Origin of the sequence: Ochrobactrum sp. BTU2, from assembly GCF_024539785.1 — a bacterium.
Lineage (GTDB): Bacteria > Pseudomonadota > Alphaproteobacteria > Rhizobiales > Rhizobiaceae > Brucella > Brucella anthropi.
Genome location: NZ_JAHWRG010000004.1, coordinates 228730 through 454783, shown reverse-complemented (window position 1 = coordinate 454783; position 226054 = coordinate 228730). Strand labels below are relative to the sequence as shown.

Here is a 226054-nt window from a genome sequence, read left to right as displayed (position 1 = left end):
GAAATCTCTAACATTGGCAGTCGCGATGGCCGCGCTTGCCTTTAGCGGTCTGGCGCATGCGGAAGACAAGGGTCTTGTCGCCGTCGCCATGCCCACGAAGTCTTCGGCACGCTGGATTGCCGATGGCGACAACATGGTCAAGGTGCTGAAAGAACGCGGCTACCAGACCGATCTTCAGTATGCTGAAGACGACGTACCTAACCAGCTGGCGCAGATCGAGAACATGGTGACCAAGGGCGCCAAGGTTCTCGTCGTTGCATCCATCGACGGCACGACGCTTTCCGATGTTCTGGCCAAGGCCCACGATGCGGGTATCAAGGTCATCGCCTATGATCGCCTGATCCGCGATACGCCGAATGTCGATTACTATGCGACCTTCGACAATTTCCAGGTCGGCGTGCTGCAGGCCCAGTCCATCGAAACCGCGCTGGACCTCAAGAACAAGCCGGGTCCGTTCAATGTCGAGCTTTTCGGCGGTTCGCCGGACGATAACAACGCCTACTTCTTCTACAACGGCGCGATGTCCGTTCTGCAGCCTTATATCGATAGCGGCAAGGTCGTTATCGGCAGCGGCCAGACCGGCATGGACAAGGTTGCAACGCTGCGCTGGGACGGTGCAACTGCTCAGGCCCGCATGGACTCGATCCTTTCGGCCTATTATTCCGACAAGAAGCTCGATGCAGTCCTGTCGCCTTATGACGGCATCTCCATCGGTATCCTGTCGTCCCTCAAGGGTGTAGGCTATGGCAGCGGCGACATGCCAATGCCGGTCGTTTCCGGTCAGGATGCGGAAGTGCCTTCGGTGAAGTCGATCCTCGCTGGCGAACAGAACTCGACCATCTTCAAGGATACGCGCGAACTCGCCAAGGTCACGGTCGATATGGTCGATGCGCTGATGACCGGCAAGGAGCCGGAAGTCAACGACACCAAGACCTATGACAATGGCGTCAAGGTCGTGCCGTCCTATCTGCTCAAGCCGGTGATCGTCGACAAGTCGAACTGGAAGCAGGTTCTGGTCGATAGCGGTTACTACAAGGAAGACCAGATTCAGTAATGCGGTTTTGGGCGTATCGGAGGATATGCCCGTAACCTTTCTGCATGCCATTGCCCCAAATCCCCAGCCTTTCGGCTGGGGTAGGCTCGACGATTGACAGCGTTGTCTTTTCGTTGAGGGCAATGGCAGAGCAGATTTGTAATGGGAGCGAGCGATGAATGTAGCCAATCCTGTCCTGCGCGAGCAGTCTGACGGTAAGCCGGAAATCGCCGGCAAGCCGCTTCTGGAAATGCGCGGCATCAGCAAGTCTTTCGGCGTCGTCAAAGCGCTGAGCGATGTCAATTTCACGGTCATGCCGGGCGAGATTCATGCCTTTGTCGGCGAGAATGGAGCAGGCAAGTCGACCTTGATGAAGGTGCTGTCGGGTGTGTATCCGCATGGCAGCTACGAGGGGTCGATCTTCTTCGACGGCGAAGAGCGGCAGTTTCGCGACATCAACGATTCCGAAGCGCTTGGCATTGTCATCATCCATCAGGAGCTGGCGCTCATACCGCTCATGACGATTGCCGAGAACATTTTCCTCGTCAATCCACCGGCAAGCTATGGCGTCATCGACCGCAGTACGGTGCACAAGCGTACCCGCGAGCTTTTGCAGAAGGTTGGCCTGTCGGAATCGCCCGATACGCTTGTCACCGATATTGGTGTCGGCAAGCAGCAGCTTGTCGAAATTGCCAAGGCATTGTCGAAGCGCGTGCGGCTTCTGATCCTCGACGAACCGACCGCAAGCCTCAACGAGACGGACAGCGCGGCATTGCTGGCGCTTCTGCGTGAGTTTCGTGCTCAAGGCATCACCTCGATCCTCATTTCGCACAAGCTCAATGAAATCCGCGAAGTTGCCGACAAGATCACGGTGCTGCGCGATGGCAAGGCAGTGGCGACGCTCGACTGCAATGCGGGCGAGGTCGAGGAAGACGATATTATCCGCAAGATGGTCGACCGCGATCTGGAAAGCCGCTACCCGAAGCGCGATCCGAAAATCGGTGAGGTGATTTTCGAAGTCGACAACTGGTCAGTGCATCACCCGCTGCATCCGGAGCGGCACTCGGTCAAGAACGTGTCGTTCAAGGTGAGGGCAGGCGAAATCGTCGGCATTGCCGGGTTGATGGGGGCGGGACGCACAGAATTCGCCATGAGCCTGTTCGGGCGTTCATGGGGCACGAATATCAGCGGTGAGGCGCGTATCAACGGCAACAATGCCGATATTTCCACTGTGGCGCGGGCCATCAAAGCGGGGCTTGCCTATGTAACCGAGGATCGCAAGAAGCTCGGCCTGGTCTTAGGCGAAAATATTTCGCGCAACATTTCTCTTGCGCATTTACGCGGCGTCAGCCCGAAAGGCATCATCGACGATATTCGCGAAATGAAGATCGCGAATTCTTATCGCGAACAGATGAGCATTCGCTGCCACAATGTCTATCAGGAGACAGGCACGCTTTCGGGCGGTAACCAGCAGAAGGTGGTGCTGTCCAAATGGCTCTTCACCGGACCCGACGTGCTGATCCTCGATGAACCGACGCGCGGCATCGATGTCGGCGCGAAATATGACATCTACACAATCATCAATTCACTGGCGGATAGCGGCAAGGGCGTGGTCGTCATTTCTTCGGAAATGCCGGAGCTGATCGGCATCTGCGACCGCATCGTCGTCATGCATGAAGGTGCCTTCGTCGGCGAAGTCGCTGGCGAGGAAGCAACGCAGGAAAACATCATGCGCGCCATCATGCGGAACAAGGGAAAACGGCCATGAGCGAGAATATCATCGGAAGAAGTGGATCGAAAGCTCCGGCGAGCAGCGTGGGGCGTTATCTCAAGAACAATCTGCGCGAATCCGGCATGCTGATCTCGCTGGTCGCGATCATGATCTTTTTCCAGATCGTGACTGGCGGTGTGCTGATGAAGCCGCTGAACCTCACCAATCTGGTTCTGCAGAACAGCTATATCGTCATCATGGCGCTTGGTATGCTGCTTATCATCGTCACCGGGCACATCGACCTTTCGGTCGGCTCGGTCTGTGGCTTTATCGGTGCGCTCGCGGCTGTGATGATGGTTAAATGGGGCGTGCCGTTTCCCATTGCAGCCATTCTCTGCCTGCTGGCCGGGGGCATTATCGGCGCAATGCAGGGCTTTTGGGTCGCCTATTTCAATATTCCGTCCTTTATCGTCACGCTGGCTGGCATGCTGGTCTTCAAGGGGCTGATGCTTGCCGTGCTAGGCGGCCAGTCGGTCGGGCCGTTTCCGGTCGTGTTCCAGAAACTATCGTCCGGCTTTATTCCGGAAATCATCGGCACGACGGGTGGCGTCTATCTGACATCGCTCATCATCGGCGTGCTACTGGCCGGTTTCATGATCTGGCAGAATGTGAAATCGCGTCAGCGTCATATCGCGCATGAAGTGGAAACCGAGCCTTTTGGCCTTTTCGTCATCAAGAACATCCTGTTCTTTTCGGCGATTGCCTATTTGTCGTTGCTGATTTCAATGCATCGCGGATTGCCGAACGTCCTCATTATCATGGCTGTTCTGATTGCGGCCTATGCGTTCCTCACCAATCGAACCGTGCTCGGGCGGCAGATTTATGCGGTGGGTGGGAACCGGCATGCGGCCAAGCTTTCGGGCGTGAAGACCGAACGGCTGACATTTCTGGCTTTCGTCAATATGGGTGTGCTGGCGGCGCTTGCTGGCCTGGTCTTTGCGGCGCGCCTTAACACGGCAACGCCCAAGGCCGGTATCGGCTTCGAGCTGGACGTGATCGCGGCCTGCTTCATCGGTGGTGCTTCCGCCTATGGCGGTGTGGGCCGTGTGACGGGTGCTGTGATTGGCGCGCTCATCATGGGCGTGATGAACAACGGCATGTCGATCCTCGGCATCGGCATCGACTATCAGCAGGTCATCAAGGGGATCGTGCTGCTGGGGGCTGTCTGCATCGACGTCTATAACCAGAAACGCTGATATTTCGGCTCTGGCGGCCTGCAAATGGCGTTGTTTTGCGCTTCCGGTGCTCACGTACCTTTAGTACGCTGCGCTCCGGCTCTCAAACTCCACCATTTTCGGCTCGCCATAACCAAAATCTTAGCCGCTTCACTGGCGTGCGGCAGTTCAGTTTTCAGATCGCCGTTCGGCGCGCGTGATCGAGATAGATTTCGCGCAGGCGCTGGGCAACTGGGCCCGGTTTCCCCGTGCCGATGGTCTTCTCGTCGATGACGGTGATCGGTGTGACGAATGTGCCTGCGCTGGTGAGGAAAGCTTCCTTTGCCGCATAGGCTTCATCAATGGTGAAGAGGCGCTCTTCCAGCTTCATGCCGGTCTCGGCGATCAGCTGCAGGAGCGAAAGCCGCGTGCAGCCGGGCAGGATGGAGTTGCTGTTCGGGCGCGTGACGACGACATCATCTTCGGTCACGATATAGGCGGTCGACGATGCGCCTTCGGTTACATAGCCGTCTTCAATCATCCACGCTTCATCGCAACCGGCGTTCTTGGCGATTTCCTTGGCAAGCGCTTGCGGCAGCAGACAGACCGTCTTGATGTCGCGGCGCTTCCAGCGCAGATCATCCAGCGAAAGCACGCGGGCACCGGTTTTCAGCGCAGGCTTGTCGAGCAGATTGGCTTCCTGCGTGAACAGGACAACCGAAGGCTTCATACCTTTCGCGGGCACGAAATCACGGTCGCGTCCGTCGCCGCGTGTCACCTGCAGATAGACCAGACCTTCAGTCAGATTGTTGCGGCGGATCAGCTCACGCTCGATGGCAACGATCTCGTCTTCGTTCATCGGCATCGGAATACCGATCTCGCCGGTCGAGCGTCGCAGGCGTCGCATATGCGGCTCGCTGTCGATGAGTTTGCCTTCGAGCACGGCAGTCACTTCGTAAATACCGTCGCCGAACAGGAAGCCACGGTCAAAGATGGAAATGCGCGCATCGCGGGCGGAAACATATTCGCCGTTGACATAGACGATGCGGTTTTCAAGTTCTTCTGCTGAAACGGCCATGATTGGATGTGTCCTGAAACGAAAAGACTGCGATCAAGTCGCAGTCTTTTCATAGGTCAGTCGGCTGCAATGGGAAACAGCTATTTTCAGGCAGCCTGCTTTGCTGCCGCAATGGCTTCGCTGCGGATTTCTTCCGTCAACTTCAGACGTAGTTCGGAGAATTCCGGGCTTGCCTTGACGTGGTAGGTGCGTGGATGCTCGATATCGACCGGCGTGATCGATTTGATCTTGCCCGGACGAGCCGTCATCGTAACCACGCGGGTTGCCATGAATATGGCTTCTTCAATGTCGTGGGTGACGAAGATGACTGTCTTGTGCTCCCGCTCCCAGATGCCGAGCAGCAGCTCCTGCATCAGTCCGCGGGTCTGGTTGTCGAGCGCGCCGAACGGCTCGTCGAGAAGTAGAATCTTTGGGTCGTTGGCGAGTGCGCGGGCAATCGCCGTACGCTGTTGCATGCCGCCCGAAAGCTGCTTTGGCCAGTGATCTTCAAAGCCGCGTAGTCCGACCTTGTCGATATAGCTGTCCACGATTTCACGCGCCTGCTTTTCCGGCACGCCTTTTTCGCGAAGCCCGAAGCCGACATTCTGCCGGATGGTGAGCCACGGAAACAGCGTGTAGGACTGGAACACCATACCGCGATCTGCACCCGGTCCGGTGACAGGGTTGCCCTCCAGCATCACGGTGCCGGTGGTGGGCTTGTCGAGACCGGCGATGATGCGAAGAAGCGTGGACTTGCCGCAGCCCGAGGGGCCGAGAACGGTCACGAAATCATTTTTCGGGATGACGAGGTCGGTCGGCTGCAATGCCAGTGTCGGCTTGCCGCCATGGACGCCCGGAAAGGTACGGCTCACGCCCTTGATGACAAGTTCCTGGTCGCTTTTGGTAACCATTATGCGAACCTCCATGCAAAGAGCCAGCGGTTGAAATATTTGAAGGCAAGGTCCGAGATCAGGCCGATGACGCCGATCACGATGATGCCGAAGATGATCTGGCCCGTGGCCATCAGTGCCTGAGAGTTGATGATCATGTAGCCGATGCCGGACGATGCGCCGATGAGTTCGGCCACGATCACATAGGTCCATGCCCAGCCGAGCACGAGGCGCAATGTTTCGGCAATGTCTGGCGCGCTGGCAGGCATGAGCACGCGGCGAATGATGCCGCTGTTCGACGCGCCGAGCGTGTAGGCTGCTTCGACAAGATCGCGACGCGTATTGGAGACCGTCACGGCGATCATGAGAATGATCTGGAACACCGCGCCGATGAAGATGACGAGCAACTTCTGTGTTTCACCAATGCCTGACCAGAGGATCAACAGCGGAACGAACGCCGAAGCGGGAAGATAGCGCGCAAAAGAGACGAAGGGCTCCAGCAGCGCTTCAATCGGCTTGTATGCGCCCATGGCGATGCCGAGCGGAATGGCAACGACGCTTGCCAGTACGAAGCCGCCAAGCACGCGCCAGACAGTCATTCCGATATCGGACATAAAGCCTTGATTGGCGATAAGATCCCAGCCGTCCTTCACCATGGTGATGGGATCGGCAAGAAAAGTCGGAGAAACGAAGCCGCCCAGAGTGGCTATACCCCAGAACACAAAGAAGAGAATGAAGAATAGAATGCCCAGTAATATCCGGGTCTGACTGCCTATCGGCTGCAAGGGCTGCATATATTTTCCTGTTTAGTCGCGCATCCGCCGCACTCGACGGGCGGAAAATAAGGAAGCCCGGACGTGTCGTCCGGGCTTGCATATGAAGCGATGTTACTTGATGAAGCTTGTATCCACGATGTCATCGAGATTGGGCTTCGACTTGATCACACCCGCCTTCAGCAGAAGATCGGCGGCTTCGGTTGAAAACTCCTTGAATTCACCTTCAAAGAACTTCTGGTTGGCTGCCTTGTCCTGCCAGCGAAGATAGTCTGCCGACTTGCCGAAATCCTCGCCCGACTGCTTCACGTCCTTGCCCATGATTTCATAGGACTTCGCCTTGTCGGAAGCGATCATCTGCAGCGCTTCAAAGTAGCTGTCGGCAAGCGCCTTGGCGGCTTCGGGGTTCTTTTCAAGGAAATCGGGCGTGCAGCCAACCGTGTCCATGACCGCAGGATAATCGAGCGTGGTGGCAAGAATCTTGCCCTTGTCGGGTGCTGCGCGCACGGTGGAAAGATAAGGCTCGTAGGTCATGGCGGCATCGTTCTGGCCGGCCACGAAAGCTTGTGCAGCCGGTCCCGGCTCCATATTGACGACCTTGACATCCTTGGTCGTCATGCCGTTCTTGGCGAGCATGAAGGCGAGAAGGAAATAGGGCGACGTACCCGGAGCAGAAGCGGCAACCGTCTTGCCCTTCAGATCGGCGAAGGAATTCACATCGGCGCGCACCGCAATACCATCGGCACCGTAGGACTTGTCCATCTGGAATATCTGCTTGGTCTTCACGCCAGCCGCGTTCCAGACAATCCATGTTTCAACGGTGGTGGCCGCGCACTGGATATCACCGGAAGCGAGGGCCAGATGGCGGCTTGCCTGCGGGATTTTGGTCAGTGTGACGTCGAGGCCATTCTTCTTGAAAATTCCGGCTTCCTTGGCAAGCGTCAGCGGAGCAAAGCCGGTCCAGCCGGAAAAGCCAAGGGAAACGGCAGTTTCAGCGTGCGCCGCAGACGTTAACGTGAAAGCTGCTAGTGCCGCCCCGGCAAGCAATGATTTCTTCATGTGTAGTACCCCTTTTATAGCGAGACTTTTTTGTCTCTTACTCCTGCCAAATTAACAGGACCGTATCGTCTGTCCAGAGAGTTCGTTGCGGTTCTTTGAATGCTTCATTCTCGATGGAATAGTCGTAAACTACTGATCAGATTGGGCTAATCGAAATCAAGTAAGCGGCTCCCTTCCCCTTTAGTTCAAGAGGCAAGGCGTCGCAGTTTGTGGCGACCGCGCAATCATGCTGCTCAAGTTTTGTCGTTTTCGCCGCGAGTGTCAGATCGATCTGACCTTCGGCACAGAAAAGAAGAACCAGATTGCCATTGGCCTGGGTGAGCGTGGTGCCGTTGACGGGCAGGCGCCGGACCATATGGGCAAACCGTCCGCGCCGGGTCATCACATTGAGGTCTGTAATGGCCGATCCGATCAGCCGCGCGCTGGATTGAGCATCCGCAGCGAAGAACAGCGGTACGCTTTCGCAGGTGAGGGTGCTCTGCTGTCCTTCGACATCGAGCAAGATGCCGTCTCCTTCCAGCACCGACAATGTGCGGTCGATGCCGGGAAAGACGGAAAACGGGCCATCGCTGGCGACGGTCGCCATGGAAATGCGCCAGTCGAAATTATCGACTGACGCTCCTTCCGGATGGACGGCGATTTCGACCGTAACGCCGCCGCCATTTTTCCATGGCATACGGCGATGACTTTCGGCCTTGAGAATTTCGACCATCAACCGAGCCATCCATTGGATGCTGCCCAGAAGGCAATTGGTGCCGTTAGCAGGATGCTGAGTGCCGTGCGGATATACCAGATCACGATCAGGTCCCGGAACTTGAGCGGGATCGAGGTGGCAAGAACGCAGGGGATTGAGGCCGACAGGAAGAGAACCTGACTGACCGAGACAACGGCGGCAACGAACTTCAGAACGACATCGGCGTCCTTCAAGAGGATGGCGGGCAGGAACATTTCTGCAAGGCCGGACGCCATGGATTTTGCGGCAAGCATCGGATCGGCCAGTTGCGCAAGCCATGTAAACGGATAGAGCGCCAGACCGAGAAGATCAAAGATCGGCGTATATTTGGACGCAAGCAGACCGAGAAGCCCGACAGCCATGATGCTGGGAAGGATCATGGCTGCCATGCGCAGGCCATCAAGGAACGTCGCCCCGAGAAGCGGCAGAAGCTTGGGGGCATTTTGTGCCTGCTGGATGCCGGTGTCGATTGCCGTTTGAATACGGCCTTTGCCTTCGGGCAATGGAGTGTCGCGGTCGCCCGGATGATCCATGCGGCTCAATGGCCAGATGCGTGCGGTGATCGCGGAGACAATGAAAGTCACGAAGAAAGTGGTCCAGAAATAGAGGTTCCACGCGTCCATAAGGCCCAGCGTCTTTGCGACGATGATCATGAAGGTGGCTGATACCGTGGAAAAGCCGGTGGCGACGATCGCCGCTTCGCGGGCGGTGTATTTGCCTTCCTTATAAACGCGATCGGTGATGAGAAGTGCCAGCGAATAGCTGCCGACGAACGATGCCACGGCATCGATGGCCGACCATCCCGGCGTGCGCCAGATCGGACGCATGACTGGTTGTACGATGACGCCGGTAAATTCGAGCAGGCCATAGCCAATCAGGAAAGCCAGTGCCAGTGCACCGATCGGCACGATCAGGCCGACCGACAATACGAGCTTGTCGAACAGGAACGGCAGCATATCGGGCGTGAAAAGTGCAGCCGGACCGATATTGGCAAGATACATGGCAGTCGCGATGAGGCCGAGCAGACGCAGAACCGAGAAAATTCTTTCGGTTACATTCTTTTTCCACGTGCCTGTTACGAAAGGTGCAAAGGCTCCATAAGCGATAAGCAAGCAGACGAAAACGAGAGCGGCAGGGCGAAGCTGCGTGGCAATCGCGGTCGCTGCGTGGTCGAGCAGGATGGTCGATTTACCGCCAATGGTGACGGGCACGAAAAAGAAAAATATGCCTATGAAGCTGTATATGACCAGTTTCAAAGCCGCCGATCCACGAGAGGGCTCATTACGGCCAAGCGCTACGTCTGTCATCGTTATTCCCCAGTATTTACGTATTATCCAGCTATGAAAAAGGCGGCCCCCGGAAGGACCGCCTTTCATTGATTTCTTAGTTGCCAAGGATGGCTGGAAGGCGCAGGCCCTGCTGCTTCGCCCAGTCGAGCGCGATATCGTAGCCCGCATCGGCATGGCGCATGACGCCGGTGGCCGGGTCGTTCCACAACACGCGACCGATGCGCTGATCGGCATCTTCGGTGCCGTCACAGCAGATGACCATGCCCGAATGCTGGCTGAAGCCCATGCCGACGCCGCCGCCGTGATGGAGCGACACCCATGTTGCGCCCGAAGCGGTGTTGAGAAGAGCATTCAGGAGCGGCCAGTCGGAGACTGCGTCCGAGCCGTCCTTCATGGCTTCTGTTTCGCGGTTCGGCGAAGCCACCGAGCCGCTATCGAGGTGATCGCGACCGATAACAATTGGTGCCTTCAGCTCGCCATTGCGGACCATTTCGTTGAAGGCGAGGCCGAGACGATGACGGTCACCGAGACCGACCCAGCAGATGCGTGCTGGCAGGCCCTGAAACGCGATGCGTTCCTTTGCCATGTCGAGCCAGTTGTGCAGGTGCTTGTTGTCTGGCAGCAGCTCCTTCACCTTGGCGTCGGTTTTGGCGATATCTTCCGGATCGCCGGAAAGGGCAGCCCAGCGGAACGGGCCAACACCACGGCAGAACAGTGGGCGGATATAGGCAGGCACGAAGCCCGGGAAATCGAAGGCGTTTTCCAGACCTTCTTCAAGTGCCATCTGGCGGATGTTGTTGCCGTAGTCGACGGTTGGAATGCCAGCATTCCAGAAGTCGAGCATGGCCTGAACCTGCACCTTCATCGAAGCGCGGGCGGCTTTCGCAACGCCCTTCGGATCGCTCTCCTGCTTGGCGCGCCATTCGGCGACGGTCCAGCCGATTGGCAGATAGCCATGTACCGGATCATGTGCCGAGGTCTGGTCGGTGACGATGTCGGGGCGCACGCCGCGCTTGACGAGTTCCGGATAGATTTCAGCCGCATTGCCGATGAGCGCGATGGACTTGGCTTCACCAGCTTTCGTCCATGCGTCGATCTTGGCCAGCGCTTCGTCGAGGCTATGGGTCTTTTCATCGACGTAACGGGTGCGCAGACGGAAATCGGCGCGGGTTTCGTCGCATTCGACGGCAAGGCAGCAAGCGCCTGCCATGACGGCTGCCAGAGGCTGTGCGCCGCCCATGCCGCCCAAGCCGCCGGTCAGAATCCATTTGCCCTTGAGGTTGCCATCATAATGCTGGCGACCGGCTTCCACGAAGGTTTCGTAGGTGCCCTGAACGATGCCCTGTGCGCCGATGTAGATCCACGAACCGGCGGTCATCTGGCCATACATGGCAAGACCCTTCTTATCCAGTTCGTTGAAGTGATCCCAGGTCGCCCAATGCGGCACGAGGTTGGAATTGGCGATGAGAACGCGCGGTGCATCCTTGTGGGTGCGGAACACGCCCACCGGCTTGCCCGACTGCACCAGCAAGGTTTCGTCTTCATTGAGCGTCTTGAGGGTCGCGACAATCTTGTCGAAATCATCCCATGTGCGCGCAGCGCGACCAATGCCGCCATAGACGACCAGCTCATGCGGGCGTTCGGCGACATCGGGGTCAAGGTTGTTCATCAGCATGCGAAGCGGCGCTTCGGTCAGCCAGCTCTTGGCGTTGAGTTCGTCTCCGCGAGGGCTACGTACTTCGCGCTCGTTGTGGCGTGGATTGGACATGGTGTTCTCCTCAGGATTTCAGTTCTGCGGCTATTGTTTCCAGCCGCTGCAAAAGGGTTTTGAGATGCACGCGAAGCTCGTCCGCCTTGGCCTCGTCATAGGCGAAGGGAACCGCTTCGGTCGCAAGATGCGTGGATTGGGCAAGCTCCATCTGGATGGCGTGAACGCCAGTTTCCGGCTTGCCGTAATGGCGCGTCGTCCAGCCGCCCTTGAAGCGGCCATTGAGAATCGACGTGTAGCCTTCGGCCCGTCTCGTAACCTCAACGGCGGCAGCTTCGATCTTCGGATCGCAGGTCTTGCCCATGTCCGTGCCGATGTTGAAATCCGGCAATTTGCCTTCGAACAGGAACGGAATATGCGAGCGGATCGAATGGCAGTCATAAAGGATGGCGACGCCATGGATCGCCTTCACACGTTCGATCTCGGCTAAAAGCGCGTCGTGATAGGGCTTGTGGAAGCGCGTGATGCGGTCGGCAATATCGGCTTCCTTTGGTGCTTCGCCGTCTTTCCAGATGGCAATGCCGTCAAAGTCGGTTTCCGGGATCAGCGTCGTGGTGTTCAGGCCAGGATAGAGGCTGACACCTGCCGGATCACGATTGGCATCGATGCAATAGCGGTGAAAGGTGGCGCGCACCGTGGTCGCGCCATCAATAAGGCCATCATAGAGCTGGTGAATATGCCAGTCGGTATCGGCCAGGATGCGGCCATTGTCGTTGAGCCGTGACCAGATGTCGTCGGGAACATCCGTGCCCGTATGGGGAAGGCCCAGAATGACAGGCGACGTGCCCTGCCGGACTTCAAAGGCGCTCATGATCACGCCTCCAGAGAGGGCAGGATGCCGCTCGAAACCGCCCCGGCAAGTGCACCGTCAGCCACCAGCTCAGCGGCATTCTTGAGGTCGTCAGCCATATAGCGGTCGTCTTCCAGCGTCGGCACGCGGCCGCGCAGCGCGGCTATCACCTTGGCAAGCTCGGGGCTGGTGGTCAGCGGTTCGCGCAGCTCGACGCCGAGCGCGCCGGTCAGCGCCTCGATGCCGATGATGGCATTGAGGTTGGCGGTCATCTGAAGAAGACGGCGTGCGCCATGGCAAGCCATGGACACATGGTCTTCCTGATTGGCCGAAGTTGGAGTGGAATCGACCGAAGCCGGATGCGCCATCTGCTTGTTTTCACTCATCAGCGCAGCGGAGGTGACTTCCGCGATCATCAGGCCAGAATTGAGCCCCGGCTTGCGGGCGAGGAAGGTCGGCAGGCCGAAGGAGAGGGCCGGATCGACCAGCAACGCGATGCGGCGCTGCGAGATCGCGCCGATTTCGCAGACGGCCAGCGCAATCTGATCGGCGGCGAAGGCAACAGGTTCGGCATGGAAATTGCCGCCCGACACGGCGCGACCGTCCGAGAGAACGAGCGGATTGTCGGTGACCGCATTGGCTTCGATTTCCAGCGTGCGTGCTGCCTGACGCAGAATATCGAGACAGGCGCCATCGACCTGCGGCTGGCAGCGAATGCAATATGGGTCCTGCACGCGCTGGTCGCCTTCGAGGTGGCTCTGGCGGATGACGGAACCTTCGAGCAGGGCGCGCAGTGCCCGGCCAGCGTCGATCTGGCCCTTATGGCCGCGTAGCGTGTGGATTTCCTCGTGGAAAGGTGCGTCCGACCCCATGGCGGCATCGGTGGACAATGCGCCGGTGATCAGCGCTGTCTGTGCGGCGCGATGCGCACGGAAAAGACCGGCCAGTGCCAGAGCAGTCGAGGTCTGCGTGCCGTTGATGAGCGCCAGCCCTTCCTTGGCAGCAAGCACGACCGGCTTCAGTCCGGCCTTTTCCAGTGCCTTCGCGCTGGGTAGACGCTCGCCCTTATAGAAGGCTTCACCTTCACCGATCATGGCCGCAGTCATGTGCGCCAGCGGTGCAAGGTCGCCAGACGCGCCAACGGAACCCTTTTCCGGGATCATCGGGATCACGCCTTTTTTCAGCATGTCTTCGATGAGGGTGATGACTTCAAGCCGCACGCCGGAAGCGCCGCGACCGAGCGAAATCAGCTTCAGCGCCATGATGAGGCGCACGATATTTTCCGAAAGCGGTTCGCCGACGCCGCAGCAATGCGACAGGATCAGATTGCGCTGGAGCGTGGCGACATCGCCCGCCGCAATACGGATCGAGGCAAGCTTTCCGAAGCCGGTATTGATGCCGTAAACGGGTTCGTCCCCTGCTGCGATTTCCGCAATGCGAGCCGCAGCCTTTTCGACGCCTGCGTGAAAAGCAGGGTCGATGCGGACGGGGAGACCCTCGCGATAGATTGTTTCAAGTGTTTCAAGCGGCACGCTGCCGGGCTTCAATACGAGGGTCATGGAAAACTCCCAAAGAGCGCATCTCGAAAAACGTGAAGCGGTTTTCGGATAAGATGCGCGTTGAAACAAAAACTCAGATCTGGCCTTTGAACACACGCTTCCAGAGCGGGTTGAAGCCGATGCGGTAAACAAGCTCTGCCGGGCGCTCGACGTCCCAGATCGCGAGGTCGGCATCCTTGCCAATTTCCAGCGTGCCGGTCTGATCAAGAAGCCCGAGTGCGCGCGCTGCTTCGCGGGTCACGCCTGCAATGCATTCATCGACCGTCATGCGGAAGAGCGTTGCGCCCATATTCATGGTGAGCAGAAGCGAGGTCAGCGGCGAGGTGCCGGGATTGTTGTCGGTGGCGAGCGCCATCTTGGTACCCGCAGCACGGAAAAGCTCGACCGGCGGCTTTTGTGTTTCGCGAATGAAGTAGTAGGCGCCGGGCAGCAGCACGGCTACCGTTCCGGCCTTGGCCATAGCGGTAGCGCCGTCCGCATCCGTATATTCCAGATGATCCGCTGAAAGCGCATCATAGGAAGCGGCAAGAGCCGCGCCATGCAGATTGGACAACTGGTCGGCATGAAGCTTGACCGGAATATTATGCGCCTTGGCCGCATCGAAGACGCGGGCGATTTCGTCGGGCAAGAAGGCGATGCCTTCGCAAAAACCGTCAACCGCATCGGCCAGATTTTCAGCGGCGATAGCCGGAAGCATATCGTTGATGACGCGGTCGATATAGGCGGCCTTGTCGCCATTCATTTCCGGTGGCAGGGCATGCGCGCCGAGGAAGGTGGTGCGGACCGTCACGTCACGTTCTTCGCCAAGACGGCGGGCGGCTTTCAGTGACTTGATTTCGCTGTCGCGGTCGAGACCGTAACCCGACTTGACTTCAACGGTGGTGACGCCTTCGGCAATCAGCGCATCGAGACGGGGCAGGGTTTGGCGCACCAGATCGTCTTCGCTGGCAGCGCGCAGGTTCTTGACTGAGGAAACAATGCCGCCGCCTGCACGTGCCACTTCTTCGTAAGTGGCACCATTCAGGCGCAATTCAAACTCATGCGCGCGGTTGCCGGCATGGACAAGATGCGTGTGGCAGTCGACCAGGCCGGGCGTGATCAAGCGGTTCTCGCAGTCGATTTTCTCGAAAGATGCATATTCAGCAGGCAGTGCATTTTCCGGACCGACATAAGCGATCTTGCCGTCTTTGACGGCGAGCACTGCATTGTCGATGAGCCCCAGACCCTCGGCGTTTTCACCCAAGGTGGCGATACGGGCGTTGCTGAAAATGTAGCTTGTTTTATCTGGCATGAGCGTTTTCTCGCTTCCCCTGTTTTTCAATAATGTATATACATATTAACGGAGTCGCCAAGAGAAAAAATGCATCCATTTGCGATCTGTTGAAAGATCGGCGTGTGAATTTGGCGAAATGAGGAGCTTGTTCGAATGTCTGCCGCAGCCACAAAAACGCAATTTATCCATGCCGGTCAGGCGCTTCTGCAAACAGGCTGGGCGGATGATGTTCGACTTGGCATTGTCGACGGAAAAATCGCATCTGTGGAAACCGGCGTCAGTGCGCAGTCGGGCGACGAACACCATGCAGTGATCGTTTCAGGCATGCCAAATCTGCACAGCCATGCGTTCCAATATGGCATGGCAGGACTGGCTGAGCGGCGTGGACCTTCTGCTGACAGCTTCTGGAGCTGGCGCGAGATCATGTACAAGTTTGCGCTCACCATGTCGCCGGAACAGGCGGAAGCTGTAGCGCTGCGGCTTTATGTCGACATGCTGGAGGCAGGATTTACCCGCGTCGGTGAGTTTCATTATCTGCACCATGATCGCGACGGCACACCTTACGGCAATATTTCCGAGATGGCGGATCGCATTGTTTCCGCAGCTGGGGCAGCGGGTATCGGCCTGACATTGCTGCCAGTGCTTTATGCGCATTCGACCTTTGGCGGTGCTGCTCCGAATGAAGGCCAGCGTCGGTTTATCAATGATGAAGCAAGCTTTTCCCGTTTGATTGAAGGCTGCCAGAAAGCGCTTGTCGGTTTCGATGGTGCCGTGCTTGGCGTAGCCCCGCACAGTCTGCGTGCTGTCATCCCCGATGAGCTGACATTTGCGGCAAAGCTTTTGCCGGATGCGCCTGTGCATATTCACATTGCCGAACAGGTCAAGGAAGTGGACGACTGCATTGCATGGTCGGGCCAGCGACCTGTTGAATGGCTGCTTGACCATCAGGAATTGTCGTCGCGCTGGTGCCTCATCCACGCGACCCATATGACCGACGCGGAAACCATGCGCATGGCTGAGGCTGGTGCGATTGCTGGTCTTTGTCCTGTGACGGAGGCCAATCTTGGTGACGGCACTTTCAATGCCACGGTCTTCCACGAAGCAGGCGGCAAGTTCGGCGTCGGCTCGGATTCCAATGTGCTGATCGGCATTAGCGATGAGTTACGCCAGTACGAATATTCGCAGCGTCTCCTGCACCGCGCGCGCAATGTTCTGGCCGAGAACGCAGGCTCGACAGGCCGCGCATTGTTCGATGGCGCGGTGACGGGCGGCAATATCGCCATGGGACGTGCAAGCGATGGCTTGGAAGCGGGGGCTTCGGCCGATTTCGTCGTACTTGATGCGGCGCGTCTGCCACATGCAAAAGGCGACGCAGTGCTCGATGGCTGGATTTTTGGCGGTCGCGCACGACCGTCCGATGTATGGGTGCGCGGCGTTAAACAGGTGGAAGGCGGGCGTCACCGCTTGCGCGATGAGGCCGAGCGTGCTTTCCAGAAAGTGATCGGCGAATTACTCGCCTGACAGGAGATGGCATGGCTGGCGAAGACTTGATCGTAAAGGACGCACCGGTGCTTTCGCTGCATCAGCGTATTCTGGACGATATAGAATCGCGCATCCTGTCGGGAGAATGGCTGCCCGGTCATCGCATCCCGTTTGAACACGAGCTGACGGAACAATATGGCTGTTCACGCATGACTGTGAACAAGGCGCTGACGCAGCTGGCGAAAGCCGGTCTGATTGAGCGCAAGCGGAGATCCGGCAGTTTTGTTTCCTTTCCGCAATCGCAGGCTGCAATCCTCGAAATCCACGATATTCGCGATGAAGTGGCAGCGCTCGGCGCCGCTTATAGGTTCGAGCTGACGAGCCGGCGCGAGCGATTGAGCGGACCAGCCGATGCAAGGCATATCGACATGCCGCGCCATACGCCGCTGGTTGAACTCGTCTGCCGTCACTATGCGGGCAAGCGTGTCTTCGCTCTGGAAGAGCGCATCATCAGTCTGGATGCGGTTCCGACCGCTGCGCAGACTGACTTTGCTGAAAATTCGCCGGGACCATGGCTGGTTTCGTGCGTGCCGTGGAGTAGCGCAAAACACTCGATACGTGCGATTGCCGCCACGCAGGAAAATGCTGGCATGCTCGGTATTCCGCTGGGGGCGCCCTGTCTGGTGATCGAGCGCCAGACGTGGAACGCTGACCAGCCGGTAACACATGTACGCTTTACCTATCCCGGCGACAGCCATGCGCTGGTGGCGAATTTCACGCCATCGCAGGGAGGATAAACGGCTGGTCGTGCACATTACGGCCCGGCAAACGCATCGGCGCGCTTTTCCTCATGGTTTGACTGTTAGCATTCCGATCATATCGGGGTGAAAACGGCAGTAAAACTTGACCGCTTCTGGCGATTTCAGAACCTGTCTCGTAACCTTCCGGGGTGGCAGGAGAATATCCCATCCTCCCTTTACGGTTGCGGTGTGCTGCATCGGGTCCTTATTGTTCCATTCGATCACATCGCCCACGTTCGCTTCAATGTTCTGCGGTGAAAAAGCAAGTTTTTCGACCGTAATTTCAATTGTTTTCGCCTTTGCCGGGACACTGATAATCAGCAACCCGGCAAGTATGGTGACAGCTTGAACATATCTCATCGGACCGGTCCTATTTCAAAGACATGGCGATGTGTTCGGCATGTTGCTCATGGCTCTGGAACAGTTTGAGACCGGTTTCGAGCAGGTTCTTCAGTTCAGCATTGCTGGCGGACGGGATAAGTGCGGTTTTCAGCGCCTTGTTCACTTCCTTATGATAGGCAACCTCGTTGTCGACATAGGATTTGTCGAAAGCTGCGCCATCGAGTTTGCTCAACCTGGTCAGTTCTTCTGCCGCCGCTTTGGACAAGGCTTTGCTTGTGTCGTTATCCTCCGGTGTGACGTTCAGTTTCTTGACCAGAGCGAGCGCCTGCTGATTGACCGCTTCATGATCACGCAGCATGGTCTGTGCGAACTCAAGCACCGTTTTGTTTTTGGATTTTTCGAGAGCCTGTTTGGCAGCCGCGACATCGATGGCGCCTGCCGTGTAGGCAATATGGGCTATCGCCGGATCGTGTAATTTTCCGTCATGGGCAATTGCCAGAGACAGACTGCCGCAAATGCAAATTGCAGCAACGGATACAACTGAACGAATAGACATGGAACTCTCCCTTGTCCGGCGCCTTTTTACGGGCTCCAAATAGTTGTTTCGTCGCATTATCCTACGCAAAACCGCTTCGCACTTTTGCTGGAAATGCTCTAGTGACAGCTATTGGATGCGGGAGAGTTCAAAAGGTTCCTGACATTAAGTCAGTTCGTCCAGCCGCGCCAAAACGGCAGTTATAATCCGCTCGCAGCGTTTGCCTGCGAAGGGAAAGGCATCCAGCAATACAGGGCCGATTTTCTCGTCCAGCTGTTTTCGTAACAAATATCGGGCGCGGTGAAGACGTGTCTTTACGGTTTGCGGGCGCAGATTCAACAATTCGGCTGTTTCATCCACGCTCAAACCTTCAATGACCCGTGCGACGAATACGAGGCGAAAAATTTCCGGCAGATTATCCGTTGCCTGTTCGACCAGCTGCAATATCTGGCGCTGCGCAAAACTGCGTTCGGGGTCATTCACGCTCATGTCGGATGGAAACGGGATGATATTGTTTGTGTCGGGTGTGGTCTCAAGAAGCTTCTCGACCTTCCGGGTTTTGCGCAGACGACCGAGGGCTTCGTGAATTGCAATACGGGATAGCCACGTGGTCAGGCTGGATTGGCCGCGAAAGCGATCAAGACTCCTGAAAGCCAGAAAATAGGTCTCCTGAACCACATCTTCCGCTTCGCTGTCGTTGCGCACGATGCCGCGGGCCAGACGATAGAGCCGCTGATTGTTGGTCTGCATGATTTTGCGCAGCGCTTCCAGATCGTGCATTTTTGCGCACTGGGCGAGGACAAGATCATCCTGAAATGTTGGAGAGGTGGCGGGTAACGCTGTTTTTGCACGCATGGGTCAAACTCCTGTGGAGTTTCATTGGATGTATGCGAGGCCAAAAGGTTCCCGAAACAAGACAATATACGTTCTGAATAGTATCGCGGTTTGATATTTCCCGATAGCGGCGAATGAATTGCTGTTATCAGAAAAAAAGCCGCCGCAGGGGAACAGCGGCGGCGAGCGCATCGGTCTAAAAATCGATGCGTAGTTTAAAAATAGAGCGCATCTTGTCCGAAAACCGTTTCACACTTTTCGGGATGCGCTCTAAAAGGCAGCATGACTTGGGTGAAGGTCAGGCTGCGCGTTTGATGGCGTCACCGATGACGGACACGATCGTGTCGATCTGTTCCTTTTCCACGATCAGTGGTGGCGAAAGCGCGATCACATCGCCGGTTACGCGGATGAGCAGGCCCTTCTTGAAGCAATCCACGAAAACATCGTAGGCGCGGGCGCCCGGTGCATCCTTGCGCGACGAGAGTTCGATGGCACCAACCAGACCGAGGTTGCGAATGTCGATGACGTTCGAAACGTCCTTGAGTGAATGGAGTGCCTCCTGCCAATGATTGGCAAGTTCCGCACCGCGCGTCAGCAAGCCTTCCTCGGCATAGACTTCCAGCGTTGCAAGGCCGGCAGCAGCGGCAACCGGATGGCCGGAATAGGTGTAGCCATGGAACAGCTCGATGGCGTTTTCCGGCCCGGTCATCAGGCCATCATAGACCTTGCGGGCGGCGAAGACTGCGCCCATCGGGATGGCGCCATTGGTCAGGCCCTTGGCGGTTGTCACGAGGTCGGGCACGACGCCGAAATAATCAACCGCAAACGGCGTGCCGAGGCGGCCGAAACCGGTGATGACTTCGTCGAAGATCAGGAGGATGCCATGCTTGTCTGCCGTAGCGCGGAGGCGTTCCAGATAGCCCTTCGGTGGCAGGATGACGCCAGCCGAACCGGACATCGGTTCAACGATAACCGCAGCGATCTTTTCAGCGCCATGCAGCTGGACGAGGCGTTCCAGATCGTCGGCAAGTTCGATGCCGTTTGCAGGCAGGCCCTTGGAGAAGGCGTTCTTCTCGATATCGAGCGTATGGCGCAGATGGTCGGCAGGAATCTGTGGGAAGACGCGGCGGTTATTGACAAGGCCGCCGACGGAAATGCCGCCGAAACCAACGCCGTGATAGCCCTTTTCGCGACCCAGAACCATGGTGCGGGTGCCCTGGCCGATGGCGCGCTGATAGGCGATGGCGATCTTCAGTGCGGTATCGACCGATTCCGAACCGGAATTGGTGAAGAATACGCGGTCGAGTTTTGCATCCGGTCCGCCCGGTGCGATAGCTGCGAGCTTTTCAGCAAAGTCGAAAGCCACATTATGGCCCATCTGAAAGGTCGGTGCGAAATCCATGGTCGAAATCTGGCGCTCGACAGCTTCGGTGATGCGCTTGCGGCCATGACCGGCATTGCAGCACCAGAGACCAGCCGTGCCATCCAGAACCTGATTGCCATCGGTGTCGGTGTAATACATGCCCGAAGCACTTGCGAGCAGGCGAGGCGCTGCCTTGAACTGCCGGTTCGCGGTGAACGGCATCCAGAAGTTCTCAAGGCTTGGCGTGTTGGTTTTGGTGAGCATAATTACCTCCTATTTGTAAGCAGCAGGCCACGCTTTGCGAGGTGCAACAAGTCCTTTTCTTCAAGATATTAAGTTATTGTTTTTATGTGGGATAATTATCAAGTTTGTGCTATATCGAACATCATAAACATGGGGAAGAGTTCGATGAGCATCGATATCGGCGGGAGGCTTCGTTATGTGCGCATGCGGCAGAATCTGTCGCAGCGTGAGTTGGCCAAAAGGGCAGGTGTGACCAACTCCACCATCTCCCTTATCGAGGCCAATCAGTCCAATCCGTCCGTCGGTGCATTGAAGCGCATTCTCGACGGTATTCCTATCGGCATGGCCGAGTTTTTCGCGCTCGAACCGGATGCTCCGCACAAGGTATTCTATCAGGCCGAGGAACTGGTGGAAATCGGCAAGGGCCCAATTTCCTATCGGCAGGTGGGAGACCATCTGTTTTCACGCTCTTTACAGATGCTGAAGGAGCGTTATGAGCCGGGTTCCGATACGGGAAAAGTGCTTTTGATGCACGAGGGCGAGGAAGGCGGCATCGTCATTTCGGGTCGCATCGAAGTGACGGTCGGCAGTGAACGCCGCATTCTGGGGCCGGGTGACGCCTATTACTTTTCCAGCAAGCTGCCGCACCGGTTCCGTTGCGTCGGACCGGTGCCATGCGAAATCGTCAGCGCCTGCACGCCGCCGAGTTTTTGAATCGCCTTGAGGAAGGCGATTCAACTTCGTGCAAATAGTCTATTCGTAGCGGGAAATACCGAGATCGTCGGCCCGGATATCCGGCTTGTTGCCGGAAATAAGGTCGGCGAGCAATTTGCCGGAACCGCACGACATCGTCCAGCCGAGCGTTCCGTGACCGGCATTTATGAACACGTTGTCGTAGCGCGTTGCACCGATGATCGGCGTGGAATCCGGTGTCATCGGGCGCAGGCCGGACCAGAAGGTTGCCGCTTTCAGATCGCCGCCGGGGAACAGGTCCGTTACCGACAAATCGAGCGTTGCGCGCCGCGCGGCAGGTAGGTCCGTGGTGAAGCCCGAGACTTCCGCCATACCGCCAACGCGGATGCGGTCGCCAAGACGGGTGATCGCAATCTTGTAGCTCTCATCGAGAACGGTCGAAACCGGAGCGCGATCCTCGTCGACAATCGGTGCTGTGATGGAATAACCCTTCACCGGATAGATCGGGGCGTTAAGGCCAAGCGATTTGACGAGCGCAGGCGTATAGCTGCCAAGAGCGACGACATAACGGTCGGCGGTCAGGACACCCTCGGAGGTCTCGACACCGGAAACTTTGCCGCCGGACATCAGCAACGACTTGATGTTGACGCCGAAGCGGAATTTTACACCGAGTCCTTCGGCAATCTTTGCCAGCGCATTGGTGAACTTGAAGCAGTCGCCGGTTTCGTCATGCGGAAGACGCAGGCCACCGACGAACTTGTCCTTCACGCGGGCAAGTGCCGGTTCTACCTTGGCGCAGCCTTCGCGGTCGAGGACTTCGAACGGCACGCCATCCTGACGCAGTACCTCAATATCCTTGCCGATACCGTCGAGCTGGTACTGCTCGCGGAAAAGCTGGAGCGTGCCCTGCATGCGCTGGTCGTATTCGATGCCGGTTTCCTTGCGCAGATCGACAAGGCAATCGCGCGCATATTCGGCGACGCGCACCATGCGGGTCTTGTTGACCTTGTAACGGCTGTCGGTGCAGTTCGCGAGCATCTGCAGGAGCCAGCTATACTGAACCGGATCGCAAGTCGGACGCAAAACAAGTGGCGCGTGCTTCTGGAACAGCCATTTCGCGGCCTTGAACGGAATGCCGGGCGCGGCCCAGGGCGACGCGTAACCCGGCGAAACCTGACCGGCATTGGCAAAGCTCGTTTCCAGTGCGGGGCCTTCTTCGCGGTCGACAACGGTTACCTCGTGACCGAGCTTGGCGAGGTAATAAGCGGTCGTAACGCCAATGACGCCGCTGCCGAGAATGGTGATCTGCATGTTCGCCTCTTGTCTTATACTTTTATGTCGCTCGCGCCGCTCTCCACGTAGACACGTGCATAACGGTTGCCGAGCGCAGTCAGAATTTCATAGGGAATAGTGTCGCAATCGCGCGCCACGTCTTCGAGGCGCTGGTGCGGGCCGATCAGCTCCACAAGACTGCCGAGTTTCAGCGTGCCTTCCGGCAACGCGCTGACGTCGAGCGTGATCGAGTCCATCGACACACGGCCGATGATCGGCAGTCGCGTATCGCCAAAGAAGGCCGCCCCCTTGTTGCTGAGAGAACGGAACCAGCCATCGGCATATCCCACAGCAATCGTTGCAACCCGCATCGGCCCTTCGGCGATATAGGCGCCGCCATAGCCAACCGCCGCCCCCTTGTCGATGTCGCGCACCTGAATGACGCGTGCCGAAAGGGTGAGGACAGGAATGATCTCGCTTTTCGGTCCAACGCCATAAAGCGCGACACCGGGGCGAGCGAGGTCGAAATGATAGGTCTTGTCGAGGAAGCTGCCGCCGGAATTGGCGAAAGCAACCGGCAGTTTTGGCAGGCGCGCAAGCAAGGCGGTCATATTGGCAAGCTGACGGGCATTTGCCGCATTTTCCGGTTCGTCACCGCTGGCCAGGTGGCTGATGACAAACTTGATGTCAATGGCATCCAGAAGCGTGGCGTTCTCAAGAAAGCGTTCAAATTCCTTCGGCGACAGGCCGAGACGCGACATGCCGGTATCGAGCTGCAGCAGGGCGGGCAGCTTCTTGCCCTGTCTGGTGGCGAGTGCCGCCCAGTTTTCAATCTGTTCCAGCGAGTTGAGAACTGGCAGAATGCCTTCGCGGGCGCAGGCTTCTTCCGTCCCCGGTTGAAGACCGTTCAAAACGTAGAGCGTCGCATCGGGCTGGATAAACGGCTTCAGCGCAATGGCTTCGCCGAGATGGGCGACGAAGAAGTCACGGCAACCGGCATCGTAAAAAGCTGGCGCAACACGACTGGCGCCGAGCCCGTAGGCATCTGCCTTCACAACGGCAGCGGTACGGGTGGGCGCGATATGACGGGCAATGGCCGAATAATTGTGACGCAGCGCCGACAGGTCGATGGTCAATACGCCACCGGCGGCAAGATCGCGCTCATCCTGTGAAAATTGCATCGACATCTCAACCATTTGCACGGTTCTTTCCAAACTGCTCACTACGTTACGAGAACGCCTGGAAGGTCATTGTCGATATGGATCGTCTGCCACCCAAAGCATATAAGCCTCGGTTGAGAAACCTTGTGACTCCTCACTCCCAGAGCTTGCTCGCATATTAGTCGAAGACTATTCGAATGTTTTTGCTATTTGTCGCATATTATGCGAATTTTCGCACATCTTGCGCATATTTTAGCTCCAGAGTTGAAGATTATTCATGCCAACGCTCGACGGTATCGACCGCAATATCATCCGCTGCCTGCGCCGTGATGGGCGCATGACCAACAGCCATCTCGCCAGCGAAGTAGGACTTTCGCAGTCCGCCTGTCTGCGGCGGGTGCAAATATTGGAAGAAAGCGGCGTTATCCGTGGCTATACGGCCATCGTCGGTTCATCCGACGGCGATGAGCGGCTCGTCGCTATCGTACGCATTACGCTTGACCGCCAGACCGAGGAGTTTCTGAATCGTTTCGAGGAAGCGGTGCGGCGGCACCCCGAAGTTCAGGAATGTTATCTCATGACAGGCGATGCGGATTACATTTTGCGCGTCGAAGCCGAAAACGCTGCGGCTTATGAGATCATTCACAAGGAAATCCTGTCGCGATTGCCCGGTGTCGCGCGCATCCATTCCAGTTTCGCAATCCGCACGGTGCTTCTGTCAAAGGCACCGACTTCACGCGGCTGAAATGAAAAAAGCCCGGCACTGACCGGGCTTTCTATCCGAAAGGTCACTCTCTTTAACGGAATTCGTAGCGAAGACCGGCGCGGATCGTGTGCATGTTGAAGCCATTGTCTTTGGCCTGCGTTCCCGTGGCGCCCGGTCCTTCGGCATTGCCGTAAGGGTTGGTGCTGCGATCGGCTGCGTCAAAACCGTAGGCTTTGCCACCATTGATACGCATATAGCGGTAACCGACATCAAGCTTGAGCTGCTCGGTCAGATCGTAGCTGACACCGGCCATGAGAGCCATTGCGAAGCGCCAGCTGTCGAGGCCGTCCTTTTCGCTGGAATAGGTGCAGCCTGCGCAGACTTCGTGGGTTTTCCAGTCGTCATATTGCACATAGGCGGCGCCGAGACCTGCGCCGAGATAAGGCGTCACAGGTCCCACACGCGGCAGGTCGACATAGGCGTTGGCCATGGCCGTCCAGATATTGGCTGTCGAGGAATCCTCGTAGTTGCAGTTGTCCTCGACCGGATTGAAGCCCTTGGCAGATTTCACATAGCTTGGGCAGGCGGTGCGACCGTTTATGCCTGCACGGAAGAAGTCGAGCGTTGCGTCGGCGCGGAACATGTCGGTGAAGCGGTAACCGACACCCACGCCGTAAGTTGCGCCTGCCTTGAGGTCGAAATCATCGTAGCGCAGCGTGTCGTCAATGCCGCGATAGGGCGGATCGAACTGGTTCCAGAAGCTCCAGTCGCCATCTGTGCTGGATTTGAAATTGTAACCGAGATCGCCACGAATATACCAGCCGGACGAATTAACCGGTTCCGGCATGGGTTCAATAACAGGGTCTGCAATTATGTCGGCGGCAAACGCCGCTCCTGATCCCGCCATCAGACTGATAGCCACGATGGCAATGGCGGAAGTGCACTTCATCGGTTCCCACTCCAAATCCGAACAGAAAAACGGCTCACAAGCCGTACTGCCGGATATGGTAAAGAGATATGTTTAACACTTGGTTATTTTTAAGTAACCTTGCGGTGCATCAGTCGCCAGTACTCGCGTGTGACGCGATATTATACAAGCAATTTCTAAAGTATAGGAGCCGACGCGAGGCCGGCTCCTGTCGTTATCAGAAGTTTATCGAATGGATGATCGACTTGTCGATATCGTTGATATCCCGCTTGCCGCAGAGCGCCATCGTGACATCCAGTTCCTTGCGGATGATGTCGAGCGCCAGCGTTACGCCGTCCTTGCCCATGGCGCCGAGGCCATAGAGGAACGGGCGACCGATATACACGCCCTGAGCGCCAAGTGCGCGGGCCTTGAGCACATCCTGGCCGGAGCGGATGCCGCCATCGACATGCACTTCGATCTTGTCGCCAACGGCATCAACGATCGGCTGCAGCATGGATATCGAGGACGGTGCGCCATCCAGCTGACGTCCGCCATGGTTCGACACGATGATCGCGTCGGCACCTGATTTGGCTGCCATCTTGGCATCTTCCACATCGAGAATGCCTTTAAGGATCAGCTTGCCACCCCATTGTTCCTTGATCCAGGCAACGTCGTTCCAGTTGAGCTGCGGATCGAACTGTTCAGCCGTCCACGAGGAGAGCGAAGAAAGGTCGGTAACATTCTTGGCGTGACCGGCAATGTTGCGGAACGTACGACGCTGCGTGCCCATCATGCCCAGGCACCAGCCGGGGCGGGTCGCCATCTGCCAGATATGCTTCGGGGTGAATTTCGGCGGGGCGGAAAGGCCGTTGCGGATATCCTTGTGGCGCTGGCCGAGAATCTGGAGATCGAGGGTAAGCACAAGAGCCGAACAGCCTGCCGCCTTGGCGCGACCGATCAGGTTCTTCACGAAATCGCGGTCCTTCATCACGTATAGCTGGAACCAGAACGGCTTCTTTGTCACCGAAGCGACGTCTTCGATGGAACAGATGCTCATGGTCGAAAGGGTGAAGGGAACGCCAAAGGCTTCGGCAGCCTGTGCTGCCAGCATTTCACCGTCCGCGTGCTGCATGCCCGTCAGGCCGGTCGGCGCAAGAGCCACCGGCATGGACACTTTCTCGCCGATCATCGTCGTTTCCAGCGAACGGTTCGTCATGTCGACGAGAATGCGCTGGCGCAGCTTGATCTTCTTGAAGTCGTCTTCATTTGAGCGATAGGTCGACTCGGTCCATGCGCCAGAATCCGCGTAATCAAAGAACATCTTGGGGACGCGGCGCTGGGCAAGCCGCTTCAGATCGGCGATTTCAACGATGTTGGGCATCTATCCCACCCCTTGTGGTAATTTTTCTTGACCAATCGCATGACGGATCGCGCGGCCGAAATCAAGTACGAACAAGTATCGAATAACAATTGCCTCGCGGTTAATTGAAGGACCGTGTAATTCCACTTATGATATTGGCACCCGCCCAAGGCATCTTTGCCACTCGAAGAAGGCGGTCCCGCAACTGGGTTAGAGGGTAACGGATGAGCAAGGCCACCAAAACCGGTTTCATCGGCAAGCGATCCGCTGCAGCGGGTGGATGGGGTGCATTGAAAAGCTGCGGCAAGCAATTGCTTGCAAGTGGCGCTCCTCTTTCCGGCGCGCGCACGCTTCTCAAGGCGAACCAGCCGGACGGTTTCGATTGCCCCGGTTGTGCCTGGGGTGATCCGGAACATGGCTCATCTTTTGAATTTTGCGAAAACGGTGTGAAGGCTGTCGCCTGGGAGGCGACCGACCGGCGCACGACACCTGCCTTTTTTCGTGAGCATACGGTTTCGCAGCTGCGCAACTGGACGGATTACGATCTGGAGAATACCGGGCGCCTGACCCATCCGATGCGGTACAATGCTTCGACCGATCAGTATGAAGCCATCGAATGGGATGAGGCGTTCAGGACTATCGGGGACATTCTCAAGAGTTTCGACAGCCCAAACCGGGTTGAGTTCTATACGTCGGGCCGTGCCTCGAACGAGGCTGCGTTTCTGTATCAGTTGTTCGTACGCGCTTATGGGACCAATAATTTCCCCGACTGCTCAAACATGTGCCACGAGGCTAGCGGCGTTGCACTGAAACAGTCGGTTGGCGTCGGCAAGGGGACCGTCCTGCTGGAAGATTTCGAAATGGCCGATGCCATTTTCGTGGTCGGTCAGAATCCGGGCACCAACCATCCCCGCATGCTGGGTGATCTGCGTCGTGCTGCCGAGCGCGGTGCGCGCATTGTCGTTTTCAATCCGATCCGCGAACGCGGGCTGGAGCGTTTTGCCGATCCGCAGAACAAGCTTGAAATGCTGCATGGCGGCAGCGAAGCCATAGCGAGCGACTATTTCCAGCCGCGTCTTGGCGGTGATCTTGCCGCTTTCCGCGGTATGGCCAAGGCGGTTTTCGCAGCGGATGATGCCGCACTCGCCGCAGGCAAGCCATCAATCCTCGACCGGGAATTTCTCAGCACACATACAGCGGAACTGGAAGCCTATCGCGCTGCGGTGGACAGCACGTCGTGGGAAGAAATCGAGGATCAATCGGGACTTCTCCGGCAATCGCTCGAGCGTGCGGCAAAGATCTATATGGAATCGGAACGGGTCATCTGCACCTGGGCGATGGGCATCACCCAGCATCGTCATTCGGTGATCACGATCCGCGAAATCACCAATTTCATGCTGCTGCGCGGCAATATTGGCAGGCCCGGTGCCGGCCTCTGTCCGGTGCGCGGTCATTCCAACGTGCAGGGTGATCGCACCGTCGGCATCAACGAACGGCCTCCAGTCGCATTTCTTGATGCGCTGGAAAAGGAATTTGGCTTCAATGTTCCGCGTGAGCCGGGACACAACGTTCTGGGTGCCATAGGTGCCATGCTCGACGGGTCGGCTCAGGCATTTATCGGTCTCGGCGGCAATTTCGCCCGGGCCACTCCGGATAGTCCGCTGATTTCTAAAGCGCTTTCCGGCCAGCGCCTGACGGTTCATGTCGCAACCAAGCTCAACCATTCGCATCTGGTGCCGGGGCAGGAATCTTTCATCCTGCCTTGCCTTGGCCGCACCGAGATCGACCTCAATTCCAGAGGTGTGGCCCAGATCGTGACAGTCGAAGATTCCATGAGCATGGTGCACGGTTCGGGCGGCATCAATGCGCCTGCTTCATCACATCTTCGTTCGGAAGTGGCGATCATTGCGGGTATGGCGCAGGCGACGCTTGGGGCAAATCCGGTCAACTGGCTGGAGCTTGCCGACGACTATGATCTTATCCGCAACCATATCGCCCGTGTGTTGCCGGACTTCTACGATTTCAATGCTCGTGTACGGGTTCCGCGTGGCTTCCATTTGCGCAATTCTGCCCGTGAGCTGGAATGGAATACGACAAAGGGCAAGGCGACATTCTGGACCGGCGCCCTTCCGGAAGCTGTCGAGCATCAGCAGGCACGCGGCACGCCGGGGCGTTATGTGCTGCAGACCTTCCGCAGCCACGACCAGTACAACACCACCATTTATGGCATGGATGACCGCTATCGCGGTGTCTATGGCGAACGACAGGTCGTCTTCATGAATGAAGCTGACATGGCGGATATCGGTGTCGAGGCCGGTGACCGGGCTGATATTGTTGGCGAATTCGATGATGGTGTGGAGCGTATCGCGCGCGATTTCCGCTTCGTGCCCTATGACATCCCGCGCGGTTGTATTGCGGGCTACTATCCGGAAATGAACGTGCTGGTGCCGCTCGCCAGTTCTGGTGATGAAAGCTACACGCCCACATCGAAATCGGTGATCGTTTCGTTCCGCCCCCTTAAATCGGCAGCTGCATGATGGATGAGGGCGAAGTGGAATATATGGCGTTCGTCGATGCTTTGATGACGGCGTCCAGCAATTTGACCGGGCTTGGTGCCGGGATCATCGCCGCGCTGGCGCTGGATATCGCGTCGGATAGCCGAACTTTTGCGCGTTCGCTGGGGATCGCTCATGCGCTTGTGCTCCGGGAAATTTCAGTGCTCGGGCAGGACCACGGTTATGTGCGGATCAAACAGCGCGATCCGCGCACGCAACGCACACGTTACGAATTGAACGTTGCCGGTAAAAGGCTTGTCGAGGAGGCAACGAGTTAGCCGCCGCCGATATTCTTGAAATTCAACACAACTATATATTTCTATTTATAAATTCTCTGATCGAAGGCAATGCCTGCCGATTGCTCCTGAGTAAGTGTTTTCGAAAAGACTTTAATAGCGATAACTATGATTCATCATCTTTTACAACGCCGCTTTTCTCTGCAAAGCTTTAGTTGCATTCTCAACAGAACCAAACCAGTGAGAATCGTGTAAATGGCAGCAAAACCATTCATTTACAGCGTGCAGAATGGGTGGAGGCGCGTTATGGGCCAGCTTGCTCCCCATTTCAAAGCACCCCGTATACTGCTCTTTTGTCTGGGGCTGCTTGCGCCGGGCACAATGTTGCAGGCGCAAGCCGACTCGCTCGACATCGTGCCGGTGGCAGCGGTAAAGGCAGTCGCCAGCGATTATCAACCGAAACTGACCTTATCCGGCGCCATTGCGGCACGGTCGCTTGTCAATGTCTCGTTTCGTCTGAACGGTCAGGTTGTGCAGCGTCTGGTCGAGATCGGCCAGCACGTGGAAAAGGGGCAGCCTCTCGCCAGCATCGATAATGTTGAGCAACAGGCCAATCTGCGCGTTGCACAGGCGTCGAAAGATGCTGCGCAGGCGCAGCTGGTGCAGGCCCAGGCCAATTTTGCGCGACAGAAGGCATTGCTGGCACAAGGGTTCACCACTCGCAGCACCTACGATCAGGCAAACCAGAACCTGCAAACGACGCAAAGCGCTCTTGCCAGCGCTGAAAGCCAGCTCAACGATGCACGCGATCAGCTCTCCTACACTGAATTGCAGGCACCCGTTTCAGGCGTGATTACGGCGCGCAATGTCGAGGCCGGTCAGGTCGTGCAGGCCGCACAGACAGCGTTCTCGATTGCCGAGGATGGCCCACGTGACGCGGTCTTCGATGTGCAGGAAACACTGGTCAATCATGCCAAAATTGGAATGGACGTAACGATTGCGCTGCTGTCCGATGCGTCGATAAGTGCCGAAGGCAAGGTTCGTGAGATTTCTCCGGTGGTCGATGCGCAGACTGGAACCGTACGGTTAAAGGTCGGCATAGCGCAAACCCCGCCTCAGATGGCGCTCGGGGCCACAGTGACCGGCACGGTTCATATGGACACGGTGAAGGTAGTCGTTTTGCCATGGAGCGCAATGACTTCGGATGCCGGGCGTACAGCCGTCTGGAGGCTCTCGAAGGATTCCAAGGTGGCAACGCTGGTTCCGATCAAGGTGCTCTCATACGAAAAGGGGCGACTACTCGTGGAAGGCGGACTGCAGGAAGGCGAGCTGATCGTCACGAAGGGCGCACAAATGCTGCGTTCTGGCGAGCCGACCGAAGTCGTGCAGGAACAGGAAGGACAAGTTGCGCAATGAAGGCGACAATCCAGTTTCCTAGAATCCACACCATGAGCAGTATTGCTGTTATCGCTGCCATGCTTGCGCTTGCCGCTTGCGGAAAAGGTGAAGAGAACACGGCTGAGACGGACCCTGTCCGTCCGGTTCTTTATATGGTGGTCGAGCCCAAGCCCGTAACGCAGACGGGTTTTGCAGGCACGATTGAGCCACGCTATTCCACTGATCTTGCATTCCGTGTGCTCGGGCGAATTATCAATCGGCCTGTTCAGGTGGGGGATATTGTGAAAAAGGACGAGATGGTTGCGATGGTTGATCCATCCAACCTCGATCTTGCCGTTCAGTCTGCGAGGGCTGATCTGGCGAGCGCCGAAGCACAATATGCCAACGCTGCGGCGAGCGAAGAACGCCAGAGCATCCTGCTTAAGGGCAACAACGTTTCGCAAGCCGATTATGATGCCGCCAGACAGGCGCGTGACAGCGCAGAGGCCGGGTTGGAAAAAGCCAGGGCAGGACTGAAAAAGGCGCAGGATCAGCGCAGTTACGCTGTGCTGCGTCCGGATTATGATGGCGTCATTTCTGCAACGAATGCCGAAGTCGGGCAGGTGGTTGCCGCTGGCCAGACGGTTATGACGGTTGCGCGTCCCGATATTCGCGAAGCGGTGCTCGATATTCCTGACAGCATGACGCAATATTTTGAGCAAGGTACGCCATTCAATGTACAGCTCCAGGCCGATCCAAAAGTGACGGGGCAGGGAACAGTACGCGAGGTGGCGCCGCAGGCTGATGCGCAGACACGCACACGCCGTGTGCGTATTGCTCTCGACAACCCTCCGGAAGGCTTTCGCCTTGGCGCGACGATCCGGGCAGCCAAAGCCGGGCCTGAACAGAATCTTGTGACGATGCCGATACAGGCTTTGCTCGACGAAAACGGCAAGACAAGCATCTGGGTCATCGATCCGCATAAACAGACGGTCTCTCTTCATGACGTGCAGGTGACTGAACGGCGCGGCAACAGTTTCGTTGCCGGTGGCGTGGATGTCGGAAGCTATGTTGCGATTGCTGGTGTGCATGAGTTGAAAGAAGGACAGAAAGTCCGCCTGGACGAGAAAGGAACGGGCCTGTGAAGAAGGGATTTAATCTGTCTGACTGGGCTCTGAATCATCGGTCTCTGGTCTGGTATTTCATGCTCGTCTTTCTGGTGGCGGGCCTGATTTCCTATCTCGATCTTGGTCGTGAGGAGGATCCGGACTTCACCGTCAAGACGATGGTTGTACAGGCCAACTGGCCCGGCGCCTCCGTCGACGAAACGCTCAACCAGGTCACGGACCGGCTGGAAAAGAAGCTCGAAGAACTGGATACGCTCGATTATACACGCAGCATAACCACGGCGGGCAAGTCGGTCGTGTTCGTCTTTCTGAAAGATACGACGCGGGCCGAGCAGGTCAAAAAGTCATGGACCGAAGTGCGTCATTTTCTGAACGATATTCAGAATACGCTGCCTCAGGGCGTTCTCGGACCGTATTTTAATGACCAGTTCGGTGACGTTTACGGAAACGTCTATGCATTCACGTCGGATGGTCTTTCCATGCGACAGTTGCGGGACTATGCCGAAAGCACGCGGACGAAAATTCTGACATTGCCCAATGCGGGCAAGGTCGAGCTGATCGGCGCGCAGGACGAAGCGATCTATCTGGAGTTCTCGACGCGCCAGATTGCAGCGCTTGGACTGGATCAGCAGGCAATCCTGCAGGCCTTGCAGGACCAGAATGCCATCACGCCGTCCGGTGTGGTGGAAGCCGGGCCGGAGCGCATCAGCGTGCGCGTCAGCGGACAGTTCAATTCGGAAGCGGATCTGCGTGCGGTCAACCTGCGCGTCAATGATCGCTTCTTCCGTCTTTCCGACGTCGCGACGATTACGCGCGGCTATGTGGACCCTCCCGCATCCATTTTCCGGGTGAACGGGCACGATGCGATCGGCCTCGGCATTGGCATGAAGCCGAACGGCAACCTGCTCGAATTTGGCGCGGCACTCGACAAAATGATGAGCCAGGTGACGGCGGAACTCCCGGTCGGTGTCAAGGTCTTCAAGGTTGCCGATCAGCCGGAAGTCGTCAAGGACGCTGTTTCGGGCTTTACCGAAGCTCTGTTTGAAGCGGTTATCATCGTTCTGGCGGTGAGCTTCGTCAGTCTTGGGGTGCGAGCGGGTTTTGTCGTTTCGCTTTCGATCCCGCTGGTGTTGGCAATCACCTTCCTGGCGATGTCTTTGATGGATATTTCCCTGCAACGCGTGTCGCTCGGTGCGCTCATCATCGCGCTGGGCCTGCTGGTCGATGACGCGATGATTGCGGTGGAAATGATGGTGGCCCGGCTTGAGCACGGCGATCCCATCAACAAGGCTGCCACCTATGTCTATTCGCATACGGCTTTCCCGATGCTGACAGGCACGCTGGTTACGATTGCCGGGTTCATACCCATCGGGCTGAACAACAGTCAGGCGGGTGAGTACACGTTCACATTGTTCGTAGTGATTGCGGTTTCGCTGCTTGTTTCCTGGATCGTGGCAGTTCTGTTTGCGCCTTTGCTGGGTGTCACTTTCCTGCCGAAGAAAATGAAGGCGCATGAGGAAAAGCACAGCCGTCTTTTCCAGATATTTTCGCAGGTCCTGCTTGCGTCCATGCGGCACAAGTGGATCACGATCATTACGACCATTGCACTTTTCCTCGTTTCGGTTTTCGGCATGGGCTTTATCGAACGGCAGTTCTTCCCGGAATCCGACCGTCCGGAACTGGTGCTCGACTGGACCTTGCCTCAGAACAGTTCCATCACCGACACCAAGGCCCAGATGGAGAAGTTTGAAGCCACGATGCTCAAGGACAATCCCGATGTGGATCACTGGAGCACGTATATCGGGGAAGGTGCTATCCGTTTCATTCTCTCCTTTGATGTGCAGCCAGCAAATCCTTATTTCGGGCAGATGGTCGTTGTCGCGAAGGACCTCGAAGCGCGTGACAGGCTCAAGCAGAAATTCAACGAGGTTCTGCGCAAGGATTATGTCGGGACGGATGTCTATGTGAAGTATCTGGAGCTTGGACCGCCAGTTGGCCGCCCGGTGCAGTATCGCATCTCGGGTCCGGATGTCCAAAAACTGCGCGGTGTCGCACAGGACTTTGCCGGCATCCTCAGTTCCGACAAGCGGCTTGGGGTGGTGAGCTACAACTGGAACGAGCCGGGTCGGGTTATCCGCGTCGACGTCATGCAGGACAAGGCGAGAAAGCTCGGCATTTCCTCGAAGGATATTGCAACGACCCTCAACGGCGTTGTCGGCGGTATCACCATCACTCAGGTGCGGGATTCGATCTATCTGATCGACGTTATTGTGCGGGCACAGAAACACGAACGCGATTCGATCGATACGCTGCAAAGTCTTCAGATCGCAACCGGTAACGGGACGTCGGTGCCATTGGCCGCGATTGCCAATTTCCGATATGAGCTGGAACAGCCGGTTGTCTATCGCCGTTCGCGTATTCCTACGATCACGGTTGCTGCAGGCATTATCGACAAGACGATGCCGGATACGATCGTCAAGGATCTGGCACCCGCCATCAAGACTTTCGCCGACAAGCTGCCGTCCGGTTATCAGATCCAGATTGCTGGCACGGTGGAGGAGAGCGGCAAGAGCCAGGGGCCGATTGCTGCCGTGGTGCCTCTGATGCTGTTCGTCATGGCGACAATCCTGATGATCCAGCTTCAAAGCTTCCAGCGCTTGTTCCTTGTTGTCGCCGTGGCGCCGCTTGGACTGATCGGTGTGGTGGCTGCCTTGTTGCCGAGCGGCAAACCGCTTGGCTTCGTGGCCATCCTTGGTGTGCTGGCACTGGTCGGTATTCTTATCCGAAACTCGGTCATTCTGATCGTGCAGGTCGAAGAGCATATCACCGAGGGCATGCACCCGTGGGATGCGGTGACGCAGGCCAGTCAGCACCGAATGCGACCCATCGCGCTGACGGCGGCGGCAGCAAGTCTGGCACTGATCCCGATTGCGCGTGAAGTGTTTTGGGGACCAATGGCCTATGCCATGATGGGCGGCATCATAGCGGGCACGGCAATCACGCTTCTCTTCCTGCCGGCGCTTTATGTCGCCTGGTTCCGGATCAAGGAGCCCGAGCATGGCGCAGATGGGCCACCAGCCGAGGCGCATCCCGCTCCGCAATCGCATTAAACAAAAAGCCCGGTCACGACCGGGCTTTTTTCATGAGATTGTCACTTGCCATTGGTTCTATATAGGTTCTATTATATGAAGTATGAATAGAACCACATTGATCACGGCCATCGAAGAGCGCGGTTTGCACGATCCGCAGCTTACGGGGCCGCTTTACCGGAACCTTGCGCGTATTCTCGGTGAACTGATCGAGGAGGGGCAACTTGCGCCCGCTGTCGGACTGCCGCCGGAGCGCGATCTGGCGGAGCAGCTTGGCGTCGGCCGCATTACCGTTCGCAATGCGTATAAGGAACTGCTGACCCAGGGCGCGGTCGAGGCGCGGCGCGGCAGTGGCACCTTCGTTGCCGAACGCCCGGCCCGCATCAGCCAGCATCTCTGGCGCCTGACTTCGTTTTCCGAGGATATGCTGTCGCGTGGCAAGGAGCCGGGCGCACGCGTTGTCACCAACAAGGTTGACAGGCCGTCGCCCGACGAGGCTTTCCGGCTGGGAATCGGCGTTGATACGACGGTGGTGCGGCTGGATCGTCTGCGCCTTGCCGATGGTGTGCCGATGGCCTTCGAGCGGGCTGTGGTCCCGCGCCATTATCTGGATCAGGACCGCGTCGAAGAAACCTCGCTTTATGGCGCATTGGCAAGGCGTGGCCACAAGCCGGTGCGCGCCTTGCAGCGCCTGACGGCGGTTACACTCGACCCCGGCACGGCACGCCTGCTTGGTGTGCACAGGGGTGCGCCAGCACTTTTGATCGAGCGTGTCTCGCATCTCGAGGACGACCGGATCGTCGAATATACCCGTTCGCACTATCGCGCCGATGCCTATGACTTCGTCGCCGAACTGAAAATTGGAGAATGACCATGAACAGCCCTTCCTCCCTGATGCTGCAGGAAACCGAACAGTCGCCTGCCGTCGTCGCCGGTCTGCTTGAGAAGGAGGCAGGCACATTCTCGGAAATCGCGCGCATTTTCCAGAAGAACGAACCTGCCGTCATCACCACCGCCGCGCGTGGTTCGTCCGATCATGCGGCGACATTCTTCAAATATCTGATGGAGATCACCATGGGTATTCCGGTGGCATCCATCGGGCCTTCGGTGGCGTCGGTCTATGGTTCCAAGCTGAAGCTCAAGAACGGATTGCACTTTACCGTGTCGCAATCCGGCGCGAGCCCGGACATTGTTGCAGCGCAGGACGCTGCCAAAAAAGGTGGTGCAACCACAATTGCCGTCGTGAACGTTGTCGATAGCCCGCTGGGTAATGCCGCCGACGTGGTACTCGCGCTCAATGCTGGTGAAGAAAAGAGTGTTGCTGCCACCAAGTCGTTCATTGCCGCAGTCGCGGCATTGTCGGGTGTGGTCGCGTCGGCCAGCGGTGACGCAAGCCTGCAGGTCGGACTGCAGCGCCTGCCGGAGGCGCTTGCTGCAACACGTCCTGACGGTCGCGAAGCGGTTGAAAATCTCCTTTTCAATGCCCGCTCGCTTTATACCGGCGGTCGTGGCACGGCCTTTGCAATCGCGCTTGAGGCTGCGCTGAAGGCAAAGGAAACCGCCAATATCCATGCGGAAGCCTTCTCTCTGGCAGAGCTGATGCACGGTCCGATGCGTCTGGTGGAAGAAGGTTTCCCGATTATTTCCTTCCTGCCGCGCGATGAAGCGTTCGACACCAACATGCAGGCCCTGAAGCGGCTGCATTCGTTTGGAGCGAGCATCGTGTCGCTATCCGATGCGGAAACGCCGGGCTTCCGACTGCCATCGGCTAGCACGGGCAATGCGCATCTCGATCCGCTGGTTTCCCTCATCAATTATTACCGCGTCATTGAAGCGGTCACGCGCCGCAAGGGTTTTGACCCAGACAAGCCGCGCAATCTCAACAAGGTTACGGTGACGGTATGACAAGAAAATCGGCAATAGCAGGCGCGCGCATTTTCGACGGCGAGCGCTTTCACGACCAAAGCGCGCTGGTGTTCAGCGATGGCAAGATCGAAGCCATCGTGCCGGAAGCGTCACTAGGCGAAGCCCGTGATGTCGAGCGCCTGAACGGTGGCGTTCTGGCACCCGGATTTATCGATGCGCAGGTTAATGGCGGCGGCGGGCGTATGCTCAATGACCAGCCGACACCCGAGACCATGTTCACGATTGCCAAGGGGCATCGCAAATATGGAACGACGAGCCTTCTACCGACGCTGATCACCGACACGACGCCGGTGCGCGATCGCGCCATTGAAGCGGCAATTGAGGCAGTCAAGGCCGACAAGGGCGTTGCCGGTCTGCATCTGGAAGGACCGCATCTGGCGCCGGCTCGCAAAGGCGCCCATCTGGCGGAACTGATGCGTCCCGTCAACGATGCCGATATCGCGCTCTATATCCATACGGCAAAGCAGATCGGCACCTTGCTGGTCACGCTTGCTGCCGAACAGGTCACGCCTGATCAGGTGCGTCGTTTGAGCGACGGCGGTGTGGTCGTCAGTATCGGCCATAGCGACACGACGGCAGATGAGGCGTTCAAGCGTTTCGATGCCGGTGCGCGAAGCGTGACCCATCTTTTCAACGCCATGAGCCAGATTGGCCATCGTGCACCGGGGCTGGCTGGTGCGGCACTTGATCATCCCGACATCTGGTGCGGTATCGTTGCCGATGGCCATCATGTCGATCCGATGGCGCTGCGGCTTGCTCTTCGGGCGAAACGGGGAGATGCCCACCTGTTCTTCGTGACGGATGCCATGGCTCTGGTCGGTTCGGATTCCGAAAGCTTCGAGATCAACGGGCGTGCCGTCCGTCGTGTGCCGGGCGGTATCTGCTCCAAGCTTGTGCTGGCGGATGGCACCATTGCCGGTTCCGATCTCGATATGGCGTCGGCGGTGCGTTTCGGCGTGGCCGAACTGGAGCTGACGCTGGCCGAGGCACTGCGCATGGCGAGCCATTATCCGGCGCGCTATCTGCATCTCAACGATCGCGGAACGTTCCGTCCCGGCATGCGGATGGATGCCGTCCATCTTGACGATGGGCTGTTTGCGAAAGCCACATGGCTTTCCGGCGAAAAACAGATTTCGGGGTAAGGTCGATGACGGAAATTACGGATCGTTATTTCGATGATCTCATTGCGCGGCTCACCGGCCTGCGTGGTCGCCTTGCCGAGCCGATGGCCAAAGCTGCCGAGCTGATTACTGCTGCCGCACTGGCAGACAACCGCGTCTATGTGTTCGGTACTGGCCATTCGCACATGATGGCGGAAGAACTGCACTATCGCGCGGGCGGATTGGCAATCACTGTGCCGATCCTTTGCGGGGCAATCATGCTGCAGGACGGAGCGGCTGCCAGCTCGCATTTCGAGCGGATCGAGGGGGCTGTGCTGCCGATCCTCGAACGCTACGGAATCCGTGAAGGTGACGTGCTGATCGTCGTGTCGAACTCTGGTGTGAATGCCGCTCCCATTGAGGCTGCGCGCTATGCACGGGAGAAGGGGGCTGCCGTTATCGCGGTCACTTCCGTCACTTATTCCAACGCAATCGCCAAGGGCCGCACGCAGCTGCTTTCTCTGGCCGATGTCGTGCTGGACAATGATGCGCCAGCGGGCGATGCGGTGCTGGAAATGGAAGGCAGTTCTTTGAAGGTCGGTCCGGTTTCGACGGCGCTTGGTGTCACGATCCTCAATGCCATTTTTGCCGATGTGGCGGCGAAGCTGGTGGGCAAAGGCGACGCACCAATTTATCTGAGCGCCAACATGCCAGGCTCCGGTGAGGTGAACCGGGAACTTGTCGCCCGGTATCGTGACCGCAATCCGCATCTTTGATCAAATTAGAGCGATCTTTCTTCCAAAGTCGCTTGATAGCGCAATCCGGTCAGTGCATTACGCATTCTGGCATGGCGGAGGCCGCATCGTGAACTAGTTTCAAGGCGCGCGCTTTGGCTTGCGCCTTCGAAAATTGAGGAAGTCCGATGCATAATTTTGTCCTGACCGTCACCTGCAAGTCCACTCGTGGTATCGTTGCCGCAATCTCGGGTTATCTTGCGGGCAAGGGTTGCAACATCATCGATAGCGCCCAGTTCGATGATCTGGATACCGGTCGTTTTTTCATGCGCGTCAGCTTCATCTCCGAAGAAGGCGTAGCGCTTGATGTGCTGCGTGAAGGCTTTGCGCCCGTGGCAGCTCCGTTCGAGATGGAATTTGAATTCCACGACAACGCCCAACGGACAAAAACCTTGCTGATGGTTTCCCGTTTCGGCCATTGCCTGAACGATCTGCTCTATCGCTGGAAGATTGGCGCGCTGCCGATTGATATTGTCGGCGTGGTGTCGAACCATTTCGATTATCAGAAGGTTGTCGTCAATCACGACATCCCGTTCCACCATATTGCCGTCACCAAGGCCAACAAGCCAGAGGCAGAACAGCGCCTTCTGGATATTGTTGATGATACAGGCACCGAGCTGGTGGTTCTTGCGCGCTATATGCAGGTTCTGTCCGATCAGCTTTGCCAGAAGATGTCGGGCAAGATCATCAACATCCACCACTCCTTCCTGCCATCCTTCAAGGGCGCGAACCCTTACAAGCAGGCCTATGAGCGCGGTGTGAAACTGATTGGAGCCACGGCACATTACGTGACTGCTGACCTTGATGAAGGTCCGATCATCGAACAGGATGTTGCCCGTATCACGCACGCACAGAGCGCTGCTGACTACGTGTCGATTGGCCGTGATGTTGAAGCACAGGTTTTGGCACGCGCTGTTCACGCGCATATTCATCACCGCTCGTTCCTCAACGGCAATCGCACGGTCGTATTCCCGGCTAGCCCCGGTTCTTTCGCCTCCGAACGCATGGGGTGATATTGCGGCTCTGGCAGCCTGCAAATCGCGTCTTTTTGCGCTTCCGGTGCTCACGTACTCAAGTACGCTGCGCGCCGGTTCTCAAAAGCCACGATTTTCGGCATGCCATAACCACAATCTCCGCTAATCGCTGATGTTGCGTCAATAAAAAACCCCGCCGAAGCGGGGTTTTCTTTTGATCTGAAATCAGATCGATTAGTCGATGTCGAAGGAAACGCCCTGTGCGAGCGGCAGAGCCTTCGAGTAGTTGATGGTGTTGGTTGCGCGGCGCATGTAGCCCTTCCACGCATCCGAACCCGATTCACGACCGCCACCGGTTTCCTTTTCGCCGCCGAATGCACCGCCAATTTCAGCACCCGAAGTACCGATATTGACGTTCGCAATGCCGCAATCCGAACCTTCAGCCGAGAGGAAACGTTCTGCTTCCTGCAGGTTGAGCGTGAAGATCGACGAGGACAGACCTGCGCCAACTTCGTTGTGGCTTGCCAGTACGTCGTCGAAGTCGGAATACTTCATGACGTAAAGGATCGGTGCGAAGGTTTCTTCGAGAACCGGGCCTTGCTGCTTCGGCATTTCGACGATGGCCGGACGCACATAGTAAGCGTTTTCATGGCCAGCATCGACGCGTTCGCCGCCCTGTACCTTGCCGCCGTGAGCAGCAGCTTCCTTGAGGGCCTTCTGCATGTTGTCGAAAGCAACCTTGTCGATCAGCGGACCGACCAGAGCGCTTGTTTCGAGCGGCGAACCAACGGTGACGCTGGCATAAGCCTTCTGGAGACGCGGAACGAGAGCGTCGTAAACGCTTTCATGTACGAAGAGACGACGCAGCGTGGTGCAACGCTGACCGGCAGTGCCCATTGCGCCGAAAGCAATCGCACGCAGAGCCATGTCGAGATCTGCCGACGGGCAGACGATACCGGCATTGTTGCCACCGAGTTCGAGAATTGCGCGGGCAAAACGCTTGGCCAGACGCGGACCAACTTCGCGGCCCATGCGGGTCGAACCGGTTGCTGAAACGACCGGAACCTTCGGGCTGTCGACGAGGACTTCGCCGATTTCACGGTCGCCGAGCAGAAGCAGGGAGAGGCCTTCCGGTGCATCGCCGAAACGCTTCAGCGCGCGCTTGAAGATTGCATCGCAGGCAAGAGCGGTCAGAAGGGTCTTTTCAGACGGCTTCCAGACAACCGAGTTGCCGCAAACGATTGCAAGAGCAGCATTCCACGACCAGACAGCAACTGGGAAGTTGAAGGCAGAGATAACGCCGACAACACCGAGCGGATGCCAAGTTTCCATCATGCGATGGCCAGCGCGTTCGGTTGCAATGGTGAGACCGTAGAGCTGGCGCGACAGACCGACGGCGAAATCGCAGATGTCGATCATTTCCTGTACTTCGCCGAGACCTTCCGAAGGAATCTTGCCAGCTTCGAGCGAAACAAGACGGCCGAGGTCTTCCTTGGAAGCGCGCAGTTCTTCACCGAGAAGGCGGATCAGTTCGCCGCGCTTCGGTGCCGGAACGTTGCGCCAGGCACGGAAGGCTTCATCGGCCTGGTCGATGATCTTGACGGCATCTTCTTTGCTGTGGGTCTTGACCGCAGCAATCTGTTCGCCCGATACAGGGCTGAAACCGGCAAGGTCGCCGCCGGTATAAGCGGATGCATCGACGCCGAGTTTGGAAAGCAGATCGGCGGCTTCCTTCTTCACGTCGATTTTTCTAACAGCGGTGTTCATGGCTTTCCTCTCTGTATGAGTTGTTTGCGCATAGTCCTGTCCAGAAAGTCTGTAACTTTTCGGGGCTATGCGTTTATTCTGCCGCTTCAAGGCCTTTCAGGCCTGCCTGAACGGCTTCGATGGATTTGCGTTCGATGCGGGCATAGTGCTCGAACTCATTAAGCACTTTCGCACCCAGATCATCCTCGAAACGCTTCTGGTTCGGGCTTTCAACAAATTCCTGTGTTTCGTCGTCGCCCAGATTGGACTGGAATATACCGGCAGCACTCACCGGCAGGAAGTCTTCATAGATGATCGGGTCGGACTGAACCGCGCCAGCTTCAATCAGAACCTCAATATCGGTGCCCGGCTTGTAAGCTTCAAGCTTTGCAGCGTCCTTGACCGAATAGGCGAAGTAGCCGAGGCCTTCTTCACGCACGCCAGCCCATGTGTCCGGGAAAGCGGCAAAGGTGCCGCTCAGCGCCTTCACATATTCAGCTGCATTCGAGCCGTCTGGGGCAGGGCGGACAACGGCACGGGTGTCGTTGAGCAGCTTGTCGTAAAGCGCGCGACCCTTTGGCGTGAGCGCCACGCCGCGCTGTTCGATTTCACCGAAACGGGCAGTGTGCGAGCCCGGCGTCCAGGTGCCGTCTGCATTGACGAAGGACACTTCTTCTTCCAGCGCCTTGAACGAGGTCTGGCGCAGAAGGATCGGGCACTTGCGGGTCGGAGGACCTTCGACGACGGCTTTCGGGTTAATACCGCGATCCGGCATCTGAACCTGCACGGCGTCGATGTCGAGCGTGCGCGGCGTCAGATGGTTGATATGTGGGCCCTTGAACGACACGACATCGGCGATCAAGCGATGCGCGTCATGCAGGCGATGGTAAAGTTCGACGCTGACATTGGCATGATCGTGCCAGCGGAAGGTTTCCAGTACTTCAGCAACAAAGGCTTTCGCGTCGTCGTCGTTGAGGCCGCCTTCGGCTTCAGCCTTTTCGACAAAAGCGATGGCTCCGGCAGTGAAGATGTTGCGCTTCAACAGGACTTCTTCCGATTCAGCGCGCAGCTTTTCATCGGCGATCAGGTCGAGGCGCAGAAGCGAGGTGAAGACGCGGAACGGATTGTGCTTCAGTGCCGCATCGTCAACCGGGCGGAAGGCGGTCGAATGAACCGGAACGCCTGCGGCGCTGAGGTCGTAATAGCCGACCGGGAACATGCCCATGACCGCAAAAACGCGGCGCATCATGGAAAGTTCAGCAGCTGTGCCGAGGCGGATAGCGCCGTGACGTTCTTCAGAGATGCGTTCAAGCGAATCTGTTTCCGTCAGACGTTCATGCAGGTGACTGTCATCAGCAAGCACCTTGGCGTTCACATCGGCAACGAGTTCCATCAATGTGCCATAAGCAGGTACTTCCTGCTTGTACATGGCGGACATTGCTGCCGAAAAAGCCGAGCGAATGGCGTCCGGTGAAACGAATTTCTGGTCTTTCATGGCGAAAATTTCCGTCGAGTGGGGCATCTTCGGGTGGTGCATGTCTTGTTTGGGAGGAACATGCATGGATTATGATGAAAATGTATCATATAGACCGTTTTGCGGTTATGCTTGCGACGAAAGCAACTATGTTAATGCGAGAATGGAATGAAGCTGAGCAGAAGACTGATCCCGGACATCGCCACGCTGCAGGCATTCGAGTGTGCCGCCCGTCATGGCAGTTTTACGCAGGCTGCGCATGAGCTCAATCTCACCCAGAGCGCTGTCAGCCGTCAGATCAAGGATCTTGAAAGCCAGCTCGGTGTTCTGTTGTTCGAACGCATCCGCCAGCGCATTCTGCTTTCCGATGCGGGCAGGAAATTTTTGCCGGAAGTGCGGCGTCTTCTGAACCAGACGGAGGACACGATGTTGCGCGCCATGGCTTCGGCGCAATCAACGTCTTCTTTCAGTGTGGCTACATTGCCGACATTCGGCACGCGCTGGCTGATGCCGCGTATTTCAGATTTCATCGAAAAGCATCCCGGCATTGCCATCAATGTCGCGTCGCGCTCCGGTGTCTTCGATTTCGAGGAGCAGCCGTTCGATCTGGCCATCCATTATGGACAGCCGGTCTGGGCACATGCCACCTGCACTTTCCTGTGCAGCGAGGTCATCGTGCCGGTTGCCAGCCCGGCCCTGTTGAAAGCGCGTCATCCGTCCGCCCCGGAAGAGCTTGAGAATGAGCCCTTGCTGCATCTTGCGACGCGGCCCAAAATGTGGGCGCAATGGTTTGAAAGCTGCGGTGTCGAGGGGCGATCGGCTTATCGGGGACATCGCTTCGATCAGTTCTCGATGGTCATTGGCGCGGCGTTGGCCGGTCTGGGTTTCGCGCTTCTGCCGCTTTATCTGATTGAACAGGAATTGCTCAGCGGTGAGCTGGTCATGCTTTTCGAGAAGCCGATGCGAACCGAGAATGAATATTATCTCGTCGTGCCGGAAGGAAAGTTGGAAAATCCGCTGACGCAGGTGTTCTGTCAGTGGATCGCCGGGCAGGTAGGAAATACGGATTATTCGCCGTTGGTTCATTCCAAACCGGAATGAATTGTTGCGCAAATAACGCTGTCCAACCGGCTTTCGCGGCGTGAAATAGGAACAGTCGGGCAGGGTGCCCGTATTCCACTATTTAAAATGGTTGCTCTCAATGCTGAACGATCCGCGCTCCCATGGTCTTTGGGAAAAGACCGCCCCTGCCGCCCCCGAGACGAATGCGCTGCAAGGTGATCTGACTGCGGATGTCGTGATTGTGGGTGGCGGTTTCACCGGTCTTTCGACCGCTCTGCATCTGGCCGAAAAAGGCACGCGAGCCATCGTTCTCGAAGGTATCGAGATCGGTTATGGCGGTTCGGGCCGCAATGTGGGTCTGGTCAATGCGGGCATGTGGGTCATGCCGGATGATTTGCCCGGCGTGCTCGGTCAGAAATATGGAGATCGCCTGCTTGATGTCCTCGGCAATGCGCCGAAGCTCGTTTTCGAAATCGTTGAAAAGCACAAGATCGCCTGTGAAGTAGAGAAGCAGGGCACGCTTCATTGCGCTGTTGGCAAGAAGGGCCTGAAGGAACTTGAAGACCGCCATGAGCAGTGGGCGCGCCGCGGCGCCAATGTGAAGCTGCTTGATGCGAAAGAAACTGAAGCGAAGGTTGGAACCAAGGCCTATGCCGGATCGCTGCTTGATCTGCGTGCCGGTACGATCCAGCCGCTCGCTTATGTGCGCGGGCTTGCCCATGCCGCCATTACCGCTGGCGCGACAGTATTTACCGGAAGCCCGGTGATCGGTGCCAAGGAAAAGAACGGCAAATGGGTGGTCAAGACTGCCAAGGGTTCCGTGACGGCCAACTGGGTGGTTGTGGCGACGAATGCCTACACCAATGCGCCATGGCCGGAAGTGCGTGCTGAGCTGGTTCATCTGCCATATTTCAACATGGCTACAAGGCCACTGTCGGATAATCTGAAAAAGAGCATTCTGCCGGAACGTCAGGGTGTGTGGGATACAAAGGAAGTCCTTTCATCCTTCCGTTTCGACCAACAGGGCCGCCTTGTCTTCGGAAGCGTTGGTGCGCTGCGCAATACCGGCGCTGCCGTGCATAAGGCATGGGCGAAGAAATCGTTGAAGCGTCTTTTTCCGCAGATTGGCGAGGTCGAGTTCGAAGCCGAATGGTATGGCAAGATCGGCATGACCAATGACAGCCTGCCGAAATTCCATCGCCTCGCGCGCAATGTGGTTGGATTCTCCGGTTACAACGGCCGTGGCATCGCGCCGGGCACGGTCTTCGGAAAACTGCTTTCGCAGCTTGTTTCAGGCGAGATCAACGAAGACGATCTGCCGCTGCCGGTCAGCGATCCGAAGGAACAGAATTTCCGCGGTCTGCGTGAAGCCTATTATGAGGCGGGTGCGCAGGTTGCGCATGTCGCCGAGATTGTTATCTGATCTGTTGATCTTTTTACCGGGAATGCGTTTGCGGTTGTCATAAAACCGCATTGCAATTCCTCTAATGCCATCCGCATCTTCTCCATACTTGGAGATACGGATGGCTGTTCGGCAAAACATTCAATGTCTTACAAGCCTTCCGATGGTTATGATTCCGCCGGGAGGCTTTTGCTTTTCCGGGTTCACGTTGCAGGATGTTTGACAGGTGCACCATGAATGGAAATGATCGTGCCTATCGCCATGGCAGTATCTGCGCGCTATCACTTCGCACGCGTCAGGATTGTACCGGCATCGCTGGTCATGCTGGCGAACATTATACAGAAATTCGAGGAGCGAATCCCATGAACAAGATGCTGAAGCGGGCTGCCGTCGTACCTGCGCTTCTTGCTCTTTCCATTGCCGTGGCACAGGCTGATACGCTGACGCTCTATACGTCACAGCCGGAAGCGGATGCGACAAAGACGGTTGAAGCTTTCCGCAAGGCCAATCCGGACACCGATGTGCAGATTTTCCGCTCTGGTACGAGCGAACTCCTCACCAAGCTTGCCGCCGAGTTTTCGGCTGGCGCGCCGCAGCCTGACGTTCTGCTGATCGCTGATGCGGTGACGATGGAAGGTCTCAAGAAGGACAAGCGCCTGCTCGCCTATCCGGAAGCCAAGGTTGATGGTTTTGCTGCGGATAGCTATGACGCCGACAAGACCTATTTCGGCTCCAAACTGATCACCACCGGCATCGCCTACAACACGGGTGCCGCACAGAAGCCGGAACATTGGGCCGATCTCGCCAAGGCCGATTACAAAGGCCAGGTGGTCATGCCAAGCCCGCTTTATTCGGGCGCTGCCGCCTATCTCCTGAGCGGCTTTGCACTCAATAAGGATATTGGCTGGGATTACTTCAAGAACCTCAAGACCAATGAGCTGGCAAGCGTTAAAGGCAATGGCGCCGTGCTGAAGTCGGTTGCGAGCGGCGAAAAGCCATATGGCATCCTCGTTGACTTCATGGCGCTCAATGCCAAGGCCAAGGGTTCGCCGATCGAGTTCGTCTTCCCGTCGGAAGGTGTGCCTGCCGTGACCGAACCGGTTGCGATCATGGCAACCGCCAAGAACGTCGACGGTGCCAAGAAGTTCGTCGATTTCATCCTGTCGGATGATGGCCAGAAGCTGGCATTGGAGCAGGGCTATCTGCCTGCCAAGGAAGGCGTTGGTCGCCCGGCATGGCTGCCGGAAGGCACCAAGATCAATATCATGTCTATCGACACCCAGAAGGTTCTCGATCAGACTGATGCCGACAAGAAGCAGTTCTCCGAGCTGTTCGGCGGATAAGGCATTTTAATGCACATGTTTCGAGATCTTCAGGGCCGTGATGCGGCCCTGATTATTGGTGTAACGCTTATTGTTGCAGTGCTGTCGCTTCTGCCAATGGGCAGGCTGCTGGTCGAACTGGTCGCGCCGCAGGGGCAGTTTTCGACCTCGGCGCTGGTGGAAACGCTTGGCAGCCAGTCGACATGGGTTGCCACATGGCATTCCCTGCAGATTGGCATTGGCGGCGCGCTGCTGGCGCTTGTGTTCGGCATTGTTGCGGCGTTGCTCGTCGGTCTCACCAACATGCGCGGGCGCAATGTCTTTGTGCTTTTCTACGTCACCCCCCTGCTGATTGCCCCGCAGGTAACAGCGCTGGCGTGGCTCCAGCTATTCGGGCCTTCCAGCCAGTTCCTCAAGATCATCGGCATGGCGCCGCCGCTTGGCAGCCGCAATCCGCTCTATTCTGTCTGGGGCATTATTTTTCTGCTTGGCGTGCAATATGGACCGCTGGTCTTTCTGATCGTGCGGGCAGGACTGCGCAAACTCCCACGCGAACTGGTGGAAGCGGGCTTGAGTGCCGGTGCCAGCAAATGGACCGTTCTGCGCACCATCATTCTGCCGCTGATGACGCCATCGATCATCGGTGCTGCTGCCTTGGCTTTCGTGTCGTGTGTCGGCAATTTTGGCATCCCGGCGTTTCTGGGGATTCCATCGAATTACCTCGTTTTGCCAACGCTGATTTATCAGCGTCTTGCGGGCGGCGGTCCAGCTGTGCTGTCCAGCGTCGCCGTGCTGTCGGTTCTGATCGGGCTGATTGCAATGGCAGGGATCGCCGCGCAGGAATATGCCTCGCGCCGCCGCGATTTCCGCATTGTTTCGACGTCGCTGCCTGCTGCACCCTTCGCGCTTGGCCGCTGGCGCGTGTTGGTGGAAGCCGCGGCATGGCTCCTGATTGTTATCGTGCTGTTTCTGCCGTTGATCGGTCTTACGTTGTCCGCTCTGGTTCCGGCCTATGGTGTGCCGCTGACATTTGCGACGGCAACAGCCGAGAATTTCCGTTTCGTGCTGCTTGAACATGCTGGTGCTGCGCGCGCTTTCCGCAACAGTGCGGTTCTGTCGTTGGCGGCAGCATTCTTTGCGGTGCTGATAGCAGTTCCGCTTGCCTATATGCTCGCTTGGCGCAAACGGCGCTGGACGCCGATCCTCAATTTCGCAGCCGAGATGCCCTATGCGTTACCGGGCGTGGTGCTGGCTATTGCTTGCCTGCTGATGTTCTTGAAGCCGCTGCCAGTGGTTGGTGTCAGCCTCTACAACACGCTCTGGATCATCCTCTTTGCCTATCTTGCGCGCTTCTTCGTGCTGGCACTGCGGCCAACGGTTGCCGGGCTGCACCAGATCGACCGTGCTTTGGAAGAAGCAGCGCGTGTTGCGGGGGCGGGGCTTTTCTATCGCCTCAGGACCATTATATTCCCTCTGGTCGCCCCGGCGACGCTTGCAGGCGGCGTGCTCATTTTCATGACCGCCTTCTGTGAGCTGACGGTTTCAGCGCTTCTTTGGGCGTCGGGATCGGAAACGCTGGGCGTGGTGATGTTTTCTTTCGAACAGGCGGGCGATTCCGCCTATGCGGCTGCCATATCCATTCTGGCCGTTGCGGTGACATTCATGCTGATGCTTGCAACAAATCTGTTTGCGCGGCGTCTTCCAAACGGAGTGCTGCCATGGCGCGACTGAAAATCGCTTCTGTTTCCAAGGCCTTCAACGAGTTTCAGGCCCTGTCTGAAGTGTCGCTTGATGTGAAGGATGGCGAGTTTGTTGCTATTCTCGGACCATCCGGCTGTGGCAAGACCACGCTTCTGCGGATGATTGCAGGTTTTGAAGACGTCGATGGCGGCGAAATCCACATTGGTGACAGCCGCGTTTCCCATGTTGATGGTAACGTACCACCTGAGAAGCGGCAGGTCGGTATCGTCTTCCAGAACTATGCGCTCTGGCCGCATATGACGGTCGCAGAAAATGTCGGCTATAGTCTGCGGGTAGCCAAAGTTGCCAAAGCCGAGCGCGAGGCTCGTGTGAAGCAAGCGCTCGCGCTGGTCGATCTCGACGGTTTCGGTGATCGCCGCCCGGCCAATCTTTCGGGTGGTCAGCGGCAGCGCGTGGCATTGGCCCGCTGTCTGGTGGCTGCGCCTTCGCTGGTATTGTTTGACGAGCCACTCGCCAATCTCGACGTGCATTTGCGTGCTTCGATGGAAGACGAGTTTGCGGCTTTCCATAAGCGTACCGGTACGACGATTATCTACATCACGCATGATCAGGCCGAGGCCATGGCGCTTGCTGACCGGATTGCTGTGCTTGATCATGGCAAGCTTCAGCAGTTCGATACGCCGCGCAAGCTTTACGAAGAACCGGCTAGCGAAATGGTCGCGTCCTTCATCGCGCATGGCATGGTTCTGCCTGCTGAGGTCGTGTCCTTTGCGCAAGCGGGACAGTGCGAGGCGCTGGTGCTTGGAAGCCGTGCGCAGGTGCGCTGTTCTGGCATTGAAATGCCGCGTGCCAATGCGCAGCTCTGCGTTCGCGCAGAAGATCTGGCATTGACCGAAACCGGCGGCATCCCTGTGCGGGTCAAGCGTTCGGTCTATCGCGGTGGCGGTTCGCGCATCGAGGCACATCCGCTCACCAAGCCAGATATTCATCTGCATTTTGAAGTGCGCGATCCAGTGCGACTGGAAGAAGGCGATGAGGTTCGCATCGCTATTCGCGGTGGTTGGATCATTCCAACCGATGAAATGCCGGTGAGAAAAGTCTCAACCGGCTTTCCAATCGGCAACAAGATTTAGCTTATTTTTTCTTCATCGCTTCCAAAAGTGCTGCACCGAAACCACCGGTTGATGGCTGCTCCTGTTTGCGCTGTGGAGTGAAGTTTTTGGCAGGCCGCTGGTCGCGGCTTGCAGGATCACGCGGGGCAGGAGCTTCGCCACCGTCCTTGCGCATTGTGAGGCCAATGCGCTTGCGCGGCACATCCACTTCCGTCACGCGCACCTTCACCACATCGCCCGCCTTGACCACTTCATGCGGGTCTTTGACGAAGCGGTCGGCGAGCTGCGAAACATGGACAAGTCCGTCCTGATGCACACCGATATCGACAAAGGCACCAAAAGCCGCAACATTTGTTACCGTGCCTTCGAGCACCATGCCGGGCTTCAGGTCTTTGATGTCATCGATGCCATCGGCAAAGGTTGCGGTCTTAAATTCAGGGCGCGGATCGCGGCCTGGCTTATCAAGCTCGGCGATGATGTCGCGCACGGTTGGCAGTCCAAAACGCTCATCGACAAAGACGCGCGGATCGAGCGCCTTGAGTGCTGCGCTATCCCCCATGAGGCTGCGCACATCGCGACCGCAAGCGGAAACGATCTTCTTGGCAACGCCATAGGCTTCCGGGTGAACGGAGGACGCGTCAAGCGGCTCGGTGCCGTTCGCAATACGCAGAAAGCCTGCGCATTGTTCAAAAGCGCGGTTGCCGAGACGGGCGACTTTCAGCAGTTCCTTGCGGTTCTTGAAGGCTCCGGCTGCATCACGATGCGCGACGATTGCTTCGGCGAGAGATTTTCCCAGACCCGATACACGCGCCAGCAGTGAGGCGGATGCCGTGTTGAGATCAACCCCGACAGCATTCACTGCATCTTCGACCACTGCATCGAGCGAACGCGCCAGACGGGACTGATCGACATCATGCTGATACTGGCCAACGCCGATGGATTTAGGCTCGATCTTGACGAGCTCTGCCAATGGGTCCTGCAAGCGGCGGGCGATGGAAACGGCACCGCGCAGCGATACGTCGAGCTGCGGAAATTCGGCGGCTGCGGCTTCGGATGCCGAATAGACCGACGCACCTGCTTCCGACACGATGACTTTGAGCGGCTTTGGCGCTGGAAGCTCGTTGAGCATATCCACAACAAGACGTTCGGTTTCGCGGCTGCCTGTGCCGTTGCCAATCGCTATCAGCTCGATCTTATGTTTGCGGATCAGGCTTGCGAGCTCGGCCTGGGTACCACGCACATCGTTCTTCGGCGGAAACGGATAGACCGTCGTTGTGTCGAGCAGTTTGCCAGTGTCATCGACGATTGCGACCTTAACGCCGGTGCGGATGCCCGGATCAAGGCCCATGGTGGCACGCGAACCGGCAGGCGCGGCCAACAGCAGGTCTTTGAGGTTGCGGGCGAAGACGTTGATTGCTTCTTCCTCGGCGCGTTCACGCAAGTCGCGCATCAGGTCGAGCGACAGGGAGAGCGAGAGTTTGACGCGCCATGCCCAGCCTGCAACTTCCATCAGCCAGCGGTCGCCGGGAAGGGTTGCGCCGATATTGTAAGCGGCTGCGATTTTGCGTTCGACAGGCTTTACCGGCGAGGTGTCGTCGGCGTCGATTTCAATGTCGAGCGACAGGAAATCCTCGTTGCGTCCGCGCAGCATGGCGAGAGCCCGGTGGCCTGCAACATTTGCCCAGCGCTCGAAATGGTCGAAATAATCCGAGAATTTTGCGCCTGCATCCTGTTTGCCATCGACAACGCGGGAGCGGAGAACAGCACGTTCCTTGAGATAGTTGCGCAGATTGCCGATCAGTTCGGCATTTTCCGCAAAGCCTTCGGCGATGATGTCGCGCGCACCATCCAGTGCTGCCTTCACATCGGCAACTTCACCGGTGACATATTGCGCAGCAATCTCGGTGGGGACCAGCCTGCGGTCGGTCAGAATGGCTTCGGCAAGCGGTCCAAGACCGCGTTCGCGGGCGATTTCCGCTTTGGTGCGGCGCTTGGGCTTATAGGGAAGATACAGGTCTTCAAGCTCGGCCTTGGTCTGAACGCCTGCGATTTTCAGTTCGAGTTCTGGTGTGAGCTTTTCCTGTCCGCGGATCGATTCCAGAATGGACGAGCGCCGCGCCTCAAGTTCGCGCAAGTAAGCGAGGCGCTCTGAAAGCTGGCGCAGCTGCGTATCATCAAGGCCGCCGGTGACTTCCTTGCGGTAACGGGCGACGAAAGGCACGGTCGCGCCTTCGTCCAGCAAGCCAATGGCGGCGATTGCCTGTTCGGGCTTTGCATTGATCTCCGCCGCTATAATCCCAGCAATGCGCTTAATATCGTTGGCCATATTCATTCCAATCTCAAATCTTTACGGCAACATAGTCGGATGTGGGTTCGGCGCAATCAAGGCAGTAACGACGTTCCACAGGAAAGGCGTCGGTTTCCTGTTCACGGCGATGTGAACGAACGGCCTCTTTATAAATCGGATTTACTCAATACTTATATCGGGAAATGACGATACGTATCAAAGGATCAGCGAGGTGACTGCGATGTCGGATGTTCAGTCTATACCCTTGGACGAGATACTCAAGGCGCTCGCCAATCCGGTGCGTCTCGACATTTTGAGCTGGCTCAAGGAACCGGAGAACCATTTCTCCGATCAGCACATGCCTCTGGAGATGGGCGTGTGCGCGGGCCAGTTCGAACGGTGCGGCCTCTCCCAGTCGTCCGTTTCTGCTCATTTGTCCGTGCTGACAAAGGCGGGGCTGATCATGCCCCACCGCGTTGGCCAATGGACGTTCTACAAGCGTGATGAGGAGGCGATAGCCGCCTTCATCAAAGCTGTATCCGATCTTTAATTCACCAGTCCAATCTTTCCCATTTGCCCAATCTTTCCCATTTGAAGGAATGTATCCATGGCCACATTGTTCGATCCAGTTACAATCGGCGATCTGAAGCTTGCCAATCGTATTGTTATGGCACCGCTGACGCGTAATCGCTCACCGCGCGCCGTGCCGAATGATCTCAACGTCACCTATTACGAACAGCGCGCCAGTGCGGGCCTCATCATCACGGAGGCAACGCCGATCAGCCATCAGGGACAGGGCTATGCCGATGTGCCGGGCCTTTATTCCGCCGAACAGTTGGCAGGCTGGAAACGTGTGACCGACGCAGTGCACAGCGCAGGCGGCAAGATCGTCGTGCAGATGTGGCATGTGGGGCGTATTTCACACAACACGTTGCAGCCAAATGGCGGCAAGCCGGTTGCGCCTTCGGCCATCATCGCCAAGTCAAAGACCTATCTTGTGCATCCCGATGGCACCGGCGAATTTGCGCCAACCTCCGAACCGCGTGCACTTGAAAAGAGCGAGCTTCCGGAAATCGTTGCGACCTATGCCAAGGCTGCCAAGGATGCCGTTGAAGTGGCTGGTTTCGACGGCGTCGAAATTCATGCGGCAAACGGCTATCTGATCGATCAGTTCCTGCGTTCGGACAGCAACCATCGTACCGATGAATATGGCGGCTCTATCGAAAACCGCGCCCGCTTCCTGTTTGAAGTGGTGGATGCGATCACCAAGTCGGTCGCGCCAGGCAAGGTTGGCATTCGTCTTTCGCCAGTGACGCCCGCCAATGACGCCTCGGATTCCGATCCGCAGCCGCTGTTCGACTATGTGCTCGACAAGCTCGCCGCTTACGGTCTTGCATATGTTCATATCATTGAAGGTGCGACCGGTGGTCCGCGCGATTTCCAGCAGGGCCCGCAGCCTTTTGACTATGCGCGCCTGAAGCAGGTCTATCGCGATGCTGGCGGCGAAGCTGCCTGGATGGTCAATAATGGCTATGATCGTGAACTGGCGGAAGAAGAGATAGAAAGCGGTCGCGCTGACGTCGTGGCCTTTGGCAAGCCGTTCATCTCGAATCCGGATCTCGTTCGTCGCTTGAAGGATAATTCACCGCTTAATGAGCTGGACCAGCAGCATATGTATGGCGGCGGCGCCAAGGGATATACGGATTATCCGATCCTTGCCTAACAGCGAAAAAGCCCGGCGAATTGCCGGGCTTTTTGTTACAGACGCGCCCGCGTCGAGCGCGGTGTGGCAAGCAGCAGGTTGGTTTCGCTGGCCTTGATGCCCGGCACCAGCCTGATGCGGCGCAGCACGGCATCAAAATCGGTGAGCGTCGCAGCACCCAGTTCCACTACCAGATCGAAGCGGCCATTGGTGGTGTGAACGGCGGAAACTTCCGAGAAGCCGCCGAGCGCCTTGACCACACGGTCGGCGACATTGCCTTCGATTTCGATCATCATGATACCGCGCACCGGCAGATCAACTGCATCGGACCGCAGGATCACCGTGTAGCCGATGATGTCGCCGGACTGTTCCAATCGTTCCATACGGGCGCGGACCGTTGCGCGGGAAACGCCGAGATCGATTGCCACATCCGAAATACTGCGCCGTCCGTTGTGACGTAAAAGCGTGATGAGCTTTTCATCCAGATCGTCCATGTTTTCTCCATTTTGAAAAGCCAATCCGACATTCTGATAAACCAAACCGTTAAAATTGCCAATCCGGTTGCTTCACATCGCCAAGCGTAAATGGTCAATCTAGGGTAATAATTTCTCTGGAGTAGCAGTTTATGCATTGCAAGATTTTGGGATTGCCTGTTCAGGAAGGCACGGGCCGTCTGGGCTGCAATATGGGCCCTGACGGTTATCGCGCCGCTGGCATTGCGGATGCGATTCGCGAACTCGGCCACGAGTTTACCGATCTCGGTAATCTGGCCCCGGCCGAACTGCGCCCGCTGGCCCATTCCAATCCTGTGATCAAGGCGCTGCCGCAGGCTGTTGCCTGGATCGAAGCCATCAGCGAAGCCGCATATCGTGAGAGTGAAGAAGGTTTCCCGATCTTCCTCGGTGGCGATCATCTGCTCGCTGCAGGCACTGTTCCGGGTATCGCGCGCCGCGCTGCAGAAAAGGGTCGCAAGCAGTTTGTGTTGTGGCTTGATGCCCATACGGATTTCCACACGCTGGAAACGACTGGCAGCGGCAATCTGCACGGCACGCCTGTTGCCTATTACACGGGCCAGAAGGGCTTTGAGGGCTATTTCCCGGCCCTGGCAGCACCGATTGATCCCGCCAATGTTTGCATGATGGGTATTCGCAGTGTTGATCCGGCAGAACGCGCTGCGATCAAGCAGACCGATGTTGCCGTCTATGACATGCGCCTTATCGACGAACATGGTGTTGCTGCCTTGCTGCGTCGCTTCCTTAAGCGCGTGAAGGACGAAAACGGCCTTCTGCACGTCAGCCTCGATGTCGACTTCCTTGAACCTTCGATTGCGCCGGCTGTCGGCACCACGGTTCCGGGCGGAGCGACCTTCCGTGAAGCGCATCTCATCATGGAAATGCTGCATGACAGCGATCTGGTGACGAGCCTCGATCTCGTCGAGCTGAACCCGTTTCTCGATGAACGCGGACGTACCGCAACGGTGATGGTCGACCTGATGGCGAGCCTTTTGGGCCGCAGCGTTATGGACCGTCCAACCATCAATTATTGAATTCAAAACTGCATTCACTGCTGGCGGGATCAAATGGTCTGCCGCTGAATGTTAAGGAGCAAGAATGACCCAACCGAACCTGAATATCGTCCCTTTTGTCAGTGTCGATCACATGATGAAGCTGGTGCTTTCCGTCGGCGTCGAGACTTTCCTTAAGGAACTTGCCGATTACGTGGAAGAGGATTTCCGTCGCTGGGAAAGCTTCGACAAGACGCCACGCGTGGCTTCGCATTCCGATGAGGGCGTGATCGAGCTGATGCCGACAAGCGACGGTACGATGTACGGCTTCAAATATGTGAACGGTCATCCGAAGAATACGCGCGACGGCCTGCAGACAGTGACGGCTTTTGGTGTTCTTTCGGATGTTGGCAGCGGTTATCCGATGCTTCTGACCGAAATGACCATTCTGACGGCGCTGCGCACGGCTGCTACCTCAGCGGTTGCCGCAAAGCATCTTGCGCCAAAGAACGCACGCACGATGGCGATCATCGGCAACGGCGCACAGAGCGAGTTTCAGGCCTTAGCGTTCAAGGCAATTCTCGGCATCGACAAGCTGCGTCTTTACGATATTGACCGTACGGCTTCGGAAAAATGCGCACGCAATCTTGAAGGTGCAGGTTTTGACATCGTGATCTGCAAGGATGTCGAAGAAGTGGTCGAGGGTGCGGACATCATCACGACCGTAACTGCCGACAAGCTCAATGCGACGATCCTGACCGACAATATGGTTGGTGCTGGTGTGCATATCAACGCGGTTGGCGGTGATTGCCCCGGCAAGACGGAACTGCACGGCGATATTCTGCGCCGTTCGGACATCTTCGTTGAATATCCTCCGCAGACCCGCATCGAAGGCGAAATCCAGCAGCTGCCGGAAGATTATCCCGTCAATGAATTGTGGGAAGTGATCACCGGCAAGACTGAAGGCCGCAAGGATGCGCGTCAGATTACGCTGTTCGATTCCGTCGGCTTTGCGACCGAGGATTTTTCGGCTCTACGCTATGTGCGTGACAAGCTGAAGGACACGGGCTTCTACGAAAAGCTGGATCTTCTTGCCGATCCAGATGAGCCGCGTGATCTCTACGGCATGCTGCTGCGTCACGAAAAGCTGCTGGAAGGCGAAAAGACCAAGCCAGCGGCCTGATCCGGTCTTTTGAACAGCTTCCACTTTTGGAAGACGGGCTCTACCTGTTGCAACCCTGCCGCGCTTGATGCACGGCAGGGGCACGTTTTCGCAGTCGCTGCGATAAATCCTTGGTGCCTTGCGCGATTTCCATTATTGCAGGATGTGATTTCTGTGATGGGGTGCATCAGGCATGGGCGACAGGGTGGAAAACGAAACATCCTACAGGCAACCGGCGAATGTTGTGCGGTCTGCCGCCAGCCCGGTCGTCTTCTGCGACACGCTGGGCCTTTATCAGGCCCCTGTTGGCCCATCTCTTGATACGGTTGTCTTGTTCGCAAGCCCCTGGGGGCTGGAAGAGCTCTGCACGACACGCAAATTCTGGCGTATCATCGCCGACGGACTTGCGGTGCGGGGGATAGGTTCTGTCCGTTTCGATTGGCCCGGCACGGGTGACGGACGCGACGACATCGACTTTTCCAAAGGGCTGGAGTTCTGGCGCAATACGCTTGCTGAAGCTGCCCGGAAGGCGCGTGACCTGTCCGGGGCAAGCCGCGTCATCATCATTGGACAAAGCCTCGGAGCTGCGATTGCTGCCGAAACTGCGGCCCGGATCGAAGGCATCGCAGCGTTGGCGCTTCTGGCGCCGGTCATTTCCGGGCGGTTCTACACACGTGAACTGGCCGTCTGGTCGAGTATGGTCGATGCCGATCTGGGCCTGACGGACGAGCAAAGGATCAAGAACAGCGTTTCCATCGCATCGCTGACAATGCAGCCGGAAGTGGCCGCCGATGTAAAGAAGATCAATCTTCTGTCGCTGGAGACGAAGCCTGCGCCTCAATGCCTTTTGCTGGCGCGGACGGACCGTCCGAACGATGCCGAATTGGCAACGCATCTGGAAGGGCTGGGCGCCGATGTGACGGTTGAAGCTTTTACCGATTACGACAAGCTGATTTCGAACCCTGTCATCTCGCGCCTGCCGCTGGAAGTCGCGGACCGGCTTGTCGACTGGGCGGCAGGTCTGGCAGGTTCGCAGCCTGCGCAGAACAAGCCGGATGAAAGGGCACTTGGCGGCACTTTGACGGGTGACGGTTTTGTGGAAACGCCAGTGTCGTTCGGTTCCGGCAATCGCCTTTCAGGCGTTCTCTGCGCACCCGTGGGTGAGCGGCGCGGCAGAACGGTCCTGTTCCTCTCCGCAGCCTATGATCGACGTGTCGGATGGGGGCGCACGACCGTCGATATGGCGCGCAAGCTTGCGCGGGAAGGGATAGCGTCGCTGCGCTTCGATATTGCGAATGCAGGCGACAGCCCGCCCAATCCGGGGATGCCGGAACAGGTGCTTTATACCAATGGGGCAGAGGCCGATGTTGCCGAAGCCCTCGACTATCTCGACATTATTGGTTGGGGCCGTCCCATTATCGCAGGACGATGCAGCGGTGCTTTTCTGGGGTTCCACAGTGCCTTGAAAGACGAGCGCATTTCCGGCGCGGTCCTCGTCAATCCGGAGACGTTCTACTGGGCGCCGGGACGCTCGGTAGAAGATGCCGTTCGCGACGGCAAGCGCACGCTGGAGGATTATGGCAGCCGCGCGCTCCGCGCCGAAACATTCCAGCGCTTGTTTCGCGGTGAACTGGATATCCGTGCCATCCTGCGTAACATCTCGCGCGGGGTTGTCGGGCGTATTCGCGGGCTTGCACGCAAGCTTCTGCGCAGCCGCACAGTGGAAGGACGGGCAGTCTATTCGGCTTTTGACGAATTGAAGCAGCGTGAGGTGCCGCTGGCGCTGGTCTATGCCGAAAAGGATATCGGGCGCGAACATTTCAATTTCTATTTTGATCAGGCGGGCGCCAAGCTGCAGGGCTTCGACAATGCGTCAGTCGCCATCATTCCGGATGCCGATCATAATCTGACGCCGGAACATTCGCGCGAGATTTATATCGGCGCGATCCGCGCAATGGCCTTGCGGGGTTAGAACCAGACGATCCGTGACGAACCGGCGATGCGGATTTCTCCAGACGGTTTTTCGAGTGTTGCCTTACGTGGAGCAAGGGCGATGCGTTTCGTCTCGTTGGGAGCAAGGTGAAACCAGTTCTCGGCAGCCCGCCAGTCACCTGCATCGATGCTAACAGATTGGGCCAGAACTGGCGTTTTCAGATCGAGGAACCAGTTTCCGTTCTCTTCGATGGGAGCTACTTCGATAGTGGCGTCGTGAAATGCCTTTGTTCGTCCGAGCGGAAAGTGAAATGCCTCGGCAATCGTAATGTCATTGCGCTTCAGTCGCGCAACGGTCACGTCATGGGCCGGAGGGCCGAAACGATAGGCGTAAGTGACATCGAAGAATGCGCCGAACAAGTCCGTTGCGGCAATGGTGATCGCTGAACGACCGGCAATCGAAAGATCACGGCGGCCGGAAACCACCGGCTGCGAACCGGCGCGCAAACAGGCCAGTTCAAGCGAAAGATCAGCGGATTCTGCCTGCTCATTCAGAACATGAATCGCGAGGCCATTGACGCCTTCATCGGTCAAGGCGACCTGCTGTGGACGGAAGGCGCGTTTCAAACCATGCCATGAGGCTTTGGGTTCGCCGGTCGCATCGATCATGCCCCAACCGGCCCCGGGCAGCAGGTCTTGGAACATCCAGAGAAGCGCACCGAAACAGGTGCTTCCCGGTCTTCTCCACTCGGCGAAGGTCGCTTCCATCACTTCCGCCGTGACAGCGCGGGAAAGGTGGAGATACTGTTCCACATCCTCGCGCCGCAGCCGTGCCGGATCATAGCCGTACAGCATCTCCAGATAGGCGTCCCGCACATCCTCGAAATCCCAGGACACACCACGGTCGCGGGGCACGCGTGCTTTCCAGCGCGGATCGTGAACCGGGGGTACATCGAGATGGGTTTTCAGCGTGCGCGCTTCGGGCACGTTGGAGAAGGCCAGACATTCGGTCGCAAAGCGTACTTCCGCACGTCGCGCATCGTCCAGGGGACGGCAATAAGCGCTGACTCCATAGTAATGGCTGACGCCTTCATTGCTGATGAAGGGAAGGGCGCCATCGCAGGGCGAGTTCGACACATAGGGAACATGGGGGCAAAGCTTGTCAACAATACCGGGCAGGATCTCCTCGGTAAGCGGGCCTTTCCAGGTCGCTTCCGGCAGGCCCATCATTGCGCCCTGCTGGTAAATTTCACTGCCGCCACAAAAGACCGTCAGCGATGGCGCATGTCGGACAGCGGCCAGAAGCTGAGACGCTTCTGCCTGCACTTTTGTGACAAATGCTTCGTCCTTCACCGGATAGTCGAAATTGGCGAACATGAAGTCCTGCCACACCATGATGCCCAGCTCGTCGCAAAGCGCATAGAAATCCGGTGTCTCATAGGCGGTGATGCCGCTCAGCCGCAGCATGTTCATGCCCGCTTCCTGCGCGAGCTTCAGCCATGGCTCGTAATCGTCGCGGGCGCCGGGAAGGCGGACGATATCGGCAGAACTCCATACCGCGCCGCGACAGAAGATTTTTTCGCCATTGATCCTGAGCGCAAAGCTCTTGCCATCTGGTCCACGGTCGACCTCGATGCGGCGAAAGCCGGTATGCCCCAGCAGGCGTAGTTCGCCGTCGAACGAAAGTTCGATATTGTGCATCGCAGGATTGCCGTGCGTATGTGGCCACCACGGCTCGACGCTGGGAAGCGTCAGCCTTGCTGTCCACTGATCGCCGGTCTGGCGTTCGCAGGTGATCTGTCGCCCCGCGCAATGGAGGATGAGCGTTCCGGCTGTGCCGCCATAGATGAAACTGACCGCAAGTTCGCCATCGCCGGTATCGGTCAGTCTTGCCTGAATGCCGATGTCGGATATGGCTTCAGCATAGGAACGGCTGATGGAAATCGAACGCCATGGGCCCACTGCATGCACTTCCGGGCACCAGCCCGGCATATAGCCGAGTGCTGTTGTGCGGATGAGGCGCAGACCCTGCGTGTTCATCAGTTGCGTGCGCCAGCGGGCGCGTGGGCCTTTCTGGCTGAGGCGAGGTGCGAGCGCGCGAAAACACAAGGCAAGCTCGTCCTTGCCGGTCAGCGTAACCGGCAAATCATAACCGAGAAACATGCTGTCGGTTTGTAGCAGCAACTTGCCATTGAAAAAGATGTCGCAAATCGTGGCAAGCCCGCCAAAATGGAGTGTGGCGGGGCCGGGTGTCTCCTCGATATCAAGGAAATACCAGGCTTGCCTGTTATCGAGCGCTACGGGATTGTTTCGGTCGAAATGCCCCGATTTTTCCAGAGCTTCCGCCACTGTGCCGGGTACCGGCGCGTCATTGATCGCCGTACTGGACTTGGCATCATGCGGCGTTTGCGCCGCATCCGGGTCGGTGACAGCAAGCCGCCAGCCGGTCGAGAGCGGTCGTTTGGTCGGGTTTAGTTCAAGCCGCATCGCGACCAAGTTCCGCTGCAAGCGCTGTCGTCATCCGATCCCAGGCATCTGCCGCCGGTTGTAGCGTTCCGGCCAATGCGTCGAATTTCTTGCGCATGACGGCGCGGGCGAGCTGGAACTGAACAGCCTTTGCCGTTTCCGCAATCTGCAAGGCATCTGCCGAGGCCGTTGCAAAGCGCCTGCCTTGTCCGAGCCAGTCAAGATGACTTGCTGTGAGTTCGAAATTCGCGCCGAGCTGGCGCAGCGTGTTGAATGCATATTTATGGAAGAAGCCGAACGGGCGTTCCGCGATTGCTTCAACCTGTCCCGGAAACACGCTGGCAAAGGCGCGGATCGGGTTTTCCTTCGGCCTGCGGACAAAGTGGCGGGGCAGAAGGATTTCGGCAACGCGTCGCTGATGCGCTTCATCCGGCACATGCTTCGGAAACTTGGCGAATTCCGTATAGGGCAGGAAGGGCAGGTCGGCTTCCGTCAGATGACGCTGGAAAACGCCGTCGAAATCCTCACCTTCGAGGTGATAGAAACCGCCATTGTGGAAATAGTCCAGCAAGCGGTTTTCGACGTCCATACGGTTGATGGCGATGGTCGTCTTGCCATGTTCCGTGCGATAGCTGACGCCGTGCGTATCCGGCATGAAGTAGCTGTCCATTTCGATCATGCACAGACGTCCGCGCGCGATCTGCTCGGCGACATGGCTTTCCACATGATCAAAAATCGCAAGCTCCGTCGCCCGAACGCCATAAAGGGCTTCGAGGTCTTCCAGCGGCACCTTGAAGAAGGTGAACTGGTCGCCCTCGAAATCCTGTGTCAGCGTGAAACCGAGCATGGCTTCCGGAGCGACACCCAATGTTGCCAGCACTTCGATCCAAAGATCGACATAGCAGTTTGTTTCCGGCCAGATACGCGTCTGGGCATGCAAAGCGTGCGGCGTGTAACGGTCGGGCGCGATGTTCGGAAAAACTGCCTGCATGGTCGTGATCAGCCCCACAATTCCTTGCGTACGTTTTCCGGCCAGATTTCAACATCCAGACCGTGATGATGGAAGAGCGCCAGCGCGATGCGCTCCAGTCCGAACCCGACGCAGGCCGTGTGCGCCACGGCACCGTCATTGAGGGAGAGGCCCCACTTCACGCCGAACTGGTCCTGATGATAGTTGAAGCTCATGCAAGCGGTCGGCTTTTCGACGCTGGTGATCGGGATCAGCAGCTCGAATTTCAGGTTCTGGTCGCGCTGGTTGTTGACCAGCAACTTGCCTGCGCGTCCGAAGAACGGGTCGTTGGCGACGTCGATTTCGACCGGCAGTCCGACCTTCTTCATCATTTCCGTGCCACGGTCGATCCAGAGCTGGCGGAACGACATCACATCGGCTTCGGTGCCCATGCGCACATACTCACGCATGCGGAAAAGCTGCTGGCGGGCAGGGTCGATCGACGGTTCATGACGGAAGCAATAGGATTGCAGGTCGTAAAGCCCGCCGCCCTGCGGCAGCGGTCCGCGTTTGGCTACAGTCGGATAGAGCGGATAACAGGCCGCAGGCGTCAGCACGATGTCTGTTGCTTTTTGCTCCAGCGTCCAGTCCGTGCCTTCATCCATGCATTTGATGAGATTGACGTGGTCAAGCTCGCAGCCACAGAAGCTGTGCACGGTGCCGGCCAGCTGCGGGAAGCTTTTCATGTAGCCACTTTTCTCGAAAAAAGCGCGGTTCATGCCGGGTGGAAAGCGGATCGCTTCGGCGCCGTCATTGCCTCCGGTACGGTCGATCAGGCGTTCAAACGCCTGGATGACATCTTCGAACTGGCCGGAACGTCCGTAAAGACCTTCCACGCCGGTGTCGATCAGGAGACCGGAATCGAAAAGCCGGTCTAGAAATGATCTCTGAGCATCCATGGCAATTATCCCAAAAGGCTGGTGTTCTGTTTGTGAATGAGCAGCATGGTGGCCGTATTGCCGAGGATGCGCTCGTTTGAAATCATCAGCTGCGCCGAATGCGCGTCACGCAGATGGCGTCCGAGGCTGAAAGGCGTACCGTTCTTGTAGCCCATGATGCCGCAGACCAGCATGGCATGATTGATGATCTGAAGGATCGTCTGCGATGCGGCAATCTTGAGATTGTTCATCGCAATCGCAAAGCCCATCGAGGCCAGCTTGTCCGGATCGTGCTTTGCTTCGCGATAGGTCTTGAGGCAGGCAACGATTTCGGATTTCAGCATCTGAAGCATGTTGGACGCTTCGGCTACGCGCAGAGCGCCCGGCTGCGGCGCACCCGGATTGCGCTTCGCTGCGGCGCGCACGAATGCCTGCGCGCGGTTGACCGCATCGACGGCGATGCCATACCAGAGCGAACTCCACAGCGTATGCGACTGCGCCAGCATGGATTGGGCTGCAATTTCGGCAAAGGGATGCGGCAGGATCTGCACCTTGTCCGCCTCGCCACGGAATACAAAACCTTCCGAGCAGGTGCCACGCATGCCGAGCGTGTCCCAGTCATGGGTCTTTTCGAGCGTGTACTGGTCCTTCAGGAACACGGTCATCACCTGATCCGACGATGCGGCATCCTTGTGGGAGCGCGATGTGATCAGAATGGCATCCGCATAGGTACCATAGGAAATGACGGTGGCGTTCTTTTCCAGACGGCAGATATCACCTTCGACCTCGATGGCGCAGATCGAGTTGCGCAGATCCCCGCCAATGCCGCCTTCGGTCGTAGCCGAAGCAAGCAGCAGCTGGTCCTTTGCGACCTTGCGCATGAAGTCCCGGTGCCATTCAACCGTCTGGCCGTGCTCCACCAGGCTTGAAAGCTTGATGTGATGCATGGCGAAAATCATGGCGCTCGATGCACAAGACTGACCAAGAACACAGCACAGTTCTGCAATCTGGTCGATCTCTGCACTCTCGCCGCCGAATTCGCTCGGCACCTGAATGCCCAGCAGACCTTCGGCCTTCATCGCATCGATTGCTTCACACGGGAAGCGGCCTTCCTTATCGACGCTATCGGAAAATTTACCCGCTATGGCCGCAACGCGGCCCACGCGCTCTGAAAGACTGTTTCCCGCCCCGGCATTCATTATGCGGCCTCTTTGTCCTTGAGAATTTGGGTGATCGTCTGTTCGATGGCCTTGATGCTCGCAAAAGATTTGCGATTGAGATACTGGTCCGGAAATTCGATGTCGAACTTGTCTTCCAGGCCAAGCATGAGCTGGACCGATGCAAAGGAGGACAGGCCCGCGCTGTAAAGGTCGGCATCGTCGGCGATGTCCGTCACCGGGCCCGGCAGGCCGCCGACCTTGGTCAAAAGTTCGCGAATGGATTCATTCATAGTTTAACTCCCTGCATATCCGCTCAAGTCGAAACTTCACGTCTGGGTTGACGCGATACACGATCTATCGAGCTTTCAAAAAAGCTGCGGTAACTGTTCGAAATTCTGCCCCTTTATGCAAGTGATATGTTGCGAATATTAGTTAATCCGCAAGCACACCATCGTGCGTCAGGCTTTATCTGCTCCCGCAAGCCTTTATTTTCTATTGACGCAACTGAATTGCGGCCCGGCTATTCTGCGGACGTGCTTATATAGTTAAATATTCGATGACAAGATGGGTGGCATTGCCCGCAAGGGTTGCGTCCTCTTGTGGTTAAAGAGGGCGGCGCGAATGCCGTGGTGCGGAAATCTGTCCCGTATTGGTAGCAATCGCCATTTCAAAACTGTCGGCAATGCGCCGTGCCCGGTCTATGAAAATGATCGCGGCTTCCGGCGGGAAGATTTCGCGTGCGGTTGTCTCGAAAAGGTCGAGCCAACGGTCGAAATGTTCGTTCTTGAGTCCCAGTTTCAGATGTGGCGCCATGGGGCGGCCTTCATAATTGCCGGTCTTGAGAATAACCGACGACCAGAATGCGGCGATCTGTGCGATGTGATGATCCCAATCATGAACCGCATCGGCAAAGATCGGCCCGATGACTTCATCCTCGCGTGCGCGTCCATAGAAAGTGGCCACTAGTTTCTCGATTGAAACCGGATCGATGGACGGGTGAGGCTGGTTGATGAGAACAGTCATGATCGCTTGTCGATTGCCTTTCGCCGGGTAGCGGGCTTTGGGCCGGATATAGTCGCTGCACCGGCCACAATCCAGTGAAGTGTTGCCGCATGGCCATCAACTTCCCGTTGGCGAAACTGCTGCCACGATTTAATAGTCTAAATGTCTAATATAGTTGAGGGAGAGATGAATGCGGGTGTTTCTGCTTGCGGGTCTGTTGACCCTGGCGACAACTGGGGCAGGCTTTGCTGCTTCGTGCGAACAGAATTTCAAGTCCGAGGGTGTTCCACTCGTAACAGCGATTAGCTATCGCTCGACACAAAGCTTTGCCGGTGTGAAATCATCGACCGCCTTGCAGCGTCTGGCGCAAGCCGTCGCAGCCGAAGGGTTTTCGGGCATCAAGGTCAACAAGCAGCTCGCTTCGATTGACGCGTTTCAGGAAACAACCGGATCGGGTCGCATCCAGACCTTGCGCGTCACTGCACGGGCGCAGGGTAAAGGCACTCGTGTCGATGCGATCTTCAGTATTCAGGCGGGGCAGGCGACCAACAAGTCGGTGGTACGCGAAGGGCTTTGTCGCATCATCGCAGCTGCAGCGAATTAAAACTTATAGCCTGATGGCCATCGCCGTCAGGCTATCTTTTGCATCAATTCGATACGATTGCCGAACGGATCGTGGATGTAGCAACGCTCATAACCGTGCAGCGGCTCATCCCCGATGGTTTCGATGCCTGCTCGCGTCAGATGCGCGATCGTGTTATGGAGGTTATCGACCAGAAATGCAGGGTGTGCCTTGCGCGCAGGTGCGAAAGGACGTTCGACGCCCAGATGAAGCCTGATTGCTCCATTCTCAAACCAGCAACCGCCACGAGCCGCCAGATTCTCAGGCTTTGGAACTTCCGCAAAGCCGAGGGTCGAACCATAAAAATCGCGCGCTTTCTGTAGGGGGGTACTACCTTTGTCACACCGGAGAAGCTCGTTAAAATTCCCCCAAGTGACTGTTTGTTAAAGTGAATTCCGAAAACAAGAATATTGGTGCCGCAGATGGCAATGCAAATATTGCGGTAGAAATTCGGAAAAACCGCGCATTCTCTTTCAAGTGTCGCTCATTCTGATGCCATAAGTGACGCATTGCGTCTCATGAGCGCATATTTCCCCACAAACCCCGAAGAATAAGGCTATGGAGGCCGCTTCAATGAAAACGCTCGGGAAATAAACGCCTCAATAGGGGGCTGTATGAGGGAATGGGCGGAAAAAACATAACATTGAGGTCGGCACTTTGTGCCGACCTTACTCTTTAATTGCCGACCTATTTTAACCTGTTGAATAATAACGAATTTTACGGTTCGGCGCGAAAGCGAGACAAAAATGAAGGTCGGCAGTTGAAAAATGCCGTCAGCGTTAGAAAGGGGAGACTTGGTAAACCCAACTAACGCGTTAAGATTGATGCGCGGCGAGCACCATCACCTTTTACGCCGCTTTAGTCCAGCGACGTAGCCATAAGTTCTTTCTAGCTCATCGTTTGCTAATTCCTTCAAACTGACAGCTTTGAACTCACGTTTGATGTACGCACGCATGGCGGCTTCGTCTTCGGGGTTCTTAGTGTTGGTCTTAATGTAAGCGATCTTCTTGTTCCGCCACGCATCGCCATTTTTCACTGGCGCAGAAGCTGACGAGTTCAAACGACCAAGCCACATGTTAAGGAACTTCCGAGCCTTGTCGAAGTCCTCTAACTTTATAAGGTGGTAACTAGTTACCCCGCAGTGCTTGTTAAGAGATGACCATACCGACCGATGGGTCTTTGGCATCTTCTTTAATAACGATTCGGTCTCGACTATCTGATCTACTAGATCCGTCAAAATCCGCTTCTGGCTGTCCTGTATATGTTCAAGGCCCGGTTTCGCCTCAACCTTGGTACGGGTTATATGCTGTTGCGTGTTCACGATTTGAACCTGTGAACCCGCCCCAACAAACCCGATCCCTGAAACATTTCCTTTGATGACTTGCTTTTCAAAGCCAATCTCTTTGGCAACAGTTTCTGTGTTCTGAGAGCGAACGCCCGTAAGCACGTACTGGATATCAACTCCTGAAGCGGCGGCGGTCGCCATAAATTGCGCCTTAAAGTCACTTTCCCCCGCCTCAATATTGCGAAGGCCTATACGGCTTACTCCCAAGAGCCGTGCGAAACCAGCTTGTGTGTAGCCAAGTCGATTGCGCTCTTCGGTAAGACGCTCCCCGAAATCCCTTAAATTCATACCACCCCACGCATGTCAATTGCGCTTGACATGTATAGCGCACTTAACATATTTGTATTTATGCGAACCGCTACGGCGCTTCGCGTTTGTGACCAAATGACCTTTAAAAAGCGGGCGTTGCAGCGCCCGCTTCCAAAGCGGAGTTTCGCTATGAGTAAGAAAAAGCCGATCATGGACTGGGAGGCCATCAAGGCCGAAGTCCACCGCCGCCGCATGACGCTGACCGAACTTGCTGTTCGATCTGGCCTGCATCCTTCCATTTTGCGGAAGGTCAAAACCATGACCCATTATGCGGGTCAGGAGGCGCTTGCGACATTCATCGACCAGAAGCCGGAAAACCTCTGGCCGGATCGTTACCCAAAGAAAAGCTCCGGCATTCTCGATACTACGAAATGGCCCCCGTTAGAAAGTCAAAAATCTAACGCCGCTTTTGACAGGAAGGCTGCGTAATGACCGGGCCATTGTCAAAACTCATCCGCGTTTCTGACAACGCAACTGCTGCTGATGCGGTTGTCTTCTGGATCGCGATAGCAATTATCCTTGCCGTGATGTTCTCGGCACAGATGGCATTCATTGCAGCTTTCGTTGTGAGGGCAGCATGACCAAGCATGTTGTTATTGGCTTGCCGGAAGTCGTCAAACCTATTTCCCAATACATCAAGCTCTCTGACATCGATATTCCTGAAGATCGCGCTCGCGATCTGGATATGGATTGGGCGCAGGCACTCGCTTCCATGATCGCTGCACAGGGGCTGATCAATCCAATCACTGTGCGCATGGTTGATGGCCGTCCTCGTCTGGTCGCGGGTTTGCACCGTTATACTGGGATTGGCCTACTTAAGTGGGAAACCATTCCTGCGCGGATTTCTAACGCCGCTACCGATGATGATGCGCGCCTTGAAGAGGTGATGGAAAATCTCGGTCGCAACGAGTTGAAGGCGCTTGATCGCTGCCATCATCTTTATGAACTGAAACAGGTTTACGAGCGCCTGCACCCGGAAACCAAAAACGGTGCGAATGGTGGTGTAGGTAGCAAGCGAAATGAGAACGAAATTTTTGCGTTCTCATTGGATGTAGCCGAAAAGATTGGCCTTTCGCGCCGCTCGATAGAGCTCGCCGTAAAAATCTGGAAAGACCTCGCGACTGCTTCGCGTCAACGTTGCGCGGGAACGTGGCTTGCCAATCATCAGGCCGGATTGAAGCTGCTCTCCGAACAGCCGCATGCCGAGCAAGCAAAAATTCTCGACCTTCTTTTCAGTAGTCCGCCGAAGGCCACCAGTGTGCAGGATGCCATGACCATTCTTGCCAATGGCAGCACGAAGACGGCCACTGAAAAGAAAGTCGAAACGGTCAAGAATATGCTGAAAGCCCTCCCTGAAGCTGTGGTCGCGTCAGTTGTTGATGAACGCCTCGCGGAAATGCGCCAGAGCATTGACGTCTTGAGCAAGTTCTTCGCCAAGCTGGCAGATGATGAACTGGATAAGGTCGTCGAACAGCACGAGACGCGTATTGTGGCCTCTCTCAAGCGCCGGGGTGTCATCTGATCATGTCCCGCCGCCGCGATCCCCTCACCAAGGACCTGTTTAGCTGGGAGCCGCCGAAAGTGGCTGTCGGATACAGCGCAGACGTGATCGGTCGCGGGCGGCTCGACAATAAAATTGCACGGCTAATTTCCCATGCACTGCGCGATGCGCGTGAAGAACAGGGACTGAGCCGCGAAGCCATAGCGCAGAAGATCAGCGATTTTCTCGGTCGCGAAGTGACATCGGCCACGCTGTACAAATGGACTTCTGAAGGCTCGGAATCGCACCGCATTCCTCTGGATGCCTTCATTGCCCTCGTTCATGCGACCGGCGCGAAAGACCTTCTCGGCTTTGTACCGGGCGAGTTCGGTTTGACCGTGATCGAAGACGAATACGCCGACCTGATCGAAGAGCGCCTTCTGGAAGATCATCGCGAGGAAGTGGATGCGCGCATCAGAGCGCTTGCAGCCCGCAGAAAGGCAAGACGATGAAAGATTGGTTTACAGCCGCAGAACTGGCGAAAATTGCCAAGGATCGGGGCCTGAAGGCTTCTGTGTTTCCAAATTCTGAACGTGGCGTTAGAGATTTGGCCTATCGCGAAGGTTGGAACGATTTACCCAAGCATCTTTCAAAACCACGTGAAGGGCGTGAAGGCGGCGGCGGTCGTGAATACCATCGTTCGCTGCTGCTAGACGTCATGCAGAATGTCATTGCGGGTCTGGAAATTAAGACGGTTCTTATCGCAGCACAGGAGCGCCGCACCGAGATTGAACAGCGCAAAGTCGCTCAACTTCCGGTCACGTCACTGCGTTTCCGTCAGCGTCAGGCAATGGAAGCGCGTGGCGAAATCCTCACGGCCATCGACCGCTATAATGTCATGATGGGCGGGTGGGGTCGCCGAAAGGCCATTCTGGATTTTGTTCAGGCGCAGGAAGAACATACCGAACGCAAGCTTGCGTTAGAGAAAGTCGAAAACGGTGAGGCTTTGACAGGCCGCGAACGGACGCTTCTCGAGCGTGTTTCCCTTCTTGTCGATCCGAACGGCTTTGGTTTGCTGGAAGATACGTTGCGCCTTGCGAATGATCGGGCAGGTGATGATTATCGCATTTCCATGCGCACCGTTCAGCGCTGGTTCAGTGATCGGGACGCAAGCGGTATCGTCGCTTTGGCTCCGGCTCTGACCAAAATTGAAGAACCTGTTACGGAAGAGTTCAAAGCGTTTCTAACGTTTTACGCCAAGCCGGGGAAGCCTGCCGCCAGCGAAGCGCTGAAGGACTATCGCAAGGTCAATCCGGCGACGGCGCTCACCATTGAAAAAGTTCGCTACACATTGCGGACCAAGCTCAACGATATTGAGAAGAATGTCGGGCGTGAAGGGCTTCTGACACTGCGCTCCCGCATGGCCTATATTCAGCGTTCGACCGAAAACCTGTTTCCGACCACGATCTACACGGCAGACGGCAAAACTTTTGACGCCGAGGTGGCGCATCCTGTCACCGGAAAAGCATTCAAGCCGGAAATCACGTCCATTCTGGATGTGGCGACCCGCAAGTGCGTCGGTTTCTCCATCGCGCTCAAGGAAAACGTCATTTCGGTGACGGAAGCTTTGCGCAAATCCTGCGTTAGCCATGGCATTCCCGCGATTTTCTATACTGACCGTGGTCCGGGTTACAAGAACAAGACTTTTGACGCCGATGTGAATGGCTTGATGGGCCGTCTTTCCATCACCAAGATGCATGCGCTTCCGTATAATTCACAGGCCAAGGGCATCATCGAACGGTTTAACGGTTCGGTCTGGAACCCGTTGGCGCAGAAGCTGCCCACCTATCTCGGCGCGCCGATGGACAAGGAGGCGGCGAAGGCGGCGCATAAGGCATCGCGTCAGGAACTCAAGCTGTTTGGCGCATCCCGGCTGTTGCCATCATGGGATGAGTTTCGCGCCATGTGCGGTGAGGCGATTGCCGAATATAACTCCACACCACATCGCGGCCTGCCGCGTTTCATGGATGAGGTGAGCGGAAAGTATCGCCATTACTCGCCCGACGAGTTTTGGGCGCAGCATGTCAAAGACGGTTTTGAGCCTGTTTCGGTTGCCTCGGATGAAATTGACGATCTCTTCCGTCCATATGAAATCCGTGTCGCTCGCCGCAGCCTCGTTGAATGGAACAACAACCAGTATTTCCACCCGGCGCTGGAAGCCTATCACGGCGAACAGGTCATGGTTGGGTACGATTTTGATGAAGCTCGCTTTGTGTGGGTGCGCGAGATCGACCGCGAAGAAGGTCAGCCGGGCGCGCTGATCTGTGTTGCCGACTTCACCGGCAACAAACAGGATTATGTGCCGAAGACCTTCCAGCAGGCAGCAGAAGAAAAGCGCCGACAGGGCCGCATCAAGCGGGCCGGTGCCAAGCTGCGTGATGCAGAGCAGGAATTTATCACGCCGTTTCTCATCGACCAGCCAGCCAATGACGCGATGCCGATCATCGACATCACGCCTGAACTGGTCCCAGCCTCTAACGTGGAAAAGCTTTCTGGTTATCAGAAACCGGCTCAAACCAATCAGCAGCCCAAGCGTCGCACCTTCGCAACCGATGAAGAGCTTGCTGCCTGGGCGATCCAAAACCCCGAAAGTTTAACGAGTAATCAGGTTCGCGTCTTGCGCGGGTGCTTACAGCAGCCGTCCGCAATTGAACTCTTCCGATTGTCAGGCATCGACGTGGAAACGCTTCGAAACATCATCCGTGCCGCTGCCTGACAACCTCAACACACGAAGGAAAATACGCATGAAAAACCAGTTTGTCGAGACGGCCAATGTAAAGCGCTTTTTGGGTGCGTTGTCCGCACTTGAACAGCGTGGCGCGCAGGAAGCTTGTCTCGTCGTCATTGATGGTCAGCCCGGACTTGGCAAAACCACGACATTGAAGCACTGGGTAGCGCAAAATGGGTGTGTGTATCTGCGCGCTAAAAAGGAATGGTCGCCAAGCTGGTTCATGAATGAACTCTTGGAAAATCTGCGCGTGACCCCGCCGCATTCATTCCCGAAAAAATATGCCAAAGCGTTAGAAGAACTGGCGATGCGCCAGAACTCGGCCATGCTCGACCGCCGCGCTTTCGGGCTGGTCATAGATGAAGCCGATCATATTTCCTCCAAATCCAGCATCCTCGAAACCATCCGCGATATTTCGGACATGATTGAACTTCCGACGGTTCTTGTCGGCATGGGAAAGGTTGCCGACCATTTGGCGCGGTTCCCGCAGGTCGCTTCGCGTGTATCGCAGCGGGTCAGCTTCCAGCCAGCATCCAAGGACGATGTCAAAGCGCTGATCGCAGCCCGATGCGAGGTCAAGGTTGCTGATGACCTCATTGAGTTTGTTTTGAAGGTCAGTCAGGGGCTGAACCGCGAGGTTCTGGAAGCCATCGCCAATATCGAACGGTTTGGCCTGCGTTTTGATGCCGGTGATGAGGGCGTGACGCTGGCTGACATGGCCGGTCAGGTCATCATGAACAACCGCCATTCCAACAAGCCAGTGATGATCCCGGAGGTGTTCTGATGAAGGAGCGCGCTTCCGGGGAAATCCCGACCATGATCCTGCATCATTTGGGCGATGGAACGTGCCAGACCATCGACCAGCTGGATGCTGCCCTGCCATTGAACCGCCGTCAGATTTCGGACGGCGCAGCGATGCTTATCAAGCGCGACTATCTGGATCGCATTGAGGCCGGTTGCTATTGCCTGACACCATCCGGCCTTGCGGCTGCGCATCGCGGCGAACGCATTACGAGCGGCCCATTGCATCCACACACTGGCAAATGCCGCCGTCCGCATCGTGACACCTTCCGGCAGCGCGCATGGAACGCTATGCGCATGAGCGTGACCTTCACGATTGGCGACCTCGCCATCGTTGCAGCCAAGGATGACAAAGACCCGGAAAGCAATCTGGTCAACTATCTCGGCGCGCTTCGCCGCGTTGGCTATGTGACTGAACTTCCGGTTCGTCAGAGTGGAACGCATCTGACAAGCAACGGCTTCAAGCGTTTCCGTCTGCTCAAGGACACGGGACCAGTTGCGCCGGTCTGGCGGGCAAAAAAGCGGGCAATTTGGGATTACAATCTGGATGGGTTGGTTGGCGAGGTGTCATGCGCCAGATGAACCTCATGCCGTTGACCGATCCGAAGTGGGTTGATGTTTTGCGTGCAGAAGCTGGAAAGCCGAAGCGCACGAAAAAGGCGATTGCCGACGAACTTGGGGTTTCCCGCACGGCGATATCCCTGATCTGCGACGGGAAATATTCGGCCAAGATGGACAAGGTGTCGGCAAAACTCGCGCCGAAGGTCATGGCGTTATACGCCTGCAAGGTTTGGTGTCCGCATCTTCATAGCGACCTGACACCGGAAGCCTGCCGTCATCATGCGACTGCGCCAATGCCGACAAGTGATCCAGATCGGCTTCGCCATTGGGCAGCGTGCCGGAATTGCCAGCAAAATCCAACCAATGCCGAGGTGAAAGATGCTGTCTGACACAGTGGTGCAGTGGCGCGCTTTTTTGATGTCTCTCGTCAGAGACGCAGATGCTCCTGAATTATTTCTAACGCTTCGCCTGATGGAACTCGAGGTGCGGCACATGGAAATGACGATTGAGTATCTGACAGGCCGTCCGCATGCGCCGCTAAACGATCAGCTGCTTTCTTTCCCCTCAACACCTGAACAACTTCAGAAGGAGGCCGAACATGCTCTCTCATAGCCTTCGTGACATGCGAACCGAGCTTGAAAAGGTTGCTTTCCGCTCAGGTAGCACCATCGAGTTCACAGCGGCGGACATCCAGTCCTACATTCTCGCACTCATCACTTATGAGCGAATAGTCCGACAGATGGAAAAGAAGCTTGCTTCTCTTCCTGGTGAACAGGCTGCTTGCGAAATCATCACCTTTCCCTCCCGCAATATCGACCGCCCGCAGTTCACCGTTATCCATGGTGATGGCGGCGACGTGGCTTAATTTTTCATCAGAAGGAAAAAAGCAAAATGGCAAAGGCCGTTAAAACAAAAGCAAAAGCTCTCCCCCGTGTTCCGCAGAACCGAGAGGATGCCGTCTGGACTATCGGGCGCATCGGAACATTGCAGCGCGAAATCGCGGCGCATAAGGCAATTGCAGACGAGGCGATCCGTATCGCTGGCGAGAAATTTGACAATGACGTGGCTGAACTGGCGGACGAGCTTGCGCAGCACGAAGAAGGCATTCGCGTTTATTGCGAAGCGAACCGCATGAAACTTACCGATGACGGTAAGGTCAAATACCACAATTTCGGCACTGGCACCGTGAAGTGGCGTTTGCGCCCACCGAGCGTGAAGCTCAAAGGCGTCGAGCTGATTATCGAACAGTGCCGCAAACTCGGCTTTCTGGCGTTTCTTAACGAAGAGACGAAGATCAACAAGGATGCAATGCTGGCCGATCCAGACAGGGCGCGACTGGTTGCTGGTGTCTCGATCTCGTCTGAAGGTGAGGATTTCGTCGTGGAGCCAGCCGAACTCGAAACCGCTCAGCCGGTGAAGTGAGGAGCAGCCATGGCAACCGAATATTTGAATGTGGTTCTGACCTTGCTGGTCATCTTCCTTATCGTTCAGATCGTGAGGGCGCGCTCATGAATAAGATCAGGTTTCATTTTTCGGATCGCGGTCAGGATTGCCTGTGGTGGGATGTCGAGGATTTAGGTGATGGTACGGGCCGCGTCATGGATGCTGGGCCATTTCAAGCAAATGTCTGGGCAGACGGAAATTACTACGTCAATTTGATGTATCCGCACGGTGTTGGCGATAGATTGCTGTTTACGAACGATCTGCCACGGTCGTTACAAGACGGCTTTCACATGACACATCGTTATCGTGTTGACCGTGTTGAACACCTTTCGGAAATGGCAGGTGCGGCATGATCTCGGAAAACATCCGCAGACGCATCAATGCCTTGCGTGAGCGTACTACGGCACGGGGCTTTACCGAGGCAGAGGCTATGGAAGCCGCTGCCAAGGTGGCCGAGCTGATGCGTGAACATGGCCTGTACGACAGCGATCTGGAAATGACACAGGAAGCCGCCGCATTGAATGGGGCGGTTCGATCTGCCCGCGCTGCGCTCTGGCCGGTTATCGCCCGCTGCACGAATACGGCGGCGCTGATGTCCAGTTCGCTGGATGGCCGTGTCATGATCTATGTCGGCAAGGAACCGGGACCGGAGATTGCCACCTATCTTCACGATGTTTGTGATACTGCGATCAACAATGAGGTGAAGCGGTTCAAGAAGGGCGATTTCTATCGCCGTCGCCGCTCGACGGCCACACGCAAGCAGGCGGTCGTGGATTTTACGGCAGGTCTGGTTGCCAGCCTGAACGGGCAACTCTTCCAGATGTTCAAACCGAGCATTTCGGCAATCGAATGCCGGAAAGCGCAGGAAGAGCGCGACCGTCGCTATCCTGATACCCGCAGTGTTAAAACGGCCTCCCATAAGACCCGTTTCGACCATGCTCGTTATGCAGGTGTGGCTGCGGGTGAGAATGTCAATATTTCACACGGCGTTCGAGGCCGGGAGTCGCAGCGTTTGATTGGCGGTGCGAAATGAACACATACGCCGTTATCAATATTGCCCGCATTCAGTTGGGCATGGATGAAGATACGATCCGTGCGCTCTATGTCCGCGTCACCGGCGTTAACTCGCTGCGCGCCATGTCGGAGCGCCAGCGTCTTGCTGTGGTCGATGAATTGAAGCGTCTGGGCTTTAAAATGAAGAAAAGCGGCAAATCGCTGCCGCTTTCTACAAAACCTTATATCCGGCTGGTTCATGCGCTCTGGCGTTCCTGCCATCGCAAGGGCGTCATCAATGACGGTTCCCGATCTGCGTTGCGCACATTTGTTAGAGGTCATTCTACCGTTGATGATCCTGACTTTCTAACGTTTGAAGAGGCCAATCCCATCATTGAGGCGCTCAAGGCGATGGAGGCGCGGGGATGATTTTATTTGCAGAGCGCATAGCCCATACGTTTTCCGTTGCCGTTAGCCGCAGCCTTCGCATCGTAAAATGCCACCATTACGCGACTGCCTTCAGGCATTCCTGCTGTGCGAAGTTGATTGCACGTCATCTGGTCCGCAACGGTGTCCCAAGAAACATCTGCCGGATCAGCAAAAAGCCACAAGAGAGTTTTGCTCTGCCATTCTGCGTTTTTTACGCGACTGTACTCGCGCACTTTCTCAAGTCCAGCTTTTTGCCAATCGGCAAGCTCGGCTTCCGCGAATGCCAGCGTCGGCGTCAGAGCGATCAATCCGGCTATAAGTGCAGTTTTCATGAGTATCGCATCCCCGTTTCCATGCCTGTTCAAATAGCAGTTGCATCCTGTTTTGAGCAATCGTTTTTAACGGGTGTGGCATGAGTGATCGTCGCGCATTGCCAGCTTCGATTGAAGAGATCGCGGAAACGATTGGGGTTCGTCTTGCCCTTAAAATCGTGCAGGTCTATGGTGGTAGTGAAGCATATTTCCCGAAAAAGCCGAATGAAGACCATCCTGTCATTCAGGCTCTTGGCAAAGAGGACGGATATGCGATATGCAATTATATGGGCGGATCGCTGCTTTCGGTTCCGCATTGCAAGCCACCGCGCAACGCGCTGTCCGCGATCCGGCGTCTCGAAGCAGAGGGGCTGTCCAGAAGTGAGATAGCCCGCCGCCTTGGTATTACGCAACGCCATGTGCGCCGGGTGGCAAATGCGCCGCCATCTGCACCCAACCAATTCGACTTGTTTGCAAATGATCAGTGACCGGACCTCATGTCCGGTCATTTTGCTTTTAAAGACCGGCCAAAGTCCTCGCACATCTCTTAATCCGCACCGCGAGGCGAAATGTCCACGATCAAGAATCCCACGACTTTCTTTTCTTATTTGCGCCGTGCGCCGTTCGGCAATCGCCTGAGCCAAGCGCAGGTCGACGGCATCAATGTCATCCTTGATGTGTGGAATTACTATCACCTGACGGATCGCCGCTGGCTCGCCAATATCCTCGCGCAGATTTTCCATGAAACAGGCGGTCGCATGCAGCCGGTTCGCGAAACGAACGCAAATTCGGACGCACAGGCGAAAAGTCGTCTTGAAACCGCATGGAAGGCCGGAAAGCTGAAATCGGTCAAAACGCCTTACTGGCGCGATGGCTTTTTCGGGCGCGGCTTCATCCAGATCACGCATGAGGAAAATTACGACCGCCTCGGTGATCGACTTGATATTGACCTTGTCAATAACCCCTCGAAAGCCCTCGACCCGCTAATCAGCGCCCGTATTGCCATCGTCGGTATGGCCGAAGGGCTTTTCACTAATGGTCGCCACAAGCTTTCGGATTATTTCAACGCAAAGGTCGATGACCCTGAAGGCTCACGCGCCATTGTCAACGGCACCGACAAAGCCAAGCTGATTGCTGGCTATCACAAGAATTTCCTTGATGCCATTGACGCGGCCAGTGTCGAAGCGCCTGTCTCGGATGCCAATGCCGCGCTTGCCACGGCTGACGATGTGAAGCCCTCCGCCAGCGGCTCCGTAAAGAGCCTGATCGGCGGCACGGTCGGCACGGCGGTGGTTTCGGCAATCGTCGGCGTTAACAATCCGTGGGCTTTCGGCGTGTCGGCGCTGCTTCTGCTTCTGGGAGCCGGTGCCGTCTATATGTTTGCTTCTGGCCGTTGGTCGGTCAATCGCCTGAAGGAGATTTGATGTTCTCATCTCTTCTGCGCTGGCTGACGGGTGATTTCATAGGCGCGCTGACCCGCGCCTATGAAATGAAGCTGAAGGCCGAAAACGACCAGCAACGCCTTGTGGCGGACGCGGCCATTGCCGACATCAGCCGCCAGATCGAAGAAGCCCGCAATGCCAAGGAAGTCCGGCTCGCGTCGGCAGTCTTTTGGGAAATGCGGCTGATTACGGCGGTGATTGCCGGTTGCTTTGCCATCCATCTGGTTTTGGTCACGGCTGACACCTGTTTCGCGCTTGGCTGGCGCATCGCCAAGTTCCCGGCACCGTTCGATGAATGGCAGGGCATGATCCTACTTTCATTCTTTGGAATTCAGGCCCTTGGCGGCGGGCTGAATGTGATTGCTTCCGCCATAAGAGGACGTAAATGACGGGTCCTGAAACCATCTTTGGCCTGAAGGTGGCAACGCTTCTTTCTTCCTGCGTTGCCGCCGTGATTTCTGTTGTTCTGGACTGGCGCGCTCACAACTTTCTAACGGCGGTCGGTTCCATTGCGGCAGGCGTTTTCGTTGGCGTGGTCGCGACCGATCTCACCCTTGAATTGCTTGGTGTCTCCGAAAATCCCGGATCGTGGGGCTATGCGGTTTCGGCTGCATACGGGATCACAGGCCGCAATCTCATCCTCTGGCTGAAGCAGGCATCGGAAAACCCGCCGCAGCTTATCAAAGACATTTTCGGTATCGGCAAAGGCACTGGCAAGAATGGCTGAAACTCACGACACCCGCCGCAAGGCCCGATCCGATTACGTCTATCGACGCATGTCGATTGCCACCATCGCGATGACACACAATGTCAGTCAGGCGACCATCGGGCGCTGGAAGAAGGCTGCGAAGGAAAATGGCGACGATTGGGATATGGCACGATCTGCCGCCACCATTGCCGGTGAAGGGCTGGATACGGTCATTTCGTCGGTGACGGAAGATTTCGTCATCATGGCGCAGTCGCTGCTGGATGAGGTCAAGAACAATCCAGCTCTGACGCTCGACCAGAAGATCAAGCACATGGTGGCGCTCGGCGACGCCATGGTCAAGGTCACGGCATCGGCAGGCAAGCTCGCACCGAAGATTTCCGAGCTGGGCGTTGCGCAGTCCGTGGTGCAGCATCTGGTCAGCTTTGTTCAGGAGCAGTTCCCGCAGCACATTTCCGTGGTGCAGGAAATCCTGATTCCGTTTGGTGATCGCATCGCGAGTGCCTTTGCACCATGAAGCGCCCGAACCTGAAAGCCAAAGTCAGTGAGAAGGATTTCCGCGAATGGATTGCCGGGAAAGCCGACGAACTTGCGCGTTGGGTTGACCTGTCGGTGTCGGCATTTCCAGCCGATCCGAAGGCCAAGGCCGAGCGGCTTGCGCAAGTCCGGCATCCTGAAACCGGCTTTCAATTCTTTCTGGAAACCTATCTGCCGCATTATGTGAAGGGCGAACACAGCCTGTTTCACAAGGCGATCTTTGCTCGCGTTCCTGAAATCCTCGCCGCCCAAAAGGGCGTTAGAGATTTGTTTATCGCGCCACGCGGTTCGTCCAAATCGACACATCTTTCGCTTGGTTTTGCGCTTTACTGCATTTGCCTTGGGCTTAAGCGCTACATTCTGGAAGTCTGCGACGTGTATGCGCAGGCCGCACTTCTGATTGAGGCGATCAAGGCCGAGCTGACGGAAAACCCACGCCTGTCCTATGATTTCCCCGACGCCACCGGCGCAGGCCGTGTCTGGCGTGAAGGCGAGATCGTCACGAAAAGCAATGTCCGCATTGAGGGGCTTGGCGCGTTGCAGAAGCTGCGTGGTCGCCGCCACGGTCCTTATCGCCCCGACCTGATGTTCTTTGACGATCTGGAGAATGACGAACAGGTGCGTTCGCCTGATCAGCGCAAGAAGTTAGAGACATGGATCAAGCGCGCCGCTTTGAAAGTCGGCCCGCCTGACGGCTCCATGGATGTGATCTGGGTTGGCACGGTGCTGCATTATGATGCTGTGCTTGTCCGGGCTGCAAAGACGCCGGTTTGGCGGGTGGCCGAGTTTCAGGCGATCATCCGCATGCCGGATCGCATGGACCTTTGGGACAAGTTTGAAGAAGCCTACCAGAATGACGGCGAGGAAGCCGCCCGCGCATTCTACACAGCGCACAAGAGCGCCATGGATGCCGGTGCCGTTGTCAACTGGCCTGCCATGCAGCCGCTCGTCTGGCTCATGCTGGAACGCGCTGCCGATCATGACAGTTTCCAGACCGAATATCAGAACAAGCCGATCAATGCCGGAAGCCCGTTCAGCCAGCTCAAATTCTGGACGCTGGTTCAGCCCGATCTTATCCATTTCGGGGCGGTCGATCCGTCGCTTGGCAAGAAAGGCCATGGGCGCGATCCGAGCGCCATTCTCGTTGGCGGCTTCAACCGCTTGCATGGCACCATGGACGTGCTGGAGGCATCTATCCGCCGCCGTCTGCCGGATATCATCATTTCCGACATCATCACATTTCAGCGGCAATATCGCTGCCTGCTGTGGTTCGTGGAATCGGTGCAGTTTCAGGAATTCCTGCGCACAACGCTAATGACGACCGCTGCACAGCAGGGTGTCGGCATATCCGCCGTGCCGATTATTCCTAACGCGGACAAGGATTTGCGCATTGAGCGACTTCAGCCGCCGACCGCTGCCGGTCTGATCCGGCTCAACGCCACGCAACAGACGCTGATCGACCAGCTCCAGCAATGGCCCGATGCCGATCATGATGACGGCCCGGATTGCCTCGACATGCTCTGGCAGAACGCGCTGCTCTATGCAGGCGGCAATCGCGCCAGCACGGGCGGAAGCGGAATGATGACCGCCGCTGGCAGCGGCAATACTGGACTTGAGGGATATCGCCTATGAGCCGTGGCAAGAAGAACCGGAAGTCGGCATCCTTTGCAGACAAGAGCCTGACGGCGACAGAACGCAAGAACCTGCCCGCCGAGGCGCGGACGCTAATTGCGGATGCCAGAAACGACATCACCATTCCGTTCTATAGCGGCGCGCTTCAGCATGCCGACGATACGCTGATCCAGCGCGGCGGCGGCGATGGTCTTAAAATCTATGATGAGATCAAGCGGGACACGCGGGCATCGGCCTGTTTGACCAAGCGCAACAAGCAGCTCGTCGCCCGCGAATGGGAAGTGGAAGCCGCATCGGAAAAGCCGCTTGATGTGGAGGCTGCAAATTTCGTGCGCGAGACTTTGCGCAATCTGCCATTCGACCGCATGTGCGAGGATCTGTCGGGCGGTGCGATCCTGAAAGGTTTTGCGGTTTCGGAAGTGGTCTGGAAGCGCGACGGCAACCGGATCGTACCGGAAAAGGTCATTACCCATGATCAGCGCCGCTTTGCGTTCGGGCAAGATTGGAAGCCGCGCCTTTTGACCTGGGCGAACATGCGGGACGGCATTGAGCTGCCCGACCGCAAGTTTATCGTGCACCGCCATGGCGTCGTCGGCAATAATCCTTATGGTCTGGGCCTCGGCTATCAGTTGTTCTGGGCCGTGTTGTTCAAGCGCGAAGGCGTGGCCTTCTGGCTTCATTTTCTTGACAAGTTCGCGGGTCCGACCGTCATTGCGGAAACGCCTTACGGTATGCTTTCCGAAGAGCAGAACCAGCTTTTGCAAAAGCTTGCCAGTGTCAAGACCAGTGCCGCCGTCACCGTTCCGGTCGGAACCTCGGTCAAGTTTCTGGAAGCAGCGCGCACAGGGGCGGTCAGCTACAAGGAATGGCTCGAATTCTGGAATACCGAGATTGCGATCTGCATTCTGGGTGAAACGCTAACCACCGATATCGGCACGGCTGGTTCGAAGGCGGCAGCGGAAACCCATGCCAATATTCTTGATTTGCTGGTCGATAGTGACGCCGACCATTTGTCCGATACGCTCCGCGAGCAGCTCGTGCAGTGGCTGATCGACTATAATTTCCCCGGCGCAGGCGTCCCGCGCATCTGGCGGGTGCGTCCGAGCAATGAAAAGGACAAGGCCGAAACCCGTAAGGCCAAGGCCGAAGCCGCCAGTTCCGAAAACGCCGCCCTTGTCGAAATTCTTGTGACGGCTGCACAGATTGACGATGATAATGATGCGCGTGAATTCATCGTGTCGTTTGAACTGACCCACGCATTGTCGGAAACCGCGATTGACCGGCTTGTGGAAGCGCGTTTCACCTTCATGGAAGGCGGCAAGCGCGCCCGCGATCTGCGCATGCTGGCATCGGAAAATCCGGCCTTTGCTGCACTTTTCGGCCCGGTTCAGTCAAAAAAAAACTCCATAATTCAGTAAGCTTTGCGGATGATCCCGATCCGGTCAGCGATATTGCCGACCGGATTGAGGATTTGAGTTCTGCGCATTTTACGCGCCGTCTGAACGCAATCCGTTCGGCCCTTGACGCTGCGACGGACTTTGCATCGGCTGCGCGATCCCTTCTTCAGCTTGCCGCCAAATGGACACCGGATGCGTTAGCAAATCTGCTTGGCGACGGGCTGGAGCTGGCGGCGCTCCATGGCCGTGAAGATGCATTCCGTGATGGTGAGCAAGAGGCGGGGAGCGCGACAGCGCGACAGGGATTAAAGAAACTTCCGAGCTTTGCTGAAGCCGATGTTTTCAATCAGCCGTTCCGCGAGCAGATTGAGTTTCTGCGCCAGAAGCGCGCCAAGCCGACCAAGTCATGGCTTGATGCCATGCGCGGCACTCACGATCGCGCCTTTGTCATTTCGGGTGCCACCGACCTTAATATGATCGCGGATTTCCAGACTGCGATTGCTAACGCTGCCGAGCAAGGCCGGACGTTAGAAGATTTCCGCAATGAGTTTGATCTCCTCGTCTCCCGATATGGCTGGCAATATAAAGGGGAACGCGGCTGGCGCACCCGCGTCATCTTTGAAACCAATCTGCGCACCTCGCATATGGCCGGTCGGCTCAAGCAGATGCGCGACCCGGATGTGCTGAAGCTGCGCCCGTTCTGGGAATATATCCATGGTGATAAACGCCAGCCGAAAATCCCGCGTCCGCAGCATCTGGCATGGCATGGAAAGATTTACCGCCATGATGATCCATGGTGGGTGAAACATTTCCCGCCGAATGGCTGGCTTTGCTCCTGCGGCGTGCGCAGCCTGTCGTATCGCGACCTGACCAAGCGCGGCAAGACTGGTCCCGATCCATCGCCTGAAGAACTTTATGCGCCTGTGATCGACCCCGCGACCGGCAAGCTGATCGAACATCCGCAGGGGATCGATTACGGCTGGGATTATTTGCCGGGTGATTTGTGGGAACGCGGCCTGACGCCGTCCAGCTTGCTGGATGAAGGGAGTGCGCTTCTCGACAATCCGCGCATGGCCGTTGAAATCGACCGACCGGAACCGATTGAGGATTTGTTGCAAAAAGCTGTTCCGCTCGCTTCAAAGCCTTTGAAAGAGGGCTTGAAGGCGGAAGATTACGTGAGCGCCTTTCTGAAACCGTTCGGGGCTTCTATCGGCAGAGCCGTGTTGTTTCAGGATAAGTCCGGCACCAAGCTTCCGATCTCCGATCAGCTCTTCCGTGATCGTTCTGGCGCTTTGAAGGTGTTGAAGGGAGATCGCGCTACGGTCACACCGCTTCTGGCTGAAGCGTTGATGGACCCGGATGAAATCTGGGTTGGCGTCGCCCGCAAAAAGGACCCGGTTTCGCCCGATCTGGAAGAACTTGTCGTTGACCGGCGTTATATTCGCGCTGATCGGAAAACCGGCCTGATGGTGGTTTTCGAGATCGGGGAAAAGCTGTGGGAGGCCATCACGGCTTACAACACGACCGACAAGGCCGGTAATCCCGATCTAAGAACGCTGGATCGACGGCGTGGCGGCAAGCTCGTTTACAAACGACCGGCAAAATAAAAGGCCCGATAAAAAGAAAGGCCAGGGTGATCCGGCCTTGTGTCAGGGAGCTACCATGACCATCACCGGTCCTCGCGTTGCTGACAAACTCAATATAGTGCCCGAACAGGAAAAAGTCCAATGACAGGCATCAGCTACAAAACCACGATTGACGATGCTGATTTGCGCGAGAAGCTGGCCGAGCTGATTGGCAAGATGCAGCGGCCTATCGGCTTCTACAAGAACGTTGGCGAGCGGCTGCTTGAATCGGTCGACAACAATTTCGACAATGAATCGGCTCCCGATGGAACAAGATGGGCACCGTTGTCGCCAGTCACACGAGATAGACGATCACGATTATACGGAAATGCCCCGATGACAATCCTGCGCGCTTCTGGCTACCTGAAGGAAACAATCAATTCAGAGGCAAGCGATACCGAGGTTCGGATTGGATCAGCACTTGCCTACGCCGCCATTCAGCATTTCGGCGGTGAATCGAAGGGCTATATGAAGGGAGCCGTCATTCCGGCCCGGCCTTATCTTGGCATATCGCCCGCCGATGAAGAGGAAATTTTTGCCATTGCCGAAGACTGGCTGACGGTGGAATGACGCCATTGATTTTTCGCGGCACAGAAGCGTAGAAGATGCGCGGACGCCCGGAACTACCGATTTTGGATTTGCCCCGCGTTAGAGGCGCGTTAGAAATCGAATGAAAGGGCATGGCGATGATAGTCTGTGATGCAAATCGTAATCGGACCTTGAAACTCATCGCAACCTGACGCATTGTCGGCTCGCAGGCAGCTTGATGATTGACCGGACATCGCGTCCGGTCATTTTGTTTTCAGCCATCCCGCATTGTCGCTTCAGATCATTTCTGGAGCCGACATGCCGACCGCATCAGCCACAAATCCAACCGCCCGTATTGAGGTCTTCCGCCCCGGCACATTTACGCCGATGGAAGGCGCTGCCATCACCTATACCGCTGCGGACCTGAAGGCGATTGCCGACTGCTACGATCCTGAAACCGCACCCGCACCCTGCGTTGTCGGTCATCCTTCGACCGATGCACCTGCCTACGCGTGGGCCAAGGGCTTTGAATATGACGCCAGCACGGAACGCCTCTATGCGACCGTTGGCGAGATCGAGCCTGCTTTCTCGGAAGCCGTAAAATCTGGCCGCTATAAGAAAGTCAGCCTGTCTTTCTTCCGTCCCGATCATGCGGCGAACCCGGTTCCCGGCACATGGTATCCGAAACATATCGGGTTTCTCGGCGGTGCCGCGCCCGCTGTGTCGGGCCTGAAGAACGTCCAGTTTTCGGCGGCGGATGCTGCCGTCACGGTCAGCGCCGAGTTTGGCGAGCGCGGCTTTGAGGACACCGCCAGCATTTTCCGCATGATGCGCGATTTTCTGATTGAGAAATTCGGTCTGGAGGACGCCGACAAGGCGTTGCCCGCCTATCGCATCGAATGGCTTTCGGAAACCGAGATCGAAAAGCCGTCTGTCCGCCCATCTTTTTCAGCCCAGCCCGAAAACCCGAAAAAGGAGCCTGCACCTGTGACGCAGCCCAGCCAGCAACCCGATCCAGCTTTTGCCGCCCGCGAAGCTGACATTGCCGCCCGTGAAGAGCGCATCAAGAAGCGCGAGCAGGAGGCGCTCCACGCCGACAACGTGTCTTTTGCGGAAAGCCTCGTCAAAGACGGCAAGCTTTTAGCCGCCAGCAAGGACAAGGTGGTTTCGCTGCTCGATGCGCTTCCAGCCGATACCGCTGTTTCTTTTGCTGAAGGCGAAGCCGCCGTTCCGGTTTCAAAGGCCCTGCGCGACATTCTGGCAGCACAGCCGAAGGTCGTTTCGTTCGGCTCGCTCGACTTGCCTGAAGCGCCGGGCGCTGGCGGTGCCGCATCCTTTGCGGCTGACGGCAAGGCAGTTGATCCATCCGACATGCAGCTTCATGCCAAGGCGATTGCCTATCAGAAGGCAAATCCCGGCACCGCCTATCTCGACGCAGTCAGCGCCGTTTCGTAACCGGAGATTTTTGCCATGCAGTTTTTCCATTCCGTCTTCAGCGACACGATTACCGCCACCACGCTTTTCGACGCCTATGACCTTGTCGGTTTCGATGACGGCAAGGTGACGGCGGATGACGCGCCGGTGAAGGCCGTTGCGCTCAATCCGGCAACCGAGGTCGGTCTTGATGTCGCGGGCATGATGATCGGCACCGTTCGTATCCGCGCCAAGGGTGCCATTACCAAGGGTCAGAAGGTCGTTTCAGCCGCCGCCGGTGGCGTGAAAGCCGCCGCCGCCGATTCCGCCAATGCTTTCGCCCGCGCCCTGACCGACGCGGCGGACGGCGAATTCGTCACCATCCTCGTCAAGTAAGGACCATTTGATGTCTAAGGCTCTCAATCAGCGTACCGCTGCCGTTGTCGATCCAATTCTTTCGACGCATGCGCGTGGATATCGCAATTCCACTTTCATTTCCGCCGATCTGTTCCCGCGTGTTTCGATCCCGAACCGCTCCATGCGCACGATCCGTTTCGGCAAGGAAAGCTTCCGTCTGCTCAACACGCGCCGCGCGCCGGGTGCCGACCGCAAGCGCATCCAATACGGCTATGCCGACGATCCTGTCTCGCTCGTACAGGATTCCCTTGAGGCGGTTGTTCCGACCGAACATCAGCAGGAGGCGGAGGCCATTCCCGGCATTGATCTCGCTGCCGGTGCCGTCAACATGGTGCTCGATATCCTCGACCTGACACTTGAGGTCGACAGCGCCAAGCTTGCCCGTGATGCGTCGAAATATGATGCCAATCACAAATTGGCACTGGTTGGCGCTGATCGCTGGACGGACCCGAACTCCGATCCGAAGGCCGATATTGATGCCGCCAAGGAAGCAATTCGCCGTTCGGTCGGGCGCTATCCCAATACGCTGGCGCTCGGCCCGAACGCCGCCAATGCGCTCAAGAACCATCCGAAGATCAAGGAACAGTTCAAATATACGTCGAAGGACAGCATCTCGGTTGAAATGCTTGCCGCATATTTCGACGTGAAGAAGGTGGTTGTGGGCGCGGCGGTCTATCTGCCGGAAACCGCTGACGATAGCGCTCTTGCTAATGATGTCTGGGGCGATGATGCGATCCTCGCCTATGTCCCGGAACAGGGCAACAATTTTCAGGTGCCGAGCTACGCCTACACCTATGAGCTGCTCGGCTATCCGCAGGTCAACAAGCCGTACTTTGAGGATCGCAATGGTTCGTGGATTTATCCCACCACCATTGAGCGCCGCGCCACCATCACCGGGGCCGAGGCTGGTTTCCTGATCCAGAATGCCGGTTCGGCGTCGGCTTGATGGAGGGACACATGGAAGATCGCAAACTTTCCGTCACCCTGACCGGCCCCGCCAAGATCGACGGCGTTAGAGAACCGGCAGGAAAGTCCGTCACCGTCACAACGACGCTCGCGCTTCAGCTTGCTGCCTCCGGCGTCATCAACCCGGACGCGGTTCGGGACGCAGTCTCGGTCGATCTGTCCGACACGCCGCTTGAAAGCGATTTTCAGGAGGCGGTTGAGCGGGCAGCTGAAGAAAAAGCCAAGGCATTGGTTGAAGCTGCCGTCTCGGGTGCAGTCGAGCCTTTGAAAGCGCAAATCACCGAATTGAAAGGTGATCTGTCTGCAATGAAGGCCCGCGCCGAAACCGCTGAAAAGGCGGCTTCCGATCTAGAAACCGATCTGAGCACCGAAAAAAAGGCCAGAGCCGACGCAGACGCTGAATTGGCAACGGCACAGGCGGAACTGGAGAAGCTGACGAAGCCGGACGCCGACCCCGGCAAGGATGACGACGCCAAGCCTGCCAAGCCCACGAAATAAGGTCCGTTCCGAAGTCTCTCAAGCCGGACCTTTCGAGCGGGATGGCATCCATGATCGTTTTCTGGCCATCCCGCTCGTTTCCACACTCACAACGGATTTTGACCAATGCCACGTTTTGTAACGGTTGCAGAATTTACGGAGATGTTCGGACTGGCCGAAGTCTCGCAGATTGCGGGCATTGGCAATCTGAACGACGCTGCCGGTCGCTCGCTTGATACCGTCAAGATTGAGGCGGCGCTGACCTATGCCGAAGATATTCTGATCGGTTATGCCCGCGCCCGCTATGCCGTCATCGAAACCCTTGCGCCCGACACCACGCCTGCGCTTGTTAAAGGTCTGATCGGCGATATCGCCCGTTATCGCCTGCGCGACAAGTCGGGCGGTCAGGGGCAGGTTTCGGAAATCGTCAAGGAACGTCACGATGCGGCGTTAGCCAATATCAAGGCGGTCGCCACTGGCAAGTTTGAACTGCCAATCACAGGCGAGCCGGTGAACGGCGAAGCCGGGTCCAGCCGCGTCGGCGCAATCATCCCGCCTGCGCGTGTTCCCGGTATTCTTCAGGGGTGGCGCTGATGACCGACAATCTGCGTACCGTTCGCCCGCCACTGGTCATTGAACAGATTGAAGACGCGCTTCTTGTTGTCCTGAAGGAGAGCGTTTCCGGTCAGTGCAAGGTTGAGGTCTTTCCGAACGATCCGAAGCAATATGATTTTTCCGGCCTGCCTGCCGCGCTGCTGATCCACTATGCCGGTTCGCGCTATGCGGCTCCGAAAGGCCCAGCCAATACCGCACAAGCCCGCACGATGGAGTTTTCGCTTGTGCTTTTGGTCCGCTCGCTGCGCGGTGAAGGCGGCGCTTACAACCATCTAGAAGATATCCGCCTTGCACTTCAGGGCAGAGCCTTTGCCGGTGCTGGTCCTGCCGTCATGAACCGCGACCAGCTCATGCAGGAAGCCGATGGCGTCTGGCGATGGGAAATCCGCATCGCGCTCCCGATCCCTGCCGTTGCCCGTACCGTCCAGTCACCCGCGCCGCTCATGCGACCGGCATTTTCAACCCTCTAGAGGAGCCAAGCAATGGCAAAGCAGCCACATAGTTCAACAATGGGCCGAAAGTCCTACCGCTATACCGGACCAGTGACGCCGCTCGACATCGAGGGCGAAAAGACCCGGATGCTGTTTCCGGGCGCGTCCTATACCGGCCTGCCGGAAGACCATCCAATCGTTAGCAATCTGATCGCCCGCAAACTGCTGATTGCCGAAACCGGCGCGGCGGAAGTGGTCGGCGGCACACTGTCTGAAGGAGCCTGACCTATGGCTGCAACTTTCCATCACGGCCCGGAGGTCGTTGAGCATAAGGATGGCGTGACCGTCGTTCGCGACGTGAAATCTGCCGTCACCTATGTCAATGGCACGGCTCCTATTCAGGACGTGCATGACACGGCTGAAAAGCGCGCCGACTACATTAACAAGCGCGTTATCATCCGTTCCCGCGCTGAAGCCTCGGCAGCGTTCGGCCAGCACAAGGATGGCTACACCATCCCCGCAGCCCTTGATGCGATTTTCGATCAGGGCGACGGCGGCACCATCATCGTCAACAATGTGTTCGATCCTGACACCCATAAGGAAGACACGACGCCCGACCCGTCCAAGGTGACGACACAGGAAATCAACGGCACGATTTTGCCAACTGGTGAGGCGACCGGGTTTTCCGGCGCTTATGAGTGCTACAACAAATTCGGCTATTTTCCGAAGCTCATCATTGCGCCGGGTTATTCTCCGACCGCCACCGTTCGCACGGAAATGGACGTGGTGGCGAACCGCCTTCATGCAATTTCCATTGCGGATATGCCGCTTGGGCTGACCAAGCAGCAGGCAGTCGAGGCGCGTGGCACGACCGGCAGCGCCAATACTTCCAGCGCCCGCACCGTGTTGACCTATCCGCATGTGGTGATTGAGGACACCACAGGCGCAACCGAAACTCGCCTTGATCCTCTGTCCTCGCGTCTGGCCGGTGTCATCATAGCGACCGACCTTGAACAGGGCTGGCATCATTCGCCGTCCAACCGTGAGATCAAGGGCATTGTTGATCTTGAAGTTCCGATCAATTTCTATCCGTCCGACTACCAGAACGACACCAACTTCCTCAACGAAGCTGGCATCGTCACGGCCATGCGCTCGTTTGCAACAGGCCATCGGACCTTTGGTAACCGCTCGGCAGCGTTCCCGACATCATCCCATGTCGAGAATTTCATTCATGCCCGCCGCATCCTCGACATGTCGCATGAGGCGATCATCTTCTACCTCATGAACTACGTGGATCGGCTCGGCACCCGGCAGAACGTCGAAGCGGCGGAAGAAGGCGTCAACGCCTATCTGCGCTCCAAGATTGGTGATGGCGTCTTCTACGGCGCGACCTTCCGGTTTGACCGCACCAAGAACACCGCCGAGCAGATTGCCGATGGCCGGTTCTTCTACAAGTTCGAGTGCCATCCGACCTCGGTCATGGAGCGCATCACCGTCGATTCCTACGTCGACACGAAATTCATCTCCGACGCGCTTTCGCTCGCGGCCTGACAGGAGGCTTAATCCATGGCACGTAAAATCGGACAGATCACACAGGCCGACTGCTACATCAACGAGGTTGATGTTTGTGGCCGCGTGGCCGAGCTGGACCTTGGCGAGATCGCCCATGCTGAGGTCGAACACCAGACGCTCGGTATGATCGGCATTCTGAAACTGCCCGGTCGCCCGGTGCAGGCGATTGAGGGCAAGATTTCCTTCGAATGGCTGGATGAGGAAGTGTCCCGGGCAATCCTTAACCCAACCAAGGTCCACAAGCTCCAAATCCACTCTTATGTCGATATTTTCGATGGTGAGGGCCTGAACGCGGATCAGTCGCATACGCTGATCACGCATATCGGGTTCCAGATGATGAAGACCGGCGGACGCACGGCGAAGCTTGGCGAAAACCTCGCCCAGGAGCACGACATTTCGATCAGTACATTCAAGCAGGCCGTTTACGGCGGCGATACGCCGATCATCGATTTTGATGCGTGGAACAACATCTATCGCATCAATGGCGAAGACGTCTGGCCGCGTTAATCGCGCGACCAGACCGGACTATTCCTGAAACTTTTCTTTGAGGAAACCATGCGCAAGACAGCAGCTTTTATAAGCGCCTATCTGGTTGGAATGTCGGCCATCATCTGCATGATCGCCGTCTCGCTTTATCCGACACCATCACCAGCCATGCCTTTCAGCAATCCGGTGATGCTGGCTTACAGTCTTACTGACTACGACCATCAGGACATGATGGCGTTTCCAGCGGTGATGACAATCGTGCGGCAGGCAGAAAATGCCAAGCCTTATCATCGTGAAATCCGGGCCGCTTTACCGCTCGCGCCGGAATATGTCGAAAGCCTGAAATCCGACGCACTCAATTTCATTGAAACCCGCCTGCGCTGTTAGCGGCAGCTTTATTCACTGCCAGTCGCGGTAGTAGCGCGGCTGGCTCCCATGATTTCTAACGTTTTGAGAGACACAAATGGCTGAAAAGATCGAACTATCCGGCGTCCGCGCCAAACTGAAGGCCCATAAGGATGCCAATGCAGGCGAGCGCACAGTAACATTGAGCGAAAGCGGCATTTCCTGCACGGTGCCGAACTTTATCAACCACGGCCTCTGGATGAAGGCGCAGCGCGTTGCCAAGGGTGACACGCCAAAGGCGCAGGCGGCTTTCGTCTGCGAAGTTGTCCGCTTTGAAGGCGAAAAGCTCACACTGACCGATCTGGCTGAGCTTGTTCCCGCTGGCGATACGCTCCAGCTCATCGGTGAAGTGTTCGGCGGCAAGGATGACAACGCCGAGGGGGAGTCGGGAAACGTTCTGAACTAACCCTATCGCATCCTGCTCAACATATCTTCCTTATTGAAAAGGGATGGGATCATGATAGGTTGCAGGCCATGGACGTTGAAGAGTTTCTGTTCTGGTATGAAGAAACAGTAGAACTCGAAGAGGCAAAGGCCGAAGCTATTCGGAAAGCCACTGCCGACAAGTGACCGGACATCATGTCCGTTCATTTTAAATCGTAGATAATGCGACCTCTGGTGGGTATTCCGACCGGAGGTTTTTTTATGCGCTTTGCGATGATTTTTGAGGGCATCGACCGCGCTACCAAGGTCATGAACAAGATCATGGCTGCGGAAAAGAAAACTGCTGCTGCTGTTAAGGCTGGTTCAAAGGCTACGCAGTCAGCCGCCGATAACGCCACCAAAGCCACCCAGAAACAGACATCAGCCCTTGGCAAGCTCGGTTCCGTTGCGCGTGGCGCTTACAATGGTGTTGTCGCCGGTGCGCGTGCTGCCGGTCGGGCGACAGTCGCGCTGCATAAGCAGACAGTGGCGCTTGGGAAGAGCGGTTTCAAACAGATTGAGTCTGGTGCGAGAAAGACATTTCGTGGGATGGCAGTTGCTGCGGGATTAGCAGCGACTGCCGTTGGTGGTTCTGCACTAGCAGCGGGTCAGTTGCTCGATACGGCAAAGCAATTTGAAAGCTATCGGATTCAGCTTGAAACGCTGGAAGGCTCGTCCGAAAAAGGCAAAAAGGCGCTCGATTGGATCACAGAGTTTGCTGTGAAGACGCCTCTTGAACTCGATCAGGTTGTGGAAGCTTACCGCAACCTGAAAACATTTGGTCTTGATCCGACCGATGGCACTTTGATGTCTTTGGTCGATACTATGGCTGCGACCGGCAAAGGGTCCGAGCAGTTAGAGGGCTTGACGCTCGCCGTTGGTCAGGCTTGGACAAAGCAGAAGCTTCAAGGTGAAGAAGCGCTCCAGTTGCTGGAACGCGGCGTACCCGTCTGGGACATCCTTTCCAAAAAGTACAAGAAAAATGCCGCTGAACTTCAAGAAATGGCTTCGAAGGGCGAGCTGGGTCGTGATGCTATTCGTTACCTTGTCGAAGAAATGGGACGCCGCAGCGCCGGAGCGTCAGATAAGATGTCGAAAACATGGGAAGGTATGACTTCCAACCTTTCGGATATCTGGCTCCAATTCAAGCTTGCCGTAATGGATGCTGGGCTTTTTGAATGGATGAAAAGCAAGCTTCAGCTTGTTCTCGATACCGTCAATTCGATGGCAGATGACGGCACTTTGCAACAGTGGGCCGAATATATCAGCACTCGTCTTACTCAAATTCTGAACGCGGCTTGGCAATTTGCTGTCCGGGTCTATGGCGTCCTCCAGCAACTTGGCACTTATCTGGTTGCAGCAAAGGATTATGTCGGTTCGTGGGAGCGGCTTGCAGCCATTCTGGGTGCGTTAGCATTTGCGCCGGTCCTGATCTCGACGGCGGCTGGCATCGTTCAGATCGCGATGGGCATCACCATGTTGAGCGCGGCCCTGATGGCAAACCCGATTGTGCTTCTCATCATGGCTATCGTCGCCGCTGCCGCTGCGATCTATATCTATTGGGGGCCGATCAAGGAATTCTTCATCGGTCTTTGGAATTCGATAGCAGCCGGTGCGTCGGCGCTTTGGGAAAAGCTGAAAAGCCTGCTCGGCTTTGACCCGCTATCGGTTTTGAAAACAGCCTTTTCGTGGTCCCCTATAGGTCTGGTCATTCAGAATTGGGGCAGCATCCAGTCCACCATTCAGGGTTTTATCGGCACCATTCCGGGCATTGTGACCGGCGCGTGGGATTTGGTGAAAACCGCTTTCTCGTGGACGCCTGCCGGTATGATCATCCAGAATTGGGGCAGCATCCAGTCCACCATTCAGGGTTTTATCAGCGCCATTCCGGGCATTGTGACCGGCGCGTGGGATTTGGTGAAAACCGCGTTCTCATGGACGCCTACCGGTTTGATCATCCAGAACTGGGACGGCATTTCCGGCGCGGTATCGGCTGCGGTGCAAAATGCGTTTCAGGCTGTTGATGGCGTATGGACCTCAATCAAGTCGATTTTCGATTGGGTGCCGACTGAAACGATCACCACAGCATGGGCTGGAATTTCTGACACCATCGGCGGTTTGATCGACGGGGCGACGGCGCGTGTTGCCAGTGCATGGAACAAGGTGAAGTCTGTTTTCACCTTCAGCGGCGGCGATACGGAAGCCAATATCAGCGTGACTGATCCCGCCACCATTCAGGCGGCACAGATGGCGACCGCAGCGCTCAAAACCGATATGCAGGCAGTTGCCGCTATCGACACTGCAACGGCCATGGGCAAGCTTGCGGCGCTGGAAACCTCGGCGCAACAGGTTAGCGCATCGGTCACATCATCCATCCGGCAGGCAGAGGCCTTCCTGAATAATGTCAGCTTCTATAATCAGGGTGTCGCCCTGATGGACACCATGGCGGCAGGCATCCGCGCGCGGGCGGCGGTGGTGACGGCGGAAATCCAGAAGATGGCGCAGGCCGTCCGTGACCACCTGCCATCGTCTCCGGCCAAGGTCGGGCCGCTGTCCGACATCCACAAGCTGAAATTTGCCGAAACCATCGCCTCGTCGATCCGGCCCGCGCCGATGGTCAGGGCGATGCGTGGCGCGGCAGCGGCCACACTCGCCGCCGCCAGCATTTCCGGCGCTACCGTTCCGGTTTCCGCGCAGCCGGTCGCCGGTGCTGCCGTGCGCTCGGAAGTAGCCGCGCGCAGCCAGTCCGCCTCAATCGCCCAGTCGCAGTCGGGTGGCGGCGTGCATATCGAGTACAAGCCTACGCTAAGCCTGTCGGGCGATGCACAGACCGCGAAGGCCGATCTCAAGAAAGAGCTTTCCAGCCATGCTCGTCACATCGCCAAGCTTGTTGACGAAGAGCGGCGCAAAAGCAATCGGAGGAAGCCTTGATGAAACGCCATCGGAATATGCGGCATGCTTTGGATGTGTTTCAGGAAGAGAGTAGCTGGGTGTGTGAAACGTGTCCCACCATGCTGGAAGAAGGTCAGGAGCGCTATTGCCGTTCATGCCAATCCTATTGGGAGGGCGCTTGCCTCCATTATGAATTGGAGCGGGAGATCGCGCCTTGATTTATCTTCTCGGCAGCATCCCATTAGGAATTGCGCCGCTCACCGGCCCGACCGCGCATTCCTATGAGCGGGTGGCGACCTTTGCGCAGCATGGTCCCACGCGCGGCAAACCCGTCTTGCAGGAGATTGGCGAAGAACTGGACCGGAAAGAATTCGCCTTTTTCTTTTCCGAGGAATTCTGCACGCCCGCTGTGGAACTGGCAAAGCTGGAAGCTGCCTTCGCGCTGAAATCACCAATGCCTCTGGTTCTCGGCAACGGTGTCTTTAACGGCAAACGCTATGTAGTGGACAGCCTTTCCATCACCATTGTCAAAACCAGTCTGGTCGGCGTTCCGGTACGGATTGAGGCAACAATCACGCTTCTTGAAGACCCGATTGCCGGGGGCTTGTTCTCGCTCATTACTTCCATCGCCAAATCCCGCGCCCCGGCCATTTCCAAGGGTGCTGCTCAAAATCCGCAGGTGAAGAAATGAGTACGAAACTGACCGGCGACTATTTTGATCATGTGACCGCGACCGGCGACCGCTGGGACTTGCTTGCCTATCGTTATTATGGCGACCAGTACAAGCAGACGGTGCTGATCGAAGCCAATCGCGATCTCTTCCTTGATGCGCTAGCCGTGCCGCCGCTTGTTCTGCCGCACGGCATCACGCTCAAAATCCCGGTGATTGCCGAGGAGGCCAGCAATACAGACCTGTTGCCGCCGTGGAAACGCAACAATCCTGTTTATGGAGCCTGATATGGATGAACGACTGATTTCCACTCTTAGGTTGCTGGCCTTTTTAGCAGGAAGCGTTGTCGCTGCTATTGCAGCGATGATCGTGTTGCTCTTGATTTCGATCTTTCGTGACATTGGCTTGCCTACAGCTTTCACCATCCAGTTCGTGGCCGGATTGCTCGGCGGCGCTTGGTCGATCTGGAAATTTGCCTGATGGCGACGAAACCCTATTTCTCGCTGATCTATCAGGGCGTCGATATTTCGTCCGAAATGGACCCGCAGACCACGTCGATCAGCTATACCGACAAGCACCATGGCGAGGTGGATGAGATCGAAGTTGAGGTGCAGGACAAGGATGGCCGCTGGAAGGGCGAATGGTGTCCCGAACCCGGCGACGTGATGAACCTCACTATCTTCGACGGCAAAGGCGGCGTTTTGCCGTGTGGCGACTTTGAAATGGATGAGCCGGAAGCGTCGGGCAGTCGTGATGGCGACATTATGACCATTCGCGGTCTTGCTGCGCCAATTTCGAAGCCGCTGCGCACCGAAAAGACCCGCGCCTTTGAAAAGCAGTCTTTGCGCGCCATTGTCAGCAAAGTGACCGGCGAAAATGGCCTGTCGCTGGAAGGCGATATTGAGAATCTCAATTTCGAGCGCGTGACCCAGCGCCGGGAGCGGGATCTCGAGTTTCTAACGCGGCTGGCCGAGGACACGGGGCATTATTTCACGGTCAAGGGCAAGCGGGCAATCTTCACCTCGTTTAAGTCAGTCGATGGCCGCGCCGCAGCGCTCGCGATCAGCCATACCCAGATCGGCTCGATGCTTCTGGACTATCGCCTGAAATTCCAGACTGCCGAGACCTATTCGAAGGCAAACGTCAGCTATCTGGATGCCAATAAGAAAGAGCCGATCAAGTCAGAGGAAGAGGACGCCCAGGTCAAGACCGGCGACACCCTCAAAATCTCTGGCGAGCGCACGGAAAGCCCTGCCAATGCCAAGGCGCTCGCGAAATCGCGCCTGCATTTCAAGAACCGCAAAAGCCGCTCCGGCTCGATCTCACTTGTGGGCGATGTTCGTGTTCTGGCGGGCGTCACGGTCGATATGACCGATTTCGGGAAGTATTCCGGCAAGTACCTGATCGACACATCCACCCACCGAATGAGCCGGGACGGCTATACATCAGAAGCGGAGATTATCGATGCGCGCGGGAAATGAATTTAGCTCCAACAGTTCAAACAAGCGCGGGATCGTGGTTGATCGCGATCCGACGAAGATGCGGGTCAAGGTCCAGTTCGTGGATGAGGATGAAACGGTTTCCTTCTGGGTCGACGTGCTGGCAAAATCGTCCGGCAAGACCAAAAGCTTCCTGATGCCGGATGTTGACGACGAGGTATGGTGCGCTGTCGATATGAAGGGCGAAGACGGCTGCGTCATCGGCTCCAAATATAATGACAAGGACGCGCCGCCCTTCAGCGGCAATGACGATATGGGTGCGACCTTTCCGGGTGGCTCCATCCATATTGACCGCGAAACGGGCGCGATCACCATCAACACTTCCGGTGAGATTTCTATCACCGGCGCAAGCGGACACCTGAAATAATGCCGCGTATCGTTCGTCTTGGTGACACATCCTCCCACGGCGGCACGGTGATTTCGTCCGCTTCGAAATGGCAGTGCGAAGGCGCGTTGATTGCCCGGAAAGGCGATCTGCATTCCTGTCCGATTCCCGGCCATGGGGTGACGGCCATTGTTTCAGGGTCTGGGAAATATCAATGCGAAGGCGCACCGATCGCGCGTGAAGGAGATACATGCGGATGCGGCGCGGCTTTGATCTCTGGCGCGTCGAAGTGGGAATGCTAATAGCCAGACTTGCCATTGCCGGTTATTCCGGCTATTTTTGACACACCTTCAGCAATGACCGGACATCATGTCCGGTCATTTTTGTATGAGCCGCCCGATAGCTTGGCGGCATGATCGACAAAGACAAAATCCGCCATCGTCACTGGTCCTTGAAGGTTAGCCGCATCGACCCGGAAACGGGCATTGCCGACGACACCTACGGCGCTATCGTCACCGCCATTGACGATCTCAATCAGTCGATTGCCAACATCATCATGACGCCGAAGCGTTCGGTTCCGACCGAGCCGGAAAAGGGCTGCGATGTGGAAGGCGCAATCGACAAGCATCCCGATATAGGCATTCCGCTTCTGACCCGCGAAATCTGGGACGCGCTCACGATCTGGGAGCCGCGCATCGTGGTCGAGAAGGTCGAAGTGGTCTTGGCGCAGTTCTCGCATTTCAGGACGCGGGTATTCTGGCGTCCGGTCGAAAGCGTTATTGCCGATCAATATGTGACGGAGGTTCAGTATAATGGCTGATCCCGTCAAAAGGACGCTTGAACAGCTTCGCGCCAATGGTGCGCCTGATTTCTTCGAGCGCGATCCATCCAAGCTTAAAGCGCTCTTTAAACAGGCTTTTGAAGAGGTTTCAGGCCGTACACTTTATCCGGCACAGACGGAAATGTTTTTGATCGAAGTCGCCAGTTATGCGCTTGCGATCCTGCATGAGGCGGCGCAGACGGCCACACTTCAGAATACTGCCGTTTTTGCGGACGGCGTTCATCTGGAAAATCGCGGCACCAATGTTTCCACCTTCCGGCTTCTGGCGCAGCCCGCCACGACCGATATCCGCTTTGAACTGACACAGGTTCGCCTGATCGACGTTGCGGTTCCGAAAGGCACCCGCGTGGCTTCCGGCACGGCTGTCATCTTCGCCACCGATGCCGATCTGATCATTCCGGCCGGAATGGCGGCAGGCGTCGTTCGCGCAACGGCGCAGACGCCGGGAGCCGCATTTAACGGTCTCGGCGTGGGCGCGGTTTCTGATCTGCTTGATCCGGTTGCCTATGTCGCCAGCGCCCGCAATGTCACCACCATTGCGGGCGGTACGGATGATGAGGAGCTGGAGCGGTTCCGCCTTCGCGTGGTCAATGCGCTGTTCACGATTGCCAAGACCGGGCCGCGCAACGGTTATCGCGAACACGCCATGGCCGTCGATCCCGAAATTGTCGATGTTGCTCCCATCCGCCCGGAGCCGGGATACATTCACATCTATCCGCTCATGAAGACAGGCCAGCCAAGTGCAGCCTTAAAGGATGCGGTGCTTGCCTATCTCGACCCAGAAACGCTGCGCGCCATGGGCGATTATGTCACCATCCATGATCCTGTCCGCGTTGGCTTCAGCTTCACACTGACCGTCCGGTCACTGGAAGCGATTCTCGGTCTGGAAGATTTGGTGCGAGCGACGGCGGAAGCCGCCTTTCATCCATGGACGCAGGAGCTTGGCGCACAGGTCGCGCCTTCGGTTATCATTGCTGCGGTCAAGGCGCTTTCCGGCGTCTCCGATGTTGATCTTGACGGACTGGAGTTCACCGATCTGCCGGAAACCCATTATGCCGGACTGGATGAACTGACAATCGTTCTGGAGGTCCGGGCGAATGTCTGATCCGTTCATCCCGCTTGAGCTTGTGCCTCCGGGTGTCAATGACCGGCGTTCGCGTGATTTCGTCAGCGCATTGAGTGCGGTTCTGGCCGACTTCAAACCATCGGCCTTGATGATTCAGGATGCAGCCACGGTTCCGGCATCACTTCTGCCGACCATGATTGTTGAAGCTGGCCTGTCAGAGTTCGTATCGGCCAACATGCGTGAGGATTTGCTACGTTCGCTGATCAGTCATGCGCCGGAAATTCATGCTCGCACTGGCACTGTGCGCGGTGTCAAGCTGGCGTTAGAAGCTATTGGTATTTCGGCGCGCTGGACACAGTGGTGGCAAGAAGAGCCAAAGGCGCACCACAACACGCACAAGATCGTGCTGTTTCTATCGGATACGGTCATTAACGGTCATGCGCCGCTTGATCTTGCCAATCAGCGGGCGGCGGCTCGTGTCATCAATGCCACCAAGCGCTGGAGCCAAGACATCGCCATCCAGTACGGCTTGCGCGGTATCTCTAACGTTTATGCCGGGGCTGCATCTCGGCGTGGCCGGACCGTGCGTATCAACGCGCCACAGCTTGGCTCCGACGATTTTATCATTCCATCCTATGCGGGAACCGGCGCTCGCGCTGTTCGTGAAATCCGCATCAACGCTTTGTCCACTTCCGGGGTCTAACCATGGCGCAGAACTATTTTTCTATCGTCACCAACAAGGGCCGTAACAAGCTGGCCTTAAGTGCTGCCGGTGGCGCAGCTGTTACAATCACCCACTTTGCTATCGGTGACGGCAATGGTGCCGAGGTTAATCCGACCGCTGCCAGTACCGCACTCGTTAGAGAAGTCTGGCGAACGCCGGTTGAAAGCGTGGTGATTGATCCGCTCAATCCGTCTGCCGTTCTGGTTACATCCATCATCCCGACCACTGCCGGTGGCTGGTGGATGCGCGAATTCGGTATTTTTGACGTAGTTGGCGATATGGTTGCGGTCGCAAAGCCGGTTTCGCAATACAAGCCGACAGCGCTGGAAGGGCAGCTTGAAGATATTCGCTATGAATTCCAGATCATCATTGGCGAAACAGCCAATGTGACCATGCTCGTTGATCCATCTGTGTTGCTGGCTAGCCGTGCTTGGGTCGAAAGCCGAAAAGTGCCGGTAGCACAGCTTTCTCTAACGCCATGGGTGCCGGTCAAGTCCATGACATTGACTGCGCCGCCTACCAACCCAACTGCTTGGGATACGTATCTTATTCCGGCAGGTGCCACGAGTGTTTGGAACGGCCACGCGCAGAAGCTTGCCGAGTGGAACGGCCAAACTTGGAATATTATAACCCCTCAGAATGGTCACGGCATCAGTCTTCCTGACGGTCGGGTATTCGAGCGCGTGAACGGCGTCTATGTCGAAAAAATAGCACTCGATAGTCAGTCTGGAAAATGGAACTATGCCACTGCCAGTGGAACGGCAAATTCAGTCGTATCTAACCTTGATCCTGCGCCACAGTCTTTAGGTTTTGGCTTTTGGCTGAGACTTAAAATCACGGCTACGAATACGATGGCGGTTACACTCAATGTCAACGCTCTTGGTGCGAAGCCGGTTTTGCGTATTGATGGGGCGGCTCTGATTGAAGGTGATCTGAGCAATGGTGATATTGCAGAGCTGGTCTATGACGGAAATGCGTGGCGCTTGGTTTCTTATTGTAGATCTCTGTTGCCGCGACCGCTTGGAAGTAACCAGACGTTTTTTGTTCGCCCGGATGGAAACGATACCAACAACGGATTGGCAAACACGTCTGGATCTGCATTCAAGACACTCGAAGGCGCGTGGGCGGCTGTTTCTACGCGTTATGCCCCGAGTGATAAATATGCAATCATCTTTCAGCTCGCTCCGGGTACTTATGAAGGGGCGATGTTCAGCGGCTATTCCGGCAGTGTTATCGTCATCGGCAATGCGTCTGATCGCGGTTCTTACAAGATTGTGGAACCTGCTGGCAAAAACTTCTGCGTCAGCGCCAATCAGGGCAAGGTGGAATATCGCGGTGTTACCATCCGTTCACAGAGTTCCGCAGGTACTCAAGTGCTTATGGTCTGGGCGGCGAGCACGGTTTCCGTCACACTGACCGACTGCCGTATTGAGGTGCCTATAAGCAATTCAAACCTGTCGATCGTCTATGCTTCATCTGGCGCAATTGTTGATGTGCGGGGAAGTATTGAGATTTCTGGCGGAAACGGTCGTTCTGATATTTCTGCTGTCATCAGCACAGAGAGTGGCGCGTTGTTTTCAGGCGGATTGTATGCCGCGCCCGTGACCTGGACGATTTACAATCTTGGCTGCCAGCAAGCGTGGGCGAATGCAGACAGCCTGTCATTCCAATCATGGCTTGCGGTGACATTCTCAAAAATAGGCTCACAGTTTGCTGGACGCCGTTTCAACGCCACAAAAAATGCTGTCATTACCACTGGTGGCGGGGGAGAGAATTTTTTCCCCGGCGATCAGGGCGGTAGCATTGATGCCGGAGGAGTATACCTATGATCTTCAACCCTCGAAACTGGTATTGGAAGGCGGACGACGGGCGTATTTTTTCTTCGGCCCGGTGTAGCCTCATTAAGACGAACGACGCAGCGTTTACAACTTGGCTTAAAACACCGTTCTTGCCAACGCGCTGGCCAGAGGATGCGCTAGGGCAACAGACAGATGCGGAACTCGCAAAGGTGTTGTTGCCCCACGGTATCATCATGGGTGGATTGGAAGTCGTCAAGCAGTCTCTTAAAACCGAGATTGATACCGCTGCCGAAACTGAGCGCCTGAAATACATTACGCCCGGCTACGGACAGGCCATGACCTATCAGCAGAAGGTTGCTGAGGCGCAGGCGTTCAAGGCTGCATCCAATCAGCAAGCCGCAGAGTACCCGATCCTGTCATCAGAAGTCGGGATTACTGCAGAAACGCTGGCCGAGGCCGCAGACACTGTCCTTGCCGCGTTTGCACAGTGGCAGCAAATCGGCGCAATGATCGAAAGCATTCGCCTTGGTGCCAAGCGCGACATCGATGCGGCGGAAGATGAAGCCGCAGCTCGCACTATCGTAGATGCCATTGTCTGGCCGTCAGCGCAGGTGCAGGCATGAAGCGGGGCGAAGTCTTTGAGGCCAAGGACGGTTCGCTTCATAAAGACTTGGATCGGGCTTACGCCAGTGAGCTTCATGCCATGCTGCCGAAATCGATAGCCAATCCAAACGCCAAGGTTCTCGACTGGAACGATTGCCTGCGGATTTTTGAGCAGGTCGAGACTATTGCGCCATTGTGCATAACCTACCTAGAAAAACGAGGCCAAAAATGAGCGACGATATTACCAGCGAAGCCCAAACCATTGCTGTCGGCCAGTTGCGCGCTTTCATCGAACGTATTGAGCGTCTGGAAGACGAGAAGAGAACCATTGGTGACGACATCAAAGAAGTCTACGCCGAGTTAAAAGGCAGCGGCTTCGACAGCAAAGTCGTTCGCACCATCATTAGCCTGCGCAAGAAAGAGGACCATGAGCGTCAGGAAGAGGAAGCCATGCTTCAGCTCTATATGGACGCGTTAGGAATGGGATGACGGACGGCCACGTTAATTCGTGGCGGCGGGCCTATCCAGCAAGATGTAACCCGCCCGACAGCACCTGAAGATAACCGTCGCATCCGGCCCTTTCGGGCAAGCGGCTTGTGACAGATTCTTCGAGACACGTACATATGAACCTTCTATCGAACTTCACCGCCGTTGATCCTGTTTCGCCACCTGCCGCCTATATCGGGGGCAAACGTCAGCTTGCACGGCTGATCGGGGATCGCATCGCGGCAGTGCCGCATTCCTTATATGCAGAGCCGTTCGTCGGCATGGGCGGTGTGTTCTTCCGACGCACCTTCGCACCACGGGCCGAGTTCATCAATGACCGATCCGGCGACGTGGTGAACCTGTTTCGCATCCTTCAGCGCCACTATCCGCAGTTCATGGATACGCTGCGTTTCCAGATCACCAGCCGTCGCGAGTTTGAACGCCTGAAGGCAAGCGATCCGGCCACGCTCACCGATCTGGAACGCGCAGCGCGGTTCCTTTATCTCCAGCGCCTGACCTTTGGCGGCAAGGTCGCTGGCCGTTCGTTCGGTGTGAATCGGGATACCGGCTCGCGCTTCAATCTGACCACACTCGCGCCCTTGCTTCAGGACGTGCATGAGCGCCTTGCATCTGTGGTGATTGAGAACCTCGACTGGCAAGTGTTCATTGATCGGTACGACCGGCCAGAAACGCTGTTCTATCTTGATCCGCCTTATTGGGGGACGGAAGACTATTACGGCAAAGAACTCTTCAGCCGGGATCAATACGAGGTCATGGCCGAGCGCCTTGCTCGCCTGTCAGGCCGGTTCATTCTGTCGATCAATGATGTGCCGGAAATCCGTTCGATCTTTTCCGCATTCAGGATTGAGAACGTGGCGCTGACCTATACGGCAGGTGGCGGCAAGGGAAAGCCAGTGCGGGAAGTGATAATCAGCAATTGAGAATGATCGGTTCGGCGTTAGCGGATTTATCTTTTTGTGCCAAAGCTAACGCCGGTCTGTGCCAAAGGTAGCGCCGCGCCACACTTTCTGCTCCTGACCTTCAGGCATTGCCAGTTGAACATGATCGAGAGCGATGATTTGCATGAATGTGCCGACGTTAAATAATGACGCGCACAACATAAAGCGCATCGATAGCCAGTCAAGCTATAGGCATTTGACACAGATGTCTGGAGAGGGAGAACGATGGTAGCGGAGGAGGGATTCGAACCCCCGACACAAGGATTATGATTCCTCTGCTCTAACCTACTGAGCTACTCCGCCACGCGTCGCTTTACAGAGACAACTTCATGATCGCCGTTTCCGGTGGGACAAATCGTTGTTCCTGCAAGGAATGGCGGCGGTATATGTGCGGAATGAAATGCTGTCAAGCACTCTTCGCATAGCTTTCGTCTTGTTTTCTATCATTTGCACCGATAAGGAACTTGGCATCAGCAAAGGCATAGTTTTATGGCACCTCGTATTGCGGTTTTGGGTTGCGGCTATTGGGGCGGCAATCACATTCGTACCCTGAAGAGCCTCGGTGCCCTTCAGGCGGTCTCGGACTCAAGGGCAGAACAGGCGGAACGCCTCGCGACCGAGTTCAATGTTCCGAGCATTCCCGTCGATGAATTGTTCACGCGTCCAGACATTGATGGCATCGTTCTGGCGCTGCCAGCGCAGTTTCATTCACAATATGCCATTCAGGCAGTGAAAAACGGCAAGGACGTTCTGGTCGAAAAGCCGATTGCGCTCGACATTCCGGCTGCAGAAGCCGAAGTGGAAGCTGCCCGCGAAAACGGTCGCGTGTTCATGGTTGGCCATGTGCTGCGTTTCCACCCGGCCTTCGAGAAGCTCCTCGACATGGTGAAAAGCGGTGAGCTCGGCGACATTCGCTATGTGCATTCGCATCGCGTCGGGTTCGGCAAGTTCCACAACGAGTTCGATGCCCTGTGGGATCTTGCGCCGCACGATCTTTCGATGATCCTGGCTATCACCGGGGAGGAACCGAGCGCGGTTCGCGGAGAGGGTGTTGCGACGCTCGATCATCTCACAGACATCGCCCATCTTCATCTCGATTTTCCGAATGGCATCCGCGGCCACCTGTTTGCGTCGCGCCTGAATGCTTATCGTGAACGCCGCCTGACCGTTACCGGCACAAAGGGCATGGCTGTCTTCGATGACGGCGAGCCATGGGATCGCAAGCTTGCGCTCTACAGCCATGAAGTCTGGCGGGAAAACGACCAGTGGTCTTTCAAATCCGTCGAGCCTGTCTATATCCCGGTTGAGGAAGGCATGCCGCTGACACGCGAATTGCAGCATTTCCTGCATTGCATCGAGACGCGCGAAAAGCCGCGTACCGATGGCAAGGAAGCAATCAGTGTGCTGCGTATCCTCACGGAAGGCACTGTCCGGCACCCGCGCTAAAGGGGAGCCGTGCGATCCGCGTCAACTGCGTCAAGCGGTGTTACAGGAATCGCAAAACTTTGAACGCTCTGGCCATAGCGGGGCAGGGCGCAAGCGAATAAATAGGTTGCCGAGGATTCGCATATCCATTTGTGCGGGCCAGATATATTGGAGCCAACATGCAGTTTATTGATCTTGGAGCGCAGCGCGCGCGTATCGAAGACCGTCTCAATGCCGCCATTTCCAAGGTTGTTGCGGAAGGCCGTTATATTCTTGGACCGGAAGTGGCCGAATTCGAAAAGAAGCTCGGTGAATATCTGGGTGTGGAACACGTCATCGCCTGCGCCAATGGCACCGATGCCTTGCAGATGCCCCTGATGGCACGCGGTATCGGCCCGGGTGACGCGGTGTTCGTTCCGTCTTTCACCTTCGCTGCCACGGCGGAAGTTGTTGCGCTGGTTGGCGCAGAGCCGGTGTTCATCGATGTAGACGCGGACACATACAATCTGAATATCGAACAGCTTGAAGCTGCCATCGCCGCTATCCGTAAGGAAGGCCGTCTGCAGCCGAAAGCGATTATCCCGGTCGATCTGTTCGGTCTGGCTGCCGACTATAACCGCATCAGCGCCATCGCCGACCGCGAAGGCCTGTTCGTCATCGAAGACGCTGCACAGTCGATCGGCGGCAAGCGTGACAATGTCATGTGTGGTGCTTTCGGCCATGTCGGTGCGACGAGCTTCTATCCGGCCAAGCCTCTCGGCTGCTATGGCGACGGTGGTGCCATGTTCACCAACGACGCCGAACTGGCCGATACGCTGCGCTCGGTGCTGTTCCACGGCAAGGGCGAAACCCAGTACGACAATGTCCGTATCGGCATCAACTCGCGTCTCGATACGATTCAGGCTGCCGTCCTTCTGGAAAAGCTTGCGATCCTGGAAGACGAAATGGAAGCACGTGACCGCATCGCCAAGCGCTACAACGAAGCGCTGAAGGATGTCGTCAAGGTTCCCGCCCTTCCGGCTGGCAACCGTTCGGCATGGGCTCAGTATTCCATCGAGAGCGAAAATCGTGACGGCCTGAAGGCGCATCTTCAGGCGGAAGGCATTCCTTCGGTCATCTATTATGTGAAGCCGCTGCACCAGCAGACGGCATACAAGCATTATCCGGTTGCGCCGGGTGGACTTCCGATTTCGGAAAGCCTGCCGAACCGCATTCTGAGCCTGCCGATGCACCCCTATCTGTCGGAAGCCGATCATGACAAGATCATCGGCGCCATCCGTGGTTTTCACGGAAAGAAGGCCTGATCTATCTCAACCTTATTGACGAAAAACCCGGCGAAAGCCGGGTTTTTTATTTGTCATGCCTGTAAGTTCAATTGCCAGGAAACGCCGTATTTGTCCTTGATCCAGGCGAAAAGCTTGCTGAACCCGTAATTGTCGAGCGGCATCAGCGTCTCACCACCTTCTGATAGCTTTTCAAAAACGCTGGTCAGGCTTTCCTCATCATGGAAATCGACGAACAGCGATATGGATGGATTGAAATCGAACTGATGCGGAATGGGGCTGTCGATGACGATCAGCCGGTGTTCGGCAAAGGTCACACGTGCAATCTGCACCTTGCCGGGACTGCCGCTCGCTTCGTCATAGATTTTGATCGACTCGATCAGGAAGTCGGGAAAGATCGAACGATATGTTTCCAGAGCTGCGCCTGCACTGCCCTGAAACATGAGATGGGTGCAAACCTGTGTCATTCAGAAAGCGTAACACGGTCCCGCCAGTTTCGGCAATCGGGCTGTTATAGCAGGGCGTTAAGATGCAAAGGCATCACGCCCTGAGAATGCTCAATCGCCGCACGGGCTTAACCAAGTCTCGATGAGTCAAACTCAACGAGACTTGGTATTAAAGGTTCTTTTTCATGATCCGCTTATCGATGCGCGCAGCGATGAAGCGGGCGATGGCAGGACCTGCCAGAAGCACGATGAAGAAGCGGCTGGTCTGCATCGCGATGATGAAGGGCAGGTCGACATTGCTTGATGCTGCGATGATTGCAACAGTATCGGCGCCGCCGGGACTGGTAGCGAGATAGGCGGTCAGCGGATCGAGTCCCAGCACGTGACCGAGCGCCATGCCGAACAGTCCGCAAACGGCAATGAGGAGCAGCGTGGATGTCAGCACCGCTGGAAAAGCCCGCGCGGCATGAGCGATGATGGCGCGTGAGAAGCCAAGGCCGATGCGCCATCCGATAAGCAGGTAGCTGACCGCGAGCAGCCATGGTGGCAGGTCAATGGTGATGAAACCGGTGTCCTGAAGCAATGCGCCCAGTACAAGCGGCACGAGCATGGCGCCGGTGGGGATGCGGAGAATTTCTCCAAGGAACGAGCCGCCGACAATCAGAAGCACTGTCGGGCCGAGGGTGGACCAGTCGATGGGCGGAAACCAGACGATTTCGACAGGCGCAACGGTCTCCACGCCTGTGCTGAGGCGCAGGACGAGCGAAGCGGCTGTGGCGACCAGCACCACACGCAGATATTGCATGAAGGCGACGAGACGAGCATCGGCTCCATGGGCTTCGGCCATCAGTGTCATTGCGGTGGCAGCGCCCGGAGAAGATCCCCATACAGCAGTTGTTCCGGGCAGGATGCGAAACCGCGCGAGCAGATAGCCGATAAAAGTGCTGGTAAACAGCACATAGCCGACGGAGAGCAGGATAACGGGCAGGTGTTGCCCCATGCTGGTGAAAAACTCCGCCGTGATCGAACGGGCGATAAGGCAGCCGACAACGCCTTGGGCTAACAGCGACAGCCAGCGATGAACCCGCAAGGTGCTTTCGCCTGCAGCCATCAGGATTGCGCCGAGCATCGCGCCAAGGAGCATGGCGGCAGGTAGCTGCAGCACTTCTCCTGCAAAAATCAAAATAGCGGAAAACACAGCCAGCAAGATCCATTGGATTGGTCTGGCTCTGTTCCTGAAATTGAATTTGCTTGGGGTCGAATTCGGCCCTGAGGGGGAGGTTTTCTGCATTGCCCTTCCTCACTACATCTGGGGAGGAAGCTATGCAAATCCGATTTTACTCGGGAAATATTGATTTCTAAATATCAATATACTGAGGAAAATGAGGTGCTTGCAGCAAACGGCAAGACGCCGCTTTTCGACAAAAGCAGCGTCTTGAATTTCCGTATGGCCGCTTCGATCAGCCGATCATGGCGCGGCGCTGGTTGACAGGGCGCTCGATCACTTCCCGCGGAGCCTTGCCACCGTCGCGTTCTTCGAGCGCTTCGGCTTTCGTCAGTTCGGTTTCCGCAGCCGACAATTCGGCTTCGGCCGCTTCCTTCTGGGACATCAGGTCGCGAATCGATACGAAGAGATTGTCGCGCCGCTGGCGTGCCGCCTTGGCGAAGGTCGGATAAGCGAAATGATTGATGTCAGTGATGCCAGCTTTTTTCTCTTCCGATAGAATCTGGGCGTCGAGTTCTCCGGCCATCCGTTCGAACTCGCCGATCATCAGGTCGAGCTGGCCCAGTTGACGGCGTTTTTCCTTCACCTGGAACAGTTTCAGCCTGACTAGGCTTTCACGTGGCTTCATACGCAATACTCCTTGAACACCAACCAGCTTCATGTGTTGGGGCGTTCCCCCCGACTTTATTAACAGGTGTAAACGAGCAAAACGCACCCGATCCACCGCCGAATCTCCTTGCGAATCCAAGCCCCTAAAGGGGAAATCATCGCAGCCGTTCTTCCGAAAGGGCTCAACAAGCGAAACAAAAAGTTAAGAATTCGCTCGTTTGGTAACCATTCCTTTACCGGCGAAGTTAATCATACGCGTTAGGACTTAAGGCTCGGTAAACCTCGTGTGGTTTTTCGGCAACAGGCGAAAGCTAGAGTCAGATGAATCGCTTAGCGAAGATTCTTAATGCGATGCTTTAGAGTCATCAGAATGAGAATGTCTTTATGATTCAGGCGCGTAAGAGAATTTTCTAAACAGGGCAGAAATATGCTTGCCAAGCAGAATCATATTTTGTTAACCATTTGCTGGCACCTTCATGCACAGGCAACGATAGTTCCGTGTGCTGCCGTGAGGGACATCGGGTCGGCTGCGGAAAGGGGATAAGAGATGCGCGTCCTTTTGATTGAAGACGACAGTGCTATCGCACAGAGCATCGAGTTGATGCTTAAGTCCGAGAGTTTTAATGTCTACACGACCGATCTGGGCGAAGAAGGCATCGATCTCGGCAAGCTATATGATTACGATATCATCCTGCTGGACTTGAACCTGCCGGATATGTCTGGTTACGAAGTTCTTCGCACCTTGCGTCTGTCCAAGGTGAAGACGCCGATCCTTATCCTTTCCGGCATGGCCGGTATCGAGGATAAGGTTCGCGGTCTGGGCTTCGGCGCCGATGACTACATGACCAAGCCGTTCCACAAGGACGAGCTGATCGCACGTATTCATGCGATTGTGCGCCGTTCCAAGGGACATGCTCAGTCGGTCATCACGACGGGCGACCTGGTGGTCAATCTGGATGCGAAGACGGTCGAAGTTTCCGGCCAGCGCGTTCATCTGACCGGCAAGGAATACCAGATGCTGGAGCTTCTTTCGCTCCGCAAGGGTACGACGCTCACCAAGGAAATGTTCCTCAACCATCTCTATGGTGGCATGGACGAGCCGGAACTGAAGATCATCGACGTCTTCATCTGCAAGCTGCGCAAGAAGCTTGACGCTGTTTCCGGTAGCCAGAGCTACATCGAGACTGTCTGGGGTCGCGGCTATGTGCTGCGTGAGCCGGATGCGGAAATGCGCGAAAGCGCTTGATCGGCAACAGGCTTCGAAATGTAAAAAGCTCCGCTTCGGCGGAGCTTTTGCTTTTTGGGGACTGCTTTTGGATTTAGGCGGACAGAATGCCTGAAAATTGTTCGGTGAGATAGGCGCGGTCAAACGGCTTCAGGATGTAGCCATTGGCGCCTGCGCGCTTCGCCCGCATAATGCGGGTCACATCGAGTTCATAAAGACACAGGATGATGCGGGGGCGGTCGCCGCCCGGCATGGCGCGGAGCTCGGTCACGACTTCCAGCGCTGTCATGTCCGGAAGGTCATAGTCGAGCAGAACGACGTCTGGCTTGCGCGCAAAACAGATTTCGAGCGCTTCCCGACCGGTTGAGGCCTCAGCAAATTCTGCAATGGTTTCGGAAAGGACGCGGCGCGCAACTTTGCGAATGACGGAGGAATCGTCGACCAGCAGGCAATAACCTGTCATTGGTTCATTCGCCATGCAGTCCCCCTCCACAAATGCGTGTTGGCTGTCACGCCTTCGCTGAACATCTTCTGACGCATATCTCACTGGAAATGCGTTGCCTGACTGATAGAGGGTTTTATGACTGTTTGCCAGTGTGAGCGCGGGGCGGCCCCGCGCTCAGGGGCGCTTATTCAGCAGAAAATACGATGTCTTCCGCAGTGGCGTGGATGGAAATCTTCATGCCGGCTTCTTCGGCCAGAAGCAGAGTGTAGTAAGGCTGGACGGAATGGGCGTCGATCGGCTCTTCCGGGGCCGCACCCGAATGAAGCTCAAGGAACTTCGGCGGAACGCGCAGCATACGACCCTTCACGGTGATGACGAAGCGCGGTTCGGTATCTCCGCCTTCGAGGCGCACAGCCAGTGAGCCGCCACGTGGTATGGCTGCATTGCCGATCAGAAGCATGTTCAGAAGCAGCTTGACCTTGTTCTTGGGCAGAAGGACACGCGTGCCTTCCCAGGTGAATTCCGGCTTTTCGTTCTTGAAATATTCAGTGGCGACGTTCTGTGCATCGCCTGTGTCTATCTGCACGCCCGCCGAACCTGCAGCGCCAAAAGCGATGCGGGCAAACTGAAGGCGGGCGGAGGCATTGCGGGCGCTCGACTTGATAAGCGCCATGGCGTCTTCGTCGGCTCCGCCTTCTTCCAGCAGTTCCAGGCCGTTATTGATCGCGCCAACCGGCGAAATGATGTCATGACAGATCCTGCTGCACAGAAGCGCACCGAGGTCGAGCGCAGAAAGGGTAACGGGCATTGGCATGGCGTTTTCTCCGGAACGCGGATCGATCCTGCTCGTCCCGGCGTGTTGGATGAGCAGACCGTTATCGGTTGACGAGACAGTTCGCAAAGCCAGAGTTTGCGCGCTGCATGAAGGTGGGCGAATCGCCCGGAATATCGATTTAACTGGATACACGCGCCGTCGGACCGCCGCAACAAAGCTCTCTTTCCGGTTCTTTCGGGCTCCGGCATTCCCTCACATCAGTGTGAAAAGCTGGAAATCGTATGCCTTCGTAAAGCCAATTTCGATGCTTAAAGGTTTGGACAATAAATTCGGGTCTAAAATAGGTGCGATTCGACCGAAATGTCCGTAAGAGACGTGGTCTGGCTTTTAACAGGGCCGTCAGACAGAGGAGCGGAGAGCCAAAAGGAATTTTACATGGCCATACAATCCCTGTCGCAAATCAGATTCCGCAATGCGGCGTGCTTCGTTGCGTTTTTTGCGGCGCTGTTTGTTTCTTTCATCGCTCTGCCAAATCAGGCCAGAGCACAGAACACATACACTGCCGAGGAAATCGTCGAATCTGGTCACAGGTTCTTCGGGTCGACTTCGGGTGGCATCGCAAGCGCGGTCGAAAAGGCGTTCCAGAGTTTTGGTCTGCCCAACGGCTATATTCTTGGTGAAGAAGGCTCCGGCGCTTTCATCGGCGGCCTGACCTACGGCGAAGGCACGCTCTATACCAAGAACGCAGGCGACCATAAGACCTACTGGCAAGGCCCTTCACTTGGCTGGGATTTCGGCGGGCAGGGTTCTCGTGTGATGATGCTCGTCTACAATCTCGACGACATCCAGAACCTTTACGGTCGTTATGCCGGTGTTGCAGGCTCTGCCTATGTCATTGCGGGTGTCGGCTTCAACGTCCTGAAACGCGAGAACATCATGCTGGTGCCGATCCGCACCGGTGTGGGCGCGAGGCTAGGTGTGAATATCGGTTATCTGAAGCTGTCCGCTGCGCCGACGTGGAATCCGTTTTAAGGATTAGTTGCGCATAGGTGTCTTTTCAGCCGGAGATTGTTTTAGCTGGCTGGAAAGACGGTCGATTGCGCACTATGAATAGGAAATATTTGTCTGAAACCGCTCGGGCCTATTTGAAATCGTGATCCAGTCCGCTCTCTTTTTCATATTCGGCGTTCTTGTGACAGTTTTCGTCGTGGTTCTGCTCGGCCCTTCGGTCTGGCGACGCGCCTTTTTTCTGGCGCGCCGGCAGGTTCAGGCGGAACTGCCGATAACGCTGGCCGAGATACGTGCCGACCGCGACGGGTTGCGCGCCGAACACGCCGTTGCAGTCAGCCGTCAGGAACAATTGCTGAAGCTCGAACGCCACAAGAACGCGGAACAGAAGGTGACGCTCGCCCGGCAATATGAAGAGCTGAAACGCATTCCGCTCCTCGAAGGAAGCCAGGCGGAGATCGAGAAGCAACTGGAAGAGCACGAGCGGGTGACGAAAGAAGCCGAGGCGGCGCGTGACACGGCGCTGGAAAAAGCAGAAATCCTCCAGGCGGAACTGGAACGGATGCAGAGCCACTACAGCGCGCTCGAGGGACTGGCCGATACCTTGCGTATCGAAATAAGTGGAAGCGAGACGGAGTACAGCCGTCTGACAAACGAGATGACTGAAATGCGTCGAGATCGCAAGGAAGCCGCAGCACGTTACAACGAAGTTTCGACCCAGTTGACCTCTGCACAAACGGAGCTGAAAAGCGAAAAGCGGCGCAATGGTGAACTGCAGCAGAAGCTTGAAAAGCTGATATCCGAGCTTTCCGACGCGCAGGAAAAAATCGAGCGCTATAGCCGTAAGAATGCTGGCGCGAGTGACAACCCCGAGTTGGCCGAAATCGAACGCGAGAATGCAGCGCTTCGTGAAGAAATGGCCGTGCTCGCCGCCCGTATGGTGGCTGCGACCGCTGAAAAAGAAGGACCGGAATCTCCGATCCATTCAATTCTTGAAGCGGCAGAAAAATCTGACACAGGAAAAGACAAGAAATCCGGCCCCAAAAGTCTGGCGCGCCGCATTCGCGACCTGCAATAGAGCATTTCCAGTTTAAATCGAATCGTTGGAAATGCTCTATCTCTTTGTTTTTACGTGCATCTTTATCCCATTGTTGCGAAATCAGAAATCAGCCCAGTGGACTGATTTCCCCGCGAAGGCGGTTCCCACTTTTGGGAGACATGCTTTAGTTCAGCGATTATTCCTTGCCGAAAACATCCGACCAGTCGGGATGACGCATCGCCTGCGCGTGCATGAAGCTGCAGCGCGGGATGATTTTCCATCCGCTGCGCCGCGCGTCCAGAACGGCATTCTTGGCAAGCGCCTGCGCGACGCCTTTGCCACGCATCGTATCCGGCACGAAAGTGTGGTCGATGGAAATCAATGAGGGACCAAGCTTCGTATAGGTCATTTCGGCTTCGCTGCCGTCAAGAACAGCCGCATAGCGTCCGCCGTCGGAGCTGTCTTCCTTGCGAATCTCGATAGTCCCGCTCATGCCATCCTCCTGAACAAATACGTGTTCTGATCAACGCATCAAGTTCACAACATAGGAACGGAATGTGCAAATAAAAACCGGCCACGTGGGCCGGTTTTCGATTTGTCGATCCATGACAAGCACGGAAGATATTGTTCCACCGAGGCCATGATCCCCGTCCTTCCAAAACCTGTCCCGGTTTTGGCGAGACAGGTCTTAGTGACGATATTGTTGTATTCTGGTGGTCCTGAGACCGGCGAGACCATGCTCGTCGATCGAGGATTGCCAGCCAAGGAACTCCTCCACCGTCAATGTATAACGCTGGCATGCCTCCTCAAGGCTCAGAAGTCCGCCGCGAACAGCAGCGACAACTTCGGCCTTGCGGCGGATGACCCAGCGCCTTGTATTGGCGGGGGGAAGGTCCGCAATGGTCAGCGGGCTGCCATCAGGACCGATAACATATTTTATACGCGGTCTTACCAGATCGGTCATTGTACTCTCTACACAACACTCAAGGACCTAATCGAGTGTGAGACTAACGCGACAGCTTTAAAAATTACCTAAGCAGCTGGTAACTCTCTGGTAAGACTTGGAAAAATTTTCGTTTTCGCCCTATTGCCGGCGTTTTTGCGACATATGTCTGGAAAACCTCACGGGGAAGTGTGCCTTGCCTGTCGCAATCTGGACAATGATTGTTCCCGGACCCTTGGCAAATTGCCGCACTTTAGCCTATATAGGGCGCAGAAATCTAAATTTTGAGAAGCAGGGCGTATGCCCGGAAGCTGGAATCAATCATGAGCCTGAACAGCCTCGATCTGCCGGGAAAGCCGGAAGACACGCGCGTTGTCGTCGCCATGTCGGGTGGCGTCGATTCATCTGTTGTGGCCGGGATTCTCAAACGTGAAGGTTACGATGTCGTTGGCGTGACGCTGCAGCTTTATGATCATGGCGCAGCCGTTCATCGCGCTGGTTCCTGCTGTGCGGGACAGGACATCGAAGATGCCCGCCGCGTTTCGGAAAGTCTCGGCATTCCGCATTATGTTCTCGATTACGAAGCACGCTTCCGCGAAGCTGTGATCGATCCATTTGCGAATTCCTATGTCAGCGGCGAAACACCGATTCCATGCGTCTCCTGTAACCAGACGGTCAAGTTCGCCGATCTTCTCCAGACCGCACGCGATCTTGGCGCCGACGCGCTGGCGACAGGACATTACATTCGCAGCCGCGCCAATGGTGCGCACCGTGCGCTTTATCGTCCGGTCGATACGGATCGCGACCAGAGCTATTTCCTGTTTGCAACCACGCAGGAGCAGATCGATTATCTGCGCTTCCCGCTCGGTCATCTGCCGAAGGCACAGGTGCGTGAAATTGCAGAGGAAATGGGCCTGACTGTCGCCAAGAAACAGGACAGCCAGGACATTTGCTTCGTGCCGCAGGGCAAATATTCCGACATTATCTCCAAACTGAAGCCGGAAGCGGCCAATCCCGGCGATATTGTCCATATCGATGGCCGCACGCTCGGCCGCCACGATGGCATTGTACACTACACCGTTGGCCAGCGCCGTGGCATTGGCGTTGCCACAGGTGAACCGCTTTATGTCGTGCATCTCGATGCCGCCAATGCGCGGGTTATCGTCGGTCCGCGTGAAGCGCTGGAAACGCACAAAGTCTTCCTGCGTGACATCAACTGGCTGGGCGATGCGCCGATCAGCGATTTGCCTGAAGGCGGAATGGAAGTATTCGCGAAGGTTCGCTCGACCCGACCGCCACGCCCTGCCGTGCTGCGCCATGCCGATGGCCAGACTTGGGTTGAGCTGGTCGATGGTGAAAGCGGTATCGCTCCGGGACAGGCCTGCGTGCTTTATTCCGATGAAAGCAACACTGCGCGCGTCTTTGGCGGCGGCTTTATTGGCCGTTCGGAACGCGAGCCACAGGCAGAAGAGATGTTGCGCCGCCTTGTTGCCAACACGGCAAGTGCCTCGGCAGCTTGAAGCTTTTTCTGATCGATGAATGAAAAGCGGGTGCGAGAGCATCCGCTTTTTTTATGTGTGTCAGCAAGATGCTATCTCAGTTAGAGCATTCGTTGTTATGCATGCCTTTATTCCGAAACCGGTTTCCACTTTCGAGATACATGCTCCAGAGTTTGAAAGCGACAAACGGGGAGTCAATTGCACTGGCTGCGTCTAAGCTCATAGTGAGCGGTATTTTGAGCGCGTTTTGATCCGGCCGAATCAGATCGGCGCTCCAACTTTTTGTTTTGATGCGCATCTTATTCGAAAACCGTTCCACGCTTTTCGGGATGCGCTCCAAGCTTTGGCTTCAGAGGTCTTGAAGATGACGGCGCAGAAAATGATGGGGTGGAAGGAATGGGCGATGCTTCTTGTTCTTTCCGTTCTCTGGGGCGGTTCATTCTTCTTCAACGGCATTGCTGTTCGAGAATTGCCGCCTTTCAGTATCGTCACGCTTCGGGTGGGGCTGGCTGCGCTCGCTTTGGTCGTATTGATTCGCATGATGGGCCTGTCGCTGCCGAAAGACCGCCGTGTATGGCTGGCGTTTTTCGGAATGGGCTTTCTCAATAATCTGCTGCCTTTCTGTCTCATCGTCTGGGGGCAGACCCAGATTGCCAGCGGGCTGGCTTCCATCCTCAATGCCACGACACCGCTCTTCGGCGTCATTGTTGCGCATTTTCTGACGGCGGATGAAAAGATCACCCGGAACAAAATTGCTGGCGTTTTGATCGGCTTTTGCGGTGTAGCAATCATGATCGGACCCGATGCCATCGGCGGGCTTGGAGGCAATCTGTGGCCGCAGCTTGCGATTCTGTGTGCTGCTTTTTCTTATTCGCTGGCGGGAATTTTCGGTCGCCGCTTCAAAGCGATGGGGGTCGCGCCGTTGATAACCGCTACCGGCCAGGTGACGGCCACGACCGTCATGCTCATTCCGGTGGCTTTGTTGGTCGATCATCCCTGGACGCTGGCCGCTCCGAGCGCGGCAGTCTGGGGAGCGCTGGCCGGTATCGCGCTTCTTTCAACAGCACTCGCTTATGTTCTCTTTTTCCGCATTCTTTCGACGGCGGGCGCGGTCAATCTCATGCTGGTGACGTTTCTCATTCCCGTTAGTGCAATCCTGCTCGGAGTGCTCTTTCTTGGCGAGACTTTGCAAGCCAAGCATTTGATCGGCATGGCAATGATCGCCGCAGGATTGGCAGCCATCGACGGCCGGTTGATAGCAGCGGTATTGCCATCGTCAGGTAAACGAGAAATCTACTGAAACTTGCTGAAGCGCGACAAGGCGATGCCGGATGCGGTTGCAACATTCAGGCTGTCGAACGCAGTGGACATGGGAATTCGCGCTGTTTGCAGCTTCTCAAGCAGGCGTGGCGGTAATCCTTCGCCTTCCGTGCCGAGCAAGAGCGCCTGTCGGCCGTGCTTGGTCGCATCGTAGACACTGAGCGACGATGACGGGCTGAGCGCAAGCAGGTTGAAGTCGGCATCGCCCAGCGCAGCGATGATCTCATCAATGCTTCCACCGTGGAAATAGGGAACTTTCAGCGTGGCGCCGACCGATACCCGAATAGCCTTGCGGTAAAGCGGGTCGCAGCACGTATCGTCCATCAGGACGCAGTCGGCTTCGAAAGCGGCGGCATTGCGGAAGATCGAACCGACATTGTCGTGATTGGAAATGCCGCACAAAACGACGACGAGTGATTTTGCGGGCAGGGTATCCAGCATTGCCTGAAGGCTTGGCGGCGTCTTGCGACGGCCTACTGCAAGAATGCCGCGATGGACATGAAATCCCGCGACCGCGTCCATAACAGTTTGTGGAACGGAATAGACAGGAACCTCTGAGGGCAATTGGCTGAGTTGTTCGCCGAGGCCCGCAAGCCGGTTCTCCAGAACGAGCAGTGATTCTGTCTCAAAACGTGCCGAAGATGAGAACAGGACGTTCAGAACCACTTTACCTTCAGCGATAAACCGCTGCTGGCGTCCTACAAGATCCTTTTCGCGAATATCGCGATAAGGGGACAAGCGGATGTCGTTCGGATCGTCGATCTGCTGGACGCAGCCGTGCGAATGAGTGTCTTGGTTCATCGCACGGCTGTGACCTCATGTGATTATGCGTGAGCGACTGCCGCCAGATTATGTCTGCGCGGTGTTGGACTCATATACAGACTTGAAAGTGTCGACAACATCAACTCGATATGCGGCGAAGAGACCATATAATAGATGGTCTGCGCGTCGCGACGGGTAGAAACGAGGTCAAGGGCTCGCAATTTTGCCAGGTGCTGAGACAAGGCGGATTGGCTAAGGTCAATCGCCTTGGCAAGCGCACCTACCGACATTTCATTATGAAGCAACTTACATAAAATTAGTAATCGCTTATTGTTAGCAAGTGCCGACAGGAAGTCGGCAGCCTGATCTACATTTTCAATTAAATCAAAGAAAGTATTCTCGTTGCTCATTTGCCGTCATACCCCCGTAAGACTCGACAAAGTTAAAAATATACATGCGAATTTTCATAAGCATGCATATTGAAAATAATGCCATATGCAGAATTTGAAAAGCCCTTGCTTATATTCAATCCAGTATAAAGACGTGCAATTTCGTCCCAAAAAAAATGCGGTTTTGTTTCAGGGGGCTTTATTTACTGTTTGGTCAGTGCTGTAACAGCTTCCCTTACGGAAGGTGGATTCGAAGGAAAAACGTAACGCAGAACAAGGTCGCCATTGGCGATGTCGACGCCATCCGGATCCAATCCTATCGCCTTCTGCTGATCTTTGACGGTTCCCGCTTTTAAAAGCTGTTGAGCAATTTGCGCAATTTTTGGTGCGTGATACTCGTTCATGCTGTCGAGCGCATTTTGCTCGCTTTCGGCAAAGTCCGCGCTGATCGACGCAGCGCAGAGCAAGTCGTCCTGTGTCAGGTTGAATGCCTTGCCAAAGCCACCATTCAAGCTGGCGCTTTCCAGTTCAAGCCGGAAAAAGACAAAGTCTCCAAGATCCACATAAAGCGAACCCTTCGGATTGTGATTGAGATAACGTCGCCGAATGCGGGGGTAGTCAGCGGCTGTTCTCTCAACTTTCCGGGCCTGACAATGAAGCGTGACGCGCGCATGGGCGAGGGGGTCTCCCTTGCCAACCTCGCCGAGCAGAAGCGAGCAGGCCGGGTTTGCCAGCAGCCCCGGTGTGTGTGCCGCCAATCCGGAAACCAGAATGAGAGGCGTTCCGTCCATATCCGTCGCTACGGAGACACGACTTGCCAGTGGCCTGCCGGTCGCAGCGTCGGAAACGGCGATGGCACCGTAGCGCGATGCCCGCAACAGGGTTTTGGCAAGCTGAATGGCTTCAGGCGTGGTCGGGCGAATTGGATTGGTTTCAGGCATGGCTGTCAGACTCAAATATGACTAATATTATCCACTTAATACTGTGCCTTATTCGATAGAGCCAGCGAATTCGGTGGAGTACTTATGCCGGACATTCAAAACTGCAAGCAATTTCCGATTGATCGGCCGCATTGACGTCGCGCCTGAGTCGGTGATGCATAAGTTGCATTATCCCATGCAAAATGCGTGCGAATAATATTATAAATCAAGGGGCTTTAGCGCAATATTTCGAAATTTCGTCGATTGATGGAATAAAAATCTAACCATTGGGGCCAAAACCCGTTGAGAATGTGAACTGGTTCTACAGATTGCGCTTGCAAAGTGACAGTCCACGCGTTTCGATAAGCGCAAGCTGCGGGCAATGGGGTGCGCGCGGCATGCTTTTCCGTGGAGGCGGACAATAATGAAATTCTACCAAAAACTCCTGGCAGCAACCGCGCTGGTGGCTCTGATGAGCGGTGCTGCATCGGCAAAGACCTTTGTATATTGCTCGCCGGCTTCGCCTGAAGGCTTCGATCCGGCTGCCTATACCGGCGGCGATACGTTCGATGCCTCGGCACATCCGGTCTACAACCGCCTTGCCGAATTCGAAAACGGAACGACGAAAGTCGTGCCGGGTCTCGCAGAAAGCTGGGATGTTTCCGCCGATGGTCTGGAATACACCTTCCATCTGCGCAAGGGCGTCAAGTTCCATTCGAACGACTATTTCACGCCGACCCGTGATTTCAACGCTGACGACGTGATCTTCTCGTTTGATCGCATGCGCAACAAGGACAATCCTTGGCACCAGTACACCGCTGGCATCACCTACGAATATTTCGACAGCATGGAAATGGGTGCGCTGATCAAGGAAATCACCAAGGTTGACGATTATACCGTCAAGTTTGTGCTGAACCGTCCAGAAGCGCCGTTCCTCGCAAATATCTCGATGCCTTTCGCTTCGATCATTTCGAAGGAATACACGGACAAGCTTGCCGCCGACGGCAAGAAGGACGATCTCAATCAGGTTCCGGTCGGTACTGGTCCTTTCCAGTTCGTCGCCTACCAGAAGGACGCCGTCGTCCGCTTCAAGGCCAACGAAAACTATTGGGGTGGCAAGCCGAAGATCGACGATCTCGTCTTCGCAATCACGACCGATCCTGCTGTCCGCGCGCAGAAGCTCAAGGCTGGCGAATGCCACCTGATGTCCTATCCTGCTCCGGCAGACATCAAGGGCCTTCAGGCCGATTCCAACCTCAAGGTTGACGAACAGGCTGGCCTCAATGTTGCTTACTTCGCGTACAACACGCTGAAGGCACCTTATGACAAGCCGGAAGTGCGCAAGGCGTTGAACCAGGCTATCAACAAGCAGGCCATCGTCGATGCCGTGTTCCAGGGGCAGGGCCAGGTTGCCAAGAACCCGATCCCGCCGACAATGTGGGGCTATAACGACAAGGTCGAGGACGACAAGTACGATCCGGAAGCTGCCAAGAAGGCTCTCGAAGCCGCTGGCGTCAAGGATCTGAAGATGAAGCTGTGGGCCATGCCTGTCAGCCGTCCGTACATGCCGAACGCACGTCGTACTGCTGAACTCATGCAGTCCGATCTGGCCAAGGTTGGCGTCAGTGCCGAGATCGTTTCGATGGAATGGGGCGAATACCTCAAGAAGTCGTCCGACAAGGACCGTGACGGTTCCGTCATCCTCGGCTGGACCGGTGACAACGGCGATCCGGACAACTTCCTGGGCACGCTTCTCGGCTGCGCCGGTGTTGGCAACAACAACCGCGCCCAGTGGTGCTACAAGCCGTTCGAAGACCTGATCCAGAAGGCCAAGGTTTCGACTAGCCAGGAAGAGCGTACGAAGCTTTACGAAGAAGCGCAGGTAATCTTTAAGGAGCAGGCTCCTTGGAATACGCTTGCTCACTCGACGGTCTTCGTGCCGATGTCGGCCAAGGTTACGGGCTTCAAACAGAGCCCGCTCGGCGATTATCGCTTCGAAGACGTTGATATTTCCGAGTAAAATCTGACAACACAAGCGGCCGGGTGTAGGGTGATCCCCTGCACCCGGTCGGAGTTTTTGTATGTTCCGCTTCATATTCAACAAGCTCGTCTATCTGGTTCCGACCTTCATAGGCATCACAATCGTGGCTTTCGCCTTCGTCCGGGTTCTTCCTGGCGATCCTGTGCTACTGATGGCCGGCGAACGCGGCGTAAGCCCTGAGCGCCACGCCGAACTGATGGCGCAACTTGGGTTCGATCGCCCGATCTGGCAGCAATATCTGGATTATGTCTGGAACCTGCTGCACGGCGATTTCGGTCAGTCTCTGGTGACCAAGAAGCCTGTTCTCGTCGAATTTTTCGCGCTGTTTCCTGCAACTGTCGAGTTGTCCATCTGCGCGATCATTGTGGCTATTCTCCTTGGCATTCCTGCCGGCGTCATCGCTGCTGTCAAGCGCGGCTCGTGGTTCGATCAGGGCCTGATGGGCATTTCGCTGGTCGGTTATTCGATGCCGATTTTCTGGTGGGCGCTGCTGCTCATCATTTTCTTCTCGGGCGTGCTGCAGTGGACACCGGTTTCCGGTCGTATCTCGCTGCTCTATTTCTTCCCGCCTGTGACCGGTTTCATGCTGATCGACAGTCTGCTGTCGGATCAGAAGGGCGCTTTCGCCTCGGCGGTCTCGCATCTCATCCTGCCGACCATCGTGCTTGCGACCATTCCGCTCGCCGTTATCGCGCGTCAAACCCGCTCCGCCATGCTGGAAGTTTTAGGCGAGGACTATGTGCGCACCGCTCGCGCCAAGGGCCTGCCGGTTCGTCGCGTTGTCGGACTGCACGCACTTCGCAACGCGATGATCCCTGTTATCACGACCATCGGCCTGCAGGTCGGCGTTCTGATGGCTGGTGCGATCCTGACCGAAACGATCTTCTCATGGCCCGGTATCGGCAAATGGATGCTCGATTCCATTTTCCGTCGCGATTATCCGGTCGTGCAAAGCGGACTGCTGCTGATTGCATTCATCATCATGCTGGTGAATCTGGTCGTGGATCTGCTGTACGGCCTTATCAATCCGCGTATCCGGCACAAGTGAGGGTATCATGACACACTCAGCTATTCAGCCGGAAGCCGCGAACGACATTGGCAAGATGCGTGCGCTGAAGGACTTCTGGTTTTATTTCAGCGTCAACCGTGGCGCTGTGATCGGTCTTTTCGTATTCCTCGCGATTATTCTGGTGGCGATCTTCGCTCCATTGATTGCGCCGCACGATCCTACGGAACAGTTCCGTCAATTCGTGAAGGTTCCACCCTTCTGGGAAGATGGCGGTTCGACCCAGTTCCTTCTGGGAACGGATGCTGTCGGGCGTGATATTCTGTCCCGCCTGATCTATGGCGCGCAATATTCGCTGCTCGTGGGCTTTGTCATCGTCATTATTTCGATGTGCCTCGGCATCACCATCGGCCTCATCACCGGCTATTTCGGTGGCGGCGTCGATACGGTGTTCATGCGCATCATGGACGTTATCCTGGCATTCCCGTCGCTCCTGCTGGCTCTGGTTCTGGTGGCGATCCTCGGGCCGGGTCTGATCAATGCCGTTCTGGCGATCACGCTGGTTCTGCTGCCGCACTTCTCGCGTCTCACCCGCGCCGCCGTCATGGCGGAAAAGGAACGCGAATATGTGACCGCGGCCAAGCTTGCCGGTGCAAGCAAGCTGCGCCTGATGTTCAAGACCATTCTGCCGAACTGCCTTGCTCCGCTTGTGGTGCAGGCAACGATGTCGTTTTCCAACGCCATCCTCGACGTTGCGGCTCTGGGCTTTCTTGGCATGGGCGCGCAACCGCCAACGCCAGAATGGGGCACGATGCTTGCCGAAGCGCGTGAGTTCATCCTGAGTGCCTGGTGGATCGTTACTTTCCCCGGCCTTGCTATCCTGATTACTGTTCTCGCCATCAACCTGATTGGCGACGGTCTGCGCGATGCGCTTGACCCGAAACTGAAGAGGAGCTGATCGATGGCTCTGCTTGAAATCAAGAACCTCACGGTTTCTTTCGACACCTCGACCGGCCCGTTCCGGGCGGTCGACGGGATCGACATAAGGGTCGACAAGGGCGAAGTGCTTGCGATTGTCGGCGAGTCCGGTTCAGGCAAGTCGGTCGGCATGCTTGCCGTCATGGGGCTTCTGCCCAAGACGGCAACTGTTACCGCAGACACCATGACCTTCGATGGCAAGGACTTGCAGGCAATGTCCGACAAGGAGCGCCGCAAGATCATCGGTCGTGATATTTCGATGATTTTCCAGGAACCTGTTGCCAGCCTCAACCCCTGCTTCACGGTCGGGTATCAGCTTGAGGAAGTGCTGAAGCAGCATATGGGCATGAACGGCTCGGCGAGCCGTGCCCGCGCCATTGAGCTCCTGGAACTGGTCGGCATTCGCGATGCAGCGGAGCGTTTGAAGAGCTTCCCGCACCAGATGTCGGGCGGTCAGTGCCAGCGCGTCATGATCGCTATCGCGATTGCCTGCAACCCGAAGCTCCTCATCGCCGACGAGCCGACGACTGCTCTCGACGTGACGATCCAGAAGCAGATTCTCGATCTGCTGATGCGGCTTCAGGTGGAACACGGCATGGGGCTCATCATGATTACCCATGACATGGGTGTCGTTGCAGAAACTGCCGACCGGGTAATTGTGCAGTACAAGGGCCACAAGATGGAGGATGCCGACGTGCTGTCGCTGTTCTCTGCGCCCAAGCATCCTTACACCCGTGCACTGCTTTCGGCCCTGCCGGAAAATGCGACCGGCGACCGCCTTCCAACGGTGTCCGATTTCGTCTTTGAAAATAATGGTGCGGGAGAAGCGTGATGAGCGAGATTGTTCTCGAGGCGCGCGATATCAAGCGCGATTATCATGTTGGCGGCGGTCTGTTTGGCAAACCGAAAGTGGTTCATGCCGTCAAGGGCGTGAGCTTCAAGGTCGAAAAAGGCAAGACGCTGGCGATTGTCGGTGAATCGGGCTGCGGCAAGTCCACGTTGGCTCGTATTCTCACCATGATCGATCCGCAGACCTCCGGCGAATTGAAGATCGGCGGCAAGGATGTGAACATCGCTCGCGATGGCCTGACGCCCGAAATGCGCCAGAAGGTGCAGATCGTTTTCCAGAACCCGTATGGCTCGCTCAATCCGCGCCAGAAGATCGGTGACGTTCTGGCCGAGCCTCTGCTGCTGAATACGAACATGTCAGCCGAGGAGCGTCGCGCGAAGGCTATGCAGATGTTGTTGAAGGTCGGCCTCGGTCGCGAACACTTCAACCGCTATCCGCATATGTTCTCCGGCGGCCAGCGCCAGCGTATCGCCATTGCGCGTGCGCTGATGCTCAACCCGAAGCTGCTCATTCTCGACGAGCCGGTTTCCGCGCTCGATCTGTCCGTGCAGGCACAGGTTCTGAACCTGCTGTCTGATCTGCAGGAAGAGTTCGGTCTCACCTATGTTTTCATCAGTCATGACCTTTCGGTCGTGCGCTACATCGCCGATGAGGTGATGGTGATGTATTTCGGTGAGGTGGTTGAATACGGCTTGCGTGACGACGTTTTCAACAATCCGCAGCATGACTATACGAAGAAGCTCTTTGCTGCGACGCCGCGTGCGGATGTCGATGCCATCAAGGCTCGCGTTGAAGCACGCGCTGCTGCCAGACAGGCAGCGCATAGCTGATCTACATCTATATGCAGTCTGAAATGAAAAAAACCGCACATGAAAATGTGCGGTTTTTTGTTTTGAGCATCTCCAGCAAAAGCGCGAACGAATATAAGCGCATTCCGCTCTAGCTGGACGTTCCGCGTTGCTGATGCCAGGCGAGGGCGCGCACGATGTCATCTGCTGCAATCTTGCCGACGATGGCGCCGTTTTCGATGATGCCAACATCGCCGCTGCTGTCTGCCACCGCATTCATCAACTCGCGCACCAGCGTTTCGCGCCGGGCAGTGGCCGCAAAAGGACGTGGCGCTGCTTGGCGATCGAAGGGCACCATGATGTCGCCTGCCCGAAGCACGCCGAGCGGGTTCATATGGGCAACGAAGTCAGCGACATAGTCGTCGGCAGGCTGCAGGAGAATCTCCTGCGGCGTGCCGCACTGAACGATACGCCCGCCTTCCATGATGGCGATGCGATTGCCGATCTTCATGGCTTCATCGAGATCGTGGCTGACGAAAACGATGGTCTTTTTCAATCGTGACTGGAAGGCCAGCAACTCGTCTTGCAGGCGCGTGCGGATCAGCGGATCGAGGGCCGAGAATGGCTCATCCATCAGCAGAATCGGTGCGCCGGTTGCAAAAGCGCGGGCAAGCCCGACGCGTTGCTGCATGCCGCCGGAAAGTTCTCCAACCTTGCGCTTGGCCCAGTCCTGCAGACCGACAAGTTCAAGCTGGTCGCGCGCTTTGGCAAGGCGGTCTTCCTTGCCCATACCGGAAATTTCCAGGCCGAAAGCGACGTTTTCTTCAACCGTACGCCAGGGCAGCAGGCCGAACTGCTGGAACACCATGGAGACGAGTTCGGTGCGCAGATGGCGCAGGGTTCCGCGGTCGGCCTTGCCGACATCTATGGCGCGTTCGCCTTCCCGTACGAGAACGCGCCCGCGCGAAATCGGATTGAGCCGGTTGATTGCGCGAAGAAGGGTGGATTTGCCCGAGCCTGACAGCCCCATCAGAACGAGGATTTCACCTTCCTCAATGTTGAGTGTGCAGTTGTGCACGCCCAGCACGAGATTGGTTTCAGCCTGAATCTGGGAACGGGTGGCGCCGCGATCCGCAAGAGCAAGTGCGTCATCGACATTGCTGCCGAAAATGATGCAGACGTCTTCGAGTGCGATGATGGTCATCCGCGTGCTCCTGATCTTTGTTGGAGCATGATCTGTTCCGAAAACCGATTTCCACTTTTCGGGATCATGCTATTTCTCGCGTCCGGCGCGGAAGATACGGTCGAGCACGATGGCGACCACGACGATGACAAGTCCAGCCTCGAAACCGAGTGCGGTATTGACTGAGTTCAACGCCCGGACAACCGGTACGCCGAGGCCATCTGCGCCGACAAGGGCTGCAATGACCACCATCGAAAGCGACAGCATGATTGTCTGAGTCAGACCGGCAAGAATTTGCGGCATGGCATAAGGCAGCTCAATCTTCCACAAGAGCTGAGAACGCGACGCACCGAACGCTTCACCCGCTTCGATCAGCGATGAGGGTGTGGACGATATGCCGAGGTGGGTCAATCGCACCGGCGCAGGCAGAACGAAGATTGCCGTTGCAAGCAGGCCCGGCACCATACCGATGCCGAAGAAGACAATGGCCGGGATCAGGTAGACGAATGTCGGCAGGGTCTGCATCAGATCGAGCACAGGACGCATTGCGGCGTAAAGCGCGGGGCGATGGGCTGCGGCGATGCCGAGCGGCACGCCGATGGCCATGCAGAGAAAGCAAGCTGACAAAACGAGGGTCAGGGTTTCGAGCGTTCGATCCCAGTAACCCTGATTGATGATGAACAGGAAGCCGATCACGGTCAGCACGACCACCGAGATACGACGCTGGATCAGCCACGCGATGACAGCGAAGATTGCGATGAGAAGCAGAGGGTGCGGGAGCTTGAGAAGAAAAAGCAGCCCGTCAATGAGGCTTTGCATGACGGCGGCGAGGGTATCGAAAAAGCCGCCCATATTGTCCGTCAGCCAGTCCACCACGGATTTGGCGGTCGGTCCGACAGGGATCTTGTAGTCCGTCAGCCAGTTCAACGATCAAGTCTCCTGCTGCGTGCTAGAGCATTTCCGGCAAAGGTGCGATGCGATTTGCGTAGGATAATGCGTAAAAACAAAGAGAAAGGGTGCGGGCATCCTTGAAACTGCCGGGCCGCGTTTGTCGCCGCCCGGCAGCATGTCGGGATTAAAGACCGAGTGCCGCCTTGACGGCTGGCAGGCCTTCCTTGCCGTCGACGGTGGTTACACCGGCGAGCCACTGGTCGAGTGCGCCCGGATTGGCTTTCAGCCAGTTGGTTGCAGCCTTCGAAGGCTCTTCGCCATCATCGAGAATCTTGCCCATGATGTCGTTTTCGATATCGAGCTTGAATTCCAGATTGGTGAGGAACTTGCCAACATTCGGGCATTCCTGCGTGTAGCCGGTGCGAACGTTGGTTTCGACCTTGGCGCCGCCGAGATTGGGGCCGAAGAAATCGTCACCACCGGTGAGATACGCGATTTCGAAACGCTTGTTCATGGGATGAGGCTCCCATGCCAGAAAGACGACCGGTTCCTTGCTCTTGATGCTGCGCGCGACCTGCGCCAGCATGCCCTGCTCGGACGATTCCGCCAGCTCGAATGACTTGAGGCCGAAGGCATCCTTGTTGATCATGTCGAGGATCAGGCGGTTGCCGTCATTGCCCGGCTCGATGCCGTAGATCTTGCCGCCGAGCTTATCCTTGAACGTGGCGATATCCTTGAAGTCCTTGAGGCCTTCGTCATAAGCATATTTTGGCACGGCAAGCGTGTATTTCGCGCCGGTCAGATTGGTGCGCAGCGTCTCGACGGTCTTGTTGTCCAGATAGGGCTGGAGGTCGGCGGTCATGGACGGGTTCCAGTAGCCGAGGAAGACGTCGATGTCCTTTTTGCTCAGCGATGCATAGGTCACCGGCACGGAAAGAACCTTGATGTCCGTCTTGTAGCCGAGACCTTTCAGGATTTCTGTCGCCACCGCGGTCGTCGAGGTGATGTCGGTCCAGCCGACATCCGAGAAACGGACGGTCGAGCAGCTTTCAGGTTCGGCGGCGAAACCGGTTGCAGGCGCGCTCAGCATTGCCGTTCCCGTGGCAAGCCCACCCAAGGCAAGCGTAAGCATATAGGTCGATACGGACTTCATTGTTCTCTCCATTTACCGGGCCGTTTTGACGGATTGATTGTTTTTCCGGTTCCAGCTTTAGCAAACACCAAAGATTGCGCCATTCAAGTACCACAGCGGCGAAAATGTTCTCGATTGCGACGTTGGTCGCAGTTTCCGGCGGAAAACCGTTTCGCACCTGACTTGAAACTGCTGTCACTCATCATTTTCCGGAACCGTCGGCCAAGGGGAAACGGGCTGGATTGCCACGCATTTGGCCGAAGCGAGTTGGCGCCATGTTACGGATCGGCCCTCGGGATTCAACCCTGTCAGCGGAAAATGACGGATAAAATCAGTTGGATGACCGTTCCAGGTTGTCGAAAAGATGAGCACACTCTATTTGAGAGCGTGAAGCCTTTTCAGGTTTGGCTGCTTGCGAACGGGACTTGTAATGCATAGGTCCATGGGCGATGCAGAAGCGATGGAAAGCCCGGATTTTCGGGCAAAAGGAAGGATTTTTTACAGTGTGGAATGCAGTAAAGGGCGTTTTTTCCTTCCTGGGCCGTTTCATCGCCGCGCTTGCTCGCCTGATTGCCATTCCGCTCGGCGGTTTGTGGCGGCTTTTCCTGCGGCTCGGAATTTTGTGGAAAGTTGCGGTTGCGGTCGTCGTGATCGGTCTTGGCGGTCTTTACGTCTATTTCATCTGGCAGACTCAGGTATGGACGAATTTCGATCCCGACTATCCGGCCAAGTACAGCTATCAGGATGCGACCACGCCCGGTGAAGAGGTAAAGGCGCAGGCCGCACCGGCTGCGCCGTCCACCGCAGCACCCGTGGAACAGCCTGCTGCCACGCCTGAAACCAATCAGACTGGCGATGCCGCTCCCACGAATCAGTCGGTTCAGGCGGCACAAATCCCGTCTTCGGCCCGCAAATGCTCACGCTCGGCGATAGCGGAAGTTGCCGCTGATCTCACCGATTTCAACGTGAACCAGAACGCGTGGATTTCATCCATGCTGCTCTACAAGACCGGTCTTTTCGGTCTGGACTGGGATCGCACGCCATTCCTCGACAACAAGGCGTCGTTCCAGCGCGGCATCAATGCAGCGGTACGCCGTACCGCGATTGAGCTCGTCGACAATATCGGCCGTCTGCGCGGCACGTCGCAGATCGACGGCGATCTGCAAAAGGCGCGCGGTAATCTGCAGTTTGCCGAAGATTCGTGGTATTTCGGCCTGAGCCCGTTCGGTCCGAAGACGCCGACGCCGAGCTATTACCGTTCGGCGATCAAGGATCTGCGCTCCTTCAACGGACGGCTTGAAAACTGTCAGGCTACCTTCGATGCCCGCGCCGACAATCTGATCCAGTTTGTCGACCGTATCGCAAGCGACCTCGGTTCGACTTCGGCCATCCTCAAGGACCGTGCCGAGAATTACCACGCCGGCTGGTTCGATACGCGTGCAGATGACCGTTTCTGGTTCGCCTATGGTCAGCTCTATGCCTATTACGGCTTGCTGCGCGCCGCACACTCGGATTTCCGCGGCGTTCTGGCCGAGAAGCACCTCGACGGTGTGTGGGACGAGATGGAAAAGCAGATGCGTGCCGCGCTCGACATGCAGCCTTTCATCGTTTCCAACGGTAGCCCGGATGCATGGTTCACGCCGTCGCATCTGACCACGATGGGCTTCTACATTCTGCGTGTCCGTTCGAATCTGGTCGATGTGAAACAGGTTCTGGAGCGCTGACCGGCAATGGAACTGCCAGCTTCATTGCGACAGGCGGTAGATGCTGCGCTTGAGGGCGTGGCATTGGCCGATCTGAAGCGCGCATCTGAAATGCTTTCACGCCGTTACCGCGCCGAGACGCGGGACGGACGCATGCATATTTCCGATGATCTTGCCGCGAAGGCCTATCTGGCAGCACGTTTGCCTGCGACCTATGCGGCGGTTCGCGCGAGTATGGACAGTGCAGCCGAGGTTTGTCCCGATTTCGCGCCGCAAACCATGCTCGATGTGGGTGCAGGGCCGGGAACCGCCCTTTGGGCGGCAAAGCAATGCTGGCCCATGCTTCATTCGGCAACGATGATCGAGGCCAGTCCTGCGATCAGAGCTGTGGGCAGCGATCTTTCGCAAAATTGCGGATTTTCCGACCTCGACTGGCGGGCAGGGGATGTGGTTCGGGAGAAACTTGATTTTCCGCGAGCCGATCTCGTGACCATTGCCTATGTGCTTGACGAGCTTGCTCCTGAAAAGCGGCAGGCACTGATTGACCGCTTGTGGGCGTCGGCACGGCAAATGCTGGTGATCGTGGAACCCGGCACACCGGCAGGCTGGCAGCGCATTCTCGATGCACGCCGGGCGCTTATTGCGGAAGGCGCAATCATTGCGGCGCCTTGTCCGCACCAGCTCGATTGCCCGCTGGTCACCCCTGACTGGTGCCATTTTTCGCGCCGCGTTGCGCGCTCGCGTATTCATCGTCTGACCAAGGAAGCCGAAGTGCCGTGGGAAGATGAGAAGTTCATCTATCTTGCTGCGGTGCGCGAGACGGTCGATGAAGTGGAAGCGCGGGTTATCGCGCCGACACGGGTTGGCGGCGGCAAAGTTTCGGTTAAACTTTGCAAGGATGACGGCAGGGTGGAAGAACGCCTTCTGACCAAGCGCGACGGCGATCTGTTCCGTTGGGCACGTCGCGCCGACTGGGGCGATGCATTATTGAAAGATTGAGTTGGAACCAAAGCCCGGAACCAAAGCGATGAAGATCAGTCTGGTCCAGTTACGTTTGCTTGAAGCTGTCGCGGAAACCGGCAGTGTCGGTGCTGCTGCGCGGCGCTTGCGGCTCACGCAATCGGGAGCCAGTCAGGCGATTGCGACATTGGAAAAAATCCTCGGGGTCGATGTGCTGGCGCGAAAGCGCGATGGAGCCGCCCTGACGGCGTTCGGGCAATCGATCCTTGCCGATACCAAGGCCGCCCTCGCGGCAGTCGACCGGATAGAGCAGCAGGCACGGTGCAGTGCTTCCGGCGCGCCCGAACGGCTGCGCGTCGCGGCAATTCCAAGTCAGCTTGAATATGTTCTGCCCGGTCTGCGAAAGACGTTTCAGCGGCTTTATCCCGGTATTGAATTCAGCGCTTTCGAGGGCGGGCACGACGATGTGAGTCTATGGGTGCGCGATGGTATCGCCGATCTCGGCATTACATCGCTGCCGACACCCGAGCTTGAAGCACGGGAAGTTGGCCGCGAAGAACTTGTCGTGGTGGGGCGGCGTGACGATCCCTTTATGCGCAACGACACAATCACTGCCGGGGACCTGCGGGATCGCCAGTTGATCGCCGCAGCAGGCTGCGAAATGATTATCGACAGGATCATTCATGGCGATGGCGAAATGCGCAGCGAGCAGGTGCGCACCCGCGACGTTGCCACGGTGCTGGAAATGGTGCGCCATGGCATCGGCACGACGCTTCTGTCAGAAATCAGTCTGCCGGGGGCCGATCTGCATGGATTGCGGGCGCGCCGCCTCAAGCCGCCGACGTTTCGCACCGTCTATATTGTTTTTCGGGCCGACAGTCCGGTCCGGCATCTGGTCGAACGGTTCTGCGACGTGGCGCAGGACGCCAGAAGCAGAGCGGCATAAGAAACTCTAATATCTCATATCTCGCTTATCCGTGACGCTCGCGCATATCAGGGATACAATAGTCTGCGCTCTTCCCTCATCCTGCAGCGAGTGACCATGACGGCAATTACCGAAACCACCCCGACAAGCTCGACTTCCGATACCATACGCGGTCTGGCCTGGGGACTGTCCGGGGTTCTTGTGTGGTCCGGTTCGTTCGTCCTGACCCGTTTCGGGTTCAAGACCGCACTGACGCCTTTCGACATCATTGCGTTGCGTTTCGGCGTGGCGGGGCTGGTGCTGTTGCCGGTGGTTCTGATGAAAGGGTTCGGCTTTCGCAAGCTCGGTCCGCTCGGCTTTGTGCTTCTGGTTTCCGGAGCAGGTGTTCCCTATGCGCTGCTGACCACCTGTGGTCTGCAATATGCTCCGGCATCCCATGCAGCAGCGCTCATTCCGGGGCTGATGACAGCAATGGTTGCCGTTCTGGGTATGGCGCTTCTCAAGGAACGTCTTGCGCCGTCGCGCTGGTCCGGGGTCATGCTGATCCTGATCGGCGCCATGCTGATCGCTGGTCTGTCGCAACTGGGCGGACCGGAAATGCTCGGGCACTTTTTCTTTTTCGTCGCGGCACTCGTGTGGGCGATTTATGTCATGGTGTTTCGCAGAAAGGGAATGGACGGGCTGCATGCGACGGCCATCGCGGCTGTCACCTCGGCAATTGTCTATTTGCCGATCTATATGCTCTTCCTGCCCAAGGGGCTTGGCGCGACATCCTGGGGTGATATTGCCTTGCAGGGTTTTTATCAGGGCGTACTTACTTCGGCCTTTGGCGTCTTTGCCTTCAACCGTGCCGTTGTGCTGCTGGGAACGGCGGCAGGGGCAGCGCTATCAGCACTGATCCCTGTCATCACTCTGGTTCTGGCGCTTGTTCTTCTGGGCGAGGTGCCCGGTTGGACCGACACGCTCGCCGCCTTCCTGATCAGTCTCGGCGTGCTGGCACTGAACAGGAAGGGCAGGAAGCGTATAGCATCATGAAGCCTGCAGGACTGGCCTTGCAGCAGGACGGTTGATGATGAACACCATGGCCGCAGCGGCAAAACACATGGCACCGGCGAGGATCAGGGCAGGGGTGTAGCTGTCATAGTCGGTGCGCACGAGCCCGGCGAAAGCGGCTGCGGCTGCGGCTCCGATCTGATGGCCGGTGAACACCCAGCCGAAAACCAGCCCGGCCTTTTCCGGGCCGAAACGTTCGGCGGCGAGCTTGACGGTTGGCGGCACGGTCGCCACCCAGTCCAGCCCGTAAAAGACGGCGAACAATGCCAGTTCGTAGACGGTGAAGTCGGTGAAGGTCAGATAGATCAGCGAGAGACCGCGCAACGCATAGAACCAGAACAGAAGCCAGCGATTGTCGAACCGGTCGGAAAGCCAGCCGGACATGATCGTGCCGATCAGGTCGAATGCGCCGATCACGGCAAGGATGCCAGCCGCACCGACCGGCGCAATTCCGAAATCACCGCAAAGCGTGATCCAGTGCGTCTGGATCAGGCCGTTTGTGGAAAAGCCGCAGACGAAGAAGGTCAGGAACAGGACCCAGAAAGTTGCCGTTGAAGACGCTTCGCGCAACGTGACGAGGGGTGAGGCCAGCATGGTGCTGAAGCTCATTCTGGGTCCGGGTGCCGGGAGCGGTGCCGTGCGGCCGTAAGGCTTCAAGCCGATATCCGCCGGATGGTCACGCATCAAAGCGAGAACCAGCACAAGCGCGGCAACAAGGAAGCAAACGACGATGGTGAGCGACGTTCGCCAGCCGATGGTCTGGCTGACACTGGCAAGGATCGGCATGAAGACGAGCTGGCCGGTGGCATTACTGGCTGTCATCAGGCCGACGACCAGACCGCGCCGCTTTTCGAACCAGCGTGCTGCAACGGTTGCACCGAGCACGAGCGCCGTCATGCCGGTGCCAAGGCCGATCACCACGCCCCAGAGCGCAACCATCTGCCATTCCTCGGTCATGAAAATGGAACCGACAAGCCCCAGTGAAATCATGATGAGAGCGGCTGCAACCACACGACGCAGGCCGAACTGGTTCATGAAGGCTGCCGCAAACGGCCCCATCAGGCCGAAAAGAACGAGGCGAAGCGCCATTGCGAAGGAGATATTCGCATTCGTCCAGCCGAATTCACGCTGGAGCGGTTCGATCAGGATACCCGCAGACCCCATGGCTGCTGCTGTCGCCAGCATGGTCAGGAAGGTAATGGCGGCGACGACCCATCCGTAATGGATGTTCCTCTGGGCGAGAAAGCTGGCAAGGCGGGCAGAAATCATCTTTGGCGCTTTCGGGTTTAAGCTGGTTTCAAGCTGGCTTTTGGCCAGCCGTGCGGTTGATGGCGAAACCGTTCGCTCCATAACGGGCGCGTGGCTTCAGGTCATTGTTTTCAGTCAAGGGACAACCGGTCTCCGGTCAATCGAGGCTGCGTAACAGGCTTTCCAGCTGTTCCACGCCATCCTCTCCCAGCCTGGCTTCGATTTCTTCCTGCGCCTGATCCCAGAGCGGGCCGCCGCGTTCCACAAGATCGCGACCGTCTGCCGTCAGCGTTACACTGGTCTCGCGATGGTCGTCGCTGGCCGCAGGCTCAATCAGCCCCATGCGCTGCAGAACCTTCGCATTGCGGCCCATGGTCGACCGATCCAGCTCGGACAGATGTGCAAGTTCGGTCAGCGAGATGGAACCCGCACGACGGATTTTTCGCAACGTACTGAACTGCGCGACATTGATGCCAAGCGGCGCCAGAGCGTTGTCATAGACGCTCGATGTCTTGCGGGCTGCCTGGCGCAGAAGGATACAAAAACACGGATGTGACATATTGCGGGTATATACCCGTAAATAAGCGATAGCAAGTTGGAAGTGAAAAGTAGGGAGTTCGTTGCTGCCATTCTGCTGACAGCAACGATGTCTTCAGGTAGGGCTTGTCGCCGGTTCAGACGGCGATATAGGCGGTTTCCTTCACTTCCTCCATCACGGCGTAAGTGTGCGATTCCCGCACGCCGGGCAGAGAAAGAAGCGCCTCCGAAAGGAAACGCCGATAGTGATCCATGTCGGATACACGGGCTTTGACGAGATAATCGAAGCCGCCCGCAACCATGTGGCATTCCAGAATGTCGGGATTGTTGCGGGTGAAGGTCGAGAAGGTTTCAAAGACTTCCGGCGTGGTGCGATCAAGCTTGATCTCGATAAAGACCAGCATGGCCCGGTCGAGCATCTTGGGTGAAAGCCGTGCCGAATAGCCGAGAATATACCCTTCACGGGTCAGTCGTTTGACGCGTTCTGCAGTTGCCGTCTGCGAGAGATTTATGCGATCGGCCAGTTCGGTATTGGTCAGACGCCCGTTCTCCTGAAGGGCGCGCAAAATACTCCTGTCCATCGCATCGAGATTCTTCATCAGTTGTCCCCAATGGCCGCTTATGTGTGACGGCTCTGTTCTTGATTTTTGCATATGTGTTTGAGTTGCCACGGAAATCAATCCGAAATCGGTCCCCGACGCAAGATGAAACTTGTTGGGTGGTCCTACAAATTTTTGAACTACTCGGATGAATTCGGCTTAAACGTAAGCATATATGCAAATAACAATCACAGGTTGTAAATTATGCGCAACCTGTGATATGTATAGTGCGCATACTGAAAGTTATATTGCACCTGTAAATTTTGGCATGGGGTAAGGGGGTGTTTGAAACTGGAGGAATCGTCCCATTCCTTCCGTTTCGTTTATCCCGGTTCTGAGGAAATCCGGACAGCCCCAAACTGTCCGGATTTTCTTTTGCGAGACCTGTAGAACTTTGTCCCGAAGATGGCCCGCGTGGCACATTTGGGTGGCTGAATTTTCCGGTTGCAAGCGAACACATTGAACGCTAACAGTACGTCCATGAACATTTCGCGCAATATCGTCATCAACGGTTGGTGGTGGGCCCGCTAAAAGCGGCCACGCAGGCGTTTGTGCATTTGCGTTTAGAAAACAGGCCGCTGGGATTATCCGGGCGGCCTTTTTGTTTGGCTGTTTGAATAAGACTGGCGGGGAAACCGGGTTCTGGAAATATTCGGAAACAGTTGAGATTTGGGATAGCCGATCATGAATGCGAAGATTGCGGATAGCGAGATATTCCAGCACGAGACGGCAGGCGGCATCGTCGTCGAGCGCGTGCGTCACCTCACGGCCTATAAGGGCGCGATCGAGACCTATATCGATGCGCTGAACGAACGGCGTGGTGCGGTGTTTTCGTCGAACTACGAATATCCGGGCCGCTATACGCGATGGGACACGGCTATCGTCGATCCTCCGGTGGCCATCACGTCACGCGCCCGCACCATGCGCATCGAAGCGCTGAATGCGCGCGGCGTCATTCTTCTGCGGCCTATCCTGGACACGGTAAAGGCTCTTGCCGAAGTAACGGTCGACAAGGCCGAAGAAAACCGCATCGAGCTGACCATTGCCGAGCCGAGCGGAACCTTCACCGAGGAAGAGCGCTCGCGCATGCCTTCGGTCTTCACCGTTCTGCGTGCCATTGTAGGTCTGTTCTTCTCTGAGGAAGATGCCAATCTCGGTCTTTACGGTGCCTTCGGTTACGATCTGGCGTTCCAGTTCGATCCGGTTCAGTACAAGTTGAAGCGCCCCGACGATCAGCGCGATCTGGTGCTGTTCATCCCCGATGAAATCTTCGTGGCCGATCACTATGCGGCACGTGCCTGGGTGGATCGTTATGAATTCACCTGCGGTGGCTCATCCACGCATGGTCTCGCACGGGCAACGCCTGCACAGGCCTTCAAACCATCGGAAGCCAAGCTTGCGCGCGGCGATCACAATCCGGGCGAATATGCGAAGCTCGTAGAGCGCGCCAAGGAAAGCTTCAAGCGCGGCGACCTCTTTGAAGTGGTCCCGGGCCAGACCTTCTATGAGCGCTGCCATACCGCGCCATCGGAAATCTTCCGCCGGTTGAAGACGATTAATCCGTCGCCCTATTCGTTCTTCATCAATCTGGGTGACAACGAATATCTGGTCGGCGCATCGCCGGAAATGTTCGTGCGGGTCAACGGACGGCGTATCGAAACCTGCCCCATCTCCGGCACGATCAAGCGCGGCGAAGATGCGATTTCGGATTCGGAACAGATTCTGAAACTGCTGAATTCCAAGAAGGATGAATCCGAGCTGACGATGTGCTCGGACGTGGACCGCAACGACAAGAGCCGTGTCTGCGAGCCGGGTTCTGTACGCGTCATCGGTCGTCGCCAGATCGAGATGTATTCGCGGCTGATCCATACGGTCGATCATATTGAAGGGCGGCTTCGCGACGGCATGGATGCTTTCGACGGGTTCCTCAGCCATGCATGGGCTGTGACCGTGACCGGCGCACCGAAGCTGTGGGCGATGCGTTTCCTTGAGGAAAACGAACGTAGCCCGCGCGCATGGTATGGCGGCGCCATCGGCATGATGCACTTCAATGGCGACATGAACACCGGCCTGACGCTGCGCACCATCCGCGTGAAGGATGGCGTGGCCGAAATTCGGGCTGGTGCAACGCTTCTGTTCGATTCCAATCCGGAGGAGGAAGAAGCCGAAACCGAATTGAAGGCATCGGCGATGATCTCGGCTGTGCGTGAAGCGCAGAAGAGCAATCAAATTGCGGAAGAACGCGTGGCGGCAAAGGTGGGTGAGGGGATATCGATCCTGCTCGTTGATCATGAAGATTCCTTCGTGCACACGCTCGCCAATTATTTCCGCCAGACCGGTGCTACGGTCTCGACGGTGCGTTCGCCTGTCGCCGAAGATGTGTTCGACAGGGTTAAACCTGACCTCGTGGTCCTGTCACCCGGACCGGGCACGCCGCAGGATTTCGATTGCAAGGCGACCATCGACAAGGCGCGCAAGCGGGAACTGCCGATCTTCGGTGTCTGTCTTGGATTGCAGGCACTGGCAGAAGCCTATGGCGGTACGCTGCGCCAGTTGCGTATTCCGATGCACGGCAAGCCGTCGCGCATTCGCGTGTCGAAGCCGGAGCGGATATTCTCGGGCCTGCCAAAGGAAGTGACGGTCGGGCGCTATCATTCGATCTTCGCCGATCCGGAACGTCTGCCAGACGATTTCCTGGTGACGGCAGAGACTGAAGACGGTGTCATCATGGCTTTCGAACACAAGAAGGAACCGGTTGCCGCCGTTCAGTTCCATCCGGAATCCATCATGACCCTTGGTCATAACGCCGGAATGCGCATGATCGAGAATGTGGTGACGCATCTGGCGGGCAAGAACAAGGCGCGCCGTACCAACTACTGATCGAACGCTTTTCGTTCCGATTTCGAGCCAGCCGCAGCCATCGCTGCGGTTGGCTTTTTTGTGCGCTTGCTATGCTTGCCCATTGCCTGCTTTGGCAACTCATTTGCAACTGTAATGCCTTGCATTTGCAGGAGAAAATTAAATGCCGTAACTGAAAAAACAGGGGTACGAAGTTTCGCTTTTCTGGGGTATAGAACGGCGGTGAATTGCTGCTGCATATGCCAGATGCGTTGTGGATGTGTCCCGCGCGCTGGAGCGTATCCCGAAAAGTGTGAAACGGTTTTCGGATCAGATGCGCGGTTCAAAACAAACACGTAGAGCACCGATCTGATTCAATCAGATCGAATTGCGCTCTAGTAAATGAGTGAAGGGCTGTGCGTAGGCCCGTCTCGATTTCGGGACAAGATAACGATATTCAAAGGTTCATCATGGACGCGAGTGCAAAGGTTCGGCGGCTTGCCGCTTGGTCTATTCCCGTTGCTTTTGGTGTGATGGGTCTGAAATATCTGGCCTATGCATTGACCGGTTCCGTGGCCCTTTATTCGGACGCGCTGGAATCCATCGTCAATGTGATCGCGGCAATCGGCGCTTGGTGGGCAATTCGGGTCAGCTATCTGCCCGCCGATGACAATCATCCCTTCGGTCATCACAAAGCCGAGTATATTTCGGCTGTTGTGGAAGGCGTTCTGATTACGGTCGCCGCACTTTTGATCTTCCGCGAGGCTTGGTTTGCGCTTCAATCACCGCGAACGCTCGATGAACCCTGGCTTGGCCTTGGCATCAACACGGTAGCCGCAGTCATAAACGGCTTGTGGGCATCATTGTTGATTCGCACTGGTCGCAAGTTCCGCTCGCCTGCGCTGGAAGCCGACGGCAAGCACATCATGACCGATGTGTTCACCTCCGTGGGCGTTCTCGTCGGTCTTGTCGGTGCGGTCGTGACCGGTTGGGCCATACTCGATCCGCTGCTTGCTATTCTGGTGGCAATCAACATTCTCTGGCAGGGCTGGCATGTCATCAATTCCTCGGTGCAGGGATTGATGGACATTGGTGTCGAGCCGACCGAGGAAATGCGCATTCGCGATGTCATTTCGGCTAATGCGGGCGGTGCCATTGAGGTTCATGACCTGAAGACCCGTATCGCTGGCCGTGTAACCTTCATCGAGTTTCATCTGGTCGTTGCGGCGGAAATGAGCGTCGGCGATGCCCATGTGATTTGCGACCGTATCGAAGACGCCCTGAAGAAGCAGATCGATAGCGCGCGCGTGGTGATCCACGTCGAGCCGGAGGATGAGGCCAAGCTGCCGCCGGGAACCAGCGCGGTGCCCTTCGCCTGAATGAAATACTGTCTTGCACAGTACAAATCGCGCGTGTAAAAGCTTTTCCATGACGATCAGAAACGCAACATCCTTGGAACATTCCGCAGCCGCCTTCGGCGCGCGCGTTGATGTTTGCGTTCTAAACTCGCTTCTTACCCTCGGCCTTAGCGGCGATCGCCGGGCTCGCTGAAAGGAGCGTCCGGCGGTCGATCTCCGGTCGCAGGCCTGTGCTCCTTTCCAGAAAACCCTTATAATCGATCAGTAGTATCCGCGCTTGACGGGCTTGAATGCCGTCGAAAGCCGGGAGGAAACGAAAATGAATCAGTCCGTCGCCACGCCGCAATCGAAATCCATTTCCGAGCGCAAAGGCATGCCTACTGCAGGCAGCAAATATTCGCCTTTCCCGGTTCCGCAGCTCGATGACCGCACCTGGCCGTCCAAGCGTATCGAAAAGGCACCGATCTGGTGTTCGGTCGATCTGCGTGATGGCAATCAGGCCTTGATCGACCCCATGGGCCATGACCGCAAGGAGCGCATGTTCCGCCTGCTGGTCGATATGGGTTTCCCGGAAATCGAAATCGGTTTTCCGTCCGCTTCGCAGACGGATTTCGATTTCTGCCGCTGGGCCATCGAACAGGGCAATGTTCCCGACGAAGTGGATTTGCAGGTTCTGGTCCAGTGCCGCCCAGAACTGATCACGCGCACTTTCGAAGCGCTTGAAGGCGCCAAGTCGCCGATCATCCATTTCTACAATTCCACCAGTGAATTGCAGCGCCGCGTGGTCTTCGCCAAGGATGTTGGCGGTATCAAGCAGATCGCGACCGACGCTGCCAAGATGATCATGGATATGGCTGCGAAAGCGGGGGGCGGTTATCGCTTCCAGTATTCGCCCGAAAGCTTTACGGGCACTGAGCTGGATGTGGCGCTGGAAATCTGCAATGCGGTCATCGAGATCGTGAAGCCGACCGCAGACAACAAGCTGATCGTCAACCTGCCTTCGACCGTCGAGATGAACACGCCGAACATCTATGCCGACCAGATCGAATGGATGTGCCGCAACCTCGACAATCGCGAGAACCTGATTGTCTCGCTGCACCCTCATAATGACCGTGGCACGGGCATTGCTGCAACCGAACTGGGCTTGATGGCTGGTGCCGACCGCGTTGAAGGTACGTTGTTCGGCAATGGCGAACGCACCGGCAATGTCGATGTGGTGACGCTGGCACTCAACATGTACACGCAGGGCGTGGACCCTGAGCTGGACTGCACCGACATCAACCGGATGAAGGAAGTCTATGAATATTCGAACCAGTTGAAGATTGCCGAGCGCCATCCTTATGTCGGCGAGCTGGTCTATACGGCTTTCTCCGGCTCGCATCAGGATGCGATCAACAAGGGCATGAAGGCGCGCCGTTCGGCCAATTCGCCGATCTGGGAAGTGCCCTATCTGCCGATCGACCCGCAGGATGTGGGCCGTTCCTATGAAGCGATCATTCGCATCAATTCGCAGTCGGGCAAGGGCGGTATCGCCTATATCCTGCAGGCGGATTATGGCTTGAACCTGCCGCGCAACCTGCAGGTCGAGTTCCGCGAGATCATCCAGAACATTACCGATGAAGAAGGCAAGGAACTGCCGTCGAAGCGCATTCACGAGGAGTTCCAGCAGCTTTATGTGACGCAGCCCAATGCCCGCATCAAGTTCGTCGATCATCACACCATGCCCGATCCGGAACAGAAGGGCCGTCGTATCCTGACCGCCGAAATCACCGATAACGGCGTGACCAAGAATATCGAGGGCAAGGGAACGGGACCGATTGACGGCTTTGTCGACGCGCTGTCGAAATATCTCGGCGTGAAGATGTCGGTCGTTGACTATTCCGAACATTCGCTACAGCAAGGTTCGGATGCTTCGGCCATCTCCTATGTCGAAATGGCTCATCCGGGCGGCAAGCTGTTCGGCGCCGGTATCAACGACAATATCGTCAGTGCTTCGCTGGAAGCCATTGTCTCGGCTGCCAACCGGGTGATTGGTAAGTAATTTCAAGAGCAGACTGCCAATGAAAGGCGGCACATCGTGCCGTCTTTTTGCTTGTGGTGGCTATCAACTGTTGAGTTTCTTCAAGAGAATAGCCTCCAATTGTTTGCTTTTGAAATGTGATAACGTTTCATTTAGATCGATTAGTGTATCCTTTAAAACTAATTGGTGTTCAATGAATCGCTTTTTACTATGTGTTGTTTCGTTAACTGTTATTTCCGGATGTGCGTCGCAGGCAAATAAAATTGAGCCAAGTTACGCATCATCAGCGGCTTATGATTCTCTTTCCTGTCATGCACTGAAAGAAGAAGGTGTTCGTCTTTCTGCCAGTGCGGCGACGGCGGTTGGGCGTCAAAACGCGGCAGCAAAAAATGATGCAATCAAAACGGGCGTCGGCCTGGTGTTGTTCTGGCCAGTATTGCTGTTCAATGAGGGAAATGGTGTCAAGGCTGCCGAAGTCGCTCGTCTAAAGGGCGAGATGCTGGCTCTGGAGCGAGCTGCAGGACAGAAAGGATGCAACATCACGTTCCGCAGTTATTAGAGATCAGTTGGAGCTGCCGTTCCCGGTAAGAACTGCGTAAACTTCAGGGAATCAGCCAAAGATCGGACAAGAAACGGCGCCTTGGCGCCGTTTTTTATTTGCCGCATCAATAAAGAACGCGCTCGTTGAGCTTTGTTATTTTCTCGCTGGCATCGGAAACGCCGTGCTCTTCCATGAGGCATGACCAGCTGCCGTCAGGCCGCTTATCGATACTGAATATATTATAGCGGGCAGCCGGTTTATGGCCGCCGAAATTCTGGCTTGCAGACGGCACGCTGATAACGGGAATCTTGCCGTTCGGCCCGTCGATCTCGTAATGCGTGATAAGATGCGTATGGCCGTGAAGAACCAGCTCTGCACCGTGTTTGCGTATGATCTTCTGGAAACGGCGAATACCATAGAGGCGTTTATGGGCAGGCGTTGCACCATAGATCGGCGGGTGATGGATCATCACAATACGGAAGAGCCCACGAGCGCCAGCTTCATCCAGCATTGCGGCCAGACGTTTTCCTTGTTCAGACCGGAAGTCGCCGCTCGCCATGAAGGGGGCCGTCGCACGCGCTGACGAAACGCCGATCAGCGCAACGGGTCCGCGCACGCGCATATAGGGAAATTGCGGGCGATTGTCTTTGTTGTCGATGCCGTCGCCACGCATCCACGGTTCCCATTTCCGGCACGACTTGTCGAGCGCGCCCGGAACATAGGCATCATGATTGCCGGGAACGACCGATACATCGTCCGGACTACCCAGTTTGGACAACCAGTCGTGGGCAATATCGATTTCGAGATTGAGCGCCAGATTGACGAGATCACCCGTCACCGCGATATGATCCGGCGTTTGCGCCTGCATATCATCAATGAGAGTGTCCAGCACGGTTCCGTGCATCGCGTTTTTGCGATTGCGCAGCCAGTTGATATAGCCGGTGATACGCTTCGATGCCAATTCGCGATATCGCACGCGCGGCAGAGGCGAAAGGTGTATATCGGAGATATGGGCGAGACGAAACATAAGGCCCATTTACTGGATAATGCGTGAAACCGAAACCTGTTTAGCGACTTTTTGTTGATGTCATTGCTGTTTTGGATAGAGGTATATTGCCTCGCGGAGAGACGGTATGCGCTTTCGTCATTTCATATTTCATACTTATTTTCTAATGCGACGCCCGATGACGCTGGGCGTCAGGGCTATTGTCTTCGATGAAAAGAAGAATTCCGTTTTTCTTGTGAAGCATACCTATGTCCCCGGATGGCAATTGCCGGGCGGAGGCGTCGAACGTGGCGAGACCTTTGGGCAGGCGCTGGAAAAGGAGTTGCGCGAGGAGGCCAATATTGTTCTGAAAGGCCCTCCGCAGCTTTTTGCGCTCTACAAGAATGCGCATGCATCGCCGCGCGACCACGTGGCGCTTTATATATGCAGGAAATTCGAACAGACGGCCCCGCGTTTGCCGGACCGGGAAATCGCAGAATGCGGTTTCTTTCCTCTGGACGATTTGCCGGAAGGGACGACGCCGTCAACCAAGCGGCGTCTGCAGGAAGCGCTTCACGATCTGGAACCGCTTCCGCTTTGGTGAAGGCACATTGGCTGCGCCTTCACTGTGACATGCGTAATTTTAGAAGCGGTAGGTAACACCCGTACCGATCAGCCATGGATTGAGCTTGGCCTTGCCGCTGACTTCCGTGCCGCCGATCAGGGTGGCGTCGAACTTGGGCTCCAGGAACAGCTTCTTGACGTCGAAGTTCACGCCCCAATGCTCGTTGAGCATGTAGTCGAAGCCGATCTGCAGCGCGCCGCCGAATGCATTCTTGACCTTGAGATATTCAACGCCAGTCGCATCCTGATTGTAGAACATGGTGTAGTTCACGCCCGCGCCGACATAAGGCTTGAAGGCGCCGAAATTGGTGAAGTGATATTGCAGGGTGAGGGTCGGAGGCAGAATCCATGCCTTGCCGATCTTGCCCAATCCGTCGATTGAACCGGCGCCATTGATATTGGCATAGGTCGTGCCGAGAATGAGTTCGGCAGCGAAATTATCGGTGAAGTAATAGGTGATGTCGAGTTCAGGTGTGATCGACTTCGAATAGTCGAGATCAGACCCCGAAATGCCGTTCACATAGCCGGAATTCTGGGGGATGACGCCGAGTGCGCGCACACGGATCTGCCATGGCGACAGGGCCTCCGGAATGGCCTGAATTTCAGATGCGGGCTGCGCTACAACTGCGTCCGCAGCAAATGCTGCCGGCGCGGCAAAGGTCAGCGCGGTTGCGGCCAGCAATCCCCTCGTGAAGCGGTTCATCTTCTCTCTCCTTAAGTCGTGTTCGGTCTTGTCAGTCTTGTTAGCCTTGGGGGTAGTGATGTGTGCAATTTGGACCGCGCAACGAAACGCCCCATTGATCGAAATCAAAGGGGCGCAAGAGATTTTGAGAGAGTGCTGATGTTCTAACAATAGTGTTGCAGGAAAAACGCAGTCCCGTCTGGTCAGGCTTTCGGAAACTGATCCCGGTCATGCGGCGCAGAGAAGTCGATCTCCGGTCCCGCAGGCACAATGCCCGTCGGATTGATGTTCTTGTGGCTGCGATAATAGTGGCCCTTGATGTGTTCCATGTTCACGGTCGAGGCCACGCCCGGCACCTGATAGAGCTCTCGCGTGTAGTTCCAAAGGTTCGGGTAATCGGCGAGACGACGCAGATTGCACTTGAAATGGCCCACATAGACCGGATCGAAACGCAAGAGCGTCGTGAACAGCCGCCAGTCCGCTTCTGTCAGGCGGTCGCCGGTCAGATAACGCTGGCGCGAAAGCCGATCCTCAAGCGAATCGAGCGCCGCGAACAATTGCCCGAACGCTTCCTCATAGGCGTCCTGCGTGGTGGCGAAACCGGCGCGATAAACCCCGTTGTTGATATTGGGGTAGATGAAATCGTTGTGGGCATCGATTTCACCGCGCAATGCTTCCGGGTAAAAGTCGAGCGAGGCATCACCGAAATCGTTGAACGCGGTGTTGAGCATGCGGATGATTTCCGCTGACTCGTTGGACACGATTGTCTGGCGCTCTTTGTCCCAGAGCACCGGCACCGTGACGCGCCCGGAATAGTTTGGATCGGCGCGAGTGTAGATTTCATGCAAACGCTTTGCACCGTAAAGTGCATCGCCGGTGCTGCCAGTCGTGCCGTAGAAGGTCCAGCCTTCTTCCGCCATCAGGTAATCCACGACCGATACCGAGATGACATCTTCAAGTCCCTTCAGGGCACGGAAGATCAGCGTGCGATGCGCCCACGGACAGGCATATGAAACGTAGAGATGGTAGCGACCTGGCTCGGCCTTGAAGCCGCCTTCGCCGGTCGGACCGGCGCTGCCGTCTGCCGTTACCCAGTTGCGGAATTGCGATTTAGAACGTTCAAAACGGCCTTTCGTGCTCTCGGTGTCGTACCAGACATCGTGCCACTTACCATCGACCAGAAGTCCCATGTGATTTCTCCTTTTGCAAAGAGAATAGGGCGAGAACCGCCATTTTGCAGCATTGCAAGCCGTGAACAGTGCGTAACGGTTCCAAAAAGATCAGTCTAAACCGCCATTTTGAAAAAAATAGTTTTACCTTTGTCCATTTTGGTGTAATGCAACTTCCAAATTGCGGTCATTCAAACGCCGACCGCCAAGGAGAACGATTAATGGAAATGCTTTTCATCCGACGATGAAACTTGAACCGCGCCCAAGCGCGGAATGCATTCCATTGACCTGATGGTCTCCGACTTCTCCTATTGCGATCTAAGCCCATGCAGCAGCTTGAACTGACCTACGCGCAGGAATGCCCGGCGCACGACATTGAAATCGAAGCCATCAATGCCGAAGCCTTCGGGCCCGGACGGTTTACCCGGGCCGCGCATTTCATCCGTGAAGGTGGTCCGCACGCCCTCGACCTTTCCTTCGTTGCACTGATGGGCGGCATCGTCGTTGGCTCAGTACGGCAGACGCCGGTTATCGTCGGCAAGACGCCCGCACTCCTGCTTGGACCACTTGCTGTGCGGCCTGAGTGGAAGAAGCGGGGCATTGGCGGCAAGCTGATGCGCATGTCGCTGGAAGCGGCGGAGAAGGCCGGTCACAAGCTGGTTATTCTCGTCGGCGACGAGCCCTACTACGGTCCGTTCGGTTTCAAGATGGTGCCTGCTGGCTCCATGGTCATGCCAGCATCGGTCGATCCGCGCCGGATGCTTGCCTGCGAACTCGCAACCGGTGCGCTGAACGGTGTCAGCGGCATCGTGCGCCACGCCAACCGGGCCTGATTGATTTCGTCTGGGAAGTTAGCGGAGACGCTTGTTTTCCCCTCATCCTGAGGAGCCGTCGCAGATGGCGTCTCGAAGGAGAGGGGAACTGAACCGGCGCTCGCCCTTGATCCTTCGACAAGCTCAGGATGAGGGCGTCGGACGAACGCGGTTTACCGCCCTTCGCGATACCACATGCTGCCGAAGACGAAGAGCAGCAGGCCGAGCGCCAGGAAGCCAGAGAACAACGGCAGGCGATTGACGCTTTTCAGCTGCGTATCCGAGGTTTCACGCAGGCCAATCCAGTCGTTGCCGCTGGCGCTACGGTTGCCACTGATTGCGGTAATCGTGGGAACCCGGACCGAACTATCGGCACTTGCATGCACGCGATGGACCGAGCCACCGGCCGCTTCAGCGAGAGGCTTCAAACGATCCGTTGTGGAGATACTGTCCGCAAATTCTGGCGCATCGATCGGCCCGACATGGGCCAGTGCTTCCAGATCGCCGTTTTTCACCCGGAAGATGCCGATCTCGTCCGTTTGCAGCGAACCTTCAAACAGGCCTGGCTTGCTGGGCGCAAGATTGACCTGCAATTCCTTGCCGGATGGGGTCGAGACGGTTGCAACACCCGGATTATCGCCCATGGTCTGGCGGCGGATGGAAAGGGTGCGGCCATTGCCTGAGGCGGTCAGCGCCTCTTCCTCCAGTTCCGGCTCCTGCATCAGCCAATGGGCGATACGGCGATAGAGCGAAGCATAAGGGCCGCCGCCTTCGAAGCCGCGCGCCCAAAGCCAGCCCTGATCGGAGAGGAACATGCCGACGCGGCCTTTTCCGACGCGGTTGAGAACCAGCAACGGCTTGTTGTCCGCGCCACTCATCACTGTTTCGCCCTGTGGCGCGGTGATGTCGATGGTGCGGAACCAGCGGCTCCAGTGTGGTGGCTCCTGTTCGCTGCCATCAAGCCCGCGCGTGACGGGGTGGCGTTTGCCGATGGTCGTAAGGCGCGGATAGAACGCCTTTTCGGTCACCGCGCCGGTCGGCATGGCGGGCAGGGCGCTATAAAGCGGTGTGCGGGCAATCGACATTTCGCCTGCATATTCCGGACCGGCTGCAACCAGCAAGGCACCGCCATTCTCCACATATTGCGCAATGTAATCGTAATAGAGGAGCGGCAGCACATCGCGGTGCTGGTAACGGTCGAGGATGATGAGGTCGAACTCGTTGACCTTGTCCACGAAGAGTTCACGTGTCGGGAATGCGATCAGCGACAATTCGTTGATTGGTGTACCATCCTGCTTTTCCGGTGGGCGCAAAATGGTGAAGTGAACGAGATCGACCGCAGCATCGGATTTCAGCAGGTTGCGCCATGTGCGCTCACCATTGTGCGGCTCGCCGGAGACGAGCAGCACGCGCAGGTTCTCGCGAACGCCGTCCACGGTTGCGACAGCGCGATTGTTGGTGTCTGTTACTTCACCGGGAAGCGCTGGCGTGGCAATTTCGACAATGTTCACACCGGCGCGCGGCAAGGTGATGGTGACGGGTGTTTCCTGCCCGACCTGCGCTTCTTCCTCACTGACGGTTTCGCCATTGACGCGGATTTCGACCGGCGCAGGGCTGCCGAGGTTTTTGCCTTCATCGATCACCGTAAACGACATTTCGAGCGGCTTGCCGCTGATGCCATAACGCGGTGCCTTGTTGAAGCGGATGCGGCGGTCGAATTCATCCGGCTTTCCGGTCACGAGACCATGCAGCGGCGCATCGAAGCCGAGCGCATTCTTGTTACCTGGGATGTCGTGCACCTGGCCGTCGGTAATCATGATCGCGCCCGCGACGCGGGACGGTGGCACATCGAGGAGCGAACGCGCCAGCGGCCCGAAAAGCCGGGTTGCATAACCGTCTTCGTTTTCGCCGGGCTTGCCTGCTTCCACCACGCGGGTTTCAAACTGCGGCATGGCTGCAAGCTGGTCCTGAACCGCCTTCAAGGCGGCATCGGTGTCGGCACGACGGCTGCCGAGTTCCTGGCTCTGGCTGCGATCCACCACCACCGAGACCACGCTTTTCAGCGGTTCGCGTTCTTCATTGATGATGACTGGATTGAAAAGCGCGAGCGCAAGCGCTGCCGCAGCCAGCAGACGGATCAGACCGCCGCGCATCCGCAACGCAATCGTGGCCAGCACCAACAGCGCCAGCGGCACGAGGATGACAATCATCCAGGGCGTGGAGAGGAACGGTTCGAATTCGATATTCATTCTCACCTCCTACCGCCGTTCGCGTTCACGATGAGGGGAAAAGAGAAGCGGGATCGGGCGATGACGTGGCTGCAAAACATCATGCTAGTTCCCCAGCCGTTCGATGAGGTCCTTGGCGTGGACCTGATCGGATTTGTAGTTGCCGGTCAGCATATACATCACGATGTTCACGCCGCCGCGAATGGCATAGATGCGCTGCATCGGATCGTTCGGCACAGTCGGGAGCAGCGGATTGCCTTGCTCATCCACAGCCCATGCGCCAGCGAAATCATTGGCTGTAATCATGATCGGCGTCACGCCGTCGCCGGTGCGCACGGGGCGTTCCCGTGGCGAAGCGTTCGGTGTCGAAGCCTCGACCCAGAGCGGGCTGCCTTCATAGCGACCCGGAAAATCGGGCATGATGAAGAAGGATTTGGTCAGCACATGATCGTCAGGCACGGGTTCCAGCGGCGGAACGTTCATGCCGTCGAGAATGGCGCGCAGGCGCTGGTTGGCGGGTGAGGCCGACGGATCGAGGCTGGCTCCGGCCTGCAACTGGTCGCGCGTGTCGAAAAGCACGGTGCCGCCCTGCTGCATATAGGCATCGACCTTGGCAATCGCTTCCGGGCTTGGCATCGGTGCCTGCGGGTCGATAGGCCAGTAGATCAACGGATAAAAGGCCAGTTCGTCCTTGGCGGGGTCGACGCCGATAGGGTCGCCCGGTTCGAGTGCGGTCTTGTCCATCAGCGCGAAGCTCAAGCCCCGCATGCCTGCCTTGCTGATGTCGTCGGTCTGGGCGCTGCCGGTGATGACATAGGCAAGATGCGTCTGCGAGACGGAGTTGATGATCGCCTCGTCTCCCGGCTTGCTGTCGTCATGCACCTGCTCTTGAGCCCCAGACTGGGATTGAGTCTGTGCTTGTGCTTTGCCCATTCCGGAAGGAAGCAGGTTGAAGGCGAGGGAACCGGCCAGCAGAACAGCTATTCCCGCCACCTTGGCACGCACTTTCATGCGGCGACGGAAGGCACCGCGCAGCCACAGCATCAAAAGCGTATCGAGTGCGAGAAGCATTGCGGCGACCGCAAAGAATGGTCCCGCCAGTGAAATCGACTGGTCCGATGTATAGGAAGCAGGCGTTATTCCGACGGAAAGTGTCGGCTGGGCAATGGGTTGCAGCTTGATGTTCGCACCTTCGAAGATGTTGAGCGCTTTCAAGCCGTCCTCATTGCCATAAACGCCGGGCGGCGTGTTGATGCTGACGCTGGCCTGCTTGTTCTTTTCGATGATCAGTGGCTTGGCCTCGGATGTCGGTGGGGTCAGCGCGCCGGAAGCCGAAAGCAGCTGGTAGGGCGGCAGAGAGACCGAAACCTGATTTTCCTGCGCGCCGGTTCTCTGTGACAGCGACACGATGCGGCGCAGCATTTCCACGAAGGAACCCGAAATGGGCAGGCTTGACCAGCTGGCATCGGGAGAGATGTGGAACAACACGATATTGCCGCGTCCGCGCTGTTCGCCGGTCACAAGCGGCGTTCCGTCCTGAAGAACGGCGTAAGCCTTGTCGTTGAGATCGAACGACGGCTCGGCAAGAACCTGCCGGGTGACGGTCACATCATCGGGGACGGCCAGACCGGCAAAAGGCCCCTTGTCAGGAAAAATGCGGAGCTTCTGCGGTTCGGACCAGGACAGCGTGCCGCCCAAGGCGCGCTCGCCCTTGCGCAATTTCACCGGCAGAAGCGGATCATTGTCGCTGGCACCGGCAAGGCGCGGGCCTGCGAACCGCACCAGCGTGCCGCCGTCCTCAATCCATTTGGAAAGCTGTTCGGTGACAGGCTGCGGCAACGTGCCGATATCGGCCATGATGAGGATCGACGGCTTTGCATCCAGCACTTCCGGCACGGATTGCAGAAGATCGGCGGAGCGCGGTTCGATCAGATTGACATAGGGCGACAGCGCACGGGAAATATAATGCAGCGGCGAGAGAAGGGGCTGCGCCAGATCGCCGTCACCGCTGGCGATAAGGCCGACGGTGCGCCGTTCCGATCCTGCATCGATCAGCCGTGTTGCGCCTGCCTGTTCGATACCATCGACACGGATCAGGCGAAAATCATTGCGAAGCTCCACCGGAAGGTTGAACCGTGCCGTGCCTTCCGCGCTTCCAAGCGCGAAGGAAAGCGGCGCTTCGGCGATGCGGCGTCCCTTGTCGTCATAGGCAGCGGCAGTGAGCGTGCGCGGAGCCGACACGCCTTCCGGGCGGATGGCGACGGCTTCCAGACCGTCAGCCTTGTTGTCTATGCCGGTCAGCGCCAAAGTGCGGCTGAGGCTCGCGCCATACCAGAGAACGGAGGCGAGATGCCTCGACTTGTCCAGCTCTGCGAAGGTTTCCGCATCACCTGGCGATGCCAGCCCGTCGCTCATGAAGGCGAGGCGGACCTTTGTATCCGCGGGCAAGGTGGAAGCCAGTCGTTCCATTGCCGACTTGCGGTCAACTGGGATCGGGCGCGGCTCCAGTGCCTGAAGGCGCTCAGCAGCACTCTTGCCGTCATACGGGCCGATTTCGGCATTGGCCGGTTCCGCCGAACCCACGATGTAGATCGGAGCATCGCTGCCCTCTGCGTCGGAGATGAGTTTTTCGGCGGCATTGACCCGCTGTTGCCAGTCCTCGGCGGAAGCCCAGCCATTGTCGATGACGATGGCAAGCGGCTCATTGCCGGACAGCGCGACCGGACGCGGATTCCAGACCGGCGAGGCGAGTGCGAGAATGACGAGCGCGGCAATCAGCAGCCGCAGCAGCGTCATCCACCATGGACTCTTCGATGGCACTTCCTCGCGCTTGAAAACCTGCGCCAGAATGCGAAGCGGCGGAAAGGTTTCTTCCTGCGGACGCGGCGGCGTCATGCGCAAAAGCCACCAGATGACCGGCAGGGCGATCAGCCCGGCGAGAATGAGCGGCGAACCGAAGGCGAGCGGCAGAAAATTCATGTGCTGCTTCCCTTGGCGCTGGCCCCCGTTGCGCTGCTCCCTGTTGCGCTCAGGGCATCGTGAAGCCGTGCCAGTGCTTCCGCCGTCGGCCTGTCTGTCCGGTGAACCGTATAGCTCCAGCCGAGCCGCTTGCAGAAATCCGACAGGGTTTCACGGCGCGCAGTGTAGAGGCGGCGATAGTCGTCCGCATAGGTTTCAGCCCGACCGGCAACGAGCGTGGCGCCGGTTTCCGGATCGCGGAACTCGGTGCGGCCCGAATAGGGAAATGTTTCTTCGGCAGGATCGGCAACTTCCACCAGATGCGCGCGGACACCGCGTTGTGCCAGACGGTCGAGAAGATCGGTCAGTTCATCAAACGGATGCAGGAAATCCGATACGAGGACGACTTCCGAAAAGCGGCGGATCTGGGTGATGTCGGGCAGTGCTGCAACCGGCGCTTCGTGCATCAGCGCTGCCGCCAGACGTTCAGCGCCGTTGCGGGCAGAAAAAGGCTGGATCAGCGCCGGAAAGGCAATGCGTTCGCCCGAGCGCGATAAAAGTTCGGCAAGAGCGAGCGTCAGCACGAGCGAACGCGCTTCCTTGGAAACAGGCGCGAGCTGCGAGCGATAGAGCATTGAGGGCGAGAAATCGCACCAGAGCCAGACCGTATGGGCGGATTCCCATTCGCGGTCGCGGACATAGGTATGATCGTCGCGCGCGGAACGCCGCCAGTCGATACGGGCAAGGGATTCGCCGTCCACATAGGGGCGGAACTGCCAGAAATTTTCGCCGGGACCGCGTTTGCGCCGTCCGTGCCAGCCATTCATGACGGTGTTGACCACGCGCTGAGCTTCAACCAGCAGATCGGGGATAGCCGCTGCCCGCGCACGGGCGCGAGCAAGTGTCTCCTTGCGATCTGCGGTGGAAACTTCTGCGCCAATGACCATCAGACGGCAGCCTTTACCAGATTTGCGATGACGTCACGAATATGCATGCCGTCGGCGCGCGCCGCAAAGTTGAGCGCCATGCGGTGCTGAAGGACTGGCTCGGCCAGCGCTTTCACGTCGTCTACGGATGGGGCGAGGCGACCTTCATAGAGTGCGCGAGCGCGTGCGCAGAGCATCAACGCCTGGCTGGCACGTGGGCCGGGACCCCAGGCAATATGTTTCTTCGCGTGGTCGTTATCGGCATCGGGACGGGCGGAGCGCACCAGCTTGAGGATTGCTTCCACAACGCTTTCCGACACCGGCATGCGTCGCACCAAAGTCTGCATTTCGATCAGCCGTTCGGCGTTGATGATCTCATAGGCCTTGGCCTCGGAAACGCCGGTTGTTTCCAGAAGAATGCGGCGTTCCGCATCCAGTTCCGGATAGAGAATGTCGATCTGCATCAGGAAGCGGTCGAGCTGGGCTTCCGGCAGCGGATAGGTGCCTTCCTGTTCCAGCGGGTTCTGTGTCGCAAGCACATGAAACGGTGCGGGCAAGTCGTAGCGCTGGCCCGCGACCGTGACATGATATTCCTGCATGGCCTGCAAAAGCGCAGACTGCGTGCGCGGCGAAGCACGGTTGATTTCGTCAGCCATCAGGAGCTGCGCGAAGATCGGGCCCTTGAGATAGCGGAAGGAGCGGCGCCCGTCGGCATCTTGTTCCATGACTTCCGAACCGATGATGTCGGATGGCATCAGGTCGGGCGTGAACTGGATGCGCTGGCCGGAGAGGCCGAGCACGGTGCCCAGCGTTTCGACCAGCTTGGTCTTGGCGAGACCCGGTACGCCGACCAGCAAGGCGTGCCCGCCAGCCAGAACGGCGACGAGCGTGCGCTCGATCACGTTTTCCTGACCGAAGATCACAGTCCCGACGCTTTCCTTGATGCGTGCGATGTCCGCGAGCGCCCGTTCGGCCTCCGCGACGATCTGTTCGGGATTGGCGGTTTCAGGCGTAACGATAACGCTCATGTGGACCTCGCAATATGACCGCTCTGGCGGAAGTGCCTTATAAATCGCATATAGTGCTGACAAGCCGCGAAACGGTGACTATTTCATGACTTCGAGCATATTAAACACATTCGAGCAGGAATAACCGAGTCGGATGATAAAAAGCACCCCTGAAGGCAAAGACGCGCCGCAAAGTTCGATGCGCACCGCGGAAGGAACTGGCGGACTGGAAGCCCTGATTGCGCGCGCCCATGCGGATGCGCAAAGTGGTCCGGCGACGAAAGAGCGCGGAATCCCGCCTGTTGAGCGCTGGAACCCGGACTTTTGCGGCGATCTCGATATGGAAATCAAGGCGGATGGCACCTGGTTCTATATGGGTACGCCGATTGGGCGCAAACAGCTTGTGCGACTGTTTTCGACCGTTCTGCGCAAGGATGATGACGGCCAGACCTATCTTGTAACGCCGGTGGAAAAAGTCGGCATCCGCGTCGAGGATGCGCATTTTGTTGCCGTCGAGATGGAAGTGTCTGGCGTAGGCGAGACGCAGGCACTGACATTCCGTACCAATGTGGGTGACGTCGTGACCGCCGACGCGCAGCATCCCCTGCGCTTCGTGATAGAGCGGACAAGCGGTGGCTTGAAGCCCTATGTGCTGGTTCGTGGACGGCTGGAGGCGCTGATTGCGCGTGCTGTGATGTATGATCTGGTGGCGCTGGGCGAAGAAATCGAAGTCGACGGCGTGCCGACATTTGCGGTTCGCTCTGGCGGCGTGGTCTTTCCGATCATGGTGTCCGATGCACTGGAGGCTGCACTGCAATGAGTGAATTCCCAGCCTTTTCAGCCGGTGATTTTGCCGAGCGGGTTCGGCAGTGGCGCCCCAGCCAGGATGATCTGATTGGCGATCATTCGCTTAATCCCGATATTACACAATTAATGACGATGGCTAAGATGCGCGACGCCGCCGTTCTTGTGCCGGTGGTGGATCGCGGGTCGGAGGCAACACTTCTTCTGACACAGCGCACCGATACACTGCGCAAGCATTCCGGCCAGATCGCCTTTCCGGGTGGTGCAATCGACCCGGAGGATGGCACGGCGGAACGGGCTGCACTGCGCGAGGCGAATGAGGAAATCGGGCTTGCGGCGGATCGTGCCGAGATCATTGGCAATCTGCCGCGTTATCTCACCGGTAGCGGATTTTCGATCACGCCCATTCTGGCGGTGGTGAAAACGCCGTTCGACGTGCATCCCAACCCGGACGAGGTCGCCGATATTTTCGAGGTGCCGCTTTCCTTCCTGATGAACCCGGAGAACCATCGGCGTGAAAGCCGGGTATTCAACGGCAAGGAACGCTTTTATTACGCCATGCCTTATCACGAGCGATTCATCTGGGGGGCAACCGCCGGTATCATTCGCGGACTTTATGAAAGGCTCTACGTTTGAGCGAGAGTATGAATATTTCCGGCAAGGCGGACTGGCTGAAAGCAAAGCCGTTGCAAGCCCTGTTCAAGGCGCTGAACCGCGATGGCGGCGAGGCGCGTGTCGTGGGTGGCGCAGTGCGCAACACGCTGCTTGGCACCAAGGTCAGCGATGTCGATCTGGCAACGACGCATTTGCCGCAGGATACGGTGAGGCTGGCAAATGAAGCCGGTTTCAAGCCGGTGCCGACCGGTATCGAGCATGGCACGATCACTGTTGTCGTGCAGGGCCATCCGTTCGAGGTCACGACGCTGCGGCAGGATATTGAAACCAATGGCCGCCATGCCAAGGTCGCCTTCGGCACCGACTGGAAAGCCGATGCGGAACGGCGCGACTTCACCATCAATGCACTTTATGTGACGGCTGATGGCGGCGTGATCGATGATGTGGGCGGGCTTGGCGATATTGAGAGCCGGACGCTGCGCTTCATCGGCGATGCGGAACAGCGCATTCGAGAGGATTACCTGCGCATCCTGCGCTTTTTCCGCTTCTTCGCCTGGTATGGTTCGGGACGGCCCGAGGCTGAGGGCTTGCGCGCCAGCGCACGACTGAAGGATGGCCTCACCCAGCTTTCCGCCGAACGGGTCTGGTCGGAACTGAAGAAACTCCTGTCCGCTCCCGATCCGTCGCGCGCGCTTTTGTGGATGCGACAGGCCGGTGTCTTGAATCTCATTCTGCCTGAAAGCGAGAAATGGGGTATCGACGCCATTCATGGGCTGGTGCGGACCGAGGCCGATCTTGGCTGGCAGCCTGATCCGCTGCTGCGGCTTGAAAGCATTATTCCGCCCGACAGCGTGCGGATGGAGGAGATGGGCAAGCGGCTGAAAATGTCCAATGCGGAAAGGGCGCGGCTTGAAGCCTGGGCACGGGCCGATACGGTCAAGCCGGAGCTTTCCGAGCAAGCTTTGAAGAAGACCATCTATCGCGGCAGCAAGCAGGCTGTGCTTGACCGCATTCGTCTGGCCTATGCGGCGGCGAGGGCCGATGCTGTGGGCAGCGACGATGCGATGATCCGCGCCGGTGGTTTCGCGCGTCTTCTCGATGCTGCCGAACATTACGATGCGCCTGTTTTCCCTGTCACGGGCAGTGATCTTCTGGCTTTGGGCATTGAAAAAGGCCCCGGTCTTGGAGAAACATTGCGGTCTCTCGAAACTTTCTGGATTGACTCCGGTTTTAGTCTTGACCGTGCCACGCTTCTGGACAAACTTGATCGCGGTTAGAGCGGTTTCGCTCTAACCGTTTTTTCTCAGGCATTTCCGAACACAAAACCGTGTCTCACTTTTGTTGGAAATGCCCTGAAAATGAATAGCTAATGGCTTGCTTGCAAATTTCAGCCGTAGTTTCATCGCTTTATAGCTGGAGCATGTTTCCCAAAAGTGGGAACCGGTTTTGGGGCGAAACATACCCAAAACAGGCCCAATACTGACAAAGAAAACTTTTCAGCGCGCGTTTTGAAAGAATATGAGATGTCCAACCCCGATACATCGATACAAGACAAAGCAGCGACCGATCCAAAGCAGAAATTTGGCACCGAAGGCATCGCCGCCATGGACCGGCCAAGCCCGATCACCCGTTTTTTCATGGGGATCGTATCCTGGGCCGAAGGTCTCAATCTGAAATATGCCAAGCTTGGCAATCCGCCCGTCTACGACAATGCGACTTTCCCCTGGTCTGCCGAGATCGAGAAGGAATGGCCTGCCATCCGCAAGGAACTGGATACGGTTCTGCTGCGTCAGAGTGAGCTGCCTTCCTTTCAGGATATTTCGACCGATGTGAAAACGATCTCGACCGATAATCGCTGGAAGACGTTCTTTCTGCTCGGTTTCGGCGTGAAGTCGGAACAGAACATCAAGGCCTGCCCGGAAACCTGGCGTATCGTGAACAAGATTCCCGGCCTGACGACGGCAATGTTCTCCATCTTCGAACCGGGCAAGCATCTGCCGCCGCATCGCGGACCTTATAATGGCGTGCTGCGCCTGCATCTTGGTCTCATCGTGCCGGAACCGAATGACCAGCTTGCCATCCGCGTGGACAATCAGGTCTGTCATTGGCAGGAAGGCAAGGTGTTGATTTTCGACGATGCCTATGAGCATGAGGCGTGGAACCATACCGACAAGACGCGCGTGGTCCTTTTCGTCGACTTTGTGAAGCCGCTCAAGTTCCCGGCTCGACTTGTCAACTGGTGCCTGATGAACCTTGCGATCTTCACGCCGTTCATCAAGGAGGGGCTCGATAACCACAATGAGTGGGAAAAGAAGTTTTATGCGGAAGCCGAAAAGCTGCGCAACCAGCCGAAGGCTTGAAGCCGTTTGACACTGGCGTTCAGCGCTTATAAATGAGCAGGAGGGCTTATCGCCCTCCTGTTTTTATGTGTTCCCTGCCGCACTGCCATTTTGGATTTTGCCGGGAATACCATAACGAGGAATTGTTGATGCCGGAGATTGTAGGAAGCCTTTGATCGTTCCGAACAAGCTGCAAGATGGCAGGCGCTGAGAGCGTCTGACGGGCAGTGTTCAGGAGCGGAAACGGCATTGGCCGTGGATGGTTCACCATCCGCGAGAGCTGGTGCTTGTCATGGTTTCCATCCAGGCAAGAACAACAATGAATATCTCACGCATGGAACAGCGCGTCTTGCACGTGCTGGCGCAGGGCGGCTACATCCGCCATCTGCGCGAAGACGGACATATCTGCGAAATCGAATGCTTTACCCGTGAAGGCTATCTGCTTTCCGATTGCACGATGGCAGTTTTCCAGCAATTGCGCCGTAAGCGGCTGATCGAATCCCGAATGGGCAGTCCTTATCGCATCTCGTTCAAAGGGCGCGAAAATGTTCGCGCTCAGCTCAATAACCGGTGAAGGAGAGCGTCATGCATATTCGCAAGGAAACGTCTGAAGACGCCGCCGAAATCCGTCACCTCACGGATGAGGCATTCCGCACCGTGGCTTATAGCAACCAGAAGGAAGGAGAGATCGTTGATGCGCTTCGCGCTGCAAAGGCGCTCACTCTGTCGCTGGTTGCCGAAGATAAGGGCGAAATTCTGGGTCATGTCGCATTCTCGCCCGTCCTGATCGGTGGCGAGGACAAGGGCTGGTACGGGCTTGGCCCTGTTTCGGTCCGTCCAGACCGGCAAGGCGAGGGGATCGGCGGCAAGCTGATCCGTGAGGGCCTTGCGCAATTGCGTGCGGCTGGAGCTAAAGGCTGCGTTCTTCTGGGTGATCCCGGCTATTATGGTCGTTTCGGCTTCAAGGCCGATGCGCGGCTGAAACTGCCGGGTGTGCCCGCGGAATATTTCCAGTGTCTGGCCTTCGGGGCCGATATGCCACAGGGCGATGTCGCCTATCATGCCGCATTCAATATATAAAAAAGGGCCGGGAAACCGGCCCTTTTCATTCAGTACTGTTAAGGCCACTTCACCACGGGCGGCATGGAAGACAGGATGGAATTCACATTGCCACCGGTCTTGAGGCCGAAGATCGTGCCGCGATCGTAAAGCAGGTTGAACTCGACATAGCGGCCACGACGGATGAGCTGTTCGTTGCGATCCGCGTCGGTCCAGTCCTTGTTGAAGTTCTGGCGCACGAGATGCGGATAGACGACCGAGAAACCGCGTCCCACGTCGCGCGTATAGGCAAAATCCGCATCCCAACCGCCTTTTTCGTCCGGCGAATGCAGCCAATCATAGAAGATGCCACCGGTGCCACGTGGTTCATTGCGATGCGGCAGGAAGAAATACTCGTCGCACCAGTCCTTCACGCGTTGATAGTCGACGATGTCCTTGTGCTTCTCGCAGATGAAACGGAAAGCCTTGTGGAAGGCGAGTGTATCGGGATCGTCCTGCGTGCGGCGGTTGTCCAGAACCGGCGTCAGGTCGGCACCGCCGCCGAACCACTGGCGCGTGGTCACGACCATGCGCGTGTTCATGTGGACGGCAGGCACATTCGGGTTTTGCGGATGGGCGATGAGCGAAATGCCGCTCGCCCAATAACGCGGGTCTTCCTCTGCGCCGGGAATCTGCTTGCGGAATTCCGGCGAGAACTCGCCATAGACCGTCGAGACATGCACCCCGACCTTTTCGAAGACACGGCCATGCATGATCGACATGACGCCACCGCCGCCACGGCCTTCGTCCTTCTGCCAGGGCGTGCGGACGAAGCGTCCGGGTTCGCGATCCGAAAGTGGGCCCTGCAATTCATCTTCAAGTTGTTCGTAGCTTGCACAGATACGGTCGCGCAGTTCCTCGAACCAGCGCTGTGCCGCCTGTTTCTTCTCTTCGATGTCTGCGGGGATGATTGCTGGAATTTCGTCGCGTTGCATTGTCTGTTTCCTTCCGGCGCGGTTTGCCGGATCGCTCGGCGGTATCAGGCAGCCAAGGGTAAATGGATGAACTATTATTTCTTGGCTTATCAAAGTCCGCTGCAGGCGCAAAGCACGAAGCGCGCGATCACAGGGTAGTATAGACCCTCTCCCCAAGAAAAGACTCGTCTTTGTAGACCCGCTCCCCTATCTTTCTCTACCTAGGGTTTGGAAGTCATTCATTTCCGGTTTTGCCGGGAGGGCATAGCATGACAGCAGCACCGCCCCGTCCACCGCTCGAAGGCTTGCGCAAGCAGCTGCAGAAGAGTCGCGCCCAGAAAGGCCTGAAGCAAAGCCGGATGCCGCGCGACGGTTTCGTTCGCGAGACATTCACCCTGCCGAGGCTGGCGGCACGTGAAAAAGCGCGTGAATGGTTCGAGACATTCCCGAAAGCGGCCTACTGGACGGAAATCGAGAGCTGGTGCGAGCGCCCGGATGACGTGATCGAGTTCACCATGCGCCGGCTGGCGACTGCGGATTAGCGAACTGGTTCAGCCTAGCGGCTTAATTCAATGAATCGAGATTCGAATTAGGACATTGTAAAAACGCCCCGCGGCAGAAGTCCGGGGTGCTTTCAATTTTGGGTTGTTATATCGTAACCCGTTTTGTCTCACGTTGAAAGTTGGGTTTCAACGTGAGCCTGTTCGAGACGATCTAAACGAAGTTCTAGAATTTTACTTTCAGGCCAGCTGATACAGTTGCTGCCTGAAGCGAAGCGCCAGCGCCATCTGACGCGAAGCTCATCGTGCTGTCGGCGTGATCGAAAATTTGGGTGTCGCCTCTCATTTTCATGTGCTTTTCAAACCCGGCAGTGACGTAAAGGCTTGTTTGTTCGTTAAACGAATAGGAAGCGTTGGCTTGAAGTTCAAAGAATGGCGCTCTGTTAAATGTGTCAATGAAATGCAGATCGCGTAGCCAGTGATCGTCGAGATCTTTGCCGGAAACAGTGAGGCCAGCACGTCCAAGGGCACTGAACGACCATCGATCCACATTGGTGGTCCATTCGGAGCCAATGAAGAGTGCAGGCAAGCGCTGCTCGTAACTTATTACCTTTCCATCGGGGAGTGTGCTTGTGGTGTCACGAAAACCTTTTGAACTGTAGACGTAATCACCGCCCGAGGCCGTCCATTTCACATTCGTATATTTAAATCCGCCATGAATATTCAATGTATTCTGCGGGTTGATAACGAAGTTATGCCCTAGGGCGACGTCAAAATTGATGTAACGGTCCAAATCGGTTTCGCTTTGAGAGTGATCTGTCCAGTTGTTAAAGTCGTATCCGCTGAAACCACTCGCGTCGGAAAGCCAGTCATAATCGTGTAAATTTCCGCTCCCAGTCAGACCGACCTTCAAGTTTCCTGAAAATGTAAGGTCAGAACCAATGTCTGCTGTTATCTTGCCGCTTAAAACTGGCATCTGAGACTTCCAGATAAGATGACTTATTCTGTTGTCTTGGTCATATACTATTTCGTCGGCCTTGATCCAGGAGTATCCTATGCCGCCAGAAAATGTATAATTTATATCTGTGGTTTTTTTATTTGAAATATCTGCCGAAATGGCATTGCTGCAGTTCAAAGAATATAAAAAAACAAAGAATATAAGTTTCTTCATTATTTAGCCCCATATCAATTAGAGTGTAATTTGAGATGGAGTAATTTTTATAATACTTTGAATCAACCGCTTGTTTGAGCTGGCAATTTTTATTCAAAAAACTGCCAGCTCAATGATTGGAGTTTTATTTCCCTGCAGTCTGCGGTGCTTTTTCCCACGCTTTCCAGTTCTGGATGATGCTGTCGGCATAGGCCTTTCCGACGCGATAGGCGTTGGTCGTGGCGAGCGGGAAGCCGCCGGAATTTGCGGCAAGCGATTCAGCAGCCGTCTGGTCCTTGCCCTGACGGTCGAAGTTCGACGCGGTGCGCAGCAATGCGATGCGGTTGAAATCGAGCTTGCCAGCGTCGGCAGCCCGTTTCAGCGAGGTCAGTGTGGCATTGTCTTCCATCTGTGAGGTGCAGTAGTCGGCCTTGCCGTCGGTCAGAAGCTTCGACCATTCGGTCATGGCTTCGCCGAGCTTCGCGCCGTGCCAGTAGGTATCGCCCGAAGCCGTATCGCAGATTGTGACCTTTGGTGCGCCAGTCGCCGCTTCCTGCGTGTAGTGCTTGCGGTATTCCTTCGCTGCGTCGCTATCGAGAAGTTCGATGCCCTTGGTTGTTGCCAGTGCGTAATCGGCCAGCTTGCCGTTCAGTTCGAAGACTTCAGTGCCCGCAGCCCATTTCGGCTTTTCGCCGGGCTTTGCAGCCCCGAGGCCGAAAAAGTCCGTTGGCCAGCCTTCCGGTGCTTCCCGAATGTCGATGCGGTGGTTCAGATTGGCATCGACGGAATATTTTGCCCAATGCGCCGATCCGAGTGTGCCGTGCTTCGGGTCGACACCGGCAATGCCAGCGATCAGAAAATAGGTATGCGAGAGGTCGAGCTTGTCGCTCAGCGCCATAGCCGCCGTCGCGCTTGCGGCATTGGCGAAGCCCATCGCCGTCGTTATGTGGCAGAGGCCTTCGGCGGTGCAGTCGATCTCTGGATATTCGGGGCTCAGGCCGGGCAGCTTGATCTTCTGCGTGAATTTTTCGCCTTCAAGCCATGGCTTGGCTTCTTCGCCGAACATGGTGATGACCATCACCTTTGGCGCGATGGGCGAAGCCTCCTTGGCGAAAGCCGGAGCACTTGCCAGCAGTGAAGCGGCGGAAGCAGCAAGAGTGAGTGTACGAACAGACAGGTTCATGGACGAAGCGAGCCTTTCAGACCGGATGGGGCGGGGGTGCTTTGCGAAGCCGGTCCTTTCGCGAAGCGCAATTCTGGCGTTGTCATTCCTGTCGGAGGGAATCGACCTTGTCCCTCCGCTGGCGCAGAGCTTCGCCTGCCGTCATCGCAACCGAAACCGCAAGATTTAGCGATCTCGCGCCGGGCATCATCGGGATCAGAAGCCGTGCATCGGCGGAATTGTGGACATTGTCGGGAACGCCCGACGACTCACGCCCGAAGAGCAGAATGTCATTTTCCTGAAACCGATAATCCGTATAGGGGATCGCTGCCTTGGTGGACAGCAACACGATCCGGCGCTTGGCCTGCAGGCGCCAGTCTTCGAAGTGGTGCCAGTCCGCATGGCGAGTGAGGGTTGCCTGTTCCAGATAGTCCATGCCGGCGCGCTTCAGGGACCGGTCGGAAATGTCGAACCCGGCAGGTTCGATCAAGTCGACCGCGAAGCCGAGGCAAGCGGCCATACGCAGGATGGTTCCCGTGTTGCCGGGAATGTCGGGCTGGTAAAGTGCGACGCGCAGTTCCATATGATGCGGGTAACGCGAAATGCAGATTGCCGCAAGCACCGAAGGCGGCAATAGCCGGAACATCAACAGCTCCGGTGTCGTGATTTCTACAGAAAACATCTGTAGAAATATTCCCGTTTTGTTCCTCTTCCGTCTTGGCAATTCTTCCGGGACCACCTAAAAGGTGCACCATGTTCAGATGGTTTGAAAAACGACTCGAAGCTTATCCCGAAGAACCGCCGCGCGAGCCCCCGCGCGGACTGGTAGCCTTTTGCCTTTATTATACCCGCGGCGCCTGGCCGTGGATCATCGGCATGGCGATCTTCACCACGCTCATCGCCGTGATCGAAGTGTCGCTCTTTGCCTTCATGGGCAATATTGTCGACTGGCTGTCACATCAGTCGCGCGAGACATTTCTGAGCAATGAAGGCTGGCGGCTTGCGCTGATTGCTGGTGTTGTTCTGGTCGTCCTTCCGGGCGTAGTATTGATCCATTCGCTGCTTATCCACCAGACATTGCTCGGCAATTATCCGATGCGTGTGCGCTGGCTGATGCACCGTTACCTGATCCGCCAGTCGATGGCTTTCTTTCAGGATGAGTTTGCCGGGCGCATTTCAACCAAGCTGATGCAGACTGCGCTCGCCGTTCGTGAAACGGTGATGAAGCTTCTGGACGTGCTCAACTATGTGATCGTCTATTTCGCGGGCACGCTGTTCATTGCAGCGTCCGCGGACCTTGTCCTGATGATCCCGTTTGCCGTCTGGCTCGTCGTCTACATCATATTGCTGCGTGTTTTCATCCCGCGTCTGCGCGTGATTTCGGAACAGCAGGCCGATGCGCGTTCATCGATGACGGGACGTATCGTTGACAGCTACACCAATATCGCAACCGTGAAGCTTTTCTCGCATTCAAGCCGGGAAGAATCATATGTGAAGGAAAGCCTCGATGGCTTCCTCGGTACCGTGCATCGGCAGATGCGACTCATCACGTTGTTTCATTTCACGCTCTATATGGCGAACTGCATTCTGCTGTTTGCGGTGGGTGCAATCGGCATCCAGCTCTGGATGAATGAAGCGATTTCCGTCGGCGCCGTTGCTGTGGGCATCGGCCTGGTTCTGCGCCTCAACGGCATGTCGCAGTGGATCATGTGGGAAATGTCGGCCTTGTTCGAAAACATCGGCACGGTTGAAGACGGGATCACGACGATTGCGCGTTCGCATGAGGTCGTGGACGTCCCCAATGCACCGGCATTGCAGGTGACCAGAGGCGAACTCGACTTCGACAAGATCGGCTTCCATTACGGCAAGGGCAAAGGGGTTATCGAAAATCTCACGCTCACGATCCAGCCGGGCCAGAAAGTGGGCCTGGTTGGGCGGTCCGGTGCTGGCAAGTCCACGCTGGTCAATCTGCTGTTGCGCTTCTACGATCTGGAGAAGGGCCGCATTCTGATCGACGGGCAGGACATTTCCAAAGTCACGCAGGATTCGCTTCGCGCCAATATTGGCATGGTGACGCAGGATACCTCGCTTCTGCATCGTTCGGTTCGTGAGAACATCATGTATGGGCGGCCGGATGCCACCGAAGAAATGCTCCAGCAGGCCATTCGTCTGGCGCAGGCCGACCAGTTCATTCCGCTGCTGACCGATCCGAAGGGACGGCAGGGGCTGGATGCGCATGTTGGTGAACGCGGTGTCAAGCTTTCCGGCGGACAGCGCCAGCGCATCGCCATTGCGCGTGTGATGCTGAAGGATGCGCCGATCCTCATTCTGGACGAGGCGACCTCGGCGCTCGATTCGGAAGTCGAAGCAGCCATTCAGGATAGTCTCAACACCTTGATGGAAGGCAAGACCGTGATTGCCATCGCGCACCGCCTTTCCACCATTGCGGCACTTGATCGTCTGGTGGTGATGGACAAGGGGCGCATCGTCGAAGATGGCACGCATGAGGAACTTGTGGCGCTCGGCGGCATTTATGCAAGTCTATGGGCCCGCCAGTCCGGCGGTTTCCTCGGCTTCGATGAAAATCCCGAGGATGCGCTGGCACAATAAGGACAGAAGCCATTGATGAAAGCGGTTTACAGCCTGTTCGAACGTTGGGTCGATCCCTTTCGTGAACCGGACCGGCTGAGACCGCCTTCAACGACGCTCGGCTTTCTGTGGCATTATGCGAGGCAAGCGAAATGGCCGCTCGCCGTTTCGCTTGCGGTTGGCGGATTGCTGCCGCTGGTCGAGGCGGGCCTGTTCTATTTCACAGGCAGGCTGGTCGATATTCTCGATCAGGCGGGGAAGGGTGGCGTCGAACGAAGCTGGTCGGCGCTTTTGCAGGCGGCAGGGCCAGAGCTTCTGTTCATGGGCATAACCGTCCTTGTAATCCGCCTCGTCGTGACGGCGATCAACACGCTGCTGGAAGACCAGACCTTGTCGCCGGGTTTCTACAATATGATCCGCTGGCAGGCGAACTCCTATGTTCTCCGCCAGTCCTATGCCTTCTTCCAGAATGATTTTGCCGGGCGCATTGCCACCAAGGTCTGGCAGGCGGGGCAGGCGGCAGGCGATCTCATTGAAAGTCTCATTCAGGTCGTCTGGTTCATGGCGATCTACAGCATCACCACGCTGTTTCTGGTCGGTCGGCTCGACTGGCGGCTGGCAGTGGCGGTAGTCCTTTGGATCATTGCCTTCGGCTTCATCGCCTGGCGCTATCTGCCACGCATCCGCAAGCACGCCGAGGCTTCTGCCGAGGCGGGATCGATGATCAACGGGCGTATTGTCGACAGCTATTCCAATATTCAGACGATCAAGCTCAATACCGCCGATGACGATGAGCGCTATCTGCGTGACGGTTTCGAGCGGTATCTCGGCGCAATTCTTCCGTTCATGCGTTCACTCACCGGCGTTCGTGTTTCGCTCACCGCACTTTCCGGCCTGATGATCGTGACGGTTGCGGCGATTGCCATCGATTTGTGGACGCGCAATGCCATCACGGTCGGGCAGGTGTCGTTCACACTTGGCCTCGTGCTGCGCCTCAATATGCTCCTTGGCCGTCTCATGATGCAGCTCAATGGCATGCTGCGCCAGCTCGGACTGATCGAGAATTCCATGCGGCTGGTTTCTGCTCCGCTTGGTCTTGAGGATAGGCCCGGTGCCAAACCCTTGCAGGTGACAAAGGCGCGTATCGATGTTCAGGACGTCACGTTCCACTACGGCAAGGCGGCGGGCGTTCTCGACAATATCAACCTCACTGTGCGCGGTGGTGAACGCGTCGGTCTCGTCGGGCATTCCGGGGCGGGCAAGTCTACCCTCGTAAATCTCATCCTGCGCCTCTACGATGTCGAGAAAGGCGCGATCCTCGTGGACGGGCAGGACATTCGCGACGTCACCCAAACCTCGCTGCGTCGGGCGGTCGCGGTCGTCAGTCAGGAAACTGCATTGCTGCACAGGTCGCTGCGCGACAACATCATGCTGGCGCGCGACGATGCGACCGACGATGAACTGCTGCAGGCAGCACGTCAGGCCGAAGCCGATGGGTTCATTGCCAGTCTGGAGGATTTCCAGGGGCGGCGGTCGTTCGATGCCTTTGTGGGCGAGCGCGGCGTCAAGCTTTCCGGCGGGCAGCGCCAGCGCATTGCTATCGCTCGCGCTATTTTGAAGGACGCACCAATCCTCATCCTCGATGAGGCGACTTCCGCACTCGATTCGGAGGTCGAAGCTTCGATTCAGGAGAATTTGAAACGTCTTATGGATGGCAAGACGGTAATTGCGATTGCTCACCGCCTTTCCACCATCGCAGCGCTCGATCGTCTCGTTGTGATGGATCAAGGCCGCATCGTGGAGGAGGGAACGCATGACGAACTTATCGCCTGCGGTGGCATCTATGCGGGACTTTGGGCCCGCCAGTCGGGCGGTTTCATAGGGAGGAACGGAGAAAGCTGAAAGCTTTCCACTGTCTGTAATGCGTTATCGCTTTGCTGTGCATTCCCTGAATTGAGCAAGCAAATCCGCCTGCGACATCGTGCCGTCATAAGGGGTTGGTGTCTGGACAAGCGATTTTTACGCGCATAAACCGGATAGTGAAATGGAGGGAATTTCGTCCTGTGAGCACTTGCAGGACTACTTTTGCGCAAGTGCAAAAGAGGACGAGGGGAGAGTTCAATTGAACATGCAGGTTGAAAAGGAATTGGCACGTGAGCGCACACGACACGGCTGAGCCGACACGGCGTGATTTTTTGTATATTGCGACGGGAATGGCCGGTGTCGTCGGAGTTGGCGGACTGGCCTGGCCGTTTATCGACCAGATGCGTCCGGACGCTTCGACACTCGCGGCTGCGTCCATCGAGGTTGATGTTTCGTCCCTGACGGAAGGAGCATCACTAACTGTCAAATGGCGTGGTAAGCCGGTTTTCATTCGTAACCGCTCCGCCAAGGAAATCGAGGATGCCAAGACAACCGCTCTTGGTGATCTCAAGGATCAGAACGCACGCAACGCCAACCTCGCAGCGGATGCGCAGGCGACCGATGTCGCCCGCTCGGCAGGCGAGGGCAAGGAAAACTGGCTGGTGATGATCGGCGTGTGTACCCATCTGGGTTGCGTGCCGCTCGGTGAATCCGGTTCTTTCGGTGGCTGGTTCTGCCCATGCCATGGCTCGACCTATGACACTGCCGGACGTATCCGCAGTGGTCCGGCTCCGGAGAACATGCACATTCCGCAATATGCGTTCGCTTCCGATACGGTCATCAGGATCGGCTAACAGGTCTTGGGGAGAGAAGACATGAGTGGTGGACACTCCACATACACGCCGAAGACCGGCATCGAAAAATGGGTGGACGAACGGCTTCCCTTGCCACGTCTCGTCTATGATTCCTTCGTGGCCTATCCGACGCCGCGTAACCTGAACTACATGTACACTTTTGGTGGCATTTTGAGCTTCATGCTCATTTCGCAGATCCTGACCGGCGTTGTGCTGGCCATGCATTATGCTGCCGATACGGGCATTGCGTTCAATTCCGTCGAGAAGATCATGCGTGACGTCAACTCCGGTTGGCTGCTGCGCTACATGCACTCCAACGGTGCATCCTTCTTCTTCATTGCCGTCTATCTCCATATCGCTCGCGGTCTCTATTACGGTTCCTACAAGGCGCCGCGCGAGCTTCTGTGGATTCTGGGCGTGGTGATCTTCCTTCTCATGATGGCTACCGCCTTCATGGGCTACGTGCTGCCATGGGGCCAGATGTCCTTCTGGGGTGCGACGGTTATCACCGGCTTCTTCACGGCTTTTCCGATCATCGGCGAACCGATCCAGCAGCTTCTGCTGGGCGGCTTTGCGGTCGACAATCCAACGCTCAACCGCTTTTTCTCGCTGCACTATCTGCTGCCGTTCATGATTGCCGGTGTCGTCATCCTGCACGTCTGGGCGCTGCATGTGACGGGTCAGACCAATCCGACCGGCATTGAAGTCAAGTCCAAGACCGACACGCTGCCGTTCACGCCTTATGCGACCATCAAGGACGCTTTCGGCGCGCTCGTCTTCTTCGTGTTCTTTGCCTACTTCGTCTTCTACATGCCGAACTTCCTCGGTCATCCGGATAACTATATCCCGGCCGATTCTCTGAAGACACCTGCTCACATCGTTCCGGAATGGTACTTCCTGCCGTTCTACGCGATGCTGCGCGCCATCACCTTCAACATCGGCCCGATCGACTCGAAGCTCGGCGGCGTTCTGACCATGTTCGGTTCGATCGCAATCCTCTTCGTCGTGCCGTGGCTCGATACGTCGAAGGTTCGTTCGGCTGTCTATCGTCCGTGGTTCAAGCTGTTCTTCTGGCTGTTCGTGATCAACGCCATCTTCCTCGGCTGGCTGGGTTCGCGTCCTGCGGAAGGTTCCTACGTCTTCATGGCGCAGCTCGGTACGCTCTACTACTTTGCTTTCTTCATCATCATCATGCCGGTCATCGGCCTGATCGAAACGCCGAAGCGTTTGCCGAACTCGATCACCGAGGCGGTTCTGGAGAAGAGCGGCAAGGCCGGGGTTACCCCCGTGGAAATCCCTGTTGAAACTCGGGGCTGAACCAGCGAGAGAGATGAAGGACGTAACAATGAAAAACATCCTCAAGAATTTCGCTGCCTTCGGTATTGCTCCGCTGGTCGCGCTTGGTATCGCCCTGGGTGGTGCCTCGGCTGAGGAAGGCGGCAATGCCGCGGAGCCGGAACATTTCCCGATCCACCATCCCAAGCAGGAAAAGTGGAGCTTTGCCGGTCCGTTCGGAACCTATGACAAGGGACAGCTTCAGCGTGGCCTGAAGGTCTACAAGGAAGTTTGTTCGGCCTGTCATTCGATGAATCTGGTGGCGTTCCGCACGCTGGAAGGTCTCGGCTACTCACCGGAGCAGGTCAAGGCATTTGCCGCTGAATATGAAGTGCAGGACGGGCCGAATGCGGATGGCGAAATGTTCACCCGCAAGGCGATCCCGACTGATCACTTCCCGGCGCCATTTCCGAACGCGAACGCAGCTGCGGCCGCGAACAACGGGGCAGCTCCTCCGGACTTCTCGCTGATCGCGAAGGCTCGTGGTGTTGAACGCGGCTTCCCGACCTTCATCTTCGACATATTCACGCAATATGCCGAAGCAGGTCCGGACTACATCCATTCACTGCTGACCGGCTATGATGAACAGCCACCAGCGGGGATGCATATTCCGGAAGGGACGCATTTCAACCCATACTTCATCGCCGGCAAATCGCTGGCCATGGCAAAGCCGCTGAGCGACGACCAAGTCACCTATGACGATGGTTCGCCGCAAACGGTGGATCAGTATGCACGCGACGTTTCGGCATTCCTGATGTGGGCTGCAGAGCCGCATCTGGAAGATCGCAAGCGGACCGGTTTCCGGGTCATCATATTCCTGATCCTTTTTGCCGGTCTGGTTTATGTCGCCAAGCGTTCGATCTGGTCGGATGTTAAACACTGACAATAGATCAACCTGAATTAAAAGATGGGCGCAGTGGGCGCCCATTTTTTTTGTGCTGGAACTGGAAGATCAGCCTTGCCACAATTAGACCATGAAAATGACCGTGCGTCGCCGCAATGTTCTTGGCAGAAATGGGCGGTTTCTTTTGCAATTTGCCCGTTTGAGGGTGTAAAGGTCCTTGGTCCCAACTTTGCCTTGATTAACTTGACCGGCCCGCAGGCCGCCTGAAAGGATGGAAAATGGAATCCGGATTTAAAGCCAGCTTGAAGGATGCGATCCGCACCATTCCGGACTATCCCAAGCCGGGCGTCCAATTCCGTGACGTGACGACGCTTATGGGCGATGCGCAGGCATTCCGTCGTTCCGTCGATGAGCTGGTCTATCCCTATGCAGGCAACAAGGTCGACAAGGTAGCGGGCATCGAAGCACGTGGCTTTATTCTCGGCGGCGCAATCGCGCATCAGCTTTCGGCTGGTTTCGTACCGATCCGCAAGAAGGGCAAGCTGCCGCGCGATACAGTGCGCATTGCCTACAGCCTTGAATATGGCATCGATGAAATGGAGATGCATCGCGACGCGATTGAGAAGGGCGAACGGATCATTCTGGTGGACGATCTGATCGCCACGGGCGGAACGGCGGAAGCGGCAGCGAAGCTTCTGCTTCAGATGGGCGCAGAGATCGTCGCAGCCTGCTTCATCATCGACCTGCCGGATCTCGGCGGACGCAAGAAGCTGGAAGCTCTTGGCGTGCCGGTCCGCACGCTCGTGGCCTTTGAAGGCGACTGAGAATACGAAAAAGCCCGGACATTGCTCCGGGCTTTGTTATTTCAGGCATCAGCCTTGGGCGGCAGTTTCACCATCGCCGCATTGTCGAAGGACAGCACCTCTTCGCCATTCTGGTTATGGGCGCTCGTCGTCATAGTCAGCATCGACCAGCCGGGGCGGGAGGCGAGCGGCCTTATGGCGTGGACCAGGCGCTTGTAGGTGATCGTATCTCCGGCATAGACGGGCTTCGACCATTTCAAGTTTTCAAAGCCGGGTGAGGGGCCGAATGTCGGCGGCGTCTCGCCGCGTTTCAGAGCTTCCTTCGTTGCCTTGACGATGGAAGCGACATTGAGCTTCATGAACACTGCAGTGGTGTGCCAGCCGGAAGCGCAAAGTCCGCCGAAGACACTCTTCTTTGCCGCTTCGCTGTCCAGATGGAACGGCTGCGGATCATATTTCCTGGCGAAATCGATGATTTCCTCGGCAGTAAACGTATAGCTGCCGATGGCGAGGTTCTGCCCGAGATTTTCTTCCAGGAAACTCATGACGCCCCTCCTGCCGTCGCATCGTGATCGCGGCGCAGCATCATGCATGGATGCTGCATTTCGCACACGCTCTCACCACGCTGATTGAACAGTTCATGGTGGAACGTCACCAACCCGATGGCGGGGCGCGATTTGGAAATGCGCTTGTCCTTGATGGTCGTCACACCATTCAGCGTATCGCCCGCAAGCACGGGGCGTTTCCAACGCGTGAATTCGACGCCGGGACCGCCCTGTGACGTTGAGTTTGTAAGATAGGCATCACAGACCATGCGCATGATGAGGGAGGTGGTCTGCCATCCCGATGCCGCCAGCCCGCCGAGCACGCTCGCCTTGCCTGCTTCCTCATCAAGATGGAACGGCTGCGGATCGAACTCGCTGGCAAACTCGATGATTTCTTGCTTGTTGATCGTACGAGGACCGAAGGGAAGGGTCATTCCCGGCTCCATATCCTCATAAGCATATTTAGGCAGAGGCTTGCTCACCCTCGATCTCCTCCGAGTAGGCATAAAGAAAAGGCCGCCGGTTTTCGGCGGCCTGAACGTATCAGGTATTGAAGCGGAACAGCATCACATCGCCGTCATGGACGATGTATTCCTTGCCTTCGTCCCTTGCCTTGCCGGCTTCCTTCGCTCCGACTTCGCCATTGTATTTGACGTAGTCTTCATAGGCGATGGTCTGGGCGCGGATGAAGCCGCGCTCGAAATCGGTATGAATGACACCGGCAGCACCGGGAGCCTTGGTGCCGCGCCGGATTGTCCAGGCGCGGGTTTCCTTCGGTCCTGCGGTGAAATAGGTGATGAGGTCGAGAAGCTTGTAACCGGCGCGGATCAGGCGGTCGAGGCCCGGTTCCTCAAGGTCCATGCTTTCCAGATATTCCTTGGCTTCCTCATCGGGAAGCTGCGCAACTTCCGCTTCGATTGCAGCCGAAATGATGACCGTCTGGGCACCCTGTTCCTCGGCCATCTTGTCGACGGCAGCGCTATACTCGTTGCCCTTGGCCGCATCGCCTTCAGCGACGTTGCAGACATAAAGAACCGGCTTGGAGGTGAGAAGGTTCAGGCCCTTCAGCGTCAGCAGGTCTTCTGCGGCAATATCCTTCAGCATCAGGCGGACCGGCTGGCCGTTCTGAAGCAGTTCGAGTGCTGCTTCCATCACCGGCAGAATGGTGAGGGCTTCCTTGTCCTTGCCGGTAGCGCGCTTGCGGATCTGCACGATGCGGCGCTCGATGCTTTCGAGGTCCGACAGCATCAACTCCGTCTCAACCGTCTGGGCGTCCGATACCGGATCGATACGACCTTCGACATGGGTGATATCGTCATCCTCGAAGCAACGCAGCACATGCACGATGGCATCCACTTCGCGGATATTGGCGAGGAACTGGTTGCCGAGACCTTCACCCTTCGATGCGCCGCGCACGAGGCCGGCAATATCAACGAAGTTGATGCGGGTCGGGATGATTTCCTTCGAACCGGCAATCCGGGCGATATCGTTCTGGCGCGGATCGGGAACCGCCACTTCGCCCGTGTTCGGCTCAATGGTGCAGAACGGATAGTTTGCGGCCTGTGCGGCGGCCGTTTTGGTCAGCGCGTTGAAAAGCGTCGACTTGCCAACATTTGGCAGACCGACGATGCCGCATTTGAAACCCATGATCGTACCTATCAGACTAGAATTCTATTGTTGTGGCTATGCGTCATCGGACCGTGAAGCGTCAAGAGGCGGAGGCGTCGCGCCCTTGGGAACGGCTTACTTTTACGCATTCTCCCATGCAAAACCGCTTCGCACTTTTGCTGGAAATGCTTTAGTCCTTTTTGCCAAGCAGCTTTTTCAGCATTTCAGCCATCGGGCCGCTGGCAGGAATATTCGGCTTCTTCTGGTTCTGCCGCGCCTGGCGAATATGGCTCTGCGCCTTTGGTGGCGCCTTTTCCAGTTGTGCGGGATCGGCCTTGAAACCGCTGGGCCGTTGATTGCCGTCGCCCATGGCGAGCGCAATGCGGTTCATGAAGCTGTTGTCTTCGCCCTTGGCGGCAAGCAGGCCCACATTGTCGGCAATAGCGCCCAGGAGCGTATCCAGCCATTCATTGTCGGCCTTGGCGAAATCGCCGAGGACATAGTTATGCACGAGTTCCTTCGCACCCGGATGGCCGATGCCAAGCCGCATGCGGCGATAATTCTGGCCGCCGGGGAAGGCCTGCATATGCGCGTCGATGGATTTGATGCCGTTATGGCCGCCGGAGCCGCCGCCGGTCTTGATGCGCAGCTTGCCGGGAATGAGGTCGAGTTCGTCATAAATCACGACAAGATCGGCAGGTGTCAGCTTGTAGAAGCGCATGGCTTCGCCGATGGACTGACCCGAAAGGTTCATAAAAGTCTGCGGCTTGACCAGCAGCACTTTTTCGCCGTCGATCACACCGTCGGCAATCTCGGCCTGAAACTTCTTCTGCCAGTTGGAAAAGCGATGGCGGCGGAATATTTCATCCGCCGCCATGAAACCGATATTGTGCCGGTTATGCGCATATTTGGGGCCCGGATTGCCAAGACCTGCAATGAGCAGCATGGTTCAGAGCCCCTTCTGTAGCGCTTCCCGAAAAGTGGGAACCGGTTTTCGGATAAGAAGCGCGTTAGCGCTCCTGTGCGGAAAGCGATTATTCGCCGTCCTTGGCTTCTTCTTCTGCAGCGCCTTCCGAAGCAGCTTCTTCCGACTTCAGGCCGGCAGGAGCAGCAATCGTGGCGATGGTGAAGTCGCGATCCTGGATGGCAGCGGTCACGCCCTTCGGCAGCTTGATCGCCGAAATGTGGACGGAGTCGCCGATTTCGAGGCCGGTCAGGTCGAACTCGAGTGCTTCCGGAATTGCATTGGCCGGAACGATCAGTTCAACGTCGTGACGAACGATGTTGAGAACGCCGCCGCGCTTGATGCCCGGAGCTGCTTCTTCGTTCTTGAAGTGAACAGGAACATTCACGTGGACGACCGACTTCGCGGAAACGCGCAGGAAGTCGACATGCTGCGGGAAGTCACGGACCGGATCCAGCTGGTAGTCCTTCGGGAGGACCTGAATCTTCTTGCCGTCTACTTCGATCGTGGCAACAGTGGTCTTAAAGCCACCGCCATGAATCTTGTAGAAGATCTCCTTGTAGGAGACGGCGATTGCGAGGGGTTCCTGCTTGTCGCCATAGATGACTGCAGGAATCTGGCCGTTGCGACGCAGTTCGCGGGAGGACCCCTTACCAACCCGGGTACGCAGATCGGCCTTGAGCACGTAAGTCTCGCTCATGGCATTTCCTTTCGATGTTACTGGAGTGTCGCTCGCTGTATAGTCTGCGCATGATCTTGTCCGAAAACCGGTTTCCACTTTTCGGGATCATGCTTCAACAAACGACATGAAACAGCCCGTATTGTCTGTCACAAGGTGAAAGACCGGACCGCTCCATTCCGCGTTGCCTCCAAGGGTGTCTACGCGGATGGCGCTGGCTATAGACCATAGCGTGCGGCGGCGCAAGTTTTTTGGATTTGCCTTACACGGGAGGGCAACGGGCCATAGTTGAAAAAACGATCTCGATGGCCTATATTCGGATCGGTAGCTGAAGCGCGAACTCCAGCTACCGTGTTCTTAGCTAAAGAAATGTACCCGCACTGTGGCTTGCCAGCTGGTGCGGGTTTTCTTTATTCTAAGCGTGAATCTAATGGGTATTAACCACATAGAGTCCACCTCCGAATAGAGGGCAAAGCCTATGCCTAGGTCGGAGCGGCTCATCCTCCCCGACGCGCCCGCTGGCTGGACGCTTGCTGCTTTTGCCCCCTGTTTGGATAGCTATCAAAACTTCAGGTTGAAATCTACCGCCCGGCATCTGTGGGCATCTGTCTTAACGGGTGGCGATGACGACCGCAAAAGTGTTAAGCGAATGCCTGATCGACCGCAGGCTTGGCCGTGCGAGTCGTTTGTTCCTGCTATGTTGAAACAAGGAGGCGAGATGCAGGTCGGTATCGACATGGGTGCAGTTGCTGGAAGCGGTTCTGCCTCGGCAGCGGCGCTTGGCGGTGGCAAGCAGGCCATGCTTGATCTTGAGGAGCTTCTCGCCACGCGTCTGCTCGTGCAGGGCAATTCCGGCTCCGGCAAATCGCATCTTTTGCGCCGCCTTCTGGAACAGAGCGCGCAATGGGTGCAGCAGTGTATCGTCGATCCGGAAGGCGATTTCGTCACGCTGGCCGATCTTTATGGCCATGTCGTCGTTGATGCCGCCCGCACCGAAGCCGAACTGACCCGCATTGCCGGACGTATCCGCCAGCACCGTGTTTCGGTGGTGCTCAATCTGGAAGGGCTGGACGTCGAGCAGCAGATGCGCTCCGCTGCGGCTTTTCTTGGCGGTTTGTTCGATGCCGAGCGCGACTATTGGTATCCGATGCTCGTGGTTGTGGATGAGGCGCAGCTTTTTGCGCCTGCCGCCGCCGGTGAAGTGTCGGATGAAGCGCGCAAGCTTTCGCTCGGCGCGATGACCAATCTCATGTGTCGCGGACGAAAGCGCGGCCTTGCGGGGGTTATCGCTACGCAGCGACTGGCGAAGCTTGCCAAGAACGTTGCAGCTGAAGCTTCGAACTTCCTCATGGGGCGTACATTTCTCGATATCGACATGGCGCGCGCCGCTGATCTTCTGGGCATGGAGCGCAAGCAGGCGGAAATGTTCCGCGATCTGCAGCGCGGACATTTCGTGGCGCTTGGCCCCGCATTGTCGCGTCGTCCATTGCCGATCAAGATCGGCAAGGTGGAGACATCGGCGCGGTCTTCATCGCCGAAACTGATGCCACTTCCTGATGCGCCGGAAGATGCGCTCGACCTCATCTTCACGCCTGCGCCGCAGGAAATCCGTGCTGCCGTGCGCAGAGCGCCGCCGCCTCCACCGCCGCCATCGACGGCGGAGATTCTGGCGCAGGTAGCAAAGCCGAAGCCCGAAGCCGAACCGGCACAGGAACCTTTGTTCCCCGGCATGGTGGAAGCCGAACGGGATGAGCTCCTCGAAAAGGTCATGCGCGAGATCGTGGACGATCCGGAAGCGTCGTTCCGGTCCGTGGCCGTGCTTTATCAGGACTTTCTGGTGCGCTGTCGCATTCACCGCGTTCCGGGCGAACCGCTGGCTCTCCCTGCCTTCCGCCGCAGGCTGGCGGTGGCGCAGGCCAGCATTGAAAGCGATGTGGCCAGTGGCGAAACATGGCAGCAGGCGCTGTCCCTGTCGGAAAGCCTCACCGACGATGTGCAGGGCGTGTTCCTGATCGTTGCGCAGGCGGCTGTCACCGGCGCGCCTTGCCCGTCCGACGCAGCGCTGGCGCGCGCCTATGGCACGCACTCGTTCAGTCGTGCCCGGCGTCTGCTGACCTATTTTGAAGAACGCGGACTTCTGGTTGTGCGCAATGATTTCAAGGGAATGCGTATCGTCAATTTCCCCGATCTCGCCTGCGAAACGGCACCGGGCGACCCGAATGCGCCGGATGAGCTGGCGGAAGAAGGCGCTGCGGCTGAGTAAGCTGTGAAAACTGTCATGAACCTGTAATGATCCTCGCCGACAGCTGCACTACAGTTGCATTCTTCGTGATGCCGGGCTGCAAAGAGCAATTTGCCTGCGTTCCGGTGCTCACGTACCTTTAAGTACGCTCTGCTCCGGTACTCGAAAATCACTCTTTTCGCCACGGCCTGACGAATTTGCAACTGTAGTGCCAGGGATCATTCAGGATGACAGCGTGACACAGCCAATTCAGCAACCGGGCTACAAAGAACTCTTCGCGACATTCGGCAAGATCGGGCTTCTGTCGTTCGGCGGGCCGGCCGCGCAGATCGCCATGCTGCAGCGCATTCTCGTGGATGAAAAGAAATGGATGGATCAGGAACGGCTGATCCATGCGCTCAATTTCTGCATGTTGCTGCCGGGCCCGGAAGCCATGCAGCTTGCGACCTATTCCGGTTGGGCGGTTAAGGGCTGGCGCGGCGGCCTTCTGGCCGGGCTTCTGTTCGTGCTGCCCGGCGCTGTCGTCATGCTTGCATTGTCGGCGCTGTATATCTCCTTCGGGCATGTCGACATCGTGGCCGGGCTGTTGTTCGGCCTCAAGGCTGCGGTTCTCGCCGTGGTTTTTGAAGCGCTTTATCGCATGGCCAAACGGACACTGGCCTCGGGGTTTTCCTATGCGGTGGCGATTGCGGCATTCGTTGCGATAGCCTTCCTGAAACTGCCGTTTCCGCTCGTCGTTCTGCTGGCGGCTCTTGCAGGTGGCCTGCGGCATATCGTGCAGGGAAATGGTGCTGCCACAATTCTGGGAGAGGCGACGCCTGGCGCCTTGCGCGAATTCACGCAGCAAACGCTCATCTGGGGCGGGCTGTGGCTTTTACCTTTGCTCGGGCTTTTCTTCGCTTTTGGTGGCGCGCATGTTTTTGTGCAGGAGGCGGCATTCTTCTCAAAACTGGCGGCGGTGACTTTCGGTGGCGCCTATGCCGCGCTGTCCTATACGGCGCAGCAGGCGGTCGAGCATTTCGGCTGGATGAAGCCGGGGGAAATGCTGACCGGGCTCGGTCTGGCGGAAACCACGCCGGGACCGCTGATCCTGGTGCTGGTCTTTGTCGGCTTTGTGGGGGCTGCGAACCTGTCGGGCCTGCCGCCGCTTCTGGGCGGCTTTTTCGGCGGACTGATCGCGCTCTGGTTTACCTTCGTGCCCTGTTTTCTATGGATATTGGCGGGCGCGCCATTCGTGGAGCGGCTGCGTCAGGTGCGCTGGCTGTCGGCCATGCTGGGCGGGATTACGGCTGCGGTCGTCGGCGTGATTGCCAATCTGGCGCTGTGGTTCTCGCTGCATGTCCTGTTTTCGCAGATTGTCGAGAAGGCTGTCGGCCCCTTCACATTGCCGCTGCCGGTCTGGGGCACAATAGACAATGCCGCCGTCCTGATTGCAGGCGCGGCGGCATTCTTGCTTGTTGTTCTGAGGCTCAACATGCCGCTCGTGCTGTTGCTGGCGGCATGTCTCGGAATTGTAATCCGGCTGGTGTTTTAGTCGAACAGGCTCGAAACGGACTCTTCCGCTGCCGTGCGGGCGATGGCTTCGCCAATCAGGTCCGAGATCGAGAGGACGCGGATATTTGGCGCATCATTGATGGCGGTGGTCGGCTGGATGGAATCGGTGATGACCAGTTCCTTCAGCTTGGACGAGGCGATACGGGCAACGGCGCCGCCGGACAGAACACCATGCGTGATGTAAGCGGTGACGCTGTTCGCGCCCTTGGCCAGCAGGGCCTCGGCTGCGTTGCAGAGCGTGCCGCCGGAATCAACGATATCGTCGAACAGCAGACAATCTTTGCCAGCCACTTCACCGATGACGTTCATGACTTCCGATTCACCTGGACGTTCGCGACGCTTGTCGACGATGGCGAGCTGCGCATCGATGCGCTTTGCGAGCGAACGGGCGCGAACCACGCCGCCAACGTCAGGCGAAACGACCATGCAGTTGCCGGTCGCGTAATTGGCCTTCACATCGCGCGCGATGACCGGAACGGCATAGAGATTGTCGGTCGGGATATCGAAGAAACCCTGAATCTGGCCGGCATGAAGGTCAAGCGTCAGGACGCGGTTCGCACCGGCTTCGGTGATGAGATTGGCGACCAGCTTGGCAGAGATCGGCGTACGCGGGCCGGGCTTGCGGTCCTGACGGGCATAGCCGAAATAGGGCAGGACGGCGGTGATGCGACGTGCCGACGAGCGGCGGAAGGCGTCGATCATGATGAGCAGTTCCATCAGGTGATCGTTTGCCGGGTAGGAAGTCGATTGCAGTACGAATACGTCTTCGCCGCGCACGTTTTCCTGAATCTCTACGAAGATTTCCTGATCGGCGAAGCGACGGACGCTGGCCTTACCGAGTGGAATGTTGAGATACTGAGCAACGGATTCGGCAAGAACCCGGTTGGAGTTGCCTGCGAAAAGTTTCATTCTTTTGCCTCTGACGCCGATGCGGTCGCGGTTTGCAGTTTGGTTCTGTCGCAACAGTCCGCCGGAACGGACTTAATCTCTTAAAAACTTTAAAGCTGCGTACGGTCTGACCGGCCAAGTACTGCAGCTAGAAAGGTTTTCTTTCGGATGTGGGGCCTATTGCAAAGAGTCATCGCCATTGCAAGGCCCTCGGGAACACAATTGCTGTAAAAAGCCCGGTTTTCCGGCTTTCCCACAGTAGGCAAAACAGATTCAGCAAAAGATTTCAGTCTTTTGCTGCCAAAGCAAGTTTCTATGCGCGATTTGCCGCAAGCCAGGTCGAATATTCCTGCATGGTGCGGTCGGCGATTGTCTGCATTGCGGAAGCCGGAACGACACTCCATGAGTCTGCGGCAGCCCCCTGAACTTTCTCCTGCCCCTGTATCCGGTGAAGGCGGTTGCCGGAAGCATCCAGAACATCCCAGACGTAAAGCACGGTGGTCTGATTATCTTCCGAAAGAACGGAGAAGTATCCTTTCATCACATAGGCAGCACTTGGATCATTATTGCCTGCAAGCTCAATGCCCTTCGTCTTGGCATCGTCATTCATGCGATGGGTCAGCGGCGTCACCACATTGACCGGTGCGCCGACAATCGGGGCGATATGCAACTTGCCCGGCTTGAGCGCTGCACTGCGCTGCGGTGCCACTGGCGTGGTCGTCGCAGGTGCTGTGCCGGTCGTGGCCGGAGTTGTTCCCGTGGGCTGCACGGGAGCGGTGCCCGTCGCCGGGGTGCCCGGTGTCGCGGCTGGCGTAGTAGTTTGCCCGGAATTTTGCCCGGAATTTTGATTGCTACCCTGTACGTTCAGAGCGGACTCAGTGCTGTTGCAGGCGGCCAGGACGCTTGTAAGCACTCCGGCCAGCAACAACATCGTTGAAAGACGTGCCTTGTTCATGTTCGGCTTCATGCTCCTGAAGGCGCAGGTTCTCTGCGGTCGGGCATTTTCAGTTCAAAATAATCTATCGATTTTATCGACGTGCATCTTGCCCGAAAGCCGCTTTGCAGTTTCCGGGTTGCGCTTGTGGCAGTTTTATCGCCGATTGCGCCTCATTTTACAATCATATCAAGAGAATGGCGGGATAATGGCTGAGCTGCGCCATTTGTTGTGAGATATGTCTGCCCCAGCGTCATGGCGGTTTGGGTGTCGGAATCCATGATGATCATATGTGCGAAAAGCGTCATGTCCGGCTGGATGCTTTCCGGGTTTCCGGCATAGAATATCTGCGGGTCCATCCATGATGGCGTGAAACGTGCTCCCACCGAATAGCCACAAGTATTGAGGCGATGGCGGGTAAGGCCGTGTGCCTCCATGGTCCGCGCATGGGCGTCAAAGACGTCGCCGAATGTCGAGGCGGGCGTCATGGCTGCTTCCACGGCCTCCAGCGCCTCGCGTGCAGCCGCATAGAGCTCTTGATGATGTGTGGTCGGCTTGCCGACGACGATCGTGCGCATCATCGGCGCGTGGTAATGCCGGAAGACGCCCGACCATTCGAGCGTGAGCTGATCGTTCTTGTTCAGCTTGCGCCGACCGGATTTGTAGCGGCAGAGCAGGGCATCGTCGCCGGAGCCGATGATATATTCGTTGGCGGGAAAATCGCCGTCGCCGGCAAAATTGGTGCTCATCATCGCAGCCAGAATATCGGCTTCGCTCGCCCCGCCTTTGGTGAGCTTTATCGCAGCGTCGAGTATGTCGTCACTGAGTTCGGCGGCGCGTTTCGCATAGGCAATTTCCGCAGGGCTTTTGAGCAGCCGCAGGCGATCCACCATGCCGGAAGCATCGTAAAGCTTGGCAAAGCTCTGCAGCTGTTCGTCCAGCTTGCGCGCATTGGCGCCGGTAAGGCCATGTGTCTGGTACTCGATCCCGATCCGGGTGCCGAGAAGGTCGAGTTCGGTCAGAATATTGCGAAGGTCGGAAGCCGGATTGGCATTGTCGCGATCGGTCCAGACGACGACGTTCTCGATGTTCGACGTATGACGCGCCTGCCGCAAATCGGCGGAGCGTGTCATCAGCACCATCGACCCGTCGGCCTTCACGACGAGGCATTGGAAGAAGCAGAAGCCGAACGTGTCATAGCCGGTCAGCCAGTACATGCTCTCCTGCGCGAACAGCAGAAGCGCATCCAGCTTTTCCTGCTCCATCTTCAAGATCAGACGGTCGCGACGTGCTGCGAATTCTTCCGGCTCGAAGTGAAGGGCCATGCGGTTCTCCTAATCTTCTATGATGGCGATCGCTGCAATCTGACGCCCGTAGTCGGGTTCATTGCGATGGGTGGTGCGCCGGTAGGAATAGAATTGTTCCTCATCGGCATAGGTGCACTGGCGAAGGGATTCTGCCCGCACACCAGCCCTCGTCAGCCGGTCGGTGATGAATGTCCACAGATCGAACAGCTTGTGTTCCGGCTTGTCGGAAGGCCGGAAATAGGTGGTGTAGGCAGCATCTCTGCCGATGAATTCTGCATAGAATTCCGGCCCGACTTCGTAATTTTCCGGCCCGATGGTCGGCCCGAGAACAGCAACGATGTTCTCGCGTTTCGCACCGAGGCCGATCATGGCTTCAATCGTGTTTTCAAGGACACCGCCGAAAGCGCCACGCCATCCGGCATGGGCGGAGCCGATGATTCCCGCTTCGTGATCTGCAAAAAGCACAGGCCCGCAATCGGCGGACAAAGCACCAATGGCGATGCCCGGCACATTTGTGACCATTGCGTCGGCCTTCGGGCGTGGAGCGCCGAACGGCTCGGTGACGTGGAGGACATCGGGCGAATGAACCTGATGCACGGTCATGAGATGATCGGGTGCAACGCCAAGGTTCTCGGCGACGCGGCGGCGATTCTCGGCAACTTTTTCCGGCACATCGTTTGACCCGCTTCCAACGTTCAGGCCCGTATAGATGCCATCGGAAACACCGCCCTTGCGGGTGAAAAAGCCATGCGCGATCCGCTTCCCGTTCTGTCCGACGGGCTTTTCAAGGAGAGGCGAGCGGAGTGGTTGCGGCATATCGGTCATCTTGCTTCACTTTCCAAAGTGTCTGGTCCAAAAGTCGCCATGCCTTGCTGCAAATGGCGTTTTTCTCCGCTTCCGGTGCTCATGTACCTTTAAGTACACTGCGCTCCGGTTCTCGAAAACCACCATTTTCGCTACGGCCTGACGCTTTTTGATCCAGACACTAAACGGCGGGATGGTGGGGGAGGAGAGTCTGCTTGTCAATCGAAGCTTTCGCCGTCATGGAACTGCAAACGGAATGAGTTTTGTGTCGGAATCGCTGATGGCCAGCACCTTGAACAAGGTTCCCATTTGATCGGGTGCGGCCAGTCTTTCGACGTCCTGCCGGATTTTTTCCTGAAACGCTGCGTCCTTGCCCGTACCGAGCCGTCCGGCGCGATCAAGCAGGCCCATTGCGAGCAGAAATTCACCTTGCGTCGTCATTCCGGTCTTGCAGCCGCTGGCCCGCGCGGTCTTGTCCAGAATGTCGAAATCGACGTGGCTGGTGAGGTCCGCAATGCCCGGATTGGCAAATACATCGTCAAACCCGTGTTTCAACATGGCTTGCAGCGTATCGCCGAAACCGGCTTTCAGATGGCCATAGTCGATGTTGAGCGCTGCGCCGCGTGTGGTCGCGATACGGCTGGCGATTTCCTGCATCAAGGCGGTGCGCGCCGGGGCCGCTTCAAAGATTGCACCTTCGGGTGCTTCCGCATGGCCTGCAGGTAACAGTGCCGGATCTATGCCGCCCAGACCGCTGACGAAATGGAATTCGCCCTTTTCGTCGAGCGCGATCATCCGTTCGACAAAGCGGCCATCGACCTTGACGAACTGCCGAAACGGGATCGCATCGAACAGCTCATTGGTCACGAGGATCAGCGGCCCGTCAGCTATGTTGGAAAAGCGCTCGAACCAGTCGATCTTCGCGCCTGCGTCGGACAGTTTTTCCTTTTGCTTTTCGGCAAGGCGCGGGCTCGTTTCGACCATGGCGACACGCACATGGCCCAGCATTTGCGGGGCGAGCCTGCCAATGGTGCGCAGCATATCGCTCATCAGCGTGCCGCGACCGGGGCCGATTTCACAAAGCACGATATTGTCCGGTCGTCCCAGCGCATCCCATTCGCTGACGCACCAGATGCCGATCAGTTCACCGAACATCTGGCTTACTTCCGGCGCAGTGATGAAGTCGCCGTCACGTCCGAAAGGTTCGCGTGTCGTATAATAGCCTGACTCGCGGTCGCCGAGGCAGGCTGCCATGTAATCGGCGACGCTGATCGGCCCGGAAGTGGCGATCAGGCGTTTCAGCCGGTCTTTCAGCGAAAGATCAGGCATCCTTGGCTGCAGTCCGGTTTGCGCGCCACATGGCCCAAAGCCCGATCAGTACCATCGGCACCGAGAGGACCATGCCCATGGTAAGCCATCCGCCGAAGAGATAGCCGAGCTGCGCATCCGGCTCGCGGAAGAATTCGACCACGATACGGCTGAGGCCGTACCCTGTGACGAAAGCGCCAGCAATGAAGCCGGGCTTCTTCAGTTTGCGTCCGACCCAGACGAGGAGGAACAGTACGAAGAAGAGGACCACACCTTCAAGGAAAGCTTCGTAAAGCTGGCTTGGATGACGCGGCAGCGGGCCTCCATTGGGGAAGTAGACTGCCCATGGCACATCACTGACACGACCCCAAAGTTCCGAATTGATGAAATTGGCGACGCGCACCACGCCAAGCCCGACAGGAACACCGGCGGCAATCGTGTCGAACATGCTCCAGACCTTGATGCCACGCGAGCGGGCAAACAGGATCATGGCGAGTGTTGTGCCCAGAATGCCGCCGTGAAACGACATGCCGCCATCCCATACCGCCGGAATGGCAAGCGGGTTGGAGATATAATAGGAGAAATTATAGAAGAGCACGTAGCCGATACGACCGCCGAGCACGACGCCAAGCGCTGCCCAGATGACGAAATCATCGAGGGCTTCCGGCGCCATGGGCGGCTGGTTGTTGGCCCACAGGCGGTGGCTCCGTAGGAGCTTCTTGCCGTACCACCAGGCGAACATGATGCCGACGACATAGCCGAGGCCGTACCAGTGCACTGCCAGCGGTCCGACCCGGAAGATCACCGGATCGATATTTGGGAAGGCGAGCGCCGATGCGGGCAGCAACGTCTCAATCATGAAATCACTCCGTTTTGTGACGGAACATGCTGGACCGACCCGTTGTGGTCAAGCTGTTCCCGTCGGCTGCAAATCGCGTTTGCAAATAGCGTTTGCAAATAGCGTTTTCCGGGCTTCCGGTGCTGATCTACCCTTAAGGTAGCCTTAAGTACATTCGCTAGTGGCGCTTCCGGTTCCCGGTCGCCGTCATTTTCGCGTGGCCCGTGGTTTTGATTCAAGTGCGCCGAACCTGATCACTTTCTATAGCTGCGCTTGCATCGGAACTGAGACGGCCCTATTTCAAATTTATGTTTTCAACAGGTCTCACCTGGAAATAAGGAATGATTGCCATGACCAGCGGACAGAACCGGGTTCTCGATGAACTCGCCAAGCTTGTGACGGATGCGGCAGGCGCTGCGCAGGGCGTGCGCCGTGAAGTGGAAACGGCGTTGCGTTCCCAGAGCGAGCGTGTGCTCAACACGCTCGATGTCGTACAGCGCGAAGACTTCGAAGCCGTTCGCGAAATGGCAATCAAGGCGCGTGCGGAAAACAGCGCGTTGCTGGCAAGAATCGAAGCTCTCGAAGCACGTCTTGCGAAATTCGAAGTTGATTCTGATGCCAAACCGGCAAAATCGGCTTCATCTTCGGCAAAATCCAAAAATAATCCCTGAATATTTATTAACAGGCCGCAAGTGGCAAAAACCCTTGTCTTAGAGTCGGTTAAGGCAAGGGTCGCGGTCGGTCCCTCGTATATTTCCACATGCTTTCACGGCTCTTTGTTCAAAAGGGACTGGCGTTCAGATTCAGCATCAATAGACTGAAAACACTACATGATTCGTAACGCGGTCATGTAGGCGGCGGCGAGGGGCTGAGTGTCAGGTTTCGCGTCTTTCAGGCTGCTTTCCAGTATCAGTTGCGTATGTGCGTGTGCCATTGAGGCGCTTGCATGCCGTTGTGCATGCCGGTTCCTCAACCGATCAATTCGTGCCTGTTTTCCTGCGCTTGTTCTTGCGCGGTGGCCGGCACGGGCGAGCAATGACTTGCGCGCCGGGAATTAGGAAGCATCTGGGGGCAGATGGTTCCCAGAACAGGAAACGGACATGAGCCTTCTTGAGCTTGAATTCGCACGTGAGGCACATCCGGTGGATGTGATCGAACAGGTCGCGCATTCAAACGACTGGACGTTCGAGCGGACTGGCGACGACGAAATCGCAATTTCGGTTGCGGGCAACTGGACTGACTATCACATCTCGTTTTCCTGGATGGAGGATTTCGAGGCACTGCATCTGGCCTGCGCATTCGACATCAAGGTGGCCGAGCCACGTGTGAACGAAGTGATGCGCCTGCTGTCGCTCATCAATGAAAAGCTTCTGATGGGCCATTTCGATCTCTGGCAGCAGGAAGGCGCGATCATGTATCGCCAGTCGCTGCTGCTGGCAGGTGGTGCGGAACCGACGAGCCGTCAGGTGGAAGTGCTGCTTTCGGCGGCGCTGGAAGCTTGCGAAGCCTATTTCCAGGCCTTCCAGTTTGTGGTCTGGTCGGGCGTTACGGCGCGTGAAGCGCTTGAATGCGTCGTCTTTGAGACCGTCGGTCGCGCCTGACTACAAATCAGTTGAATTTTGGCCCGGCGCTCGCGCCGGGTTTTCTGCGAGGCCGGGAGCGCGGGCCGGGGAGTGAAAAAATGAGCGAAGCAACCACCATCACCTGGGCAGATTTCGAGAAGGTCGATATCCGCAGCGGAACCATTGTGGAAGCTGTGCCATTTCCCGAAGCGCGCAAGCCCGCCTTCAAGCTGAAGATCGATTTCGGCGAAAAGATCGGCATCAAGAAGTCGTCAGCCCAGATCACCCGGCACTACACGCCGGAGCAACTCATCGGCAAACAGATCATGGCCGTGGTGAATTTCCCGCCACGACAGATCGGCCCGTTCATGTCGGAAGTCTTGACACTCGGCATGCCGGATGAAGATGGCGAAGTGGTTCTCGCTGCAATCGACAAACCCGTGCCGAATGGTGGCAAGCTTTATTGAGAGCGGATGATTTCGCGTTAAGCAAGCGCGTTTCTCCCTCATCCTGAGGAGCCGTTGAAAACGGCGTCTCGAAGGACGAGGGAAAATTAAAGAGGCTCCCCCTCGTCCTTCGAGACGGTTCCTTCGCAAGCTCAGGAACCTCCTCAGGATGAGGGGGGAGGCGTTACCTTGCTCCACGTGCGGGGCTTGCTCTAACTATTTGTTTCCACGCATGTCTTTATCCCGCAACCGGTTCTCATTTTCTGGAGACATGCTCTAACACTACAGTTGCAAATTCGTCAGGCCGTGGCGAAAAGAGTGATTTTCGAGTACCGGAGCGGAGCGTACTTGAAGGTACGTGAGCACCGGAACGCAGACAAAACGCTCTTTGCAGCCCGGCATCACGAAGAATGCAACTGTAGTGCTAAGCCGGAATATGGATGGTCGCGCGCAGGCCGCCGGTCGGAGCGTCTTCCAGCGTAATGTCGCCACCGTGGCTGCGTGCAATATCGCGTGCGATGGCAAGCCCCAGCCCGCCCGTGCCGCCGGAATCCTGCGTTCGCGCTTCATCCAGCCGGACGAAAGGCTTGAAGACGTCTTCGCGGCGGTCTTCCGGAATGCCCGGCCCGTCATCGTCCACAACGACTTTCAGCCAGCCTTCAACATGCGAAATCGACAGCTGGACATTCTGCGCATGGCGGAAGGCGTTTGATACGAGATTGCTGACCAGCCGCGAGAAGGCGTTCGGACGCACATGGATCTCGCTGTCGCCTTCAATATGATACTTGAAGCCGCGCTCGCGCAGGCGTGCTTCATGCTCCAGTTTTTCGCAAAGCCTCGTGACGTCGTAGCTCGCGGTTTCCTCCGAACCTTCGCCGCGCGCAAAGGCGAGATAGCCTTCGAGCATCGTCTGCATGTCGGCAATATCCTGATTGAGCGGCTCGGTGTCGATCGAGTGGCCAGCCAGCGCAAGCTGCAGCTTGAAGCGGGTCAGAATGGTGCGCAGATCGTGGCTGACGCCGGAAAGCATGGCAGTGCGCTGCTCGATCTGGCGTTCGATGCGCGAGCGCATCTGAATGAAGGCGATGCCTGCACGGCGCACTTCCTCGGCTCCGCGCGGATGGAACCCCTCCGGCATGGGACGCCCCTTGCCGAAACTCTCTGCGGCCTCGGCAAGCTGCTGGATCGGCTTGATCTGGTTGCGCAGGAATGCGATGGCGATGATCAGCAGAACGAGCGCGGTGCCCACCATCCACGTCAGGAAGATGCCTGTATTGGATGCATAGGCCTGACTGCGCCGCGCAAAGACGCGCAACACCTTGTCCTCAAGCTTGATCCTGATCTCGATGAGATCGGAATCGCCCACCGTATCGACCCAGAAGGGCCGATTGATCTGGCGGGTGATCTCTTCACTCAGGAAGTAATCGAGAATGGCGAAAAAGGGCTTTGGTCCGGGAGGTGGTAGCGGATCGGGCGGCAGGATCGAAATGTTCAGCGCCAGCCGCTGCTGCGCGATGCGGATGAGATTGTCGTAGCCCGGTTCCTGCGGATAGGTTTCGAGAATGTCGATGATGCCTGCAATATCGCGCACAACGGCGGTCGACAGTCGTTCGGTCACCATCTGCCAGTGACGCTCCATGAACACATAGGCGATCACGGACTGGAGCAGAACCATCGGGGCAATGATGATGATGAGCGAACGCGCATAAAGCCCCTTCGGCATGATGCGCGCCAACCAGCGGGAGAATTTTCTCAAGGGCGATTTCATCGTGTTAAAACGTCCCTCAGTACCCTGTGGTTGCGCTCAAAAGACTTATTTTGTCGCAAAGCCGCTTCACACTTTTTGGCTCGAAAAACGCTTCCGGAAATATTGCTGTCTGCAAATGGCGTTTTCCATGAACAACATTGCGGCTGCACCTTTGGTACATGCCGCTCTGCGTTTTGAGAAAACACCATTTTCTGATCGCGATATTCCTGATTGCCGATGGTTGCTATTCGATGCTGAGCTTGTAGCCGATACCGCGCACGGTCTGGAGCCAGACCGGATTGGCCGGGTCCTGCTCGATCTTGCGGCGAAGGCGATTGATCTGGACGTCGATCGTGCGTTCACCGACATCGCCATCCTGACCGGTCAGCTCATGGCGGGGGATCGTCTCGCCGGCACGCTCGGCGAAAATCGCCATGATATCCTGCTCACGATCCGTCAGCTTGATTGTTTCCGTACCCTTTTTCAGCTCGCGGCGCGGGATGAAGAAAGTATAGGGGCCGAACACGATCTGCTCGATTTTCGGCTGTGCGGGTGGCGCGCCGCGGCGCAGGATATTGTTGATGCGAAGCGTCAGCTCGCGGGGATCGAACGGCTTGGGCAGATAATCGTCCGCTCCGGCAGCCAGACCGTCGATGCGGCTGTCGGTTTCCGACAATGCCGTCAGCATCAGGATGGGGACGTTCTTCTGCTCGCGCAGCGATCGCGTCAGCGAAACGCCGGTTTCTCCCGGCATCATGACGTCGAGGATCAGCAGATCGAAATCGATGCCTTCCAGTTTGCGGCGCGCTTCGGCAGCGCTTCCAGCCATGGTGACACGGAATCCGCTATTGGTCAGATATTGTGAGAGAAGGCTGCGGATACGCGTATCGTCGTCAACGACGAGGAGATGTGGCGCGTCGTCCGAGAGCGTCTTTTCTTCTTCTACAGCCATGGCGTCTTTCGATCCCATTCCGATAATTTTACTTCAGCATTCCAGCTTATGCCCGATGCTTTGGTGCACATATTATCGACTGGAATGCGGCACGTCCATTCACTGCCTGCGTGGACCTGTTTTTATACAAGCACTTATTGTCTGATCCAAAAGTCGCCATGCCTTGGCTCGCAAACAGCGTTTTTCTGCGCTTCCGGTGCTCATGTACTTGCTCAGACGCATAATCTTATCCGAAAAGTCTACAACTTTTCGGGATTATGCTTAGCAGTACACTGCGCTCTGGTTCTCGAAACCCACCATTTTCGCCACGGCCAGACGTTTTTATTCAGACACTTTGTGCAACTAGACGTAACACTCAAACCCAGTGTCGCTCGGTTCAAAGGTGTCTGGTTGAACTATCTTCGGCAGAAAACTCGTCGATCTGGGCGCGCCGCTCGGGGTTGACCATATTATAGAGGAAGCGCTCGATGACTTCCCGGTCCTGCGGCGCACAGTCCTCCAGTGCACGTGCGATGCGTCGTGACTGTGGAAGGGCGAGGGCAAGCGTGAGCTGGCGGCCGCTCTTGGTCGGATAAAGCTTGCGGTGGCGGCGGTCGTGAAGGCCGGTGGCCTGAACCACATGCCCCGTATCGATCAACTGTTTAAGCACGCGCGACAGGCTCTGCTTGGTGATCCGCAGGACCTCCAGCAGCTCGGCAACCGTCATACCGGGCTTTCGGTTGATGAAGTAGAGAACACGGTGATGCGCCCGCCCGAATCCGATCTTTTCCAGAATAAGATCAGGGTCGGCGGTAAAGTCGCGATAGGAAAAAAACAGTAGTTCGATCACGTTGAGGTCGGCCGCCTCCTCAGCCGTCAACGGATTGCTTATATAATTCATATCGTTCGTCGAATTCACATCGGTGCTCCGTTCTGCTGCGTTAAATATGTCAGCATTATTGACATAATTCAATCGCCCAGATAATTTTCGATAAGTGTGAGCTGGCTTTTTTGGAATAATGTTTGCGCTGATGCGTGCAAGAAGGAGGAATAATTGCGCTAACGGGCTTCCCGCCACCGTCTCAATGGGTTGGTGATGGGATGGTTGCCGCAATATTCGAACCCTGTGGAGGATTTATTTTCTTTCCATGCATGCTCCGCCTGGGATTCGCGCAATATGTTTGCGTGACCTCAAAGCATTTTGAACAAAAAGGCCAGCAATTACGCAGGAAAAGGTGGCCGTCTCACCAGTTATATCGATTTAGCTGGGGAAGACGGGATGCGGAGAAGTTTATCTGGTCTGAAGTCGACCTGAAACCAGATCGAGACAGCGCTGCTGAGGCGCATCCCGAAAAGTATGAGGCGATTTTCGGGATGCGCGTCAAAATGCATAGACAGGGCATTTCCAAGGTTTCATCCTGAAAAAAGAAATGCTCGATGAAATATTTAGGAGCAAGAAAATGGCTGCGATTCCATTCGATCAACGGGACGGATTTATCTGGCTGGACGGAGAATTCGTCGACTGGAAAGATGCAAAAATCCACGTGCTGACCCATGGTCTGCATTATGCGAGCGCGGTGTTTGAAGGTGAACGCGCCTATGGCGGCGAGATCTTCAAGCTCAATGAGCATACCGAACGCCTGCATGAATCTGCACGCATTCTCGGTTTCGAGATTCCTTTCAGCGTTGCAGAAATCAACGATGCCTGCCGCGAGCTTCTGAAGAAGCAGGGTTTTGAAGACGCCTATGTTCGCCCGATTGCCTGGCGCGGTTCGGAGTCACTGGGGGTCTCGGCGCAGAACAACCGCATTCATCTTGCCATCGCCATCTGGCAATGGCCGAGCTATTTCTCGCCCGAAGAAAAGATGAAGGGCATCCGGCTCGATATCGCTGAATATTGCCGCCCGGACCCGCGCACTGCGCCGTCGCGCTCGAAGGCTGCCGGTCTCTATATGATCTGCACGATCTCCAAGCACGCCGCCGAAGCCAAGGGCTATGCCGATGCATTGATGCTCGACTGGCGCGGACAGGTTGCGGAAGCAACCGGTGCAAACGTCTTCTTCGTGAAGGACGGCGCACTGCATACGCCGAAGCCTGACTGCTTCCTTGACGGTATCACGCGTCGCACGGTCATTGATCTTGCCAAGCGTCGCGGCATTGAAGTCATCGAGCGGGCAATCATGCCGGAAGAACTTGCCGGTTTCTCCGAATGCTTCCTGTGCGGAACAGCAGCGGAAGTGACGCCGGTATCCGAGATCGGTCAATACCGTTTCAAACCTTCCGAAATTACAAATGTTCTAATGAATGACTATTCTGCGGAAGTTCAGCCAAAGCGGGCGGCAGCCGAATAGTAGGTGCCGAACCAAGTTTTAAACAGAAAAAGAGCGGTCTTAGGGCCGCTTTTTTGTTATTCCGTCGCTTATTGTTTGACATTGGAAAGTTTCGGCACAAGATTTTTTTACCGGAGTCGCGCTATTCCGGTTTAAAACTCAGATGGGGTGACGATTATGGAATCTCTACTACCTATCATTCTCCAGCTTGTGGCTGGCGCGGTTGGTGGCAACATCGCCGGAGCAGTGAAGAATATCAGTCTGGGCACCACGGGTAACACGGTGGCAGGCGGCATCGGTGGTGTCATCCTCGGGCAGCTGCTTCCGATGTTGTCTGGCGGTGGCCTCGATTCCGTTCTCAACGGTGTTGTCGGCCAGCTGGCAGGCGGCGGCATTGGCGGTATCGTGCTCACGGCCGTTGTCGGCCTGATCAAGAACGCGATGGCTGCCAAGGCCTGACGCACTAAGACATCCCGAAAAGTGTGAAGCGCCTACGCAGAGAAATCAGTCCACTGGACTGATTTCTGATCCCGCTTCGATCGGGTAACATGTGCGTGAAAGCAAACAGTTGGAGCGCCGGTCTGATTCAATCAGATCGAAATGCGCTCTGGAGACTGCATGGTTGTGGGGACAACCGGTAAGACGAACTGTCGGGGCCTATCCCGGAAACCGTGAAACGGTTTTCGGAGTAGGCACCTCGAACAATCCTGGAGAGGGAAAACGGGCGGCTATCAGCCGCCCGTATCTATTTAAAGCTTCACCTGGCGGGCACAGGACACTATCTCTGTGTCAGAAAGCACCTTCCGGACCGCTATTTATTCAAGTGGAGTAAGACTATGGGGCAATTGCAGGCCATCATCGTTCCCGTCACGCCTTTCCAGCAGAATTGCACCATTCTGTTCGATGGCGAGACCAAGAAGGGTGTTGTGATCGATCCGGGCGGTGACCTGGATCGCATCCGCGAGGCGATTGATTCCCAAGGGATCGATGTCGAGGCCATCTGGATCACGCATGGCCATATCGATCATGCTGCGGCAGCCCTTGATCTCAAGGAAGCCCTGAATGTGGACATTATCGGCCCGCACAGGGATGATAAGTTCCTGCTCGATAATCTGGAAGCGACCGGCCTAAAGTATGGCATCACTGAAGGCGTGCGCAATGTTACGCCGGACCGCTGGCTGGATGAAGGTGACAAGGTTTCCGTCGCCGGGCACGAATTCGACGTCTTCCACACGCCGGGCCATGCGCCGGGGCACGTCGTGTTCTTCAACCCCGAAGCGCGGTTTGCGATAGTCGGTGATGTGCTTTTCAACGGCTCGGTCGGGCGCACTGATCTGCCAGCCGGTGATCACGCGGCGCTGATTCGCTCCATCAAGGAAAAGCTGCTGCCGCTCGGGGACGATATAGGTTTCATTTGCGGGCATGGTCCCGGTGGTCGGTTCGGTGATGAACGGCGCTCCAATCCATTTTTGAACGACATCGGATATGCATAAAAAAAGCCGCCTTTAAAGGCGGCTTTTCCTCGGGATGGTTTGCTTTGGAGCACCGATCTGGTTGAAGCAGATCGGTGCTCTAATCACTTGTTTTGACGCGCATCTTATCCGAAAACCGTTTCACACTTTTCGGGATGTGCTTTAATTTGCGGAGCAGAAGTGATCACGTCCGTCATAACCGCGATAGGTGCCGGTATTCGGATTGAATGACCGGTAACGGTCGGCGCAATACTGGTACCAGCCACGGCTCCATGGCTCATAGCTTGAGCGATAATAAGTCGCCTGACGAGCCGGGGCTGCCGGGTAATAAGCTGGCGGCGGCGGAGGCGGTGCATAGACCGGGGCAGGCTGCACATAGGTCGGTTGTGGCTGGCTCAGCGCGCTGCCGATGAGGGCACCTGCTGCAAGGCCGATCACACCTGCGGCAACGGCGTCGCCATGGTTGCGATGCCGGTCGCGGTAGTAGGGACGATCCCAGCCGCCACGATCCCAGCCATGGCGACCCCAGGAATCTGCCGATGCTGTTGCAAGCGGTGCGGCAACTGCCGCAAGGGATGCCGCTGCCAGAATGGCTGTTTTCGCAAATCGGTTCATTGTTCGCTCCTTCAGAAGCTCGACTGTAATTTCTCCGATACGCTCGCCGAACGGGCACACACGTATCGTTTATGAATAACTAATTAACTGTTTCGACATGAATGGAGGCTGAACAATGGTGAAGGGCGATGGAAAGCTGTCAGTTTCCGGTCAATTACATGCAGCATCTGTAATATTTCGCGCCTGAATGATCATCCGTTCAGGGTTGCATACTGGCAATAAAAAACCCCGGCAAAAGCCGGGGCAAGTGGTAGGTTCTTTTATGAACGATCAGCCGGTAACGGTGATGTTCACGGCCTTCGGGCCTTTGCCGCGACGATCCGGTTCCGTCTCGTAGGAAACCTTCTGATTGTCTGCGAGGCCAGTGAGGCCAGAAGCCTGTACAGCAGAAATGTGTACGAAGATGTCAGCGCCACCGTCGTCCGGCTTGATGAAACCGAAACCTTTTTCGGTATTGAAGAATTTGACCAGTCCGGTCTGTGCCATGGGATCCGTTCCTTTTCCTTGGCGCCACCGCTCTTGTGGAGACAGTGGTATTACAAATTCTGCCAAGCGCACCACACACCCGGCAGAGGGTTATGCAGGCAGTTCTCGACATTGGGAAGGAACCGATCATTGCCGAAGGGGAGCCTTCGACCCGGAACTTATAGCGGCCCCGGCGCGCCGTTCTTCCAGTCTTCCATTTGTTCGCTAAATGCCCGAACAGGTGGAGACTGATCTATGAAGCGGTATTTGGCAAGCAAATTCTTTGGGGGGAACATGATTGGTTATCTTTGAACCGGTATCGTCAGAATTTTTTACGATTGTTTCAAGAAAATCATCGACTCAATCCCAAAATAGAACAGGCTAACCCTAATATATCGCGAATTTAAACGGATATGTCCTGGTATTTTCATCGATTGCGCGAAACTATGCATGCGCCACCGGCGGCGCGCAGCTTCGCACAAATGCTGTCGGCTTCTCCGCGGCTGTTGGCGCCGATGCGTACTGCATAGATGCCACGGCGTCCCATCGGCGTCCGTATCCGGCTGATAACGGGGTCGTGGCCTGCCAGCACGGCGCTGAACTGCTTGCGCAGGCGCACCCATTGATTGGCAGCGGCGCTGCGGCGGAAATTGCCAGCGACCTGAATGCCCCATGGCTTAGGTTTCACGCGCGACATCGGAATTGTGGCGCTGCGGATGATCGGCAGGCGCTTGCAGGCATCGACGAAGGCGAGCTTGGGATCGAGCGGGCGGTTCACGACCTCCTTGCCTGCCGCGAAATCGTCGGCAGGTGCGCCGGTAATGTCCAGCACGTAATTTTCAGTTTCGAGCGGCAGAAATCCGCCGGACCGCATCCAGCTGGAAACACGCCCGGCCCCTGCATTATAGGCGGCGGCTGCAAGGCCCCAATTGCCGAAAGCGCCTTTAAGGTCGCGCAGGAAACTCGCCGATGCGGGAATGGCCTGTTCTATGTCGAAAGGGTCGGCAAGCCCACGCTCCTTAGCAGTATAAGGCATGAACTGCGCAATGCCTTCAGCGCCGACAGGGCTGACCGCGTTGTGATCGAAACGGCTTTCTTTCCAGATGAGCCGGGCGAAGAAGTCGCGCGGGATGCCGTGGATGTCGGCATTGGCACCGATGAGCTGGCAGATGCGGCCAACGGTCGGGACTTTCTTCTCCGGCGGTAAAGGCGGCGCATAGACTGGCGGGTTTGGCTCGCTCGCTGCATAGGATGCAGCCACGCCGGAAGGCAGGCTGAAAAGCTGCGAAGCCAGGATAAATGCTATGCCGTGCCGATAACGTTTCATGCTGCCTGTTCCGCCCCTCAACTTCGGCCAAAGTAACCTATATGGGCGGGTTGTCGATATGATCTGCAAGGTTTTGCACTTTTACGAAAAGACTTGCTCTTATCGTAGGTTGCGCCATTTTAGTGACCGGGACAGATCGGATTTATCCGGACAAGGGAGAGGAAAATGCAGTTTCATCGATTCAGACAATTGGCTGTGCTTGCGGGCGCTCTGCTTCTCGCCGGTTGTGTTGCCGAAGGCGGCCCGGATTATGGTCCGCCGATTCGCCCTGGACCGTCGCAGCCGCAGATGTGCCCGATGATCTATGCTCCCGTCTGCGCCACGCGCGGTTCTTCGCGCAAGACCTTCGGCAATTCCTGTCAGGCAAGAGCTGAGGGCTATCGCGTCATCGCAAATGGCCAGTGCTCATCAAGACCGGGTCCGGGATGGGGCGGCGAAGGCGGCATGCGTCCGCCGCATCAGGGCAACAGACCGGGCAGGCCGGGCGCGGGTGCTTGCACGCGGGAATATATGCCTGTTTGCGCAAGACGCGGTAACGACAGGCGCACTTTCCCCAACCGTTGCGAAGCCGACCGTGCAGGCTATCGCATTATGAATGGCGGGCAGTGCCGCTGAGTATAGAAAATCGAATGGCCGTTCGTGATGTGTTGGAAGATCGGTAAGTATTCCAACACATAATCAACGATCTCGGTCACCGTCCCGGTCGGCCTGTCTTGCCGGGGCGGCGTTTCTTGCGCGCTGTTTCGGCAGGGTCCTCGTAAGACCCGATGCCTGCGCGCTCACGGCGGATTGCGGCATCGTCGCCGCCACTTGGCACTTCGGTCCGCTTGACCGTCATTTCATCGAGTGTGTTCTTGCGGAAGAGCGGTTTTGCCATGTCGGTGCCCGGTCCCATATCGTCAAGCGACGGCTTCTGGAACAAAGACGGCTTACCAAGCGGGCGCGTCGTATCGGCGCCCATTTCATCCAGTGCCGGTTTGCGGAAACGGGAATTGCCGGTGGGTTTGCCCTTGTTGCGGCCTGCGCCTGCATCGCCCGCCTCAAACTCGCGTGCCAGCGGGTCGTCGGCAATAGCCAGTTCCGTCTCACGCAGCCGCTTGATTTCGTCGCGCAGGCGCGCGGCCTTTTCGAAGTCGAGATCGGCAGCGGCGTCGCGCATCTGCTTTTCCAGATGCTCCAGATGGGCGGCAAGATTGTTGCCCATCATCGCGCCTTCTTCCGCAAAGCCCGAAATATCCGCGCGGACATGATCGCGCTCGTAAACCGAGCCAAGAATATCCGAGATATTCTTCTTCACCGAGGCAGGCGTGATGCCGTGCTCTTCATTATAGGCAACCTGCTTCTCACGGCGGCGGCTGGTTTCATCCATCGCGCGCTGCATCGAGCCGGTAATATTGTCGGCGTAGAGAATGACCTTGCCGTCAACGTTACGCGCTGCACGTCCAATGGTCTGAACCAGTGAGGTTTCCGAGCGCAGGAAGCCTTCCTTGTCGGCATCGAGAATGGCGACGAAGCCGCATTCCGGAATGTCGAGACCTTCGCGCAGGAGGTTGATACCAACCAGCACATCGAAGGCGCCGAGACGCAGATCGCGAATGATTTCGATACGCTCCAGCGTGTCGATATCGGAATGCATGTAGCGAACGCGCACGCCCTGTTCATGCAGATATTCCGTCAGGTCTTCGGCCATGCGCTTGGTCAGCACCGTGACCAATGTACGGTAACCCTTCTGTGCCGTTTCTCGAATTTCGCCGAGTACGTCATCGACCTGTGACTTGGCAGGGCGGATTTCGACGGGCGGATCGATCAGCCCGGTCGGGCGGATGACCTGTTCTGCGAACACGCCGCCAGCTTCTTCCATTTCCCAGCCGCCCGGCGTTGCCGAAACGGCAATGGTCTGCGGGCGCATGGCGTCCCATTCCTCGAAACGGAGCGGGCGATTGTCCATGCAGGATGGCAGACGGAAACCATATTCGGCAAGCGTTGCCTTGCGGCGGAAGTCGCCGCGATACATGCCGCCGATCTGCGGAACCGTGACGTGGCTTTCGTCGATGAAAACCAGCGCATTGTCCGGAATATATTCGAACAGCGTCGGCGGCGGCTCGCCGGGATTGCGGCCGGTCAGATAGCGCGAATAGTTTTCAATACCCGCACAGGAACCGGTTGCTTCCAGCATTTCGAGATCGAATGTCGTGCGCTGGTCGAGGCGCTGGGCTTCCAGCAGACGCCCGGCATTGTTCAGTTCGACAAGGCGATGCTTCAGCTCTTCCTTGATCGACTTGATCGCCTGATTGAGGGTCGGGCGTGGTGTCACATAGTGCGAATTCGCATAAATCTTGACCGATTTCAGATCGCCGGTCTTCTGGCCGGTGAGTGGGTCGAACTCGGTGATGGTCTCGATCTCATCGCCGAAAAGCGAAATGCGCCAGGCGCGATCTTCCAAGTGAGCCGGGAACAATTCGATCGTGTCGCCGCGCACGCGGAACGAGCCGCGCACGAAATTGATGTCTTGCCGCTTGTATTGCTGGGCCACGAGATCGGCGAGCAGCTGGCGCTGATCGAGCCGGTCCCCGATCTTCATTTCGAAGGTCATGGCCGTATAGGTTTCGACCGATCCGATACCGTAGATGCACGATACGGAAGCGACGATAATCACATCGTCGCGTTCGAGCAGCGCGCGGGTGGCCGAGTGGCGCATCCGGTCGATCTGTTCGTTGATGGACGATTCCTTCTCGATATAAGTGTCCGAGCGCGGCACATAGGCTTCCGGCTGGTAATAATCGTAGTAGGAAACGAAATATTCGACGGCGTTGTTCGGAAAGAAGCTCTTGAACTCGCCGTAGAGCTGTGCGGCCAAGGTCTTGTTCGGCGCCAGGATCAGGGCAGGGCGCTGCGTCCGCTGGATGACCTGCGCCATGGTGAAGGTCTTGCCCGAACCGGTGACACCGAGCAGGACCTGCGTGCGGTCGTCGTTGTCCAGCCCTTCCAGCAAATCGCGAATAGCCGTTGGTTGGTCGCCAGAGGGTTCGAAACTGGTTTCCATCTCGATGGCGATGCCGCCTTCGGATTTATCCGGACGTGCCGGGCGGTGAGGCGTCCAGAGTTCGCCGTTCTTGAACAGCGGATTGCCGGAAGCAATCAGGTCCGACAGGGCCTGAACTGTTGCGGTTGCACCGGACGGGTTCAGTCCGGCAGCGTCTTCCAGACTGATGTCGAGACCGGCAACCGGATTGAGGCCAGCCGCCGCCCGCTCCTTGGCGGATGCAGCTCCGCCCATGGACGTACCGCGCCCGCTGCGCGACGCTTCCTTGCTGCGCTCGGGAATTTTCTTGGGTTGTTTTGGGTTTTTCGCGCGTGGTTTCGCAGCCTCGTCGCCGATTTCCTTCGCCCAATCAGCAATGGGGCCGGCGATGGAGCCGGAAAGGGGCGCACCGGAAAGTTCGGCTTGTGGTGCTTCACCGAAGCCGCCAGCCTTGTCGTGCGAATCCTGGGAGTGTTTGTCTTTTGAGGAAGCCATGCCCTCAATATGGATTTTCAGCGTCCAAATGAAAAGAGTGCGGAGGCGAAATCCTCCGCACCCTTACTCTATCTGGCGATGCTCCTGACAGAAGGTTGTCAGGAGGTGTGGTTCCAGAGGCGGCTTTACAGCCTGCCGCCGGGACGCATGCGAGGGCCGGGGCCAAAACCATGCCCGAAGCCGGGGCCAAAACCGGGATGATAGCCCGGATGATCGTTCCAGCCGGGACGGTCCGTCCAGTGTGGGCGTGCTGGTCCCCTGTTCGACTGGCAATTACGCCCGATGCAGCCATTATAGACATTGCCGCCACCGTTCCAGCCGCGATAAGGACCTGGACCCCAGCCGGGGCCCCAGTAGGGGCCGCTGTTGGCCGCCAGTGCCGAACCGATGGCGATGCCTGCGATGAGCGGTATGCCAACCGCTGCGGCGGTCGATCCGAAATTGTCGTTCGTCGTGTAGCCGTTGCCTGTCTGAATGGCGATGTAGCTCGATGCAGCCCAGCCGGTCATGCCGCCATAGGTCACCTGACACCAGCCATAGCCGCTGGTGCAGCCAGCCACCGTAATACCGACGCCATTCGGGATCGCCCCGATGGTTCCGTACTGGGTGCCCGGGCCGACGCGAAGATTAATTGTCGATGTTACAATTGCCGATGATGCATAAGCATTCGTTGAAACAAGAAGTGCTAATGTAACTATGGAGGACTTAACCGATAGTTTCATATATCATTCCTCTAATATACTTTCTTTAATTACTTATAACATGAAGATTATTATTTACGTGCATCACGATTTTTCGATTTCAATTCATGATTAATGAATATCGACCTCTTGAAATCGGCTTTCACACTAACGGTTTAAGCGCTTCATGCGGTACTTTTCTTCGTGGCGGGCTTGTCTCATATTAAAGGGCGACTCTCTCAAGCACTTAAGGACCGACTTCGATGAATACTGATAATGCGCCGAAGGGCATGCTGACATTGCGCGTTCCGGCCATGCCCAAGGATGCGAATGCGGCGTTCGATATTTTCGGCGGCTGGGTGATGGCGCAGATGGACTCCGCATCCGGCATTCGTGCTGCAGAACGCGCCAAGGGCCGCGTGGTGACGGCAGCGGTTCGTGAAATGTCCTTTGCCAAGCCGGTGAAGATCGGTGACGCGCTCTGCGTCTATACCGAGATTACGCGGGTTGGGCGCAGCTCGATCACGCTGCGGGTGGAAGCCTGGGCACAGCGTTACCTGACCCAGCAGATGGATCTCGTGACCCATGGCGAATTCGTCATGGTTTCTCTGGATGAAAATGGCAAGCCGACGCCGGTGCCGCCGGAGGAATAAAGCATCGTCAAGCCCGGCATTGTGCCGGGCTTATTTAGAGCGGTTCCGGTTAAAACCGGTGGTTGGAACCGCTCTATCTATTTGTTTTCACGCATTATCCTACGCAAAACCGCTTCGCACTTTTACTGGAAATGCTCTATTTGCAGGCGCGATAGCCGCTGCGGCGCTGCATCAGGTCGAAATGGAAGTGATCGGCATGTTCCGGGTTATAGCCGGGGCCGAGAACTGTCGAGAAATAGCCGCATGCATCGGAGCGAACGCTGTTGAGCAGGCCCTTTTCGCGGAAGGCGAAGAAGCCCGGCTTGCGCACCATGATGTTCTTGCCGTTGTTCAGCACGATCTTGGTGACATCGATGGCGTTGCCGCGTGAATGTTCCGACATTTTCGCGCCGCGACGGCTGTTCATGGTGCGGCAGGAATAGCCCCCGGCATTATAGATCGTGCTCACGCCGGACAGATAGCGCATCCGCGAGGCAGGTTGCAGGTCGCCCTTGATCCAGCGGGCAAAGGCCTCGGTCACCTGACAGTTCAGTGTTGCCGCCGGTTTGAACGCGATGGCGCCGCTGTTGAAGCCGGACACCTCGATGGGATTTGCGATCTGGCAGGAACTGCTGCGATAGATCGGCGGCTTTTCCTTGAAGACGACGCCGAGCCGTTTTAGGCGCGTGCGGCAGGCGGTTTCCGCATTGGACATCGTATAGATGTTTTCGGCAGCTGTTACCGGATTTTGAATCGGGGCTGAGAAGCCATAGTCGCCGGAATATTGCGGCTGGCTCTGCTGCGTGGATTGCGTGACGTGGTTCTCTTCCTCCTCGGCAAGCCCGACGATGCGTTCTTGCTGTGGCTCCTGCATGACGGGTGCGTCTACAACCGGGGCAGCATTTGCAATCGGTGCATCGGGAACCATCACGTCGGAATTGCCGACACTGGCCTGCGGGCGCGGGGCGCTTTCACCGGAACAACCGGCGATGATAGCCAGCAAGGCGAGGGACAAGGATGGGGCCAGACCTCGCAACCGGGAGCGCTGGCGGCTGACTGGAGCGGTGGCGGACAACGCAGAACTCATGTCCATACCTTTTCTTCAGGAGACCAGACCGATGGCGTTCCACGAATATTAGCTTGGAAGCGTAAAGGAAGAGTCAGCGCTCGCGTTAAGTGCTGTGGCGTAATCAGGGCAGCGGCCAGAGCATAATTTGGCTGGTGTGAAACGCGCTCCAGCGCGCAGGATTGGCAAAATGCCGCCTTTGTTCTATCACCATGCAGCGGTTTCGGGCCATGCCGCCGACAACATCCTCCCGGTCCCTGAAGTCATTTCCATGTCAGCACTGATTTCGCCAAGCGTCCTGCCGATCCTGCTTCTCATCGGCTCGAACGTTTTCATGACATTCGCCTGGTACGGGCATCTGAAATTCACCAGCACGCCACTCGTTACCGTCATTTTCATCAGCTGGGGCATCGCTCTGATCGAATATTGCCTCGCGGTTCCGGCCAACCGCATCGGGCACGAGGTCTATTCAGCGGCGCAGCTGAAGACCATTCAGGAAGTCATCACGCTGGTGATCTTCAGCCTGTTCTCGGTGTTCTATCTCAAGGAAGCCTTCACCTGGCATCATCTGCTGGGCTTTGCGCTCATAGCGGGTGGGGCAGCTCTTATTTTCAAGGGGTAGAGGCTGTTCCAAAAGTCGTCCTGTGTGGCTGCAAATGGCAATTATCTGCGTGCCGACGCTCATGTAGCTTTCTCTGGTGCATAGTCTTATCCGAAAAGTCTGCAACTTTTCTGGACCATGCTCAAAAGTACACTACGCTCCGGTACTCGAAAATCACCATTTTGATTCAGGCTCTGACGCACTTTACTCGGCAGGTTCAGGAACAAGAGCCGACTTGCGTTTCCAGAACATGGGAATGAGTTCCACCGCCATCATGGCGGCGAAGATCAGTCCGCAGCCGATAAAGCCTATGAAGGTCACCCGCTCGCCGAGGAAGAGCGCGCCGAACAGGGCCGCAAAAAGCGCTTCCGACGACAGGAAGATCGCGGCCTGTGCGGAAGTCGTATAGCGCTGTCCTATGGCCTGCAAGGTGAAGGCAATGCCGGACGAGAAGACGCCGGTGAAAAGAATTTCCTTCCAGGTGAGTGCGATGGCCGTCCAGTTGAAGTCTTCGATCATGGAGGCGATAGCAAGGCCTGCGAAGGCGCTGGTTGCGAACTGGATGCAGCTCAGTGTTATCGGCCGTCCTGCACGGTTTGCCCTGCTGATCAGGACCACCTGCAAGGCCCAGAAGACCGCGCCGCAAATGACCAGCCAGTCACCTTGCTTGAGCGCAGTCAACGTTCCGCCGGAAAGCAGGAATATGCCTGCCAGACATGCCGCCGCACTCGGCCAGACGACAGGATGCGGCCAAGTGCGGAACAGGACGACGCCAAGCACTGGCACCATGACGACATAGAGCCCGGTCAGAAAACCGGCATTGGTGACGGATGTGGTGATGAGCCCGATCTGCTGGAGAACAAGCCCGGTGAACAGGCTCAGTCCGATGAACATGAAGAAGAGATAGTTCGAGCGGCTCAGGCTGGTCCTTGCCCGACGGCCCTCGGCTACGGCCCATGGCAGGACAGTAAGGGCGGCGATTGCCGAGCGGATACCGATGAACAGAAACGGGCCGATACTGGCCATTGCCGTCGATTGGGCGACGAAACCCATGCCCCAGATGACGCCTGCCAGAAGCAGCAGCATATTGGCCTGTACGCGCGTCATCATTACCTCGGTTCGGGATATGTCATTGCAGAAAGAGAAACCGGACGCTTTTCAGCCTTTCCCGGTCGTCATGCTATAGGCAATATTATGGGCAGGCGGCAAGGGAACTTCCGATTCTGCGACATTCATGCATAGTCTGATTATAATTAGAGCGATTTCTTACCGACGGAGTGTTTTATGCTCTCTTTAAATCGTCAATCCGCTGTTGTGGCATCGATTGCCACAACGATGCTGTTTCTGGCGGGTGGGGAATCGCAGGCTGCTTTCAAGAAGGTTCGCGACACGCTGGTTCTGTGCGATTTCGCGCAAAACTGCACTTTGACCCTTACGCCGGTCGCAAGCGATGGCGCGCCGGGGCTTGGCATCTTTCGCAGCAGCCAGTCAGGCTCGAAGCCGCTACTCCGGCTTTCCTATGTCGATCCATCACAGAAAACTGGCAAGTTGGAGATTTCCATCGACGGTCAAACACTGCTCGATGTCGATGTCTCGGCTTTGAAGGCGCAGGACGATCAGCTGGATTATACGGGCGATGTGGTCAAGGCGCTCGACGGGATGAAGAACGGTCAGAGACTGCAACTGAAATTTGCCGGAAAGACCTCGACCTATTCGCTTTCGGGCCTTGTCGGCGGGCTGATCTATGTGGACGAACAGCAATCGCGCGACGGAACTGTCGAGGCATTGCAGGTCAAGGGCAGCAAACCGGCGCCTGTTCCGCCACAGCTCAAGCTGATCGAAACGGTCGAGCAGATACCGGCTGACATCCGCAAGGATTTTTCCGACGAGGCGGCGGTCTGTGGCGGGGCAAGCCCCGGCACGTTCCGCAATGCAGGCGGTTTCGAGACGAAGATTGCCGATGGCCTCGATCTTATCGGCCTGCCATGCGGATCGCCGGGCGCCTACAATCAGCCTTATGCCTTCTACAGCCGCTACGAAAACAAGACTGTGCCGATCTCGCTACCGACCATTTCCGACGATGGCCCGACTGTGACCGACACGGCATGGAACATCGACTGGACCCAGAAAACCTTGACGCTGGCGGCCTTCTTCAAGGGGAGAGGGCTTGGAGATTGCGGCATTTACGATGTCTGGAAAGCTACTGACAGCGGCGAGGGCCGGGTGCGTTTCGTTCTGGTGCAGGAACGTTCAAAAGGCGATTGCGATGGCAATTATGCCGGAGGCCCGGAGAAGTGGCCCGCGAGCTGGCCGGTTAACGCGCAATAGGTGCCGCTTAAGGGCACAGTTGACAGAGATATATTTTTCCGCGTGAAATGGTTGATGGAAATGCTATAGTTCTGTGAACGGCTATTCGAACGGTTCCGAGGCGGATGTTTCGGTGACCGTTTTCTTTTTGTGTGTCGGAGGCTGGTTGGCCTTCGAAAAGCGCCTCGCACTATCCAAGCATTGCGCGAGGTGAGGCGGGCAAATCAAGATGCCGGTGCGTGCAGGACCTCGGGGAGAGGTGAGTACCGGACGAAGGAAAGGACTGGGTATGGAAAAGTTCCCTATGACCCCTGGCGGTTTCGAAAAGCTCAAGGAAGAGCTGCGCTGGCGTCAGCAATCGGAGCGCCCTCGGATTATTGAGGCGATCGCCGAAGCACGTGCGCATGGCGATCTGTCGGAAAACGCCGAATATCATGCTGCGAAAGAAGCCCAGAGCCTGAATGAAGGTCGTATCAACGAACTGGAAGATCTGGTCGCGCGCGCCGAGATTATCGATGTCTCGAAGCTGTCGGGTGACCGCATCAAGTTCGGTGCCACCGTCACCATGATTGACGAGGATACGGATGAAGAGAAGGTCTACCAGATCGTTGGCGATCAGGAAGCCGATGTGAAGGAAGGCCGCATCTCCATTTCATCGCCGATTGCGCGTGCGCTGATCGGCAAGGGCGAAGGCGATACGATTGAAGTCAACGCACCGGGCGGTTCGCGTTCCTACGAAATCGTCGGTTTGAAGTTCGTCTGATTTCCGTGTCCGTGCATAAGCCAGATTCCGGACCGGTTCGGGTTCAGGACGTCGAGGTAGTGGCGCCGAATTTCAAGCGCCGCCTCTCCGGTGTCACATCGACAATCGTTCAGCTGATCCCCTTGCAGCGCGCAAAGGGGCTGAACATTGCGACGATGGGGCCGGGCCTGCCGGATACGCTTCCGCATCTGGGACGGAGCGCTCTTTGGTCCTTCTGGTCAAAGCCAGCGACGAAACCGTTCCGCATCTGGCATGCGCGGCGCAATATTGAAATGCTCGCCGGTATTTTCATGCGCGATGTGCTGCGCATGAAACTGAGGCTGATCTTTACCTCAGCTGCACAGCGAGACCACAAGCCGTTTACCAAATGGCTCATCCGCCGCATGAATGCGGTGATTGCAACGAGTGGTCGCTCGGGAAGCTTTCTCGAAGTCCCGCATCAGGTCATCATGCATGGCGTGGACTTGGAGCGTTTCCATCCTCCTGTCGGCGATGAGGACAGTTTCGCGGCGTCGGGCCTGCCCGGAAAATATGCGGTCGGTTGTTTCGGTCGCGTGCGTTCCTCCAAGGGAACAGACCTTTTCGTCGATGCGATGATTGCGCTGTTGCCGCAATATCCGGACTGGACGGCCATCATCACCGGACGCACGACTGCAGAACACCAGTCTTTCGAGGATGCGCTGAAGGCGAAGATCGCCGCTGCCGGTTTGCAGGACCGTATCCTCATTCTGGGGGAAGTGCCGGATATCCGCGTCTGGTATCGCCGCCTGACGCTTTATGTTGCGCCTTCGCGCAATGAAGGTTTTGGGCTGACACCGCTGGAAGCCATGGCGTCGCAAACGGCAGTCGTTGCCAGCGATGCGGGTGCCTATGCGGAAATGATCGTGGAAGGCACCGGAACATCGGTTGCGGCCGGTGACGGAGATGCCCTGCGCAAGGCTATCGAACCTTATCTGGCAGATCCGGCACTGGCGGAACGCGATGGCGAGAATGCTCTCAGGCATGTTCGCGCGACTTTCCCGCTCGAAAAGGAAGCAGCTGCCATCAGCGCTGTCTACGAGCGCGTATTCGCCGGGAAGTAACAAGTAATGACAGGGCGCTGCGATGCTGACGCATCACGCCCTGAAAATGCTCAATTGCCGCACGGGCTTAACCAGGTCTTGATAAGGCAAGCTCATCCAGACCCGGTATAATTCCCGGCGCAAACCGTCGAAATATCAGAGAATCATCAGCGGTTCGTCCTTGACCGGACGAATGGTCAGTGCGGTGCGCACGGAATCCACATTGGGAGCGGCGGTCAGTTCCTCGATCACGAAGGTCTGGAACGTGTTGAGATCGCGCGCGACGCAATGGAGCAGGAAATCGGACTCGCCCGAAACCATCCAGGCGCGGCGTACCAGAGGCCACTGCTTGGATTTCTCGGCAAAAGCCTTGAGGTCGGCATCGGCCTGGCGATGGAGGCCAACCGAACAGAAAGCAACCAAATCCTGTCCAAGGGAATTGCCATTCAGAATGGCCCGATAGCCCCGGATAACGCCGCTTTCTTCCAGCTTGCGCACACGGCGCAGGCAGGGCGGAGCCGAAATACCGACGCGTTCGGCCAGCTCGACATTGGTGATGCGCCCGTTATTCTGGAGCTCCCGAAGGATTTTCCAATCGATTTCATCCAGATCGGCCTTGATCGGCATGCGTAACTCCGCGCGCAAGGAAATTTCATTCCGGGGTAATTATAGAACATTCGTCGCCATTGTGGCGCAATCTAATCCTGCTCATATCAAATGAAACGGGCGGATGTAAACTGCCTAACGTTCTGTCAACGCACCCAAAAAGTGCGAGTGAACAGGATATACACGGTAACGAGCTCCAGACGCCCTGCCAGCATCAGGAAGGAAAGGACCCACAATGCCGGGTCGTGAATGGTGGAAAAGTTGCCGACGGGGCCAATGGTGTCGCCAAAGCCGGGGCCGATATTGGAGAGCGCGGTCAGTGCGCCAGTGAAGGCCGACACGAAGTCGAGGCCCAGTGAGGCAAGCAGCACCGCGCCTATAATCAGCGAGGCGCAGTAGAGGAACAGGTAGAGAAGCACGTTCTGTGCGATTTCGCCGGAAACTTCCGAGCTGCCGTAGCGGATCTTGATGACAGCATGCGGCATGATGAGCCGGGCAAGATTGGCGCGCGTCAGGCTCCAAAGGATGATGAGGCGGTTCATCTTGATGCCGCCCGACGTCGAACCGGCGCAGCCACCCAGAAATGAAGCGAGAAAGAAAATTCCAATCGCGGGTGGTCCCCACAGGAAATAGTCTTCCGTGGCATAGCCTGTTGTCGTCATGACCGAGACAAAATGAAAAGAGGCCGAGATCAGCGCGTCGCCGAAAGGCACATCGGACCCAAGTCGCAGAACCACCGCGAGTGCAAAGCTGAAGCTGATTGCGATCGTGAAGAACAGTTTCACCTGCGGGTCGACAAGCGATTCCATGCGGCGTGGCATGAAGGCCTTGATATAGAGCACGAAGGGCAGGGCCGAGAGGGCCATGAAGATCGTGGACACGACCAGGAGCGGGCGGTTTCCCTGATAGAAGCCGATGGAGCTGTCGTGAGTGGAAAAGCCTGCTGTCGCAATCGTCGTGAAGCCGTGGTTGATGGCGTCGAACATGCTCATGCCGACGGCAAAATAAGCAATGATGCAGGCGGCGGTCAGGCTGAGATAGGCCAGCACGATGCCGAGCGCGATCTGGTTCATGCGCGGGAGAATTTTTTCCGACTTGTCGGAATTCTCCATATGGAAGAGCGCCAACCCGCCCGCCCGCAGGGACGGCAGCATCAGCAGAGCCAAGCCGATAAAGCCGATACCCCCGATCCAGCAGAGAAGCGAGCGCCACAGGAGAATGCCACGCTGCATGTTGTCGAGCCCGGTCAGCGCGGTCGCGCCGGTTGACGTGACGCCCGACATGGCCTCGAAGAAGGCCGTCGCATAGCTGATCGGCAAATGCGAGAAATAAAGCGGTATCGAACCCAGAAAACTCGCTGTCAGCCAGAGGCACGCCGTCAGCAGAAAGCCAAGGCGCGGGGTGAAGCGCATCGTCTGGTTCTGGGTGGCCAGCAGAATCAAGGCAGAGAGCGCGCCGGTTGCCGCAGCTGAACGCACGAAGATCAGCCAGTCGTCACTTCCGTCGCGCAGGTCGATTGCTGCAGGCAGAAGCATGGCTACCGCCATGAGGAGGCCGAAACGCGCACAGATATTGGCGACTGTCTTATAAATGGCGGACGGCTCCGAGGTTAGGCAAATTTTCCCTTGTTTAGCGTGAGATCGATCCACCCGCAATGCGCTGGCTGTCAAAGGCTTTGCTTAAAGGTCACAAGCTGTGGCTAAAGCACAGCAAATCCCTGTGGAACCTTGCAAACATTGAGGGGCAGACCTACCTTGGCCATAATGTCGGGGCATTGGCCAAACAGGCGCGAAAGCGATTCTGGTGAGCCGGAACCCGTCGCTTTAAATCGATTTTAGAGTACCCCCCAAAGTGTGGAACATTTTGGACAAGGTACATGTGAAAACAAACATGTGGAGCGCTGATCTGGATCAATCAGATCAAAACGTTCCGGGACCGGAGAGAACTTCATGTCACAGCGTCACGCGCCAGTCATAGTCATCGGCTCAGGTCCTGCTGGTTATACCGCTGCGATTTATGCTGCTCGCGCCATGCTGAAACCACTCATCATTGCCGGTCTCCAGCAGGGTGGTCAGCTGATGATCACCACCGATGTGGAAAATTATCCGGGCTACGCCGATCCGGTGCAGGGGCCATGGGTGATGGAACAGATGGCAAAGCAAGCGGAAAATGTCGGCTCCGAAATCGTCCATGACATTATTACCGAGGTTGAAACCGCGGTGCGCCCTTTCCGCCTGAAGGGTGATTCCGGCACGATCTATACCTGCGATGCTTTGATCATCGCGACGGGTGCGCAGGCCAAGTGGCTTGGCCTCGACAGCGAGCAGACCTTCATGGGCGGTGGCGTTTCTGCTTGCGCGACCTGTGACGGTTTCTTCTATCGCGGCAAGGATGTGGTCGTTGTCGGCGGTGGCAATACCGCTGTTGAGGAAGCGCTTTATCTTTCCCATATCGCCAAGAGCGTGACGGTCGTGCATCGCCGCGATGGCTTCCGTGCAGAGAAGATCATGCAGGATCGCCTGCTTTCGCGCCAGAACGTCTCGGTGGTCTGGAACAGTGTGATCGACGAAATCCTTGGCACCGAGGCAAAGCCGCCGATGGGCGCAACTGTGACCGGCGTACGCCTCAAGAACGTGGTGACGGGCGAGACGCAGGAACTCGACACGCACGGTGTTTTTGTCGCTATCGGCCACGCACCTGCGGTTTCTTTGTTCGAGGGCAAGCTCAAGCAGAAGCCGAACGGCTATCTGTGGACTGCACCCGATTCGACGGCCACCGACGTTCCGGGCATTTTTGCTGCGGGCGACGTCACGGACGATATTTATCGGCAGGCTGTGACTGCCGCCGGTTTGGGTTGCATGGCTGCTCTGGAAGCTGAGCGCTGGCTTGCCGCACAGGAACCGCTGCACGAAGCTGCGGAGTAAAGCATTTCCAAGCCAGAAGTGTGAGGCGGTTTTGCGTAAGGTGAATGCGGTGAAAACAATGAGAGGGGATAATCGTGGTCGCTCCGCTCGACTGGGATAAACTGCGCATTTTTCATGCTGCGGCTGAGGCTGGGTCGTTCACCCACGCAGCCCAGACATTGCATCTGTCGCAATCGGCTATCTCGCGTCAGGTGAGCGCGCTGGAGCAGGATGTCGGCGTCCCGCTGTTTCATCGTCATGCACGCGGTCTGATCCTGACCGAGCAGGGCGAAACGCTTTATCGCACTGCACATGACGTGCTGATGAAGCTTGAGAATGTTCGCTCGAAGCTTGCCGAGAGCAAGGAAAAGCCGACGGGTCGTCTTCGCGTGACGACGACTGTTGGTCTTGGCTCCGGCTGGCTGATCGAGCGGATTCAGGAATTCGTCGAGCTTTATCCCGATATCCAGCTGCAGCTGATCCTCGACAATGAGGAACTGGACCTGACGATGCGTCATGCGGATTGTGCCATCCGGTTGCGGCAGCCGCAGCAGCCAGACCTGATCCAGCGCCGGCTGTTCACAGTGCATATGCATGTCTATGCGTCGGCTGGTTATGTTTCGAAATATGGCAAGTTGAATTCGATCGATGAGATTGATCAGCATCGTGTCGTGACTTTCGGTGAACCGGCGCCAAGCTATCTGACAGGCCTGAACTGGCTGGAGATTGCTGGACGTGCCGATGGCAGTACGCGCATTCCCGCGTTGCAGGTGAACAATCTGCTGTCGATCCGTCGCGCTGTGCAGCGTGGCGTCGGCATCGCCGTTCTGCCCGATTATATGGCCGACAAGGAATCCGGTCTGGTGCAACTTCTGCCGGAACTGGAAGAAATACCGTCCTTCGATACTTTCTTCTGCTATCCGGAAGCCTTGAAGAACTCCGCGAAACTGCACGCTTTCCGCGACTTCCTGTTCTCGAAGGCCCGCAACTGGACCTATTGATCGTATCTTACTGTTCATAGAAAAGGCCGCGCTGATCGCCAGCGCGGCCTTTTTGCTTATGGCGATGGCTGGTTATTTGCGTGGCAGCAGGCGCTGCACTTCCTTGGATGCATCGGCAAGGGCGTCTTCCGGCGTGGCGGATTGCTCGACGACGCGCGAAAGATTGTCCACGATGGTTTGTGTCACCTTCACGCCGTTCGAACCCGGGAAGGCATACCACGGGATCATCAGTGACATCTGGCTGAGACCGGCCTTGAACAGCGGATTTTCCGCGTAGAATTTGCCGAGATATTCGTCGGACTTTGCAGCCAGTTCGTTGTTCGGCACATAGCCGGTGCCGGGAACGACGACGGAAGCGCCGTAAGGGCCGGCAGCGAACTTGGCGAATTTCCATGCCGCATCCTGCTTGGCCTGATCTTCGGTCAGGATGACGACTGCGTTGCCACCGGTTGGCAGGTGACCCTTTTCAGCATTGATAAGAGGAATTTTGGCAGTGCGCAGATCGAACTTGTCGCCGACATTCTTGATCGTGTTGCGCAGCGCGCCAGTCGTCTGGAACGAGAAGCCGACTTTGCCAGCCGCGAAAGCCTGCTCACCCGCTGCCTTGGTCAGAACCGGCATGCCGCCTTCCTTCACCATGCGGTCGACCAGCTTGAAGGCTTCGAGCCCTTCCGGTCCATCGAAGGCGACCTTCTTCTCGTCTTCGGTCAGCATGGTGCCGCCTGCGCCGAACAGAAGCGCCGAGAACATCCAGTCGTCACCCTGCCAGCGGAAATCAATGCCTTCATTGCCGTTGCCAAGCGCCTTGATCTTGCCGCCGAGCTCGATCACTTCGTCCCAGGTGGTTGGAGGCGTGTCGGGATTGCCGCCTGCAGCCTTCAGGAGATCAGCATTGTAATACATGATCGGGTTGGAGGTCGCGAAAGCAAGACCAACTTGACGGTCGCCAACGCGGGCGAGGCTCAGCAGGTGATCAGTGAAGCCCTGTGCTTCCATGTCGGTTTCTTTTTCGACCAGCGGCTTCATGTCGACGCCGATATTGCGCTCGGCCAATACGCGCAGGCGGTTCAACCCGGTGAAGGTGATATCCGGCATTTCCGACGTTCCGGCCTGACGCATGATCGTCTGGATTCCTTCTTCGTAGGTTGCCGAGGGGCTGACGAAGTTGATCTTGATGTCCGGATTTTCTGCCATGAACTTTCCAGAGATGTCAGCCATGACATCCTTGAAAAAGCCTGGCATCGGATAGTGCACATTCAGCGTCGTTTCGGCAAAGGCGGGCGAGCCGAGACCTGTTGCCATTGCCAGAGCGGCGAGTGCACTGGAAAAGCGTTTCATGTTTGAACTCCTGTGGAGGATGGGAGGGAAGAATTCAGCCCTTGAGGCCGGTGAGGGTGATGCCTTCGATGAAGCGGCGTTGGGCGGCAAGAAAAGCAAGCAGCAGCGGCAGCGTGATGATGAGGGTTGCCGCCATCAACGCCCCATAATCGTCGCCTGCTTCCGCAGCGCGGAAATAGAGGAGGCCCAATGGTGGTGTGGCGCGCTCCATGCCGTTGATAACGATCAGCGGCCAGAACAGATCGTTCCAGTGCGCAACCACCGAGAAGATCGAGAAGGCGGTGATGGCGGGCCAGGCATTGGGTACAATCACCCGCATGACGATGCCCGCCTCTGACATGCCGTCGAGACGCGCGGCGCTGATGAGATCATCCGGCATGGCGCGGAAGAACTGCAGAAACAGGAATATGCCGAAGACCGAGATGAAGAACGGAGCACTGAGAGCAAAATAGCTGTTGAGCACGCCGAGCTGATTGAAGCCGACATAGAAGGGCAATGCGGTGGCATGGATCGGCACGAGCAGGCCGAGCATGACCATCATCATCATAGTACGCTGGCCGCGGAAATTGAGCTTTGCCATGGCATAGGCGCAGGGAATGGCGACCACGACCTGAATGACCAGAATGAGCGCGCAGACGACTATGCCGTTGAACAGCAAAAGCCCCATCGGCACACGGCTGAATGCCTTGGCAAGATTATCCAGGAGTGCCCAGTTGTGCGGGATCAGCGACAGGGAGGACGAGAAAATATCCTGCTGCGATTTTGCTGCCGTCGACAGCATGAAGATATAGGGCGCGAGAAAAAGCAGGGCACCCAGTGAAAGAATGCCAAGACGGAAAGAACGAGCCAATGTCATCCGGGTTTCCTCAGTAATGGGTGCGACGGTCCAGCACGCGGAACTGCAACATCATCAGGATCACCAGAACCGCGAGAAAGATCACCGTCATTGCCGAGGCATAACCAACGCGCAGATAGACGAAGCCTTCCTGATAGATGGTCCAGAGCAGGACTTCCGATGCCTTGTTCGGGCCGCCTTCGGTCAGCGTCTTGACCGTCTCGAACACCTTTACGGCATTGATGATGCTGATCGTCGTGACGAATAGCGTGGTTGGGCCGAGCAGGGGCCATGTGACCAGCCGGAAGCGCTCCCAGCTGTTTTTCACGCCGTCGACTTCAGCGGCCGAATAGAGTTCTCGCGGGATGGCCGTGAGACCGGCCAGAAACAGCACCATGTTGAAGCCGACGCTCTGCCAGATGCCGATCAATGCGAGGCTGAACAGCACCGTCTCGCTGGAGCCTAGCCAGTTTGGACCGGCGATGCCGATCATGCCCAGCATGGCGTTGACGGGGCCGAGTGTCGGATGCAGCAGATATTGCCAGACGGTTGCCATCGCCACGAGGAGCGATGCGACCGGCAGAAAATAGACGGTGCGGAAGAAGGATTTGCCGCGAACTTCGCCTTCGATGAGGAGGGCCACGCCGAGGCCGAGAAAGACGGAAGCTGGTGCCACGATCACGGTATAGATGGCGGTGTTCTTCAGCGAGACCAGAAACGTCCGGTCGCTGAAGAGTTCGGCGTAGTTTTCCAGTCCGATGAATTCGAAACCGTCATAGCCAAGCTCGAAATTGGTCAGGCTCCAGAAAATGACGGCGGCTGTCGGCAGGAGGATCAGCAGCCCCGTCAGAATGATGGCCGGAGCTGCCAGTTTCCAGGCCAGCCGTTCTTCGCGGCGGCGGGCTTCATCAGCCGCCGTGCGCGCGCTGGTGGCCGCAGGGCCGGATAGCGTAAAATCAGACATGAGCGGCAGCCTTTGCCGGCGATGCAGGTTTGACGATGTTCCCGGCGGGCTGGCGCAGGCGCAAACCATCTTCTCCGAAGAGGTGGGCGTGGCTGGCATCGAAATGCAGGCCCACCGGCAGGCCGACGACAATGTCACGGGCTTGTTCGGGTGTGAGCTTCACAGTGAAATCTTGTGAGGCGCCGGGAGCCTTGAGATAGACCAGTACTTCCGAGCCGAGAAATTCGATCCGCGATACCGTGCCCGCAATGCCTGTCTTGTCATGAGGCTTGAGCTGAAAATGCTCAGGACGAATGCCGATGCGGATATTGGTACCGGAATGGGCGGCGACGTCCTGCAGGATGGGGCGACCGGCAAAATGCACCATGCCGTTGTCGCTGACCAATGCTTCCAGAATATTGATGCGCGGCGTGCCGATGAACTGTGCGACCTCGATATGGCGCGGATCGTTATAGATTGCGGTTGGCGTGTCGATCTGCAGCAGTTTTCCGCCCATCATCACTGCAACGCGGTCGGCCATGCTGAGCGCTTCGGCCTGGTCGTGGGTCACATAGATAGTCGGGACACCGGCGCGGCGATGCAATTCGACGATTTCCGCACGGGTGTGAACACGCAGATTGGCATCGAGGTTCGACAATGGTTCATCCATCAGGAATGCACCGGGCTGGCGGACGAGCGCACGGGCAAGGGCCACGCGCTGGCGCTGGCCGCCGGACATCTGGCCCGGCTTGCGGTCGAGCAGATGGTCGATCTTGAGGCTTGTTGCGGTTGCCCTGACCTGCTTCTGGATGGCGGCGCGCTTCCTGCGCTGGCCGGGAATGAAAGCGCCGATCATTGGCAGGCGTTCCACAGCGGTCAGATCACGCATTGCAAGCGGCACCGCGATGTTCTGCGCTGTCGTCAGATGAGGGTAGAGCGCGTAGGACTGGAACACCATGGCGATGTTGCGGTCGGCAGGGTGGGCGCCAGTTATGTTACGCCCTGCCAACTCCACGCTTCCTTCATCCGCATGGTCGAGACCGGCCAGAATGCGCAGTAAGGTGCTCTTTCCGCAGCCCGACGGGCCGACGAGGGCGATGAATTCGCCTTCTGCTGCTTCGATGGAAATGCCATCGAGAATGCGATTGCCTCCGTAGGATTTGCCGATGTCGCGAAGGACGAGCGTGCTCACTGGCTTGCCTCCTCAACGACTTTCTCGCCGTCGCCAGCGTGGTGTGGATAGACTTCATGCACCACGTCATCGATGACATAGGGCGTCAGCTCATCGATGCGGACGATGCTGCTTGTGGCGACTTCATCGAGATCGTGAATGGCGGCTCCGAGGATACGTTCGCCGGGGAGATCGCGTTCCATCGGCCCGACGATGAAGGCTGCGGCAGGCGCCCAGACATAATTCGTGCCGAAGGCGTCGCCCGACCATGCACGATGCAGGTGGCCGCTGGCATGAAGCTGAACATTATACTGAGCGAAGAGATCATAAAGACGTTGGCGCGGGGCAGGGCGAATGCCCCAGTAGCCGCTGTCGCCTTCATCCGGATCGTCCACGAAGAGCGGCTTGTGGGCGAAGACGGCGACGGGCTTGCCATCGCTGTTCTTCAATTCGTCTTCGAGCCACTGGAACTGTTCTGCTTCTTCGGCTTCACCGGAACCGATGACGAGACTGTTGAGGCCGATGATGCGCCAGTTGCCGAAATTTTCCGCCCAGCGGTCCGGACCGATATGACGACGCCAGCGCATCAGGCGCTGCGGATTGACCGGCTGGTGGCTCTCGGGAAGATGGCCGATATCGTGGTTGCCCGGAAGACTGAGAACACGCGCCGGAAGCTCGTTCAGGCAGGTGCGGCAGAACAGAAGATCAGCCTCTACGTCTGCGCCATCGACGGTCAGGTCACCGGTGTGAATGACGAGATCGGGCTTTTGCTGATCGATCCAGGCAACGAGCGGTTCCCAGTTGCGATTGAAGTGCGGCTTGATGGGGCTGAGGTGGGTATCTGTAATCTGAACGATCCGCACGGCTACGATCCTTCTCGGGTCTGTCTATTGTCGCAGCACTTTTCGCGCGCTGCACATCCGCCAGGCGCGTTATGCGCGGCGTCTTGCCGGGGCTTTTAGGCGCGTTGTGTGACAGGCCCGCTGCATAGCCGTGACAGTTGCATGACATCTGCTTTGAGCGACTCAGAAAGGGCGATTTGCCAAATTTGGAGGCATCGTTGTTTTGTCGATGCTCATGCTTTAGGCGGCTAATTTGCACATTATAATATTACGAAGTAATTCAATTTGCTGTAAGCTTTTGTTTTTAAACAAGTTTCTTGCTTAATCTAGTCATGCGTAAAATGCATAGCTGCATTGCGCTAAAGTCGCATTGCAAAAACAATGGGCAACAGGCATATAAAGATCATCTCAGCGCTGCGTTTCCTCCTCCCATTTGCGCAGGCTGAGTGTTCCCCTCTGGAGGTTTGCCTCAAAGGCACCTTCAAAACTCAAAGCCAGACATTTGTCTGGCTTTTTTTTTGGCTTTTTGCCAAGCCGCCTCTTTTTGTGAGAAATACAGAAACGAAAAAGGGGCCTTTCGGCCCCTTCGTCATTCCATTTTGTTTTGTTTAGCGCAGGCTGGCGCAGAAGCGCTGGATGCGGGTGCAGGCTTCTTCGAGAAGCGCGTCCGACGTTGCATAGGAAATACGGAAGTTTGGTCCAAGACCGAAAGCCGAACCGTGAACGACGGCGACGCCTTCTGCTTCCAGCAGTTCGGTGACGAAGTCTTCGTCGCTTTCGATGACCTTGCCAGCTTCCGTCTTCTTGCCGATGAGGTCAGCACAGGACGGATAGACGTAGAACGCACCTTCCGGTGTCGGGCACTTGATGCCTTTGGCCTGATTGAGCATCGACACGACCAGATCGCGACGGGCCTGGAAGATTTTCTTGTTTTCCGGAATGAAATCCTGGGTGCCGTTGAGTGCTTCGACTGCGGCCCACTGTGCGATGGAGCAGGCGCCCGAGGTCTGCTGACCCTGCACCATATCCATGGCCTTGATGAGCTGCAGTGGTCCTGCCGCATAGCCGATACGCCAGCCGGTCATGGCGTAGGCCTTCGACACGCCGTTCATCGTGAGCGTGCGGTCGTAAAGCGAAGGCTCGACCTGAGCAGGCGTCGTGAAGACGAAGTCTCCATAGACCAGATGCTCATACATGTCGTCGGTCAGGATCCAGACATGCGGGTGACGAACCAGAACGTCGGTCAGGGCCTTGAGTTCCGCTTCCGTGTAAGCCGCGCCGGTCGGGTTCGACGGCGAGTTGAAGATCAGCCACTTGGTCTTGGGCGTGATGGCCTTTTCCAGATCGGCGGCGGTCAGCTTGAAATTGTCTTCGATCTTCGTGTTGATGAAAACCGGGTTGCCGCCGTTGATCGCTACCATTTCAGGATAGCTGACCCAGTAAGGGGCAGGGACGATGACTTCATCGCCGGGGTTCAGCGTCGCCATAAAGGCGTTGAACAGAATCTGCTTGCCGCCAGTGCCGACGATGACCTGTTCCGGCTTGTAGTCGAGACCGTTTTCACGCTTGAACTTGGCAACGATGGCCTGACGCAGTTCAGGAATACCGGCAACGGGCGTGTACTTCGTTTCACCGCGATTGATCGCGTCGATGGCAGCCTGCTTGATATTTGTGGGCGTGTCGAAGTCGGGCTCGCCCGCACCGAGACCAATCACGTCCTTGCCCTTGGCTTTCAGCTCACGTGCTTTCTGGCTGACCGCGATGGTCGCAGATGGCTTTACACGAGAAAGGGCGTCGGCGAGAAATGCCATGATAGATCTCCATAGATGGCAGGCTCTGTTAACCGGCACCGGGCGCGTCCGGTTTTGCGGATTTTCTATGTCCCATCGGCGCAGGAAGCGCAACAGAAGGATTGTGATTTCATCGGCAATTGCTGGATTTCGCAAAAATGTGTTGCCGAAACGAACAGATCCATCAGCAATGCTGACATATTAACGCAACGAAACTGATCGGACCGGGCGATATTGCGCGTCATCCTGCCAGGAGGTCTCGCAAGCTGCGCGTGGCCATTACTTTATAGGCCTCTATCAGCGTCATGCTTTCCTCTTCCGAAACGTCGACGGCGATGCGCATGGTGGATTCGCCAAAATGCATCAGGAGGAAAGCAGTCTCGTCCAGTTGTGCGGACACCTTGCCGGGGGCAATCCGGCGGATCGTATCAGCAAGCAACTGACCATTCTGCCTGCTTTCGGCAATTTCCAGTTTTGACAGGGACTTGTCGGTCTGCGTGGCCGACCAGATGTCGCACATTGCCGGTTCCTGACGCATCAGTGCCAGATATTCATCGATCAATGCATTGAACGCGACAATCAGCTCATCGGCAGAATGGGCCGCTGCAAGACCTTCCTCGATGCACTGGCGCGATTGGGCATTGCAGCTTTCAAACAGGTAGCGGATCAGGGCGCTTTTATCGGGAAAATACTGATAGAGCGCGCCAATCGAGATGCTTGCCTGCTGGGCGATCTCACTCATCTTGAGACTGTCGCTGCCTTTGGCGGCGATCAGCGCCGTGGCGCATTCAGCAATGCGACGAATCTTTTCCTGCGCCCGGCTCTGGCTGGGGGTGCGGCGCAGGATCGGTGCACTGGTTGATTCTGTTTCCGTGGCGGAATTCTGCTTCATGGCGGACTCACATTTTTCGCTCTTGACAGAATATGAGAGTTGCTCACATATTGCAAATATGAGGGTTGCTCATATTTTGGGAGACGGAAGATGAATACACATCGTAATGATCGTTATCTGGTGATTGGCGCCAACGGCAAAACCGGCAGGCGTGTCGCTGAGAGGTTGTGGGAGAAGGGGGTGTCCGTGCGTTCTGTGTCGCGGAGCACCGAGGTTCCCTTTGACTGGGCCAACCAATCCACCTGGGCTGCCGCGCTTGACGGCATCGACAGTGCCTATGTGTCATACCAGCCGGATCTGGCCCTGCCGGGTGCCGTTGATGCCATTCGCGCATTTCTTTTGGCGGCAAAGAAGGCGGATGTGAAGCATGTCGTGCTTCTGTCCGGGCGAGGTGAGGAGGAGGCGGAAATTGCGGAAAAGGTTCTGCAGGATTCCGGGCTGGACTGGACCGTGTTGCGCGCCAGCTGGTTCATGCAGAATTTCAGCGAAAACTACATGCGGGATGAGCTGCTTTCAGGCTCGCTGACCCTGCCGGTCGGGCCGACGAAGGAACCCTTCATCGATGTTGACGATATTGCCGATGTCGCCGTTGCTGCCCTCACCGAAACGGGACATCGCAACAAGCTCTATGAACTCACCGGCCCGGAACTGTTCAGCTTCAGCGATGCAGTAAGCGAGATTGCCAGGGCGACTGACAAAGACTTGTCGTTCAATTCGGTCTCATACGCCGATTATGAGGCGGCGCTGCGCGAGCAGGCCTTGCCGGAAGATGTCATCACGCTTTTGCGCTATCTTTTCGTCGAGCTTTTCGATGGCCGCAATGCCAGTGTGGCACATGGTGTGGAGGAAGCTCTCGGGCGCAAGCCGCGCCGGTTTGCAGATTTTGCGCGCAAGGCTGCCATTGAAGGCATATGGGAGGGACAATCATGACGATGAGTTCTCAACTACTTGTTCTGCTGACGGCATGGGGGAGCGCGATTACAGGCGGCATCTTCTATGCGTTCTCAAGTTTCGTGATGGCCGCGCTGGCACGCATTCCGGCCAATGCGGGCATAACGGCGATGCAGTCGATCAATATCACCGTTATCAACGGAACGTTCTTTGCCGCCTTTTTCGGCACGGCATTGCTGTGTCTGGTGATTATCGTACTGGGATTAATGGGCTTTGGAAGCTTGTCGAAATGGGCGGTGAGCGGCGCTGCCGTCTATCTTGTCGGCACTATTGGCGTCACGATGGCTTTGAATGTGCCGCTGAACAACCAGCTCGCGGCGATGGATGCCAGTGCCGCCGCGTCGGCCGATGTCTGGCTTACTTATGTGCGCGACTGGACCCTATGGAATCACGTCCGCACCATTGCTGCGCTGATTGCGGCCTTGATTCTGGGCGCGAGCGCGCTGGCAAGGGTGTGAGCAGAAAAGCGGACAAACAAAAAAGGCGGGTCCGAGGACCCGCCTTTTCTCTGCCTTACGGCAAAACTTATGCTGCGACGAGGTTGTCGGCAGACGAACGGCCCGAACGACGGTCCTGTACGATTTCGTACGAAACCTTCTGACCTTCATCGAGCGTGGCCAGACCAGCGCGCTGAACGGCGGAAATGTGGACGAATACGTCCGTGCCGCCCTGATCAGGCTGAATGAAGCCGAAGCCCTTGGTCGTGTTGAACCACTTAACTGTTCCCGTAGCCATGGGAAATTCCTTTGTAACATTAGTAGTAGAGTAGTCCGTATGCTTCGCACACGTCCCTGTGAATCGAATTTATGGACAGGAGATCGTCAGGAAGCACGGCGGGCCGCACGGGTCGCAAAGTCACTTGACCGAAAAATCGATGCGCTAACTATATGCGACAAATTTGACCAATACAAGACAGCTAAAATTGTCAGCTAAAAACTGATTTTACTGAGGCTTTTTGCCATTCCGAGCCCGAGCCGGATTTGCGCGCTCAATCGGTCGAGCCAGAACAGCCGGAACAGAATCGGGGCGTTTCCGTCGCAGGGCGACATTTCATAGTGATCCCAGGTTTCGGGTACGGCGTTTCTCAATCGCAGATGAAAGCAGTGGCGGCGGTGAGGCTCTGTCTGCCCCTGTTCGGGATAGTCATAATCGACGGTTTCGAGATGGATCATGCCATCGTCATAGACGAGGCCGGTTTCCTCGGCGAATTCGCGATAGGCGGCGGCGAGAATGTCTTCTCCCGCATCGACCGTGCCGCCCGGCACCTGAAGCGGCGTTTCAGGAAAATCCGGTTCTTCAAAAACCAGAAGCCGGTCGTTCCATGTCGCGTAAATGAGTACTTTGTCGATGGGTTGGATTGTAACGGTCATGGACTTTTCCGGCAGGGTTAGCGTTCAGACCATAATTGCAACGAATGATTTGCGGTAAAACCCGCATATTGTTGTGGGTCATCGCAGCTGGCGCGCGCGAAAAGCGTGTGCTCTCCTATCTTTGACTTCCACGTGACGTAGATATTCAGCATGTTGCAAACATATCTGCAAAATTGAGCGGGCGGATGGGCAGCGAGGCAGGACATGACGTCTGAACCAGACAAGGACAAGACGAAGCGGAGTGCGCCCAAGAAAGAGCGCCGCCGCAAAAAGCCCAGGCGCAGTGTCTCGGAGCGTCTGCGCAAGAGTTCGGCCAAGCTGATTGGTGGTTCTCCGTCACGCGACGGAACCGATCTTTTCTCCCAAGTCTCGATGATGGTGGGAGCTTTTATGGTCTCGCCGGTGCGCAATACGCTGATTGCGCTCGGGACCGGTATTTTCGTTCTCATCGTGCTGATCGCCATCGGACAGGTTGCTATCAATCGCTGGAACGAACCCTTCTACGATGCGCTTGCGCGCAAGGATTTGCAGGCTTTCTTCCATCAGCTGATGGTTTTCTTCGGGATTGCGGGCAGCCTGCTTGTGCTCAACGTTTCGCAAACCTGGCTCAACCAGATGTTCAAGCTCAAGATGCGTGAAGGACTGGCGCGCGATCTCGTGGGGCAATGGCTGGTGCCGGGTCGGGCATTTCGTCTCGCCAATGCCGGCGAGATCGGCATCAATCCCGATCAGCGCCTGCATGAGGATGCACGTCACTTTGCAGAAATGTCGTGCGATCTTGGGATCAACCTCCTCCAGTCGACCGTCATTCTGGTGAGCTTCGTCGGTGTCCTGTGGTCGCTCTCAAGTGGCTTTGTGTTTCATGTCGCGGGCTACAGTTTCTCCATTCCCGGCTACATGGTCTGGGCTGTCATTATCTACGCGGCCTCTGCCTCATGGCTGACATGGATCGTCGGGCGCAGTCTGGTCAATATCAACGCCAATCGCTATGCGCGCGAGGCGGATTTCCGCGCATCGCTGATGCGGGTCAACGAACATCTGGATGCCATCACCCTGTCGCGCGGCGAAGGGGATGAGAGACGTCGTCTCGATCTGGATATCGATGCGGTTCTGGCCGCAATCCGCAAGATCGTCTATGCGACCACGCGATTGACCTGGGTAACGGCCGGTTACGGCTGGCTGACAATTGTGGCACCGATCCTCGTGGCGGCTCCGGTCTATTTCGGCGGTGGTCTGACATTCGGCGGGCTGATGATGGCCGTCGGCGCATTCTCACAGGTGCACAATGCGCTGCGCTGGTTCGTCGACAATTTCGGGGCGATTGCGGACTGGCGGGCGACGCTGCTGCGTGTCGCGAGTTTCCGTCAGGCGGTGCTGCGCATGGACGAGCTTGGTCATCTGGACCGGCAGATCGATCTTGAGACGAACGAAGATGACAGGCTGACGCTGGACGGTGTTTCCATCGCCGCCCCCGATCAGTGCCTGAAGCTCTCCCGCAAGGCTTTTTCGGTAACACCCGGCGAGCGGGTGCTTGTGACGGGCGGGACCGAAACGCAAAGAACGCTGCTGTTCCGCGCATTGGGCGGGCTTTGGCCATGGGGCGAGGGGCGGATCGGCATGCCGGTTGGCGATGGTGTCGCCTTCATGCCGCGCGCGCCTTATTTCCCGCCGGGCAACCTCAAGGGCGTGATCGTCTATCCGCTTGATATCAAGAAATTTTCTGAACAGGATCTGGAAAATGTCCTGCGGCGTGCCGGGCTTGAACGGCTTTCCACGAGCATGGATCGTGTTGCGCGCTGGGATCGCGTGCTGACGGACGATGAGCGCCAATGTATCGCCTTCGCCCGCCTCATATTGCAGAAACCGCAGTGGATCGTGATTGACGGTGCGCTCGATGGTCTCGACGCTGAAGCCTATGACAGGATTCGCGACATGCTGAACACCGAATTGAAGGATGCAGCCGTGATCCATCTCGGCAAGCCGCATTTGCATGACGGTCTTTTCACACAGCAGATCAATCTGGAAGACGATCCTTCAGGAAAGCCTCTGGAGCTGCCAGCCTTGAAAACAGCATGAAAAAAGCCGCCGGGATGACCGGCGGCTTTTTTGTTTCGGGATGTCTTCAGGCTATCAGCGGAAGTAGTCCTGCAGCGGGCGCACTTCCAGCGATCCGGCCTTGAGCGCAGCGATAGCCTCAGCAGCGGCTTCCGCTCCCGCCATGGTCGTGTAGTAAGGCAGCTTCTGCATCAGCGTTGCGCGGCGGATCGACTTGGAGTCGGAAACCGCACTTGCGCTGTCCGTCGTGTTGAAGACGAGATGAATCTGGCGATTGCGGATCGCGTCTTCCACATGCGGACGGCCTTCGATGACTTTGTTGATCTTGGTCGATTCGACGCCGTTGGCTTCGAGGAACTTCTGCGTTCCGCCGGTTGCCATGACCTTGAAGCCGATGCTTGCAAGCTTGCGGACCGCACCGAGCACGCGTTCCTTGTCCTCGTCGCGAACAGATACGAAGACCGTGCCTTCACGCGGCAGTTCAACGCCTGCGCCAAGCTGTGCCTTTGCGAAGGCCAGAGCATAGTCGTAGTCGAGCCCCATTACTTCGCCGGTCGAGCGCATTTCCGGTCCGAGCAGCGTATCGACGCCCGGGAAGCGGGCGAACGGGAACACAGCTTCCTTGACCGCGATATGCGGGCGGGAAGGTGTCTTCGGCTTGCCGCCATAGGCGCCGAGTGCTGCTTCCAGGCTTTCACCGGCCATGACGCGGGCTGCGACCTTCGCAATCGGGGTGCCGACCGTCTTGGCGACGAACGGAACCGTACGTGATGCGCGCGGATTGACTTCAAGAATGAAGATTTCGCCGTCCTTGATGGCGAACTGCACATTCATAAGACCGCCGACATGAAGCGCCTTGGCAAGCGCTGCCGTCTGGCGTTCCAGTTCAGCAACGGTTTCAGGCGAAAGTGTATGCACCGGCAGCGAGCAGGCCGAGTCGCCCGAATGGATACCGGCTTCCTCGATATGTTCCATGATACCGGCGACAAAGCTGTCCTTGCCGTCACACAGGCAGTCGACGTCCACTTCAATGGCTTCCGTCAGATAGGTATCGAACAGAAGCGGGTTCTTGCCGAGCAGCGTGTTGATCTGGCCGGTCTTGTCGTTCGGATATTTGGCCTTGATGTCTTCCGGCACCAGTTCCGGCACGGTGTCGAGCAGATAGCTCTGCAATGAACGCTCGTCATGGATGATCTGCATGGCGCGGCCACCGAGAACATAAGACGGGCGCACGACAAGCGGGAAGCCGAGGTCGGCTGCGACGAGGCGTGCCTGCTCGACCGAATAGGCAATGCCGTTCTTCGGCTGGTTGAGATCGAGCTTGATCAACAGCTTCTGGAAACGGTCACGATCTTCCGCAAGGTCGATGGCGTCAGGCGACGTGCCAAGGATCGGGATACCGGCCTTTTCAAGCGCATTGGCGAGCTTGAGCGGGGTCTGGCCGCCAAACTGCACGATAACGCCGTGAAGTGTGCCCTTTTGCCTCTCAACGCGCAGGATTTCCAGCACGTCTTCCGCCGTCAGCGGTTCGAAATAGAGACGATCCGACGTGTCGTAGTCGGTCGAAACCGTTTCCGGGTTGCAGTTGATCATGATGGCTTCGTAATCGGCATCATTGAGCGCAAAAGCCGCATGGCAGCAGCAATAGTCGAACTCGATGCCCTGACCGATGCGGTTCGGACCACCGCCGAGAATGACGACCTTCTTGCGATCCGACACCTCGGCTTCCGAGCGCGGCTGGCCGACGAAAGGCGTTTCATAGGTCGAGTACATGTAGGCAGTCGGCGAAGCGAATTCGGCAGCGCAGGTGTCGATGCGCTTGTAGACCGGATGCACGTCGAGTTCGCCGCGCAGCTTGGCCACGTCTTCCGCGTCCTGATCCGTCAGGCTTGCAAGGCGCGCATCGGAGAAGCCCATGGCTTTCAGCATACGCAGGTTTTCAGCGTCCTGCGGCAGGCCGTGTTCGCGGATGCGCTCTTCGGTCTTTACGATGGCTTCGATCTGTTCGAGAAACCACGGATCGATCTTCGATGCGTCGTGCACCTGCTCGGTGGTCAGGCCGAGACGCATTGCCTGCGCGACCATGCGCAGACGATCCGGCGTCGGCGTGCCGATGGCAGCGCGGATGGCGTTCTTCTCGTCGCCTTCCTCGATATTCGGGATGGCAATTTCATCGAGGCCGGTCAGGCCGGTTTCAAGACCGCGCAGCGCCTTCTGCAAGCTTTCCTGGAAGGTGCGTCCGATGGCCATGACTTCACCGACCGACTTCATGGCGGTGGTCAGGATCGGCGAGGAGCCGGGGAATTTCTCGAAGGCGAAACGCGGGATTTTGGTGACGACATAGTCGATCGACGGTTCGAACGAGGCAGGCGTCGCACCGCCGGTAATGTCGTTATCCAACTCGTCGAGCGTGTAGCCGACGGCAAGCTTGGCCGCGACCTTGGCAATCGGGAAGCCGGTCGCCTTGGAAGCAAGCGCCGAAGAACGCGACACACGTGGGTTCATTTCGATGACGATCATGCGGCCATTGACCGGGTTGATCGCGAACTGCACGTTGGAGCCGCCGGTTTCAACGCCGATCTCGCGCAGCACCGCAATCGAGGCGTTACGCATGATCTGGTATTCTTTGTCGGTCAGCGTCAGCGCCGGTGCAACGGTGATCGAGTCGCCGGTGTGCACGCCCATCGGATCGAGGTTTTCGATCGAGCAGATGATGATGCAGTTATCCGCCTTGTCGCGGACGACTTCCATTTCATATTCTTTCCAGCCCAGAACCGACTCTTCGATCAGAACTTCGGTCGTCGGCGACGCATCCAGACCGCGCTCGATGATTTCGAAGAACTCCTGACGGTTATAGGCAATGCCGCCGCCAGTGCCGCCGAGCGTGAAGCTTGGGCGGATGATGGCAGGCAGGCCAACAACGTCGAGCGCCTGCGCAGCCTTTGCAAGCGCGTGCGTCATGTAACGCTGCTTGCGTTCGACTTCGCCGAGCTGCCATTCGGTTTCAAGCTTGTCGAGCGCCTTGTCGAGATCGTCACCCGAAAACTGCGCCTTGACTTCGGCGCGCTTGGTTTCGTGGCGCTTGCGGTCTTCGTCCTTGATTTCGGTGGCGTTGGCGAGTCTGGATTCCGGTGTATCGAGGCCAATCTTTTCCATGGCTTCGCGGAAAAGCGCGCGATCTTCTGCCTTGTCGATGGCTTCCGCATTGGCGCCGATCATCTCGACATTGTAGCGCTCAAGAACGCCCATGCGGCGCAGCGACAATGCGGTGTTCAGCGCGGTCTGGCCGCCCATGGTCGGCAGCAACGCGTCCGGGCGTTCCTTGGCGATGATCTTGGCGACCACTTCCGGCGTGATCGGTTCGATATAGGTTGCATCCGCCAGATCGGGATCGGTCATGATCGTGGCCGGATTGGAGTTGACGAGGATGATGCGGTAGCCTTCCTCTTTCAACGCCTTACAGGCCTGGGTGCCCGAATAGTCGAATTCACAAGCCTGGCCGATGACAATGGGGCCCGCGCCGATAATCAGGATCGATTTGATATCTGTACGTTTCGGCATGGGCGCTCGTCCTATCTTCTTCGCGCGCATGATCTTGTCCGAAAACCGGTTCCCATTTTTCGGGATCATGCTCTTGTTTTACGCATGTCTTTGTCTCGAAACCGCTTCCCACTTTCGAGAGACATGCTGCTTAGCCTGCCAGAAAAGCCCGCACGGTTTTCCGGCGGGTTGGCAGCGTATGAATTCTGTGGGCTAAGCGGGCCTTATAGGCAATCGATTCCGAAAGCGGAACCCCACAAATCGTTTTATTTCAAAGAAAGTGCGGGCATTCACGAAAATTCTTGCCCGCCTCATACTTTCTCTGTCGATGTTATGACCGAAACACAGTGCTCGCGGGCCGTTCAGGCTTCTGCCTGAGCGACCTTCAGCGATGGTTTGTTGCGCTTTGTGAGCATATGGCCGAGCCTGTTCGACGGTAGTTCGATCAAGCGATAGGAAATCTTTGCTGCGATGATCGCACCAATCACGATGGCAGCCATGCCGGCGATCTCAAATGTGGGGCCGAGGTTCAGCTTCCGCATCACCGCCCAGCCAAAACCGACCACGAACATATGTGTCAGGTAGAGCGAATAGGAAGTCGCCCCGAGATCGACAAAGAAATTGTCTCGCAGGTCGCCGAGCCAGCGCTCGATGCCCAATGCACCGGCAACCAGTAAAACAGCCGCACCGCACATGATGAGATAAGTGAAGAAGTTGTTGAACGCGACCAGTGGGGTGGAGAAGGTGCCGTAAAGCGCCGCTATGGCGAGGACACCAATTCCGGCCAGCGCGACCGGGGACAATTTTTCCCACAGGCGATGCTTTTCCGCTTCGGCCAGCCACATGCCGCACATGAATGTCAGCAGGTTCTTGTGAAGATAGAATGCCGCGATGCTCGCCGATGGTTCGACGAAGAAGCTTCCGATGACACATGCGCCGAAGATACCGGTCAGCAAGATCGTGCGCTGCAAGGCATTCTTGCACCACCAGAACAAAGCGAACACAAGATAGAAGAACAATTCGTAGTTCAGCGACCAGCCGAGTTTGAAGATCGGGCGCCAATCGCTTGGGTCACCCGGTGTGGCGGCGGGTATGAAGAACAGCGATTTGATGAAATAGCCCACATCCGGAACCGTCGTCTTGAACAGTGACGGCAGATAGAGAGCGCAGATGAAAACCGTGATCGTGCAGAGCCAGTAAAGCGGCACGATGCGGAAAACGCGGCGCAGCAGAAAGTCACCGGGCCTGAACGGGCCGTCGGCATTGACATAGGCGATGATGAAACCGCTGATGACGAAGAACAGTTGAACGCCGAAAACACCCAGCATCGTGATGGCATTGTTTGTTTCTGCGCGCGGATGTTCGATCGTATGGGCGATCAGGACGGCCGTTGCCGCAAGACCGCGTAATATCTGGATCGAATAAAGCTGTTT

223 protein-coding genes, 1 tRNA gene and 2 pseudogenes (2 of these 226 running past the window's edge) are annotated in these 226054 nt (G+C 56.8%); 131 read left to right on the top strand and 95 right to left on the bottom strand.

What is annotated here, in order from left to right:
* From chvE to mmsB, 3 genes are all read left to right on the top strand, one after another.
* Positions 1-1054: the 3' portion of a multiple monosaccharide ABC transporter substrate-binding protein gene (gene chvE / locus KWJ32_RS14640; protein WP_010659493.1), read on the top strand. 11 nt of this gene lie to the left of the window's left edge; the window shows 1054 of its 1065 coding nt (coding positions 12-1065); the start codon falls outside the window, past its left edge; it ends in the stop codon at positions 1052-1054.
* 154 nt (positions 1055-1208) lie between these two features.
* Positions 1209-2801 (top strand): multiple monosaccharide ABC transporter ATP-binding protein, encoded by a 1593-nt coding sequence (gene mmsA / locus KWJ32_RS14635; protein ID WP_012091490.1) that lies wholly within the window; start codon positions 1209-1211, stop codon positions 2799-2801.
* Positions 2798-4000 (top strand): multiple monosaccharide ABC transporter permease, encoded by a 1203-nt coding sequence (mmsB, locus tag KWJ32_RS14630; RefSeq protein ID WP_012091491.1) that lies wholly within the window; start codon positions 2798-2800, stop codon positions 3998-4000. Before mmsA ends, mmsB begins: the two co-directional genes overlap by 4 nt.
* 154 nt (positions 4001-4154) lie before the next feature.
* Here the strand turns inward: mmsB and KWJ32_RS14625 are convergent, their stop codons facing one another.
* From KWJ32_RS14625 to hutI, 10 genes are all read right to left on the bottom strand, one after another.
* Positions 4155-5036, bottom strand: a complete 882-nt coding sequence (locus tag KWJ32_RS14625) for a D-amino-acid transaminase (RefSeq protein WP_012091492.1) — start codon at positions 5034-5036, stop codon at positions 4155-4157.
* An 86-nt stretch (positions 5037-5122) separates the two neighbouring features.
* Entirely contained in the window at positions 5123-5926 is an 804-nt protein-coding gene (locus KWJ32_RS14620) for an ABC transporter ATP-binding protein (protein ID WP_012091493.1), read from the bottom strand.
* A complete protein-coding gene (locus KWJ32_RS14615) occupies positions 5926-6699 on the bottom strand; it encodes an ABC transporter permease (protein WP_012091494.1) in 774 nt (257 codons plus the stop codon). Before KWJ32_RS14615 ends, KWJ32_RS14620 begins: the two co-directional genes overlap by 1 nt.
* Positions 6700-6792: 93 nt before the next feature.
* Entirely contained in the window at positions 6793-7737 is a 945-nt protein-coding gene (locus tag KWJ32_RS14610; protein ID WP_012091495.1) for an ABC transporter substrate-binding protein, read from the bottom strand.
* 136 nt (positions 7738-7873) lie between these two features.
* Positions 7874-8452 (bottom strand): HutD family protein, encoded by a 579-nt coding sequence (locus tag KWJ32_RS14605; protein WP_125300375.1) that lies wholly within the window; start codon positions 8450-8452, stop codon positions 7874-7876.
* Complete coding sequence (locus tag KWJ32_RS14600; RefSeq protein ID WP_010659501.1) at positions 8449-9777, bottom strand: YjiH family protein; 1329 nt, start codon at positions 9775-9777, stop codon at positions 8449-8451. Before KWJ32_RS14600 ends, KWJ32_RS14605 begins: the two co-directional genes overlap by 4 nt.
* A 76-nt stretch (positions 9778-9853) precedes the next feature.
* Positions 9854-11527 carry a urocanate hydratase gene (hutU, locus tag KWJ32_RS14595; RefSeq protein ID WP_094514031.1) on the bottom strand — a complete coding sequence of 558 codons (1674 nt, stop codon included), beginning with the start codon at positions 11525-11527 and terminating at the stop codon, positions 9854-9856.
* A 10-nt stretch (positions 11528-11537) separates the two neighbouring features.
* Positions 11538-12338, bottom strand: coding sequence for an N-formylglutamate deformylase (gene hutG, locus KWJ32_RS14590; RefSeq protein WP_151610234.1), 801 nt, complete (start codon positions 12336-12338; stop codon positions 11538-11540).
* 2 nt (positions 12339-12340) lie between these two features.
* A complete protein-coding gene (gene hutH, locus KWJ32_RS14585) occupies positions 12341-13876 on the bottom strand; it encodes a histidine ammonia-lyase (protein WP_151610233.1) in 1536 nt (511 codons plus the stop codon).
* Positions 13877-13949: 73 nt separating this feature from the next.
* Entirely contained in the window at positions 13950-15167 is a 1218-nt protein-coding gene (hutI, locus tag KWJ32_RS14580) for an imidazolonepropionase (protein ID WP_151610232.1), read from the bottom strand.
* Between the two features lie 135 nt (positions 15168-15302).
* Between hutI and KWJ32_RS14575 the strand changes: the two genes are divergently transcribed.
* Together KWJ32_RS14575 and hutC are read left to right on the top strand one after the other, a co-directional pair.
* Positions 15303-16670: a formimidoylglutamate deiminase gene (locus KWJ32_RS14575; protein WP_151610231.1), complete on the top strand. Its 1368-nt coding sequence runs from the start codon at positions 15303-15305 to the stop codon at positions 16668-16670.
* Positions 16671-16681: 11 nt separating this feature from the next.
* Positions 16682-17428, top strand: a complete 747-nt coding sequence (gene hutC, locus KWJ32_RS14570; RefSeq protein ID WP_010659507.1) for a histidine utilization repressor — start codon at positions 16682-16684, stop codon at positions 17426-17428.
* Positions 17429-17479: 51 nt separating this feature from the next.
* Here the strand turns inward: hutC and KWJ32_RS14565 are convergent, their stop codons facing one another.
* The 4 genes from KWJ32_RS14565 to KWJ32_RS14550 all read right to left on the bottom strand — a co-directional run bounded on the left by KWJ32_RS14565 (position 17480) and on the right by KWJ32_RS14550 (position 20769).
* Positions 17480-17791, bottom strand: a complete 312-nt coding sequence (locus KWJ32_RS14565) for a cupredoxin domain-containing protein (protein ID WP_012091503.1) — start codon at positions 17789-17791, stop codon at positions 17480-17482.
* 10 nt (positions 17792-17801) lie between these two features.
* Positions 17802-18329, bottom strand: a complete 528-nt coding sequence (locus KWJ32_RS14560; RefSeq protein ID WP_125300017.1) for a DUF4142 domain-containing protein — start codon at positions 18327-18329, stop codon at positions 17802-17804.
* A 144-nt stretch (positions 18330-18473) separates the two neighbouring features.
* Entirely contained in the window at positions 18474-19163 is a 690-nt protein-coding gene (locus tag KWJ32_RS14555; RefSeq protein ID WP_012091505.1) for an RNA polymerase sigma factor, read from the bottom strand.
* Between the two features lie 277 nt (positions 19164-19440).
* On the bottom strand, positions 19441-20769 hold the full coding sequence (locus KWJ32_RS14550) for an aspartate aminotransferase family protein (protein WP_012091506.1): 1329 nt from the start codon (positions 20767-20769) through the stop codon (positions 19441-19443).
* A 144-nt stretch (positions 20770-20913) separates the two neighbouring features.
* On the opposite strand from KWJ32_RS14550, the gene KWJ32_RS14545 reads away from it, so the two are divergent.
* The gene (locus KWJ32_RS14545) at positions 20914-21462 is read left to right on the top strand and encodes a cupin domain-containing protein (RefSeq protein ID WP_010659512.1); all 549 of its coding nucleotides are present in this window, start codon (positions 20914-20916) and stop codon (positions 21460-21462) included.
* Positions 21463-21501: 39 nt separating this feature from the next.
* Here KWJ32_RS14545 and KWJ32_RS14540 read toward each other — a convergent pair whose 3' ends face one another.
* Together KWJ32_RS14540 and alr are read right to left on the bottom strand one after the other, a co-directional pair.
* Positions 21502-22752, bottom strand: coding sequence for a D-amino acid dehydrogenase (locus KWJ32_RS14540; protein ID WP_010659513.1), 1251 nt, complete (start codon positions 22750-22752; stop codon positions 21502-21504).
* A 14-nt stretch (positions 22753-22766) separates the two neighbouring features.
* Positions 22767-23909, bottom strand: coding sequence for an alanine racemase (gene alr / locus KWJ32_RS14535; protein ID WP_151610255.1), 1143 nt, complete (start codon positions 23907-23909; stop codon positions 22767-22769).
* Positions 23910-24150: 241 nt separating this feature from the next.
* Between alr and KWJ32_RS14530 the strand changes: the two genes are divergently transcribed.
* Entirely contained in the window at positions 24151-24618 is a 468-nt protein-coding gene (locus KWJ32_RS14530; RefSeq protein WP_012091508.1) for an Lrp/AsnC family transcriptional regulator, read from the top strand.
* 52 nt (positions 24619-24670) lie between these two features.
* Here KWJ32_RS14530 and KWJ32_RS14525 read toward each other — a convergent pair whose 3' ends face one another.
* Together KWJ32_RS14525 and KWJ32_RS14520 are read right to left on the bottom strand one after the other, a co-directional pair.
* Positions 24671-25528, bottom strand: coding sequence for an outer membrane protein (locus KWJ32_RS14525; RefSeq protein ID WP_010659516.1), 858 nt, complete (start codon positions 25526-25528; stop codon positions 24671-24673).
* Between the two features lie 196 nt (positions 25529-25724).
* Positions 25725-26870: an alpha-hydroxy acid oxidase gene (locus KWJ32_RS14520; RefSeq protein ID WP_036585574.1), complete on the bottom strand. Its 1146-nt coding sequence runs from the start codon at positions 26868-26870 to the stop codon at positions 25725-25727.
* A 203-nt stretch (positions 26871-27073) separates the two neighbouring features.
* Here KWJ32_RS14520 and KWJ32_RS14515 point away from each other — a divergent pair, with 203 nt between their 5' ends.
* The 10 genes from KWJ32_RS14515 to purU all read left to right on the top strand — a co-directional run bounded on the left by KWJ32_RS14515 (position 27074) and on the right by purU (position 40066).
* Entirely contained in the window at positions 27074-29386 is a 2313-nt protein-coding gene (locus KWJ32_RS14515; RefSeq protein WP_151610230.1) for an FdhF/YdeP family oxidoreductase, read from the top strand.
* Positions 29383-29682 carry a hypothetical protein gene (locus KWJ32_RS14510; RefSeq protein ID WP_012091511.1) on the top strand — a complete coding sequence of 100 codons (300 nt, stop codon included), beginning with the start codon at positions 29383-29385 and terminating at the stop codon, positions 29680-29682. The genes KWJ32_RS14515 and KWJ32_RS14510 overlap by 4 nt, the downstream gene beginning before the upstream one ends.
* Positions 29683-29946: 264 nt before the next feature.
* Positions 29947-31056, top strand: coding sequence for an efflux RND transporter periplasmic adaptor subunit (locus KWJ32_RS14505; RefSeq protein ID WP_012091512.1), 1110 nt, complete (start codon positions 29947-29949; stop codon positions 31054-31056).
* A complete protein-coding gene (locus KWJ32_RS14500; protein ID WP_012091513.1) occupies positions 31053-32162 on the top strand; it encodes an efflux RND transporter periplasmic adaptor subunit in 1110 nt (369 codons plus the stop codon). Before KWJ32_RS14505 ends, KWJ32_RS14500 begins: the two co-directional genes overlap by 4 nt.
* On the top strand, positions 32159-35254 hold the full coding sequence (locus KWJ32_RS14495) for an efflux RND transporter permease subunit (RefSeq protein ID WP_012091514.1): 3096 nt from the start codon (positions 32159-32161) through the stop codon (positions 35252-35254). The genes KWJ32_RS14500 and KWJ32_RS14495 overlap by 4 nt, the downstream gene beginning before the upstream one ends.
* An 82-nt stretch (positions 35255-35336) precedes the next feature.
* Positions 35337-36104, top strand: coding sequence for a GntR family transcriptional regulator (locus tag KWJ32_RS14490; RefSeq protein ID WP_010659523.1), 768 nt, complete (start codon positions 35337-35339; stop codon positions 36102-36104).
* 2 nt (positions 36105-36106) lie between these two features.
* Positions 36107-37138, top strand: a complete 1032-nt coding sequence (locus KWJ32_RS14485) for an SIS domain-containing protein (protein WP_012091515.1) — start codon at positions 36107-36109, stop codon at positions 37136-37138.
* Complete coding sequence (nagA, locus tag KWJ32_RS14480; protein ID WP_012091516.1) at positions 37135-38301, top strand: N-acetylglucosamine-6-phosphate deacetylase; 1167 nt, start codon at positions 37135-37137, stop codon at positions 38299-38301. Before KWJ32_RS14485 ends, nagA begins: the two co-directional genes overlap by 4 nt.
* Positions 38302-38306: 5 nt before the next feature.
* The gene (locus tag KWJ32_RS14475) at positions 38307-39035 is read left to right on the top strand and encodes a sugar isomerase domain-containing protein (RefSeq protein WP_125334370.1); all 729 of its coding nucleotides are present in this window, start codon (positions 38307-38309) and stop codon (positions 39033-39035) included.
* Positions 39036-39181: 146 nt separating this feature from the next.
* Positions 39182-40066, top strand: coding sequence for a formyltetrahydrofolate deformylase (gene purU, locus KWJ32_RS14470; RefSeq protein ID WP_010659527.1), 885 nt, complete (start codon positions 39182-39184; stop codon positions 40064-40066).
* Positions 40067-40261: 195 nt separating this feature from the next.
* Here purU and KWJ32_RS14465 read toward each other — a convergent pair whose 3' ends face one another.
* Entirely contained in the window at positions 40262-41794 is a 1533-nt protein-coding gene (locus tag KWJ32_RS14465) for an aldehyde dehydrogenase family protein (protein ID WP_012091518.1), read from the bottom strand.
* Positions 41795-41867: 73 nt separating this feature from the next.
* A complete protein-coding gene (locus tag KWJ32_RS14460; protein ID WP_040129138.1) occupies positions 41868-43268 on the bottom strand; it encodes a VOC family protein in 1401 nt (466 codons plus the stop codon).
* 147 nt (positions 43269-43415) lie between these two features.
* On the opposite strand from KWJ32_RS14460, the gene KWJ32_RS14455 reads away from it, so the two are divergent.
* The 5 genes from KWJ32_RS14455 (at position 43416) to KWJ32_RS14435 (ending at position 49867) form a co-directional block, all read left to right on the top strand.
* Positions 43416-44348, top strand: a complete 933-nt coding sequence (locus KWJ32_RS14455; RefSeq protein ID WP_010659530.1) for a LysR family transcriptional regulator — start codon at positions 43416-43418, stop codon at positions 44346-44348.
* Positions 44349-44448: 100 nt separating this feature from the next.
* On the top strand, positions 44449-45732 hold the full coding sequence (locus KWJ32_RS14450; protein WP_012091520.1) for an FAD-binding oxidoreductase: 1284 nt from the start codon (positions 44449-44451) through the stop codon (positions 45730-45732).
* Positions 45733-46073: 341 nt separating this feature from the next.
* A complete protein-coding gene (locus KWJ32_RS14445; protein ID WP_012091521.1) occupies positions 46074-47054 on the top strand; it encodes an ABC transporter substrate-binding protein in 981 nt (326 codons plus the stop codon).
* Positions 47055-47063: 9 nt separating this feature from the next.
* Positions 47064-48764, top strand: coding sequence for an iron ABC transporter permease (locus KWJ32_RS14440; protein ID WP_012091522.1), 1701 nt, complete (start codon positions 47064-47066; stop codon positions 48762-48764).
* On the top strand, positions 48752-49867 hold the full coding sequence (locus KWJ32_RS14435; protein ID WP_012091523.1) for an ABC transporter ATP-binding protein: 1116 nt from the start codon (positions 48752-48754) through the stop codon (positions 49865-49867). The genes KWJ32_RS14440 and KWJ32_RS14435 overlap by 13 nt, the downstream gene beginning before the upstream one ends.
* 1 nt (position 49868) lies before the next feature.
* On the opposite strand, the gene KWJ32_RS14430 is transcribed toward KWJ32_RS14435, so the two are convergent.
* On the bottom strand, positions 49869-52172 hold the full coding sequence (locus KWJ32_RS14430) for a Tex family protein (RefSeq protein ID WP_040130079.1): 2304 nt from the start codon (positions 52170-52172) through the stop codon (positions 49869-49871).
* Between the two features lie 202 nt (positions 52173-52374).
* Here KWJ32_RS14430 and KWJ32_RS14425 point away from each other — a divergent pair, with 202 nt between their 5' ends.
* Positions 52375-52683 (top strand): helix-turn-helix transcriptional regulator, encoded by a 309-nt coding sequence (locus tag KWJ32_RS14425; RefSeq protein ID WP_012091525.1) that lies wholly within the window; start codon positions 52375-52377, stop codon positions 52681-52683.
* Positions 52684-52740: 57 nt separating this feature from the next.
* Complete coding sequence (locus KWJ32_RS14420; RefSeq protein WP_012091526.1) at positions 52741-53856, top strand: alkene reductase; 1116 nt, start codon at positions 52741-52743, stop codon at positions 53854-53856.
* Positions 53857-53891: 35 nt separating this feature from the next.
* On the opposite strand, the gene KWJ32_RS14415 is transcribed toward KWJ32_RS14420, so the two are convergent.
* Positions 53892-54329: an Lrp/AsnC family transcriptional regulator gene (locus KWJ32_RS14415; RefSeq protein ID WP_010659538.1), complete on the bottom strand. Its 438-nt coding sequence runs from the start codon at positions 54327-54329 to the stop codon at positions 53892-53894.
* 131 nt (positions 54330-54460) lie between these two features.
* Here KWJ32_RS14415 and rocF point away from each other — a divergent pair, with 131 nt between their 5' ends.
* The 3 genes from rocF (at position 54461) to KWJ32_RS14400 (ending at position 58473) form a co-directional block, all read left to right on the top strand.
* Positions 54461-55381, top strand: coding sequence for an arginase (gene rocF / locus KWJ32_RS14410; protein ID WP_012091527.1), 921 nt, complete (start codon positions 54461-54463; stop codon positions 55379-55381).
* 64 nt (positions 55382-55445) lie between these two features.
* Positions 55446-56522, top strand: a complete 1077-nt coding sequence (locus KWJ32_RS14405) for an ornithine cyclodeaminase (RefSeq protein ID WP_012091528.1) — start codon at positions 55446-55448, stop codon at positions 56520-56522.
* A gap of 172 nt (positions 56523-56694) precedes the next feature.
* Positions 56695-58473 carry an alpha/beta fold hydrolase gene (locus tag KWJ32_RS14400; RefSeq protein ID WP_012091529.1) on the top strand — a complete coding sequence of 593 codons (1779 nt, stop codon included), beginning with the start codon at positions 56695-56697 and terminating at the stop codon, positions 58471-58473.
* On the opposite strand, the gene KWJ32_RS14395 is transcribed toward KWJ32_RS14400, so the two are convergent.
* The 6 genes from KWJ32_RS14395 to KWJ32_RS14370 all read right to left on the bottom strand — a co-directional run bounded on the left by KWJ32_RS14395 (position 58470) and on the right by KWJ32_RS14370 (position 64969).
* On the bottom strand, positions 58470-60920 hold the full coding sequence (locus tag KWJ32_RS14395) for a glycoside hydrolase family 2 protein (protein WP_012091530.1): 2451 nt from the start codon (positions 60918-60920) through the stop codon (positions 58470-58472). The two genes, KWJ32_RS14400 and KWJ32_RS14395, sit on opposite strands and share 4 nt — an antisense overlap.
* Complete coding sequence (locus KWJ32_RS14390) at positions 60910-61890, bottom strand: DUF1839 family protein (RefSeq protein ID WP_012091531.1); 981 nt, start codon at positions 61888-61890, stop codon at positions 60910-60912. Before KWJ32_RS14390 ends, KWJ32_RS14395 begins: the two co-directional genes overlap by 11 nt.
* An 8-nt stretch (positions 61891-61898) precedes the next feature.
* A complete protein-coding gene (locus tag KWJ32_RS14385) occupies positions 61899-62807 on the bottom strand; it encodes an amino acid--[acyl-carrier-protein] ligase (RefSeq protein ID WP_012091532.1) in 909 nt (302 codons plus the stop codon).
* A gap of 5 nt (positions 62808-62812) precedes the next feature.
* The gene (locus KWJ32_RS14380) at positions 62813-63985 is read right to left on the bottom strand and encodes an acyl-CoA dehydrogenase family protein (RefSeq protein ID WP_010659545.1); all 1173 of its coding nucleotides are present in this window, start codon (positions 63983-63985) and stop codon (positions 62813-62815) included.
* Positions 63985-64236, bottom strand: a complete 252-nt coding sequence (locus tag KWJ32_RS14375; RefSeq protein WP_012091533.1) for an acyl carrier protein — start codon at positions 64234-64236, stop codon at positions 63985-63987. The genes KWJ32_RS14380 and KWJ32_RS14375 overlap by 1 nt, the downstream gene beginning before the upstream one ends.
* Before the next feature lie 313 nt (positions 64237-64549).
* A complete protein-coding gene (locus tag KWJ32_RS14370; RefSeq protein WP_010659546.1) occupies positions 64550-64969 on the bottom strand; it encodes a group III truncated hemoglobin in 420 nt (139 codons plus the stop codon).
* Between the two features lie 169 nt (positions 64970-65138).
* Here KWJ32_RS14370 and KWJ32_RS14365 point away from each other — a divergent pair, with 169 nt between their 5' ends.
* Complete coding sequence (locus KWJ32_RS14365) at positions 65139-65552, top strand: hypothetical protein (RefSeq protein ID WP_012091534.1); 414 nt, start codon at positions 65139-65141, stop codon at positions 65550-65552.
* Between the two features lie 26 nt (positions 65553-65578).
* On the opposite strand, the pseudogene KWJ32_RS14360 reads toward KWJ32_RS14365, so the two are convergent.
* Positions 65579-65890: pseudogene (locus KWJ32_RS14360) on the bottom strand (VOC family protein); the annotation flags it as partial.
* 521 nt (positions 65891-66411) lie between these two features.
* A complete protein-coding gene (locus tag KWJ32_RS14355; protein ID WP_256886030.1) occupies positions 66412-67203 on the bottom strand; it encodes a helix-turn-helix domain-containing protein in 792 nt (263 codons plus the stop codon).
* 150 nt (positions 67204-67353) lie between these two features.
* On the opposite strand from KWJ32_RS14355, the gene KWJ32_RS14350 reads away from it, so the two are divergent.
* From KWJ32_RS14350 to KWJ32_RS14290, 13 genes are all read left to right on the top strand, one after another.
* A complete protein-coding gene (locus KWJ32_RS14350; protein WP_171380196.1) occupies positions 67354-67653 on the top strand; it encodes a helix-turn-helix domain-containing protein in 300 nt (99 codons plus the stop codon).
* Positions 67653-67805 carry a hypothetical protein gene (locus KWJ32_RS14345; protein WP_171380195.1) on the top strand — a complete coding sequence of 51 codons (153 nt, stop codon included), beginning with the start codon at positions 67653-67655 and terminating at the stop codon, positions 67803-67805. The genes KWJ32_RS14350 and KWJ32_RS14345 overlap by 1 nt, the downstream gene beginning before the upstream one ends.
* Complete coding sequence (locus KWJ32_RS14340; protein WP_256886029.1) at positions 67802-68746, top strand: ParB N-terminal domain-containing protein; 945 nt, start codon at positions 67802-67804, stop codon at positions 68744-68746. Before KWJ32_RS14345 ends, KWJ32_RS14340 begins: the two co-directional genes overlap by 4 nt.
* Positions 68747-68748: 2 nt before the next feature.
* Positions 68749-69216: a hypothetical protein gene (locus tag KWJ32_RS14335; RefSeq protein WP_256886028.1), complete on the top strand. Its 468-nt coding sequence runs from the start codon at positions 68749-68751 to the stop codon at positions 69214-69216.
* Positions 69213-71480, top strand: coding sequence for a Mu transposase C-terminal domain-containing protein (locus KWJ32_RS14330; RefSeq protein WP_256886027.1), 2268 nt, complete (start codon positions 69213-69215; stop codon positions 71478-71480). The genes KWJ32_RS14335 and KWJ32_RS14330 overlap by 4 nt, the downstream gene beginning before the upstream one ends.
* Before the next feature lie 28 nt (positions 71481-71508).
* A complete protein-coding gene (locus KWJ32_RS14325) occupies positions 71509-72276 on the top strand; it encodes an ATP-binding protein (RefSeq protein ID WP_153527402.1) in 768 nt (255 codons plus the stop codon).
* Positions 72276-72875, top strand: a complete 600-nt coding sequence (locus tag KWJ32_RS14320) for a hypothetical protein (RefSeq protein ID WP_256886026.1) — start codon at positions 72276-72278, stop codon at positions 72873-72875. Before KWJ32_RS14325 ends, KWJ32_RS14320 begins: the two co-directional genes overlap by 1 nt.
* Positions 72863-73243, top strand: coding sequence for a MarR family transcriptional regulator (locus tag KWJ32_RS14315; RefSeq protein WP_256886025.1), 381 nt, complete (start codon positions 72863-72865; stop codon positions 73241-73243). Before KWJ32_RS14320 ends, KWJ32_RS14315 begins: the two co-directional genes overlap by 13 nt.
* Positions 73244-73452: 209 nt before the next feature.
* On the top strand, positions 73453-73719 hold the full coding sequence (locus tag KWJ32_RS14310) for a hypothetical protein (RefSeq protein WP_256886024.1): 267 nt from the start codon (positions 73453-73455) through the stop codon (positions 73717-73719).
* Positions 73720-73745: 26 nt separating this feature from the next.
* Positions 73746-74276, top strand: a complete 531-nt coding sequence (locus KWJ32_RS14305) for a host-nuclease inhibitor Gam family protein (protein WP_256886023.1) — start codon at positions 73746-73748, stop codon at positions 74274-74276.
* Between the two features lie 86 nt (positions 74277-74362).
* Positions 74363-74650, top strand: coding sequence for a hypothetical protein (locus tag KWJ32_RS14300; RefSeq protein WP_256886022.1), 288 nt, complete (start codon positions 74363-74365; stop codon positions 74648-74650).
* On the top strand, positions 74647-75330 hold the full coding sequence (locus KWJ32_RS14295; protein WP_256886021.1) for a DUF2786 domain-containing protein: 684 nt from the start codon (positions 74647-74649) through the stop codon (positions 75328-75330). The genes KWJ32_RS14300 and KWJ32_RS14295 overlap by 4 nt, the downstream gene beginning before the upstream one ends.
* Positions 75327-75719: a regulatory protein GemA gene (locus KWJ32_RS14290; RefSeq protein WP_256886020.1), complete on the top strand. Its 393-nt coding sequence runs from the start codon at positions 75327-75329 to the stop codon at positions 75717-75719. The genes KWJ32_RS14295 and KWJ32_RS14290 overlap by 4 nt, the downstream gene beginning before the upstream one ends.
* A gap of 2 nt (positions 75720-75721) precedes the next feature.
* Here the strand turns inward: KWJ32_RS14290 and KWJ32_RS14285 are convergent, their stop codons facing one another.
* Positions 75722-76051 carry a hypothetical protein gene (locus KWJ32_RS14285; RefSeq protein ID WP_256886019.1) on the bottom strand — a complete coding sequence of 110 codons (330 nt, stop codon included), beginning with the start codon at positions 76049-76051 and terminating at the stop codon, positions 75722-75724.
* Positions 76052-76131: 80 nt separating this feature from the next.
* Here KWJ32_RS14285 and KWJ32_RS14280 point away from each other — a divergent pair, with 80 nt between their 5' ends.
* The 35 genes from KWJ32_RS14280 (at position 76132) to KWJ32_RS14110 (ending at position 102948) form a co-directional block, all read left to right on the top strand.
* Entirely contained in the window at positions 76132-76518 is a 387-nt protein-coding gene (locus KWJ32_RS14280) for a helix-turn-helix domain-containing protein (RefSeq protein ID WP_076781167.1), read from the top strand.
* Between the two features lie 81 nt (positions 76519-76599).
* Positions 76600-77454, top strand: a complete 855-nt coding sequence (locus KWJ32_RS14275; protein WP_256886018.1) for a glycoside hydrolase family 19 protein — start codon at positions 76600-76602, stop codon at positions 77452-77454.
* A complete protein-coding gene (locus KWJ32_RS14270) occupies positions 77454-77861 on the top strand; it encodes a hypothetical protein (protein WP_256886017.1) in 408 nt (135 codons plus the stop codon). Before KWJ32_RS14275 ends, KWJ32_RS14270 begins: the two co-directional genes overlap by 1 nt.
* Positions 77858-78199 carry a hypothetical protein gene (locus KWJ32_RS14265; protein WP_154144416.1) on the top strand — a complete coding sequence of 114 codons (342 nt, stop codon included), beginning with the start codon at positions 77858-77860 and terminating at the stop codon, positions 78197-78199. Before KWJ32_RS14270 ends, KWJ32_RS14265 begins: the two co-directional genes overlap by 4 nt.
* A complete protein-coding gene (locus KWJ32_RS14260; protein ID WP_256886016.1) occupies positions 78192-78695 on the top strand; it encodes a DUF1804 family protein in 504 nt (167 codons plus the stop codon). The genes KWJ32_RS14265 and KWJ32_RS14260 overlap by 8 nt, the downstream gene beginning before the upstream one ends.
* Positions 78692-80347 (top strand): phage terminase large subunit, encoded by a 1656-nt coding sequence (terL, locus tag KWJ32_RS14255; RefSeq protein WP_256886015.1) that lies wholly within the window; start codon positions 78692-78694, stop codon positions 80345-80347. Before KWJ32_RS14260 ends, terL begins: the two co-directional genes overlap by 4 nt.
* Positions 80344-81765, top strand: coding sequence for a DUF935 family protein (locus KWJ32_RS14250; RefSeq protein WP_256886014.1), 1422 nt, complete (start codon positions 80344-80346; stop codon positions 81763-81765). The genes terL and KWJ32_RS14250 overlap by 4 nt, the downstream gene beginning before the upstream one ends.
* 53 nt (positions 81766-81818) lie before the next feature.
* The gene (locus KWJ32_RS14245; RefSeq protein ID WP_256886013.1) at positions 81819-83351 is read left to right on the top strand and encodes a PBECR2 nuclease fold domain-containing protein; all 1533 of its coding nucleotides are present in this window, start codon (positions 81819-81821) and stop codon (positions 83349-83351) included.
* Between the two features lie 120 nt (positions 83352-83471).
* A complete protein-coding gene (locus tag KWJ32_RS14240; RefSeq protein WP_076781175.1) occupies positions 83472-83939 on the top strand; it encodes a phage virion morphogenesis protein in 468 nt (155 codons plus the stop codon).
* Between the two features lie 276 nt (positions 83940-84215).
* On the top strand, positions 84216-85352 hold the full coding sequence (locus KWJ32_RS14235; RefSeq protein ID WP_256886012.1) for a hypothetical protein: 1137 nt from the start codon (positions 84216-84218) through the stop codon (positions 85350-85352).
* Positions 85353-85367: 15 nt separating this feature from the next.
* A complete protein-coding gene (locus KWJ32_RS14230) occupies positions 85368-85706 on the top strand; it encodes a capsid cement protein (RefSeq protein WP_154144428.1) in 339 nt (112 codons plus the stop codon).
* A 10-nt stretch (positions 85707-85716) separates the two neighbouring features.
* Positions 85717-86673, top strand: a complete 957-nt coding sequence (locus KWJ32_RS14225; protein ID WP_256886011.1) for a major capsid protein — start codon at positions 85717-85719, stop codon at positions 86671-86673.
* Between the two features lie 11 nt (positions 86674-86684).
* Positions 86685-87191, top strand: a complete 507-nt coding sequence (locus tag KWJ32_RS14220; RefSeq protein WP_256886010.1) for a hypothetical protein — start codon at positions 86685-86687, stop codon at positions 87189-87191.
* Between the two features lie 105 nt (positions 87192-87296).
* Positions 87297-87764: a phage protein Gp36 family protein gene (locus KWJ32_RS14215; RefSeq protein WP_256886009.1), complete on the top strand. Its 468-nt coding sequence runs from the start codon at positions 87297-87299 to the stop codon at positions 87762-87764.
* Positions 87764-88255 (top strand): Gp37 family protein, encoded by a 492-nt coding sequence (locus tag KWJ32_RS14210; protein ID WP_235972487.1) that lies wholly within the window; start codon positions 87764-87766, stop codon positions 88253-88255. The genes KWJ32_RS14215 and KWJ32_RS14210 overlap by 1 nt, the downstream gene beginning before the upstream one ends.
* 12 nt (positions 88256-88267) lie before the next feature.
* A complete protein-coding gene (locus KWJ32_RS14205; RefSeq protein ID WP_076781180.1) occupies positions 88268-88501 on the top strand; it encodes a hypothetical protein in 234 nt (77 codons plus the stop codon).
* Positions 88502-88504: 3 nt separating this feature from the next.
* Complete coding sequence (locus KWJ32_RS14200) at positions 88505-89767, top strand: phage tail sheath subtilisin-like domain-containing protein (protein WP_256886008.1); 1263 nt, start codon at positions 88505-88507, stop codon at positions 89765-89767.
* Between the two features lie 15 nt (positions 89768-89782).
* Complete coding sequence (locus KWJ32_RS14195; protein WP_256886007.1) at positions 89783-90295, top strand: phage major tail tube protein; 513 nt, start codon at positions 89783-89785, stop codon at positions 90293-90295.
* A gap of 48 nt (positions 90296-90343) precedes the next feature.
* Positions 90344-90661 (top strand): hypothetical protein, encoded by a 318-nt coding sequence (locus KWJ32_RS14190; RefSeq protein WP_256886006.1) that lies wholly within the window; start codon positions 90344-90346, stop codon positions 90659-90661.
* Positions 90662-90737: 76 nt separating this feature from the next.
* On the top strand, positions 90738-91085 hold the full coding sequence (locus tag KWJ32_RS14185) for a hypothetical protein (protein ID WP_171380168.1): 348 nt from the start codon (positions 90738-90740) through the stop codon (positions 91083-91085).
* A 239-nt stretch (positions 91086-91324) separates the two neighbouring features.
* Entirely contained in the window at positions 91325-94033 is a 2709-nt protein-coding gene (locus KWJ32_RS14180) for a tape measure protein (RefSeq protein WP_256886005.1), read from the top strand.
* Between the two features lie 175 nt (positions 94034-94208).
* Positions 94209-94685: a phage tail protein gene (locus tag KWJ32_RS14175; protein WP_256886004.1), complete on the top strand. Its 477-nt coding sequence runs from the start codon at positions 94209-94211 to the stop codon at positions 94683-94685.
* Positions 94682-94951 carry a tail protein X gene (locus KWJ32_RS14170; RefSeq protein ID WP_025200312.1) on the top strand — a complete coding sequence of 90 codons (270 nt, stop codon included), beginning with the start codon at positions 94682-94684 and terminating at the stop codon, positions 94949-94951. The genes KWJ32_RS14175 and KWJ32_RS14170 overlap by 4 nt, the downstream gene beginning before the upstream one ends.
* A gap of 1 nt (position 94952) precedes the next feature.
* Positions 94953-95144, top strand: a complete 192-nt coding sequence (locus KWJ32_RS14165; RefSeq protein ID WP_134789780.1) for a hypothetical protein — start codon at positions 94953-94955, stop codon at positions 95142-95144.
* Positions 95144-96145 carry a contractile injection system protein, VgrG/Pvc8 family gene (locus KWJ32_RS14160; protein WP_256886003.1) on the top strand — a complete coding sequence of 334 codons (1002 nt, stop codon included), beginning with the start codon at positions 95144-95146 and terminating at the stop codon, positions 96143-96145. Before KWJ32_RS14165 ends, KWJ32_RS14160 begins: the two co-directional genes overlap by 1 nt.
* Positions 96129-96530, top strand: coding sequence for a phage baseplate assembly protein V (locus KWJ32_RS14155; RefSeq protein ID WP_256886002.1), 402 nt, complete (start codon positions 96129-96131; stop codon positions 96528-96530). Before KWJ32_RS14160 ends, KWJ32_RS14155 begins: the two co-directional genes overlap by 17 nt.
* Positions 96530-96790 (top strand): PAAR domain-containing protein, encoded by a 261-nt coding sequence (locus tag KWJ32_RS14150; RefSeq protein ID WP_256886001.1) that lies wholly within the window; start codon positions 96530-96532, stop codon positions 96788-96790. The genes KWJ32_RS14155 and KWJ32_RS14150 overlap by 1 nt, the downstream gene beginning before the upstream one ends.
* 110 nt (positions 96791-96900) lie before the next feature.
* Positions 96901-97308: a GPW/gp25 family protein gene (locus KWJ32_RS14145; RefSeq protein ID WP_256886000.1), complete on the top strand. Its 408-nt coding sequence runs from the start codon at positions 96901-96903 to the stop codon at positions 97306-97308.
* The gene (locus KWJ32_RS14140) at positions 97301-98434 is read left to right on the top strand and encodes a baseplate J/gp47 family protein (protein WP_256885999.1); all 1134 of its coding nucleotides are present in this window, start codon (positions 97301-97303) and stop codon (positions 98432-98434) included. Before KWJ32_RS14145 ends, KWJ32_RS14140 begins: the two co-directional genes overlap by 8 nt.
* Positions 98427-99098, top strand: a complete 672-nt coding sequence (locus KWJ32_RS14135; RefSeq protein ID WP_256885998.1) for a phage tail protein I — start codon at positions 98427-98429, stop codon at positions 99096-99098. The genes KWJ32_RS14140 and KWJ32_RS14135 overlap by 8 nt, the downstream gene beginning before the upstream one ends.
* A 2-nt stretch (positions 99099-99100) precedes the next feature.
* Entirely contained in the window at positions 99101-100948 is a 1848-nt protein-coding gene (locus KWJ32_RS14130; protein WP_256885997.1) for a phage tail protein, read from the top strand.
* Positions 100945-101541 carry a hypothetical protein gene (locus KWJ32_RS14125; protein ID WP_256885996.1) on the top strand — a complete coding sequence of 199 codons (597 nt, stop codon included), beginning with the start codon at positions 100945-100947 and terminating at the stop codon, positions 101539-101541. The genes KWJ32_RS14130 and KWJ32_RS14125 overlap by 4 nt, the downstream gene beginning before the upstream one ends.
* Complete coding sequence (locus KWJ32_RS14120) at positions 101538-101753, top strand: hypothetical protein (protein ID WP_256885995.1); 216 nt, start codon at positions 101538-101540, stop codon at positions 101751-101753. The genes KWJ32_RS14125 and KWJ32_RS14120 overlap by 4 nt, the downstream gene beginning before the upstream one ends.
* Positions 101750-102010 (top strand): DUF2312 domain-containing protein, encoded by a 261-nt coding sequence (locus tag KWJ32_RS14115; protein ID WP_256885994.1) that lies wholly within the window; start codon positions 101750-101752, stop codon positions 102008-102010. Before KWJ32_RS14120 ends, KWJ32_RS14115 begins: the two co-directional genes overlap by 4 nt.
* 134 nt (positions 102011-102144) lie before the next feature.
* A complete protein-coding gene (locus KWJ32_RS14110; protein ID WP_256885993.1) occupies positions 102145-102948 on the top strand; it encodes a DNA adenine methylase in 804 nt (267 codons plus the stop codon).
* Positions 102949-103192: 244 nt separating this feature from the next.
* On the opposite strand, the gene KWJ32_RS14105 is transcribed toward KWJ32_RS14110, so the two are convergent.
* Positions 103193-103269: transfer RNA gene (locus KWJ32_RS14105), tRNA-Met, on the bottom strand.
* Between the two features lie 186 nt (positions 103270-103455).
* On the opposite strand from KWJ32_RS14105, the gene KWJ32_RS14100 reads away from it, so the two are divergent.
* Positions 103456-104412: a Gfo/Idh/MocA family oxidoreductase gene (locus KWJ32_RS14100; RefSeq protein ID WP_012091618.1), complete on the top strand. Its 957-nt coding sequence runs from the start codon at positions 103456-103458 to the stop codon at positions 104410-104412.
* 158 nt (positions 104413-104570) lie between these two features.
* Entirely contained in the window at positions 104571-105695 is a 1125-nt protein-coding gene (locus tag KWJ32_RS14095; RefSeq protein ID WP_012091619.1) for a DegT/DnrJ/EryC1/StrS aminotransferase family protein, read from the top strand.
* Between the two features lie 53 nt (positions 105696-105748).
* Here KWJ32_RS14095 and KWJ32_RS14090 read toward each other — a convergent pair whose 3' ends face one another.
* From KWJ32_RS14090 to KWJ32_RS14080, 3 genes are all read right to left on the bottom strand, one after another.
* Positions 105749-106141 carry a VOC family protein gene (locus tag KWJ32_RS14090; protein WP_012091620.1) on the bottom strand — a complete coding sequence of 131 codons (393 nt, stop codon included), beginning with the start codon at positions 106139-106141 and terminating at the stop codon, positions 105749-105751.
* Positions 106142-106289: 148 nt separating this feature from the next.
* The gene (locus KWJ32_RS14085; protein ID WP_012091621.1) at positions 106290-107411 is read right to left on the bottom strand and encodes an AbrB family transcriptional regulator; all 1122 of its coding nucleotides are present in this window, start codon (positions 107409-107411) and stop codon (positions 106290-106292) included.
* Positions 107412-107580: 169 nt separating this feature from the next.
* On the bottom strand, positions 107581-107973 hold the full coding sequence (locus KWJ32_RS14080; RefSeq protein WP_006472627.1) for a hypothetical protein: 393 nt from the start codon (positions 107971-107973) through the stop codon (positions 107581-107583).
* 528 nt (positions 107974-108501) lie between these two features.
* Here KWJ32_RS14080 and ctrA point away from each other — a divergent pair.
* The gene (ctrA, locus tag KWJ32_RS14075; protein ID WP_010659553.1) at positions 108502-109200 is read left to right on the top strand and encodes a cell cycle two-component system response regulator CtrA; all 699 of its coding nucleotides are present in this window, start codon (positions 108502-108504) and stop codon (positions 109198-109200) included.
* Positions 109201-109273: 73 nt separating this feature from the next.
* On the opposite strand, the gene KWJ32_RS14070 is transcribed toward ctrA, so the two are convergent.
* Both KWJ32_RS14070 and KWJ32_RS14065 read right to left on the bottom strand, forming a co-directional pair.
* The gene (locus KWJ32_RS14070; RefSeq protein WP_012091623.1) at positions 109274-109657 is read right to left on the bottom strand and encodes a response regulator; all 384 of its coding nucleotides are present in this window, start codon (positions 109655-109657) and stop codon (positions 109274-109276) included.
* A 151-nt stretch (positions 109658-109808) separates the two neighbouring features.
* Positions 109809-110438, bottom strand: a complete 630-nt coding sequence (locus KWJ32_RS14065; RefSeq protein ID WP_006467394.1) for a histidine phosphotransferase family protein — start codon at positions 110436-110438, stop codon at positions 109809-109811.
* A gap of 396 nt (positions 110439-110834) precedes the next feature.
* Here KWJ32_RS14065 and KWJ32_RS14060 point away from each other — a divergent pair, with 396 nt between their 5' ends.
* Together KWJ32_RS14060 and KWJ32_RS14055 are read left to right on the top strand one after the other, a co-directional pair.
* Entirely contained in the window at positions 110835-111431 is a 597-nt protein-coding gene (locus KWJ32_RS14060; RefSeq protein WP_010659556.1) for an EipA family protein, read from the top strand.
* A gap of 145 nt (positions 111432-111576) precedes the next feature.
* Complete coding sequence (locus KWJ32_RS14055) at positions 111577-112485, top strand: hypothetical protein (RefSeq protein ID WP_172488804.1); 909 nt, start codon at positions 111577-111579, stop codon at positions 112483-112485.
* Between the two features lie 157 nt (positions 112486-112642).
* Here the strand turns inward: KWJ32_RS14055 and KWJ32_RS14050 are convergent, their stop codons facing one another.
* Complete coding sequence (locus KWJ32_RS14050) at positions 112643-112939, bottom strand: GNAT family N-acetyltransferase (protein ID WP_010659558.1); 297 nt, start codon at positions 112937-112939, stop codon at positions 112643-112645.
* Between the two features lie 195 nt (positions 112940-113134).
* Positions 113135-113410: a DUF1153 domain-containing protein gene (locus KWJ32_RS14045; protein WP_010659559.1), complete on the bottom strand. Its 276-nt coding sequence runs from the start codon at positions 113408-113410 to the stop codon at positions 113135-113137.
* Between the two features lie 302 nt (positions 113411-113712).
* Between KWJ32_RS14045 and mnmA the strand changes: the two genes are divergently transcribed.
* A complete protein-coding gene (gene mnmA / locus KWJ32_RS14040; protein ID WP_012091625.1) occupies positions 113713-114909 on the top strand; it encodes a tRNA 2-thiouridine(34) synthase MnmA in 1197 nt (398 codons plus the stop codon).
* A 343-nt stretch (positions 114910-115252) separates the two neighbouring features.
* A complete protein-coding gene (locus tag KWJ32_RS14035; protein ID WP_012091627.1) occupies positions 115253-116188 on the top strand; it encodes a DMT family transporter in 936 nt (311 codons plus the stop codon).
* On the opposite strand, the gene KWJ32_RS14030 is transcribed toward KWJ32_RS14035, so the two are convergent.
* The 3 genes from KWJ32_RS14030 to KWJ32_RS14020 form a co-directional block, all read right to left on the bottom strand.
* Positions 116182-117009 carry an RNA methyltransferase gene (locus KWJ32_RS14030; protein ID WP_012091628.1) on the bottom strand — a complete coding sequence of 276 codons (828 nt, stop codon included), beginning with the start codon at positions 117007-117009 and terminating at the stop codon, positions 116182-116184. The two genes, KWJ32_RS14035 and KWJ32_RS14030, sit on opposite strands and share 7 nt — an antisense overlap.
* 23 nt (positions 117010-117032) lie before the next feature.
* Positions 117033-117380 carry a metalloregulator ArsR/SmtB family transcription factor gene (locus tag KWJ32_RS14025; protein ID WP_010659564.1) on the bottom strand — a complete coding sequence of 116 codons (348 nt, stop codon included), beginning with the start codon at positions 117378-117380 and terminating at the stop codon, positions 117033-117035.
* A gap of 182 nt (positions 117381-117562) precedes the next feature.
* Positions 117563-118300, bottom strand: coding sequence for a pyridoxamine 5'-phosphate oxidase family protein (locus tag KWJ32_RS14020; protein ID WP_012091629.1), 738 nt, complete (start codon positions 118298-118300; stop codon positions 117563-117565).
* Between the two features lie 403 nt (positions 118301-118703).
* Between KWJ32_RS14020 and KWJ32_RS14015 the strand changes: the two genes are divergently transcribed.
* The 5 genes from KWJ32_RS14015 to KWJ32_RS13995 all read left to right on the top strand — a co-directional run bounded on the left by KWJ32_RS14015 (position 118704) and on the right by KWJ32_RS13995 (position 123984).
* A complete protein-coding gene (locus tag KWJ32_RS14015) occupies positions 118704-120299 on the top strand; it encodes an ABC transporter substrate-binding protein (protein WP_010659566.1) in 1596 nt (531 codons plus the stop codon).
* Between the two features lie 61 nt (positions 120300-120360).
* Positions 120361-121368: an ABC transporter permease subunit gene (locus KWJ32_RS14010; protein ID WP_010659567.1), complete on the top strand. Its 1008-nt coding sequence runs from the start codon at positions 120361-120363 to the stop codon at positions 121366-121368.
* A gap of 7 nt (positions 121369-121375) precedes the next feature.
* Positions 121376-122284 (top strand): ABC transporter permease subunit, encoded by a 909-nt coding sequence (locus KWJ32_RS14005; RefSeq protein ID WP_010659568.1) that lies wholly within the window; start codon positions 121376-121378, stop codon positions 122282-122284.
* 3 nt (positions 122285-122287) lie between these two features.
* Positions 122288-123136, top strand: coding sequence for an ABC transporter ATP-binding protein (locus KWJ32_RS14000; RefSeq protein ID WP_012091630.1), 849 nt, complete (start codon positions 122288-122290; stop codon positions 123134-123136).
* A complete protein-coding gene (locus KWJ32_RS13995) occupies positions 123136-123984 on the top strand; it encodes a dipeptide ABC transporter ATP-binding protein (RefSeq protein WP_012091631.1) in 849 nt (282 codons plus the stop codon). The genes KWJ32_RS14000 and KWJ32_RS13995 overlap by 1 nt, the downstream gene beginning before the upstream one ends.
* Positions 123985-124093: 109 nt before the next feature.
* Here the strand turns inward: KWJ32_RS13995 and choV are convergent, their stop codons facing one another.
* The 3 genes from choV to KWJ32_RS13980 form a co-directional block, all read right to left on the bottom strand.
* Positions 124094-125146, bottom strand: a complete 1053-nt coding sequence (gene choV, locus KWJ32_RS13990) for a choline ABC transporter ATP-binding protein (RefSeq protein WP_010659571.1) — start codon at positions 125144-125146, stop codon at positions 124094-124096.
* Positions 125147-125215: 69 nt separating this feature from the next.
* Positions 125216-126052, bottom strand: a complete 837-nt coding sequence (gene choW / locus KWJ32_RS13985) for a choline ABC transporter permease subunit (protein ID WP_012091632.1) — start codon at positions 126050-126052, stop codon at positions 125216-125218.
* Positions 126053-126200: 148 nt separating this feature from the next.
* On the bottom strand, positions 126201-127169 hold the full coding sequence (locus tag KWJ32_RS13980) for a choline ABC transporter substrate-binding protein (RefSeq protein WP_010659573.1): 969 nt from the start codon (positions 127167-127169) through the stop codon (positions 126201-126203).
* 428 nt (positions 127170-127597) lie between these two features.
* Between KWJ32_RS13980 and KWJ32_RS13975 the strand changes: the two genes are divergently transcribed.
* From KWJ32_RS13975 to KWJ32_RS13960, 4 genes are all read left to right on the top strand, one after another.
* On the top strand, positions 127598-128872 hold the full coding sequence (locus KWJ32_RS13975; RefSeq protein ID WP_012091633.1) for a DUF2333 family protein: 1275 nt from the start codon (positions 127598-127600) through the stop codon (positions 128870-128872).
* A gap of 6 nt (positions 128873-128878) precedes the next feature.
* On the top strand, positions 128879-129850 hold the full coding sequence (locus KWJ32_RS13970) for a small ribosomal subunit Rsm22 family protein (protein WP_151610229.1): 972 nt from the start codon (positions 128879-128881) through the stop codon (positions 129848-129850).
* A 28-nt stretch (positions 129851-129878) separates the two neighbouring features.
* The gene (locus tag KWJ32_RS13965) at positions 129879-130757 is read left to right on the top strand and encodes a LysR family transcriptional regulator (protein WP_151610228.1); all 879 of its coding nucleotides are present in this window, start codon (positions 129879-129881) and stop codon (positions 130755-130757) included.
* 96 nt (positions 130758-130853) lie between these two features.
* Entirely contained in the window at positions 130854-131771 is a 918-nt protein-coding gene (locus KWJ32_RS13960) for a DMT family transporter (RefSeq protein ID WP_151610227.1), read from the top strand.
* On the opposite strand, the gene KWJ32_RS13955 is transcribed toward KWJ32_RS13960, so the two are convergent.
* The 3 genes from KWJ32_RS13955 to KWJ32_RS13945 all read right to left on the bottom strand — a co-directional run bounded on the left by KWJ32_RS13955 (position 131766) and on the right by KWJ32_RS13945 (position 134173).
* Complete coding sequence (locus KWJ32_RS13955; protein ID WP_040130084.1) at positions 131766-133058, bottom strand: MFS transporter; 1293 nt, start codon at positions 133056-133058, stop codon at positions 131766-131768. The genes KWJ32_RS13960 and KWJ32_RS13955 overlap by 6 nt on opposite strands.
* Before the next feature lie 136 nt (positions 133059-133194).
* A complete protein-coding gene (locus KWJ32_RS13950; RefSeq protein ID WP_012091638.1) occupies positions 133195-133596 on the bottom strand; it encodes a MarR family winged helix-turn-helix transcriptional regulator in 402 nt (133 codons plus the stop codon).
* A 115-nt stretch (positions 133597-133711) separates the two neighbouring features.
* The gene (locus KWJ32_RS13945; protein ID WP_006472719.1) at positions 133712-134173 is read right to left on the bottom strand and encodes an Lrp/AsnC ligand binding domain-containing protein; all 462 of its coding nucleotides are present in this window, start codon (positions 134171-134173) and stop codon (positions 133712-133714) included.
* Positions 134174-134857: 684 nt separating this feature from the next.
* On the opposite strand from KWJ32_RS13945, the gene KWJ32_RS13940 reads away from it, so the two are divergent.
* Positions 134858-137053: an anthranilate synthase component I gene (locus KWJ32_RS13940; protein ID WP_151610226.1), complete on the top strand. Its 2196-nt coding sequence runs from the start codon at positions 134858-134860 to the stop codon at positions 137051-137053.
* Here KWJ32_RS13940 and KWJ32_RS13935 read toward each other — a convergent pair.
* Positions 137047-137367, bottom strand: coding sequence for a hypothetical protein (locus KWJ32_RS13935; RefSeq protein ID WP_125300050.1), 321 nt, complete (start codon positions 137365-137367; stop codon positions 137047-137049). The two genes, KWJ32_RS13940 and KWJ32_RS13935, sit on opposite strands and share 7 nt — an antisense overlap.
* 114 nt (positions 137368-137481) lie before the next feature.
* On the opposite strand from KWJ32_RS13935, the gene KWJ32_RS13930 reads away from it, so the two are divergent.
* The 3 genes from KWJ32_RS13930 (at position 137482) to KWJ32_RS13920 (ending at position 140948) form a co-directional block, all read left to right on the top strand.
* Positions 137482-138390 carry a cation diffusion facilitator family transporter gene (locus KWJ32_RS13930; RefSeq protein WP_010659582.1) on the top strand — a complete coding sequence of 303 codons (909 nt, stop codon included), beginning with the start codon at positions 137482-137484 and terminating at the stop codon, positions 138388-138390.
* A 298-nt stretch (positions 138391-138688) separates the two neighbouring features.
* Positions 138689-140410 (top strand): 2-isopropylmalate synthase, encoded by a 1722-nt coding sequence (gene leuA, locus KWJ32_RS13925; RefSeq protein ID WP_012091640.1) that lies wholly within the window; start codon positions 138689-138691, stop codon positions 140408-140410.
* Positions 140411-140429: 19 nt separating this feature from the next.
* Positions 140430-140948 (top strand): hypothetical protein, encoded by a 519-nt coding sequence (locus KWJ32_RS13920; protein WP_231771195.1) that lies wholly within the window; start codon positions 140430-140432, stop codon positions 140946-140948.
* Between the two features lie 106 nt (positions 140949-141054).
* Here the strand turns inward: KWJ32_RS13920 and KWJ32_RS13915 are convergent, their stop codons facing one another.
* Positions 141055-141957, bottom strand: coding sequence for a metallophosphoesterase (locus tag KWJ32_RS13915; protein WP_094514103.1), 903 nt, complete (start codon positions 141955-141957; stop codon positions 141055-141057).
* Positions 141958-142063: 106 nt separating this feature from the next.
* On the opposite strand from KWJ32_RS13915, the gene KWJ32_RS13910 reads away from it, so the two are divergent.
* Positions 142064-142519, top strand: a complete 456-nt coding sequence (locus KWJ32_RS13910) for an NUDIX domain-containing protein (protein ID WP_012091643.1) — start codon at positions 142064-142066, stop codon at positions 142517-142519.
* Positions 142520-142558: 39 nt separating this feature from the next.
* Here KWJ32_RS13910 and KWJ32_RS13905 read toward each other — a convergent pair whose 3' ends face one another.
* Positions 142559-143242 carry an OmpW family protein gene (locus KWJ32_RS13905; protein ID WP_012091644.1) on the bottom strand — a complete coding sequence of 228 codons (684 nt, stop codon included), beginning with the start codon at positions 143240-143242 and terminating at the stop codon, positions 142559-142561.
* Positions 143243-143424: 182 nt separating this feature from the next.
* Positions 143425-144411: a glutathione S-transferase family protein gene (locus KWJ32_RS13900; protein WP_040129151.1), complete on the bottom strand. Its 987-nt coding sequence runs from the start codon at positions 144409-144411 to the stop codon at positions 143425-143427.
* A gap of 305 nt (positions 144412-144716) precedes the next feature.
* Between KWJ32_RS13900 and KWJ32_RS13895 the strand changes: the two genes are divergently transcribed.
* Positions 144717-145223, top strand: a complete 507-nt coding sequence (locus tag KWJ32_RS13895; RefSeq protein WP_012091646.1) for an N-acetyltransferase — start codon at positions 144717-144719, stop codon at positions 145221-145223.
* A gap of 152 nt (positions 145224-145375) precedes the next feature.
* Here the strand turns inward: KWJ32_RS13895 and KWJ32_RS13890 are convergent, their stop codons facing one another.
* From KWJ32_RS13890 to KWJ32_RS13875, 4 genes are all read right to left on the bottom strand, one after another.
* Positions 145376-147451 carry a glutamine amidotransferase gene (locus KWJ32_RS13890; protein WP_012091647.1) on the bottom strand — a complete coding sequence of 692 codons (2076 nt, stop codon included), beginning with the start codon at positions 147449-147451 and terminating at the stop codon, positions 145376-145378.
* An 84-nt stretch (positions 147452-147535) separates the two neighbouring features.
* A complete protein-coding gene (locus KWJ32_RS13885; protein ID WP_012091648.1) occupies positions 147536-150409 on the bottom strand; it encodes a DUF4159 domain-containing protein in 2874 nt (957 codons plus the stop codon).
* Complete coding sequence (locus KWJ32_RS13880) at positions 150406-151335, bottom strand: DUF58 domain-containing protein (protein ID WP_012091649.1); 930 nt, start codon at positions 151333-151335, stop codon at positions 150406-150408. Before KWJ32_RS13880 ends, KWJ32_RS13885 begins: the two co-directional genes overlap by 4 nt.
* Positions 151335-152342, bottom strand: a complete 1008-nt coding sequence (locus KWJ32_RS13875; protein ID WP_010659594.1) for a MoxR family ATPase — start codon at positions 152340-152342, stop codon at positions 151335-151337. The genes KWJ32_RS13880 and KWJ32_RS13875 overlap by 1 nt, the downstream gene beginning before the upstream one ends.
* Before the next feature lie 133 nt (positions 152343-152475).
* Between KWJ32_RS13875 and KWJ32_RS13870 the strand changes: the two genes are divergently transcribed.
* The 6 genes from KWJ32_RS13870 (at position 152476) to KWJ32_RS13845 (ending at position 157159) form a co-directional block, all read left to right on the top strand.
* Positions 152476-153141 carry a DUF1285 domain-containing protein gene (locus tag KWJ32_RS13870; protein ID WP_012091650.1) on the top strand — a complete coding sequence of 222 codons (666 nt, stop codon included), beginning with the start codon at positions 152476-152478 and terminating at the stop codon, positions 153139-153141.
* The gene (locus KWJ32_RS13865) at positions 153138-153761 is read left to right on the top strand and encodes a CoA pyrophosphatase (RefSeq protein ID WP_012091651.1); all 624 of its coding nucleotides are present in this window, start codon (positions 153138-153140) and stop codon (positions 153759-153761) included. The genes KWJ32_RS13870 and KWJ32_RS13865 overlap by 4 nt, the downstream gene beginning before the upstream one ends.
* On the top strand, positions 153758-155017 hold the full coding sequence (locus KWJ32_RS13860) for a CCA tRNA nucleotidyltransferase (RefSeq protein ID WP_192799851.1): 1260 nt from the start codon (positions 153758-153760) through the stop codon (positions 155015-155017). Before KWJ32_RS13865 ends, KWJ32_RS13860 begins: the two co-directional genes overlap by 4 nt.
* A 246-nt stretch (positions 155018-155263) precedes the next feature.
* Positions 155264-156100, top strand: coding sequence for an aspartyl/asparaginyl beta-hydroxylase domain-containing protein (locus tag KWJ32_RS13855; RefSeq protein WP_125300055.1), 837 nt, complete (start codon positions 155264-155266; stop codon positions 156098-156100).
* Positions 156101-156398: 298 nt separating this feature from the next.
* Complete coding sequence (locus KWJ32_RS13850) at positions 156399-156653, top strand: YjhX family toxin (RefSeq protein WP_010659599.1); 255 nt, start codon at positions 156399-156401, stop codon at positions 156651-156653.
* Between the two features lie 11 nt (positions 156654-156664).
* Complete coding sequence (locus tag KWJ32_RS13845) at positions 156665-157159, top strand: N-acetyltransferase (protein WP_094513989.1); 495 nt, start codon at positions 156665-156667, stop codon at positions 157157-157159.
* Between the two features lie 38 nt (positions 157160-157197).
* Here the strand turns inward: KWJ32_RS13845 and hemF are convergent, their stop codons facing one another.
* Entirely contained in the window at positions 157198-158112 is a 915-nt protein-coding gene (gene hemF, locus KWJ32_RS13840; RefSeq protein WP_151610225.1) for an oxygen-dependent coproporphyrinogen oxidase, read from the bottom strand.
* Between the two features lie 248 nt (positions 158113-158360).
* On the opposite strand from hemF, the gene KWJ32_RS13835 reads away from it, so the two are divergent.
* A complete protein-coding gene (locus KWJ32_RS13835) occupies positions 158361-158633 on the top strand; it encodes a hypothetical protein (protein ID WP_010659602.1) in 273 nt (90 codons plus the stop codon).
* Between the two features lie 184 nt (positions 158634-158817).
* Here the strand turns inward: KWJ32_RS13835 and KWJ32_RS13830 are convergent, their stop codons facing one another.
* The 3 genes from KWJ32_RS13830 to KWJ32_RS13820 all read right to left on the bottom strand — a co-directional run bounded on the left by KWJ32_RS13830 (position 158818) and on the right by KWJ32_RS13820 (position 161486).
* Positions 158818-159762 (bottom strand): omptin family outer membrane protease, encoded by a 945-nt coding sequence (locus tag KWJ32_RS13830; protein ID WP_231771194.1) that lies wholly within the window; start codon positions 159760-159762, stop codon positions 158818-158820.
* A 124-nt stretch (positions 159763-159886) separates the two neighbouring features.
* On the bottom strand, positions 159887-160924 hold the full coding sequence (locus KWJ32_RS13825; RefSeq protein ID WP_094513986.1) for a purine nucleoside permease: 1038 nt from the start codon (positions 160922-160924) through the stop codon (positions 159887-159889).
* An 82-nt stretch (positions 160925-161006) separates the two neighbouring features.
* Positions 161007-161486: a tRNA (cytidine(34)-2'-O)-methyltransferase gene (locus KWJ32_RS13820; protein ID WP_010659606.1), complete on the bottom strand. Its 480-nt coding sequence runs from the start codon at positions 161484-161486 to the stop codon at positions 161007-161009.
* Positions 161487-161656: 170 nt separating this feature from the next.
* On the opposite strand from KWJ32_RS13820, the gene KWJ32_RS13815 reads away from it, so the two are divergent.
* The 6 genes from KWJ32_RS13815 (at position 161657) to KWJ32_RS13790 (ending at position 169212) form a co-directional block, all read left to right on the top strand.
* On the top strand, positions 161657-163513 hold the full coding sequence (locus tag KWJ32_RS13815; RefSeq protein ID WP_012091659.1) for an ABC transporter ATP-binding protein: 1857 nt from the start codon (positions 161657-161659) through the stop codon (positions 163511-163513).
* 15 nt (positions 163514-163528) lie between these two features.
* Positions 163529-165394, top strand: coding sequence for an ABC transporter ATP-binding protein (locus KWJ32_RS13810; protein ID WP_012091660.1), 1866 nt, complete (start codon positions 163529-163531; stop codon positions 165392-165394).
* 251 nt (positions 165395-165645) lie between these two features.
* Entirely contained in the window at positions 165646-166209 is a 564-nt protein-coding gene (petA, locus tag KWJ32_RS13805; RefSeq protein WP_010659609.1) for a ubiquinol-cytochrome c reductase iron-sulfur subunit, read from the top strand.
* A 21-nt stretch (positions 166210-166230) separates the two neighbouring features.
* Positions 166231-167526, top strand: a complete 1296-nt coding sequence (locus tag KWJ32_RS13800) for a cytochrome b N-terminal domain-containing protein (RefSeq protein ID WP_010659610.1) — start codon at positions 166231-166233, stop codon at positions 167524-167526.
* Positions 167527-167554: 28 nt separating this feature from the next.
* Positions 167555-168427 carry a cytochrome c1 gene (locus KWJ32_RS13795; RefSeq protein ID WP_012091661.1) on the top strand — a complete coding sequence of 291 codons (873 nt, stop codon included), beginning with the start codon at positions 167555-167557 and terminating at the stop codon, positions 168425-168427.
* A gap of 239 nt (positions 168428-168666) precedes the next feature.
* Positions 168667-169212, top strand: a complete 546-nt coding sequence (locus KWJ32_RS13790; RefSeq protein ID WP_010659612.1) for an adenine phosphoribosyltransferase — start codon at positions 168667-168669, stop codon at positions 169210-169212.
* A 41-nt stretch (positions 169213-169253) separates the two neighbouring features.
* Here KWJ32_RS13790 and KWJ32_RS13785 read toward each other — a convergent pair whose 3' ends face one another.
* From KWJ32_RS13785 to KWJ32_RS13765, 5 genes are all read right to left on the bottom strand, one after another.
* Positions 169254-169736, bottom strand: coding sequence for a MaoC family dehydratase (locus KWJ32_RS13785; RefSeq protein WP_012091662.1), 483 nt, complete (start codon positions 169734-169736; stop codon positions 169254-169256).
* Positions 169733-170218 carry a MaoC family dehydratase gene (locus KWJ32_RS13780; RefSeq protein WP_012091663.1) on the bottom strand — a complete coding sequence of 162 codons (486 nt, stop codon included), beginning with the start codon at positions 170216-170218 and terminating at the stop codon, positions 169733-169735. The genes KWJ32_RS13785 and KWJ32_RS13780 overlap by 4 nt, the downstream gene beginning before the upstream one ends.
* A gap of 61 nt (positions 170219-170279) precedes the next feature.
* Positions 170280-171383, bottom strand: a complete 1104-nt coding sequence (ychF, locus tag KWJ32_RS13775) for a redox-regulated ATPase YchF (protein ID WP_010659615.1) — start codon at positions 171381-171383, stop codon at positions 170280-170282.
* 151 nt (positions 171384-171534) lie between these two features.
* Positions 171535-172290, bottom strand: coding sequence for an aminoacyl-tRNA hydrolase (gene pth, locus KWJ32_RS13770; RefSeq protein WP_010659616.1), 756 nt, complete (start codon positions 172288-172290; stop codon positions 171535-171537).
* Between the two features lie 88 nt (positions 172291-172378).
* Positions 172379-173008: a 50S ribosomal protein L25/general stress protein Ctc gene (locus tag KWJ32_RS13765; protein WP_010659617.1), complete on the bottom strand. Its 630-nt coding sequence runs from the start codon at positions 173006-173008 to the stop codon at positions 172379-172381.
* A gap of 697 nt (positions 173009-173705) precedes the next feature.
* Between KWJ32_RS13765 and KWJ32_RS13760 the strand changes: the two genes are divergently transcribed.
* On the top strand, positions 173706-175250 hold the full coding sequence (locus tag KWJ32_RS13760; RefSeq protein ID WP_012091664.1) for an ATP-binding protein: 1545 nt from the start codon (positions 173706-173708) through the stop codon (positions 175248-175250).
* 214 nt (positions 175251-175464) lie between these two features.
* A complete protein-coding gene (gene chrA / locus KWJ32_RS13755) occupies positions 175465-176763 on the top strand; it encodes a chromate efflux transporter (protein ID WP_012091665.1) in 1299 nt (432 codons plus the stop codon).
* Here the strand turns inward: chrA and KWJ32_RS13750 are convergent.
* The 6 genes from KWJ32_RS13750 to lgt form a co-directional block, all read right to left on the bottom strand.
* Positions 176760-177692, bottom strand: a complete 933-nt coding sequence (locus KWJ32_RS13750) for a ribose-phosphate pyrophosphokinase (RefSeq protein ID WP_012091666.1) — start codon at positions 177690-177692, stop codon at positions 176760-176762. The genes chrA and KWJ32_RS13750 overlap by 4 nt on opposite strands.
* 292 nt (positions 177693-177984) lie before the next feature.
* On the bottom strand, positions 177985-178638 hold the full coding sequence (locus tag KWJ32_RS13745) for a hypothetical protein (protein ID WP_012091667.1): 654 nt from the start codon (positions 178636-178638) through the stop codon (positions 177985-177987).
* A 140-nt stretch (positions 178639-178778) separates the two neighbouring features.
* Positions 178779-179930: a Xaa-Pro peptidase family protein gene (locus KWJ32_RS13740; protein ID WP_151610224.1), complete on the bottom strand. Its 1152-nt coding sequence runs from the start codon at positions 179928-179930 to the stop codon at positions 178779-178781.
* Between the two features lie 9 nt (positions 179931-179939).
* Positions 179940-180737: a peptidoglycan editing factor PgeF gene (gene pgeF / locus KWJ32_RS13735; protein WP_012091668.1), complete on the bottom strand. Its 798-nt coding sequence runs from the start codon at positions 180735-180737 to the stop codon at positions 179940-179942.
* A 216-nt stretch (positions 180738-180953) separates the two neighbouring features.
* On the bottom strand, positions 180954-182045 hold the full coding sequence (locus KWJ32_RS13730) for a class I SAM-dependent methyltransferase (RefSeq protein ID WP_012091669.1): 1092 nt from the start codon (positions 182043-182045) through the stop codon (positions 180954-180956).
* A complete protein-coding gene (lgt, locus tag KWJ32_RS13725) occupies positions 182038-182883 on the bottom strand; it encodes a prolipoprotein diacylglyceryl transferase (protein WP_012091670.1) in 846 nt (281 codons plus the stop codon). The genes KWJ32_RS13730 and lgt overlap by 8 nt, the downstream gene beginning before the upstream one ends.
* Positions 182884-183212: 329 nt before the next feature.
* On the opposite strand from lgt, the gene KWJ32_RS13720 reads away from it, so the two are divergent.
* From KWJ32_RS13720 to KWJ32_RS13710, 3 genes are all read left to right on the top strand, one after another.
* Complete coding sequence (locus tag KWJ32_RS13720; RefSeq protein WP_012091671.1) at positions 183213-183533, top strand: accessory factor UbiK family protein; 321 nt, start codon at positions 183213-183215, stop codon at positions 183531-183533.
* A gap of 429 nt (positions 183534-183962) precedes the next feature.
* Positions 183963-184463, top strand: a complete 501-nt coding sequence (locus KWJ32_RS13715; RefSeq protein ID WP_010659627.1) for a YbjN domain-containing protein — start codon at positions 183963-183965, stop codon at positions 184461-184463.
* Between the two features lie 80 nt (positions 184464-184543).
* Entirely contained in the window at positions 184544-184891 is a 348-nt protein-coding gene (locus KWJ32_RS13710) for a tRNA-binding protein (RefSeq protein WP_012091672.1), read from the top strand.
* A 403-nt stretch (positions 184892-185294) separates the two neighbouring features.
* On the opposite strand, the gene KWJ32_RS13705 is transcribed toward KWJ32_RS13710, so the two are convergent.
* The 3 genes from KWJ32_RS13705 to KWJ32_RS13695 all read right to left on the bottom strand — a co-directional run bounded on the left by KWJ32_RS13705 (position 185295) and on the right by KWJ32_RS13695 (position 188467).
* Positions 185295-186638: an ATP-binding protein gene (locus KWJ32_RS13705; RefSeq protein ID WP_012091673.1), complete on the bottom strand. Its 1344-nt coding sequence runs from the start codon at positions 186636-186638 to the stop codon at positions 185295-185297.
* A 223-nt stretch (positions 186639-186861) separates the two neighbouring features.
* On the bottom strand, positions 186862-187569 hold the full coding sequence (locus KWJ32_RS13700) for a response regulator transcription factor (protein ID WP_012091674.1): 708 nt from the start codon (positions 187567-187569) through the stop codon (positions 186862-186864).
* Between the two features lie 376 nt (positions 187570-187945).
* Positions 187946-188467 (bottom strand): MarR family transcriptional regulator, encoded by a 522-nt coding sequence (locus KWJ32_RS13695; RefSeq protein ID WP_010659631.1) that lies wholly within the window; start codon positions 188465-188467, stop codon positions 187946-187948.
* Positions 188468-188649: 182 nt separating this feature from the next.
* On the opposite strand from KWJ32_RS13695, the gene KWJ32_RS13690 reads away from it, so the two are divergent.
* The 4 genes from KWJ32_RS13690 to KWJ32_RS13675 all read left to right on the top strand — a co-directional run bounded on the left by KWJ32_RS13690 (position 188650) and on the right by KWJ32_RS13675 (position 191371).
* Positions 188650-188970 carry a hypothetical protein gene (locus KWJ32_RS13690; RefSeq protein ID WP_158304324.1) on the top strand — a complete coding sequence of 107 codons (321 nt, stop codon included), beginning with the start codon at positions 188650-188652 and terminating at the stop codon, positions 188968-188970.
* A gap of 38 nt (positions 188971-189008) precedes the next feature.
* A complete protein-coding gene (locus tag KWJ32_RS13685) occupies positions 189009-189899 on the top strand; it encodes a branched-chain amino acid aminotransferase (RefSeq protein ID WP_010659633.1) in 891 nt (296 codons plus the stop codon).
* 156 nt (positions 189900-190055) lie between these two features.
* Positions 190056-190337, top strand: coding sequence for a hypothetical protein (locus KWJ32_RS13680; protein WP_010659634.1), 282 nt, complete (start codon positions 190056-190058; stop codon positions 190335-190337).
* A 377-nt stretch (positions 190338-190714) separates the two neighbouring features.
* A complete protein-coding gene (locus KWJ32_RS13675; protein WP_012091675.1) occupies positions 190715-191371 on the top strand; it encodes an MBL fold metallo-hydrolase in 657 nt (218 codons plus the stop codon).
* A 141-nt stretch (positions 191372-191512) separates the two neighbouring features.
* On the opposite strand, the gene KWJ32_RS13670 is transcribed toward KWJ32_RS13675, so the two are convergent.
* From KWJ32_RS13670 to KWJ32_RS13660, 3 genes are all read right to left on the bottom strand, one after another.
* Positions 191513-191965, bottom strand: coding sequence for a BA14K family protein (locus tag KWJ32_RS13670; protein ID WP_010659636.1), 453 nt, complete (start codon positions 191963-191965; stop codon positions 191513-191515).
* 270 nt (positions 191966-192235) lie between these two features.
* The gene (locus KWJ32_RS13665) at positions 192236-192451 is read right to left on the bottom strand and encodes a cold-shock protein (RefSeq protein WP_010659637.1); all 216 of its coding nucleotides are present in this window, start codon (positions 192449-192451) and stop codon (positions 192236-192238) included.
* A 406-nt stretch (positions 192452-192857) separates the two neighbouring features.
* Positions 192858-193757 (bottom strand): lytic transglycosylase domain-containing protein, encoded by a 900-nt coding sequence (locus tag KWJ32_RS13660; protein ID WP_012091676.1) that lies wholly within the window; start codon positions 193755-193757, stop codon positions 192858-192860.
* A 165-nt stretch (positions 193758-193922) separates the two neighbouring features.
* Between KWJ32_RS13660 and KWJ32_RS13655 the strand changes: the two genes are divergently transcribed.
* Positions 193923-194372, top strand: a complete 450-nt coding sequence (locus KWJ32_RS13655) for a Kazal-type serine protease inhibitor domain-containing protein (protein ID WP_012091677.1) — start codon at positions 193923-193925, stop codon at positions 194370-194372.
* Positions 194373-194448: 76 nt separating this feature from the next.
* Here KWJ32_RS13655 and uvrB read toward each other — a convergent pair whose 3' ends face one another.
* Positions 194449-197274 (bottom strand): excinuclease ABC subunit UvrB, encoded by a 2826-nt coding sequence (gene uvrB, locus KWJ32_RS13650; protein WP_012091678.1) that lies wholly within the window; start codon positions 197272-197274, stop codon positions 194449-194451.
* A gap of 125 nt (positions 197275-197399) precedes the next feature.
* On the bottom strand, positions 197400-197996 hold the full coding sequence (locus KWJ32_RS13645) for an SH3 domain-containing protein (protein WP_010659641.1): 597 nt from the start codon (positions 197994-197996) through the stop codon (positions 197400-197402).
* A gap of 221 nt (positions 197997-198217) precedes the next feature.
* Here KWJ32_RS13645 and KWJ32_RS13640 point away from each other — a divergent pair, with 221 nt between their 5' ends.
* Positions 198218-198607, top strand: coding sequence for an acyl-CoA thioesterase (locus KWJ32_RS13640; RefSeq protein WP_010659642.1), 390 nt, complete (start codon positions 198218-198220; stop codon positions 198605-198607).
* Between the two features lie 136 nt (positions 198608-198743).
* Here KWJ32_RS13640 and KWJ32_RS13635 read toward each other — a convergent pair whose 3' ends face one another.
* Positions 198744-199673, bottom strand: coding sequence for an extensin family protein (locus KWJ32_RS13635; RefSeq protein WP_125300067.1), 930 nt, complete (start codon positions 199671-199673; stop codon positions 198744-198746).
* Positions 199674-199923: 250 nt separating this feature from the next.
* Here KWJ32_RS13635 and KWJ32_RS13630 point away from each other — a divergent pair, with 250 nt between their 5' ends.
* Entirely contained in the window at positions 199924-200274 is a 351-nt protein-coding gene (locus KWJ32_RS13630) for a DMT family protein (RefSeq protein ID WP_040130092.1), read from the top strand.
* A gap of 183 nt (positions 200275-200457) precedes the next feature.
* Here the strand turns inward: KWJ32_RS13630 and KWJ32_RS13625 are convergent, their stop codons facing one another.
* Entirely contained in the window at positions 200458-201360 is a 903-nt protein-coding gene (locus tag KWJ32_RS13625) for a DMT family transporter (RefSeq protein WP_012091682.1), read from the bottom strand.
* 177 nt (positions 201361-201537) lie between these two features.
* Between KWJ32_RS13625 and KWJ32_RS13620 the strand changes: the two genes are divergently transcribed.
* From KWJ32_RS13620 to KWJ32_RS13610, 3 genes are all read left to right on the top strand, one after another.
* Entirely contained in the window at positions 201538-202581 is a 1044-nt protein-coding gene (locus KWJ32_RS13620; RefSeq protein ID WP_151610223.1) for a DUF1176 domain-containing protein, read from the top strand.
* Positions 202582-202849: 268 nt separating this feature from the next.
* On the top strand, positions 202850-203323 hold the full coding sequence (gene greA, locus KWJ32_RS13615; protein ID WP_012091684.1) for a transcription elongation factor GreA: 474 nt from the start codon (positions 202850-202852) through the stop codon (positions 203321-203323).
* An 11-nt stretch (positions 203324-203334) separates the two neighbouring features.
* Positions 203335-204405: a glycosyltransferase family 4 protein gene (locus KWJ32_RS13610; protein WP_040130094.1), complete on the top strand. Its 1071-nt coding sequence runs from the start codon at positions 203335-203337 to the stop codon at positions 204403-204405.
* Positions 204406-204540: 135 nt separating this feature from the next.
* On the opposite strand, the gene KWJ32_RS13605 is transcribed toward KWJ32_RS13610, so the two are convergent.
* Both KWJ32_RS13605 and KWJ32_RS13600 read right to left on the bottom strand, forming a co-directional pair.
* Positions 204541-205011 (bottom strand): Lrp/AsnC family transcriptional regulator, encoded by a 471-nt coding sequence (locus tag KWJ32_RS13605; protein ID WP_010659649.1) that lies wholly within the window; start codon positions 205009-205011, stop codon positions 204541-204543.
* A gap of 125 nt (positions 205012-205136) precedes the next feature.
* Positions 205137-206537, bottom strand: coding sequence for a TrkH family potassium uptake protein (locus KWJ32_RS13600; protein ID WP_029376059.1), 1401 nt, complete (start codon positions 206535-206537; stop codon positions 205137-205139).
* A 402-nt stretch (positions 206538-206939) separates the two neighbouring features.
* On the opposite strand from KWJ32_RS13600, the gene trxB reads away from it, so the two are divergent.
* Together trxB and KWJ32_RS13590 are read left to right on the top strand one after the other, a co-directional pair.
* A complete protein-coding gene (gene trxB, locus KWJ32_RS13595) occupies positions 206940-207914 on the top strand; it encodes a thioredoxin-disulfide reductase (RefSeq protein WP_151610222.1) in 975 nt (324 codons plus the stop codon).
* A 74-nt stretch (positions 207915-207988) separates the two neighbouring features.
* Complete coding sequence (locus KWJ32_RS13590) at positions 207989-208894, top strand: LysR family transcriptional regulator (RefSeq protein WP_010659652.1); 906 nt, start codon at positions 207989-207991, stop codon at positions 208892-208894.
* Positions 208895-208966: 72 nt separating this feature from the next.
* Here KWJ32_RS13590 and KWJ32_RS13585 read toward each other — a convergent pair whose 3' ends face one another.
* The 8 genes and pseudogenes from KWJ32_RS13585 to KWJ32_RS13550 form a co-directional block, all read right to left on the bottom strand.
* Complete coding sequence (locus KWJ32_RS13585; RefSeq protein ID WP_012091688.1) at positions 208967-210232, bottom strand: ABC transporter substrate-binding protein; 1266 nt, start codon at positions 210230-210232, stop codon at positions 208967-208969.
* A 34-nt stretch (positions 210233-210266) separates the two neighbouring features.
* Positions 210267-211088, bottom strand: coding sequence for a carbohydrate ABC transporter permease (locus KWJ32_RS13580; RefSeq protein WP_012091689.1), 822 nt, complete (start codon positions 211086-211088; stop codon positions 210267-210269).
* Between the two features lie 10 nt (positions 211089-211098).
* Positions 211099-212031, bottom strand: coding sequence for a sugar ABC transporter permease (locus KWJ32_RS13575; protein WP_012091690.1), 933 nt, complete (start codon positions 212029-212031; stop codon positions 211099-211101).
* On the bottom strand, positions 212024-213202 hold the full coding sequence (locus tag KWJ32_RS13570) for an ABC transporter ATP-binding protein (protein WP_012091691.1): 1179 nt from the start codon (positions 213200-213202) through the stop codon (positions 212024-212026). Before KWJ32_RS13570 ends, KWJ32_RS13575 begins: the two co-directional genes overlap by 8 nt.
* The gene (locus KWJ32_RS13565; protein ID WP_012091692.1) at positions 213199-214044 is read right to left on the bottom strand and encodes a metallophosphoesterase; all 846 of its coding nucleotides are present in this window, start codon (positions 214042-214044) and stop codon (positions 213199-213201) included. Before KWJ32_RS13565 ends, KWJ32_RS13570 begins: the two co-directional genes overlap by 4 nt.
* Positions 214045-214426: 382 nt before the next feature.
* Positions 214427-214616: pseudogene (locus KWJ32_RS13560) on the bottom strand (hypothetical protein).
* A 15-nt stretch (positions 214617-214631) separates the two neighbouring features.
* Positions 214632-215834 carry a pyridoxal phosphate-dependent aminotransferase gene (locus tag KWJ32_RS13555; RefSeq protein ID WP_010659659.1) on the bottom strand — a complete coding sequence of 401 codons (1203 nt, stop codon included), beginning with the start codon at positions 215832-215834 and terminating at the stop codon, positions 214632-214634.
* A 220-nt stretch (positions 215835-216054) separates the two neighbouring features.
* The gene (locus KWJ32_RS13550) at positions 216055-216705 is read right to left on the bottom strand and encodes a TetR/AcrR family transcriptional regulator (RefSeq protein WP_012091693.1); all 651 of its coding nucleotides are present in this window, start codon (positions 216703-216705) and stop codon (positions 216055-216057) included.
* A gap of 90 nt (positions 216706-216795) precedes the next feature.
* Between KWJ32_RS13550 and KWJ32_RS13545 the strand changes: the two genes are divergently transcribed.
* Both KWJ32_RS13545 and KWJ32_RS13540 read left to right on the top strand, forming a co-directional pair.
* On the top strand, positions 216796-217635 hold the full coding sequence (locus KWJ32_RS13545) for an NAD(P)H-binding protein (RefSeq protein WP_012091694.1): 840 nt from the start codon (positions 216796-216798) through the stop codon (positions 217633-217635).
* The gene (locus KWJ32_RS13540; RefSeq protein ID WP_012091695.1) at positions 217632-218114 is read left to right on the top strand and encodes an anthrone oxygenase family protein; all 483 of its coding nucleotides are present in this window, start codon (positions 217632-217634) and stop codon (positions 218112-218114) included. Before KWJ32_RS13545 ends, KWJ32_RS13540 begins: the two co-directional genes overlap by 4 nt.
* Positions 218115-218181: 67 nt before the next feature.
* Here KWJ32_RS13540 and KWJ32_RS13535 read toward each other — a convergent pair whose 3' ends face one another.
* Together KWJ32_RS13535 and KWJ32_RS13530 are read right to left on the bottom strand one after the other, a co-directional pair.
* The gene (locus KWJ32_RS13535) at positions 218182-218391 is read right to left on the bottom strand and encodes a cold-shock protein (protein ID WP_006471898.1); all 210 of its coding nucleotides are present in this window, start codon (positions 218389-218391) and stop codon (positions 218182-218184) included.
* A gap of 194 nt (positions 218392-218585) precedes the next feature.
* Entirely contained in the window at positions 218586-219026 is a 441-nt protein-coding gene (locus KWJ32_RS13530; RefSeq protein WP_012091696.1) for an NUDIX domain-containing protein, read from the bottom strand.
* A 204-nt stretch (positions 219027-219230) separates the two neighbouring features.
* Between KWJ32_RS13530 and KWJ32_RS13525 the strand changes: the two genes are divergently transcribed.
* Complete coding sequence (locus KWJ32_RS13525) at positions 219231-221102, top strand: ABC transporter ATP-binding protein/permease (protein WP_040129166.1); 1872 nt, start codon at positions 219231-219233, stop codon at positions 221100-221102.
* A 54-nt stretch (positions 221103-221156) separates the two neighbouring features.
* Here KWJ32_RS13525 and carB read toward each other — a convergent pair whose 3' ends face one another.
* Both carB and KWJ32_RS13515 read right to left on the bottom strand, forming a co-directional pair.
* Entirely contained in the window at positions 221157-224642 is a 3486-nt protein-coding gene (gene carB, locus KWJ32_RS13520) for a carbamoyl-phosphate synthase large subunit (protein ID WP_012091698.1), read from the bottom strand.
* Positions 224643-224983: 341 nt separating this feature from the next.
* Positions 224984-226054, bottom strand: the 3' portion of a protein-coding gene (locus tag KWJ32_RS13515) for an acyltransferase (protein ID WP_012091699.1). 12 nt of this gene lie beyond the right edge of the window; 1071 of the gene's 1083 nt are visible here — the last part of the coding sequence; the start codon falls outside the window, past its right edge — the gene reads right to left on this strand; its stop codon occupies positions 224984-224986.

Bases quoted from the DNA above. Each gene is read 5' to 3' on its own strand.
- mmsA (WP_012091490.1), top strand. From the start codon at position 1,209: ATGAATGTAGCCAATCCTGTCCTGCGCGAGCAGTCTGACGGTAAGCCG.
- mmsB (WP_012091491.1), top strand. From the start codon at position 2,798: ATGAGCGAGAATATCATCGGAAGAAGTGGATCGAAAGCTCCGGCGAGC.
- KWJ32_RS14625 (WP_012091492.1), bottom strand. From the start codon at position 5,036: ATGGCCGTTTCAGCAGAAGAACTTGAAAACCGCATCGTCTATGTCAAC.
- KWJ32_RS14620 (WP_012091493.1), bottom strand. From the start codon at position 5,926: ATGGTTACCAAAAGCGACCAGGAACTTGTCATCAAGGGCGTGAGCCGT.
- KWJ32_RS14615 (WP_012091494.1), bottom strand. From the start codon at position 6,699: ATGCAGCCCTTGCAGCCGATAGGCAGTCAGACCCGGATATTACTGGGC.
- KWJ32_RS14610 (WP_012091495.1), bottom strand. From the start codon at position 7,737: ATGAAGAAATCATTGCTTGCCGGGGCGGCACTAGCAGCTTTCACGTTA.
- KWJ32_RS14600 (WP_010659501.1), bottom strand. From the start codon at position 9,777: ATGACAGACGTAGCGCTTGGCCGTAATGAGCCCTCTCGTGGATCGGCG.
- hutU (WP_094514031.1), bottom strand. From the start codon at position 11,527: ATGTCCAATCCACGCCACAACGAGCGCGAAGTACGTAGCCCTCGCGGA.
- hutG (WP_151610234.1), bottom strand. From the start codon at position 12,338: ATGAGCGCCTTTGAAGTCCGGCAGGGCACGTCGCCTGTCATTCTGGGC.
- hutH (WP_151610233.1), bottom strand. From the start codon at position 13,876: ATGACCCTCGTATTGAAGCCCGGCAGCGTGCCGCTTGAAACACTTGAA.
- hutI (WP_151610232.1), bottom strand. From the start codon at position 15,167: ATGCCAGATAAAACAAGCTACATTTTCAGCAACGCCCGTATCGCCACC.
- KWJ32_RS14575 (WP_151610231.1), top strand. From the start codon at position 15,303: ATGTCTGCCGCAGCCACAAAAACGCAATTTATCCATGCCGGTCAGGCG.
- hutC (WP_010659507.1), top strand. From the start codon at position 16,682: ATGGCTGGCGAAGACTTGATCGTAAAGGACGCACCGGTGCTTTCGCTG.
- KWJ32_RS14565 (WP_012091503.1), bottom strand. From the start codon at position 17,791: ATGAGATATGTTCAAGCTGTCACCATACTTGCCGGGTTGCTGATTATC.
- KWJ32_RS14560 (WP_125300017.1), bottom strand. From the start codon at position 18,329: ATGTCTATTCGTTCAGTTGTATCCGTTGCTGCAATTTGCATTTGCGGC.
- KWJ32_RS14555 (WP_012091505.1), bottom strand. From the start codon at position 19,163: ATGCGTGCAAAAACAGCGTTACCCGCCACCTCTCCAACATTTCAGGAT.
- KWJ32_RS14550 (WP_012091506.1), bottom strand. From the start codon at position 20,769: ATGCTCACCAAAACCAACACGCCAAGCCTTGAGAACTTCTGGATGCCG.
- KWJ32_RS14545 (WP_010659512.1), top strand. From the start codon at position 20,914: ATGAGCATCGATATCGGCGGGAGGCTTCGTTATGTGCGCATGCGGCAG.
- KWJ32_RS14540 (WP_010659513.1), bottom strand. From the start codon at position 22,752: ATGCAGATCACCATTCTCGGCAGCGGCGTCATTGGCGTTACGACCGCT.
- alr (WP_151610255.1), bottom strand. From the start codon at position 23,909: ATGGTTGAGATGTCGATGCAATTTTCACAGGATGAGCGCGATCTTGCC.
- KWJ32_RS14530 (WP_012091508.1), top strand. From the start codon at position 24,151: ATGCCAACGCTCGACGGTATCGACCGCAATATCATCCGCTGCCTGCGC.
- KWJ32_RS14525 (WP_010659516.1), bottom strand. From the start codon at position 25,528: ATGAAGTGCACTTCCGCCATTGCCATCGTGGCTATCAGTCTGATGGCG.
- KWJ32_RS14520 (WP_036585574.1), bottom strand. From the start codon at position 26,870: ATGCCCAACATCGTTGAAATCGCCGATCTGAAGCGGCTTGCCCAGCGC.
- KWJ32_RS14515 (WP_151610230.1), top strand. From the start codon at position 27,074: ATGAGCAAGGCCACCAAAACCGGTTTCATCGGCAAGCGATCCGCTGCA.
- KWJ32_RS14510 (WP_012091511.1), top strand. From the start codon at position 29,383: ATGATGGATGAGGGCGAAGTGGAATATATGGCGTTCGTCGATGCTTTG.
- KWJ32_RS14505 (WP_012091512.1), top strand. From the start codon at position 29,947: ATGGGCCAGCTTGCTCCCCATTTCAAAGCACCCCGTATACTGCTCTTT.
- KWJ32_RS14500 (WP_012091513.1), top strand. From the start codon at position 31,053: ATGAAGGCGACAATCCAGTTTCCTAGAATCCACACCATGAGCAGTATT.
- KWJ32_RS14490 (WP_010659523.1), top strand. From the start codon at position 35,337: ATGAATAGAACCACATTGATCACGGCCATCGAAGAGCGCGGTTTGCAC.
- KWJ32_RS14485 (WP_012091515.1), top strand. From the start codon at position 36,107: ATGAACAGCCCTTCCTCCCTGATGCTGCAGGAAACCGAACAGTCGCCT.
- nagA (WP_012091516.1), top strand. From the start codon at position 37,135: ATGACAAGAAAATCGGCAATAGCAGGCGCGCGCATTTTCGACGGCGAG.
- KWJ32_RS14475 (WP_125334370.1), top strand. From the start codon at position 38,307: ATGACGGAAATTACGGATCGTTATTTCGATGATCTCATTGCGCGGCTC.
- purU (WP_010659527.1), top strand. From the start codon at position 39,182: ATGCATAATTTTGTCCTGACCGTCACCTGCAAGTCCACTCGTGGTATC.
- KWJ32_RS14465 (WP_012091518.1), bottom strand. From the start codon at position 41,794: ATGAACACCGCTGTTAGAAAAATCGACGTGAAGAAGGAAGCCGCCGAT.
- KWJ32_RS14460 (WP_040129138.1), bottom strand. From the start codon at position 43,268: ATGAAAGACCAGAAATTCGTTTCACCGGACGCCATTCGCTCGGCTTTT.
- KWJ32_RS14455 (WP_010659530.1), top strand. From the start codon at position 43,416: ATGAAGCTGAGCAGAAGACTGATCCCGGACATCGCCACGCTGCAGGCA.
- KWJ32_RS14450 (WP_012091520.1), top strand. From the start codon at position 44,449: ATGCTGAACGATCCGCGCTCCCATGGTCTTTGGGAAAAGACCGCCCCT.
- KWJ32_RS14445 (WP_012091521.1), top strand. From the start codon at position 46,074: ATGAACAAGATGCTGAAGCGGGCTGCCGTCGTACCTGCGCTTCTTGCT.
- KWJ32_RS14440 (WP_012091522.1), top strand. From the start codon at position 47,064: ATGCACATGTTTCGAGATCTTCAGGGCCGTGATGCGGCCCTGATTATT.
- KWJ32_RS14435 (WP_012091523.1), top strand. From the start codon at position 48,752: ATGGCGCGACTGAAAATCGCTTCTGTTTCCAAGGCCTTCAACGAGTTT.
- KWJ32_RS14430 (WP_040130079.1), bottom strand. From the start codon at position 52,172: ATGGCCAACGATATTAAGCGCATTGCTGGGATTATAGCGGCGGAGATC.
- KWJ32_RS14425 (WP_012091525.1), top strand. From the start codon at position 52,375: ATGTCGGATGTTCAGTCTATACCCTTGGACGAGATACTCAAGGCGCTC.
- KWJ32_RS14420 (WP_012091526.1), top strand. From the start codon at position 52,741: ATGGCCACATTGTTCGATCCAGTTACAATCGGCGATCTGAAGCTTGCC.
- KWJ32_RS14415 (WP_010659538.1), bottom strand. From the start codon at position 54,329: ATGGACGATCTGGATGAAAAGCTCATCACGCTTTTACGTCACAACGGA.
- rocF (WP_012091527.1), top strand. From the start codon at position 54,461: ATGCATTGCAAGATTTTGGGATTGCCTGTTCAGGAAGGCACGGGCCGT.
- KWJ32_RS14405 (WP_012091528.1), top strand. From the start codon at position 55,446: ATGACCCAACCGAACCTGAATATCGTCCCTTTTGTCAGTGTCGATCAC.
- KWJ32_RS14400 (WP_012091529.1), top strand. From the start codon at position 56,695: ATGGGCGACAGGGTGGAAAACGAAACATCCTACAGGCAACCGGCGAAT.
- KWJ32_RS14395 (WP_012091530.1), bottom strand. From the start codon at position 60,920: ATGCGGCTTGAACTAAACCCGACCAAACGACCGCTCTCGACCGGCTGG.
- KWJ32_RS14390 (WP_012091531.1), bottom strand. From the start codon at position 61,890: ATGCAGGCAGTTTTTCCGAACATCGCGCCCGACCGTTACACGCCGCAC.
- KWJ32_RS14385 (WP_012091532.1), bottom strand. From the start codon at position 62,807: ATGGATGCTCAGAGATCATTTCTAGACCGGCTTTTCGATTCCGGTCTC.
- KWJ32_RS14380 (WP_010659545.1), bottom strand. From the start codon at position 63,985: ATGAATGCCGGGGCGGGAAACAGTCTTTCAGAGCGCGTGGGCCGCGTT.
- KWJ32_RS14375 (WP_012091533.1), bottom strand. From the start codon at position 64,236: ATGAATGAATCCATTCGCGAACTTTTGACCAAGGTCGGCGGCCTGCCG.
- KWJ32_RS14370 (WP_010659546.1), bottom strand. From the start codon at position 64,969: ATGACTGTTCTCATCAACCAGCCTCACCCGTCCATCGATCCGGTTTCA.
- KWJ32_RS14365 (WP_012091534.1), top strand. From the start codon at position 65,139: ATGCGGGTGTTTCTGCTTGCGGGTCTGTTGACCCTGGCGACAACTGGG.
- KWJ32_RS14355 (WP_256886030.1), bottom strand. From the start codon at position 67,203: ATGAATTTAAGGGATTTCGGGGAGCGTCTTACCGAAGAGCGCAATCGA.
- KWJ32_RS14350 (WP_171380196.1), top strand. From the start codon at position 67,354: ATGAGTAAGAAAAAGCCGATCATGGACTGGGAGGCCATCAAGGCCGAA.
- KWJ32_RS14345 (WP_171380195.1), top strand. From the start codon at position 67,653: ATGACCGGGCCATTGTCAAAACTCATCCGCGTTTCTGACAACGCAACT.
- KWJ32_RS14340 (WP_256886029.1), top strand. From the start codon at position 67,802: ATGACCAAGCATGTTGTTATTGGCTTGCCGGAAGTCGTCAAACCTATT.
- KWJ32_RS14335 (WP_256886028.1), top strand. From the start codon at position 68,749: ATGTCCCGCCGCCGCGATCCCCTCACCAAGGACCTGTTTAGCTGGGAG.
- KWJ32_RS14330 (WP_256886027.1), top strand. From the start codon at position 69,213: ATGAAAGATTGGTTTACAGCCGCAGAACTGGCGAAAATTGCCAAGGAT.
- KWJ32_RS14325 (WP_153527402.1), top strand. From the start codon at position 71,509: ATGAAAAACCAGTTTGTCGAGACGGCCAATGTAAAGCGCTTTTTGGGT.
- KWJ32_RS14320 (WP_256886026.1), top strand. From the start codon at position 72,276: ATGAAGGAGCGCGCTTCCGGGGAAATCCCGACCATGATCCTGCATCAT.
- KWJ32_RS14315 (WP_256886025.1), top strand. From the start codon at position 72,863: ATGCGCCAGATGAACCTCATGCCGTTGACCGATCCGAAGTGGGTTGAT.
- KWJ32_RS14310 (WP_256886024.1), top strand. From the start codon at position 73,453: ATGCTCTCTCATAGCCTTCGTGACATGCGAACCGAGCTTGAAAAGGTT.
- KWJ32_RS14305 (WP_256886023.1), top strand. From the start codon at position 73,746: ATGGCAAAGGCCGTTAAAACAAAAGCAAAAGCTCTCCCCCGTGTTCCG.
- KWJ32_RS14300 (WP_256886022.1), top strand. From the start codon at position 74,363: ATGAATAAGATCAGGTTTCATTTTTCGGATCGCGGTCAGGATTGCCTG.
- KWJ32_RS14295 (WP_256886021.1), top strand. From the start codon at position 74,647: ATGATCTCGGAAAACATCCGCAGACGCATCAATGCCTTGCGTGAGCGT.
- KWJ32_RS14290 (WP_256886020.1), top strand. From the start codon at position 75,327: ATGAACACATACGCCGTTATCAATATTGCCCGCATTCAGTTGGGCATG.
- KWJ32_RS14285 (WP_256886019.1), bottom strand. From the start codon at position 76,051: ATGAAAACTGCACTTATAGCCGGATTGATCGCTCTGACGCCGACGCTG.
- KWJ32_RS14280 (WP_076781167.1), top strand. From the start codon at position 76,132: ATGAGTGATCGTCGCGCATTGCCAGCTTCGATTGAAGAGATCGCGGAA.
- KWJ32_RS14275 (WP_256886018.1), top strand. From the start codon at position 76,600: ATGTCCACGATCAAGAATCCCACGACTTTCTTTTCTTATTTGCGCCGT.
- KWJ32_RS14270 (WP_256886017.1), top strand. From the start codon at position 77,454: ATGTTCTCATCTCTTCTGCGCTGGCTGACGGGTGATTTCATAGGCGCG.
- KWJ32_RS14265 (WP_154144416.1), top strand. From the start codon at position 77,858: ATGACGGGTCCTGAAACCATCTTTGGCCTGAAGGTGGCAACGCTTCTT.
- KWJ32_RS14260 (WP_256886016.1), top strand. From the start codon at position 78,192: ATGGCTGAAACTCACGACACCCGCCGCAAGGCCCGATCCGATTACGTC.
- terL (WP_256886015.1), top strand. From the start codon at position 78,692: ATGAAGCGCCCGAACCTGAAAGCCAAAGTCAGTGAGAAGGATTTCCGC.
- KWJ32_RS14250 (WP_256886014.1), top strand. From the start codon at position 80,344: ATGAGCCGTGGCAAGAAGAACCGGAAGTCGGCATCCTTTGCAGACAAG.
- KWJ32_RS14240 (WP_076781175.1), top strand. From the start codon at position 83,472: ATGACAGGCATCAGCTACAAAACCACGATTGACGATGCTGATTTGCGC.
- KWJ32_RS14235 (WP_256886012.1), top strand. From the start codon at position 84,216: ATGCCGACCGCATCAGCCACAAATCCAACCGCCCGTATTGAGGTCTTC.
- KWJ32_RS14230 (WP_154144428.1), top strand. From the start codon at position 85,368: ATGCAGTTTTTCCATTCCGTCTTCAGCGACACGATTACCGCCACCACG.
- KWJ32_RS14225 (WP_256886011.1), top strand. From the start codon at position 85,717: ATGTCTAAGGCTCTCAATCAGCGTACCGCTGCCGTTGTCGATCCAATT.
- KWJ32_RS14220 (WP_256886010.1), top strand. From the start codon at position 86,685: ATGGAAGATCGCAAACTTTCCGTCACCCTGACCGGCCCCGCCAAGATC.
- KWJ32_RS14215 (WP_256886009.1), top strand. From the start codon at position 87,297: ATGCCACGTTTTGTAACGGTTGCAGAATTTACGGAGATGTTCGGACTG.
- KWJ32_RS14210 (WP_235972487.1), top strand. From the start codon at position 87,764: ATGACCGACAATCTGCGTACCGTTCGCCCGCCACTGGTCATTGAACAG.
- KWJ32_RS14205 (WP_076781180.1), top strand. From the start codon at position 88,268: ATGGCAAAGCAGCCACATAGTTCAACAATGGGCCGAAAGTCCTACCGC.
- KWJ32_RS14200 (WP_256886008.1), top strand. From the start codon at position 88,505: ATGGCTGCAACTTTCCATCACGGCCCGGAGGTCGTTGAGCATAAGGAT.
- KWJ32_RS14195 (WP_256886007.1), top strand. From the start codon at position 89,783: ATGGCACGTAAAATCGGACAGATCACACAGGCCGACTGCTACATCAAC.
- KWJ32_RS14190 (WP_256886006.1), top strand. From the start codon at position 90,344: ATGCGCAAGACAGCAGCTTTTATAAGCGCCTATCTGGTTGGAATGTCG.
- KWJ32_RS14185 (WP_171380168.1), top strand. From the start codon at position 90,738: ATGGCTGAAAAGATCGAACTATCCGGCGTCCGCGCCAAACTGAAGGCC.
- KWJ32_RS14180 (WP_256886005.1), top strand. From the start codon at position 91,325: ATGCGCTTTGCGATGATTTTTGAGGGCATCGACCGCGCTACCAAGGTC.
- KWJ32_RS14170 (WP_025200312.1), top strand. From the start codon at position 94,682: ATGAGTACGAAACTGACCGGCGACTATTTTGATCATGTGACCGCGACC.
- KWJ32_RS14165 (WP_134789780.1), top strand. From the start codon at position 94,953: ATGGATGAACGACTGATTTCCACTCTTAGGTTGCTGGCCTTTTTAGCA.
- KWJ32_RS14160 (WP_256886003.1), top strand. From the start codon at position 95,144: ATGGCGACGAAACCCTATTTCTCGCTGATCTATCAGGGCGTCGATATT.
- KWJ32_RS14155 (WP_256886002.1), top strand. From the start codon at position 96,129: ATGCGCGCGGGAAATGAATTTAGCTCCAACAGTTCAAACAAGCGCGGG.
- KWJ32_RS14150 (WP_256886001.1), top strand. From the start codon at position 96,530: ATGCCGCGTATCGTTCGTCTTGGTGACACATCCTCCCACGGCGGCACG.
- KWJ32_RS14145 (WP_256886000.1), top strand. From the start codon at position 96,901: ATGATCGACAAAGACAAAATCCGCCATCGTCACTGGTCCTTGAAGGTT.
- KWJ32_RS14140 (WP_256885999.1), top strand. From the start codon at position 97,301: ATGGCTGATCCCGTCAAAAGGACGCTTGAACAGCTTCGCGCCAATGGT.
- KWJ32_RS14135 (WP_256885998.1), top strand. From the start codon at position 98,427: ATGTCTGATCCGTTCATCCCGCTTGAGCTTGTGCCTCCGGGTGTCAAT.
- KWJ32_RS14130 (WP_256885997.1), top strand. From the start codon at position 99,101: ATGGCGCAGAACTATTTTTCTATCGTCACCAACAAGGGCCGTAACAAG.
- KWJ32_RS14125 (WP_256885996.1), top strand. From the start codon at position 100,945: ATGATCTTCAACCCTCGAAACTGGTATTGGAAGGCGGACGACGGGCGT.
- KWJ32_RS14120 (WP_256885995.1), top strand. From the start codon at position 101,538: ATGAAGCGGGGCGAAGTCTTTGAGGCCAAGGACGGTTCGCTTCATAAA.
- KWJ32_RS14115 (WP_256885994.1), top strand. From the start codon at position 101,750: ATGAGCGACGATATTACCAGCGAAGCCCAAACCATTGCTGTCGGCCAG.
- KWJ32_RS14110 (WP_256885993.1), top strand. From the start codon at position 102,145: ATGAACCTTCTATCGAACTTCACCGCCGTTGATCCTGTTTCGCCACCT.
- KWJ32_RS14100 (WP_012091618.1), top strand. From the start codon at position 103,456: ATGGCACCTCGTATTGCGGTTTTGGGTTGCGGCTATTGGGGCGGCAAT.
- KWJ32_RS14095 (WP_012091619.1), top strand. From the start codon at position 104,571: ATGCAGTTTATTGATCTTGGAGCGCAGCGCGCGCGTATCGAAGACCGT.
- KWJ32_RS14090 (WP_012091620.1), bottom strand. From the start codon at position 106,141: ATGACACAGGTTTGCACCCATCTCATGTTTCAGGGCAGTGCAGGCGCA.
- KWJ32_RS14085 (WP_012091621.1), bottom strand. From the start codon at position 107,411: ATGCAGAAAACCTCCCCCTCAGGGCCGAATTCGACCCCAAGCAAATTC.
- KWJ32_RS14080 (WP_006472627.1), bottom strand. From the start codon at position 107,973: ATGAAGCCACGTGAAAGCCTAGTCAGGCTGAAACTGTTCCAGGTGAAG.
- ctrA (WP_010659553.1), top strand. From the start codon at position 108,502: ATGCGCGTCCTTTTGATTGAAGACGACAGTGCTATCGCACAGAGCATC.
- KWJ32_RS14070 (WP_012091623.1), bottom strand. From the start codon at position 109,657: ATGGCGAATGAACCAATGACAGGTTATTGCCTGCTGGTCGACGATTCC.
- KWJ32_RS14065 (WP_006467394.1), bottom strand. From the start codon at position 110,438: ATGCCAATGCCCGTTACCCTTTCTGCGCTCGACCTCGGTGCGCTTCTG.
- KWJ32_RS14060 (WP_010659556.1), top strand. From the start codon at position 110,835: ATGGCCATACAATCCCTGTCGCAAATCAGATTCCGCAATGCGGCGTGC.
- KWJ32_RS14050 (WP_010659558.1), bottom strand. From the start codon at position 112,939: ATGAGCGGGACTATCGAGATTCGCAAGGAAGACAGCTCCGACGGCGGA.
- KWJ32_RS14045 (WP_010659559.1), bottom strand. From the start codon at position 113,410: ATGACCGATCTGGTAAGACCGCGTATAAAATATGTTATCGGTCCTGAT.
- mnmA (WP_012091625.1), top strand. From the start codon at position 113,713: ATGAGCCTGAACAGCCTCGATCTGCCGGGAAAGCCGGAAGACACGCGC.
- KWJ32_RS14035 (WP_012091627.1), top strand. From the start codon at position 115,253: ATGACGGCGCAGAAAATGATGGGGTGGAAGGAATGGGCGATGCTTCTT.
- KWJ32_RS14030 (WP_012091628.1), bottom strand. From the start codon at position 117,009: ATGAACCAAGACACTCATTCGCACGGCTGCGTCCAGCAGATCGACGAT.
- KWJ32_RS14025 (WP_010659564.1), bottom strand. From the start codon at position 117,380: ATGAGCAACGAGAATACTTTCTTTGATTTAATTGAAAATGTAGATCAG.
- KWJ32_RS14020 (WP_012091629.1), bottom strand. From the start codon at position 118,300: ATGCCTGAAACCAATCCAATTCGCCCGACCACGCCTGAAGCCATTCAG.
- KWJ32_RS14015 (WP_010659566.1), top strand. From the start codon at position 118,704: ATGAAATTCTACCAAAAACTCCTGGCAGCAACCGCGCTGGTGGCTCTG.
- KWJ32_RS14010 (WP_010659567.1), top strand. From the start codon at position 120,361: ATGTTCCGCTTCATATTCAACAAGCTCGTCTATCTGGTTCCGACCTTC.
- KWJ32_RS14005 (WP_010659568.1), top strand. From the start codon at position 121,376: ATGACACACTCAGCTATTCAGCCGGAAGCCGCGAACGACATTGGCAAG.
- KWJ32_RS14000 (WP_012091630.1), top strand. From the start codon at position 122,288: ATGGCTCTGCTTGAAATCAAGAACCTCACGGTTTCTTTCGACACCTCG.
- KWJ32_RS13995 (WP_012091631.1), top strand. From the start codon at position 123,136: ATGAGCGAGATTGTTCTCGAGGCGCGCGATATCAAGCGCGATTATCAT.
- choV (WP_010659571.1), bottom strand. From the start codon at position 125,146: ATGACCATCATCGCACTCGAAGACGTCTGCATCATTTTCGGCAGCAAT.
- KWJ32_RS13980 (WP_010659573.1), bottom strand. From the start codon at position 127,169: ATGAAGTCCGTATCGACCTATATGCTTACGCTTGCCTTGGGTGGGCTT.
- KWJ32_RS13975 (WP_012091633.1), top strand. From the start codon at position 127,598: ATGCAGAAGCGATGGAAAGCCCGGATTTTCGGGCAAAAGGAAGGATTT.
- KWJ32_RS13970 (WP_151610229.1), top strand. From the start codon at position 128,879: ATGGAACTGCCAGCTTCATTGCGACAGGCGGTAGATGCTGCGCTTGAG.
- KWJ32_RS13965 (WP_151610228.1), top strand. From the start codon at position 129,879: ATGAAGATCAGTCTGGTCCAGTTACGTTTGCTTGAAGCTGTCGCGGAA.
- KWJ32_RS13960 (WP_151610227.1), top strand. From the start codon at position 130,854: ATGACGGCAATTACCGAAACCACCCCGACAAGCTCGACTTCCGATACC.
- KWJ32_RS13955 (WP_040130084.1), bottom strand. From the start codon at position 133,058: ATGATTTCTGCCCGCCTTGCCAGCTTTCTCGCCCAGAGGAACATCCAT.
- KWJ32_RS13950 (WP_012091638.1), bottom strand. From the start codon at position 133,596: ATGTCACATCCGTGTTTTTGTATCCTTCTGCGCCAGGCAGCCCGCAAG.
- KWJ32_RS13945 (WP_006472719.1), bottom strand. From the start codon at position 134,173: ATGAAGAATCTCGATGCGATGGACAGGAGTATTTTGCGCGCCCTTCAG.
- KWJ32_RS13940 (WP_151610226.1), top strand. From the start codon at position 134,858: ATGAATGCGAAGATTGCGGATAGCGAGATATTCCAGCACGAGACGGCA.
- KWJ32_RS13930 (WP_010659582.1), top strand. From the start codon at position 137,482: ATGGACGCGAGTGCAAAGGTTCGGCGGCTTGCCGCTTGGTCTATTCCC.
- leuA (WP_012091640.1), top strand. From the start codon at position 138,689: ATGAATCAGTCCGTCGCCACGCCGCAATCGAAATCCATTTCCGAGCGC.
- KWJ32_RS13920 (WP_231771195.1), top strand. From the start codon at position 140,430: ATGAAAGGCGGCACATCGTGCCGTCTTTTTGCTTGTGGTGGCTATCAA.
- KWJ32_RS13915 (WP_094514103.1), bottom strand. From the start codon at position 141,957: ATGTTTCGTCTCGCCCATATCTCCGATATACACCTTTCGCCTCTGCCG.
- KWJ32_RS13910 (WP_012091643.1), top strand. From the start codon at position 142,064: ATGCGCTTTCGTCATTTCATATTTCATACTTATTTTCTAATGCGACGC.
- KWJ32_RS13905 (WP_012091644.1), bottom strand. From the start codon at position 143,242: ATGAACCGCTTCACGAGGGGATTGCTGGCCGCAACCGCGCTGACCTTT.
- KWJ32_RS13900 (WP_040129151.1), bottom strand. From the start codon at position 144,411: ATGGGACTTCTGGTCGATGGTAAGTGGCACGATGTCTGGTACGACACC.
- KWJ32_RS13895 (WP_012091646.1), top strand. From the start codon at position 144,717: ATGCAGCAGCTTGAACTGACCTACGCGCAGGAATGCCCGGCGCACGAC.
- KWJ32_RS13890 (WP_012091647.1), bottom strand. From the start codon at position 147,451: ATGAATATCGAATTCGAACCGTTCCTCTCCACGCCCTGGATGATTGTC.
- KWJ32_RS13885 (WP_012091648.1), bottom strand. From the start codon at position 150,409: ATGAATTTTCTGCCGCTCGCCTTCGGTTCGCCGCTCATTCTCGCCGGG.
- KWJ32_RS13880 (WP_012091649.1), bottom strand. From the start codon at position 151,335: ATGGTCATTGGCGCAGAAGTTTCCACCGCAGATCGCAAGGAGACACTT.
- KWJ32_RS13875 (WP_010659594.1), bottom strand. From the start codon at position 152,342: ATGAGCGTTATCGTTACGCCTGAAACCGCCAATCCCGAACAGATCGTC.
- KWJ32_RS13870 (WP_012091650.1), top strand. From the start codon at position 152,476: ATGATAAAAAGCACCCCTGAAGGCAAAGACGCGCCGCAAAGTTCGATG.
- KWJ32_RS13865 (WP_012091651.1), top strand. From the start codon at position 153,138: ATGAGTGAATTCCCAGCCTTTTCAGCCGGTGATTTTGCCGAGCGGGTT.
- KWJ32_RS13855 (WP_125300055.1), top strand. From the start codon at position 155,264: ATGTCCAACCCCGATACATCGATACAAGACAAAGCAGCGACCGATCCA.
- KWJ32_RS13850 (WP_010659599.1), top strand. From the start codon at position 156,399: ATGAATATCTCACGCATGGAACAGCGCGTCTTGCACGTGCTGGCGCAG.
- KWJ32_RS13845 (WP_094513989.1), top strand. From the start codon at position 156,665: ATGCATATTCGCAAGGAAACGTCTGAAGACGCCGCCGAAATCCGTCAC.
- hemF (WP_151610225.1), bottom strand. From the start codon at position 158,112: ATGCAACGCGACGAAATTCCAGCAATCATCCCCGCAGACATCGAAGAG.
- KWJ32_RS13835 (WP_010659602.1), top strand. From the start codon at position 158,361: ATGACAGCAGCACCGCCCCGTCCACCGCTCGAAGGCTTGCGCAAGCAG.
- KWJ32_RS13830 (WP_231771194.1), bottom strand. From the start codon at position 159,762: ATGAAGAAACTTATATTCTTTGTTTTTTTATATTCTTTGAACTGCAGC.
- KWJ32_RS13825 (WP_094513986.1), bottom strand. From the start codon at position 160,924: ATGAACCTGTCTGTTCGTACACTCACTCTTGCTGCTTCCGCCGCTTCA.
- KWJ32_RS13820 (WP_010659606.1), bottom strand. From the start codon at position 161,486: ATGGAACTGCGCGTCGCACTTTACCAGCCCGACATTCCCGGCAACACG.
- KWJ32_RS13815 (WP_012091659.1), top strand. From the start codon at position 161,657: ATGTTCAGATGGTTTGAAAAACGACTCGAAGCTTATCCCGAAGAACCG.
- KWJ32_RS13810 (WP_012091660.1), top strand. From the start codon at position 163,529: ATGAAAGCGGTTTACAGCCTGTTCGAACGTTGGGTCGATCCCTTTCGT.
- KWJ32_RS13800 (WP_010659610.1), top strand. From the start codon at position 166,231: ATGAGTGGTGGACACTCCACATACACGCCGAAGACCGGCATCGAAAAA.
- KWJ32_RS13795 (WP_012091661.1), top strand. From the start codon at position 167,555: ATGAAAAACATCCTCAAGAATTTCGCTGCCTTCGGTATTGCTCCGCTG.
- KWJ32_RS13790 (WP_010659612.1), top strand. From the start codon at position 168,667: ATGGAATCCGGATTTAAAGCCAGCTTGAAGGATGCGATCCGCACCATT.
- KWJ32_RS13785 (WP_012091662.1), bottom strand. From the start codon at position 169,736: ATGAGTTTCCTGGAAGAAAATCTCGGGCAGAACCTCGCCATCGGCAGC.
- ychF (WP_010659615.1), bottom strand. From the start codon at position 171,383: ATGGGTTTCAAATGCGGCATCGTCGGTCTGCCAAATGTTGGCAAGTCG.
- pth (WP_010659616.1), bottom strand. From the start codon at position 172,290: ATGCTGCTCATTGCAGGTCTTGGCAATCCGGGCCCCAAATATGCGCAT.
- KWJ32_RS13765 (WP_010659617.1), bottom strand. From the start codon at position 173,008: ATGAGCGAGACTTACGTGCTCAAGGCCGATCTGCGTACCCGGGTTGGT.
- KWJ32_RS13760 (WP_012091664.1), top strand. From the start codon at position 173,706: ATGCAGGTCGGTATCGACATGGGTGCAGTTGCTGGAAGCGGTTCTGCC.
- KWJ32_RS13750 (WP_012091666.1), bottom strand. From the start codon at position 177,692: ATGAAACTTTTCGCAGGCAACTCCAACCGGGTTCTTGCCGAATCCGTT.
- KWJ32_RS13745 (WP_012091667.1), bottom strand. From the start codon at position 178,638: ATGAAGCCGAACATGAACAAGGCACGTCTTTCAACGATGTTGTTGCTG.
- KWJ32_RS13740 (WP_151610224.1), bottom strand. From the start codon at position 179,930: ATGGCCCTTCACTTCGAGCCGGAAGAATTCGCAGCACGTCGCGACCGT.
- pgeF (WP_012091668.1), bottom strand. From the start codon at position 180,737: ATGACCGATATGCCGCAACCACTCCGCTCGCCTCTCCTTGAAAAGCCC.
- KWJ32_RS13730 (WP_012091669.1), bottom strand. From the start codon at position 182,045: ATGCCTGATCTTTCGCTGAAAGACCGGCTGAAACGCCTGATCGCCACT.
- lgt (WP_012091670.1), bottom strand. From the start codon at position 182,883: ATGATTGAGACGTTGCTGCCCGCATCGGCGCTCGCCTTCCCAAATATC.
- KWJ32_RS13720 (WP_012091671.1), top strand. From the start codon at position 183,213: ATGACCAGCGGACAGAACCGGGTTCTCGATGAACTCGCCAAGCTTGTG.
- KWJ32_RS13715 (WP_010659627.1), top strand. From the start codon at position 183,963: ATGAGCCTTCTTGAGCTTGAATTCGCACGTGAGGCACATCCGGTGGAT.
- KWJ32_RS13710 (WP_012091672.1), top strand. From the start codon at position 184,544: ATGAGCGAAGCAACCACCATCACCTGGGCAGATTTCGAGAAGGTCGAT.
- KWJ32_RS13705 (WP_012091673.1), bottom strand. From the start codon at position 186,638: ATGAAATCGCCCTTGAGAAAATTCTCCCGCTGGTTGGCGCGCATCATG.
- KWJ32_RS13700 (WP_012091674.1), bottom strand. From the start codon at position 187,569: ATGGCTGTAGAAGAAGAAAAGACGCTCTCGGACGACGCGCCACATCTC.
- KWJ32_RS13690 (WP_158304324.1), top strand. From the start codon at position 188,650: ATGGTTGCCGCAATATTCGAACCCTGTGGAGGATTTATTTTCTTTCCA.
- KWJ32_RS13685 (WP_010659633.1), top strand. From the start codon at position 189,009: ATGGCTGCGATTCCATTCGATCAACGGGACGGATTTATCTGGCTGGAC.
- KWJ32_RS13680 (WP_010659634.1), top strand. From the start codon at position 190,056: ATGGAATCTCTACTACCTATCATTCTCCAGCTTGTGGCTGGCGCGGTT.
- KWJ32_RS13675 (WP_012091675.1), top strand. From the start codon at position 190,715: ATGGGGCAATTGCAGGCCATCATCGTTCCCGTCACGCCTTTCCAGCAG.
- KWJ32_RS13670 (WP_010659636.1), bottom strand. From the start codon at position 191,965: ATGAACCGATTTGCGAAAACAGCCATTCTGGCAGCGGCATCCCTTGCG.
- KWJ32_RS13665 (WP_010659637.1), bottom strand. From the start codon at position 192,451: ATGGCACAGACCGGACTGGTCAAATTCTTCAATACCGAAAAAGGTTTC.
- KWJ32_RS13660 (WP_012091676.1), bottom strand. From the start codon at position 193,757: ATGAAACGTTATCGGCACGGCATAGCATTTATCCTGGCTTCGCAGCTT.
- KWJ32_RS13655 (WP_012091677.1), top strand. From the start codon at position 193,923: ATGCAGTTTCATCGATTCAGACAATTGGCTGTGCTTGCGGGCGCTCTG.
- uvrB (WP_012091678.1), bottom strand. From the start codon at position 197,274: ATGGCTTCCTCAAAAGACAAACACTCCCAGGATTCGCACGACAAGGCT.
- KWJ32_RS13645 (WP_010659641.1), bottom strand. From the start codon at position 197,996: ATGAAACTATCGGTTAAGTCCTCCATAGTTACATTAGCACTTCTTGTT.
- KWJ32_RS13640 (WP_010659642.1), top strand. From the start codon at position 198,218: ATGAATACTGATAATGCGCCGAAGGGCATGCTGACATTGCGCGTTCCG.
- KWJ32_RS13635 (WP_125300067.1), bottom strand. From the start codon at position 199,673: ATGAGTTCTGCGTTGTCCGCCACCGCTCCAGTCAGCCGCCAGCGCTCC.
- KWJ32_RS13630 (WP_040130092.1), top strand. From the start codon at position 199,924: ATGTCAGCACTGATTTCGCCAAGCGTCCTGCCGATCCTGCTTCTCATC.
- KWJ32_RS13625 (WP_012091682.1), bottom strand. From the start codon at position 201,360: ATGACGCGCGTACAGGCCAATATGCTGCTGCTTCTGGCAGGCGTCATC.
- KWJ32_RS13620 (WP_151610223.1), top strand. From the start codon at position 201,538: ATGCTCTCTTTAAATCGTCAATCCGCTGTTGTGGCATCGATTGCCACA.
- greA (WP_012091684.1), top strand. From the start codon at position 202,850: ATGGAAAAGTTCCCTATGACCCCTGGCGGTTTCGAAAAGCTCAAGGAA.
- KWJ32_RS13605 (WP_010659649.1), bottom strand. From the start codon at position 205,011: ATGCCGATCAAGGCCGATCTGGATGAAATCGATTGGAAAATCCTTCGG.
- KWJ32_RS13600 (WP_029376059.1), bottom strand. From the start codon at position 206,537: ATGGCGGTAGCCATGCTTCTGCCTGCAGCAATCGACCTGCGCGACGGA.
- trxB (WP_151610222.1), top strand. From the start codon at position 206,940: ATGTCACAGCGTCACGCGCCAGTCATAGTCATCGGCTCAGGTCCTGCT.
- KWJ32_RS13585 (WP_012091688.1), bottom strand. From the start codon at position 210,232: ATGAAACGCTTTTCCAGTGCACTCGCCGCTCTGGCAATGGCAACAGGT.
- KWJ32_RS13580 (WP_012091689.1), bottom strand. From the start codon at position 211,088: ATGACATTGGCTCGTTCTTTCCGTCTTGGCATTCTTTCACTGGGTGCC.
- KWJ32_RS13575 (WP_012091690.1), bottom strand. From the start codon at position 212,031: ATGTCTGATTTTACGCTATCCGGCCCTGCGGCCACCAGCGCGCGCACG.
- KWJ32_RS13555 (WP_010659659.1), bottom strand. From the start codon at position 215,834: ATGGCATTTCTCGCCGACGCCCTTTCTCGTGTAAAGCCATCTGCGACC.
- KWJ32_RS13550 (WP_012091693.1), bottom strand. From the start codon at position 216,705: ATGAAGCAGAATTCCGCCACGGAAACAGAATCAACCAGTGCACCGATC.
- KWJ32_RS13545 (WP_012091694.1), top strand. From the start codon at position 216,796: ATGAATACACATCGTAATGATCGTTATCTGGTGATTGGCGCCAACGGC.
- KWJ32_RS13540 (WP_012091695.1), top strand. From the start codon at position 217,632: ATGACGATGAGTTCTCAACTACTTGTTCTGCTGACGGCATGGGGGAGC.
- KWJ32_RS13535 (WP_006471898.1), bottom strand. From the start codon at position 218,391: ATGGCTACGGGAACAGTTAAGTGGTTCAACACGACCAAGGGCTTCGGC.
- KWJ32_RS13530 (WP_012091696.1), bottom strand. From the start codon at position 219,026: ATGACCGTTACAATCCAACCCATCGACAAAGTACTCATTTACGCGACA.
- KWJ32_RS13525 (WP_040129166.1), top strand. From the start codon at position 219,231: ATGACGTCTGAACCAGACAAGGACAAGACGAAGCGGAGTGCGCCCAAG.
- carB (WP_012091698.1), bottom strand. From the start codon at position 224,642: ATGCCGAAACGTACAGATATCAAATCGATCCTGATTATCGGCGCGGGC.